A 202,727-nucleotide genomic window follows, 5' to 3' on the forward strand; every position below is an offset into this window, starting at 1 on the left:
GTCGCATAAACTGATTATACCACGAACGCCGGGCTTTTCGAAGCTCGGCGTTTTGTGTTGGATATATAAAATGAGCTGCCGCACGTTAGTGCGACAGCCCCCTCTTTTTGTGTGCCGGAAGAATCCATGAAAACAGTTGCCAATATTGTAAAAAGAATCGTATAATAGCCTTTGTAGTAATATGCAATAAACGTTGAGAAGAGGATTCCACGTAGATATGTCGGGGGACAGAAAATAGATGATTATCGACAGTGTATTTCAGGAATTTGTGAAAGTGGTACAGGAAAACAAAAATTATACCATTGGACTTTTGAACGGCGATGGAATTGTGACAGCCTGCAGCGACAAAGAGCAGGTAGGATCGATCCACAATATTTACGGAAGGGATGCCAACAATTTGTTTTATCCCATACGTGTAAAAAATATAGAGTATGGATGGCTGTGGATTTACGGCAAGGATGAAAATCTGGAAATGATGGGAAATCTCATCAATGATTCCTTGAATATCCGGATGAACTATGAGGTCACCCAGAACATGATGCGGGAGAATGCTACAGAGGATGACCATCTCATGAAGCTTCTGCTGGATGATGAATTTGACAGGGATGAAGTGCTGCAGATTGCGGATCGGATGAAGTTTGACAGGCAGCAGTCCCGGGTGGCAATTTATCTTTATAATGAAAAGGGATATGACAGCGCCAGGACTATGCGGCTGAAGATGCTTCCGGAAGGGAAGAATCTTTTATGCTCGCTTCTCGATAAATATGCGCTTCTGATTTTTTATCCCATTTCGGATGCGCTGGACAATGAGCAGATGAAGGCGGAAATCCGGAGGGTGCTGATCACACTGGAAAACATGGAGCTGACCGGCAGTGGCTTTTGGGTTGGCTCTGTTCAGAAAAAATTAAAAAATTACAAAGAAAGTTATAACCATTGTCTGTGGCTGAAAGATAATACCAAAAAACAGAAAGGAGAAATTACCTTTTTCTGCGACTACGTATATGAATTTTTCCAGTCACGGATTCATTTAAATGACATCAAAGGGGTATTTGATTATTATTGGGAGAGTAGTAAAGGGGTGGACATCGACGAGCTGGTCCGTATTGCCAATGCCATGTTTGAAAATAATTTTAATATTTCACAGGCGGCGGACAGCATGTCTCTGCACAAAAACACATTACTTTATAAACTGAAAAAGTATGAGACGGCATTTCATATTGAAATCAGGGGAGATTTTAAAGGCGGGTTTTTATTTGTACTGATTGCTTCTTTAATGAAAGAATATCAGAAGAGACGACAGATAGGGGAGAAATTATGAGTAAAAAGGTGTCTCTGGCACGTGTTGATAAAGAGTTGCTGCGTGCGACGACAAATATGAACTGGAATTTAACTGCAGTGGATTATATGGTGGTGGTTGGAGCTGATTATGTGAATGACCCGTTTACGGAGAGCATTATGCAGCTGTGCCTGCCTAACATTATTCGGGTCAAAATCCTGCGGAAAGAGGACTTGTCTGCATTTTTACAGAAGGATGAAGGACGCAAAGAAGCCCGGGTTATGATTATTTTTAAAGATCTGGCTACGGCGGAACAGTGTATCCGAAAGGGATGTCCGTTGGAGGAACTGCAGGTTCCCTATCCACCGGTGGAAGTGGGGGGAAAGAAAAAGCTTTCGGCCTACTTTAATGAGGAGGAGATAGAATGTATTCGCAGAATTCAGGGCTGTGGAACCAGACTGTATTTTCAGACGCTGCCCTATCAGGCGAAGGATTATGGCAGTTTTGTATAAAATTACTATAAAAGTGAAAGTTTTGCTGTGAAAATACAGCAGAATGTGATAGAATGATGCTATCATAGAGAATTGGACAGAACTGTCTACAGAGGGGAAGACATATGGGTAAGAATTCAACGAGCAAAGACACCGTGAAGCGTCCGTGGTGTGCCATAACGGATATGGATCAGTATCTTTTCGGAGAAGGCACGCACTATGAACTTTACAAAAAACTTGGCGCACATCCGGCGGAATACGAAGGAGAGCAGGGGGTATATTTTGCAGTCTGGGCACCTCATGCAAAAGGTGTCAGAGTCATTGGAGAATTTAATTGCTGGGGAAGTGACGGATACCGCATGAACCGGCTGGAGCCGTTGGGAATTTATGAAGCATTTGTTCCTGGTCTGAGGGAAGGCTGCATGTATAAATATCTGATCGAGACGGAGAGCGGAGAGTATCTCTATAAAGCTGATCCTTTTGCATTTTATGCTGAGAAGCGTCCGGGAACGGCGTCCCGTGTAACGGATATTGATCATTTTACCTGGCATGATGAGCGGTGGATGGAAAAAAGAAAGAGCTGGAATGCAGCGGAAGGAGCCCTTTCTATTTATGAAGTACACCCAGGTTCCTGGAGGCGCCATCCCCATGATGAGGATGAGGATGGTTTTTACAATTACAGAGAATTTGCAGAAGAATTGACAGAATATGTAAAAGATATGGGGTACACCCATGTGGAACTTATGGGGATTGCAGAGCATCCTTTTGATGGCTCCTGGGGATATCAGGTGACCGGATATTTTGCACCTACCTCCCGTTACGGAACACCGGAAGATTTTCAGTATATGATGGATTATTTCCATAAGCATGGCATTGGTGTTATTCTGGATTGGGTTCCTGCTCATTTTCCAAAAGATGCCCATGGACTTGCCAACTTTGACGGGCAGCCCCTCTTTGAGCATCCGGACAGCAGAAAAGGTGAGCATCCGGATTGGGGAACTAAGATCTTTAATTATGAAAAATCAGAAGTGCGTAATTTTCTCATTGCCAATGCGTTATTCTGGTTCAATGAATACCATGTAGATGGACTCCGCGTGGATGCAGTGGCATCCATGTTGTATCTGGACTATGGAAAACAGGATGGTCAATGGGTTGCCAATAAATACGGCGGCAATCAGAATCTGGAGGCTATCTGGTTCTTTAAACATCTCAATTCTCTGATTCGGGGAAGAAATGACGGAGCCATGATGATCGCGGAGGAATCCACTGCATGGCCTAATGTGACCAAAGACGTGAAGGATGATGGTCTTGGATTTACCTTCAAATGGAATATGGGCTGGATGAATGATTTTCTGGAATATATGAAGTTGGATCCATATTTCAGGAAGGACAACCATAACAAGATGACCTTTGCCATGAGTTATGCATGCAGTGAGAATTATATTCTGGTGTTGTCCCATGATGAGGTTGTACATCTGAAGTGCTCCATGCTTAACAAGATGCCGGGGTATCCGGACGATAAATATGCGAACCTGAAGGCTGGTTATGCTTTCATGTTCGGTCACTCCGGTAAGAAGCTTTTGTTTATGGGCAATGAGTTCGCGCAGCTGCAGGAATGGAGCGAAGCGAGAGAATTGGACTGGTTCCTGTTGAAGGAAGACCGCCACAAAGAGATGCAGAATTTTGTAAAGGCACTGCTTCATATGTATCGCAAGTACAAATGCCTTTATGAGCTGGATGACAGCTGGGACGGATTCCAGTGGATCAATGCAGATGACTGCTACCGAAGCATTTTCAGCTTTGTGAGATACAGCAAGAGCAAACGTAAGAATCTGCTTTTTGTTGTAAACTTTACACCGATAGAGCGCCAGGATTATCGGGTAGGGGTGCCAAAAAAGAAGAAATACAAACTGATTCTGGACGGCGACGCAGAAGAGTTCGGAGGCAATGGAAGAAAGCGTCCTGAGCTCTATGAAGCACGGAAGGGAGACTGCGATAATCAGAAATATTATGTGGAGTATCCATTGAGTGCATATGGAATTGCAGTCTTTGAGTTTTAATTTTTTCGAAAATCTTAAAGAAATCCTAATTTTTTGGACACAAAATGGACACAAAGATTCGGTATCCTGTCACACGTAGTAAAAAATAAGCCTAACGAGGAGGAAAAGACTATGAAAAAGAAATGGCTTGTATTATGCTGCGTAGGAATGTTAAGTGCATTTGCTATGACTGGATGCGGATCTTCCGCAGATACCACTGCTCCGGCTGAGGAGACCCAGGAGGTAGAAGATACCACAGAGGCAGAGGACACTACAGAAGCAGAAGATGCAACTGAGGAAGAGACTGCTGTAGAGGAGGAAACTCCGGCAGCAGGTGAGGAGACCGAGGAAGCAGCAGAGGACGCTGATGCAGCAGATGCAGAAGCAGAGGATGCAACCGAGGAAAATGCAGCAGCTGATGATGCACAGGAAGAAGTTCCGGCAGAGGATGCTGAGGCAGCTCAGGAATAATAGAAAGAATAAGAAAGGGACCGCTTCGTATGGAGCGGTCCTTTTTCAATATGTGTGATTATTTACTGAGGATTTCTTCTTTTCTTTCCAGTAGTTCATTGGAGAGCAGTTGTTTTTCTACGTTATCGAATCCAAGACGGTCGATGGTGCATGCAAAACGCTCTCCCGGTTTTCCCTGTTCACGGAATAGAAGGATGGCTTTCTCAATCACATCGAGAGCCTCTGCTTTGGAGGTAAACACTTTGTGGAGTGCTTTTCCGTGGGAAATCTGTTTGCCCCAACGTCCGCCGATATAGATTTTAAATCCATATTCGCCGTCTATGATGGAGTCAAAGCGGCAGTGGCCGACACAGCGGCCGCAGTTTTTACAGATATCCTTGTCAATCTGCATAACGCCGTCGACTAATTTCGGGGCGCCGTTGGGACAGGCTTCAGCGACAGAACATTTCTTACATCCTTTACAGCGGGATGCGTCATAGGTCGGAATTCTCTGACCGATAATACCCAGGTCGTTCAGGTTTGGTTTTACACAGTTATTGGGACATCCGCCTACTGCAATTTTGAATTTGTGCGGAAGCTTGTAAGCGCGGTATCCTTTGTAGAAACGTTTGTGGATTTCCTCGGAGAGTGCGAAGGAATCCAGAAGTCCATACTGGCAGGTGGTTCCTTTACAGGATACAATCGGACGTACCAGTGGACCGGTTCCTCCTGTTTCCAGACCTTCCTTTGCCAGATATTCCTGGAATGCCTCAATATTTTCATAAGGGATGCCCTGCACCTCCACGGTCTGACGGGTAGTAAATGTAAGAATGCCGTTTCCAAATTTTTCAGCGGCTTCTGCAAGACAGCGCTGCTGGGCAGCGGTTACTTTTCCATTGACAGTGATGACACGGGCTGAGAAATTATCGGTTCCTTTATTGCTCAGGAAACCCATGCCTTTTAAACGTTTTTCTTCGTCTTTGCTGACAGTTAATGTTGCCACGATGGTTCCTCCTTTTTTGTAGTTATCTTCACTATAGCACTTGCTGGTGTATTTGAAAAATGATATTATTTGATAGAAACAATAGGTTTTACCTATAGATAAGAGTGAGGAAATACATATGACTATTCGGCATCTGAATATATTTTTAGCCGTGGCAGAGCATGGCACCATGAGCGCGGCGGCGGAGCATCTTTATCTATCCCAACCGACGGTGAGCCAGGCGGTTCGTGAGCTGGAGCAGCACTATCACTGTCTGCTGTTTGAGCGTCTGGGAAAAAAACTGTATCTGACCGATCAGGGAAGACTGCTGCTTGACAAATCCTAGGAGGTGGTCATGCAGTTCCGGGAGCTGGAAGAACTTATGTGGAATCAGGGCCAGATACCGGTGATGAAACTGGGAAGTACTCTGACGGTGGGAACCTGCCTGACGCCGAAGATCATTCTGGAGTTGGAGCAGGCAGTGCCGGGACTGGAAGTTTATTCCTTTGTGAGCAATACAGAGGAAATTGAGCAGAAGCTTCTGAAAGCGGAACTGGATGCAGCAGTCGTGGAAGGAGAGATTACTTCTCCGGATCTCATTGTGATTCCCATTATCGATGATATGCTGGTATTGACAGCGGGAATCCATCATCCATTTTATGAGAAGAAACAATTGCGTACAGAGGAGTTGAATGGCGAGCGGTTTGCCATGAGAGAGCAGGGAAGCGGAACGAGAAAACTGTTTGAAGAATACGCGGAGCACCACGGCCTTTCTATCAAGGTAACCTGGGAGGCAAACTGTCCCAGGACCATCATCAATGCGGTGCTTTATCATAAAGTATTGTCAGTGATGTCTCTGCGTCTTTTAAAACATGAGATCCGGCATCAGCGCGTCCGGATCTTTTATAACGAACATAAAGAATGGGACCGGAAGTTCAAGCTGGTCTATCATAAAAATAAATTCCTGACGCCGGCTATTTATGAATTAGAAAAACTCCTCTGGCAGTATAAAACCATGGAACTGCCGGAGAAGTGGGGGGTGCTGCACTAAATTTACTCTCCCGCAATCACCTTCGGAATATGGTGCATATCCGCTGCGATGTCCGTAAAAGAACTGAAAAAGCTTCCGATGATCTTCCGGGTGGAAGCAAGACAGTAGAGGTCAAGCAGGGCGTCGTGCATGCCATCTACGCTGTCGCGGCGGAGGCAGCGGTTCTCATTGGAGAGAATCCGTCCTGGGAATGCTTCCCGAAGTCGTTTCTCTTCTTCCATATCGTCGGTGGCCAGATAGAACATCGTCGCCGGATCAGCCTCCAGTTCCTGCTTCATGGAATGGATAAAGGCATCCGTGGAGCTTTTGCCGATGGCAGGCTGGTTGTCTGTGCGGCGGATGTGCACTCCGACGCAGGAAGAACCGAAGCGGGAAGTGATGCTGTCGATCCGTTTCTGAAGCCGCTCGGTGGGAACGAAGAGGTGATAGTCTTCGGAGGGATAAAACCATTCCCAGGTAAAAATATATGTTTTTCCGGTAAGAGATGCCACATAATCTGGATCCAGACACCCATCGGAATTCCGGTGTGCCAGAATGGTTTCGTTGGTCAGATAATTTTTTGCCGTCTTCTGGTGAAAGAGCTTTCGCGGATCGGCCACGGAATGAATGCTGGTGATTTTAAATTCGGTCACCGGCTGAAATAATGACTCAAAGGGGCAGTTCAGCTCTGCATTGCAGTTCCACAGAATCTGAAGCTTTTCTTTCCGTTCCCGGGCCAGTTTCCATCCGGAATTAATCACCCGCATTCTATTGCATAAACCGCCGGAAGGTTGTATGATTATCATTGAATTACCTCGCTTATACTAAAGTTAAAAAGAGTATAGCACAGAAAGGTCAGGAATGAAAGTTTTACAGATCAGCACCGTATGCGGCAGCGGCAGCGTAGGGCGCATTACTGTGGATATTTATCATACATTGGAAAAACAGGGGGATGACTGCCTCATTGCCTATGGCAGAAGAACCGCGCCGAAAGGTGTACATGCATTTTGCTTTGGCTCCCCTGTCAGCATGGGGCTTCATGTGCTGTCTACGTTTTTTAAGGGTGAGCATGGATTTGCATCGGCATCAGCTACCAGAAAACTGATCCGTAAGATCGAGGAATGGAATCCGGACGTGATTCAGCTTCACAACATTCATGGATTTGTCCTGCAGACGGAACTCTTATTTGACTATCTGAAAAAAGCGGGAAAGCCGGTGGTGTGGACCCTTCACGACTGCTGGCCTTACACCGGGCACTGTGCGTTCTATGATTATAACAACTGTGGACAGTGGCGGGATGGATGCAAAGACTGCAAAGAGTATCGAAATACTTATCCTTATGCATTATTTAAAAATAATACGGCGAACAATTATAAAAGAAAAAGGGCGGCCTTTACCGGTGTGGCGAACCTTACCATTGTGACGCCCTCCCGATGGCTGGCGGACGAAGTGAAACAGTCTTTCTTAAAAGACTATCCAGTACAGGTCATTCCTAATGGGGTAGATCAGACGATTTTCCGGCCAACAGAAAATGATCTCCGGAAAAAACTGGGGTTGGAGCATAGTTTTGTGATTCTCGGTGTAGCCAATGTGTGGGAGCGGCGGAAAGGACTATCTTATTTCTGCGGGCTTGCGAAAAAACTGCCGGAAGACTGTAAGATCATTTTGATTGGATTAAACGAAAAGCAGATCAGGGAACTGCCAGAAGAGATCATTGGCATCACCCGGACGGAAAATGCGGAAGAACTGGCTGGATACTATTCCATGGCAGATGTGTTTGTCAATGCCACGCTGGAAGATAATTTTCCGACCACTAATCTGGAGGCATTATCCTGCGGAACGCCGGTCATTACCTTTGAGACCGGAGGAAGCCCGGAGAGTCTCGATAAGACCTGCGGCCGGGTGGTGAAAAAAGGAGATGCAGAGGCATTGTTGCAGGCAATCCTTGCCGAGAGGGAGCATCCCATGAGAAAAGAAGACTGCCTTACGAGGGCGGTACAATATGAGAAAAATGACCGTTTTATGGAATATGCAGCGCTGTATTACAGGCTGTGGGGTCAGGGAGAATAGATGAATACATTTCCAAAAGTATCGGTAGTAACTACTACCTATAATGATATTGAAAATCTGAAGCGGATTCTTGCAGAGGTGAAAAAACAGACCTATCCGAATATCGAGCACATTATTGTGGACGGTGGGTCCACGGACGGCACGGTGGATCTTTTAAAAGAACTGGAAGAAAAAGAGCCGGGCCGCATTTCCTGGATGTCGGAAAAGGACAATGGTATCTACGATGCCATCAATAAAGGCATCTGCATGGCAACAGGTGATATTGTGGGCTGCTGTTTTGACCGGTATGCAGACGAGGGCGTACTCATGCGCATGGTGGAGATCATGGAAAAAGAGGGTACGGATGGCGTGCATGGAGATCTCTGCTATATGGATGGTGATCGGATCGTCCGGAAATGGCATCAGGGCCAGGGGGTGATTCGAAGCGGCTGGATGCCGGGACATCCGACCTTGTATCTGAAAAAAGAGGTTTACGACAAGTTCGGTCTGTACCGGACAGATTACCGGATTTCCGGGGATTATGAGTTTATGGTCCGCATTTTATATCGGAAAGAGGTAACACTTTCTTATTTACCGGAAATACTGATTTATATGTCCCATGGAGGTACCAGCACCAACAGTCTGGGGGCCTATGTGGAATCTATGATGGAAGGACACCGGGCGCTGGTGGAAAATCATGTTCCTTTTGCATGGGTAACGGATTTGTGCAGGGTAGTGCGGGTGCTGTCACAGTTTGTCATTCGGTAAGATCTGTGGTACAATAAAGGATAGTGAACCTAATCAGGAGAAGAAAAAAGTATGAAAAAACTTGTAATTATTCCGGCTTTCAATGAGAGTGGGAGTATTTTGCGGGCAGTACAGGATATAAAAGAACACGCGCCGGGTTTTGATTATGTGGTCATCAACGACTGTTCTACAGATGATACGCTGCAGGTATGCCAGAAAAACGGATTGAATCATGTGAATCTTTCCGTGAATCTTGGCATTGGCGGAGCGGTGCAGACGGGATACCTTTACGGCTGTCAGAACCATTATGATGTGGCAGTGCAGTTTGATGGGGATGGACAGCACGATGCGGCTTATCTCGAGCAGATGGCGGAAGAACTGGTGCGAACAGGCAGTGATATGGTCATCGGCTCCCGCTTTATTGAGAAAGAAGGATTCCAGTCTTCCGGATTGCGGAGAGTGGGCATCCGGTATTTTTCCACCCTGATCCGTCTGGTGACCGGGGCGAGAGTGACAGATCCCACATCCGGCATGCGGATGGTGAACCGGGATGTCATGAAGATTTATGCGGAGAATTATCCGAAAGACTATCCGGAACCGGAGAGTGTGGTGGCGATTCTTCGGAAAAAGAAGAAAGTAACGGAGCTTCCGGTGATTATGAGGGAGAGAGAAGAGGGAACTTCCTCTATTGCAGGACCGAAATCCGCTTATTATATGATAAAAGTAACCCTTGCAATTTTTATGGAAACCTTAAGACGCTAGAGAGGAGAGTGGGATTATGATGACACTGAAACTTCAGATCGTCATTGCAATTGCCATTCTGGCGATTCTGGCGGTTCTGGTTAATATGATACGGAAACGGAGCCTGGAGCTGAAATATGCACTGGTCTGGATGATGGTGCTGGCGGCACTGTTGATCTTTGACTGTGCTCCGGTACTTTTAAATATCGTATCGAATTTTCTGGGAATCTATGCACCGGTAAACATGATCTTCTTTCTGGGATTTTGTTTTTCGCTGTTGATTATATTTTCGCTGACAGTAGCGCTGTCCCGTCTGTCCAACAGTGTGCGGACACTGGATCAGATGGTGGCACTGAATGAAAAAAGACTGCAGGACCTTGAGCAGGAACTGAAAAAGGAGAAGGAAAAAAATGAAGAAAAAACTGATCATCACAGGATGTAACGGACAGCTTGGAAGAGCAATCAATAAGGAACTGGCGCCCCACAGCGAGTATGAACTGGTGAATACCGATGTGGCAGAACTTGACATCACCGATATTGACAAAGTCATGGAGCTGGCAAGAGAGGTAAAACCCTATGCAATCCTGAACTGTGCTGCATTTACCAATGTAAACGGATGCGAGACTGCCGGTGACATCGTATGGAAAATCAATGCATTAGGACCGAGAAACTTAAGTATCGCAGCAACAGAAGTCGGTGCAAAGATGCTTCATATTTCTACGGACTATGTCTTCGACGGACACGGAACCAGACCCTACACTGAATTCGATACTCCGGATCCCCAGAGTGCTTACGGTGTGACAAAACTGGCCGGTGAGAAATTCGTACAGCAGTTTGCAAAAGAGTTCTTCATCATCCGTACTGCATGGCTCTACGGCGATGGCAATAACTTTGTAAAGACCATGCTGAAACTGTCCGAAAACCATGACGTGGTCCGCGTGGTGAAAGATCAGCTGGGAACTCCGACCAGTGCAGCAGAGCTTGCAAAGGCTATGGCTTATCTGCTTCCGACGGAGAACTACGGCATTTTCCACGGCACCTGTGAAGGAGATACCAACTGGGCAGATTTCACGGACGAGATTTTCCGCCTGGCAGGAAAGAGCACCAAAGTTGACCATATTACCACGGAAGAGTATGTAAAAGACAATCCGGCATCTGCCAATCGTCCGGCTTACTCGATTCTTGATAACTTCATGTTCCGTCTGACCGGAGATTTCCGTTTTGCAGACTGGCATGATGCCATTGAGGAATATATCCGCGGACTGTAAGGAAGAGAATGATGGAAAGAGAAAAGAATGATATTTTGTATCTGGTAGTGCCCTGCTATAACGAGCAGGAAGTGCTTCCGGAGACTTCCAAAAGGCTGAAAGAAAAGATGGAAAGTCTCATGGAACGGAATCTGATCTCCAGAGACAGCCGGATTATGTTTGTAAATGATGGTTCCAAAGACCGTACCTGGTCCATGATCGAAGAGCTTCATGAGCAGGATCCAATCTTTGCAGGAGTCAAGCTTTCCAGAAACAGAGGGCATCAGAATGCGCTGCTTGGAGGATTGATGACTGCCAAAGAGTATGCAGATATGACCATTTCCCTGGATGCAGATCTGCAGGATGATATCGATGTTATCGATCAGATGGTGGAGAAATATTATGATGGCTGTGAGATTGTCTATGGTGTGCGTTCCGCGCGTACGACAGATACCTTTTTCAAACGGTTCACAGCAGAGAGTTTCTATCATATGATCAGTATGATGGGCGGAGAGATCGTTTTCAATCATGCAGATTATCGTCTCATGAGCAAACGTGCGCTGGAAGAGATGGCGAAGTATAAAGAAGTGAACCTGTTCCTCCGCGGTATCGTTCCCATGATCGGATTCAAGACGGATGTGGTGACTTATGAGCGCCATGAACGTATGGCAGGAGAGTCCAAGTATCCGCTGAAGAAGATGCTGGCACTGGCTATCGACGGTATTACATCCCTGTCCACGAAGCCGATCCGGTTTATTGTATTTCTGGGGCTGTTCATTTTCCTGTGCAGCATCGGTATGCTGATCTATTCTCTGGTACAGCATTTTCTTGGACATACCAGTATCGGATGGACGTCTCTCATTGTATCTATCTGGGCCATTGGAGGCCTGCAGCTTCTGGCCATCGGTGTGATCGGCGAGTATATCGGCAAGATCTATCTGGAGACCAAAGCGCGTCCGAGATATATTATTGAAAAAGTACTGAATTAGTAAATGGTCGCCGGCAGGCGGAAAGAGGATTGCGTCTTTCGTCTGCCGGCTTTGTATACAGGAGTTTATTTTATGAATCAGGAGAAAAAAACAGAAAAATCGGATCTTTTGTTTCTGGTACTGATTACCATACTGGCGGTGGCAGTCCGGCTGGCGGTCCGCACCTTTGTGGCGGAGGACTGGAGTGTCTACTGGAGTGACTGGCTGGCCCGGCTTTCCGAAGGGGGATTCAGGGCACTGGCAGATGATTTTTACGACTACGCGCCGCCGGTTATGTATATTTTGTATTTCATTACACTGCTTCCGGTCAATGCCATGACTGCTTTTAAAGGACTCTGCTGTCTGCTGGATTTTGCAGGGGCGGCCCTTATCGGACGGATGGTGACAGAGTGCAGCGGCAGCAGAAAGCGGGGATATCTGGCTTATGGCGTGTTCCTGTTCCTTCCAACGGTGATCTTAAATGCAGCAGTCTGGTCTCAGTGCGATATTATTTACACGCTGCTTATCCTGGCCAGTGTATATTATCTCATGAATAACCGGACCTGGAGGGGGATGTGGTTCTACGGAGCGGCTTTTGCGGTAAAATTACAGACGCTGTTTATTTTTCCGTTTCTGGTGATTCTCTGGGTGAGGAAAAAGGTGGATCTAAAACATTTTATTACGATTCCGGTTATGTATTTTGTGGGCATTCTTCCGGCATGGATTGCCGGGCGCCCTTTTAAGGAACTGATCGGCATTTATGCATTTCAGGGGGGAAAGGACCGATGGTCTCTGTCCATCAAGTTCCCGAACATTTATCAGATCATAGGAAATAATTTCTTCCTGGACGAGTATGTGAAAGCAGGTATGCTGCTGATCCTTGGAATTCTCATGATGGTCATGTTCTATCTGGCCTATCAGAAGGTGCAGGTCACAAGGGAATATGTGATTTTGATGGTTGTCTTTTTCGGTATGCTGACTACGTATTTCATTCCCCATATGCATGAGCGGTATCTTTATGTGACGGATGCATTTTTACTGATCTATACGCTGCTACGACCGAAGCGTTTTCCACTGTTTGTCACGGCCTCCTTTCTGACGGTAGTGGGCTATGCTCAGTATCTGACCAAACAGCTGCCGCTGGTATCCTACGGAGCGCTGGCATTTATCCAGCTGTTTCTTCTGGTGAGGATCGGTCTTGATCTGTGGGAATATATCCACGACCCGGGGAATATTCTTGCAGACAATGTGGAAGAAGGGAGGGAGATTCTTCGATGAAGGTGGATAACTTCTTAAGAGAGCTGCTATTTCGGAAATTCCGGATTGCAGGAATGACCTTTGATTTTCTGGAGGCATTATTGGCGGTCTGCATCACGGGCGTGGGACTGGTGCTTCGCACTTCGTTCCCGGACAGCGGTATGCCGCATCCCCTTTATCTGCTGGCAGAATGGTATCTGGCGGTGGCAGGTGCCATGCTTGTCCATCAGATCACTGGAAATGGACGAAAGAGTCTTCTGACCTACAGTGTGTTACTGATTCTTCCGACGGTGATTGCGGATGGAACGATTTTAAGAAATAATGCCTGTGTGGGAGCCCTGCTTATAGTAAGTGCGCTTCTCTTTCTGGAAAATGGCTGTGGATGGCTGTTTTCGGTGGTATTGTCAGCGGCACTGCTTCTGCATGTGCGGTATGTGGGACTCCTTGCAGTCTGTATGCTGCTGTGGCAGATGAGAAAACTGAACAATCTGCAACTGGTGCTGCCGATTATGGCGGCTGCAGCCCGTGCTGTATACAGTTACCGGGTATGGATGGGAGCTGGATATACGCTGACGACCTTCCACTGGCCCAATATCTATGAGATCATTGGAAATACGTCCATGCAGGGGCAGTCCTTCGAACCGCTTGCCACGGTAGGCCTTTTCCTGACTTTTGGACTTCTGGTGATCGGTGTGTGGGTATTTTCCCAGAGCAAATGGGAAGAACAGACGTCTCCCATGATTCTGGAACTGATGTTGTTCTTTGGCCTTGCTGCCGCATATTTCCTGCCCTATATGGATCAGACTGCAGGTTATCTGTTCTGTGTGCTGGCGGTGATGTTTGCATTTACAGAGCCGAAATGGTTCCTGGTGCCGGTATTTTTACAGATCGTAACCTTTGCCGGATACCAGGAGGCGGTGAATGGGGAATCCATGATGCCTATGTGGGTATTTGCAGTGATTCAGCTTGGAATTCTGGCATTGTTCGCAGTGCACCTTCTGAAAAAAGCGAAAGTGGTGGATCTATGCAGCAGAATAAATTAGTCTACCTGGACGGACTGAAGGGGTTTGGATGCGTGTGCGTGTTCCTGACCCATTTTGTCTTTGCCTTTTATTACGGGATGTATCACTATCAGTCGGAAGCCTGTCATTTGCCGGACAATCTGGATATTGTTATTGGAAAATCACCGCTCAATCTTCTCTTTAACGGAAATACAGCGGTACGGCTGTTTCTTGTGATCAGTGGCTTTGTATTGTGCAGAAGTTTTTTCGCGACCGGGGATAAGAACCGGTTAAAAAGAAGCGCGGCAAAACGGTATTTCCGGCTGATGCCAACAGTACTTGTAGTGAATGTGGTCATCTGGCTTGCCATGGCACTGGGGCTTTATCAAAATGGTCCTGCGGCAGCACTGGCCGGTTCGGAAGAGTGGTTTGCCGGGTTCAATGCCTTTGCACCGTCTTTTGTGGAAATGCTTAAGGAATCCCTGTATGGCTGCTTTTTATTCGGCACCAATAAATATAATGGCGTGTTGTGGACCCTGCAGATGCTGTTTTTGGGTGCATATCTTGACTATGCCTGTGCGGCATTGCTTAGTGGAAAGAAATGGCGCTGGATTGTTTACGGGGTGCTGGCAGTGGCGCTGCTCAGAACAGATTTTATCGGTATTTTCCTCGGATATGTGCTTTGTGATTTTATGTATACAAACTGGAAAGCGAAAGAAAATATATGCAGCAGTAAAATGTTGAACTGGGTGTTTTTCGCAGTGGGACTTTACTTCATGTGCTACCCTTCTGCAGGATTTGGCTACGAGGGAACGATCTGGGGAATTCTGCCTTTTGTATTTGTCAATTACTATCACCTGTTTGGGGTATTGTTGTTTGTGTTTTCTGTGCTTAATCTGGAGCCGGTGCAGCAGTTTTTCTCCTTGGGAGTATTTCAGTATCTGGGACGAATTTCCTATTCCCTGTATCTGATTCATTTTCTGGTCATTGCCACATTGGGGTCCTGGTTCTTCCTGATTGCGGAACCGCTGTATGGTTATAATCTGACCTGTTTCCTGAATCTGATTCTGATCAGTGCAGTTACCGGGCTGCTATCGGAATTATCTGTACGATATGTGGAACCGTTGGGAAAGAAAGGAGAAGCCTTCATTGAAGAATGGATGTTTAGAAAACACGAATAATGCCCACCCTAAGAACTTTGGGCTGAATTCTTCCGGACGGCTGGAATGGCTGGATTTTGGAAAAGCCATGGGTATCCTGGTGGTGCTTCTGGTGCATGCTGGCTGCAGGCTTGGACTTGTCACTTACTATGGCGGCATGTTCTATATGCCTATTTTCTTTGTGGCAGCCGGTTATACCTTTCGGGTAAAAGAAGGAGAATCCTATGGAACGTTTCTTCTGAAAAAAGCAAAACGTCTCCTCATTCCCTACTTTGGAACCAGTGCCTTTCTCTGGGTGTTTTTCTGGGTAAAGGATTGCGTGCTGGGCGGAATACCGGGAGATTTAAAACTTACTTCTCTGTTCGGAATCCTCTATTCCCGGAACCAGATGTGGAGAGTCGGTGATGCCAGCTCCAATCCGGTGCTGATGGATCTTTTAAATTCCCCGCTCTGGTTTCTGACAGCGTTGTTCCTTGTCTATGCCTGGTACGGACTCATCAGCAGGAGTCAGAAAAAATACTGGCTGCTGGGAGGAGGTCTTGCAGTATCGGTGATCTGGCATTATGCGACGCCGCTGTTATTGCCCTGGAGTCTGGAAACAGCGCCCTATTTTGCCGTGTTCTTTGCGGCAGGGGAGAAATTAAAAGAATGGGGCGGTGTGAAGACGTTGACTAACGATATCCGTCTTGGAATTGCGTGCATGAACTTCTTTTTGCTGCTGGGATTTTTAAGCGGCAGTGTGAATCTGTCCTGTGGAAATTATGGAGTGAGCATGCTTCTCTATCTGGCGGTAGGAATCTTTGGTTCCTACACCATATTCGTCATCGGAGACCGGCTGGAAGCAAGATGTCCGCAAGTGATGCGGGCATGTGGTCTGGTGGGCCGGCAGACGTTACCGATTCTTTGCTTTCACATGTTCCTCTATATGTTCCTCCAGACCGGAGCAGGTGTGCTGGGGCTGGGAGACGGACTGACCAAAATAGTGATGATGGTGGGAAGTCTGGTGGCGCTGACAGCAGCCGGATGCGGATGGGAATATCTGAACAAAAGAAAAAGGCCTTTGCGGCCTTGATTTTCGAGGGAGTGGAGGATTCTTTCGAATCCTCCAAGTGTTATGAATGAAATACGGATATGTCGTCCTTACAAACATTACTATACCAATGAATTGTGTCTAAAGTATGGAAAGGTTCTAAAAGAATTCTAAAGTAAATAAAGAATTCTGGAACCATTTCTTAAAGGGAATTTAAAAGGTTTTCCACACATATACTGAAATGATGGAAGATTCCGGGGTTTAGGATGAAACGATGGAGCTTGGGAATCCTGCTGGTAATGGCAGTGGTGTGGATATGGGCAGCAAAGAAAGATGAGAGAGCAGGAGCAGAACCGGAGGAGATGATTCCGGTGGAACATCTGGTGCTGCCAGAAGAGAAAAAAACAGAAAAGAAGCGGATTGCGCTGACCTTTGATGATGGTCCGCATCCTATTTACACGCCGCAGATGCTGGAACTTCTGAAAGAAGAACAGGTGCCTGCGACGTTTTTTCTTCTGGGGGAAAATGTGGAACTATATGGGGATGTGGTAAAAGAGATTGCCAAAGAAGGACATCTGATTGGGAATCACACCTACCATCATGTGCAGATCACGTCCCTTTCGCTGGAGGAGGCGTGCAAAGAAATCCAGGAGACCAGCGATCTCATCGAAGAATTGACCGGAACCGGGACCGAATATGTGCGTCCCCCTTTTGGAACATGGAATGAGGAACTGGAAGAGCGCCTGAATCTGATTCCGGTCATGTGGAGCATTGACACGAAAGACTGGACTACCCAGAATGTGGACTGGATTGTCCGGAAAACAGTGAAGCATGCGGAGGATCATGACATTATCCTCATGCATGACAGTTACCAGAGCACGGTAGATGCAGTGAAGCGGGTCATTGAGCAGCTGGAGGCGGAAGGTTTTGAGTTTGTGACCGTGGATGAGATTATTATGGATTAAAAAATTTGCCAGTGGAAGAGCAAGAGACTATAATAGAACTGTAGCAGAAAAAAGATAACAGAGGAATTTACCTATGGATTTATTTGATTATATGAGAACGAACACTATGAAATCCGAGGCACCACTGGCATCAAGGATGCGGCCGGTGACATTGGATGAGATCGTGGGACAGCAGCATATTATCGGTCATGACAAACTGCTCTATCGGGCGATCAAGGCCGATAAACTGCGTTCGGTAATCTTCTACGGACCGCCAGGAACAGGAAAGACCACCATTGCCAAAGTGATTGCCCATACCACAAGTGCGGAGTTTACACAGATTAATGCCACAGTGGCAGGAAAGAAAGATATGGAGGAGGTAGTCCGGCAGGCGAAGGATAATCTCGGCATGTATGGTAAGAGGACGATCCTTTTTGTGGATGAGATTCACCGTTTTAATAAAGGACAGCAGGATTACCTTCTTCCGTTTGTGGAGGATGGAACGCTGATCCTTATCGGAGCAACCACGGAAAATCCTTATTTTGAGGTGAATGGAGCTCTTCTCTCCCGATCCATCATTTTTGAACTGAAAGCGCTGGAGAAAGAGGATATTAAGAAGCTTTTACACCGTGCACTTACCGATATGGAAAAGGGAATGGGCGCATATGATGCAGTGGCGGATGAAGATGCCCTGGAATTCCTGGCGGATATTGCAGGTGGTGATGCCAGAAATGCACTGAATGCTCTGGAGCTTGGAATCCTCACTACAGAGAGGTCGGCGGATGGGAAGATCCACATTACGCTTCCGGTGGCTTCTGAGTGTATTCAGAAGAAGACGGTGCGATATGATAAAGGCGGGGATAATCATTATGACACCATCTCGGCATTTATTAAGAGTATGCGGGGAACCGATCCGGATGCAGCGGTCTTTTATTTGGCAAAAATGCTGTACGCAGGGGAAGATATTAAATTCATTGCCAGAAGAATCATGATCTGCGCGTCAGAAGATGTGGGAAATGCAGATCCCCAGGCGCTGCAGGTGGCCGTAGCGGCGGCCCAGGCAGTAGAACGGGTGGGAATGCCGGAGGCACAGATCATTCTGTCTCAGGCAGCTTCTTATGTGGCTTCTGCGCCGAAGAGCAATGCGGCCTGCAATGCGGTATTTGACGCTATGGAAGTGGTAAAGACAACGACTACCACGGTTCCGGTGCATTTGCAGGACAAGCATTATGGCGGAGCGGAGAAGCTGGGCCATGGGGTAGGTTATCTGTATGCTCATGATTTCCCGGAGCACTATGTAAAACAGCAGTACCTGCCGGACGAATTGGTGGGACGTACCTTCTATCATCCATCGGAAAATGGATATGAGAAGCAGATTGGAGAACGATTAAGACGGCTGAGAAGCCGGGAAGAATAAGACAAAGTCCGGAGTGTATTTTAACTCCGGACTTTTGCGTGAATATTATTCTGTTACAATCCATGTATTATATCCCATGCGCTTCAGCTCTTGTTCCAGATCTACCGCATTCTGCAGTTGGTAGAATGAACCAACCTGTACACGATACAGTGGGTGATGGGCGGAAGCGGGTGTTTCTTCAGGACTATCCTTCAAAGTATCCATGATACCGTCTGCAATGGCCTGGGCAATTTCTTCAAAATGGGTGTCGAAGCGTTCGTTATCGGTTGTACTGTCAAGAAATCCGACTTCCAGGAGTAAAGCAGGCATGGTGGTGTGCCTGAGAACAGCCAGATTCGGACGTGCTTCCACACTGATATTTCGGAAACCGATGCCTTCCAGATTCTGATTGATATTTTCTGCCATGGTAAGCTTCAGACCGCTCAAATCGTACAGCAGTGTCTGTACACCCTCGTACTGTCCAGGATAGGATCCCATGTTCCTGTGGAAAGAGACAAAGAGATCTGCGCCGGACTGATTGGCAATCTGGGCTTTCTGCGTCACAGACTGCACCACATTTCCCGTGCGGGTATATTCCACATCGTAACCGCTCTGGGATAAAATATTTCCAACGGCCATTGCAAGGCGCAGCACGTCATCACTCTCCCGCCTTCCTTCGTACACGGCACCGGGATCAGTCATCCCATTGTGCCCTGGGTCCAGCATGATTTTTGTTGCCATAACTGTCATGCTCCCTACCGTCTTTTTTTATTTATACGGGAAAAATTGAATTTCGTGACAGGGAATCCCTCGTTAAAACTGGATTTTTTTCCCTGAATAGGGTATGATAACCTTGAAAAAACTATTGGAGAAATAATCAAAATGAACACAGAAAAAGACAAAAAGATACGGGGAGTTGTATTGACATTACTGGGAGGAATTCTGTGGGGGTTTTGCGGAAGCTGCGGACAGTTTCTGTTTCAGTTTAAGGAGGTAAATTCGGACTGGCTGGTTCCTATCCGGCTTACAGGAGCTGGGCTTCTGATTTTGATCGTATTGTGGATAAAAGAGAAAAAAAAGATATTTGAAGTATGGAAGAATCCGGCAGGGAGAAGGGATATTCTTATTTTTTCCCTGTTTGGCATGATGCTTTGCCAGTATGCGTATTTTACGACGATTCAATATTCTAATGCGGGGACGGCGACCGTATTGCAATATACCGGACCGGCCATGATTCTTGTGTGGATCTGCCTGCGGATGAGAAGAAAACCGAAATTGTATGAGATCATTGCACTGCTTTGCTCCATGACAGGAACGTTTATTTTGGCAACTCATGGAAATGTATCACAGCTGGCAATTCCGGCAAAAGCATTGCTCTGGGGACTTCTGGCAGCAGTGGCCTTGGTGGTTTATACGCTTCAGCCGGCTGAACTTATGAAAAAATATACAACGATCCAGACATTGGGGTGGGGAATGTTCGTCGGTGGAGGTGTGCTGATGCTGCTTCGCCGTCCGTGGAATGTGCATCCGGTGATAGATGGTCAGACGGTTCTGGCTATGGCAGGGATCATTTTGCTTGGAACTATTTGTGCGTTTTATTTTTATCTGCAGGGAGTACAGTTGGTGGGAGCATCCAATGCCAGCATGCATGCCTGCGTGGAACCGGTGGCAGCTACGGTTATTTCCGTTGTATGGCTGCATGTGGAATTTCAAATGATGGACCTTCTGGGATTTATCTTTGTACTTTCCACGGTATTTATTGTATCGCTTAACCAGAAAAAAGAAGAGGAGGGTGTCCGCAGTAATGGACGATAAATTAAAATTTCAGGAAGCACTGGTATCATTGCAGAGCCGCGCGGAGGAGCAAGGAGGCGTGCTCACTATAGAAGAAATGCAGGACTGCCTGAAAAATATGAATTTTAATCAGGAACAATTGGGAATGATTTCTGCATATCTGACTGGAAAGGGAATTCACGTAGAAGGGGCAGAACTCCCGAAAGAAGAGCAGAAACCCTATACGGAAGAGGAAGAAGAGTTTCTTGTCCAGTACAGAAAAGAATTAAAATCTGCCCGCCGCCAGCCGGAAGATCGATTGGAAATATTATGGCAGCAGGTAAAGCAGGGAGAGAGAGCTGCAAGAGAACTGCTGGCTGAACATTATATGGAAAAGGTACTTGCTGTGGCAGAAGAATATGCCCATCAGGGAATACTGATTCAGGATCTGGTACAGGAAGGAAGTCTGGGACTTCTTATGGGATTGAACAGTTTTGGACAGCCAGAAGATCTGGAACCGGAAGAACATCTGGAACGGGAGATTCGTAAGAGTATCCGCCAGGCTATGGAAGAGCAGAATGGGGAGAGCAGTGTTGGCGAGGAAGTGACCAGAAAGCTGAACCGGCTTGCAGATTCTATTACGGAGCTTACCGAAGATCTTGGACGGCAGATTACACCGGATGAACTGTCGGTTTATCTGGAAATGCCGCTGGAAGAGATTGAAGACCTTCTTCGTATTGCAGGTGACACCATCGAGATGGCAGACACAGGCAGTCAGAAGGAGTCCTAGATGGAGATGGAAGAAAAACTGCAGTTCGCTGTACTTATTGATGCGGAAAATATCAGTGCCCGCTATGCACAGATGATTTTTGATGAGCTGGAGAAGTATGGATTTGCTTCCTGCAGACGCATTTACGGAAACTGGTCTAAGGAAAACGGATGGAAAGAAAATATTTTACTGGAATATTCCGTAACGCCTATCCAGCAGTTCTCCTATACCACAGGAAAAAACAGCACGGACATGGCTATGGTCATTGATGCCATGGATCTTTTGTATCAGAATAAAGTAGATGGCTTTTGCTTGGTAACTAGTGACAGTGATTTTACGAGGCTGGCCATGCGGCTTCGTGAAGAAAAAAAGTTTGTGCTTGGCATGGGGGAATCCAAGACACCACTGGCTCTGACCAGAGCCTGCAACAAATTCGTTCATCTGGATCTTATCGGGGAAGCCAGAGGAGCAGGTATGAGTGAGGACAGTGCAGAAAATAGTGTGACCAGTATAGAGACGGTAGTGAGCGCCATCACCGGAATGCTGAATGAAGGCGGTGGAGAAGAACTGGAGCTGAGCCTGGTGGGTCAGCGTTTGTCCGATAAATTTCCGGATTTTGATGTTCGAAATTACGGCTACTCCAAGTTGAGTGTATTTCTCACGGAGGAGATTCCCATGCTGCGGGTACATCGTGAAAACGGGCATTACCGGGTGGGCAAAAGCGAGGAGATTTCCCGTGAACAGATTGAACGGGAAGTGATTTCCATTATAAAAGAAAATGGCGGTACGGTTGACAATCTGGCAATGATCAATGAAGAACTGAAAACCCGTTACAGCGGTTTTGATCAGAAAGATTATGGGTACAGCCGGATTTCCGGATTTTTGAGAAGTATCCGGGGATTAAGCGTAGACGGCAATGTGGTGAGACTGAAGAAAAAATAAAAAAGATGAAAGGGAAGGTTATGAACAGGACATCATGCATTGTGAACATTCAGAGTAAAATGAAAGTTCTGACAGGCTCAGAAAAAAAAGTTGCAGAATACGTATTGAAAAACTATATGAGGGTATTGGATTTTACGGTGACAGAGCTGGCTGAGAAAGCCGGTGTCAGTGATGCCACGGTGGTGCGTTTCTGCCGCAGCGTCGGATACAAAGGATATCAGGACATGAAAATCAATTTGGCACAGGATGCCATTGTGCCCCACAAACATTTGAATAATTCGCTGGAAGAAAGGGATACACCGGAACAGATCGTAACGAAGGTGATCCGCTCTGAGATCGAGACGTTGGAAGAAACGATCCATATTCTTGATATGGATGAACTGGAACAGGCTGCTAAGGCTATCAAAAATGCAGATAAAGTAGTATTTTTTGGCTCCGGCGGCAGTATCATGGTAGCCCATGACGCTCTCCACAAGTTGTTGAAAATAGGAATCTGCTGTATCGTAGAGGAGGATGCAGATGTGCAGGCGATGGAATCTGCGCTTTTGAAAAAGGGAGATGTGGCCGTTGGTATTTCCCATTCCGGAACCAATAAAGGAGTTCTGGAATGCTTGCGGAATGCCAAGGCCAATGGGGCAACGACGGTCGGGCTGACTACTTACGGCAAATCACCCATGCAGCGTCTGTGCGACTACGTGCTCATGACTTCCACGAAGGAAACTGTTTTCAAGTCTGAGTCCGTAACCGCAAGAATCGCCCAGCTGGCAGTCATCGATTCTCTGGTGGCGGTTATTTCCTTTATGGATTATGATGCAGCATATGCAGCTATTCAGAAGACGAGAAATGCAACGTCGTCCCATAAGTTTTAATTTTATATGATGTAGTACTGAAAAAGATGCGGAAACAATTTCTGCATCTTTTTTTTGCGTAAATATAAAAGAAAGTGGTGTTTGTGCATTATGCATAAATAGATACTGAAAAATTGAAAACAATATACAAAAATGTAAAAAAATATTGAAAGAAAATTACAAATATGATAATGTTAAAAATATCAAAAAGAAAATAATTTTCAAAAAGGAGGAGGGATGAACTTGTATTCTTTTGAATCGGTGTTGGGAACAATTACAGAAAAAGAAATGGGGCATACACAGCCGCATGAACATGTGTATATCGTTGGAACAATTGATCAGATTCGTTGTAAGGAAATATGTATTAACAATTTTCCCGCATCCATGGAAGAACTGAAACTGTACAAAGAAGCAGGCGGAAGCGCAGTTGTAGATGCGAATCCGTTGGCAACAGGACGAGATGCACTGGCACTAAAAGATTTGTCCCGCTTAACCGGAGTACAGATTCTTGCTACAACAGGTTATCATATTCCAAAGTTTTATCCAGAAAATCACTGGATCTGGAGCACTCCTGTTAATAAACTCGCTGATTTATTTACAGAAGAACTGGAAACAGGGATGTATCAGGATGGAACCTGGTATTGGCCAGAATATAAGACAAATATTCGTGCTGGTCTAATCAAAGCTATGATTAACGATGAGGGATTAAAAAATCCGAAAACAGTTGAACTTTTGACCGCAGCAGGAATGGCGGCAAAGAGAACTGGTGCACCACTGATGCTTCATACAGAAGGTGTAGATGTATTGGAAGCCATTGATTTGCTGGCAGGAAAAATCGGAGTTTCTGAAAAAAAATTACTGATTTGCCATGTAGACAGGCAGGTAAAAGATTACCAAATCCATGAAGAAGTTGCCAGAACTGGTGTGTTTATGGAATACGATACGATCACTTTATTCGAATTTCATAATGTGGCTTCGGAGATCCAGATGCTGCGGCATATGATTGATAAAGGATATTTGAATCAGATTCTGATTTCCACAGACCCGACGACAGACAGAATGAAAAACTATTTTGGATATATAGGGATTGATTATATTCTAACAGAATTCATTCCGTTGTTGAAGAAAACCGGATTTTCAGAAAAAGAAATCCATCAGATTACCCATGAGAATGCCTGGAAGGCGTTATCAAGAAACTAGGTCAGGTATTAATACCGGAAACGGTTAGGATACAAAAAAGGAGGAAAAAGAAATGAAAAGAAAAATGCTGAGTGTACTTTTAAGTGCAGCAATTGTTGCATCAATGGCTGGTTGTGGAAAGTCTGATACAGGCGCATCCACAGATGTTGCTGCAGAAACAACAACAGAAGCTAGTGCAGAGAGCACGACAGATGATTCCGCAGTTCCGGCACAGTTTGCAGCTGGTTGGGGAGATGCATCACAGGCATTTGATCCGCTGACAGTGGAAGAGACCTGGACATTTGATGAAATGCGTGAGAACTTAGGCGCAATTCCTTCAACTGATAAGGAAATCCATCTTGGTGCAACAATCCGTTCTGTAGATAATGTTTACTGGCAGGCACTGAGTGATGGTTATGAAGCAATGGCTGAGAAATTAACCGCAGGCGGAATTGCAACGACCATGGATGTACAGGCTCCGATGGGTGAGTCTGATACGGAAGGTCAGCTGGCTAACATGAAAGACCAGGTTCGTCAGGGTGTAGATCTGATTCTTGCATCTCCGATTTCTACTTCTAACTGTACAGAGGCAGTGGAGAACGCTCATAGAGATAATATTCCTACAATTGCTGTAAATAACGAGTTTAATGGCGCAGACATGTTCATCGGACCGAATTCTTATGACGAGGGCGTTGTAGCAGCTGACTGGGCAAACGAGAACATTGGTGATGGTGAGTGCGCAATTATCATGGGTCTGGCAGGAACTGATGTAGTTAAAAACCGTACGAATGGATTCAGCGAGAGACTGGAAGAACTTGGATCTAAGATCACGGTTGTAGACAGCCAGAATGCTGACTGGGATCGTAATACAGCAAAAGACGTTGCAGCAACCATGCTGAAAACCTATCCGGACCTGAAGATTATCTGCTGTAACAATGATGTAATGGCAATGGGTGCTCTGGAAGCAGTAAAAGAGAGTGGAAAAACTCTGAATCAGGATGTGTATGTAATCGGTATGGATGGTACAGACGAGGCTTATGAGTCTATCAGAGCAAATGAGCTTTCTGCAACTGTTAGTATGTATCCGCTGTATGAGTCTCAGATGGCTACTGAGTGTGCGGTAAGAATTCTGCTTGGACAGGAAATGCCGTCTGTAATCTGGACTCCGGCTATGGTAACAGATGCGACAAACGTAGATACTGATGAAGCTGATGTTATTGGATGGACCGATCCGATTTTTGAGTAATTAACAGGCAGACTGCTGTAAAATGTTCTATTTTACAGCAGTCTTTAAAAAAAGGAATTACTGTGGGAGGTGATCAGGGTGGAAACAGAAAAAATTGTATTTGATCATGTGCGAAAGGAATTTCCGGGTGTCGTTGCACTGAAAGATGTCTCTTTTTCCGTAAAAAAAGGAGAAGTACATGCGTTACTGGGAGAAAATGGAGCAGGGAAATCGACGCTGCTGAACATTCTCCATGGAGTATTCACCGCTACATCAGGAAAAATATTGCTGGATGGACAGCCTGCAAACTATACATCACCCTATGAGGCAATCGAAAAAGGTGTTATTAAAGTGCATCAGGAAGTCCAGGTTGTTGAAAACCTGAATGTGGCACAGAACATTGCACTTGGATTTGAAAAAACCAAGGCAGGATTACTTGACTATAAAGATATTAACGCCAGAGTGGATGAAATCCTGAAAGATCTGGGATGTTCATTCCGCAGTGTGGATTCTGTGGCAGGTCTTGGAGTAGGTGACTTGCAAATGATGGCAATTGCAAAATCATTGTATCATAATGCAGATGTGATCTCTCTTGATGAACCGACTTCAGCATTGTCAACAACTGAGATTGAAAAGTTGTTTGAAATAGTACGGGAATTGAAGAAAAAAGGACTTACAATTATTTTCATCAGTCATAAACTGGATGAGATTTTTGAAATTGCCGATCGCATTACAATTCTGCGAGACGGTGAATATGTTGGAACAAAAGTAATAAAAGAGACAAACAAAGCGGAACTGATCCGAATGATGGTAGGTCGCGATGTATCAGAATATGCAGTACGTCTGCAGCCTCCATGTGTGGATCACAGTAAAGTTGTATTTGAGGTAAGAAATTTACGCGGTAAGACATTCCGCGATATCAGTTTTAAAGTATATCAGGGAGAAATCCTTGGATTTGCAGGGCTGGTCGGAGCACGGCGAACAGAAGTAATGAGGGCCATTTTCGGTGCAGATCCTCTGTATGAAGGTGAGATTTATGTAAATGGCCGCAGAGTTGTAAATAAGAGTCCGGAGGATGCTTTGGCAAACGGAATAGGACTTATTTCCGAAGACCGGAAGAGAGAAGGATTTATTCCTTCCATGGATAACCGGATGAACATGAATATGGCAGTTCTGAAGGATTTCCGAAATAAAGGATTCTTGAATCAGAAAGGTCTTCTGGCAAATTTTGAAAAATTTGCAGAGAGCGTACATTTAAATATCCGTAATCCAGAACATTTGACAAAGAATCTGTCTGGTGGAAACCAGCAGAAGGTCATCGTTGCGAAGTGGCTGGCAACCAATGTGGATTTGCTGATTTTCGATGAGCCGACCAAAGGTGTAGACGTAGGTGCAAAATCAGAAATTTACAAGTTAATGGAAGAATTTGTGGCAAGTGGAAAAACAATCATTATGGTTTCTTCAGAGATGACAGAAGTAATAGGAATGAGTGATCGGATTATTGTCATGAGGGAAGGTCATATTACCGGAGAACTGACAGATAAATCGGAATTCGAAGGAGAAATTATTCTTGCACATGCTATGGAGGAAACAAAGAAATGAATGGAGTATTAGCACGCTTTACAAAGAAAAACAGCAGAGAAATTACAACTGCAGTTGCATTGGTACTGGTTATTCTGATTTTTTCACTGCTGAACAGCCGGTACATGGAATATGATAACTTGATTGATATTATTCAGCAGGGAACGGTAAATGGATTCCTTGCAATGGGTATTACGGTAGCGATTATCACAGCCGGAATTGACTTGTCTGTAGGATCTACCATGGCGGTTGTACTTGTAGCCTGTGCCATGCTTTCAGCCAGCAATTTTAATCCGGTATTGACGATTATTATTGGTATTGTAATTGGTGCATTTATCGGTGTTGTAAACGGATTTATTATTACGAAAATGAAGCTTCAGCCGTTTATCGCAACCCTTGGTATGATGGAAATGCTTCGAGGTGTAGCATATGTAATCTGCGGAGGTAAGACGGTTCTGGGAGTCAGTGACTCTTTCAGACAGTTGTTCCAGACAGAGGTTTTCAGAGGAATCCGCCTGAGTATGGTATATATGTTCCTTCTGGCAATCATTTATGGAATTATTCTTACCAAAACAAGAATTGGTGTATATATTTACGCAATTGGTTCCAATGAAGAGGCAACCAAACTGTCTGGTATCAACGTAGATAAATATAAGACCATTGCATATGCAATGTGCGGAATTGGCGCAGCAATGGCAGGGCTTGTTACCATGGCTCGTTTGGGAACCGGCGAACCCAGTGCAGGTGTCAGCTATGAGACTATGGCAATCGCAGCAGCAGCGATCGGCGGCACAAGCCTTGCAGGTGGAAAAGGAAGTATGTCAGGAACCGTTCTTGGTGCATTTACCTTATCTGCACTTCGAATTGGTCTGATTGTAATTGGAATGGATACATTCTATCAGTATATTGCAATTGGTTTAATTATTCTGGTAGCAACTTACATTGAGAATCTCCAGGTAATCGTAGTGAAACTGTTTAAAAAGATTTTTCATAAGAAGGTAGAAAAATAAGGCAGATAAAATCCAGGAGACAACCGTCTTCTGGATTTTCTTCATTTCCTGACCTTGAAAAATAAAAATATGAGGAGAATTTTATGAATCGGACACCAAGTGTTGTAAACATACGAAGTAAAATGAAGGCATTGACAGGGTCAGAAAAGAAAGTAGCTGACTATGTGCTGAACAATTATATGAAGGTTCTGGACTGCACAGTCACGGAACTGGCAGAAAAGGCGGGAGTCAGCGATGCTACGGTGGTGCGCTTTTGCAGGAGCGCAGGATATAAAGGATATCAGGAACTGAAGATTAATCTGGCACAGGATGCCATCGTTCCTTATAAACATCTAAATAACGCATTGGAAGAACAGGATACCCCGGAGCAGATCGTGACAAAGGTAATCCGGTCTGAGATGGATACGCTGGAAGAGACCATTCATATTTTAGACATGAAAGAAGTTGAGCAGGCAGCCAGAGCAATTAAAAATGCACAACGGGTCGTATTTTTCGGTGCAGGAGGGAGTATTATGGTAGCCCATGATGCGATGCACAAATTCCTGAAAATCGGAATCCGATGTATTGTGGAAGAAGATGCGGATGTACAGGCTATGGAGTCCGGACTTTTGCGGGAAGGAGATGTGGCCATTGCTATTTCTCATTCCGGAACCAATAAAGGTGTTCTGGAGTGTCTGCGAAATGCCAAAGAGAACGGAGCGGTTACGATAGGCTTAACGACCTATGGAAAATCACCCATGCAGCGGCAGTGTGATTATGTGCTGATGACATCCACAAAAGAGACAGTGTTCAAATCAGAATCCGTAACTGCCCGGATTGCTCAGCTGGCCGTGATTGATTCCCTGGTGGCAGTCATTTCCTTTATGGATTATGACAAAGCATATGGTGCCATTCAGAAAACAAGAAATGCAACAGCGTCGAATAAATTTTAAATGGTGGAAAATGAAAGCCAGGGGCGGTTCGTCGGAACTGCCCCTGGCTTATTTTGGCAGAGACCCACACAATGCAGGTCAGGCTGTAGAAAAATTTCTATAGAAACAAGTTGCAAAAAACATAACTATATGTTACTATAAAACAAACAGCGGATGTGAAATTAACAATATCTGCTATCACACAACATTTCTCGTTTTCGGAAGCTCAGTTCGAGCAGCATTCCCGATGATGAATTAACTGGATATGGAAACTGAAGGGAATGGATGCTTCCGGGACTTGGGAAAATGCCCATGATAGGACTCTTTTCTTCGCAGTAAAATATCCGAAGGAAGGAGTATTTATGGGCCAAAAAGAAGAATCGATGATTGCGTACTATAATAATCCAGAGCATTTTGCGGATCTTATGAACGGTTGGATTTATCGAGGAGAAAAACAGCTGACAGCGGCGCAAATTCAGGAGATGGACACACGATATACTGCGTGGACCGGGAAGAATTATCGAACCAGGTACCGGGATATTGCCAAACGGGTGAAAAATGTCAGAATTGTACTAATTGTAGGAACGGAAATTCAGACATACGTGGATTATTCCATGCCTGTCCGTGGAATGGATTATGATGCGATCGAGTATAAGCGTCAGATATCCGAGATCAAGAGAATGCAGAAGTCAACAAAGCCTGTCAGTGTGAATATGTCGCCTATGTCTAAAACGGATCGGCTGATTCCGGTAGTTACACTTGTGTTATATATGGGAGAAGAACCATGGGATGCAGCAGATAATCTTCATGAAATACTGGATTTTTCAGATGTTACGGACGAATGGAAGAAATATATTCAGAATTATAAAGTACATGTGTTGGATATCGGCCATACACCAGATGAACGTTTAATGGAATTTCCAGATGACATTGCCTGCATGTTTCTTTCGATCAAGTATGCCAAAGATAAGAAAAATTTGGCGGAACTGGCGAAGAAATTGCCACAGTTTATGGAGATGGGAAAAGATACATATGAAACAGTTTGGAATTACATTGGAAATCAGCAGATGCTGGAGATAAAGAAAGCATGGGAAACGGAAGGAGGAAAGGTTAATATGAGATGTGCAATTGATGAAATTTACGAGGATGGAATTGCAGAAGGCGAGAAACGTGGTGAGAAACGTGGTGAGAAACGTGGTGAAGAGAGAGGCATTTCCTGTATGTTGGAATTATTAAAGGAATTTGGCTGCACGGAAGATAATGCCAGATTCCATCTGGAAATGAAGTTTCACTTGTCAGAGAAAGAAGCCGATGAGTATATGAAGAAATATTGGGGAATATAGAGAAATCTCAAAGCCAGGGGCGGTTCGTCGGAACTGCCCCTGGATTATTTTGGCAGAGACCCACATATTTGGCGAATGACAGGAATTCTCGTGGCGTATTTTTGAAATAGCCCCAGGACGATCGGGGAGCGACAAAACCTGACCAGTAAAGCGACACAAAACTGTAATAAATTTCCATAAAATTTCCAACTCATGAAAATTCTGAAATGATATTTCAAATCATCTGAAATGAAAAAACACAAAAAACTGGTCAAAAAAGGTGCTAAAAAACCGAAAAACAAAGAAAAACAAGTAAAAGTGCACAAAAATAGAATATATTTTTGAATGAAATTTACAAAGTTAAAAATAAGTATTGAAATAAAATTACAGAAGTGGTATAGTACAACCATGGAACAGGAAATAGAAAGGAGAGGCTGTTATGAAAATGAGAGCTGTGGTTCTGGAAGGACCTAATAAATTTCACGCAGTGACTGATTATCCGAAGCCGGAGATCAAAGCTGGCGAGATGCTGATGAAGATGGAGCGTGCCGCAATCTGCGGAACTGACATCCGTATCCTGGAGGGTACAAAGACAAAGGATGTTCGTTATCCGTCCGTTATCGGTCATGAAATGTGCGGAACGATCGTAGAGATCGGCGACGGAGTAGAGGGCTTCGAACTGGGAGATAAAGTTGCAGTAGCAAACGTAATTCCCTGTGGATGCTGCCCGATGTGCAGAAGAGGAATGGAAAATGTCTGCATGAACCGTCAGGCAATCGGCTATGAGTTCGACGGAGGATTTGCAGAGTATGTAAGACTTCCGGAAGTTGCAATTCGCAAAGGCAATATCGTGAAACTGCCGGAGCATGTGTCCTTTGCAGAAGGAGCAGTCATTGAGCCGCTTTCCTGCTGTCTGAGAGGACAGAGAAACGTAGATCTGAAGTTCAACGACAATGTACTGATCGTTGGTGCAGGCCCCATCGGACTGATGCATGTACTTCTTGCAAAAGCAGCAGGTGCCCGCAGAGTTATCGTAAGTGAGCTGAACGAGTACAGAAGAAACAAAGCACTTGAGTGCGGTGCTGATATCGTTGTTGATTCCACGAAAGAAGATCTCGAAGCAATCGTGAAACGCGAGACCAACGGACTGGGAATGGATGTCATCATCATGGCAATCGGTGTACCGGCACTGATCACCCCGACCATCAAACTTGCCCGTAAGGGTGGAGCAGTCAGCCTGTTTGCAGGATTTGTAAAAGGTGTGATGGCAGATCTTGATCCGAATATCATTCATTACAACGAGCTGAAAGTAACCGGATCCAGTGCATACAAACGTCAGGATTACCTGGATGCAGCAGAGATGGTAATCAACGGATATCTTGACCTGAAACCGATCGTTACTCATACATACAAGATCGAAGATTTCCAGGCAGCATATGAGATGAACAAGAGCGGTGCTGGACTGAAGATTGAGATCGAACCGTAATCAGCAACTAATTATTTCTTATTTAAATAAAGAATAAAGAGGAGAATAAAACAATGGCACTTTTAGGAAAAGAAGTAAGAATGAGCAGACTCGTAAACCCGAAGAGCAACAAGATGATGGCAATCACTGTTGACCATGCAATTTCCAGAGGAATCGCTCCGATGACTGGTATTCAGGATATCCAGGGCGCTATCGATAAGATCGTAGCTGGTAGACCGGATGCAATGACCATGACTGGTCCGATCGCTGAGAGATGTCTCGAAAAACATGCAGGAAAAGTTTCCCTGCTTTGCAAGATTTCCAGCTACTCTCCGGTATCCCCGACTCAGGACGCTGTATTCGGAACCGTTGATTCCGCAATCGCTCTTGGCGCAGATGCAGTATCCATGGGATGCATGACTCTTGGTGATTTCCAGAACGAGCAGTTCGAGGCAATTGGTAAAGTTGCTCAGGAGTGCCGCCTGAAAGGAATGCCGCTCATCGGACATGTATATCCGAAGGGAGAGAGTGTACCGGTTGACAAGAGAACATCCTGGGAAAACATTGCATACTGTGTACGTAGCGCATGTGAGCTTGGCATGGATATCGTAAAAACTACTTACACCGGAGATCCGGAATCCATGGCAAAAGCAATCTCTTGCGTACCGAGCAGCTTCCGTGTAGTAATTCAGGGTGGTGACGCTTGCAAGACTCTGGATGATTACCTGAACATGACCTACGATGCAATGCAGTGTGGTGTAGGTGGAGTTACCATGGGACGTTTCGTATGGGATTACAAAGATGTAACCGCTCTGGTTATCGCTCTTCGTTACATCATCCATGAGGGATATACTCCGAAGCAGGCAAAAGAGCTGCTTGCACAGCTGGAGAACGATAAGAACTACGATCAGTTCTAATTAGACGAAAGAAATAAAGAAGCAGGTGTCTGGAATGGATAAGAAGTATTTATTGGGAGTCGATGTGGGAACGACCAGTATCAAGGTAGTGGTCATTGATGAAAATGCAAAGCCGCTGGGAATCAGCAGCAGCTCCTATCGATTGATTACACCGGATCAGAACTCCGTTCAGATCGACATGGAAGATATGTGGAATGCATATTTAAAATGTATCCGTCTTCTTCAGGAAGGAAAGAAACTGGATCTGTCCAAAGTGGCTGGTATCAGTATTTCCAGTCTTTGCCCGGGGCTTGTAGCCATGGGCGAGAATGGAGAGGTTCTGGTAGATGCGATTATTTATTCCGACAGACGCAGTACCGAGGAGGCAGAGATGATCCTGGATGCGGTTGGAAAGGACAGATTGTTCGAACTTACAGCCAATACTGCCATGGCTGGAGCAATGTCCGGAACATCCATGCTCTGGATCAAACGCCACCTTCCGGAACAATATGAAAAAACAAAATATTTTGGCCATCTGAATACCTTTATGGCACATCGGATGTGCGGTAATTTTGCTATTGACTATTCTAATGCTTCTTATACGAATCTCTTCGAGACTACCGGAGGATTCCGGTGGTCGGAAGAGCTTTGTGAGAAGATTGGAATTGACATCGAGAAGCTGCCTCCGCTTCATAAATCCACAGATGTGGTGGGAGGTCTGATTAACGAAGAGTTGATCGCACTTGGAATTCCGCAGGGAACGCCGATTGTAATCGGAGGAGGAGATACTGCATGTGCAACGCTGGCTGCTGGAGTAACCAAAGCCGGAGACGTATGTGAATCAGTTGGAACCACCAACGTACTTACGATTTGCGTGGATCAGCCGAAATTCGACCGGGGATTCATCAATAGATGTCATGTGGTAGATGGTACCTGGATTTACCAGGGTGCTCTGTCTACAACAGGTGCAGCTTACCAGTGGTTTCGCGACAATTTCTGCCAGGACTTAATAGAGAAAGCATCTGGTAGCAGTAAAAATGCATTTGCCTACATGAACGAAGAAGCAGATGAAGCAGAACCGGGATGCGGTGGATTGGTATTCCTTCCCTATATGTTAGGCGAGAGAAGCCCGATCTGGGATCCGTATGCAAGAGGTGTATTTTTTGGACTTTCACTGCAGACGAAACGAAAAGATATGAACAGGGCAGTCATGGAGGGCTGTGGATATGGACTTCGTCAGTTGTCCGAGATCGCAGAAAGAGTGACTGGTAAGAAAATGACAGAATTTGTTTCCATCGGTGGTGGAGCAAAGAGTGAGACCTGGGCACAGATTAAGGCAGACATTACCGGAAAAGATATTATCATTCTGGATCTGAATGATATGGCTCCGGTAGGTGCAGCACTTCTGGCCGGTGTCGGAGCAGGGGTATTCAAAGATATATATGAAGCATCCGACAAGGTCGACAAACATGTTTATAAAGTGGTGAAGAGCAGTGACAAGCACAAAGATGTCTACGAGAAGAGATATCAGGTGTATACAAAGCTATACCCACAGATAAAAGAACTATATAAAATAGGTAGTGACTTACACTGATCTTGAAAGGGGAAAAAAGGGATGAAAAAGAAAGTATTATCATTAGTACTGGCACTCAGTATGGTAGGCGCAAGCCTCGCAGGATGCGGCAGCTCTAACGACACTGCAGCAGCTGACACCAAGACAGACGCAGCAGCAGAGGAGACCGCTGATGCTGCAGCAACTACCGAGGAGACCAAAGAGATCACAATCGCAGTTCCGGATCCGGAAGCTTCTTATATCTATCAGGCAGCTCAGGAGTTCGCTAACCGCGCAGAAGAGTATTCAGGCGGAAGCTTAAAATTCACCATCTCCGGTAACGGTTCTCTGTATGGTGGAGATACCGCAGCTGGTATCAAACAGCTGTCTGCTGGTTCTCTTCAGATGCTGATCCTTGCTACCTCCGTATATGCAAGCTTTGAGCCAGGATACAATGTAATCTCTGTTCCGTATATGTTTGATGATCAGCAGCAGCTGCTGGATTACCTGAACAGCGACGTAGGACAGGAACTGATGAACCGTGTATCTTCTATGGGTATCAAGACTGTTGGAAGCTGGACCCGTTCCTTCCGTGAAGTAACCAACTCCAAGAACCCGGTTAACACTCCGGATGACCTGAAGGGTATGGTTCTTCGTGTACCGAACAACTCTCTGTATGTTGAGTTCTTCAGCGCTTGTGGAGCAGTTACTACTCCGATGAACTTCTCTGAGGTTTACAATGCACTGCAGCTGAACACTCTGGATGGACAGGAGAACCCGGTTGACGTACCGTACTCCAACAAATTCTATGAGGTTCAGAAATACATCTCCGGCACCAACCATATGGCAGATGCATGGCTTGTAGGTATGAACAGTGCGCTGTTCGACAGCCTGTCTGCAAACCAGCAGGAAGCAATCACCAAAGCTGGCCAGGAAGTACAGCAGTGGAACGTAGAGTTCATGGATAAAGAGAATGAGACCGCTCTTCAGACTCTGATCGACAACGGTATGGAGTACAATGATATCACGGAAGAAGGACGTGACGCATTCGTTAAAGTATCTCAGTCCTGCTATCCGAAATTCAAAGAGCTGATCGCTGATGATGATCTGTTCAATGCAACTGCAGAGTTCTGCGGAAAAGCTGAGTAATCAGAACTAAATAAAAATTGCTAGTTAAAAGGGGAGAGGGATCGATTCCCTCTCCCCCTCAAAATAAATGGAGGTTTTTACATATGGAGCGTAAAAAATCCGCCTTATCTGGATTGTTTAACGCAGTCAATGCGTTGGAAAATGTACTCCTTGCTGTTATGGTAATCGGAATGATTGTTACCATTCTGCTTCAGATCGGAGGACGTCTGATCGGTCATCCATTCCCATGGACAGAGGAGACAAGCCGTTATCTTTTCCTTTGGATGATGTTTGTGGCATTGGCTGCAGGATTTAACCAGGCAGAGTCTTCACGAGTTACCCTTTTATTACAGATTGGTCCTAAGTGGCTGAAAAAGGCCAGCGAGGTACTGTATGCGGTCATGGTAATCGGAATCTTCGTATTCATGATTGTCTATGGAGCAGAAGTAGTAAAACAGCAGATTATGTTCCGTGAGATGGGAACTGCACTGATGATCCCGATGTATCTCATCGGTATCTGCCAGCCGGTAGCAGGCGTACTTGGTATTATTGGAACTTTACAGAGCTTCCTTGAGTTCCATGGCAAAGTTGCCATCGGTGACAAGGAACAGGAAAAAGAAAAAATGCTGGAGCAGGGGTGAGTAGACAATGAGCGTGAGTTTGGCATTAATGTTAATTTTCTTGGTACTGATGTTTTTAGGAGTGCCCATTGCCGTATCTCTGGGTATGGCATCCATTATTTGTATCGCAACCATGACAAGCCTTCCGCTTTCCATGGCGGCGCAGTCCATGTTTACCGCAATGAACAGTTTCATCATGGTAGCTGTTCCGCTGTTCATTCTTTGCGGATCCCTGATGGACGAGGGCGGTGTTGCAGATAAGATTTACAACCTGGCTGAGGCAATGGTTGGCTGGATCTTCGGTGGACTTGGTCATGTATCTGTAGTAGTAAACATGCTGTTCGCAGGTATGTCCGGATCTTCCGTAGCTGCTATTGCATCCATTGGTAAAATGAGTATCAACGCACTGGAGAAAAAAGGCTATCCGAAGGATTACGCGACGGCGATCAACCTTTCCGGTTCCATGCTGGCATCTGTAATTCCTCCCAGTATCCTGATGATCAATGCAGCAGCAACTGCCAATGTATCCATCGGACAGGCTCTGCTTGCTGGTATGATTCCCGGAATCCTCATTGGTCTGATATTCATGATTTACAACTATTTCTACTGCAAGAAACATAATATCGGTGACAGAATTCCATTCTCCGCACCGAAACTTGGAAAAGCATTCGTAGAGGCAATTCCGGCACTGTTAACTCCGGTTATTCTGCTGGGTGGTGTTTACACTGGTTTCTATACACCGACCGAGGGTGCTGCAATCGCAGTAGTGTATACCGTTCTGGTATCTATCTACGTTTACAAAAACCTGAAATGGACTGACCTTCCGAGAATCATCTGCAAGAATGCAAGATCTACCGGAACGATCCTCTTTGTAGCAATTGCTGCAAAACCGGCTTCTCTGTTATTTGAGCTGGACGGACTTCCCAGCAAGGTTGCAAGCCTGATCGCTGGAATCTCCGATAACCGTATTATCATTCTGTTTGTACTGTATGCATTCCTGATTGTTGTTGGTATGTTCATGGATGCAACGGCAGCTATCTTCATCCTGGTGCCGATTCTGCTTCCTGCTGTACAGGCAGTTGGAGTATCTCCGCTGTTCTTCGTAGTATTCCTGGTAATCACTCTTTCCTTCGGCCTGATTACACCGCCTGTAGGTGTATGTCTGTACGCGGCGGAAAACGTAACAGGGCTACCACTGGAGAAGATTATCAAAGCAAGTGTTCCGTGGATCGCACTGATTGCAATTTCTCTGTGTGTATTCATTTTATTCCCGGGCATCATTGAAGCACCGGTAGCACTGGTATTTGGATCATAAGATCTTCCAAATAAACTTTTCCTATTCATAGAGTTTCTCTGAAAGAGGTTCGGAGCCGAAAGGTTCCGAACCTTTTTCGTATTGAGGAGAAAAGTTCACGGCATAAAATAAGGGCGGGAGTTTTGCTCCCGCCCTTGTGTTGTGCTTTTTTATGAAATCTGTGGTACGGTAATCTTACCTGCCACTGCACAGGCAGCAGCGGTGGCCGGGGAGGCAAGGAAGATCTCTACTTTGGAGGTTCCCATACGTCCCAGGAAATTCCGGTTGTTGGTGGCAACGACGCGTTCACCGTCAGTCAGAATACCACCTGTACGGCCGCAGCAGAGGCCGCAGCTGGGATGAGTGATCATGGCACCGGCTTCTGCCAGAATGGCAAGGGTACCGTCCTCAAGAGCCTGCTCATAGATCTTGCGGCTGGCCGGAGTGACAATCAGTTTTACAAATGGAGCCACTTTTTTTCCTCTCAGAATGGAAGCGGCTTTCTGCAGATCTTCCAGACGACCATTAGTACAGGAGCCGATGAAGACCTGATCAATCGGAGTTCCTTCCCATTCGCTGACCGGATGAATGTTGTCTACCTGAGATGGGCAGGCAAGTACCGGCACGAAGTCCTCGGCTTTGTAGTGGATCTCACGGATATAACGGGCGTCAGCATCGCCTTTCAGAGAAGTTTCTCTCTCTGTCAGTTCGATCTCACAGTACTCTGCGGTCTTCTCATCCGGTGTGAATAGGGCACATTTGGCACCTGCTTCGATGGCCATGTTGGACATGGTCATACGGCTTGCCACACTCATGTTCTCGATGGTGTCGCCGGAGAACTCAAGTGCCTGATAAGTAGCGCCGTCTGCCCGGAGATCTCCGATAAGACGGAGAATGATATCCTTGGAAGTAACATTAGACGGCAGTGTACCTTCGACGACGACTTTAATGGTCTCCGGTACTTTGATCCACATGGTACCGGTTCCGAGAATACTTGCCATCTCCGTATAACCAATGCCGGAAGAAAAGGCGCCGACACAACCGTAGGTAGTGGTATGGCTGTCCGTACCAAATACAATGTTTCCAGGTTTTACATAGAGGGCTTCGGTCATCAGCTGATGGCAGATACCATCACTTCTGTGGACATTTTTCATGCCGTATTTTTCTGCAAATGCATTTCCAACATGGAAATGACGGGTGTCATCCACCTGGCTTGCCGGAACAAGGTGGTCATAGATCAGAACCACTTTATCCGGATCCCACAGTTTCTGAAATCCCATTTCTTCAAATTTTTCTGCCACAAACGGGATAAAAATATCGTGGATCATGACGCGGTCCACATTGACCGTTACGATATCTCCCGGATGTACGTCATGGCCTACATTGCGGCTTACAATTTTTTCAATGATTGTCTGTCCCATAATCAGTCCTCCAGTCCGTTCAGACGGCGCATGGCTTTCACCAGACCGCCGGCATTGATAATATCCATCAGATTCTGCGGAAGAGAGGCAATAGGAAATTCCTGACCGTTTAAGACAATTTTCTCACCAGTGGTAACCTCGATCGTGTCTCCCTCTTTTACATGGTCACGGAGAGTTGGATTTTCAATGAGCAGAAGTCCATTATTGATGGAGTTGCGGAAAAAGATTCGTGCAAAGGAGCGGGCAATCACACAGCGGATGCCCAGTGCCTTGATAATCTCCGGAGCCTGCTCTCTGGAGGAGCCGCAGCCGAAGTTTTTGCCTGCAACGATCATATCTCCCGGTTTAATCTGAGAGGCCAGTTCCGGCCGAAGGGGAGAAAATGCGTAGGGAGTCATGTCCTGAACGGTTTTCAGGGCAAGGTATTCTGTAGGAATAATAATATCGGTGTCAATGTCGTCTCCGAGCACCCACACCTTTCCGGTAAATGTTTCACTCATGGTAGGTTTTTGTCTCCTTAGTGTGTTTATAAGCAACTATTCAGAGCCACATTCGCAAAACCGCTGCTTCGCAGCTTTACTTTTGCTCATGTATGGCTTCTCGCCATATACATGCTCCGAAATATGTTCCTGTATGCAAGCATACGTCACATATTTACGGGCATGTGCATGGCTCTGAAGTTACAACATGTCTGCTGTTGCGATCTCACCTTTGATGGCAGAGGCGGTAACGGTAGCGGCACTTGCCAGATAAACGAAGGAATCCCGATGACCGGCTCTTCCTTTGAAATTACGGGTTCCGGTACTGATGAGGGTCTCTCCTTCACCGATGACGCCCTGACAGCTTCCCCAGCAGACGCTGCAGTTGGGGTTCATGACGATGGCTCCGGCTTCCATGAAGATCTTCAGAAGACCTTCTTTTAATGCCTGCTGATAGACTGCCTGGCTGGCCGGTACCACCAGAAAACGAACCAGCGGATGTACTTTGCGGCCCTTTAAAAGCTCTGCGCCCACACGGAGATCTTCAATTCTTCCGTTGTTGCAGGAACCAAGGAATGCTTCGTCAATCTTTACCCCTGCGGCTTCTTTTGCCGGGCAGACATTGTCTACGAAATGCGGTTTCGCAACGATGGAAGTGATGGTGCTTAAGTCGATATCGTAGACAGCGGCAAAATGTGCATCCGCATCGCTGGCAAAGCATGCCTTTGGCTCACGGCCATGCTCATGAAGGTAATGAAGGGCAATGTCGTCTACCTCCATGAGAGCAGTCTTGGCACCTGCCTCTACGCAGAGGTTGCAGATGGCAATACGGTCACTCATGGTCAGGTTCTTCATACCGTCGCCTGCAAATTCCATGGCTTTGTAGTTGGCTCCGTTGGCACCGATCTTGCCGATGATGGTCAGAATCAGGTCACGGGCATAAACACCTTCCGGAAGCTTGCCGGTCAGATTGAAGCGGAGTGTCTCCGGAACCAGAACCCAGGATTTACCGGTTACCATGGCATAGAGATAGTCCGTACATCCTACACCGGTACCGAAGGCACCGAGAGCTCCGTAGGCACAGGTATGGCTGTCCGCACCGAAGATCAGTTCACCCGGGCAGACATGGTTTTCCATCATGATCTGATGGCAGACACCCTGTCCCTCATAAAATTTGATGCCGTGCTCTTTTGCAAAATCACGCATTTTCTTCTGGGAAGCAGCGGTCTTCGGACTGTCGGAGGGAACGTTGTGGTCCACGATCCACACCAGCTTATTCACATCTGCGATGTGGGGATGTTTTAATTTGTTGTGATACATATCAATGGTCAGATGAGTGGTTCCGTCGTTACTCATGAGGCGGTCCACCTCTACGGTATGAATATCGCCGGGGCGGACTTCACTGACGCCTGCCGCACGGGCAATGATTTTTTCAGCAATGGTCATTCCCATAATCTTATGCTTCCTCCTTATTTAATGATGCGATCAGGCCGCCCTGATCCAGAATATTCTGCATGTAAGGCGGAAGCTTGGTGCAGGTATAGGTCTGTCCGTTTACGGAAGCAGTTCCGTCGGTCAGAGAAAGTTCCATCTCATCACCGTCAGATACATGATCATAGAGATCCTTGCAGACGATAACAGGGAGACCGATGTTAATGGCATTGCGATAGAAGATGCGGGCAAAAGATTTTGCCACAACTGCTTTGACACCGAGCGCTTTTAAGACGCTGGGTGCTTGCTCTCTGGAAGAACCGCAGCCAAAGTTCTCTGCTGCAACTACATAATCACCTGGCTTCACACGATCTGCAAACGTGGGATCCAGAGATTCAAAGGTATGTGCTTTCATCTCATCAATGGTAGGAAAAAGCAGATACTGGGATGCGATAATCTGATCGGTATCTACATCCGTATGAAACTTGAATATTTTTCCCATGGGGAAATCCTCCTTCAACACATATAGAATATAAAAAGGCAGCCGGAATGATTCCGACTGCCCATTTTTGCTAATTTTCCGGCAGCTCCTCCGGTTTTTCAGGAGATGGCAGGTAAATATGTACCTGGCCGATCCGGTTTTTTTCTACGGATTCCACCACCAGGCGGATACCGTTCTCGGTAGTCACTTCGTCTCCGACCTCCGGGAGACGGTCAAGAAGTTCAATGACGATTCCGCCAACAGAATCGAAATCTTCAGATTCCAGAAGCAGACCTTTCTCTTCCAGATCCAGATAATCATTCAGGTCATCAAGACTCATGGTACCTTCTACGATATATTCCAGATCAGAGATTTTACGAATCTGTTCTTCCTCGTCCTCGTCGTACTCATCACGGATATCACCGACGATTTCTTCCAGAAGATCTTCCATGGTAACCATACCGGCTGTCACACCGTACTCGTCCAGAACGATGGCCATGTTGGTGGAACTCTTTCTCATTTCAAACAGAAGATCAGAGGTCTTCTTGTGTTCATGAGTAAACAGAACTCCTCGCAATATATTACGGATATTGAAATGTTCCTTGTCTTCGTAGACCAGCAGATCCTTCACATTCAGCATGCCGATGACATTGTCGGTGCTTTCTTCATAGACAGGATAGCGGGTGTACCGGCATTCCCGGTAGACCTCCATGGTCTGCCCATAGGATGCATTGACATCCAGGAAACTCATGTCGACTTTCGGCACCATAATATCCTTTGCGGTGGCATCGCCGAAATCGAACACATTGTTGATCATTTCTTTTTCTTCCTGCTCGATGACGCCATCTTCATGGCTCACATCGACAATGGAACGAATATCTTCCTCAGTGTAGGAATCATTTTTTGCCCGGGGATCCACCCGCATGAGAAACATCAGTCCCATGGCCAGATGATTGACAATAAAGATCAGAGGTATAGCAATCTGCGTCCAGATATAAATGATCTGTGCGCTTCTTAAAGACTGCTTTTCCGGATCAATGGTGGAACAGGTTTTGGGAGTTACTTCTCCAAATACCAGAATGATCAGGGTCAGGGCACCGGTAGATATACCGGCTCCGGCACTTCCCAGCCATTTGGTGGCGAGAATAGTAGCTAATGAGGAAGCGGAAATATTGACAATGTTGTTTCCGATAAGAATTGCGCTTAACATCTTTCCGGGCTCCTCAATTAACCGGGAAAGAAGAATGGCGCGGCGATCCCCTCCTTCGGCCAGATTCCGCACCCGGATTTTACTCACGGTTGTCATTGCGGTTTCCGAAGAAGAAAAGAATGCCGAACAGGCAATGAGGAAAATTAAAATCAGTACCTGTATGGCGTCAGATGCGTCCAACGTAGTTCACTCCTTTTTTCTAATTGATAAATATGTATGATTAGAGTCTAATATACGCTATTTTCCTGATGATTGCAAGAAAAAAAGCATAATTGCAGGGGGCAGGCGCATATAAATAGCAGCAGAAGCATGAAAGGAGGCGGGATGGAGAGAATGAAATATCCCATGGCTTATATCGGACAGGTGCTTAGAATGATGAAGGCACTGTTAGTGGCATATGTAATGACGGGATTTTTTCTGCTGATTACGGCAGGGTTGATGTATCGATTTGAACTCAACGAAGGAAAAGTGAAAATTGCGGTAATCGGGATTTATGTGCTTTCCTGCTTTACAGGAGGCTTTCTGGCAGGAAGGATGATGAAAAACAGAAAGTTTTTGTGGGGAAGTCTGCTGGGATTTTTATATTTTGCAGTGATGTTGACAGTTTCGGTGGCAGTCGGCAGGGAGCTTAAGGAGGCTGTTATGGGGATTAGTACAACATTTTTTATCTGCATTATTTCCGGTATGATTGGTGGAATTGCAGCGTAAACACTGCTTGACGCATTTAGGAGCCATGTGTTATACTCATATCAGTTATGTAGTATAATCAATAGGAGGACGAGACGATGAAACATATCAAAACTTTAAATACTCAGACCTTACAGAATACCATGAAAAAAGGTGGATGTGGCGAGTGCCAGACTTCCTGCCAGTCTGCATGTAAGACTTCCTGCACTGTAGGAAATCAGACCTGTGAGAATCACAAATAAGGAAATGTAGAGTTTACGAGTAAGCAGCGGCTCCCGTCGCTGCTTATTTTACGTATGGAATTTGAATTAGAAAGAGGAACTGAAAAACAATGGTTCACCAGTATAAAAATAATGGTTATAACATCCTTCTGGATGTGAACAGCGGATCCGTCCATGTGGTGGATGATCTGATTTATGATATGATCCCTTATTATAAGGAAAAGGGACTGGAGGAGACCGTGAATCTCCTGAAGGACAAGTACCCGGAGCAGGATATCCGGGAGGCAGCTGAGGATCTTGACGAGCTGATCAAGGAAGGAAAGCTGTATACAGAGGATATTTATGAAAACTATATTCACGATATTGTAGCTGCCAAGAAGCCGGTCGTGAAGGCGCTGTGTCTGCACATTGCCCATGACTGCAACCTGGCCTGTCGCTACTGCTTTGCAGAGGAGGGCGAGTACCATGGACGCCGTGCCCTCATGAGCTATGAGGTAGGAAAGAAAGCACTGGATTTCCTCATTGCGAACTCCGGTAACAGACGAAATCTGGAAGTGGATTTCTTCGGCGGCGAGCCCCTTATGAACTGGCAGGTAGTAAAGGATCTGGTTGCTTACGGACGTGAGCAGGAGAAGATCCACAACAAGAATTTCCGTTTTACACTGACAACCAACGGTGTGCTTCTGAATGATGAGGTACAGGAGTTTGTGAACAAAGAGATGAGCAATGTAGTGCTCAGTATTGACGGAAGAAAGGAAGTGCATGACTACATGAGACCGTTCCGCAACGGCCGCGGCAGTTATGATCTGGTACTTCCGAAATTTGAGAAGCTGGCAGAAAGCCGGAATCAGGAGAAATATTATGTCCGTGGAACCTTTACCCGGAATAACAAGGATTTCTCCAACGACGTCCTACATCTGGCAGATCTGGGATTCAAACAGATCTCAGTGGAACCGGTAGTCGGAAGTGACGAAGAAGAGTACGCACTGCGGGAGGAAGACCTTCCGGAAATCTTTGCTGAATATGATAAACTGGCAGCAGAGATGGTAAAGCGTTATCATACGGATAAAGAATTTAATTTCTTCCATTTTATGCTGGATCTGACCGGCGGCCCCTGTGTGGCAAAACGTCTGTCAGGATGTGGTTCAGGCACAGAGTATCTGGCAGTCACTCCATGGGGAGATCTGTATCCCTGCCATCAGTTCGTAGGCGAGGAAAAATACCTCATGGGAAATGTGGACGAGGGACTGAAACGTACAGACATCCGTGATGAGTTCAAAGAATGTAATGTGTACTCTAAGGAAAAATGCCGGAACTGCTTCGCAAAATTCTACTGCAGCGGCGGATGTGCGGCAAACTCCTATAAATTCCACGGCTCCATTAATGACGCTTACGATATCAGCTGTGAACTGGAGCGCAAGCGTGTGGAGTGCGCAATCATGATCAAGGCCGCAGAGGCGGAGAAAGATGAGGCAAGAAATGAAGAAAAGTAGAGCAGTTGTCACTTTGCTGGTGACCATTGCCATTACGGCAATTCTGTTGTTCACCTCGGCAGTAGGCTGGGGCGCTGACGGAGCAGGTTCAGCAAAAGACATCAAACTGGGACTCGATCTGGCAGGTGGTGTCAGCATTACCTATCAGGCCGTTGGTGACGAAGCACCGTCTGTAGAAGATATGGCAGATACGGTGTATAAACTTCAGAAGCGTGTAGAAGGCTACAGTACTGAGGCTGAGGTTTACCAGGAAGGTTCCGACCGTATCAATATTGAGATTCCGGGTGTCAGTGATGCAAATGCCATTCTGGCAGAGCTTGGAAAACCAGGTTCTCTGCAGTTCACGACTTCTGATGGAACGGTAGTTCTGGAAGGAACGGATGTAGCAGATGCACAGGCTGGTTCCACTTCTGACGAGATGACACAGGCAAGAAAGTACATTGTAGAACTTACCCTGACGGATGACGGTGCAAAGAAATTTGCCGAGGCAACCCAGGCAAATCTCGGAAAGCAGATCGCCATTGTCTATGACGGCGATGTTATCAGTGCTCCGACCGTACAGTCTGCAATTACAGATGGCAGATGCCAGATCACCGGAGATTTTACTTACGAAGAAGCCGATCAGCTGGCTTCCACCATCCGTATCGGTTCCCTTTCCCTGGAGCTGCAGGAGTTACGTTCTAATGTGGTAGGAGCAAAGCTGGGAGCAGAAGCAATTCATACCAGTTTAATTGCAGGTGTGATCGGATTTGCACTGGTTGTTCTGTTCATGATTGCCATTTACAGAATTATGGGACTTGCATCCGGCATTGCACTGACTTCTTATGTAGGTATCGTGCTGGTACTGTTGAATGGATTCCAGATGACCCTGACCCTGCCGGGTATTGCAGGTATCATTCTTTCCATCGGTATGGCGGTGGATGCCAATGTTATTATCTTTACACGTATTCGTGAGGAGATTGCAGCAGGCAAGACCGTCAAATCCGCTATGAAGATTGGCTACCAGAAAGCCCTTTCCGCAATTGTGGATGGTAACATTACCACTCTGATTGCAGCAGCGGTACTGGCAATCAAAGGTTCCGGAAGTGTGAAGGGATTTGCACAGACTCTGGCACTTGGTATTGTTGTTTCCATGTTTACCGCACTGGTAGTATCCAAGCTGGTGATGAATGCACTGTATGCACTTGGTATGAAGGATGTAAAATGGTACGGCACCTTCAAAGAGAGACAGCCGATCAATTTTGTTGGCAAGAAAAAGATCTGGTTCTCTGTATCTGTTCTGGTCATTGTAGCCGGACTGGCTTATATGGGAATCAATGCAGGCTCCGGCAAAGGCGCGCTGGCATACAGCCTGGAATTCAAGGGTGGTACTTCCACAACGGTAGAGTTTAACGATGACATGACCATCCAGGAGATTGAACAGAATGTAGTTCCGGTTGTGGCAGAAGTTACCGGAGATAACGATATTCAGACCCAGAAGGTGGCAGGAACCACGCAGGTGGTTATCAAGACCAAAGAGCTGGATCTTGACAAACGTACGGAACTGGACGAGAAGCTGACGGAGGCATTTGATCTGAGCGATACAGCAATCACTGCAGAGAACATCAGCGGAGCCATCAGCCAGGAAGTAAAACATGATGCGATTATTTCCGTGATCATTGCAACGATCTTTATGCTGATCTATATCTGGATCCGGTTTAAGGATGTAAGATTCGCAACCAGTGCAGTTGCTGCACTGCTGCATGATGTTCTGGTAGTACTTGTATTTTACGGAGCAGCCAGAATCTCTGTTGGAAATACCTTCATTGCCTGCATGCTGACTATTGTTGGTTATTCCATCAATGCAACCATCGTTATTTTTGACCGTATCCGTGAGAACCTGGCAGAGATGAAACGGAAAGATACGCTGGAGGATGTGGTAAATAACAGTATTACCCAGACACTGACCAGAAGTATTTTCACTTCCCTGACCACCTTTATCATGGTAGCGGTTCTCTATGTCATGGGAGTTGCTTCCGTGAAAGAGTTCGCACTGCCGCTGATGGTAGGTATTGCCTGCGGAGCTTATTCTTCCGTATGCATCACCGGTCCGCTGTGGTATGTCATGAAAACAAAACTGGTAAAGAAACAGTAACAGAAATGTAGATGAGGCAGGAGCTTTGGCTCCTGCCTTTTTTGCTCCTGACATTTGCGTATATTTCAAATGCCTTACGGATTGTTCCGTGCTTCGCACTCCCACAATCCTGCCCAACATTCGCATACCGTGCAGTTTACACTGCACTTTATGCTCATTTTGGGCGGGTCATTAAACCACAGAACCACTCTTGTGCAAGCACATCGTGGTTCATGGTTTATGACCCTGGTATTTGAAATATTAAGATTAATTAAGAATTTCAAAATCAAAAATATGGTATACTTTATATATTAAAATGCGCTCAAAAAAGAATAAAAGGAGGGCCTCGGGTGGAAGAAAAAAGGCAGCCTGTGATTCAGGTAAAAAACCTCTATAAAATATTCCGGGTGGGGGACGAGAAGGTCCGGGCACTAAACGGTGTGGATCTGACTATCTATAAAGGAGAGTTCTGTGCCATCGTCGGTACATCCGGTTCCGGAAAATCCACTATGCTGAATATGCTGGCGGGGTTGGAAAAACCGACCAAAGGAGAAGTCGTGGTGGCGGGACAGCATCTGGAAAATATGACGGAAAACCAGCTGGTCAAGTTCCGGAGAGAAAAGGTAGGATTTATTTTTCAGTCTTTTAATCTTCTGGGAACCATGAATGCCATTGAAAATGTGGCATTGCCGTTGACCTTCCGGGGAGTGGATAAGAAGGTCAGGGAAGCTAAGGCAGTGAAGATGCTGAAGCTGGTAGGACTGTCCAAACATATGCTGCACCGGCCAAACGAGATGTCCGGTGGACAGCAGCAAAGAGTCGGTGTGGCAAGAGCCCTTGTGCTGGATCCGGAGATTATCTTCGCGGATGAACCGACCGGCAATCTGGATTCCCATACATCCGCAGAAGTACTGGGACTGATGAGAAAAGTGGTACAGGAAAAGAATCAGACCATGGTGATGGTAACTCATGATAACCATCTGGCAGGATTTGCGGATCGGATATTCCATATCATAGATGGAAAAATTGTGAAAATCGAGACACGGAGTGAATATAAGGAGGACGAGCAATGAAGAAGTGGTGGATGAAAGGACTTGCAGTGGCCCTGTGTGCGGGAATGCTGGCATCGGCGGCAGCGGTGAGCGTGCCAGAAATAGGGATGACGGTGTATGCGGAGGAACAGACGACTCCAACGCCCGGAACAAATAACACCAAAAAAGATGAAAATACAACAACTCCTACAGAAGATCCGGTAGCGGAACTGAAGAAAGCGAAAGATGGTGCCATGGGGAAACTTCAGGACTATCAGCGTTTAGTTGATCCTGACGGAAAAAAGGCAACAAAGCTTAACGATATTGTGACCAAAGCATTGAATCAGATCAGTGCTATGACCACAGCAGACGGTGTCAATGATTATATTACCAAGGCAAAAGGGGATATGGATAAAGTGGTCAACCCACCCAAAGATGACAGCAATGACGACGATGATAACGATAAAGATACCGTTCCGGTAAATGCGGATCATTTTCTCATGGTAGGCGGTACCTGGGTAACTCCGGTAGCCAATGCAGGGCAGGAAGTCAGCATTGTTCTTCCGGTTGTCAATATGGGCAAGACCAATGTGACCAATGCCGTGGTTACACCGGTATTAAGTACCGATACAGCAACCTGGCCATTTGAGATTACTCAGTCCAGTTATTCCCAGAACATTGCGGATCTTCCCGGTACTGACACCGGAATGTCTGATATGGACCGGAGACGGGAACTTACCTGGAACCTGAAAACCAGAAGCGATGTGGGAAATGGCTATCAGAAGATTTCTTTCAATGTGCGGTATTTTGCATCTGATGGAAGCAGCCAGACGACCACCCTTGATACGTACATCCAGACCAGTGGTACAGCCGGTGTCAGCGCGGATGGAAAATCATCTGTGCCGCGGGTGATTGTAACCGGATTTGAGACCAATCCGGAGACGGTACATGCAGGTGAAAGTTTTATGCTGACCCTGCATCTGAAAAATACTTCCACAGCAACCAGTGTCAGCAATATGCTGTTTGAGTTTGATGCAGCAGTAGAGGGCAAGGATTCCGAGACGACCTATGAATCTTTCCTGCCGACCGCAGGTTCCAACACGATCTTTGTAGATAAGATGGCAAAAAATGGAACCAAAGATATCCAGATTGAAATGGAAGCAAGAGCCGATCTGGCACAGAAACCATATGCTATCGACGTTAACATGAGCTATGAGGATGAGCATGTCAACGCTTACACCAACAAAGCGAGTGTATCCATTCCAGTGAAACAGGCAGCCCGGGTTGACATGAGTGAGCCGGAGGTGAATCCTTCCAGTATTGAAGTGGGCAGTGAAGCAAATATTATGTTCAGTATCTACAATCTGGGAAAGACCAAGCTTTACAATGTGAAAGTGTCTGCAGACAGTGAATTCGTGAGCAGCGGTGATGCTTTTGTAGGTAATCTGGATTCCGGAGCGACCGGTTCCGTAGATATGTATGTGAATGGTCTGGCACCTACGACAGACGATGGAACGGTAAAACTTAATATTTCTTATGAGGATGAGACCGGAGAGGCAACTGTGATTGAGAAGACCGTTTCCTTATATGTCAGCGAACCTATGATGGATGACAGTACGGGAATGGACGATATGCCTGCGGACGATCAGACCGGAACCGGCGGCAGCGTTGGAAAGGCAGTTCCTGTGATTGTTGTCTTCCTGATTGCAGCAGGTGGTATTGCCATCATCATCAGTTTGAAGAAAAAGAAACTGAAAGAACAGAAAAAACTGGAAGAAGACCTCATTGATCTGGATGAAGAGGATGACGAGAAGGAGTAAAGCATGAAATTTCTGGATTTACTTCGAATGAGCAGTTCGAATCTGCTCAGAAGAAAGCTTCGTACGGCATTGACCGTACTTGGCGTTGTCATAGGAACGGCATCCATTGTAGTCATGATTTCTCTGGGCTTGGGACTTCAGAAAAGTTCACTTGAGCAGATAGAGCAGTATGGAGGGCTGACCACCATCAATGTCAATACATGGGGCAACTGGGACAGCTCTTCCTCAAATACGGAAGAACTCCGGATTGATGATGCATTGGTGGAAAAAATCGCAGCCATGCCTCATGTGGAAATTGCCTCGCCGATGCTGTCTGTTAATGTACTGGCGAAACAGGGGGCTTATATGGGAAACCTGCAGGTATATGGAATGACCCAGGAAGCTATGAAGTCCATGAATATGGAGGTGGGAGAAGGAACGCTTCCTCCTGCCAATGGAGGTCTGCAGTTTTTCTATGGCAATCAGGTCATTACGAATTTTTACAATGCCAAGACCAATGAATACTACTGGGATACAATGACAGTGCCGGATGTAGATCTGATGAAGGATCCAGTGTTTGTGATCTTTGACACGGATGCTTATTATAATTCCACCAGCGGTGGAGATAGCAGCGGTCAGGTGACGGCACCTCCGAAGAAGTATATTATTCCCACCAGCGGATTGATGGCGGGAACGGTAGATGATTACAGCGAGAACAGCTACAATGTGTATGCAGACATTGATCAGCTGAAGGCAATGCTGAAGAAGATTTTCAAGGGAAAAGCCATTCCCGGACAGCCGACGAACAAAGCGGGGAAACCCTATAAAGAGATCTATTATGATCAGGTCTATGTAAAAGTAGACAGCATGGAAAATGTACAGGAGATCCAGAAAGCAATTCAGGACATGGGATATGGGGCAAGCAGTAATGCAGAATGGATGCAGCAGACGAAAGACCAGATGAAAATGATTCAGCTGGTGCTGGGAGGAATTGGTGCCGTATCCCTGTTTGTAGCAGCCATCGGTATTGCCAATACCATGATGATGTCCATTTATGAACGGACAAAGGAGATTGGTATTATTAAGGTACTGGGATGCGACATGAACAATATCCGTACGATGTTTTTGCTGGAGGCCGGATTTATTGGATTTTTCGGCGGACTGGTCGGACTGATACTCAGTGAAACGATATCTTTTGTTATTAACATGGTGGCGGCCGGGGCAGACGGAAGTGGATATTATTCTGGCATTTCCTATATACCTGTATGGCTTGTTCTGGCAGCACTGATATTTGCCGTACTGGTCGGTATGGTGGCTGGTTTCTTCCCGGCACTTCGTGCCATGAAATTAAGCCCGCTGGCGGCCATTCGAAATGAATAAAGAAGCAGGAAAAACGAGACAAAACCCAGAAAAATGAGTTCTGTCTCGTTTTTTTAAAAAGGACATTGACTTCCTGAAAACCTGTGTTACGATAAAGAAAGCGAGGAAGTTAATGATGACAGACAGAAAATTGAACACAAGAGAAGAAGCCGATGCCCGCTACAAATGGGCCATCGAAGATTTATATAAGGATGATGAAGACTGGAAGAGAGATTATGAACTTCTGAAAAGCCGGATCCCAGAACTTACAAAGTTCCGTGGACGGCTTGGCGAGAGCGCAGAAGTTCTCTTATCCATGCAGAAATTAAGTGACGAACTGAACCAACTGCTGGAGAAAGTATATGTTTATGCAAATCAGCGTCTTCATGAAAATACAGATAACAGCACGTACCAGAATCTGGCAAGTCAGGCCCAGGGATTGTTAGTGGAACTCTCCGAGAGCCTGTCTTTTGTGGAGCCAGAGCTCATGGAGCTGCCGGACGGAATCATTGAGACATTCCTGGATGAAAATGAAGAGCTTTTGGTATACCGCCAGTATTTTGAAAATATAATAAGACAGAAAAAACATGTCCTGCCCACAGAACAGGAACAGCTTTTGGCGGCTATGGGAGAGGTGGCAGAAAGCCCGAAGGATATTTTCTCCATGTTTAATAATGCGGATATTCGTTTTCCGGAGATTACCGGGGAAGATGGGCATCCGGTGCAGGTGACCCATGGACGTTATATGTCTCTCATGCAGAGCCGGAACCGTCAGGTGCGAAAAGATGTCTTTGAAGCTATGTATGGAGTTTATGGTGACTGGAGAAATACGCTGGCTGCCATGTATCGTGCCAATGTGAAGCAGGAGGCATTTCTGGCGAAGGCACATAAGTATACATCTGACCTGGAAGCAGCTCTGGATGGAAGTCATATTCCGGTGAAAGTCTATGAGCAGCTTATTGAAGCTGTGCATGAATCCATGCCGCTGATGTACCGCTATATGAAGCTGCGGAAAAAACTTCTTGGCGTGGAAGAACTTCATATGTATGATCTCTATGTTCCCATGACAGAACAGGATCACAGTGAGATTCCATTTGAGCAGGCGAAGAAAACTGTATTAGAAGGGCTCGCTCCCATGGGTGAAGAATATTTACATCTGCTCAGAGAAGGATTTGATCACGGATGGATAGATGTCTATGAGAATCAGGGAAAACGGACAGGTGCGTATTCCTGGGGAGCCTATGGAACCCATCCTTACGTGCTGCTCAACTATCAGGGAACGTTGCACGATGTCTTTACACTTGCCCATGAAATGGGGCATGCTCTGCATTCCTGGTATTCTGATGAGCATCAGCCCTATATTTATGCAGGCTACCGGATCTTCGTGGCAGAGGTGGCATCTACCTGCAACGAGGCATTGCTCATTCATTATCTGATGGAACAGAGTAAAAAGGCTGGAGACCAGAAGAAGACCATGTATCTTATAAACTATTTTCTGGAACAGTTCCGGACCACATTGTTCCGGCAGACAATGTTTGCAGAATTTGAGAAGATTACCCACGGACTGCAGGAACAGGGAGAGACATTGACGGCAGACCGGTTATGTGAGATTTATTATGATCTGAATAAGCTGTATTTTGGGGAAGAGATCTGTGTGGATCAGGAGATTGCCATGGAATGGGCCAGGATTCCACATTTCTATACACCATTTTATGTTTATCAGTATGCGACCGGATTTTCGGCAGCCATTGCTCTGTCCAAACAGATTCTGGAGCAGGGAGCGCCTGCGGTGGAACAGTATAAGAAATTCCTGAAGGGAGGAAGTTCCATGTATCCGCTGGAACTTCTGAAGGTGGCAGGAGTGGATATGGAGCAGAAAGCTCCGGTACAGGATGCACTTGCGGTATTTGCACAATATCTCGATGAGATGGAAAGGCTTGCAGACCATGACACTGTATGAAGCAATTTTTCGGAGAAAATCAATCAGAAAATACAGGGATACAGAGATTGATCCCAAACTGTTGGAGAAGATCGAACAGTATGGAGAGGATGCAGTCGGCATCCGCCCGGAGATCCGGACGAAATGGAAAATTTTAAAAGGCTCTGACAAACGTCTGGCAGGACTTTTTCTGGTGAAAGCACCCTATTATGTGGTGCTTTATTCGGAGATCTGTGAGGACTACCGGAAAAATGCAGGATGTCTTATGGAACAGCTGGTGCTGTATCTGCATACAAAGGGCATCGGCAGCTGTTATCAGGGCGGTGCCCGCGTGAAGCATGAGGATGAAAAAGAACTGGAGCCGGTCATGATCATGGCATTTGGTTACCCGGCAGAACCATTGGAGCGGGATCGGGAAGCATTCAAGCGGATGGAACTGAATCGGTTTGTGAAAGTCCATGGAAATTTTGGTAAAGTGCAGCGAAAACTTCTGGAAGCAGCAAGGGTGGCTCCTTCCGCCATGAACCTGCAGCCCTGGCGTTTTGTAGTGACCGATGGCAAAATTCATATGTTTGTGAAGAAGCCGGGAAAGATCGGCTATCAGATGCAGCAGGATTTTAATCTCTTTGATGCAGGTATTGCACTGGCACATATGCTGGTGACCGCAGAAGAGCAGTGGTTTGACCTGGAATACCAGAAACTGGACAGCATTCTGGAAAAAGATTTCCCAAACAATATGTATGTGGGCAGCCTGCTGATCCTGAATGAAAGTGAAAAGATCTGAAAGATAAAAAATATCTGTTGACAAATGTACCGTTTTCCGGTATCATATGTTTTGTCGCTGATACAGTGACAGCACAACAGATTTTGCACGAGTGGCTCAGTGGTGGAGTATCGCCTTGCCAAGGCGAGGGTCGCGGGTTCGAATCCCGTCTCGTGCTCTTAAAGGATTCAGAATTTATCTGGATCCTTTTTCTTTTGTCGGTTTTCCTATATTTATTAGTATAATTTATAACATAATTAACATATATTAAATTTACTAATCAGAAAAAGTGTGATATGATAACCTTAACAATGTGAACAACGGGGCAGGATTGTGGCTCCGTAAGATAGAACCATATGAGCTGATGGAGGTAGAGAAGCATGGTAAGACGCGTCTTTGTGGAAAAGAAACCTGAGTTTGCAGTAAAGGCAAAAGAGCTGCAGGAGGAGATCAGAAGTTATCTTGGTATCCAGACCGTGACAGGTGTCCGTGTCCTGATCCGTTATGACGTAGAGAATATTTCTGATGAGACTTTTGAAGAAGCATGCCATACGGTATTTGCAGAGCCGCCGGTAGATACTCTTTATCAGGAAAGCTTTGAGACCGCCAAAGGAGCCGCAGTATTCGGTGTTGAGTTCCTTCCGGGACAGTTCGACCAGAGAGCAGATTCCGCTGTACAGTGCGTACAGTTCTTGAATTCCGCTGAAAAGCCGGTGATCCGTACCGCTGTCATCTATGTGATTGAAGGAAATACGACAGAGGCAGAGCTTGATTCCATCAAGGCATTCTGTATCAACCCGGTAGATTCCCGTGAAACTGTCATGGAGAAACCGGAGACTCTGGTAACTGTATTTGAGGATCCGGCTGATGTAAAGATTTTTGATGGATTTAAAAATATGCCGGAAGAAGAGCTGAAAGAACTTTACAGCTCCTTGAATCTGGCTATGACCTTCAAGGATTTCCAGCATATCCAGAACTACTTCAGAGGTGAGGAGAACCGTGATCCGTCCATGACCGAGATCCGCGTGCTGGATACGTATTGGTCCGATCACTGCCGCCATACCACCTTCTCTACGGAGCTTAAGGATGTAAAATTCGAAGACGGATATTATCGTGCACCCATTGAGAAAACCTATGAGCAGTACGTAGCTGACCATAAAGAGATTTTCAAAGGAAGAGATGACAAATTCATCTGTCTTATGGATCTGGCGCTGATGGCTATGAGAAAGCTGAAAAAAGAAGGAAAACTCAAGGATCAGGAGGAATCTGACGAGATCAATGCCTGCTCCATCGTGGTTCCGGTCGAAATCGATGGGGAGACCGAGGAGTGGCTGGTTAATTTCAAGAATGAAACCCACAACCATCCGACAGAGATCGAGCCCTTCGGTGGTGCTGCTACCTGTCTTGGCGGAGCTATCCGTGACCCGTTGTCAGGCCGTACTTACGTATATCAGGCAATGCGTGTAACCGGCGCAGCTGATCCGACCGTTCCGGTATCTGAGACTCTGAAGGGCAAACTGCCCCAGAAAAAACTGGTGCGCGGTGCAGCCAGCGGCTACAGCTCTTATGGTAACCAGATTGGACTGGCTACTGGATATGTAAAAGAGATTTATCATCCGAACTATGTGGCAAAACGTATGGAGATTGGTGCTGTTATGGGTGCTGCTCCGAGAAAAGATGTGATCCGTGAGACTTCTGATCCGGGAGATATCATCATCCTGCTGGGCGGCCGTACCGGACGTGACGGCTGCGGTGGTGCGACTGGTTCTTCCAAAGTACATACCGAGGCTTCCATTGAGACCTGCGGTGCTGAGGTGCAGAAAGGTAATGCTCCGACGGAGCGTAAGATCCAGAGACTGTTCCGCCGTCCGGAAGTAACCCGTCTCATTAAGAAATGTAACGACTTCGGTGCAGGCGGTGTGTCTGTAGCCATCGGTGAGCTGGCAGACGGTCTGGTCGTAGATCTGGACAAGGTGCCGAAGAAATATGAAGGTCTTGATGGAACTGAGCTTGCCATCTCCGAATCTCAGGAGCGTATGGCGGTGGTTGTTGATCCGAAAGACGTCAAAGAATTTATGGGATATGCAGCAGAGGAGAATCTGGAATCTGTCTGCGTAGCGGAAGTGACCGAATCTCCGAGACTGGTGCTCACCTGGAGAGGAAAGAAGATCGTGGATATTTCCAGAGCCTTCCTCGATACTAACGGTGCTCATCAGGAGACTTCTGTCGCAGTGGACATGCCGTCCGAGACAGAGAAATATTTTGAAAGAAAAGAAGTCAGTGATATCCGTGAAAAATGGCTGGATACCCTGAAAGATTTAAATGTTTGCTCCCAGAAGGGCCTGGTGGAGATGTTCGACGGCTCCATCGGAGCAGGCAGCGTGCTGATGCCTTATGGCGGAAAATATCAGCTGACCGAGACCCAGGCAATGGTAGCCAAACTTCCGGTACTCAAAGGAAATACGGATACCGTTACGATGATGAGTTATGGATTTGATCCCTATCTGTCCAGCTGGTCTCCGTATCATGGTGCTGTTTACGCAGTGCTGGAGTCTGTGGCAAGAATCGTGGCAACCGGTGGTGATTACAGCAAGATCCGTTTCACCTTCCAGGAGTACTTCCGCAGAATGACCGAGGATCCCCATCGCTGGAGCCAGCCCTTCGCAGCACTCCTCGGTGCTTATAGCGCACAGCTGGGATTCGGACTGCCGTCCATCGGAGGAAAAGACAGTATGTCCGGCACCTTCAACGATATCGATGTACCGCCGACACTGGTATCTTTTGCAGTGGATATTGCAAGTTACAAACATATTATCACTCCGGAATTTAAGAAAGCCGGTAACAAGCTGGTTCTCTTAAAAGTCGACAGAGACGCTTACGATCTGCCGGATTATGAAAAGATCATGGATCAGTACGGCAAGTTCTTTGAGGATGTAAAGGCCGGAAAGATCGTTTCTGCTTATGCCCTGGATGGCAAGGGTGTGATTCCGGCAGTCAGCAAGATGGCATTTGGTAATAAACTCGGTGTCAAACTGGAGCACAATCTGGATCCGAGAGATGCATTTGCACCTGGATTCGGTTCTATCGTGGCAGAGGTTCCGGCAGGCAAAGTTGGCGAGCTTTCCATCACTTATACCGAGATCGGTGAAGTGACGGTAAGCGGCTTCTCCTATGGCAATGTTTCTATCAGTACAGAAGAAGCACTGGACGCATGGAAAGGAACACTGGAGAAAGTATTCCCGACTGTGGCAGAGAAGAATAAAGAAGTACTGGATACACCGGTTTACAAGGCAGACAGCATTTACGTATGCAAACATCAGGTGGCAAAACCGACCGTATTTATCCCGGTATTCCCGGGTACCAACTGCGAGTACGACAGTACGAAAGCGTTTGAGCGTGCCGGTGCCAACGTGGTAACCAAAGTATTTAAGAATTTAAGTGAGAGCGACATCAAAGAATCCGTGGATGCCTTCGAGAAAGCCATCAGCCAGGCACAGATCATTATGTTCCCGGGCGGCTTCTCCGCAGGTGACGAGCCGGATGGATCTGCGAAATTCTTTGCAACCGCATTTGAAAATGAGAAGATCAAGGAAGCGGTAACAAAGCTTCTGAATGAGAGAGACGGACTGGCACTGGGTATCTGCAACGGTTTCCAGGCACTGATCAAGCTGGGACTGGTTCCCTACGGTGAGATCACCGGACAGCAGCCGGATTCCCCGACTCTGACCTTCAACACCATTAACCGCCATATCTCCAAGATGGTCTACACCAAGGTGGTCAGCAACAAGTCCCCGTGGCTGGCAGGCGCAGAGCTGGGCGGCGTCTATGTAAACCCGGCATCCCATGGTGAGGGACGTTTTGTAGCACCGAAGGAGTGGATTGACAAACTGTTTGCGAATGGACAGGTGGCAACCCAGTATGTAGATCTGGCAGGTAACCCGACCATGGATGAAGAATGGAACGTCAATGGTTCCTACGCTTCCATCGAAGGTATCACAAGCCCGGACGGACGTGTCTTCGGTAAGATGGCACATTCCGAGAGACGCGGCACCGCAGTAGCTATCAATATCTACGGTGAGCAGGATCTGAAGATCTTTGAGTCTGGAGTGAAATATTTCAAATAAATGTAATTATTCAGAGCCATGCATGAGCAAAAGTAAAGCTGCGAAGCAGCGATTTTGCGAATGGGACTATGAATAGTTACCAATAAATAGAACATTCAGAAGACAGCATCAGTTTCAGAAAATGAGACTGGTGCTGTCTTTTTGGGTATAATTGTATTATAATAATAAAAAATCCTAAATGTTGATAATGAGTACAATTTAGAACTCTAAAATGTTGATTGATAACATTAAATGGAATAATAAATGTTGATTCGAGGTGCCTTATGCTGAAAAGAAAAGCGACAAATTACATTAAAAACTGGATAAATAAAAAGGACAGAAAATGCCTGGTTGTTCAGGGAGCCAGACAGACCGGGAAAACATACATGATCGAACGGTTCGCAGAGGAAAACTTTGAGGAATTGCTTGAAATTAATTTTAAGCAGATGCCTTCAGCAATGGATATTTTTGCCGGAGATCTTACAGTGGACAATATGATTATGGCTATGCGTTTCCGTTTTCCGGAAAAGAAAATTGTTCCGAGAAAAACTTTGATTTTTCTGGATGAAATTCAGGAATGTCAGGAGGCAATCACATCACTCAAGTTCTGGGCAATAGACAACAGGTATGATGTCATTGCTTCAGGATCACTTCTGGGAATCGACTATAAACGTGCATCTTCCTATCCTGTAGGGTATGTTGATTATCTGAGAATGTATGGGATGGATTTCGAAGAATTTCTTTGGGGAATGGGCATTTCCGAAGATATGATAGGAAATCTTTGTGGGTATTTACATTCAAAGACAGTGATACCGGAGGCGATTCATTCGCAGATGATGAATTACTACAGACAGTATATTGCAACAGGTGGTATGCCAGAAGTGGTACAGAAGTATATAGATACGAAGGATTTCAGGGAAGTTGACAGGGTTCAAAGAAATCTCTTGCAGGGATATCAGTATGACATAGCGCATTATGCAACCGCTGAAGAAAAGGTAAAAGCAGAGAAGTGTTATCTCTCACTTGCAAAGCAGCTATTAGATAAGGAAAATCATAAATTTCAATATAAAGAAATCGAGCATGGTGGAAGGGCACAAAAATATTATTCAAGTGTGGAATGGCTGCTTCGGGCAGATATGATACAATTATGTAAACTGGTGACGGATGTCAGATTTGATTTGGATGATTATGCAAGAGACGACTTTTTCCGGGCATATACAACTGATTTATCACTGCTGATGGCGATGAAGGATTTTTCTTTAAAACAGCACATAGTGGAAAACACATTAGCAGGAAACTCAAAAGGCGGTATTTATGAATGTTCAATAGCTGATGCTCTTTATAAGAAGGGATATCAGATCTATTTCTATAAAAATGACACAACGAAAAGAGAAATCGATGTTATTATTCAGAAAGACGGGAGAGTGGTTCCTATTGAAGTCAAGAGTGGAAATACCCGGGCAAATTCATTAAAATGGTTGATGAAAAATAACAAAGATATATCTTATGGATATAAATTTGTGGATGGTAACATAGGTGAAAGCGAAGAGAGGATCGTGACGTTGCCATTGTATCTGATTGCATTTATTTAGAGAACACAATTAAGTACTGAAAACAGGACATGAAATATAGATAATAGTACTTAATAAGATACTTAAGAGAGGAACAAACGGATGGACCATTTCGAACAGATCAATGAAACTTCCTATTTGTCGGTACAGAATGCACCGGTATACCGGAAAATTATGAGATGCTTTTACCGGGAATATGAAAAGATGCATTTTCAGCTATATAAAGAAAATATTTTCAGGATCTTAAAAGAGGATGAAGCATTTGAAATGTATTCCATGGAACAGTTGGTTCTGGACCTGGAAACACTTGTAAAGTGGAAAAATCTTACGCCGATACAGGATCCGGGAAAAGTGTACACGATAGCGGACTATAAAAATAAGCAATATCGCTATACCATGTCGGAATACGCTGTGGAGATCGAGCGCCTGACAGTACGTCTGGAAAATCTATTTCTGGAATCGGGCAATTTGTCAACGAACTTTTTTACCCGTCTGGAGAGAAATCTGGATGAGACGGAGAACATGGAGAATGCAGAGCTTCGCACAGTGAACGAATGGTGGCATACGTTGCAGGAAGATTTTAAACGACTCAACCAGAACTATCAGGACTATCTGCGGGATTTTTATTCCGGAAAAACGGAGAAATTAATGAAATCCGTGGAATTCATGGTTCATAAGGACAAATTTATTAAATATTTGAATGAATTTGTGCAGGAATTGCAGCGGCACTCCAAACGGATGGAACGGCTATTGGAAAAAAATACGGAGCGTATGGAGCATACGATTCTGGAACGGGTCGTAGCGAGTGAACTGGATATTCCACATGCACTGTTGGAAATACATGGAAATGCGGAGCCAAGTATCCGGGAAAATGTATACGGAAAATGGTATTCCCTGAAAAACTGGTTTGTGGACGGGCAGGGCCAGGAATGCGAAGCAAAAAAAGTATTGAAAATCACCAATGATATCATACGGAATATTATTCAAAATGCAGCCCTGATCGTACAGATCCAGAACTGGGGCATCAGCAGAAAGGATGATTATAAAAAATTTCTGGAACTCTTTTTAAAATGTGAGGATCTGGAGGAGGCCCATAAATTATCGTCCCATGTCTTCGGGGTGCAGCAGATCGAACATTATAAGACCAATCTGCCGAGAGAAGAGGATAGTATTAATAACAGTGTTTATCAGGAAGATCCGGCAATGTTTTTACTGAAACCTCACACAAGAGGGTATCGTGAGAGAAAAGACAGAACCGGTTTTGCTGATAAATCATTGGAAAAAATGGCACAGCGGGAAAGCTATCTGCGTCGGGCACAGAAGCAGAAAGAAGTAGTACTCCGGTATATCAGGGAGCAAAAGATCCGGTTTGCAGAGATTGACGAAGTGATTTCCGAAGACACAAGGGCTATTTTCCTGCAGTGGATTGCGCAGGCCAATATGAGCTCGGAAAAGACAGGCCGGACGGAATACGGACAGGAGTATTACCTGAGGAAAAAGGAAGGAAGCTGTGTCCTGAAATGCGAGGATGGCGATTTGAAAATGCCAGATTATATATTGGAGTTTAAATAAATATGAATGAAATCAGAACACTAATGGAAAAATTCTGGATCTGCCGGGACAGTGACAAAGAGACTTTCTATAAAGTAAAGCGGGATATTCCGAATTTTCAGCGATTTATCAGGGAACAATTGGGATGGAAGCTGATACATACAGAGAAGCTGCTAAAACTGGAAAAGAGACCGGCACATGCGGAAGCATTTATGGGAATCAGTGAATTTACGGACATCCGGGATTACTGCATACTATGTGTGGTGTTGATGTATCTGGAGGATGCCGAGGAGGGAAAACAGTTTCTGCTGTCGGAATTGATCGGCTATGTAGAGACGCAGCTGAAAAATTACATGTCGGTGGACTGGACTTCCTTTACACAGAGAAAATCACTGGTGCGGGTATTGCAATATATGGAACGGCTGCAGATGCTCAGAGTGTATGAAGGAAAAAGTGAATTTTTCAGTCGGGAAACAGGACAGGAAGTACTGTATGAAAATACAGGCTATTCGAAATATTTTACCAGCAGTTTTACCACAGATATTTCCGGATATGAATCCTGGAAGGATTTTGAAAAGACAGATTTCGAAGAATTTGAAGAAAACAGAGGATCCAGGCGTATTAACCGTGTATACAGACAGCTGGCAGTCTGCCCGGCGCTTTATTGGGACAGTACAGAGGATGCTGATGCATTATATCTGAAAAACCAGAGGCAGTGGGTCGGCAGATATTTGCGGGAAAATATAGGTGGTAATCTGGACATTTATCGTAATGCGGCCTTTCTTACACTGGATGCAGATGACTGTTACGGAACCATACATCCCCGGGATGCCCAGATCTCGGAAAGTGTTCTGATCGTCTGTAGAGAGATACAGAGACAGTTGGCAGAGGGAAAAACAAAACTACAGGAAGATGAATGTATTGTTATGACAAGACAGGCGTTTTCCACGATCGTCATAAACTGTAGAAACAAGTGGAAGAATGCATGGAGCAAGGAATATGGTGAAATGGACAATGACAGGCTTGTGGAAACTGTTTTAAAATATATGACGGACTGGATGATGGTACGCAGCGAGGAGGAATGGATCATTGTATTGCCCGCTGTGGGCAGGCTGGCGGGACAGTATCCTTCTGATTACAAAGGAGACGGAGAAAAATGAACGAACGTTGGAAAATGAACCGGATCGGGTTTGTGAATTTTTGGTTATACGATGAAGAGGACTTTGAATTCGAGGATGGAAAACTGCTTTTGCGTGGACAGAACGGTTCTGGAAAATCGATCACGACACAGAGTTTTATTCCGTTTGTGCTGGACGGAGACCGTACACCCAGCCGTCTGGATCCCTTTGGCTCCAGTGACCGTCGGATGGAATACTATTTTCTGGGAGAAGAGGGCAAGGAGGAGTCTACTGGTTATCTGTTTCTGGAATTGCGGAAAGAGGACTCTGGAGAGTATCGCACAATTGGAATCGGACAAAAAGCAAAGCGTGGGAAGCCGATGGATTTCTGGGGCTTTGTGATTCTGGACGGGCGCAGAGTGGGATATGATCTGTGGCTGTATAAGGAAGTGGGGTCGAACAAAATTCCCCGGGATAAGCGGGAGATGAAAGCAGAACTGGGCGAAGATAATTTCTTTACGGACAGTCCGTCGGAATACAAGAAGCATGTCAATCAGTATATTTTCGGCTTCCGAAAAGAAGAACAGTATGAACAGTTTATTAAACTGCTGGTGAAGGTGCGGGCTCCCAAGCTTTCCAAAGAGTTCAAACCCACCAAAGTGTATGACATTCTGAATGATTCCCTGCAGACTTTGACGGACGAGGATCTGCGGCCTATGGTAGATGCCATGGAAAAGATGGATGAGATACAGGATAGTCTGGAGATGCTTAAACGCGCCTTCGATGATGTGAAGATCATCCGGAATGAATATACCCGTTACAACCAGTACATGCTGGCAAAAAAGGCTCTGGGCTACCTGAATAAGAAGCAGGAAGTGGAGAAGGAACAGGCAGCACTGGCTGAGAAGGAACAGCGGCAGAACGAGGCGCAGGAAGAGCAGACCCGGGCGACACAGAATACGGATAGGCTTTCAGCAGAGAAAAAACTGAAAGAAACGGAGCGCAATGCACTTCTGGATCCGGAACTCGAGGACGCGGACCGGAAACTGGAGAAATTAAAGGCAGAGTATCTGGAGGCTACGGAAGGAGAACAACGCTGGGAGAAAAAAATCGAGGATGGCAGGGCGCGGATCCGGGATGAAGAGATGACTCTGAAAAAGCTGGAGGAACAGCTGGAACTTCGTCGGGATAACTTGAAGGAAAAGCAGGAAGAACTGGAAGAACAACAGGAGATTCTGCAATGGGAACATCATGAGAAGGCGAAAGAGAAAATCAGTCTGGAACAATACGAAGAAAGAGATGAGATCGCAGAGCATCTGCAAATATGGAAAAATCAACTGACAGCAGGAAGAACAGTTCTCGGACAATATGAGCTGATCTTAGGACAGTACGAGGAAGCTGCCAGTCTTCTGGAAGAGACGAAGAAGAAAAAAGCGGAGGAAGAACAGCAGCTGGAGATGGCAGCGGAACAGGTGTTGGACAGAATCGATGCATGGATCACGGAAGTCTTTCACAGAGCGGAGACCTCCGGGGAATGGCATCCGGAACGTGAGATCCTCCTGCAGGCGGAACAGAAAGCAAGACAATACGAGACTGTAGCGGATGGCGTGGAGATACAGAGGGATTTCCGTGCAGATTATGAAAGGCAGCGTCAGAAACTTACAGACGAAAAGAATGATAAACAGTATCAGAGGGAGATTCAGGAAGAAATTCTGAAAGAAGTCCGGGAACAGTTGAAGAAAGTGCAGGAGCAGCAGGAACTGGAGCCGGAACGGGATGAGGCAGTCGAAAAATCCAGGGCCTCCCTGGCACAGGCGGGAATCACAGCTATTCCGTTTTACAGAACAGTAGAATTCACAAAGGAGTTGGATGAGGCAGCCTGTGCAAGGCTAGAGGCACAATTACAGATGTCCGGAATGCTGGATGCCCTGGTGGTGACAAGGGAAGATTTTGCGAGAATAAAAGCAGATTATCCGGAATTTCTGGATGCTGTTCTACAGGCAGACGGACAGGGTAACAGCCATTTCTCCAAATTGACAGTAAGTGATGATCTGCCACAGAAATTAAGAACTTCGGTATTGGAAATTCTCAGTAATATTTATGAAGAGGAAGGAAAGACACAGGGAATCTGTTTCGGCGCAGACGGCAGTTTCCGACAGGGAATCTTGGCCGGTAAAGCGGATAAGTGGGCAGCAGAATATGTGGGCTATCTGGCAAGAAAACGGAGAAAAGAACAAAAAATCCGGGAACTACAGGAACAGTTGAAAAGCATCAGCAAAACCATAGTGGAGTGGGATGCCGAAATTGCGCAACTACAGGAACGGATGGACAGATTACAGGCGGAATATCAGGAGATCCCTGATTTTTCGGAGGTTCAGATCGCGTTGTCGGAAAAACGGGATCTGGAACGTATTCTGGAGACGCTGGAAAATGAATATCTGCAACAGCAGGATCAGGAGCACAGGCTTTCCGAACAGAAGAACCGGCAGTATCAGGAAGTATTGAAAATTTGTAAAATGCTGCCCTATGGAAGAACGACAGAGGCTTATGAGGAAGCCTGCGGCGCGGCGGAAGAATATGGAAAAATATGGCAGAGCGCAAGACAGGAACTGCTGTATATACAGACAGAACAGATCAGCCGCCTGGACAGAAAAGAACGAATAGAACAATGCCAGGAGGATCTGGAAGAAGCCTTTACAGAAAAAAGGACTTACAGTATCCGCGCAAAAGCCTGTGAGATTCAGATCCGCCAGCTGGAAGAGTATCTGAGAAGCCCGGAACTGTTGAAAAAGGCAAACAGGCTGAAACAGGTGAAGCAAGAACTGGAACAGATCGACAAGGAGCTGGAGAATCTGAAGCTTCTGGGTGCTACCCTTAAGGAGAGATTACAGACACTACAGAAAGAACTGCCGGAACAAAAAGAAAAACTGCAACAGCTCATTATAGAAGAAACTGCACTTAGAAACTATTTTGAAGAGGAACTGGATCTGAAACTGATTTTGAACCGGGAAGAGCGGACAGTCTATGAATGTGCTAGGGAAGCTGTAAAGATACTGAGGGAAAGCGATAAGAACCGGGAACCTGGGGAACTGCTCCAGGCGCTGCATACCGTATATCTGAAGCATAACGGAAGCCTTGCAAGCTACGGAACTGCCATGGAAGAATGCTTCGGTGATACGGGGGATATAGATGCTGTGCGTAAGAGAGTACGTATTCTCTCTACCTGGAACGGAAAAAGGGTATATCTGGAAGAATTTTACAATATTCTGAAGACTGCTATCGAAGAGACAGAACTGCTGATACAGAAAAAGGATCGGGAGCTTTTCGAAGATATCTTATCCCAGACGATCAGTCAGCAGCTTACGGACCGCATAGCGGAGAGCAGAATGTGGGCAAAAGACATGTCAAAGCTCATGCAGGAGATCGATACGTCCATGGGACTTCGTTTTTCGCTGGAATGGAAACCCTGCAAAGCCGACAATGACAAAGAACTGGATACAGCGGATCTGGAGCAGATCCTTTTACGCGACCGGGAGCTGCTTACCCCGGATGATATTGAAAAAGTAGCAGGTCATTTCCGCAGTAAAATACGTGCGGAAAAGGCAAAACTGGAAGAGACGGGAACGATTATCAATTACATGGAGCTGGTAAGAGACGCCCTGGATTACCGGAAATGGTTTGAATTCCAGATGTTTTTCCGGCGTGGCGAAGAGACGAAGAAGCCATTGACCAATGCTGCATTTAACCGGTTCAGCGGAGGCGAAAAAGCAATGGCAATGTATGTGCCGCTGTTCGGAGCAGTAAACGCACAGTATAAAAAGGCGGATAATAAAGATCACCCCAGGATTATTGCACTGGATGAGGCATTTGCCGGTGTCGATGACAAGAATATTAAAAGTATGTTTGAACTGGTCCATAAGCTGGATTTCGATTACATCATGAATTCCCAGGCTCTGTGGGGATGCTTTGAGACAGTCAAAGGACTTCGGATCGCGGAACTACACCGCCCGGAGAACTCCCAGGTGGTAACGGTGATCCGGTATACATGGAACGGACATGAGAGGATTCTGGATGAACAATAATGAAGCATGTGCAGCATATTTTAAAGATAATCCGGCGTATCGAAGGTGCTTTTCGGAATTTGAAAAGAAATGGAAAACCTACGGAAGAGTAACAGGGGTCATTACACTGAAACATACTTCTGAAGAAGAACGGAGAGCCATCGGCGGGATACTTGGAAAGGCATTTTATGAAGATACCATACGGTTTCCTTTTGCGGATTTTGAAAAAGGACTGCAATGTACAAAATTTGCTCCTGTGAATTTTGAAGAAATACTGGAAGCGTATTTCGGTAGAAAAATGATAACCACGCAGGAAAAACAAAGGGAGAAAGAGCGGGAAAAGGAGGAATTTTTTGAAAATGTGGAAGACTATCTGACAGAGTGCGCAGGTTCGGATTCTGTTGCTGTTTCCTGGCTGCAGGAGATGTTTTATCAAAAAAAATATGGCTATCAGACAGTAATCAGAGAATATGGAAAGGACAGAGAAAAGACAGAAAAACTGCTGAAAAACGTAGGAAAAGCGCACCTTTTGCTGGAAGATATTCAAAAGAATGAAGAGGAATATCCGCTGGCAGTATTTTCCGCGGAAATATCCGGCAATCCTCACTACTTTGATCAGGGAACGACTGCGGGGCAATTATTAGTCCATGGAATGTGCTATGCTGCGAGGACAGATTATCCGGAGAATGCCCATCAGTGGAGAGAATTATTGCTGTCCAACGGAATTGTACCGGATAATATTTCCTCTATCGTGCATATCTATGGATTGCGATTACAGATTGGCGATGACTGGCACCCGGCATACGATGCCTTTTGCAAGAGGCAGGAGCCCTGTGCGGTTACCATGGAAAATCTGCAGGAGCTGACAGCGGTGCAATCGACAGGGGATAAGGTTTACATTGTAGAAAATGAAATGGTGTTCAGTTATCTGTTGAAGCATCTGGAACAAAAGAATGTAGCGTTACTATGTACTTCCGGTCAGCTACGGAGTGCCGCCGTGAAACTGATGCCCTTTTTGCTGGATAGCGGAGTGGAAATCTACTATAGCGGTGATACTGATCCGGAGGGGATTCGAATCGCCGACAGACTATGGAGAAAATATGGGGACCGGATTCGTGTGTGGAGAATGTCAGCGGAGGATTACGTGAAAAGTATTTCGGAGGAAAAAATTGGAAACTTATCCATGAAAAAGTTGGAGACTGTTGAGAATCCCGTCCTTCGGGAGACAGCAAAAGAGGTAAGAAAGAAGAAAAGAGCGGGGTATCAGGAGAATATATTAAAAGATTTGTTGGAAGATATGGATAGGATGAAAGAATAATTTTAAACGGTTTTTCCCATACTAAGGTGGTAATCATCAAAAGGAGGGAAAACCATGACAAGATTAGACTGTTCTGTTGTAAACTGTACCTACAATAAGGATGATTCCTGCTGCAAGGACAACATTCATGTGGGTGGAAAAAATGCGAAGGTAGTGGATGAGACCAGCTGCGAGAGCTTCCGCGAGCGCAAATACGACGGCGCCAGCAATGCGGACAGCATTCCCAGTAAACCCACCGAGATTTCCTGCGATGCGGAATCCTGCTGCTACAACCATGCCTGTAAGTGTGCGGCTGATCAGGTGCGCGTAAGCGGAAGCAACGCCTGCAGCTGCAAGAATACGGAGTGTACAACTTTCGATTGCAAATGTTAATTGAATTTCTGATGTAAAAAGACCGCCCTGTCTAGAGCAAATGTTCTGAACAGGGCGGTTTTCTTTTTTATTTTGCTAACAACAGATACTGCCCGTTATCCGCCAGTATCTGACAGTTTTTCAGTTCCGGATGATCTGCAAGGAAGGGTACCGACAGAATGAGAAGCGCATCATCGGAATCAGCAAGGAAGCCTTCTGTGCCGCCATCCTGGCAGGTGAGATCGCCTTCCATCATGCCGAGGAGCTGCATGTTCTGCTCCCATTTGGTTGTGTTGGCATAGAGGAATGGGTCATAGGCATCGAGATAAACGGTTGAGCCGGTGTGAAGCCCGTTCCGGTCAAACTGTTCCATGACAAAGGTCTGCAGGTCGTTGCTTCTGGCACCGCGGACGTTGTCCATGTAATTGTTCCGAATAAACCATCCAGTTCCGACAGCGGTCACGCACAGACCGAGGCAGAGAATAAACCAGGGCAGTTTTTTGTTCTGGAGAAAGGCACTCAGAAAAATAGCGGCCAACAGGCACAGGGGTACGATACAGGGGTAGACATACCACATGAGCTTGGTGGACACGGCGGAAAATCCAAGAAACGGCACCAGAAACCACAGAAGCAGTCCGGTGAGATCCATGTTGGAAAGGGGAAAATCTTTCACGCGGAATGGCCGGATCCACAGGCAGATCAGTCCCACAATCACAAGCAGGGTCAGCCAGCCGTAGATATAGTCAAAGTTCCAGAAGATGGAGGTCCAGTAGAAAGAAAATGGAAATCCATGGCCTTCCAGTCCTCCGGCAGCAGTTCGTCCTGCGATGTCGGCTTCGTACATATTCCGGAAGAAGGTAAAGCCGTCGTACTGAAAACGGCAGACTGCCCACAGGGCAGCAGGCAGCAGGGCGGAGCCAAGGAAGAGAAGAAATCTTCCCGGCTTCATTTTTCTTAATTCTCCGGTCAGCAGAAGAAAGAGTCCGCCGATGGCAGCGATCATGCCTGCGTGGAAACTCTTGGTCAGAAACGCAAGAGAAAAACACAAGCCGCATACATAAAGCATACGTCCGTTTTCACGGATCTTTAACATGGCCAGCATGGCCAGCGTGAAGAACAGAAGATAGAGGCTGTCTGCGTCTCCGGCGCGGACCAGATGCGCCTTAAAGGGAAAATAGTTGGCGCACAGGAATGCCATAACCAGCAGAGAGGTGAGCTTTCCATATCTGCGGGCAAAGAGTCCGGTCACGACCGTGGTAATCAGATAGGCAAGGGCAGAGAAGAACCGGAGCCCCACTGATGTATAGCCAAACAGGGTGAAACCAGCCATAATGCTCCAGAAAGAAACGGGAGGTTTCACATTCCAGTAATCGGGTTCATTCAGATAGGTATTTACCAGAAAATTTCCATTCTTCAACATTTCATAGGCGGAAATACCATGGCGGGCCTCGTCCCAGGAGTCAATTGCCTTGATACCAAGACAGCGGAAGCAAAGAAAGGCGGTCATCAGTGCCAGAAATGCGAAAAAAACCGGATAGAGACGGTCAATCAGACGCAGAAGCCGTGTATAAAATGATTTCATAAAATAAATCCTCATAATCTAAATAGTTACAAAAAATATAGCATGGTCACGAAAAAAAGTAAACGCTTTATAAAGGCTTTACAAAGCTTCTGTATGATTGATAATATTGTAATAGAAAAGAAATTAAAGAGAGAAGAGTCATGAACAAAAGAAGAGGGATGTATCAGGACGGAATCCACGTGAAAAACAATTTTTCCATGAGTTCCGGAACTCTTTCTGTGGCAGCCGGAGACGATGCACTGGAGGCAGAGGCGCTGGTACGAATCAGTGGAGGATCTGTGTTTCTGGATGCAGAAGATTATCTGATTCACTGCGATGGGGAGCAGGAACTGACCAGGGGCTGTGTTTTTTATGAAAAACAGTGACAGACAGGGAAAATCATGCTATAATCAGACCAAATGCAGTGGGATCAAAGGGAGTACTCTGCCCTGACGGCTGCTGAAGAAAGAATAAACAGATTTTACATGATGGAGGAAATTTCATGAGAACTTATCTCGTAACAGGCGGTGCCGGATTTATCGGCTCCAATTACATTCATTATATGTTCCGCAAATACGGCGAGGAGATCCGTATTATCAATGTGGACGTGCTGACCTATGCAGGTAATCTGGAGAACTTAAAAGATGTAGAGGACTATCCGAACTATACCTTCGTAAGAGCAGACATCTGTGACAGCGAGGCAATTACCAAAATTTTCGAGGAGAATGATATTGACCGCGTGGTTCATTTCGCAGCAGAGAGCCATGTAGACCGCAGTATCAAGAATCCGGAAGTATTTGTTAAGACCAATGTACTGGGTACTCTGGTCATGCTGAATGCAGCAAAAGCAGCATGGGAGCTGCCGGACGGAAGCTTTAAGGAGAATAAGAAATTCCTGTATGTTTCCACTGACGAAGTATACGGTTCTCTGGACGACGGAGATAACTATTTCTATGAGACAACTCCGTTCTCCCCCCACAGCCCCTATTCTGCAAGCAAGGCAAGTGGAGACATGCTGACCAAGGCATATTTTGATACTTATAAATTCCCGTGCAACATTACCAGCTGCAGCAACAACTATGGCCCGTATCAGTTCCCGGAGAAACTGATTCCGCTGGTAATCAACAACGCACTGCAGGGCAAAGCGCTGCCGGTATATGGTGATGGTAAGAATGTTCGTGACTGGCTCTATGTAGATGACCATGCAAAGGCAATCGACATGGTTCAGGAAAAAGGAAAACTGGGCGAGCGTTACAACATCGGCGGACACAACGAGAAGCAGAACATTGAGATCATTCATATTATTCTGGATACTCTGCAGGAGATGCTTCCGGACAGTGATCCGAGAAAAGCACTGGTAAGCGAGAAGCTGATTACCTACGTAACTGACCGTAAGGGACATGACCGTCGTTATGCCATTGCACCGGACAAGATCAAAGCAGAGATCGGATGGTATCCGGAGACCATGTTCGCCGAGGGCATCAAGAAGACCATTCAGTGGTTCTTCGAGCATGAGGACTGGATGAAGAATGTGACCAGCGGTGACTATCAGAAATACTATGAAGAAATGTACAAAAATAAATAAAAACTGGCTGGTACCGGCGCTGGGAGTGTTGCTCGCAGCGCTGGCTCTGGTATTTGGAAAGACCGGTATTTCCCAGAATGGATTTACGCTGAATCAGTACCACAATGCGGATGCCAAATTCATCGGTGATCACATTATCACCAGCGTGGATGAAGGAATCCGGATTCTGGATCTGGAAGGAAAGACGGTGGCTTCCTATGACGGGCTGGCTGCTTCCTGGATGTATGTGATGGAAGATGATGTGGAGTCGAGAGGGCCGGAAGATCACTGGTTCATCGCTTACAGTAATCATGCGGATGAAACCCATATTCTGGAGCTGACCGCTGATTTTCAGCTGGTGGAAGACCGGATTGCGGTGACCACCGATACGCTGGCTATTGATCCGATTCTGGTGAAGATGGAAGATGGCTGGCTCCTCACCAATACAGAGATTGACGGAACGATCAACAATCCGTCACCGGACGGGGACAACGGAATCTATTCTGTACAGCTCTACAGCTCCGCAGACCTGAAGAGCTGGGAACCGCTGACCACTGTCATCAGTGAAAAGCAGAATCTGGAAGACGGAGATATCCGGTATCTTGACGGGACACTCTACTATTTCTTTGAGATGGAAGATTATGATAAAGGTTCTTCTAAGATCTGTGTCATGACGTCTGATGATCAGGGCGGAAGCTGGAGTGATCCGATCGTACTCCTGCCCAATGTGGCGGACAACGAGATGGCTTCCTGTGAACAGACCGACTATGGATGGCGGCTCTATGTGAGCAGTGACTATGCCTGTGTAGGAGAGAGCTATCAGGGTGCCAGTGTCTATTACAACGATTATAAAGAGGATTTTACTCCGATCAACACCTATCAGCGGTCGGAGATGCCGGACAATGAATCTGTCCGGTTATATGAGGCAAAAGAAATTGACGGTCAGATGAATTTCCTGTTTGCAAGGAATTTTCTGACGGACTGTGATCTTCTGCTTCGCACTATGGAAAAGGGGGATGAGATGCAATGAAAGGAATTATTTTAGCAGGAGGATCAGGAACCCGACTGTATCCGCTGACCAAGGCAGTGTCCAAGCAGATTATGCCGGTATATGACAAACCGATGATCTACTATCCGCTGTCCATTCTTATGCTGGCAGGAATCCGGGAGGTGCTGATCATCTCCACACCGAGAGATCTTCCGGTATTTGAAGAGCTTTTAGGAGACGGAAGTCAGCTGGGCATGCGTTTTGAGTATGCGGTGCAGGAGCAGCCAAGAGGATTGGCCGATGCCTTTATCATCGGCGCAGATTTTATCGGGAAAGACAGCGTAGCACTGATTCTTGGCGATAATATCTTCTACGGACAGAGTTTCTCTCAGGTTCTCAGAAGAGTAGCAGCCCAGGAGAGCGGAGCCACCATCTTCGGTTACTACGTAAGAGATCCGAGAGAGTACGGTGTGGTTGAGTTTGACGAAAATGGCATGGCGATCTCCATCGAGGAGAAACCGGAGCATCCGAAGTCAAATTATGCGGTACCGGGACTCTATTTCTATGACAATGATGTAGTGGAGATAGCAAAGAACGTAAAACCGTCTGCGAGAGGCGAGATTGAGATTACCAGCATCAACAACGAGTATTTGCGCAGAGGAACCCTTCATGTGGAGACACTGGGCAGAGGATTTGCATGGCTGGATACGGGTAATCATGATGCACTTCTGGATGCGGCTGACTTTGTGGCAGCATTCCAGAAACGCCAGGGACTCTACATTTCCTGCATCGAGGAAATTGCGTTCCGGAGAGGATTTATTGATAAAGAACAGCTGCTGAAGCTGGCAGAGCCGCTGATGAAGACCGCTTATGGCCGTTATCTGACGGAAGTAGCCGAAGGGCTGTAAATGAAAAATTCAGGCCCCGGAAGAGCGCATACCTGCGAAGTTCCGGGGTTTTATCAGATTTTAAAGAAGGATGGAGAAAAGAAATGGGAAAGATTACTGTAGAAACCTGTGATATTGAAGGATTGAAGATCATTACACCGACTGTATTCGGAGACGAGCGCGGATATTTTATGGAAACCTATAATTATAATGATTATAAGGCAGCAGGCATTGATATGGAGTTTGTACAGGACAACCAGTCCGCATCCAAGAAGGGTGTGTTAAGAGGTCTGCATTTTCAGATCCATTATCCCCAGGATAAGCTGGTCCGCGTGGTAAGTGGAGAAGTATTTGACGTAGCTGTTGACCTGCGTCCGGGTTCTAAGACCTACGGAAAATGGTTCGGTGTACTGCTTTCTGCAGAGAATAAAAAGCAGTTCTTTATTCCGAAAAATTTTGCACACGGATTCATCGTACTGTCTGATTACGCAGAGTTCGCTTATAAATGTACCGATTTCTATCATCCGAATGATGAGGGCGGCCTGGCATGGAACGACCCGGATATCGGAGTAGAATGGCCGATCCCGGAAGGTATGGAGCTGACGATTTCTGAGAAGGATCAGAAGTGGGGCGGCATTAAAGAACTGAAGAAATAAGGAGAGACCCTATGGTCCGTATGTGGAAAGATTTTTGGGCGAGCCGGAAACTGATCTGGAAGCTTGCCAGAAATGATTTTAAGACCCGTTACGCCGGCTCTTATTTTGGCGTTCTGTGGGCAATGGTACAGCCGGTCATCATTGTACTGGTGTACTGGTTTGTATTCCAGATCGGTTTAAACAATGCGACGGCAGAGTTAAAGCAGGGAATCAGCGTTCCCTTTGTGCTCTGGCTGGTCAGCGGTATTGTGCCGTGGTTCTATTTTTCCGAGAGCTTAAGCAACGGAACCAATGCGCTTCTGGAATATAATTATCTGGTAAAGAAAGTGGTCTTCAACATTGACATTCTGCCGTTGGTGAAGACGATTGCAGCACTGTTTATTCATGTATTTTTTGTGCTGTTCATGTTGTTTTTATTTGCACTGTATGGCTATTATCCGGGACTGCACACGCTGTGGGTCGTGTACTTCAGTGCATGTCTTCTGATCTTTGTGACCGGAGTCTGCATGCTGACCAGTTCTCTGGTGATTTTCTTCCGGGATCTGACCCAGATTATCAATATTTTTCTGCAGGTCGGCATCTGGATGACACCGATTATGTGGAGTCTGGAAGATTTGCTTGCAAAATATCCGATTCTTATGGTGCTGAAGCTGAATCCCCTCTGCTATATCGTCTATGGCTATCGTGCGGTACTGTTTCAGACCGGTTCTGTGGCAAGCCTTGGCTGGATGAATATTTATTTCTGGGCAGTGACCATTCTGGTATGGCTGCTGGGAAGTCATGTGTTCCGGAAACTGAAAGTGCATTTTGCAGACGTACTGTAAAGGAGAACTATGAGCAGCGAAGCAATTAAACTTGAGCATATTACTAAAATTTATAAATTATATGGCCGGAACAGAGACCGCCTGAAGGATTCCCTGGGACTTACGAAGAAGAAATGCTATACGGAGCATTATGCCCTCCGGGATGTGAGCATGGAGATTCATCAGGGCGAGACGGTGGGAATTATCGGTGTCAATGGATCCGGTAAATCTACGATTCTGAAGATTATCACCGGTGTTTTAAGCGCCACCAGCGGCATGATGGAGATTAATGGAAGAATCTCTGCCCTTCTGGAACTGGGAGCCGGATTTAATATGGAATACACCGGGCTTGAGAATGTGTACTTAAATGGTACCATGCTGGGATTTTCCGAGGAGGAGATCAATGAACGTCTGCAGGATATACTGGATTTTGCAGATATCGGAGAATTTATCCATCAGCCGGTGAAGACCTATTCCAGCGGTATGTTTGTGCGGCTGGCTTTTGCCGTGGCCATCAACATTGACCCGGAGATCCTTATTGTAGATGAGGCTCTGTCTGTGGGAGACGTGTTCTTCCAGGCAAAGTGTTATCATAAATTTGAAGAGTTCAAAAAGCTTGGTAAGACCATTCTGTTCGTCAGCCATGATCTGACCAGCATTGCAAAATACTGTGACCGTGTGATTCTGCTGAACAAGGGCGTGAAGCTGGCAGAGGGAACACCGAAGGACATGGTCAATATGTATAAGAAGCTTCTGGTGCATCAGCTGGATGAGGAAACACTGGAAGATGTCTGCGAGAAAAGTGATATTGTGGAGCACACGGCAGACGGAAAAGCATGGAAAGACCATTTTGAAACGAATCCGAAGCTTCTGGACTATGGCGAGAAGCAGGCGGAGATTGTGGATTTTGCCATCATTGACCAATATGGACAATATTCCAGTATTATTGAGAAGGGTTCCACCTGTCAGGTCAAGGCGAAGCTTACGTTCCACAGTCAGGTGAAGAATCCTATCTTCACTATTACCATCCGGAACAAGCAAGGAACGGATATTACGGGAACCAACACTATGTTTGAGCGTGTGGAGACCGGAACCGTGGAAGCGGGAGAGACAAGAATCGTCACCTATACCCAGCGGATTGACCTGCAGGGTGGAGATTATCTCATTTCCCTTGGATGTACCGGATATGTGGGAGATGAATTTAAAGTGTACCACAGACTCTATGATCTGGTGGGAATGACCGTACTTTCTGATAAGGATACGGTTGGCTTTTATGATATGAACTCCGTAATTACCGTGGAGAACCCGGCAGAGCGCCAGGGCTGATTCGGAAAAATTTTTGCAGCAGGCAGGAAGGAATGCATATGCAGGAACAGTTTGGCCATGTAACAGTGACATATGATGAGGAGACTGCTTTACTGCAGCAGCCACGCCCGGAAGATCTTCTGGTGGAGCAGCTGCTGGAGGAAGGCTTTGACTGTAAGAGGGCACAGGCACCGTCTTTCCCTGTTCTTTATCATTTATCTCATCTTCGCGGAAATCTGACAGAATGGCTGCCGGTGAAAATGACAGATACAGTGCTGGAATTTGGCGCCGACAGCGGACAGCTGACGGGGGGACTTGCAAAGAAGGCAGAGAAAGTCATCTGTCTGGAGGAAAGTGTGAGCCGGTGCAGACTGTTGGCAGAACGGTGGCAGACAGTGGATAACATCTCCGTATTTGGCGGAAGTATGTGGACAACGCTGGAAACTCTTCCAAAATTCGATTGGATTGTGGCTCCGGGTGTGCTGACGGAAGCACATCGGTATTTTACTGGAGAATATCCGGAACAACAGGCGCTGAACATTCTGAAACAGCATCTGAAGCCGGACGGTCATCTGGTGCTGGCGGCAGACAACCGGTTTGGTCTCAAATACTGGGCCGGGGCAAAGGAACCCCATACAGGTCAGTATTTTGACAGTCTGGAAGGAAAAGCCACTTCTTTTTCAAAGCGGGAGCTGGAAACGATTCTGACTGACAGCGGTCTTACGGATTATCAATTTTATTATCCCTACCCGGAACGATGGTTTCCTATGAGCATCTATTCAGATCAGTGGCTTCCGAAGAAAGGGGAATTAAATCAGAATCTCCGGAATTTTGAAGGGGAACGCATGGTACTCTTTGATGAGGAACAAGTCTATGATGAACTGATCAAGGATGGCAGGTTCCCGGAGTTTTCCAATACCTATCTGATGATTGCAGGACCGGAAAGAAAGGACTGTCCGGTCTATGTAAAATATTCCAATGACCGTGCAGAGCGGTTCATGATTCGGACGGATATTCTGGGAGATGCTGCTCATCGGCAGGTACGGAAGGTGCCGGTGTCTGCAGAGGCAGTTTCCCATGTGAAGGAACTAAAACACTGGGAAGAGGTGCTGGATGTGCAGTACCGGGAGGCGGGACTTCGCGCCAACCGATGTGAATTAAAAGATGGTGCAGCCTATTTTGAATTCCTGCATGGGCGGACCTTTGAGGAGCTGCTGGATGAAAAGCGGCAGGAAAAAGATTATGCAGGGCTTGCAGCAGAGCTGCAGCGTTACCGGAAACTTCTGACAGCGGCACTTGCAAAAGAAATAAAACCATTTGCAAAAAGCCAGGAATTCATAGAGATGTTCGGTAACCCTGACTTTACAAAAGCATACAGTGGTGCATCCATCAATAATCTGGACTGGATTTTCGGAAATCTCATGGCGACAAAGGATGGTACCCAGATCATTGATTATGAGTGGACATTCCCGGTACAGGTGCCGGTGGAATATCTGATCTGGAGAGCAGTCTCTCTTTATCTTAACAGCCGGGAAGATGTAAAGCATCTGGGACTTATGGCGCAGATGGGAATCTCTGAGGCGGAAGAAGCGGTCTTTACAGAGATGGAACATCATTTCCAGTTGTGGCTCCTGGATGGAACGGTGACTATCGGGGCACAGTATCTCCATACGGCAGGACGGACGATTACGCGGGAAGAACTGTTACGTCAGGTGAAGAAGAACCGGATTCAGATTTATCCTGACTGTGGCAGCGGATTTTCGGAAGGCACCAGTTACTGGGTGGAGACGGAAGCCGACAAGGAAGGGAATGTCCGGCTGGAGCTTCTGCTTCCGGCGGATATCCGCGGACTGAGACTTGATCCGGCAGAGACGCCCTGTCTGGTAAAGATAAAGCGTATTCTGGGAGAACTGGGTGGCAGTTACAATCCAGGCTGGAGCCATAATGGACGGGAACTGGAGCAGCAGGGAATCCTGTATACGACCACGGATCCGCAGATTGTGATCTCCGGTCTCGTGGAGGGAACCGGACGGCTCTATGTGGAACTGACCATTCAGGAACTGTATCCGGATACGGCCTATGCCTGCATGCATCTTCTGAATCGGGTGAGGGCAGCAGAACGGCTTACCAACAGCATGCCATTTAAGTTTCTTAAGAAACTTAAAAATATATTAAAAAGCAGATAAGTTTCAATAGAAGGAAATTCGTATGAGTAAAGAAAACAAGCAGGCAGATCTGCCTGAACACAGAGACAAACGATTTGATGCAGTGAGAGATACCTGGTACTGGAAACTATCCAAGCCAGTCCGCGTGGTGGTTCATTTTGTGATCCGTACCCGCAATGCTTACATCCATTATGGCGGCATCAAGGGAATGTACAAACGCTGGAAACAGAAAAAAGGTGAGGCAGCCAAACGGGTGGATTTTGGAACAAAGAGCTTTCCGAATGCAGAAGAGCGCCGGAGAGAAGAAGAGACGGTATTTCCAAGAGAGATCAAGATCAGCGTGCTGGTACCTCTTTACAATACCCCGGAAAAATTCCTGAGGGAGATGATCGAGTCCGTGCAGGCACAGACCTATAAAAACTGGGAACTCTGTCTGGCAGACGGCAGTGATGACAAACATCAGGATGTGGGTGAAATTTGTCTGGATTATCAGAAAAAGGACCAGAGAATCATCTACAAAAAGATTGAGAAGAATCTGGGAATTTCCGGAAATACCAATGTATGCTTTTCCATGGCAACGGGTAATTTCATTGGACTTTTTGACCATGATGATGTGATGCATCCGAGCCTGCTCTTTGAGTGTGTGAAGACAGTTTGTGAGAAGGATGCGGATTATGTCTATACAGATGAGGCAACCTTTACCTCCCCGAATCTTGACGATCTGATTGTCCTGCATTTTAAACCGGATTATTCCCCGGACAACCTGCGGGCCAACAACTATATCTGCCACTTCTCCATGTTTGATGCGGATCTTCTGAAGAAGACCGGGCTGTTCCGCTCCGAGTACGACGGAAGCCAGGATCATGATATGATCTTACGTCTGACGGAAGAGGCAAAGAATGTACAGCATATTCCGAAGATTCTCTACTACTGGAGATCTCATCCCCAGTCGGTGGCGGCAGATATCGGAGCAAAGACCTATGCGATTGATGCGGCAAAACGTGCGGTGCATGATCATATGCGGGATTACTATGGCATTGAAGTGGAAGTGGAGAGCACAAGAGCATTCCCGACTATTTTCCAGATCAAATATCCCATTACCGGAACGCCCCTTGTAAGCATTGTGATTCCCAACAAGGATCATGTGGAAGACTTAAGAAGATGTATTCAGTCCATCGTGAACAAATCTACCTGGACCAATTACGAGATCGTGGTTGTGGAGAATAACAGCAAGGAACAGAGCATCTTTGACTATTATAAAGAACTGGAAGCACTGCCTCAGGTACAGGTAGTGACCTACGAAGGTGAGTTTAACTACTCCAGGATCAACAACTTTGGTGTAAGTAAGACCAGGGGAGAGTATCTGCTTCTGTTAAATAATGATACAGAAGTCATTACTCCCGACTGGATGGAGCAGCTTCTTATGTATGCACAGCGAAAAGACGTGGGTGCAGCCGGGGCAAAGCTCTATTATGGCGATGATACGATCCAGCATGCGGGTGTGGTCATCGGTCTTGGAGCCCATCGTTCTGCAGGACATACCCATTATAAGATGCCAAGACAGCATCTGGGTTATATGGGACGCCTTTGTTATGCACAGGATGTGACAGCTGTCACGGGTGCCTGCCTCATGGTGAGCAGAGCTGCTTACGATCAGGTGGGCGGCCTGGATGAAAGTTTTACGATTTCTCTCAACGACGTGGACTTCTGCCTGAAGCTCAGAGAAGCAGGATATTTAAATATTTTCACTCCATTTGCAGAGCTTTATCACTATGAATCCAAGACAAGAGGAATGGAAGAAGGCGAGAAGCTTCGCCGTTATGAAAGAGAATGCGCGCATTTCCGTGAAAAATGGAAAGCACAGCTGGATGCCGGAGATCCCTATTATAATCCGAACTTTTCACTGGATTATTCCGATTTTACCCTGCGCTTTTAGAGGTTGAGACATGAAGAGAATTGAACGGGAAAAAGTCATCCGAAATGCATACCGAAGCATCATTCTGGCTTTGACGGCCTGCTGTATTTTTCTTGGAGTAGTGCTGGTTGTCCATGAACTTGCCAGAGAATATGAAGTGGAAAAACTGAATCAGAAGCTCAATGCCAAAGGAGTTGTGGAAAATCAGGAAGGACAGTATGTCGGTGTGGAACTGTTCCTCCCGGAAGAGGTCTATGTGGCAGAGGGCGTGACACTGGAGCTTTACAACGCCCAGGTATCTTCTCTGGGAACGAAGATTGAGAATTACAATGTAAAATGGACCTGCGCGGTAGGAAAGAATATGCAGAGAAAATTCTCTATCACCGGAACCACGGATCTGATTGGAGAATATCCGCTGATCTTCACAATCTTTGATGACAACGGCGCACAGGTTGCGACGGCTTCCACCAAGCTGAAAGTGGTAAAAGACTTAAGCGAGGAACAGAAACACTTTTCTCTGCTGACGATTGGTGACAGTTTGTCCTGCAATACTGCTACCTATGAACAGTTGAATCTCCGTACAGACAATCAGATTGTCTATATGGGGACCAGAGGTGTAGGCGGTTCCCTGACCGAGGCAAGGCGCGGATTTTCCGCAGCCAATTATCTGACGGATGCGCCCTACACCATGGAAGATCCCCATGAGGATGTGCAGCCCTTCTATGATAAAGAAACCGATAGCTTCAGTTGGAGGCATTATAAAGAAAAGACAGGATTTCATCCGGATGCCATCGAACTGTTCCTGGGTACCAATGGACTGGATGTGGATCCAACAGAAAATGGAGATAACATTGCGGCTATCGTGAAGAATATCCATGAAGAAGATCCGGATCTGCCCATTTATCTGGTGCACACCATTTATCCTGCGAATCAGGATGGTATTGGTTCCTGGAACAACAAAGGTTATGCCCTTTATGGTGACCGCTACAAATATGAGGAAGACCAGAAGGTGTTTCACCTGATGACCTATCTGGAGGATATTCTTGCAGACGAGCCGTATCTGTATTTTGTACCTGCATCCATCTGCGTGGACAGTGCCAATAATTTTGATATGACAGAGGAACCGGTGAATCCGTATTCCGATGAAATGCAGGAAGTGCCGACAGATGCGGTTCATCCGGGCAGAGCGGCCTATGAGCAGATTGCGGACTGTCTATACAGTGTGATCTGTGGAACAGAATCAGAATGGGAGTAAACAATGGTAAAATTAATTCAACAGATGATTAAATTTGGTTTTGTGGGAGTTTTATGTTTCTTTATTGATTATGGAATCATGGTCTTCCTGACGGAAGTGTTTGGAATCAATTATATGGTTTCCAGTACGGTTTCCTTTTCCGTATCCGTAACCGTCAACTACATCTTAAGTGTGGCCTTTGTTTTTGAAACTGACAAAGATAAAAATAAGATAAAAGAATTTATTGTGTTTGTTCTGCTGAGTATTGTAGGTCTTGGCGTCAACGAGCTCTGCATGTGGCTGGGAACAGATCTCATGGGCATCCATTATATGATTACCAAGATCGGTGCGACGGCCATCGTGATGGTTTACAACTTTGTGACCAGAAAGATGTTTATCGAAAAGAAAAATTAAAAAGAATACAAAAAAACGGCTGTGCCACCTAGATGCTGGCGCAGCCGTTTTTTTGCAGTGCAGGAAAGTTATCCGACACTCTTATCAATTTCGTAGGTATCAATGATTTCCCAGGTCTCTGCATCATAAGTCGTGAAAGTCAGGGAGTCAGGAGAAACCTGCACATCGGTCACCTGGGGGCTTTCCTGCTTTTCGTTGACAGCCGCTTCGTCCTGGGCAGAAGGTCTGTGATAAAGACTTCCGCTGGAAGAGCCAAGGGTCAGATACATGGTGCCCTCCGGATCAACAGCAGGACTTTCGTAATCCTGCCGGGTTCCGTCTCCATTGATAAAATAACTTCTCATATAGCAGTGATTATGTCCGCAAAGCACAGCATCGATATCATAGTCATCTGCAAATTTCAGAAAATAGGGACGCATCTCCTGGCCTTTTTCCATATATTCCTCATAAGAATTATAGGGAGAATAGTGGGAAAAGACCAGCTTCCAGCGGACTTCCGGGTTGGCTTCGCAGGCAGCCGCGATAAACTCTTCATGGTCACTCCATTTGTTTTCGTCCATCACATCCAGCACCATGAAAAGGGCATCCCCACGCACAAACCAGTAATCTCCGTCACCTTCGTCATCACAGGTACCGATGTCTGACTGATTCGGAAGAGTGAAATGCTCGGAATACTCCGGACCGCCCATATCGTGGTTCCCCTTTACCGGAGCCAGGGAAAGACTGTAGAGAGCCGCCTGGTTTAAGAAGGCATCATACTGTTCTGTGTCATTGTAATCGTTGACCTGATCTCCCAGAGAGAGCAGAAAACTGGAATCCGGGAAATGGTATTTGATCTTATTCAGTACTTTCTTGAAAGTAGTTTTCTGGTTGTCCAGTTCATCCACTGGCTTTCCAAGCTGGGGATCTCCGATGGCGGTAAAACGGAAGGTATCGGAGAATGTCGGAGTGGTGTAGGAGTAGACCGGAGAATATCCTTCTTCATTTCCTACTTTATAAATATACTCTGTTTCCGGTGAAAGACCGCTTACCGCAGCACGATTTACATAATATCCGGAAGTGATCTCCGAAGCAGTGGGATCTGATGCCGGAAAGGACTGGGCATTTGCAAAGTCCGTGTCATCGGCAGTGGTAAGAAGTATCTCACCCGGGGTCTCTGAAGGAGAGTACCAGGTCATATTTACATCAGATTCCGTTGCTCCTACAGTAACGGAAAGATATCGGATCGGTGTGGATGTGATCAAGGTGGCAGAGTAGGAAGGTGCGGTGCTCCAGGTTTCCTCACCGGGGGCCGGAGGGGTTACTTCCTCCTGGACAGTTTCCTCTGTGGCCGGCTGTTCTGTATTTTCTGAATCTGCTTTACCGCAGCCTGCCGCTGTAATCATCAGCAGGGCTGCAAGAAGCAATACTCTTTTTTTCATCATTGCAGGGTCTCCTTAATAGTTACTTAATATATTGAGTTTACCATAACACAGATTACCTGGAAAAGTAAAGGGATACGGACTTGCGGAAAAGTGAACAATTTCTTAATTTCTGTAACGCTTCGACCGTGAAACCGTGATTTGCCTTTGTAAAAGAAAAGTAAAGTTGCGTATCTTCTTCAAAGCTGATATAATAAACTCTAAATAAAGTTGCGAAAAGATTTCGTATAAAATAGACAGGAGAGACAGAGTGGTAAAAAAGATGGCGCTGCTTTTCAGCGTACTGCTATTCATTGGCTCCCTCTTTTTTTTCGTGTATGAATCTGAACATGCCGAAATTCAGGACACTTATGAGAGCGGTGCTCTGAAAGGTGAGGTTCATGAAGCGCGTAAGCTGCAGAAACGCCTGGCGAAGACTCTTGACGGAACTTCCGTACAGCTGTGTTTTAAAGGCGAACTGTTGGCATGTGACAGGGAAAGTCTGACATTTTATCTTCCGGTAGATATGGAAACGGATGCATGGGAAGCAGGAACCTTTGCCGACCAGAGTGGGGAATTTGGAATCCTTCCATTGGAAGATTATACGCGTCTTGAAAAAAAGGAGACGGTTTCATCCGGTTATGCAGTGCCGTTTCTGGTATGGAATGAAAAGGAAGGAACCTGTACGACAATCTATGTGGTATTCACCGGTCTGCCGGTGGTACGTATGGAGACAGATGCGAGCCTTGATGTGGATACGGTATTTGCCGGAAGCGTCGAGTTCTATGAAAACTGTGGAAAGGAAGACTGGACACTCAAATCAGTTTTTCAGGCGCACGAGAGAGGTCAGACGACCAGAGCTTACCCGAAGAAGGGTTACCGGGTGGATCTGATCTCTGTCACATCCACAGGTGTAATCAATAAAAACAAAGAAAAGGTTCTGGGAATGAGGAAGTCCGATTCCTGGATCTTTTATGCCATATACAGTGACGGCACGAAAGTGCGGGATCAGTTCAACACCCGGATCTGGGACAGGCTTGGAGCATGGGATACACCTTATGACACCCGGTTTGGCACCAGCATGAAATATGTGGAGTTGGTGGTGAACGGAGAGTACAGAGGTCTTTACGGGATTTTTGAACCGGTAGACAGCATGCAGCTGGAAATTTCAGATCAGGAATATCTCTATAAGAGGACTTACGGAAGAGAACTTCTGGCGGAGACCATGGATTCTGTTGCTCCGTCTGAATACCTGACAGTTCTCGGAATGGAACTGAAAGGACGAAATGGTCAGGGAAATGGAGAGGACTGGAAATGTTTCCGGACATTTGTGGAAATGTGCCAGTCTGACGATGAAACGTTTCGGGCAGAAGCGGAAAAGCTGCTTAATATGGACAACGTTGCAGACATCTGGCTGTATCTGCAGATGATGTATGCAGAAGACAATATTTATAAAAACATGTTCTTTGCTTTCAAAAAGGAATCCGACGGTTACCGGATGTATCTGGTGCCATGGGATACAGACCTGACCTGGGGAAATACCTATGTGGATGATGGGGAACAACTGTATGTGCAGTGGTCGCCGGAACATGTGCAGGATTATCTGGAATGGCCGTTTCTGGATCGGCTTTTAAAACTGGATGTGGGAAATATCCGGGAAAAAGTGGCAGCCAGATGGCAGAAACTTCGACAGGATGAGCTGTCAGATGAAAATCTTAAGAATATGCTGGATGACTGCATTCATGAGGTACAGGATTCTGGTGCATTTGCAAGGGATGCGGTCCGCTGGCCGGACAGCCGGCATGACGGTGATTATGAGGGCATGCAGTCTTATATGAAGGAACGGCTTGCTTATCTTGATAAAAATTTTAAAAATATGGATGAATGGATACAGGATTGAAACAATAATAAGTAAAAGAAATGAGAGTGAAATCATGGAACCAAAAGTATTTGATCCGTCTTTGATGGAGAACAGGTTTCGTCATGAGTTCAAGTATATCTGCTCCTACGGTCAGCTGCGAAATCTGCAGTGCCGGCTGTCAGGACTGATTCCGCTGGATCCTCATGCGGGGGCGGATGGCATTTATAACATCCGAAGCCTGTATTTTGATGACTACTATGACCGCTGTTTTATGGAAAACGAAGCGGGAACTGACCCAAGAGAAAAATTCCGAATCCGCATCTACAATCACAGTGCAGAACGGATTTCACTGGAACTGAAACGGAAGGTCAGGGGGAAGACACAGAAACTGTCCTGCCCCCTTACCGAGGAACAGTGCAGAACTCTGATGGCAGGGGAAACTCCGGAGGTTACCCCAGAGACACCGGCGCTTCTAAACAAACTGATACTTCTTATGAAAACTTCATTGATGAGACCCAAAGTAATTGTGGAGTATGATCGTGTGCCCTATATTTATCCGCTGGGAAATGTCCGTATAACACTGGATGAGGATATCCGCGGTTCCAGCAGGGTGGATTTGTTTTTGGAGGACCAGATTCCTCTCAGACTGATTATGCCGGCAGGACAGCATATTCTGGAAGTCAAGTATGACGAATATCTTCCGGATTTCATTTATCAGACGGCGCAGCTTGACAACCTGCGGACAACTGCATTTTCAAAGTATTATTTATGCAGAAAATATAACCTGTAAAAAATAAAGAAATGTAAGAAAAGGAGATTACATAAGATGGGATTCAAAGACGTATTTAAAAAATCATTTCTCGAGGGATTTACGAGCATGGACATTACCACCGCAAAGATTGTGGCAACTCTGTTCGTGTCTGCACTTCTGGCACTGTATGTGTTCGCAATTTACCGACTGGTAACGAGAAAAGTATTCTATTCTAAAAATTTTAATATTTCGCTGGCAGCCATGTCTATTATCACCGCAGCTATTATTCTGGCCATGCAGTCCAACCTGGTGATTTCCCTTGGTATGGTCGGCGCTCTTTCTATCGTGCGTTTCCGTACCGCTATCAAAGATCCGATGGATCTGGTATTTATGTTCTGGTCTATCAGTATTGGAATTATTTGCGGTGCAGGTCTCTATGAAGTAGCGCTGGTTACCTCTGTGGCTGTTACTGTATTTATCCTGGTTCTGGATATGATTCCGGTAAGCAAAGCACCGATGATGCTGGTCATCAACAGCTCTCAGATGGACGGTGAGCAGCAGATCCTTGATATTGTAGGAAAATATAGCAAATCCTATAAAGTAAAATCCAGAAACCTGTCCAAAGGCCGTCTGGATATGGTAGTAGAGCTTCGGGTCAAAGATGAGAGTGCACTGGTATCTGAAGTGGCAGCTTTAGAAGGAATGATCGGGGCATCCCTGATTGCACATGATGGTGAGGTTACCTTTTAATATATGAAAGCAGATTATGCGAAACGTGGTTATCACTATGTGAAGAACTACGGACTTTCTAAATTATATCTGAAAGCAAAAGAACGTCTGGAACGGGATATTCTGGAACGGGATTATCAACAGTGGATGATTTCTGAGCGGCCTGCTGACAGTGAAAAGGAGCTGCAGCGGGAGCATCATTTTGCATATGCACCAAGGATCAGTGTGGTAGTTCCGGTTTACAAAACGCCGGAGACTTTCCTGCGTGAGATGGTGGATTCCGTACTGAACCAGACCTATGGAAATGTGGAGCTTTGCCTGGCAGACGGAAGTGAGGAAGACCATGGACCACAGAAGATTCTGGAAGCGTATGCAGCGCAGGATCCCCGGATCCGCTATGAAAAGCTTCCAAAGAATCTTGGTATTGCGGGAAATACCAATGCGGCATTGGATCTTGCCACAGGAGAGTATGTGGCACTTCTGGATCATGATGATTTTCTGGAAGAACATGCACTGTTTGAGCTGGTCAAATGGCTGCAGACCCATCCGGAAGCAGATATGATCTACACGGATGAAGATAAGGTAAGCTTCGACTCTGCTACCTTTTTCCAGCCCCATTTTAAACCGGATTTTAACCCGGATCTTTTACGTACCAACAATTATATTTGCCATTTCCTGATGGTAAAACGGACATTGATGGAGCAGGCGGGCAAATACCGGGAGTCTTTTGACGGGGCGCAGGATTATGATTTTATTCTCCGATGCAGTGAACTGGCACAGGAGATTGACCATATTCCACGGGTACTCTATCACTGGAGATGTCATCCGACTTCTACGGCAGGAAACCCGGAGAGTAAGATGTATGCATATGAGGCAGGAAGACGTGCGCTGGAAGAACATCTGAAGCGGACTAGTATGAGCGCTGCCGTACAGTGCATGGATAATCCGGGATTCTACAGAGTCTGCTATATGCCTGCAGAGACGCCAAAAGTCACCATTGTACTTCTCAATGTGCGGGATGCAGGCACGTTAAAGCGCCTTGCAAGGATGACTTCCAGACAGGCTGGTTACTCGAATTATGAAATCCTGGTGCTTTTAGAGAATCCGAAGAAAAATAAAATAATTTTGAATTTTATAAAAGAACATAGACAAACACCCATAAAAGTAGTATATTGTAATAGCGCTTGTAATAAATTTGTAACATTTTCCAGCCTGGCAGAGAAAATGGACAGTGATTATCTGTTATTCCTGGATGGAAGAACAGGCAATATTACGCGTGGTTTTATGGATTTGTTTCTGGGAAGTGCACAGCGGGCAGATATTGGTGCCGTGGGTGGACGTGTGTATGATGACAGGCGAAGACTTTGGTATGGAATCAAAGTGCTGGGTCTGAAAGGAACTGTCGGAGATGCTTTTGAAGGTCTGAAGGCGGGATATACAGGATATTTCCATAAAGCAATTTTGCAGCAAAACTGTCATGCAGTTTCAGGAAAAGCCATGATGCTCAGAAGAGAACTGTTTTTGAAGGCAGGCGGCTTTTCAGAAGATGTGGAAGATCGCATGAAGGATGTGGATTTGTGCCTGAAGCTGGAAAAGCTGGGTTACAGAAATGTTTACGAGCCGGGAATTGCTGTGATTCTTCAGGACCATCAGAGAGGAAGAAAGCAGGGCGCAAGACCGGCTGCTCAGTTTGCAAAGAAGTGGAAAAGTCTGCTTCAGATGCCGGACAGATTTTACAACAGCAATCTGTCACTGGACAATACGGATTTCAGAATCCGTGATTATCACCGGAAAGAGGATTGACAGATGCCGGATGTGAGTATCGTAATTCCTAATTATAATGGAATATCGTATCTGGAAGGATGTCTGAAATCCATACAGGAGCAGAAGAACATTCATCCGGAAGTAATGGTGGTGGATAATGGTTCCACTGATGGAAGCCAGGACTATATCAAAAAAGAATTTCCTTTCTGCAAGTTGATTTGTCTGGATCAGAACTATGGATTTTGCCGGGCGGTCAATGAAGGATTTCAGGCTGCAGAGAGTGAATATGTCATACTTTTGAATAATGATACGGAAGTAAAGCCGGATTTTTCAAGAAAACTATTGGATGCCATTCGTGCAGACCAGAGGAGATTTTCCTGCCAGGCCTGCATGCTCCAGTATCAGAATCCGGAGCTTACGGATGATGCGGGAGATTTTTTCTGTGGGCTGGGCTGGGCATTTGCCAGAGGAAAGGGAAAACCGGCATCGGAGTATCAGAAAAGTGGCAGGATCTTTTCATCCTGCGCAGGTGCCGCGATTTACCGGAAAAGCCTGGTATTGAAGCTGGGCGGGTTTGACGAGGCGCATTTTGCTTACCTGGAAGATCTGGATATTTCTTACAGGGCAAAGCTTGCCGGTTATGTGAACTGGTATGAGCCGAGGGCCCGGGTTCTCCATGTGGGGAGTGGGACCAGCGGGTCAAGATACAATCATTTTAAAGTAATACATGCAGCGGGAAATAATGTATATCTTCTATACAAAAATATGCCGCTGCTTCAGCTTGTTGTGAATGCTCCGCTTTTATTGGCGGGTTTTCTGATAAAGTATCTTTTTTTCGTGAAAAAAGGTCTGGGCAGGGATTACCGGGAAGGTTTCGTAAGAGGCATCCGGCTGTGCAGAGCGAATCCGGGGCGAAGAGTTGTCTTTGGAGCCAGACATATTTCCATATGTTTTGGCATTCAACTAGAGTTATGGAGAAATATTTTCCGTCTGGTGTAGGGAAACATCTGTAAGAGTTTCGGATAGAGCGAAGGGGGAAACATAGGTGAGAGTTTGTGATTAAGGATAACCAGCGGTACTTTAACCGGCTTCATGTGGTGATTGATGCCGCCGTCATTTGCATATCATATATTCTGGCCTGGGTCTACAAGTTTCTGATTCTGAAGGATCCGCCAGGACTGGGCTTTGCCCTGTATATGGTGGCATTATTTGGAATTGTTCCGTTATATCTGATGCTCTATCTGGCATTTAACATGTATACCGCCAAGCGGGTACAGGGTCGGAGACTGGAGTCAGGAAATATATGTAAAGCCAACACGGTGGGACTTCTGATCGTCATGGCTGTATTCTTCCTGTTGAGAGAATATAATGGATATGCCTATGAGTATTCCAGAACCATGTTGTTCTATTTTTATGTGGTCAACATTGTGATGGAACTGCTGGTCCGGAATGCAATCCGGATCGTGCTGAAGAAGATCCGACGCAGCGGATTTAATTTACGGCATATTATTTTTGTGGGGTACAGCAGTGCGGCTGAGTCCTTTATTGACCGCATTTATGCCAACCCTCAGTGGGGTTACCGGGTCTGCGGAATTCTGGATGACAATAAGGAATCCGGTTACACCTATAAAGGGGTACCGGTATTGGGACCTACGGATGAACTGGAAACGATTCTGGAGAACAACCGGCTGGATGAAATTGCTCTTACGCTGGCGCTCCGGGAATACTATAAATTGAAGCGGATCGTAGCGATCTGCGAAAAATCCGGTGTGCATACAAAATTTGTTCCGGATTATAATGATATCATACCGACGAGACCATATACGGAAGATCTTCTGGGCCTTCCGGTGATCAATATCCGGCACGTGCCGCTGACTAATACCTTTAATATGGTATGTAAGCGGACAGTGGACATTGTTGGAGCCATTGTTGCTATCATCATTTTTTCGCCGGTTATGCTGGTTACGGCCATTTTGGTAAAAATAACATCCAAAGGGCCGCTCATATATAAGCAGGAGCGGGTAGGACTCCATAACCAGACATTTCAGATGTATAAGTTCCGTTCCATGGAAGTACAGTCTGAAAAAAGTGAAAAGCGGGCATGGACTGTCCGGAATGATCCTCGCGTGACAACCGTGGGAAAAATCATCCGGAAGACCAGTATCGATGAACTGCCGCAGTTGTTCAATATCCTGAAAGGTGACATGAGCCTGGTGGGACCAAGACCGGAGCGTCCTTTTTTCGTGGAAAAGTTCCGGGAGGAGATTCCAAGGTATATGATCAAGCATCAGGTGCGTCCGGGACTGACCGGATGGGCACAGGTCAACGGCTACCGGGGGGATACATCGATCAAAAAGCGTATTGAATACGACCTGTACTATATTGAGAACTGGACCATGGGACTGGATTTTAAGATCCTGTTTCTAACGTTCTTCAAAGGCTTTGTAAATAAGAATGCTTATTAGCAGGCGTAGAAAGGATGAATTATGGCAAAAGAAACTATGAAAAAGACGACTTCGAAAAAAAATGCATCTCATCAGAAAACGTCTTCTGCAAAATCTGCATCAGGCAGAAGCAGAGGAGGTTCTAAGAAGAGAGCATCCAAAAAGAAAAAGCGGATGATGATTTTCGGCATTGAGATTGCAGTGATTCTGATTCTTGTGCTGGGATTCTGGGTAGTAAGCAAACTGGATAAGATTCAGAAGCCGAAGGTAGAGCAGGATCAGATTGAAGTAAATGAATCTCTGCAGGAATCCACGATGGAAACCATGAAAGGTTACACTACCGTCGCACTGTTTGGCCTTGATACCCGTGAAGCGGGACAGCTTGGAAGTGGAAATCGAAGCGATACCATTATTATTGCGAGCATTAACAATGATACCAAGGAAGTAAAACTGGTCAGTGTATATCGTGATACTTATCTGAATCTGACCAATGGTAAATATAATAAATGTAACAGCGCATATTCCTCAGGCGGTCCGGCACAGGCAATCAGTATGCTGAACACGAACTTGGATCTGGATATTGAGTACTATGTCAGCGTAGACTTCGCTGCACTGACCAAGACAGTAGATCTGCTGGGTGGTATCGACATCGATGTAGATGACGCTGAGATTGAACATCTGAACAACTATATTGTTGAGACATCCAAGGTAACAGGTATCCAGACGCAGCCTCTGACCAGTACAGGACTTCAGACACTGGATGGCGTACAGGCGACTTCCTACTGCCGTATCCGTTACACTGCAGGAGACGATTTCAAACGTACGGAGCGTCAGCGAGAAGTGATCATGCAGCTGGTAAGCAAGGCGAAGAAGATGGATATCAGCAAAGTTAATGATATCATTGATGCTGTATTCCCGCTGATTGCAACCAACTATACCAACGATGAGCTGGTAGCCATGGCTCCGCAGCTTTTGACCTACGATATTGTGGACACCACCGGATTCCCGTTTGATAAAGCAAATGCAACCGTCAAAGGAAAAGGTTCCTGTGTTGTTCCGGTAAATCTGGAAGAGAACGTAAAACAGCTTCATGAGTATCTCTTTGGCAACGCTGATTATCAGCCATCCAATGAGGTAACAGAGATCTCTTCAAAGATCAATTCTGAGACAGGATATTAAAAATAGTGAATGAATAGAAGCGAGGGATTCGTGAAGTTCCCTCGCTTTGTTTCTAATATAGAAAATTGCAGAAAACAGGAGAAACTGATGACAGCGGATATTGTAATTCCGGTTTATCGTCCGGGGGCAGAGTTAGGAGAACTGCTGAGCCGTCTGGCTGACCAGACGATACTGGCAGGGAAGATCATTCTGATGAATACAGAGGAAGCACATTTCCCGGCAGAGCTTCCGGAAAGATATGAAAATGTGGAAGTTCATCATGTGACAAAGCAGGAATTTGATCATGGCGGTACCAGAGATCAGGGCATTCGTCTCTCTGAGGCAGATGTGGTGATCTGTCTTACGCAGGATGCTATGCCGGCGGATGAACATCTGGTGGAAGAACTGCTGAAACCATTTGCAGATCCTTCCGTATGGGCGGCCTATGGAAGGCAGCTGCCGAAGGAAAATTGCAGGGAAGTGGAAAAATACACCCGCAGTTTTAATTACCCTGATGAAAGCAGGATCAAAGGAAAAGAGGATCTTCCGGTATTGGGGATTAAGACTTTTTTCTGCTCTAATGTCTGTGCTGCGTGGAGACGGGAAAAATACAAAGAACTGGGTGGATTTGTCAAACGGACTATTTTTAATGAAGATATGATTTATGCAGGAACCATTATAAAGGCAGGTGGTCGAATTGCCTACTGTGCAGATGCACAGGTGGTGCATTCTCACAATTACAGTGCCCTGCAGCAGTTTCACCGGAATTTTGATCTGGCAGTATCCCAGACTATGCATCCGGAAATCTTTGGCGGCATTCGTTCGGAATCTGAAGGCATACGTCTGGTAAAAAGGAGTCTTTCTTATTGTATTAAAATCAGAAAACCGTGGTTGATGATCCAGGTGGTGACCCAGAGCGCAGGAAAGCTCCTGGGCTACAAACTGGGACAGCGTTATGAACGGCTTCCAAGAAAACTGGTTCTGGCGTGTACCATGAACCGGGAATTCTGGGATAAGGAGGAGCTATGAAAGGAAAAAAGATAAAGCGGACTATGCTGGCAGTGACTGTTCTGTGTATGGGGCTTCTGATTGGCTGCGGTACGGATAAAAAGACAGAAGAACAGCAGCTGGCTTTACGAACCCAGGGCATGGAACAGGCTCGGGAAGGCAGCTATGAAGACGCCATCGCTTCCTATAATGAGGCCCTGGAACTTGCCGATATGCATGCAGGCAGTCTGGAACTGGATATTGCGGCATATAAAGCATCGGCACAGTATTATGCAGGAAATACAGAGGATGCCATTGCCACCTGCAGTGCCATTCTGGACCTGAAGGAGAGTGCGGAGATTTATACAACCAGAGGACTTCTCTATCGGGAGGCAGGAAATGCAGAAGCCGCAAAAGCAGATTTTACCAAGGCGATGAGTCTTACCTCTAAGAAGAATAAAGTAATGCTGGGAAGACTTTCTTATTATATGGAAGATGATACAAATGCCAAGACCTATCTGGAGGCAGCTTCCAAGGAAGGTAATCCGGAAGGCATTTACTGGCAGGCAGAGCTGTACCGGGAGATGGGAAATACAGACTATGCCATTACCCTCTATCAGAGTTATCTGGATGGTGAAGAAGTTACGCATCAGGAAGCTTATGAACGGGTGGCGGCTTATCAGCTGGCACAGGGTGATTACACTGGTGCACTGGACACCCTGCAGGGGGGAATTTCCATGGGAAACGGCGGATGTCTGCAAAAACTGATGGCATCGGAGATCACTGTCTATGAACAGCAGGGAGATTTTGATACCGCCCTTCAGAAGATGGAGATCTATCTGGAAAGCTATCCGGATGATGCGGATGCACAGAGAGAATATACCTTCCTGAAAACACGCTCCCAGGACGGTCAGGCCGGAACGGATACGGAAGCGGAAGAGGATACAGAAGGTACAGAAGAATAAAAATCAGAACCACGTGGATTTTATAATTTTCCGCGTGGTTTTTTGTTTATAGATATGCTGGGCAGGCCGAAGTGACAGCCTGTGAAAGGAACGTCCGCAGTCCCGGTACTTGATGAGAACGAGCCTGCAGCGAAGTTCGAATCTTAGTACCGCTGGATCGAGGACTTAGCGCGAGCGGTTCCGCTCACAGCCTGTCACTTCGGCTGCTTGGTCAGTTGTAATCCGTTCACAAATTCTTCATAAAAAAATATAAAATACACTTGACAAAGCACTATAGGGAGTGCTATCTTAAGTTACAGGAAATGTTAGCACTCTTACATGTTGAGTGCTAACAAGCAGAAGAAAGGAGCATAACCCATGGAACTGGATGAGAGAAAGAAAAAAATCTTAAATGTGATTATCCGGAATTACATGGAGACCGGAGAACCGGTAGGATCGAGAACCATATCGAAGGATCCGGATCTGAAGCTTTCCTCTGCTACCATCCGCAATGAGATGTCGGATCTGGAAGAGATGGGTTACATCATTCAACCCCACACTTCCGCCGGAAGAATTCCTTCCGATAAAGGATACCGGCTGTATGTGGATTACCTGATGCAGGAAAAAGACCGGGAAGTGACGGAACTTCAGGAACTGATGGTTCAGCGTACCGACCGGCTGGAAAGTGTGCTGAAGCAGGTGGTAAAGATCCTGGCAAATGATACCAATTATGCCACGATGGTTTCCACTCCACAGTATCATCAGAACAAACTGAAATTCATTCAGCTGTCCCGTGTGGATGCCAATCAGATCCTGGCGGTGATTGTAGCGGAAGGAAATGTGATCCGCAACAAACTCTTACCGGTCTGTGAGGAACTGAGTGATGAAAGTATTCTGAAGCTTAATATCCTGCTGAATACCATGCTGAATGGAAAGACCATTCAGGAAATCAATCTTCAGATGATTTCCAGCATGAAAGAACAGGCCGGTATTCACAGCAACATCGTCAGTGATGTGGTGGATGCAGTCGCCGAGGCGATTCATTCCGATGAGGGAATGGAGATCTACACCGGCGGGGCCACAAACATTTTCCGTTATCCGGAATTAAGTGAGAACGGAAAGGCCAGTGAACTGATACAGACACTGGAGGAGAAGCAGAACCTGGTAGATCTGGTTACAGACACACTGAACAAAGACGAAAAAGGAATTCAGGTATATATCGGTAATGAGACACCGGTAAAATCCATGAAGGACTGCAGTGTTGTCACGGCAACCTACGAACTGGGCGAAGGGCTTCAGGGTACCATTGGAATCATTGGTCCCAAGAGAATGGATTACGAGAACGTTATGGGTAAGCTGAAAGCCATGATGGATCAGCTGGATGATGTTTTTCATAAATAGAAAGGCGGAACAACGGTGGAAGAAAACAAGACAATGGAACAGGAACCGGAGATTCAGGAGGAAGAAGTAAAAGCAGAAGATACTGCTGAAGCAGAAGCCACTGAGACGGCTGAGACAGAAGAAACAAAAGCCGATGCGGAACCTGACAAAAAAGGATTCTTCGGAAAGAAGAAAGAGAAAAAAGACAAGAAAGATGAACAGATCGCAGAACTGACCGATAAAGTAAAACGTCAGCTTGCAGAGTTTGAAAACTTCAGAAACCGTACAGAAAAGGAGAAATCCCAGATGTACATGGTGGGAGCAAGAGATGTGATCGAGAAACTGCTTCCGGTAGTAGATAACTTTGAGCGAGGCTTGAAGAGTATTCCGGAAGATCAGAAAGATGGACCGGTAGCCAGCGGAATGGAAATGATTTATAAACAGCTGATCACGGTTCTTACAGATTTGGGCGTAACCCCCATCGAAGCGGTGGGCCAGGAATTTGATCCGAATTTCCATAATGCAGTGATGCATGCGGAGGATGAGGAACTTGGAGAAAATACAGTATCTGAGGAATTCCAGAAGGGTTATAAATATAAAGATGCAGTGCTTCGTCACAGCATGGTTAAAGTTGTAAACTGACGCGTAAGCAATGAGCAGCGAGCTAACGCGCTGTGGTCTATAAGATTTAGTATTTTCAGGAGGAAAAAGAAATGAGCAAGATTATTGGTATTGATTTAGGAACAACGAACTCTTGTGTAGCCGTAATGGAAGGTGGAAAACCTACGGTTGTTGCAAATACAGAAGGAGCAAGAACAACACCGTCTATCGTAGCATTTACAAAAACTGGTGAGCGTCTGGTAGGAGAGCCGGCAAAACGTCAGGCAGTTACCAACTCCGAGAAAACCATCTCTTCCATCAAGAGACATATGGGAACTGATTATAAAGTAGACATTGAAGGAAAGAAATATTCTCCGCAGGAGATTTCCGCTATGATCCTGCAGAAGCTGAAAGCAGATGCAGAGAACTATCTGGGCGAGAAAGTAACCGAGGCAGTTATCACTGTTCCGGCATACTTCAATGACGCACAGAGACAGGCAACCAAAGATGCAGGTAAGATCGCAGGACTGGATGTAAAACGTATCATCAATGAGCCGACCGCTGCAGCACTGGCATACGGCCTTGACAATGAGAAAGAGCAGAAGATCATGGTATACGACCTTGGCGGCGGTACCTTCGATGTTTCCATCATCGAGATCGGTGACGGCGTTATCGAGGTTCTGGCTACCGCAGGTGACAACCATCTGGGTGGTGATGACTTCGACCAGAAGATCACAGATTATATGATCTCTGAATTCAAGAAACAGTACGGTGTAGATCTTGGCAACGACAAGATGGCACTGCAGAGACTGAAAGAAGCAGCTGAGAAGGCTAAGAAGGAGTTGTCCGCTTCCACAACAACCAACATCAACCTTCCGTTCATCAGCATGAACGCAGACGGCCCGCTTCACTTTGATATGAACCTGACCAGAGCAAAATTTGATGAGCTGACTCACGATCTGGTAGAGCGTACTGCTAACCCGGTACAGGCAGCTCTCCGTGATGCAGGTATCAGCCCGTCTGAACTTGGTAAAGTCCTGCTGGTAGGTGGTTCCACACGTATCCCGGCAGTACAGGATAAAGTAAAACAGTTGACCGGACATGAGCCGAGCAAATCTCTGAACCCGGATGAGTGTGTGGCAATCGGTGCTTCCATTCAGGGTGGTAAACTTGCAGGAGATGCAGGTGCCGGTGATATCCTTCTTCTGGATGTTACTCCGCTGTCCCTGTCCATCGAGACCATGGGAGGTATTGCAACCCGTCTGATCGAGAGAAATACCACGATCCCGACTAAGAAGAGCCAGATCTTCTCCACCGCAGCTGATAACCAGACCGCTGTAGACATCAACGTAGTACAGGGTGAGAGACAGTTCGCGAAAGATAACAAATCCCTCGGCCAGTTCCGTCTGGATGGAATCCCGCCTGCAAGACGTGGAGTTCCGCAGATCGAGGTTACCTTTGATATTGATGCAAACGGTATCGTAAATGTATCCGCTAAGGATCTGGGTACCGGAAAAGAGCAGCACATCACCATTACCGCTGGTTCCAACATGTCTGATTCCGATATCGATAAGGCAGTCAAAGAAGCTGCTGAGTTCGAGGCACAGGATAAGAAACGGAAAGAGGCCATTGATGCAAGAAACGATGCAGATGCAATGGTATTCCAGACCGAGAAGGCAATGGAGGAAGCCGGAGATAAGATCGACGCTTCTGAGAAAGCAGCTGTTCAGGATAAGATCAATGCTCTGAAAGCAGTTGTAGACAGAACTGCTAACCAGACTGATATTTCTGATGCGGACATCGATGCGCTGAAATCCGGTAAAGAGGATCTGATGAATGCAGCACAGAAACTGTTCCAGAAGATGTATGAGCAGACTGCAGGTGCACAGGGTGCAGGTCCGCAGGGCGCAGGTCCGGATATGGGCGGCGCAGGACAGAGTACTTCCGGTCCGGCAGATGACGTGGTAGACGGAGATTACCGCGAGGTTTAATCCGGAACAGGATGAAAATAAAAATAAAGCAGTGGGGGAGCGATAAACTCCCCACTGTTTTTTGCGTGTGCAGATGAATTTCAGCCCACAGCAATTCGAAAGGGAAAAGTTATGGCAGAGACGAAGAGAGATTATTATGAGGTTCTTGGCGTAGACCGGAATGCGGATGACGCAGCCATCAAAAGTGCATATCGAAAACTGGCAAAGAAATATCATCCGGATATGAATCCGGGAGATAAAGAAGCAGAGCAGAAATTTAAAGAGGCTTCCGAGGCATATGCCGTATTAAGTGATGCAGACAAGAGAAGAAAGTACGATCAATTTGGACACGCAGCCTTTGAGCAGGGAGGCGGCGGAGCCGGTGGTTACGGCGGATTCGACTTTAACGGCGCAGATATGGGCGATATTTTTGGTGATATCTTCGGCGATATTTTTGGCGGCGGCGGACGCAGCCGCAGAAACAGTAATGGTCCCATGAGAGGTGCGGATCTGCGTGCCAGTGTACGGATTACCTTTGATGAAGCGGTGAAAGGCTGCGACAAAGAGCTGGAGCTGACTTTGAAAGATGAGTGCGAAAACTGTCATGGTACCGGCGCAAAACCGGGTACTACACCCCAGACCTGTCCTAAATGTGGCGGAAAAGGACAGGTGGTTTATACCCAGCAATCTCTTTTTGGCATGGTGCAGAATGTACGTCCCTGCCCGGACTGTAACGGAACCGGTAAGATTATCAAAGACAAGTGCCCGAATTGCTACGGAACCGGCTATACGTCCAGTAAGAAGAAGATCGCTGTTACGATTCCGGCAGGCATCGACAACGGCCAGAGCATCCGTATCAGAGGAAAGGGAGAGCCGGGCACCAATGGCGGTCCGAGAGGGGATCTTCTGGTAGAGGTAATTGTATCCAGACATCCGATTTTCCAGAGACAGGATATGGATATTTTCTCTACGGTACCGATCAGTTTCCCGGTAGCAGCTCTTGGCGGAACGATTCGTATTAAGACCGTAGACGGTGAAGTAGAGTATGATGTGAAACCGGGTACCCAGACCGATACCCGTATCCGCCTGCGCGGAAAAGGTATGCCGTCTCTTAGAAATAAGAGTACCAGAGGAGATCATTATGTCACCCTGGTAGTGGAAGTTCCGACTACCTTAAGCCATGGGGCAAAAGAGGCATTGAAAGAGTATGACCGCGAGAATGGCAATACGCTGAATCAGAAAGCAGAGAACGGAGCAAAGCCGAAGAAAAAAGGCTTTATGGATAAATTAAAAGAAAATCTGGAAGATCTGTAAGGAGAAGATATGGAACGTAAAAACGCATGGAATACCTATGATGAGAAAGCGCTGGAGGAACTGGGACAGGTAACAGAGCAGTACCGCAGATTTATTTCTGAAGGAAAAACGGAGCGTGAATGTGCCCGTATTGCGGTGGAGATGGCACGTGAGAATGGATACATTTCTCTGGAAGAGGCTATGAGAAGTGGTAAAAATCTCGTTCCTGGTGATAAGATTTATGCGGTACACAAGAAAAAACTGGTGGTATTGTTCCAGATCGGTACGGTTCCCATGGAGAAGGGTATGAATATCCTGGGTGCCCATATTGATTCCCCGCGTCTGGATCTGAAACAGAATCCGCTGTATGAGGATGGAGAGATGGCACTTCTGGATACTCATTATTACGGCGGCATCAAAAAGTACCAGTGGGCAGCGATTCCGCTGGCACTGCATGGCGTGGTAGTAAAAAAAGATGGAACAGTCATTGAACTTGCCATCGGCGAGAAGGCAGAGGATCCGGTTCTTGGTATTTCTGATCTTCTGATTCATCTGTCCGGTGAGCAGATGCAGAAGAAAGCGGCTGTTGTGGTAGAAGGTGAGAACCTTAACATCATCGTCGGAAGTCGTCCGTGGAAAGATCCGGAAGAAAAGGATGAAGAGAAAAAAGAACTCATCAAAAAGACGCTGTTGGAGTATCTCAAAAAAGAATACGACATGGAAGAAGAAGATTTTCTCTCTGCTGAGCTGGAGGCCGTTCCGGCAGGTCAGGCAAGAGATTTTGGTTTGGATCGCAGTATGATTATGGGTTATGGACAGGATGACAGAATCTGTGGGTTTACGTCTCTCCTGGCACAGCTGCATGCGGACAAACCGGCTTACACGGCAGTATGCCTGCTGACTGACAAGGAAGAGATCGGCAGCATGGGTGCCACCGGCATGCAGTCCCGTTATTTTGAAAATGTAGTGGCAGAGGTACTGAATCTGACCGGAGAGTATTCCGATCTGGCACTGAGAAGATGTCTGCAGCATTCCCATATGCTGTCCTCTGACGTAAGTGCGGCATTTGATCCGAACTATGCATCTGCATTTGAAAAGAAAAATATTGCTTACCTGGGAAGAGGTATGGTATTTAACAAATATACCGGTTCCAGAGGAAAATCCGGTTCCAATGATGCCTGCGCAGAATATATCGGTGAGCTGCGCAGCATTATGGATGCAGACGGTGTCTGCTGGCAGACCGCAGAGCTTGGGAAAGTAGATCAGGGAGGCGGTGGAACCATCGCCTACATTACCGCCAACTACGGCATGGATGTCATTGACAGTGGTGTGGCATTGTTGAATATGCACAGTCCGTGGGAAGTATCCAGCAAAGCGGATATTTACGAAGCATACAAAGGATATAAGGCATTCCAGAAAGCAAACTGGGAGAGGTAAGCATATGACAGTCAAAGAGCGTGTACAGGCATTACGGGAGAAAATGAAAGCATCCGGCGTGGCAATGTATGTGGTTCCGTCCACAGACTGTCATGAGTCGGAGTATGTCAGTGAGCATTTTCGGGCAAGAGCCTTTATCACCGGTTTTACCGGATCTGCCGGTACGGCAGTGATTGCACAGGATGATGCGGGGCTGTGGACTGACGGACGGTATTTCCTGCAGGCAGAGGCACAGCTTCAGGGGACGGGGATCCGCCTGTTCCGTATGGGAGAGCCGGGCGTGCCGACCGTAGAAGAATATATACAGGAACACCTGGAAAAAGGCGAGAAGCTGGGATTTGACGGAAGAGTCATGGGTGCATCCCGTGCCCTGGCATTTGCAAAGGCAGCAGAAGAAAATGGAGCTTCTCTTTTTACAGAAGAAGACCTGATCGGGGAGATCTGGGCGGACCGCCCGGAAGTACCAGATGCAGATCTCTTTGTGCTGGAAGAAAAATGGAGCGGAGAGACTACTGATAAGAAACTGGCTCGTGTACGGAAAGCCATGGAAGAGAAAGGCGCTGACCTTCACGTGCTGGCTTCCCTGTGTGATATTGCATGGCTTCTCAACATCCGCGGCGGGGACATTCCCTGCGTTCCGGTTGTATTATCCTTCCTGACCGTGACGAAGAAAGAATGCACCTGGTATGTGCGTCCGTCCGTCATTACCGAGAAAATCAGAAATTATGTGACAGACTTTGGTATTGCCATCAAAGGATACGATGAGATCTATGGGGATCTCAAAAAAGTTCCGGCTTGCAGCAAAGTACTGCTGGATCAGGGCAATGTGAACTACCGTCTGCTCACCAGCATTCCGGAGGAAGCAGAAGTGCTGAACTGCCCGAATCCGACGGAGTTTATGAAGGCTGTGAAAAATGAGACGGAGCAGAAGAATCTTCATCAGTCCCATTTAAAGGAAGGTGTGGCATTTACACGGTTCATGTATTGGCTGAAGACGAAAGTCGGCAAGGAGAAGATCACAGAGATCTCCGCAGCTGAACATCTGGCCGCTTTAAGAAGTGAGCAGAAAGATCTGGTGGAATTAAGCTTCTCACCGATCTGTGGATACGGTGCGCATGGGGCAATCGTTCACTATTCTGCAACAGAGGAATCCGATGTGGAGTTGAAGCCGGAGAGCTTCTTCCTGGTGGATGCAGGCGGACATTATCTGGATGGCACCACCGATACCACCCGTACCTTTGCCATGGGACCACTGACAGACGAGCAGAAGCAGATGTATACGGCAGTGTTAAGAGGTAATCTGAATCTGTCCCATGCCAGATTTCTGAAAGGATGCTCTGGTTATAATCTGGATGTGATCTGCCGGACACCGCTGTGGCAGATCGGGATGGATTATAAGCACGGCACCGGTCATGGCGTCGGATATTTGCTTAACGTTCATGAAGGTCCTAACACATTCCGCTGGAAACTTCCGGAGGGAGCCAATGCGGCAGAACTGGAGCCGGGTATGGTAACTACCGACGAACCGGGTATTTATCTGGAAGGAAAGTACGGTATCCGTTTGGAAAATGAACTTCTCTGTGTGGAAGGACCGAAGAATGAGTATGGTCAGTTCCTGAAGTTCGAGATCCTGACCCTGATTCCGTGGGATCTGGATGCAGTGGACCCGGTCCAGATGACCGAACAGGAGCGCACATGGCTCAATGAATATCATCACACCGTCTATGAGGCAATCGCGCCCTACCTTCCGAAGGAAGAGCAGGAGTGGCTGTCTCATGCGACGAGAGCAATCTAAATAAAATAACTAGAATTCCCTGTTAGTTTGTTGACTGACAGGGAATTTTTGCATGGTCAGATTCAGTTCACTGGTGATAAACAGGTACTGCAGTCAGGCGTGAGAAGCTGACAGCCTGTGAAAGGAACGTCCGCAGTCCCGGTACTTCACGAAAACGAGCGGTCAGCGACGTTTGAGTGTTAGTACCGCTGGATCGAGGACTTAGCGCGAGCGGTTCCGCTCACAGACTGTCACTTCTCATCGCCTGTTTGTTGGCAGATTCTCTCAACCTTGAACTGCAATTTTTTCACACCAATTCACTATGAAATGAACCAATTTCTCTTGACAGCAACCATCAGATTTGCTAATATGTAAAAAATCAATTGAATCAAGTATCACTTTAAACCGATGAAGCGGAGATAACGGTGATGATGGACGCACAGAGAGCCCGGGAAGCTGAGAGCCGGACCGAACCCACATAATCAAATGGACCGCCGAGGGCGCAGGGAAAGGAATGGATTTCTGAGTATTCTGCGACGTGAGGGCATACGTCAGTTGCCGGGAATATGTTGGTATTCCGTAAGGGTGCGGAGATTTTTTAAGATCCGCAAAGCAAGGTGGCACCGCGGGAAATGTAGATGACTCGTCCTTGACAGATTTTACCAGAGATCTGTCAGGGACTTTTTTTGTTGTGTGAAAGGAGAACACCATGAATATCGGACCGAATTTTCAGGAAGCTTCTGTATTGGCGGCGCAAGGCCTTTACAAATGTATTCCGGTCAGCACGGAGCTGTACTCGGATCTTTATACGCCCATTGAAGTATTACGAAAACTGAAACGGGTCAGCAGACACTGCTATATGCTGGAATCCATTGAGGACAATGAAAAGTGGGGACGCTACACATTTCTTGGATATGACCCGAAGCTGGAGCTAACCTGTACGGATGGAAGGCTGACTGTTAAAAATGGAACGTCCATGGTGTTCGAGACAAAGCATCCCGGCGAGTACATCCGGCAGATTGTAAAAGAAAACAAAAGTCCAAGGATTGAGGGGTTGCCGACCTTCACCGGCGGACTGGTAGGATATTTCTCCTACGATTACATGAAATATGCAGAACCGACGCTGAAGCTTACCGCGAAGGATGAAGAAGGGTTTAAAGACGTGGATCTGATGCTGTTCGACAAGGTCATTGCCTTTGATCACTTCCGGCAGAAAGTGATCCTCATCGTCAACATCCGCTGCGAGAATCTGGAGACAGAGTATCACAAGGCAGAGGTGGAACTGGAGACCATGAGACGGCTCATCTCCGATGGGGAGATGGCTCCTCTGGAACCGGGGCGCTGCACTTCCGATTTCCGGGCACTGTTCGACAAAGAGCGGTATTGCAGCATGGTGGAGAAAGCCAAGCACTACATCCATGAGGGGGATATTTTTCAGGTGGTACTGTCAAACCGGCTGGAAGCAGACTATGAAGGAAGCCTTCTCAATACATACCGGGTCTTAAGAACGCTGAATCCTTCCCCCTATATGTTTTATTTCTCCAGTGACGATATGGAAATTGCCGGAGCTTCCCCGGAGACACTGGTGAAGCTGGAGAACCGGACTCTTCATACCTTTCCGTTGGCGGGCACCCGGCCGAGAGGAGCCACCGAGGAGGAAGATCAAAAACTGGAAGAAGAGCTGCTGGCAGATGAAAAAGAGCGGGCAGAGCACAATATGCTGGTGGATCTGGGAAGAAATGACATCGGAAAGATCAGTGAGTTTGGTTCTGTCAAAGTAGAAAAATATATGAGTATTGAACGATTCTCCCATGTCATGCATATTGGTTCCACAGTGGCAGGCACCATTCGGGAAGGCCTGGATGCAGCAGATGCCGTGGACGCCATCCTTCCTGCAGGGACCCTTTCCGGGGCACCGAAGATCCGGGCATGTGAGATCATCAATGAACTGGAAGACAATAAGAGAGGTATCTATGGGGGAGCCGTGGGATACATTGATTTCACCGGAAACCTGGACACCTGCATCGCCATCCGGCTGGCTTATAAGAAAAACGGAAAAGTTTTCGTGCGAAGCGGAGCCGGTATCGTGGCGGACAGTGTTCCGGAAAAAGAGTATGAAGAGTGCATCAACAAGGCAAAAGCCGTGAGAAGAGCACTGGAGATGGCACAGGAGGACATGGACTTATGATTTTACTCATTGATAATTACGACAGCTTTTCCTATAACCTGTATCAGCTCATCGGCTCTATTAACCCGGATATCAAAGTGGTAAGAAATGATCAGATGACGATAGAGGAGATCCGGGCATTAAAGCCGGAGCGTATTATTTTATCACCGGGTCCCGGATTTCCAAAGGACGCAGGCATCTGCATCGAAGCGGCAAAGGAACTGGGAAAAGAGATTCCTGTTTTTGGCGTCTGCCTTGGTCATCAGGCCATCTGTGAAGCCTTTGGCGCGACGGTCTCCTATGCGTCGCAGCTCATGCACGGCAAGCAATCCATGGTGACACTCGACACGGACTGCCCTGTTTTCAAGGGGATGAAAAAGATCATTCCGGCAGCCAGATATCATTCCCTGGCAGCGGTTCGGGAGACCATGCCGGAAGAACTGAAAATCACGGCGGAGACCGAAGATGGCGAGATCATGGGAGTCATGCATCGGGATTATCCCATCTACGGCGTCCAGTTTCATCCGGAATCCATTCTGACACCGGACGGATATGAAATACTGAAAAATTTTTGCGATGGAGGATTAAAGAAATGATTAAAGAAGCAACTGCAGCACTCATTGACCATAATAATCTGACCTATGAACAGGCCAACGCAGTCGTAAATGAGATTATGAACGGAGAGACCTCCCAGGTACAGACCGCCGCATTCTTAGCAGCTTTGTCCGCGAAAGGAGAGACCATTGAAGAGATCAGTGCATGTGCGGCTGCCATGAGAGATCATGCACTTCCGGTAGAGTACGACGGAGACCTTCTGGAAATCGTGGGAACTGGTGGAGATGGTGCCGGATCCTTCAATATTTCCACTACTGCTTCTCTGGTCATTGCCGCAGGCGGAATCCCGGTGGCAAAGCATGGCAACCGGGCGGCATCCTCCAAAAGCGGTGCGGCAGACTGTCTGGAAGCACTGGGGGTCAACATCGATCTTTCCCCGGAGAAATGTGTGGAGCTTTTGAAAAAAATAGGCATCTGTTTCTTCTTCGCACAGAAATACCATACCTCCATGAAATACGTAGGACCGGTGAGAAAAGAGCTGGGGGTGCGGACGGTCTTTAATCTGTTAGGACCGCTGACCAATCCGGGACACGCCAACCTGCAGGTATTGGGAGTTTATTCCGAAGCACTGCTGGAGCCCATGGCAAAAGTACTGTACCAGCTGGGTGTGAAAAAAGGCATGGTCGTCTATGGACAGGATAAGCTGGACGAGATTTCCGCCTGTGCGCCGACTTCCATCTGTGAATTTCAGGATGGTACATATCGTACCTATGTGATTCAGCCGGAAGATTTCGGTATGAAGACTGCAACCAGGGATGCATTGAAGGGCGGAACCCCGCAGGAAAATGCACAGATTACCAGAGACATTCTGAATGGAGAGCAGGGAGCCAAACGAAATGCCGTTCTCTTAAATGCAGGCGCAGGTCTCTACATCGGCGGTAAGGCAGATACCTTCCGGGAGGGTGTGGAACTGGCCGCATCCCTCATTGACGGCGGCCAGGCAAAACAGAAACTGGAAGATTTTATAAAAGAATCCAACAAATAAGGAGCTGCAAGATGATATTAGACGAACTGGCTGCCTATGCAGCGTACCGGGTAGAGGAGGCCAAAAAGAAACTTTCACCGGAAGAAATCCGTACACAGGCGGAGCATCTTCCCAAAGGAGATTTCCGGTTTGAAAAGGCTTTGAAAAAGAAAGGCATGTCTTTTATCTGTGAGGTAAAGAAAGCATCCCCATCCAAGGGCGTGATTGCGGAAGAGTTCCCTTATACAGAGATTGCCAGAGCCTATGAAGCAGCAGGTGCGGACTGTGTGTCCGTACTTACGGAGCCAAAGTGGTTTTTGGGATCCGATGATATTTTCCGGGAAATCAGGGAGGCGATTTCCATTCCCATGATTCGGAAGGATTTTACCGTAGATCCCTATCAGATTTATGAGGCAAAGCTTATGGGAGCGGACGCGGTGCTTCTGATCTGTGCACTGCTTCCTACAGAGAAGCTGAAGGAATACCTGGCCATCTGCGAGAAACTGGGACTGACGGCACTGGTGGAGACCCATGACGAGGCGGAGATTGCATCGGCAGTGGAGGCGGGAGCGAGAGTCATCGGCGTTAATAACCGGAACTTGAAGAATTTTACCGTAGATTTTTCCAATTCCGCAAAACTTCGTTCCCTGATTCCGGAGGAGGCTGTCTTCGTGGCAGAATCCGGGGTGAAAGGTGCATCGGATGTGGGAGCCCTTTCCGTCATCGGGGCAGATGCGGTACTGGTAGGAGAAGCACTCATGAGGGCAGCAGATAAGCAGACAGAACTGGCACGGTTCCGGGAGGCAGCAGATGAGCAGAACCAGGATTAAGATCTGCGGATTATACCGGGAACAGCATGTGGATTATGTAAATGCCGCAGGACCGGATTATGCAGGGTTTGTCTTTTATCCACCCAGTCACCGTTATGTGGACAGAGAAATGATGAAGCGGCTGCGGGAAAAGCTGAGCCATAAGATCCCGGCGGTGGGTGTCTTTGTCAATGTTCCCATGGAGGAGGTCGCTTCTTATATAGAAGAAGGACTGATTGAGATCGCACAGCTTCACGGAGCGGAGACCGAAGAAGACATCCGGAAACTTCGGGTACTGGAACCGAAAGTCGAGATATGGAAAGCCTTTAAAATTCGGGATACGAAAACGCTGGCGAAGGCCCAGAGCAGTGGGGCAGACCGGATCCTTCTTGATAATGGTTACGGCACCGGCAGCTGCTTTGACTGGCAGCTTTTAAAAGAACAGGTTCCCGCAAGACCCTATCTTCTGGCAGGGGGATTACGGGCGGAAAATATAGAAGAAGCACTGGAACGATTTGCTCCCTGGGGAGTGGATGTAAGTTCCGGTGTAGAGACAGAGAAAGAAAAGGATTTTGGCAAAATCCGGGATATCATAGAAATCATAAGGAGCAGATAAGATGGAAAAGAATACACCAAGAGGACGTTTTGGAATTCACGGCGGACAGTATATCCCCGAAACCCTCATGAATGCAGTCATTGAGCTGGAAGAAGCCTATAATCATTATAAAGAGGATCCGCAGTTTCAGGCAGAGCTTAACGATCTTTTAAATAACTATGCAGGCAGACCGTCAAGACTTTACTATGCAAAGAAAATGACGGAAGATCTGGGCGGCGCGAAGATCTATTTAAAGAGGGAGGATCTCAATCACACCGGCGCCCACAAGATCAACAACGTACTGGGACAGGTGCTGCTGGCAAAGAAAATGGGCAAAACCAGAGTCATTGCAGAGACCGGAGCAGGACAGCACGGTGTGGCAACCGCCACAGCAGCAGCCCTCATGGGCATGGAATGCGAAGTGTTCATGGGAAAAGAAGACACGGAGCGCCAGGCACTGAACGTGTATAAAATGCGGCTGCTGGGTGCCAAAGTACACCCGGTATCCTCAGGAACGGGAACCTTAAAAGATGCGGTATCCGAGACGATGAGAGAGTGGACCAACCGGATATCCGATACCCATTATGTGCTGGGGTCTGTCATGGGACCTCATCCCTTCCCTACCATTGTCCGTGATTTTCAGGCAGTCATTTCCAAAGAAATCAAAGAACAGTGTCTGGAAGCAGAAGGAAAACTTCCGGATGCAGTGCTGGCCTGTGTGGGCGGCGGCTCCAATGCGATTGGAACTTTTTATCATTTTATTGAGGATCAAGATGTGCGTCTTATTGGCTGCGAGGCAGCAGGCCGGGGAATTGATACTTTCGAGACGGCAGCTACGATCGCTACCGGAAAACTCGGTATTTTCCACGGTATGAAATCCTATTTCTGTCAGGACAAATACGGACAGATTGCACCGGTATATTCCATTTCAGCGGGACTTGATTATCCGGGTATCGGACCGGAACATGCATGGCTTCATGATACAGGAAGAGCAGAATACGTAGCCATCACCGACGATCAGGCAGTGGATGCCTTTGAATATTTAAGCAGAATGGAAGGGATTATTCCGGCCATTGAAAGTGCCCATGCAGTTGCCTATGCAAGAGAGCTGGCGCCGAAGATGGACAAAGACCAGGTGATGGTCATCACTATTTCCGGAAGAGGAGACAAAGACTGTGCGGCTATTGCCCGTTACAGAGGGGAGGATATCCATGAGTAGAATCAAAGAAGCATTTCAGAACGGAAAAGCATTTATCCCGTTTATCACCTGCGGAGATCCGGATCTGGGGACAACGAAGGAAATTGTAAAAGTCATGGTGGATAACGGAGCCGATCTTGTGGAACTTGGAATTCCATTTTCGGATCCGACGGCAGAAGGACCGGTGATCCAGGGAGCAAATTTACGTGCCTTGAAAGGCGGCGTGACCACCGATAAAATCTTTGATATGGTAGCAGAACTTCGAAAAGAAGTGACCGTTCCCATGGTTTTTATGACCTATGCAAATGTCGTGTACTCTTATGGCATCGAGCGGTTCGCAAAGCGGGCAGCGGAAGTGGGGATGGATGGTCTCATCCTGCCGGATGTGCCCTTTGAAGAAAAAGAAGAATTTGCTCCGGCATTCCGTGAGCAGGGTATGGATCTCATCTCCCTCATTGCGCCTACTTCCCATGAGCGCATTGCCATGATTGCCAAAGAAGCGGAGGGCTTTGTTTACTGCGTCTCCTCGCTGGGAGTCACCGGTATGCGAAACGTCATCACTACCGATGTAGGGGCCATGGTAAAGCTGGTAAAAGAAGCCTCCGACATCCCGGCTGCCATTGGTTTTGGTATCTCCAACCCGGAGCAGGCAGCGAATATGGCCGAAAAATCAGATGGTGTCATCGTAGGTTCCGCCATTGTTAAGTTAGTGGAAAAATACGGCAAAGAGGCGCCTTCCCATGTGGCAGAGTTTGTAAAAAGCATGAAGGATGCGATCTGATCGAAGTTCATATTCATAGATGAAGGGGCATGAGAAGGTGACAGCCTGTGAATGGAACGTCCGCAGTCCCGGTACTTCACGAGAACGAGCAGAATGCGACATTCGAGTGTTAGTACCGCTGGATCGAGGACTTAGCGCGAGCGGTTCCGCTCACAGCCTGTCACTTCGAATTGCCCTTTTTTTCGGTGAATGAGGGCTCTGAATCATAAACAAAAGCTGAAAAATCTGTGAAACCGGTTGACTTTCTCGCCGTCAGGCTATATCTTTATAAGAAATACGAAATCTGGAAAGAGAGAGTTTATATGAATCATAATAAAAAATTTTCATTTGGAAAGACAGGCTGTCTGCTGCTTATGTTGCTCTGGTGTTTTGGCATGACGGCATTTGCGGCGCCTTCTGTGGATGGTGATACGGATCTGACGATCAAAAAGGATAAAAGTGTATCAGCAACCTACACGATAACATCGGATGATACTATTGATTCCGTGAAACTGATATTGTCCTATGACAAAGACCAGGTAACTTACATGTCAGGAAGCGGCGGAAACAATTTTGCCGGAAACGGCGGAAACGGTACAGTGGAGTTATCCAGCAAGCCAGGTACCGACAGCGCTTCCTTTGAAGTGATTTTCCGCGGAAATGAGGACGGTGATACGACTGTTACTATCAGCTCCTGTATCATTGAAAGCAATGGAGAGCAGATCGATGCGCTGACCGGGGAGAGCGTGAGCAGCGAGCAGAATTCTTCTGATTCTGAGGAGGAGAGCGAAGAAGACGAAGGAAAAGCGAGCTTTGTCATTGACAACCGTACGTTTTACGTGCGCCGTCCGGATGATGTCGAGGGATTTACAGTACAGCATATGACCATCCAGGGCTATGACTGCAGAGTATTGAAGAGTGATACACTGGATCTTTATGTGGTCAGGCTGAGAAGTGATAATGGAACCTATCGTGATGATTTTGTTTATAATCCGGAGAATGACAGCGTGATCCCCTTTGTGCAGATGCAGAGCGGAAATGATACGGTCATCTTTATTGAACCGGATGAAAATGAAGTTCCAAACCGTTATACCTATGTGGATCTGGGATGGGGACCGAAATATACGATTCCGGCTTACAAGCATTATAATCTGGATGGAGTAGATGAGATTCAGGATGATTCCAACCGTTATCTGGTCTATGGCATCAACCAGGATGGAGAGAAAAACTGGTATAACTTTGACTATGATAAGAATTCCCTGCAGCTCTTTGACAGCGTTGCCTATCAGGGGGAGCAGGATTATATTACCGAGCTGGAGACCAAGGAAGACGGACTTCGCGAGGAACTGACCTGGCAGGCACAGAGATATAATCAGGATATGGGCCGCCGTCTGGTGATCATTCTGGTGCTGACCCTGCTGGTCATTGTCTTTGGAAACGTGGCAGTGTTCCAGCATATGCGTATGAAGAAAATGCAGCTGGTGGATCCGGAAGAGGATGCGGATGATGAGGAACTTTCCGGAAAAGAAAACGAGACGGGTTCTCTGATCGTGGGAAATCTGGAGGAAAACGAGACGGATTTCACTGATCCGGGAGAGGAAGATGATGATCTGGAGATCATTGACCTGGACGATACGGACGACGAAGAATAGAAAACAAATGAGAACTGCCATCAGAAAATCAGATTCTGATGGCAATTTTTTGTCCGTGGAAAAATAAAGACGGTGGGTTGACCGGAAATGATAATACTGTTATACTGTTTGTATAACAATATGATATACAAAGGACAGGTGATACCATGTATCTGGAAATTGATTTTAACAGTGATGAGGCATTTTATGTACAGCTCTGTAATCAGATTATTATCGGAATAGCCACATCCCGCCTGCAGGAAGGGGATCCGCTTCCAAGTGTACGCCAGCTGGCAGACCAGATTGGCATTAATATGCATACGGTCAACAAAGCCTATTCCATTTTGCGGCAGGAGGGGTATATTCGCCTGGACCGGAGAACCGGAGCTGTCATTGCTGTGGATGCGGATAAGATCAAGGCGCTGGAAGATATGAAGAAAGAGCTTTTGATGACATTAGCCAAAGGAAGCTGCAGAAATATTACAAGAGAAGAAGTGCATCAGCTGATCGACGAGATTTATGAAGAGTATGCGGGATAAGGAGGATTGCTGATACGATGGGAATGTATACAGAACAGGCAGAATCAGCCCTGAAGCGGGCACAGAAGCTTTCTGCCAGAATGCGGCATCCCTATACGGGAACAGAACATATTCTGCTGGGACTTCTGGATGAGAAGGACAGTACAGCAGGACAGGTGCTTGCCAGTGCAGGGGTGACCCGCAAGGGACTGGAGGAGATGATTGACCAGCTGATCGCGCCGGAAGGCGGAATGGTGCTGGAAGAGAGAAGTGGATTTACACCCCGCGCGAAAAAAATTCTGGACGACGCGGTGGCAGAAGCAAAGCGGTTTCATGAGGAACAGGCGGGAACGGAGCATATTCTGATTGCCATATTAGAGGATGGAGAATGTGTGGGTTACCGTCTGCTAAATACGATGAATGTCCGTCTGAGGGAGCTTTATACGGCTCTGATTTCTTCCATGGGAGAGAAAGCTTCTGAATATAAGGAAGACGCAAAATATGCAGGAACCCAGACACTGGAACAATTTAGCCGGGATCTGACCGCACTGGCGGAGGAGGGAAAGCTGGATCCGGTGATCGGACGGGAAGAGGAGATAAAGAGAGTCATTCAGGTATTAAGCCGGAGGACCAAGAATAATCCCTGTCTCATTGGTGAACCAGGGGTTGGAAAAACGGCCATCGTGGAAGGACTTGCGGCAAGAATCGCCGATGGAAGCGTTCCGGAGACCATCCGGGACAAACGACTCTGCATCCTGGATCTGACTGCCATGGTGGCAGGATCCAAATATCGTGGTGAATTTGAGGAACGAATTAAAAATGTTATTGATGAAGTGCGTCGTGATGGTCAGGTGCTGCTGTTTATAGATGAGCTGCACACCATTATTGGAGCCGGCGGTGCGGAGGGTGCCATGGATGCATCCAATATTTTAAAGCCTGCCATGGCCAGAGGTGAGATCCAGATTATCGGTGCCACTACATTGGAAGAATATCGAAAACATATTGAAAAGGATGCGGCATTGGAGCGGAGATTCCAGCCGGTCATGGTAGAAGAAGCTGGCGTGGAGCAGACCATTGAGATTTTAAAAGGACTGCGTCCTTATTATGAAAAGCATCATCAGGTAACCATTACAGATGAGGCACTGGAGGCAGCGGCCAGACTTTCTGAGCGATATGTGAATGACCGTTTCCTTCCGGATAAAGCCATCGATCTGATGGATGAGGCGGCGGCCGGTCTGAAGATTGGCCGTTATGATACAGCAGAAAACCAGGCAGAAAAGAACAGAGAACTACCGAAGGTGCGTCAGGAACTGGAACAGGCGCTGATCCAGGGCAATCTGGAAGCGGCAAGAGACTGCCGGATCCGTCTGGAAGAGCTGGAAAAATCAGAGGAACGTAAGGTGTCCCGCAGAAGCAGAAAGATGCCGGTGCTTACGGAAGCGCAGATTGCGGATACGGTTTCTAAATGGACGAAGATTCCGGTACAGCGGCTGGCGGAGGCTGAATCCCAGCGGTTACGGCGGCTGGAACAGACCCTTCATAAACGGGTGGTTGGTCAGGAAGAAGCAGTGTCTGCAGTGGCAAAGGCGGTAAAACGAGGCCGTGTGGGCTTAAAAGATCCCAAGCGTCCTATTGGTTCTTTCCTGTTTTTGGGACCTACCGGTGTTGGAAAGACGGAACTTTCCAAAGCTTTGGCGGAAGTATTATTTGGAAAAGAAGACTCGCTTATCCGGGTTGATATGTCCGAATATATGGAGAAGCACAGCGTGGCGAAGATCATCGGTTCTCCGCCTGGATATGTGGGTCACGATGACGGCGGTCAGCTAAGTGAAAAGGTACGGAGAAATCCTTATGCAGTCATTCTCTTTGATGAGATTGAGAAAGCACATCCGGACGTATTTAATATTCTGCTGCAGGTACTGGATGACGGACATATTACAGATTCCCAGGGCCGGAAAGTGGATTTCAAAAATACAGTTATTATTATGACATCCAATGCAGGGGCAGGAGCCATTGTGTCTCCAAAGAAGCTGGGCTTTGCTTCCGCTGAAAATGCAAAACAGGATTACGAATTCATGAAGAACAGTGTCATGAACGAAGTAAAGCAGATTTTTAAACCGGAGTTTTTGAACCGTATTGACGAAACGCTGGTATTCCATACTCTTCAGAAAGAGGAGATTGCGAAGATTGCAGGACTTCTGCTGGAGGAACTGACCAAACGGTGCAAGGAGCAGCTTTCTATTGATGTTTCTTTCAAGGATTCTGTCCGGAAATGGCTGGCGGACACCGGTTATGATGCCAAGTACGGTGCACGCCCGCTGAAGCGCGTGATTCAGAATAAGCTGGAAGATCCCATGGCAGATGAGATTCTGGTAGGAAAGATCAAAAATGGAGATCATGTGGATGTAAAAGTAGTAAATGGTAAGGTAAAGATTTCTGTCAGGGAAGAGGGCTGAACATGAAAAAGAATGCAACCGTTTTCTTCTGTCAGGAGTGCGGCTACGAATCGGCAAAATGGCTGGGACAGTGTCCGGCATGTCATGAATGGAACACCTTTGCGGAAGAGCCGAAAGCTCCTTCCTCCAAAGGAAGGAGCACAGGGAGAAGTTCCGGAAAAGAAGGAAGGAAAGAACCTGTTTCATTAAAGCATATTGATTCTGACAGCCAGTCCAGAATTTCTACAGGCATGGCAGAGCTTGATCAGGTGCTGGGAGGAGGCATTGTGCCGGGATCCCTGGTACTGGTAGGGGGAGATCCAGGTATTGGTAAATCCACGCTGCTTTTGCAGGTATGTCGGAATTTGGCAGAGAGGCTTGATCAGGTGCTGTATATTTCCGGAGAGGAATCTTTGCAGCAAATCAAGCTTCGCGCCATGCGGATCGGAGAATTTACGGATTCCATGAAGCTTCTGTGTGAGACCAATCTTGCAGATATTGAAGATGTGGTTTTGGAGAAAAAGCCGGATGTGGTCATTATTGACTCTATCCAGACTATGTTTCAGGAGAATATTTCTTCAGCGCCGGGCAGTGTGTCCCAGGTAAGGGAAGCTACCGGTGTGCTGATGCGTCTGGCTAAGGAGCAGGACATTGCCATTTTCATCGTGGGTCACGTAACGAAGGAAGGAACCGTGGCAGGACCGAGAGTGCTGGAACATATGGTGGATACGGTGCTCTATTTTGAGGGAGACCGGCATGCATCTTACCGTATTTTGCGGGGTGTAAAAAACCGTTTTGGATCGACCAACGAGATTGGCGTTTTTGAAATGACGGACAAAGGTCTCAGGGAAGTGGCGAATCCGTCAGAATATATGCTGAGCGGAAAACCGGAAGGAGCATCTGGTTCTGTAGTGGTATGTACCATGGAGGGAACCCGCCCCATGTTACTGGAAGTACAGGCGCTGGTCTGCAGAACCAATTTTGGACTGCCGAGGAGAACAGCAGCAGGAATGGATTACAATCGTCTGAACCTTCTCATGGCGGTACTGGAAAAAAGGCTGAATCTTCCACTATCCGGCTATGATGCCTATGTGAACATTGCAGGCGGCGTGAAACTCAATGAACCGGCTATGGATCTGGGGCTGGTATTGGCTGTTATTTCCAGTTATCGGGATGTGCCCATTCCGGATAAGACACTGGTATTTGGGGAAGTGGGATTAAGCGGTGAAGTCCGGGCTGTCAGTATGGCAGCTCAACGTGTCCAGGAGGCGAGACGGTTAGGATTCGACAGGATTATTCTTCCCCGGGCCTGCATGGAACAGATAAAGCAGCCGGAAGGCGTACGTCTGGTGGGGGTATCCACGGTCAGGGATGCTATGGAGGCTCTTGGATAACGAAAAAAATTCGATTTTCCGAATTTTATCATTGACACGGTCGTGGGGTTGTGATAAACTAGCGTAGTGTCAGTGATACATAGGGATATAGTTCAGTTGGTAGAACGTTGGTCTCCAAAACCAAATGTCGAGGGTTCGAGTCCTTCTGTCCCTGTTGAGGCTTCGGAATTTTAGTTTCCGGAGCTTTTTTTTACTCTGCAAAGAGCAATGTTTGGCAAGATGGAAAGGAATAGGATACATGAAACGGGCATTGGTATGGATGTTGACCGGTATGATGTTTTTGTCGGTGGGATGCGCTCAGACATTATCTGCGGAGAAAACGGCATCGGAAGAACCAAAAGTGATCGATATGGAAACAGGAGAAACGGATAAGGCGCCGGAAAAAGAGCTTCCGAAACGCACAAAAGCAGGAGAACGGCTGGAGGAGATTCAGAAGTCCGGAGTGCTTCTCATTGGTATTTCACCGGATTATGCGCCATTTGCATTTGAAACGACGGACGAAGAAGGAAATACGATCTGCGCAGGGTCTGACGTGGAGCTGGGAAAGTATCTTGCGGAAGAACTTGACGTGCAGGCAGAATTTGTGAAAATGGAATTCGATGACTGCCTGAAGGCGGCAAAGGAAGGAACCGTAGATCTGGTGCTGTTGGGCATGCTGCCGGAGAAAGACCGGACTGCTTATGTGGATTTTACAGTCAGTTACTATGAGCCGGGAGGGCAGGTGCTACTGGTACGGAAGACCCAGGCAGAGAAGTTTAAAACACTGGATGATTTTGCAGGAAAGACCGTGGAAGCACAATATGGATCCCTGCAGGCGCAGCTGGTAACAGAGCAGCTGCCGGAAAGCTACATGGAACTGTCTGATACAGCGGAAGATGCCGTGTTCCAGGTGCGGATCGGAAAGGCTGATGCGGCAGCGCTGGACCAGAATCTGGCAGAAGATGTTCTGGCAGAAAATGAAGAACTTGACCTGGCAAAAGCCGCCTTTAGTTACGAATCAGAAGGCGTTGTGGCCGGTGTGGTCAAGGGCGAGAAGGGATTGCTTGAGAAAATCAATGAGCTGATTGAAAATGCAGCAGGAGAAAAGCTGTATCTTCAGTGGCTGGATGAGGCCACAGCACAGGCAAGACCATAAAATTTACATTTGCGGGTAAACATGCTATAGTAGAAGAGAAGTTTGGAAAGGAAGTGAAGGCCATGAGAGAGATCAGGGCTGGACAATTTTACAGACATTTTAAAGGCGGACTGTATCAGGTAGCAGCCATTGCGACTCATACAGAGAGCGGAGAGAAGCTGGTGATTTATCAGGCATTATATGGAGACTATGGGGTATATGCAAGACCCTATGAGATGTTTATCAGTGAAGTGGATCGGGTCAAATATCCGGATGCAGGGCAGACTTACCGGTTTGAGCTTGTGGAGCCGGGAAGGAAAGAACCAGAAAGAAAAGAACCGGAAAAAGAAGCGGAACTTTTGAAAGACGCAGTGGATGAGCAGCAGCTTGCAGATTCCAGCGATGGAGGAGTGAACCCTATTCTTCTGGAATTTCTGGATGCAGACACACTGGAACAGAAGCTTCATATTCTGACGGTTTACCGGAACCGGATGGATGAATCTCTGCTCAACAGCATTGCCATTTCTTTGGATCTGGTAGTGGAGAAAAAAGGACTGCAGGAGATGTATGATGAGATCATCAACTGCCTGTCCATGATGAAACATTTTGAATGCAACCGTTTTCGGTAAAATATGCAGTAGAAAAAGGAGATAGAAAAATGGCAGAAAATGCATGCAGCAGCGCCGGATCCTGTTCCAGAGAGAGCTGTGAAGGATGTCCAAGCGCAGCAAAGGGGGCACAGCAGCCACAGAGTATGCTGGCGCCGGCGAATCCAAAATCCCATGTACACAAGGTAATCGGTGTGGTCAGCGGCAAAGGTGGCGTTGGTAAATCCATGGTAACCGCATCTTTGGCAAATCAGATGGCAGCCCAGGGATACAAAGTAGGAATTCTGGACGCTGATATTACAGGACCATCCATTCCTAAGATGTATGGTGTTCACGGTCCGGCAGAGATGGATGGGGATTTTATCAAGCCGGTGATGACTGCGAATGGAATTGAGGTTATGTCCATTAACCTGCTTCTCCCTGATGAAGAGTCCCCGGTGATCTGGAGAGGGCCGATTCTCGCTAACATGGTAAAACAGTTCTGGAGTGACGTAGTATGGGGAGAATTGGATTTCCTGTTTGTAGATATGCCGCCAGGAACCGGCGATGTTCCGCTGACAGTGTTCCAGTCCATTCCGGTAGATGGCATTGTAATGGTGACTTCCCCGCAGCAGCTGGTAAGCCTCATTGTAAAAAAAGCGCTGAACATGGCAGAAAGCATGCACATTCCGGTGCTTGGTCTGGTAGAAAACTACAGTTATGTGGTTTGTCCGGACTGCGGAAAAGAATTTAAGATTTTCGGTGACAGTGGACTGGATGGACTGGCAGAGGAGCTGGATCTTCCGATCCTTGGACGGATGCCCATTGAACCGAAGCTGGCAGAATTGGCAGATGGTCATTTTGATCAGGCTGAGAATCAATATCTGTCTATGGCAGAAGGGCTTCTGATGGCACTGGAAGGATAAAAAACTGCCGCACTGATTTCATCAGCGCAGCAGCCAGAAATCTTTGACAACAGCAAAAAATTCCCGCAGCAGGTTGGCTGGCTGGGTGATGAGATCACCTTTTGCCGGAATGCCTGCTGCATTTTTATATCCGAGAGTTTTAGAAAGATGCAGGGCCCTGCAGATATGAAAACCGTTGCTCACAATGCCGACGGAAGCGTGTTCAGGGAGAAATGTCTTGGAAAAAATCAGGTTTTCCCGGGTATTGACAGACTGATCTTCCATAAGAATCCGGCTTTCAGGAAGCCCTTTTTTCAGAAGATAGTCTCTCATGGCTGAGGCTTCTGTGCAGGGTTCGTTGCTTCCCTTTCCGCCGGAGACAATAAGGAGCGTATCCGAATTTTCAGAAGCATAGTCATAAGCGCGGTCAAGACGAAGGATCAGTGCGCGGCTGGGGCCAGTAGAACGGACGTGGGCACCGAGGACGATCACATAGTCGAGACCTGCAGGCGGTGTCTGTATGGCACCTTTTAAAATCATGCCTTCCACACCTGCGAACAGGAGAAGACAAACCGCAGAGAAGGTGAGCAGCAGTACCCGGATAATGGCGGGCAGATGAGTGAAAAATCCAACATGGAAAAGCCAGGAAATCAAAAAGCAGCCCAAGGCCATCATTGGCCAGATCAGATAAAATGCAGAGGTAAATCCGCTGTAAAAAAGCAATATGATAAAATACAGCAGACAGCATCCGCCAGCAGTGAGAAAAAATAGGGTCATGATCATCCATTCCTTTTGTTTATTTAAGGATAGTCTATCACAGAATGAACGGGTGTGCATCTGGGATTTTCTGAAGATTTTCATAAGGAAAGTGTACCTCGACAAGAAACCGGGAAAATGTTAAAATAAAAAATTGAACAAGTGCATTATTTATCAGGAGGATTCCGATTCATGAAAGCGTTAATTTTAAATTCCGGTCTGGGAAGACGGATGGGAGTGCTGACATCTGAGCATCCCAAATGTATGACGGAGGTTTCCGCTCAGGAGACTATTTTAAGTCGTCAGCTGCACCAGATTGCAGAGGCAGGAATTGAGGAAGTGGTCATGACCACAGGACTCTTTGATCAGGTATTGGAACAGTACTGCAAGAGCCTGGATCTGCCCCTTGCCTATACATTTGTAAAAAATCCGGTCTATGATAAGACCAACTATATTTATTCCATCTACTGTGCAAGAGAGAAACTGAAAGATGACGATCTTCTGCTTATGCATGGAGATTTGGTCTTTGAAAATAGGGTTCTTGACCAGGTACTGGCAAGTGAGGACAGCTGCATGACCGTCAGCTCTACGGTTCCGCTGCCGGAGAAAGATTTCAAAGCTGTCATTCATGACAACCGCATTGAAAAAGTCGGCATTGAGTTTTTTGAGGATGCGATGGCAGCCCAGCCCCTCTATAAGCTGAAAAAAAAGGACTGGCAAATCTGGCTTGACCGGATTGAAACGTTTTGCGAGCGGGAGGAAACTTCCTGTTATGCAGAAAATGCGTTCAATGAAGTATCTGATCAGTGTCTGATCCGTCCGCTGGATGTAGAGGACAGCCTCTGTGCAGAGATTGATAATCCGGATGATCTGAAACATGTATCTGCCAGACTGAAAGAGGTGGAGAACCGCAAGGTATATATGTGCTTCTCTGCGGATATGATCCATAGCGGACATATTGCCATTATTCGTAAGGCAGCACGTCTTGGAAAGCTGATCATCGGTGTGCTTTCAGATGAGGCAGTCATCAGTTATAAACGCTATCCACTGCTTCCCTACACAGAGCGCAAGGCTTTATTTGAAAACATCCGCGGAGTCAGCTGTGTGGTCGAGCAGAAAACTTTAAGCTACAGAGAAAACCTGGAGAAATACAAACCGGATTATGTGGTACACGGTGATGACTGGGTGACTGGATTCCAGAAACCGGTTCGTGAGGAAGTGCTGGAGATCCTGAAAACTTATGGCGGTAAACTGGTGGAATTCCCGTATTCCAGAGATGAGAAATACAAAGCACTGGAAAATCGTGCAAGAGCTGATCTTTCCCTGCCGGATGTACGCCGGGCACGTTTGAGAAAAGCCATTGCCATGAAAGGCACGATCAGTGCACTGGAGGCCCACAGTGGTCTTACAGGACTCATTGTAGAAAATACGGTAGTTTATCAGAATGGAGAAGCAAGACAGTTTGATGCCATGTGGATCAGCTCCCTGTGCGACTCTACCGCAAAAGGAAAACCGGATATTGAGCTGGTGGACATGACATCCCGTTTCCGTACCATTGACGATATTATGGAAGTGACTACAAAACCGATTATTTTCGACGGAGATACCGGCGGAATGATTGAGCATTTTGTTTATACTGTCCGCACTTTGGAACGGATGGGTGTGTCGGCTGTTATTATTGAGGATAAGACAGGTCTTAAGAAAAATTCCCTGTTTGGAACGGAAGTGAAACAGACCCAGGATTCCATCGAACATTTCTGTGAGAAAATCAAGGCAGGAAAGCGTACGCAGAAGAGCAGTGAATTTATGATCATTGCCCGGATTGAAAGTCTGATCCTGGAGCAGGGAATGGAAGACGCATTGACCAGGGCCTTTGCATTCACGGAAGCCGGAGCAGACGGTATTATGATTCACAGCCGCAGACCGGAACCGGATGAGATCTTTGAATTTGTGGAAAAATTCAGATGTCGTGATAAAGTGACGCCCATTGTCGTCGTGCCCACTTCCTTTAACCAGGTTACGGAGGAAGAATTTAAAAAGCGTGGTGTGAATATTGTAATTTATGCGAACCAGCTGACCAGAACCGGATTCCCGGCCATGCAGAATGCAGCAAAAACCATTCTGGAGCATCATCGTGCCAAAGAATGCGATGCTTTGTGCATGCCGTTTAAAGACATTATCCGGCTGATTCCGGAGGAGGAGTAAGAACCATGGGACAGAAGATTTTCCGGGAGCAGGAGCTTAAGGAGGTGCTCTCTGAAATTCAGAAAGAAAGAGACGTCCATCAGGTACTTCTGGTGTGCGGGGAATCTTTCCGGAGGCAGAAGCTTTATGAAACACTATACAGTACGTTGAAAGAACTGGGGATCATTCTGACAGAGTTTTCCGACTTTTCGCCGAATCCAAAATATGAATCAGTGATTGCCGGAATCGAAGCTTACAGACAGCATCATTGCGACATGATTGTGGCAGCGGGTGGTGGAAGTGCCATGGACGTGGCAAAATGTATCAAGCTGTTTGCATTTATGGACCTGTCGCAAAACTGCCTGACCCAGGAGATTGTGGCAAATGACATTCCGTTGCTGGCCATTCCCACCACAGCGGGAACCGGAAGTGAAGCTACTCGTTTTGCAGTTATCTATTATCAGGGAAATAAGCAGTCGGTCAATCATACCAGCTGTATTCCGGAATATGTGCTGATGGATCCTGGACTTCTTATCACTCTTCCTATGTATCAGAGAAAGGCTACCATGCTGGATGCCCTTTGTCATGCCGTGGAATCCTTCTGGTCGGTCAATGCTACAGAAGAAAGTCAGAAATATGCGGCGGAAGCCATTCGACTGGTATTAAAAGAAGAACAGGCTTATCTTGCCAACACGCCGGAAGGAAATGAAGAGATGTTGCTGGCCGCCAATCTGGCAGGAAAAGCCATCAATCTCACCCAGACGACGGCGGGACATGCCATGGCTTATAAGCTGACCACCCTTTATGGGATGGCTCATGGTCATGCTGTGGCCCTTTGTGTAGAGAAACTCTGGCCCTATATGGTACGTCATACGGAAGACTGTATGGATAAAAGAGGAACGGCATATCTTAATGAAATGTTTCGGAAACTGGCAGATGTCATGGACTGTGACAGCCCAGAAGCAGCGGCAGAAGCTTATGGACGGTTTTTCCGGGAGCTTTCTCTGGAACGCCCAACCCTTCAGCATCCGGGAGAACTGGACGTGCTGGCGGGATCAGTAAACCCGGTACGTTTGAAAAATAACCCGGTACGTCTGGATGCAGAAACGCTTCGGGCATTATATGAGGAAATTTTAAAAGAAAAATAATAGAGGAGAGTATATGCAGGCAGAAACATTTGTGAAAGTGCTGGGTGCGGATTTCTATACAGGAGTTCCGGACTCCCAACTGAAAGCACTGTGCAACTATCTCATGAATACTTACGGCATTGATCCGAAACATCATGTGATCGGTGCCAATGAAGGAAACTGTGCCGCATTGGCAGCAGGTTATCATCTGGCAACCGGAAAAGTACCGGTGGTCTATATGCAGAATTCAGGGGAAGGAAATATCATCAATCCGGCGGCATCTTTGCTCAATGACAAAGTATATGCCATTCCAGTGATCTTTGTGGTAGGCTGGAGAGGCGAACCTGGCATTCATGATGAACCTCAGCATATTTATCAGGGAAAAGTAACCATAAAATTGCTGGAAGATATGGATATCCGGACTTTCGTGGTTGGAAAAGAAACTACGGAAGAAGAACTGGCAGGGGCCATGGCAGAGTTTAAAAAGGTACTTGCTGAAGGAAAAGATGTGGCATTTGTGATCCGCAAAGGAGCTCTTTCCTATGATGGAAAGGTGGTTTACGAAAATGACTGCACCATGAAGCGGGAAGAGATTATTCACCATATTATCTCTGTGTCAGGGGATGATCCGGTGGTTTCCACCACAGGAAAGGCCAGCCGGGAGCTGTTTGAATTAAGAGCGGCAGCAGGACAGGACCACGGGCATGATTTCCTGACGGTGGGTTCCATGGGACACAGTTCTTCCATTGCCCTTGGAATCGCTTCCCAGAAGCCGGAGAAGAAGATCTGGTGCATCGATGGTGACGGTGCTGTGCTGATGCATATGGGAGCCATGGCGGTGCTCGGAGCGGAGCATCCGGAAAATATGGTACATGTGGTCATCAATAATGGTGCCCATGAGACGGTAGGCGGTATGCCCACCGTAGCAGCAAAAATTGACCTTCCGGCTATCGCAAAAGGCTGCGGGTATCCTTATGCAGTGAGGGTGGACACTTTTGAACAGCTGGATCAGGAACTGAAAGCAGCGAGGGAGCGGAAAGCTTTAAGTCTTATTGAAGTAAAATGTGCCATCGGAGCCAGAGAAGATCTTGGGCGTCCGACTACAACAGCGAGGGAAAATAAAGAGAACTTTATGGCATTTCTGAAAAACGAATAAAAACAAAAAGCACCTCTTTACAAACGAACAGATGTTTGCTATGATGACAAAAGACAAACATTTGTTCGGAAATGTAAAGGGGTGTTTTTGTATGCTTACCACAATAGAACAACCAATGGACCTGATGAGAAAACTGGAGATTCTGGCGGATGCGGCAAAATATGATGTGGCCTGCACATCCAGCGGTGTGGACCGGAAAAATGACGGTACCGGTATCGGAAACTGTGTGAAAGCCGGAATCTGTCACAGCTTTAGTGCGGATGGGCGTTGTATTTCTCTGCTGAAGATTCTGCTGACCAACGAATGCATCTACGACTGCAAATATTGTGTCAATCGCAGAAGTAATGATGTGCCGCGGGCCTCTTTTACGCCCCGGGAAGTCTGTGATCTGACCATTGGATTTTACCGGAGAAATTATATAGAAGGTCTGTTCTTGAGTTCTGGCATAGTGGGGAATCCGGATCTGACCATGGAGCTTTTGTATCAGACATTGTATATATTGCGGACGGAGTATCACTTTCAGGGTTATATCCATGTGAAAGCCATTCCGGGTGCTTCTCCGGAGCTCATTGAAAAGACAGGGTATCTGGCAGATCGTATGAGTGTGAATCTGGAGCTTCCTACAGACGAGGCGTTGAAAGTACTGGCACCCCAGAAGAAGCGGGAGCGGATGCTGACGCCCATCCGGCAGGTACAGACCATGCGGAAAAATAATAAGGAAGAATTGATTTTATATCGGCATGCGCCAAAGTTTGTTCCGGCGGGACAGTCCACCCAGATGATCATTGGGGCCGGTGGAGAGACAGATTATCAGATTATGAAGATGGCAGAGGGCATGTACCGGAATTATGAGATGAAGCGGGTGTTCTATTCTGCCTTTGTGCGTGTCAATGATGACAGCCATCTTCCGGCACTTCCGGGCGGACCTCCGCTTCTGCGGGAGCATCGTCTCTATCAGGCAGACTGGCTTTTACGATATTATGGGTTTGAGACAAAGGAATTATTATCTGAGGATAAGCCGGATTTTAATGTATTTCTGGATCCTAAATGTGACTGGGCGCTTCGGCATCTGGATCTGTTTCCGGTGGAGATTATGAGAGCAGATTATCAGGAACTCCTGCGAGTTCCAGGCATCGGCTATAAATCAGCCCAGCGGATTGTGCGGGCCAGAAGACAGGGAAGTCTTGACTACGAGGCGCTCAAAAAAATGGGCGTAGTCTTAAAAAGAGCGGTCTACTTTATTACCTGCAAGGGGAAACAGATGTATCCGACGAAATTGGAGGAAGACTACATCCTGCGAAATATTCTGGACAGAAGGGAGAGGCTGCGGTCGGACATTCCACAGAACGTCATGTATCAGCAGCTGTCATTATTTGATGATCCGCGTTTTTCAGTGTGAAGAAAGTTTAACAGGAATTTTGACAGGAGTATATGATGCGTGGGGCAGCCGCCTGGGACATGCCAATGTGCGGCTTATAGCAGGAATTGAAAATCCGCAGCTGTTCTGCGAATACGAGGATGTGAGTCCGGATGTGGAGAAGGCCGGGAAAGTTATGCGGACGATAAAGAACCGCATGGGGGAAGATGCGTTTCGTATGATTGCCCAGGCAGCCGCTGCTACGGAACCGGAACGGGCGGATGTGATCTACCGAACCATTGTGCTGGGGCTTCACCTGCCGGATGGACGGTGCGCAGTGGAGATGCTGTCCCAGCCGGAGATTATGAAGCTGTTTAGCCTTAGCAGGAAGGCAGGAAATCTGGCAGCCAGGTATATTGAATTTCTGCGATTCCGGGAATTGCAAAATGGTATTCTCCTGGGAGAAATGGATCCGGAGGGAGATGTGCTGGATCTGGTTGCATCACATTTTTCAGATCGGATTCCGTTGGAAAACTGGATGATTTACGACCACCGAAGAAGGAAGACGGCGGTGCACCCTTCCGGAAAGACCTGGTACGTGGTGGAAGAAGTAGAAGAGAAAACCATTTCCGAATTAAAGGAATCAGAGGTGGAAGTAGAATTTTCAGATCTTTGGAAATGCTTTTTTGAGACCATTGCCATTGAGGCACGGAAGAATGCAAAGCTTCAGAACCAGTTGGCACCGCTAAAGTACCGTGCCTATATGACCGAATACAAAAATAATGAAGGTTTGCACTTTTGTAAAAAATGATTGATTTTATGGGCTTTTTGGGGGTTTTGAAAAGAAAGGTGGAAATGGTATGACCAATAAAAGAACTGGACAGTCTTTAATTGGCATAAAAAAGAGGGAAAGATTAAGGTGGAATCCATAAAAATAGACAAAAAAAATGTCGAAAAAAGCAAGACAGTACATTTGACAGTGGTTCGGCTTTGTGTATAATAGTCCAAGAAGTAAAGGAGACGAAGATTATGAAAGAAACAAAGATTAAACTGGGTCTCGAAGATGTGAAAGAATTCGTGACAGCCGCAGCAAAATGTGACTTTGATATAGACGTAAATTATAATCGAGTACTTGTAGATGGAAAATCCATCCTTGGCGTACTGGCATTGGATCTTGGAAAAGTTCTGACTGTGAAATGTCATGGTGAAGATGCAGCATTTGAAGATTTTCTTCAGAAATACGCCGTTGCTTAAGTTTATCCCTTTTATTTTTTATACCCCCTTTTTTGAGGCAGTTTCTTAGGAAACTGTCTTTTTTTATGGTATAATACCTGAAACGAGGTGCAAAAATGGAGTACATGGAAACCAGGATTTCAGTGAGAGAGCTGGTAGAATTTCTGGAAAAGAGCGGAGATCTGGACAGCCGCTATACAGGACGAAGAGAGACAAAAGCCATGCAGGCGGGGAGCCGCCTTCATCGGAAGATTCAGGGACGGATGGGAACCGGTTATCATGCGGAGGTGCCGTTAAAGCTTCTGCAGGACCTTGGTGATGTGGTGCTGATCTTAGAAGGCCGGGCAGATGGAATCTGGACGGATGAGGATGTGACGGTAGTGGATGAGATTAAGGGAACCTATCGGAATATCTGGCAGATGGAATGTCCGGAGCGGGTGCATCTGGCCCAGGCAAAGTGTTATGCCTATGTTTACGCGCTGCAAAATCATCTGCCAAGAATTCGTACCCGGATGGTGTATGCCGATCTGGAGACAGAAGAACTGCGCTTTTTTACAGAAGAATATGAATGGGAGGTTCTGAAAGACTGGTTTAGCGATCTGGTGGAACGGTATCATAAGTGGCTTTCTTTTCAGTCAGAATGGAAAGAACATCGGGAGACATCTTTAAAAATGCTGCAGTTTCCCTATCCATACCGTGAGGGGCAAAAAGATCTGGCAGCAAGCGTGTATCGGAGTATTTTGCGGAAGAAGCGGCTTTTCATTCAGGCGCCCACAGGAGTTGGCAAGACCTTATCTACCCTGTTCCCGGCACTGAAAGCCGTGGGGGAAGGACTGGGGGATAAGATTTTTTATCTGACCGCAAGAACCATTACCCGTACCGTAGCGGCAGATACACTGGATCTGCTCCGGAAACAGGGAATGCGGGTAAAATCCGTGGTGCTGACAGCAAAGGAAAAGCTCTGCGTCTGTGAGGAGGTACAGTGTGATCCTGAACATTGTCCAAGAGCAAAAGGCCATATGAACCGGATCAATGATGCGGTCTTTGAATTGTGGACCAAAGGTCCGGATGCCTGTACCAGAGAGGTGATTCTTGCCCATGCAGAAAAATGGCAGGTATGCCCCTTTGAAATGAGCCTGGATCTGGCCATCTGGATGGATGTGATTATCTGCGATTACAATTATGTGTTTGATCCAAGAGTCTGTCTGAAGCGTTTTTTTGCAGACGGGGTGAAAGGGGATTATCTTTTTTTGGTGGATGAAGCCCATAATCTGGTGGAGCGGGGAAGAGAGATGTATAGTGCTTCTCTTTGTAAGGAAGATTTTCTGGATGTGAAAAAACTGGTGAGAGGAAAAAGCCAGGCGCTGACGAAAGCACTGGATCGCTGTAACCGGTATCTCTTGACACTAAAGCGGGAGTGTGAGGAAGGCTGGAAGTGTCTGGAAGGTGTGGATGGCTTCACGATCCCCCTTATGCAGCTCACAGAGGAGTTGAACCATATACTGGAACAGTCCATAGAAGAAAATTTAAGAAAGACACTGACAGATTTCTGGTTTCAGATGCAGTGCTTTCTGGATACCTGTGACCGGCTGGATGAAAATTATGAAATTTATATGGAAATTCAGGAAGATGGGAGATTTGTGCTCCATCTCTACTGTGTGTGCCCTTCTGAAAATTTGAGAAACTGTCTGGATCGGGGAAACAGTACAGTTTTCTTTTCCGCTACGCTGCTTCCGGTGAATTACTATAAAGCCCTGCTTACGGGAGATCAGGAGGATTATGCGGTCTATGCCCAGTCTCCTTTTGAGCAGGCGCAGAGGCTTTTGCTCATCGGAATGGATGTGAGCAGCCGGTATACCAGGCGAGGGGAACAGGAATATGTAAGAATGGCAGACTATATCTGTCAGACGGCGGAGAATCATAAAGGAAATTATCTGGTGTTCTTTCCCTCTTATCGGCTGATGGAAGCTGTTTATGAAAAATGTAAGCAGCGGGGAAATTTTCGGTGTGAGAGACAGAGTGGGGATATGAAAGAAGAAGAGCGGGAAGCATTTCTGAGGCTTTTTGAGGAAGAGCGGGAGGAGAGCCTGGCGGCATTCTGTGTTATGGGTGGTATTTTTTCAGAGGGGATTGATCTGACAGGAGAACGTCTGGTAGGAGCCATGATTATCGGAACCGGGCTTCCCCAGGTGTGCCGGGAAAGGGAAATTCTGAAACAATATTTTGATCGCAGGGGAATGGATGGATTTGCTTATGCATACCAATATCCAGGAATGAACAAAGTATTGCAGGCAGCGGGAAGAGTGATCAGAACCACAGAAGACCGGGGAGTGATTCTTCTGCTGGACGAACGATTTGGAAATACTTCCTATCAGAATCTTTTCCCAAGAGAGTGGTCAGAGCATGCCCGCTGCAGGCTGCAGGAGCTGAGCGGGTATCTGACAGAGTTCTGGAATGGCCTGAATCAGGACTGAGGTTTTTCGAAGTAGCTCATAAACTGTCTGGCTGCATTGCTGACAGGCATTTGTTCGTTATGAATAATTGCCAGCTGCCGGACAGGAAGTTCGGTTTTCAGTGGAATCTGGAACAAATCGCCGGCATTATGCTGGACACAGAAGTCCGGTACAAAAGCAATGCCAAGACCGATGGTGGCAAGGTCGATGAGCAGATCGTTGGAGCTAAGTTCAATTTCGGGTACCAGATCCAGCTGCTGCTGCTGGAACAAAGAATGCAGAAACTCACTGGTGGTACTGTTCCGGTTCAGCATGAGAATGGGATAAGTCAGCAGTTCTTTTAAAGAGAGGGTCTGATGCTCCAATTCTCCATAATATTTCCGGCTGGCCACAAAGCAGTCGTGGAAATCTTTGATAAACTGAATATGGCATCCGTGTCCCAGGCGGGAGTTCGGATAGTTGGTGAAAATCAGGTCCACGGTACCGCTTTCCAGCAGATCCACACATCCAATGGAGGTCTGATTGGTGACTTTAATGTGAATGTTTGGGTATTCTTTATGAAACCGGCTTAAATAGGGGACCAGAAAATAGCGGCAGATGGTGTCACTGGCACCGATGCGGAGTTGTCCTCCTCCCAGGGAGCCGGTCTCCAGAATCTGCATTTCACCGCGCTTGATGAGATTCATGGCAGGTTCAATGTGACGCAGCAGAATCTCGCCTTCCGGGGTCAGCTGTACCTTTTTGGTACTGCGGATGAAAAGGGGCTGGTTCAGCTTTTTCTCCAACACTTTGATGGACTGGCTGACCGCCGACTGGGAGATAAAAAGTTTCCGGGAAGCTTCGGAGAAGCTTAAGGAAATAGCGACATAGTAAAATACTTTATAAAGTTCGTAATTGATATCCATTATTAGTACCTCTTATGAAACGTGTGCATTTATAATGATAATAATAGATACATCTACATTTTTCAAGAGAAAACTGTGGCCGGAGATCATTTATTTTAAGAAAAACCAGCATCCAAGGGATATTTGAATCACGAGAATCAGCGGCATGCCTGCGACGAAATACCAGTGTTTCGTCTTGTGATGAAACGTGTACATGCCAAGAATGGCACCAGCAGAACCACCGATGATGGCAGAAAGAAAGAGGGTTTTCTCCGGAATCCTCCAGCGATGGTGTTTTGCTTTGGATTTGTCAACACCCATCAGCAAAAATGCCAGTATATTGACAACAATCAGATAATAGTAAAAAATCATAAAAAACTCCTCCATGTAATTATGATTTTTATCATACTCCATTTTGGAAAGAAAAAGCAAGTATGACAAAATATCCGCTTTGCATGTAAAACTGAATGCGGTATAATAAAATTTCAGGGAGGTTTTATGGAAGTGATCAGAGAAGAATTTATAAACGGCTTCTGCCGGACCACCAATGAGACGAGAACCGTCTGCTGTGAATATGAGCAATTGTCGGACGGAACATGGAAACTGACAGATTATGAATGCAATGTAGACAGCTGCCCTAACAGTGCAGCCTGTCAGATCTATAAAGAAGCGAGAGAAAAAGGAGGAACTTTCTAATGGGAAAAAGACTTCTGGACTGCACGGCGTCGGATGTGAAAGCTTTTACAAAGGAAGACTGGCTGTACAGCATCGGAGCCAATGAAGGAAGAACGTTGGCCTGCGAGACGATCGGTACGGTATTGCCGCTGTTTGGAGATGTGACCAATGCGGAAGTAGCCGCTTCTCTTGGGGCAGATATTCTGCTTTTAAATATTTTTGATGTAGAGAACCCGATCATTCAGGGATTGCCGGATGTGAAACCGGAAGAACGGGTGCGGGAATTAAAGCGCCTTACCGGGCGGATGATTGGTATCAACCTGGAGCCGGTAGAAAGTGGATATGAAGGAGAAGATCCGGATAATATGTGGAAAATGTCTCCGGGACGGATGGCGACATTGAAAAATGCTGTAAAAGCCTGTGAAATGGGCGTGGATATGGTACTTCTTACCGGAAATCCCGGTAACGGTGTTTCCAATCAGGCCATTACCGATACATTGAAAACACTGAAATGTGAGCTGGGAGACAAACTGATTCTGGCAGCGGGTAAGATGCACGCATCCGGCATTTTAAGTGAAGCCGGAGAGCATATTATCACGGAAAAAGATGTGGAGGAATTTATCGGGGCAGGAGCGGATATTGTGCTGTTTCCGGCACCTGGAACGGTTCCCGGCATTACGATGGAATACATAAGGAGCCTGGCAGCCGTGGCCCACAGTCATAATGTGCTGACCATGACCAGTATCGGGACATCCCAGGAGGGGGCGGATGCAGAGACGATCCGGCAGATAGCCCTCATGTGTAAGATGGCGGGAACAGATATCCATCATCTGGGAGATTCCGGTTATACGGGTATTGCCATTCCGGAAAATATTACCGCTTATTCCAAAGTCATCCGTGGAGCGAGACATACCTATCGTCGTATGGCGCTTTCCGTGAACAGATAAAAAAGAAGAAAAGGAGATAAGCTATAATGGCTTGCAAATATAAAATCAACAGAATTGAGGATATTTCATGAGCTACGCAGATCAGTTATTTATTCATATGTGCCAGGATATTCTGGAGAACGGCACCAGTACGGAAGGAGAAAAAGTCCGTCCGCACTGGGAGGATGGAAGCTCTGCTTATACCATCAAGCGGTTCGGTGTGGTAAACCGCTATGATTTAAGAAAAGAATTTCCGGCAATCACCCTGAGAAAGACAGCCCTGAAAAGCTGCATGGATGAGATTTTGTGGATTTATCAGAAAAAATCCGCTAATATTCATGATCTGAACAGTCATGTGTGGGACGAGTGGGCTGACGAGACCGGTTCCATTGGAAAGGCCTATGGCTATCAGATTGGAGTAAAGAGCCGGTATAAGGAAGGCATGATGGATCAGATGGATCGGGTGCTGTATGACCTGAAGAACAATCCTTTCAGCCGCAGAATTATCACCAATACGTATGTACATGAGGATTTGAGTGAAATGCATCTCTACCCCTGTGCCTACAGTACTACCTGGAATGTGACCGAGGAAAAAGGGTCCGATAAACTGGTACTGAACATGGTGCTCAATCAGCGTTCCCAGGATGTACTGGCGGCCAATAACTGGAATGTATGCCAGTATGCGATTTTACTGATGATGGTGGCTCAGGTCTGCGATATGGTACCGGGAGAACTTCTGCATGTGATTGCGGACGCTCATATTTACGACCGCCATGTGGATGTGATTAAGGAACTGATCGGAAGAGAGACTTATCCGGCTCCGAAGGTACGTCTGAATCCGGAGGTGAAAGATTTCTATCAGTTTACTACCTCAGATCTTCTGGTGGAGGATTACCAGGCAGGACCCCAGGTGAAAAATATTCCCATTGCCGTATAAATAAGGAGGACGAACAACATGAATTTGATTGTAAATGTGGACCAGAACTGGGCCATTGGACATAAAGGAAAGCTTCTGGTGAGTATTCCGGAGGATATGAAATTTTTCCGTTCCGAGACCAGCGGTAAAGTCGTGGTTCTTGGAAGAAAGACACTGGCTACGTTTCCGGGAGGAATGCCATTAAAGAACCGGACCAACATTATTCTGACCAGAAACCCTGACTATCAGGTGAAGGACGCCATTGTCTGCCACAGTGTGGAGGAAGTGCTGGAAGAAGTGAAAAAGTATAATAGTGAAGATGTCTATATCATAGGAGGAGATACTATTTACAAAGAGTTTCTGCCCTATTGTGATGTGGCCCATGTGACCCGGACGGATCATGCCTATGAGGCAGATGCCTGGTTCCCGAATTTGGAAGAAGATCCGGAATGGGAGCTGACCGGGGAGAGCGATGAGAAGACCTACTTTGATCTGGAATTTCGTTTCTGCCGTTACGAGAGACGGAGGGCATAAAGGATGGCAAAGAGGGAAAGGATGTTTCAGCCGGGACTTCGAGGGCTGGATACGAACCTTCTGGTGGTGCTGTCTTTCATTATGATTTTCGGATTTGTCATGATTTACAGTGCCAGCTATTACACGGCGGGATTAAGTAAAGCATACAATTATGATCCTATGTATCTTCTGAAAAATCAGATCGTATATACAGTTCTTGGCATGATTGCCATGCTGGTGGTGGCGTCTGTGAACTACCATATATGGAGTGCATTTGTCATTCCCGGATATGTACTGTGTATCGGATTAATTCTGCTTCTGAAAACACCTCTTGGAGTTACGGTAAAGGGAGCAACCCGGTGGATTCGTCTGGGGGGCATTCAGTTCCAGGTAGCAGAGCCGATAAAGCTCATTATGATTGTCTTTATGGCCACATTGATCGTGATGAAAGGACGGCATTTGAAGAGCTGGCTGTCCATGATCAAGATTATGATTCCCAGCGGAATTATTGCGGTGCTGATCTGGAAAATCAGTGATAACATGAGTACGGCAACGATTCTACTGGGAACGGCGGTCTTTATGATGTATGTGGTACATCCGGAACAATGGAAATTCATGCTCTGTGCGGCAGGAGTGGTAATATTTGTCGCAGTGATGGTCTACTATGTGAAGCATCTGGATCCGTCGGCATTGGAGGCAAACTTCCGTTTTGCCCGTATCCGTGCCTGGCTGGAGCCCTATGAATATGAAAAAGATACGGCATTTCAGTCCCTGCAAGGGCTTTATGCCATTGGTTCCGGCGGCCTCTTTGGAAAGGGCCTTGGCAACAGTATTCAGAAGCTGGGTAAAATCCCGGAACCCTACAACGATTATATTTTTGCAATTATCTGTGAGGAACTGGGCATCTTCGGAGCAGGTCTGATTATTCTTCTATTTATTTACCTGCTATACCGGATTTTTATTATCTCCCAGACGGCGGAAGATCTGCTGGGTAGAATGATTTCCATCGGCGTGTTTTCCCACATTGCCCTGCAGGTGATTTTAAACCTGCTGGTAGTAACGAATCTGTTTCCGACTACCGGGGTTACCCTGCCGTTTTTCAGTTACGGAGGTACCGCGACGGTGTTTCTTCTGATGGAGATCGGTTTGGTTCTGAACGTTAATAAATACAGTATACAAAAACGCCTGGATGCGATCCGGGAAGAAAAATTATAACAGGAGGGTGTTATGTATCGAGATCATACAAAAGTGGTAAAAATCGGTGACCGGGTTATCGGTGGGGGAAATCCTATCCTGATCCAGTCCATGACCAATACAAGAACGGAGGACGTGGAGGCAACCGTTTCCCAGATCCGTCGTCTGACTGCAGCCGGATGTGAGATTATCCGCTGTACCGTTCCAACTATGGAAGCGGCGCTGGCATTAAAGGAAATTAAGAAGCAGATTTCCATTCCGCTGGTGGCAGATATTCATTTTGACTATAAGATGGCCATTGCAGCCATGGAAAACGGCGCAGACAAAATCCGTATCAATCCGGGAAATATCGGAAGCTATGAGCGTATCAAGGCAGTTGTGGATACGGCAAAAGAAAGAAATATTCCCATTCGCGTGGGGGTGAACAGCGGTTCCCTGGAAAAAGAACTGGTGGAAAAATACCACGGTGTCACCGCAGAGGGAATTGTGGAGAGTGCCCTTGATAAAGTAAAAATCATCGAGGATATGGGGTATGACAATCTGGTCATTAGTATCAAATCTTCCAACGTACTTATGTGTGCAAAAGCCCATGAACTGATAGCTCAGAAGACAGATCATCCGCTGCATGTGGGAATTACAGAGGCAGGAACTCTTTATTCCGGAAATATCAAATCCGCAGTTGGTCTTGGCGTGATCCTCTATCAGGGCATCGGCGATACGATCCGTGTTTCCCTGACCGGTGATCCGGCAGAAGAGGTGAAATCTGCACGTCTGATTTTAAAGACCCTGGGACTCAGAAAAGGCGGTGTGGAAGTTGTTTCCTGTCCGACCTGCGGAAGAACCAAGATTGACCTTATCGGTCTGGCAAATAAAGTAGAAGCCATGGTAGCCAACTATCCACTGGACATCCGCGTAGCTGTTATGGGCTGCGTGGTGAACGGACCTGGTGAGGCAAGAGAAGCGGACATTGGAATCGCAGGCGGCGACGGCATCGGTCTTCTGATCAAACATGGTGAGATTGTTCAGAAGCTTCCGGAGGATCAGCTCCTGGATGCTCTTCGTACAGAACTGGAGAACTGGAATGAATGAAAAACCGTTTTTTGAAGTGTTTCGCACACTGCAGGTAGACGGACAATTACATAGTCTCTTTGAGCAGGTTATGGTAACCCGGGTATCAACGAACCCGAAACGTGATGTGCTCAGAGTGTACATTGTGAGCAAAAAGCTGATTGCAAAAGATCAGCTTTTTCATATTGCAAAGCAGATTCAGCGGCAGATTTTCGGCAGCAGGAGGACACAGGTCTATTTTTTTGAAAAATTCCAGTTGTCTGAGCAGTACACGCCGGAAAAATTGTGGGACCTCTATGAGGACAGTGTGCTCACAGAACTGGAAGCCTACAGCCCCTACAAAAGAAGCATTATGAAAAATGCGAAGGTGGAGTTTCCGGATGAACACAACTTGCGGGTGACGGTTTCCGATCAGGTCTATGACAAGGAAGCAGTGGATGATATTTTACGGATTCTGGACCGGGTGTTTAATGAGCGCTGCGGCTTTCAGGTGAAGGTGGATGTGAACTACGTCGATCTGAAAGAACACAAGAGCCTGGAGAAGAGCGAGGCGCAGATGCGCCAGCGGATCAGCTTTCTGACGGAAAGTCTTATGAAGGAAAAGGAAGCCAAAGCTGAGGCAAAGGCGGAGAAAAAAGCGGTCAGTGAGGCAGCAAAGGCAGCAGGGGGATTCGCAGGAAAACCATCGGGAAATGGTACCGGATCGGCAGCAGCCAGTGCCGGTGAAAATGCACCTAAATCTTTTGGCGGCGGACGGTTCGGCGGAGAAGGCCGCAGCGGCAGTATCCGGAGAAGTGACAACCCGGATGTACTTTACGGGCGTGATTTCGAGGATGAACCGATTCCGTTGGAGCAGATCGTCGAGGAGATGGGAGAGGTAACCGTTCGCGGCAAAATCTTCAATATGGAGGAGCGGGAGATCCGCGGGGAGCGTACCATTGTTACCTTGACAGTATCGGACTTTACCGATACCATCCATGTAAAAATGTTTACCAGAAATGAGCAGCTGGAAGAGCTGCGGAGTAAGATTTCAGCAGGCGGTTTTGTAAAGCTCAAAGGTATGACGACCCTGGACCGGTTTGATCACGAGCTGACTATCAGTTCCGTGGTGGGTATTAAGAAGATCGCAGACTTTACCACTTCCCGTATGGATTATTCCTACAAGAAGCGTGTGGAGCTGCACTGCCATACGAAGATGAGCGATATGGACGGCGTTACCGATGCATCAGTTCTTCTGAAACGTGCCAAAGCATGGGGAATGCCGGCTCTTGCTATCACGGATCATGGCTGCGTGCAGGCATTTACGGAGGCCAGCCATACGATTTCCAAGGATGAAGAGTTTAAAGTTATTTATGGAGTGGAAGGTTATCTGGTGGATGACCTGAAGGAATTGGTAGAAAATTCCAAGGGGCAAAGCCTCGATGATCCCTATGTAGTATTTGACCTTGAGACCACCGGACTTTCCGCAGTCAACAATAAGATCATTGAAATCGGTGCGGTCAAGGTGGAAAATGGAAAGATCACGGACCGGTTCAGTACTTTTGTCAATCCGAAGGAGCCCATTCCCTTTGAGATCGAAGAACTGACCAGTATCAGTGATGAGATGGTCATCGGCGCACCGACCATCGAAGAAATTTTGCCGGATTTCCTGAAGTTCTGTGAGGGCTGTGGACTGATTGCCCACAATGCCTCTTTTGATGCGGGATTTATCGAGGAAAACTGCCGTCGTATGAATATTCCTACGGACTTTACGGTAGGAGATACGGTGGCTATGGCAAGACTCCTTCTTCCGGCTCTTAATAAATTTAAACTGGACACAGTTGCCAAGGCATTGAATGTGTCTCTTGACCATCATCACCGTGCGGTGGATGACGCAGCCTGCACAGCGGAGATCTTTGTGAAATTTATTGAGATGTTCAAAGCAAGAGATGTTCGGAATCTCGATCAGGTCAATGAGATGGGGCGGACGAATGAGGATGCCATTCGAAAGCTTCCTACTTATCATATCATTATATTAGCGAAAAATGACATCGGACGGGTGAACCTTTACCGTCTGGTATCCTGGTCACATCTTAAATACTTTGCCAGAAGACCGCGGATTCCCAAGAGTCTTCTGAATGAATACCGGGAAGGCCTGATCGTAGGTTCTGCCTGCGAGGCGGGGGAACTGTATCAGGCAATTCTTAGAGGAGCGCCCAGCCAGGAAGTGGCAAGAATCGTGAATTTTTACGATTACCTGGAGATCCAGCCCCTGGGCAATAACGGATTTATGCTGCGGGATTCCAAGAATCCGGTAAACTCGGAGGAAGATCTCCGGGAAAATGTCCGGAAGATCGTGCGCCTTGGTGAAGAATTTAAGAAGCCGGTCGTTGCCACCTGCGATGTGCATTTCATTGACCCGGAGGATGAAGTATACCGAAGAATCATCATGGCGGGAAAGGGCTTTAATGATGCTGATGAACAGGCCCCGCTTTATCTTCGTACTACGGAGGAGATGCTGGCGGAATTTGAATTTCTTGGTGCGGAGAAGGCAGAAGAGGTGGTCATCACTAACACGAATATGATTTCCGATATGTGCGAGCATCTGTCACCGGTGCGTCCGGATAAATGCCCGCCGGTCATCCCGAATTCTGACAAAACGCTGCGAGAGATCTGTTACAACAAAGCCCACGAGATTTACGGAGATGATCTGCCGGAAGTGGTAACGGAGCGTCTGGAGAGGGAACTGAAGTCCATTATCGGAAATGGATTCGCCGTGATGTACATTATCGCCCAAAAGCTGGTATGGAAATCCAATGACGACGGTTATCTGGTAGGCTCCCGTGGATCTGTAGGTTCTTCTTTTGTCGCTACCATGGCGGGAATCACGGAAGTAAATCCGCTGCGTCCTCACTATATTTGTCCCCAGTGTCATTATAGTGACTTTGACTCGGATGATGTGAAAGCTTATGCCGGAATGGCGGGCTGCGATATGCCGGACAAGGACTGCCCGGTGTGCGGTCATAAGCTATTAAAAGAGGGATTTGACATTCCCTTCGAGACCTTCCTTGGTTTCAAGGGAAACAAGGAACCGGATATCGACCTGAATTTCTCCGGTGATTATCAGTCCAAGGCACACAAATATACAGAAGTTATCTTCGGTGCAGGTCAGACCTTCCGGGCGGGAACCATCGGTACGCTGGCAGATAAGACAGCATTTGGCTATGTAAAAAAATACTATGAAGAGCGCGGCACCAGCAAGCGGAACTGTGAGATCGACCGGATCGTGCAAGGCTGTACAGGTGTCCGCCGAACCACAGGACAGCACCCGGGCGGTATCATTGTACTTCCCTTGGGCGAAACGATCTATTCCTTTACTCCAGTGCAGCATCCGGCCAACGATATGACGACGGATACGGTAACGACTCATTTCGATTACCATTCCATCGACCATAACCTGTTGAAACTGGATATTCTGGGACATGATGATCCCACCATGATCCGTATGCTGGAGGATTTGACCGGTGTGGATGCAAAGACCATTCCGCTGGATGACCCGGAAGTTATGACCCTGTTCCAGAGTACGGAAGCTCTGGGCGTGAAGCCGGAGGATATCGGAGGTACCAGGCTTGGCTCTTTGGGAATTCCGGAGTTTGGTACCGAGTTTGCAATGCAGATGTTAATCGATACCCACCCGACCCACTTTTCTGATCTGGTCCGCATTGCCGGACTGGCCCACGGAACGGACGTGTGGCTGGGCAACGCCCAGACGCTGATTCAGGAAGGAAAGGCGACCATTTCTACGGCCATCTGTACGCGAGACGATATTATGACGTATCTCATTGGTATGGGACTGGACAGTGAGATGTCCTTCAAGATTATGGAGGCCGTCCGGAAAGGAACCGTTGCAAAAGGAAAATGTGACAACTGGCCGAAATGGAAGGAAGAGATGATTGCCCACAACGTACCGGACTGGTATATCTGGTCCTGTGAGAAGATCAAGTATATGTTCCCAAAAGCCCATGCGGCAGCTTATGTTATGATGGCATGGCGAATTGCCTGGTGCAAGATCAATTATCCGCTGGCTTACTATGCGGCATATTTCAGTATCCGCGCGGATGCATTTAATTATGAGATCATGTGTCAGGGCCGGGACCGTCTGGAATACTATATGGCGGATTATAAGAGAAGAAGTGATTCCCTGTCCCAGAAAGAGCAGGAGACCCTGAAGGATATGAAGAGCGTACAGGAAATGTATGCCCGTGGTTTTGAATTTATGAAGATCGATATCTACCGGGCCAATGCCCATGAGTTTCAGATCATTGATGGAAAACTCATGCCCTCCCTGTCGACCATCGACGGACTGGGTGATAAGGCAGCGGATGCCTTCGTGGAAGCCGCGGCTCAGGGACCGTTCCTTTCCAAAGACGATCTCCGCCAGCGCAGCAAGCTCAGCAAGACCGTCATCGACCTGATGGCAGATCTGGGGCTTCTGGAGGGGCTGCCCGAATCCAACCAGTTGTCGCTGTTTGATTTTGGGTAACATCAAAAAGAACTTTACTTATTAACATTTATAAGATATACTAAGTTGTGTATGCGGTCAATTTTAACCTGGGACCGCAGTTGTTTATACAGGACAGGTAAAGAGAAACCTGTGAAATGGAGGAAGTTATCTATGGTAAGAGCAGTTGTAGGAGCAAACTGGGGTGATGAAGGAAAAGGCAAGATCACCGATATGCTCGGCCAGGAGTCCGATATTATTGTAAGATTCCAGGGAGGAGCCAATGCGGGTCATACCATCGTCAATGATTATGGAAAGTTTGCATTACACACCCTGCCGTCCGGAATTTTCTATGGTCATACGACCAGCATTATCGGAAACGGCGTGGCACTGAATATCCCGGTATTTTTTAAGGAGCTTCAGAGCGTTGTGGATCAGAATGTTCCAATGCCGAAGATTCTGGTATCTGACCGTGCGCAGATGGTAATGTCTTATCATATTCTTTTTGATAAACTGGAAGAGGAGCGTCTGGCAGGAAAGTCCTTTGGATCTACCAAATCCGGTATCGCACCGTTCTATTCAGACAAATATGCAAAGATCGGTTTCCAGGTCAGCGACCTGTTTGCCGATGAGAAAGAATTAAGAGAAAGAATTGCTAATGTAATTCTGAAGAAAAATGTTCTCCTTGAGAATCTGTATCATGCAGAACCCCTCAAAGAGGACGATATCTACGAAGAGCTGATGGGCTACAAGAAGATGGTAGAGCCCTATGTGTGCGACGTATCCGCATATCTGTGGGAAGCTATCAAAGAAGGAAAGAACATCCTGCTGGAAGGTCAGCTGGGAACCCTGAAGGATCCGGATCATGGAATTTACCCGATGGTTACCTCTTCTTCCACACTGGCAGCTTACGGTGCCATCGGAGCAGGTATTCCGCCTTATGAGATCAAACAGGTTATCACTGTATGTAAGGCATACTCCAGTGCAGTAGGAGCAGGTGCATTTGTCAGCGAGATTTTCGGTGAGGAAGCAGACGAGCTCAGAAGACGCGGCGGAGACGGCGGAGAGTATGGTGCAACTACCGGACGTCCGAGAAGAATGGGATGGTTCGACTGTGTGGCTTCCAAATACGGATGCCGTCTGCAGGGTGCTACTGATGTGGCATTTACCGTACTTGACGTACTTGGCTATCTGGATGAGATTCCGGTATGCGTAGGCTACGACATTGACGGAAAAGTAACGACTGATTTCCCGACCACTCATCTGCTGGAGAAAGCAAAACCGGTATACGAGGTTCTTCCGGGATGGAAATGTGATATCCGCGGTATCAAGAATTACGAAGAGCTGCCGGAGAACTGCCGCAAATACATCGAGTTCATTGAGAAACAGATCGGATTCCCGATTACCATGATTTCCAACGGACCGGGAAGAAACGACATCATCCACAGAAATGTGAAATAAGAAAATCATGATCAGAAATATTGTATTTGACATCGGAAATGTATTGGTAGATTATTGCTGGCAGGATCACATTGCACATTATGGATTTAAGGGTGAGAAGGCAGACCGGATTGCTCATGCCATGATGCTGGGACCCGATTGGAAAGAGCTGGATCGGGGTGTGCTAAGGGGCGAAGAATTTCGTCGTCTGCTTATCAGCAAAGCACCGGAGCTTGAGCAGGAGATTCTACTGCTCATGTCGGATTTAAGTACGCTGGTGCGGAGACGGGAAGGCAGTATTCCGTGGATTCAGGATCTGAAAGCAAGAGGATACCATACCTACTATCTTTCCAATTATGGAGAGCAGGTGCGCTATGATACAGCGGCTTCTCTGAATTTTATGAAAGAGATGGATGGTGGTATTATGTCCTATGAGGTGCATCAGATTAAGCCGGATGAGAAGATTTACCGTATGCTGCTTGACAGGTATCACCTGAAAGCAGAGGAAAGCATTTTTCTGGATGATACAAACATCAATGTGGACGGAGCAATAAAGGTAGGAATGCAGGGACTTCTGGTGGAAAACCAGGAGCAGGCAGCTCGTGATCTGAATGCGCTTCTGAAGCAGCAGGACTGATAAATCAAAGGAGTAGGAGGGGAGACTTTTCTGCTCCTTGTCTTATTTCATGAATATGACAGAAAGGACGACGGAAAATGAGAGATATACTGGATGTACATACCCATACCATTGCCAGTGGGCATGCGTATAACACCATGATGGAGATGATTCATGCAGCCCAGGAGAAGGGACTGGAAGTATATGGAATTACGGAGCATGCACCGAAAATGCCGGGTACCTGTGGAGAGTTTTATTTTCACAATTTGAAAGTGGTACCAAGACAGCATGGGAATCTGGAACTGTTGTTAGGGGCGGAGATGAACATTCTGGACGAGAATGGAACTGTGGATTTTGGGGAACCCTATCTTGGCAAGATGGATGTGACGGTTGCAAGTCTCCATACTCCCTGTATCAAGCCGGGCAGCCGGGATTGGAATACATCCTGCATCATCAATGCCATGAAAAATCCACATATCAATATCATCGGTCATCCGGATGACGGACGCTATTCGTTGGATTATGAAGCAATTGTACAGGCGGCAAAGGAGACTCACACACTTCTGGAGATTAATAACAATTCCCTGAATCCAAGAGGGTTTCGTCAGAATGCGCGGGAAAATGATTTGACCATGCTCCGACTCTGCAAAAAATACGGGGTGTCTGTCATCATGGGAAGTGATGCACATTATTATGAGGATATTCTCAATCACAGCCGTTCTCTGGAACTTATTGAGGAAGTGGATTTCCCAGAGGAATTGGTAGCAAATTCCCAAAAGGAACGGCTCTATCCATTTATCAATAAATATCTTAAGAATGGCTGGACTTTATGATTTTAGTGTGTTAAAATGTTGAAATCAGGAGTAGAAAACCAGGGGGTAAGACATGAGCAAAAGAATTCGCAATGAGGCCACCGACGGACTGTTCCACGCGATCCTCAGCCTGCAAAGTATGGAAGAATGCTATACATTTTTTGAAGACGTCTGCACCATCAACGAGATCCAGTCTCTGTCCCAGCGCTTTGAAGTTGCAAAACTCTTGCGGGAGAAACAGACTTATCTGGAGATAGCAGAGAAAACAGGAGCATCCACCGCGACCATCAGCCGCGTAAACCGTTCTTTGAATTATGGAAATGACGGATACGATATGGTATTCCGTCGTCTGGAAAAAGAAGAGGAAGAAAAAGGAAAAGAGTAAGCCGCATAAAACGGTTTACTCTTTTTCTTTGTGTTTCTTTCCGGTTTCCTTTTTTGGAAGGCCGTCGATGAGCTTTTCGATCACTTGTTTTTTTACATATACATCAAAACTTAAGAGACAGATAAAAGAGAAGGTCTGTAAAAACTGCCGATCCTCTTCCTCCGCGTCAGGAAAAATCTCAGAAGCAATGTGATATTTGTCGATTACATCCTGTTTCATCTTCTCCACTTCCTGCCGCTCCAGACTGAAGACTTCCTCATAGATGGACTGCATATTGAAATTACCATCATTGTGGAAATACCGTTCCGTCAGTGGCTCCAGAAGGCTTTGAATATCTCCGATGGAAAGGATAGATTTATAATAGTAAATATAGATCAGAAGCAGCATGTGCTCCTTTGAATATTTTTTCTTATCAGGAGAAGGCAGAAGCCGGTTCTTCGCATAGTTGTTGATCATGGTCTTGGTGAGGATCTTGTCCTCGGGGTACCGTTTGGAGGAACTTAAGTGCTCTTCCATAAAGGTTGTTACCTGATCCATGTAGAGATCAATATTCGGAATCTCCTTTGGCTTGATATAGTCAATTCGGTCAAGACTTTCCAGAATACTGTTAAGGATGTCCTGCTGGTTAATTGTCATACGTAATCACCTCATTTGTTTATTATATAGTATTTAAAACTACATAACAAGTCCTTTTATACAAAAAAATTTGAGAGATTTGCGTATAAGAATAGCCAGGAAGGGTATACTGTAAATGTACGGAAGAGAAATTGAATACTTATCCTCCCCTTTGAAGATCCGTCTGTTATGGAATGCCATGGCAGACGGATTTTTGTTTGACATTGCCCGGGCACAATGTTAGAGTGATAAGCGGAGGATCAGGTCATGAACAAAGAAAAGATAAAGATTGCCATAGCCGGAACTGGTTATGTGGGGCTGTCCAATGCGGTGCTGTTATCCCAGCATCATGAAGTGTGGGCAGTAGATATTATACAGGAAAAAACAGATCTTATTAACAGTGGGAAGTCCCCCATTGTGGACAAAGAGATTGAAGAATATCTGGCAGGTGGAAAACTTCATCTGACTGCGACAACAAACGGAGAAGAGGCATACCGCCAGGCAGATTATGTTATCATCTCTACACCAACGAATTATGATCCGGTGAAGAACTACTTTGATACCAGTTCCGTGGAAGCGGTCATTCAACTGGTGCAGAAATGTCATCCGGAAGCGGTGATGGTCGTGAAATCCACGGTTCCCGTAGGCTTTACGCAGCATATGTATGAAAAATATGACTGCAGAAACTTACTGTTCTCCCCGGAATTCTTAAGAGAAGGAAGAGCACTTTATGATAATCTCTACCCATCCCGGATCATTGTAGGTGTGCCGGAAGGAAGAGAAGATCTTCAGAAAGAGGCAGAGGTCTTTGCAGGGCTTTTGAAGGAAGGTGCGATTAAGGAAGAGATTCCGACCCTCTTTATGGGTACGACAGAAGCGGAAGCTGTGAAGCTTTTTGCAAACACTTATCTGGCACTGCGAGTTTCTTATTTTAATGAACTGGACACTTATGCAGAGATACGTGGACTGAATACGAAGCACATCATCGACGGTGTCTGCCTGGATCCGCGAATTGGAAGTCATTACAATAATCCGTCATTTGGTTACGGCGGTTACTGTCTTCCAAAAGATACGAAGCAGCTGCTGGCCAATTATCAGGATGTGCCGGAGAATCTCATTGAGGCCATCGTGGAAGCCAACCGGACGAGAAAAGATTTCATTGCAGAAAGGGTACTGGAGCGGGCAGGATACTATGAGGGTGAGAATGGAAGAAATGGTCTGCCAGGACGGCAGGTGACGGTAGGGGTTTACCGTCTGACCATGAAAGCCAACAGTGACAATTTCCGTCAGAGTTCCATTCAGGGAATTATGAAGCGGATCAAGGCGAAAGGTGCGGAAGTCATTATCTATGAACCGACTTTGGAAGATGGAAGCCGTTTCTTCGGAAGCCTGGTGGTTAACGATCTGGGCCGTTTCAAACAGGAGAGTCAGGCCATTGTTGCCAACCGCTACAGTGCGGAACTGGATGATGTACAGGAAAAGGTTTACACGAGGGATATCTTTAAAAGGGATTAATTTTCAATAAATCATTGACATTTTTCTCAATATCGAATACTATTCTACTTAGTGATATTGGCACAGGAACGAAAGGCAGTGACGTCAAGAAACGAAAGGCATCTTGACATTACTGCCTTATTTTTATGCGTTCCTGTGTACAAATCTGTAATCCACGTAACGAAGGAAAGGAGCTGGGAGCCGTACCATGTCAGTTGAACATATTATTGAACTGAAAGGAATTAAAAAGCGCTTCGAGGATAATTTTGAAGCGGTGAAGGATTTTAATCTCCAGGTTAAAAAAGGAGAATTTGTGACGTTCCTGGGGCCGTCAGGCTGTGGCAAGACCACGACTTTGCGTATGATAGCCGGATTTGACATCCCAACAGAAGGACAGATTTTGTTAAATGGGGAGGACATCAGTAAACTTCCTCCTAATAAGCGACCGATTAATACGGTATTTCAGAGATATGCGTTATTTCCGCATCTGAATATTTTTGATAACATTGCTTTCGGCCTGAAGCTGAAAACAAAAAATGTAACTTATAAAAATGCGGCAGGAGAGACCGTCACCCGTCAGGAAAAACTGACGAAGGAGGAGATCCGTGCCAAAGTAAGCCGTGCGCTGGAAATTGTAGACCTGGAAGGCTTTGAAAAGAGAAGTATTTCCACCCTGTCCGGCGGTCAGCAGCAGCGTATTGCCATCGCCAGAGCCATTGTCAATGAGCCGGAGATTCTGCTTCTTGATGAGCCGCTGGGTGCGCTGGATTTAAAGATGCGAAAAGAGATGCAGCTGGAGCTGATGGCCATGCACAAAGAGCTGGGTATCACTTTCATCTACGTTACCCATGACCAGGAAGAAGCCCTGACCATGTCTGATAAGGTTGTGGTTATGTCTGACGGTAAGATTCAGCAGATCGGTACGCCGGAGGAGATTTATAATGAGCCGCATACCGTATTTGTTGCGGACTTTATCGGTGAAAGCAACATTTACACTGGTCATATGTGCGGTATCCGCGAAGTGGATTTCTGCGGTGCGAAGTTTGCATGTCTTGATGATCTTCCGGTGGGAGCAAAAGTCGATGTCATCGTGCGCCCGGAGGATGTGATCATGACGGCACCGGAAGACGGTACGATTACGGGTGTGGTACAGTCCGTGATTTTCAAGGGTATGCATTATGAGATTATCGTGGAGTCAGGAGATAACGAGGTTGTGATCCAGAGCACCAGAAGTGCAAAAGAGGGCGATACCATTGGTATGTGTCTGGAGCCGGACGGCATCCATGTAATTCTGGCCGATACCAACCAGAATATTTTCGAGGGCGAGCTGACGAAACATTATACGGTGGAATTTGCAGGCGGCGAGTATGCCTGTGATGTGACGCAGCTGTATGCGGGATCTTCCATCAATGGAGACGGCGTTCTGGTGGATGCAGAGGGGCAGGAGATCGAGACTGCAGGCGTGAAGGTCAAAGTCAAGGTTCCGGTAGAATCCATCGACATGAGCGACGATACAGAAAATGGAGACGGTGTCTGCGGTCATATCATTTCTCTTATTTACAAAGGTGACCATTACCATTACGTGGTCAGAACGAAGGATGATTATGACTTCCATCTTCATGACGAATATCTGTGGAATGAGAACGACTATGTACGTCTTATCATTCCGAAGGAGAGCATTGAGATGTCCCTGTTGGGAGAAAACTGAAAGGAGACCGAAGAATGAACCTGCGTTTTTCAAGAAAACAGCTGGGTATCCCCTATGCGGTATTTTTGATCTGCTTTGTTGTTGCTCCGCTTCTGGTGGTACTCTACTATGCATTTACTAACGGCTCCGGACAGTTTACTGCCGGTAATTTCATCAATTTCTTTACCGATGAAAATACCATCGGAACCTTGTGCTACAGTCTGGTAGTAGCGGCAACCGTCACAGTATGCTGCACGCTGGTGGCTTATCCGGTGGCCTATATTCTGGCGCGGAGTGATATTAAGAAAAAAAATGTTCTGCTGGTGCTCTTTATTGCACCCATGTGGATTAACTTTACGCTCCGTGTGGTAGCTTTAAAAGAAGTGCTGACCATGATGGAAGGCAATCTGGCCTATCATCCGTTCCTCAACACGGTGATCGGTATGACCTATGATTTCCTGCCTTTTATGATTCTGCCCCTTTATACAACTCTTGGAAAGCTGGATAATTCCTTCCTGGAGGCAGCGGCTGACCTGGGAGCAGATCCGGTGCGGACTTTCCTGAAGGTAACACTTCCCTTAAGTGTACCGGGACTGATCAGCGGTGTAACCATGGTATTCCTGCCCTCCATGACGAACTATGTCATTCTGGATATGCTCTATAACAGCACTTACATCATGGGAAGTCTGATCGGAAGTTACTTTAATGCCTATGACTGGCACAATGGTTCCATGATATCCATCGTGCTGCTGGCAATTATCTTCCTTGTGACCTGGGCAACCAATGGCTTCAGTGAAGAGGAGACAGGACGGGGGACAATCTTATGATAAAAAAGACGATGAGATCTGCCTGGCTTGGCATTGTATTATTATTTATGTATCTTCCGGTACTGATTCTGGCTGTATACAGCTTTACGGATACGGCAACCATCGGAACCCATGGAAATTTTTCCCTGCAGAATTATAAAACCCTGTTTACGACAGGCGAGCTGCTGGGAATGATTGGCGGTACCTTTGCGCTGGCTATTGGGTCTGCCTGCATTGCGACGATTCTGGGAACCATCGGAGCCATCGGAGCCTTTTACAGTAAAAAAGGAACCAGAGGAGCCATTGATTTTGTCAATCAGGTTCCGGTAGTGAATGCGGAAGTGGTAACCGGATTTTCTATCTGTGTCCTGCTCATTGTAGTTCTGGGACTCAGCAAGGATTCCTTTTTCCCGTTGATCGTGGGGCATGTGGTACTGGAAGCGCCCTTTGTGTATCTGTCTGTTCTGCCAAAATTAAAACAGATGGATAACAGCATTTATGAGGCAGCGCTGGATCTGGGAGCAAATGCCAGTGTGGCATTGCGGAAGGTAGTTATTCCCCAGCTGATTCCGGGCATTGTATCCGGTTTTATGCTGTCCGTGACTCTGTCACTGGATGATTATTTTATTACGACTTATACGAAACCGGCCACCTTTGATACCATCAGTACTTATGTGGTCAATGCCACCAAGGGATCCCATACGGAGATCAAGACCGCACTCTGGGCGCTGTCGACTCTGATTTTTGTGATTATCGTGGCAGGTGTGCTGGTATGGAACCTTCTTAGTGAGAAAAAAGGAGGTGCGGATAATGAATAAGAGAATTTCAGCAGCAGCTATGGCAGCAGTCATGGGCGCGTCTGTCGTGTCTGCCATTCCGGTACAGGCAACAGGCGGTCAGACGGAGAATGATACCATTGTCCTGCGGGTCTGCAACTGGGAGGAATATATCGACGAAGGCGGCTGGGAGGATGACGAGGTCATCGATCTGGACAGCGGCGATATCTTTGGAGAAAATTCCATGATTCAGGATTTTGAACAATGGTATCAGGATACTTATGGAAAAAAAGTGAGAGTGGAATATTCCACTTTTGGAACCAACGAGGAACTGTACAGCCAGCTGAATCTGGGAAATGTCTATGACCTGGTGTGTCCTTCTGACTACATGATCATGAAGCTCCTGAAAGAAAATAAACTGGAGCCTCTGTCCAAAGATTTCTTTGATACGGAAAATGAGAACAACTACTACGTAAAAGGAGTATCTCCTTATATCAACGGCGTATTTGAAGAAAATCAGATTGACGGAAAACCATGGGCGGATTATGCAGCAGGTTATATGTGGGGCATTACCGGTATGGTCTACAATCCGGAAGAGGTAACAGAGGAAGAAGCTTCCACCTGGGCGATCCTGGAAAATCCGAAATTCTACCGTCAGGTTACCATTAAGGACAATGTGCGTGATGCTTATTTTCCGACACTGGCGATTCTGAACCGGGATCAGCTTCTGGATCCTTCTTTTAGAAACAGTGCAAATTATGAAACTCAGCTCTCTGCCATCATGAATGATACAAGAAAAGAGACCATTGATGAGGCAGAAGAAAAGTTAAAAGAGATCCGCGCCAATGTCTACTCCTTTGAGACGGACAGCGGCAAAGCAGATATGGTCAGTGGAAAGGTGGTTGCCAATCTGCAGTGGTCCGGAGATGGTGTCTATGCACTGGATCAGGCAGAGGAGGACGGCTTTTATCTGGATTGGGCGGTACCGGAAGAATGTACCAACCTGTGGTTTGACGGGTGGGTCATGTTAAAGAGCGGCATCGGTCAGGATGCAGCAAAGAAACAGGCTGCTCAGGCATTTATCAACTTCCTGTCAAGACCGGATAATGCTGTCCGCAATATGTATTACATTGGATACACTTCTGCCATCGCAGGCGGTGACAGCGATGTGATATTTGACTATCTGGACTGGACTTACGGTGCGGAAGAGGATGAGGAAGATACCATCGAATATCCGGTAGGATATTTCTTCTCCGGTGACAACAGTGATGAGGACTACGTCATCACCGCACCGGCTGAGCAGGCGCACCGCCAGCTTTCTGCCCAGTATCCCAGTGAGGAAGAGATCAGCCGGAGTGCGGTCATGCTGTATTTTGACGACGAGGGTAATAAGAACATCAATCAGATGTGGATCAATGTGAGATGCTTTAATTTAAGTATGCTCAGCACCACCCAGTGGACGGTCATTGTCCTGATTGCGCTGGCAGCTGTGCTGTTGGTGTTGGGAGTGAAGTATGGGGACGATGTGTTCCGCAGAAAAGCGCCGAAGGGATATGAGAAGGACGACCATAAAAATTAAAGAAACTTCTGAATAAAATGAAAATATTATGGAAGTGACAGGATTCCGTTGACAATAGGAAAAAATACGTTATAATACAAATCATCAGAAGGAAAAAACCTTCTGATCCCGGAAAAGCGGAAACCAGTTATCAAAGGAGATAGCACTGTAGAACCAGTTCTGTCTCCTTCTTTGTTTGCTTTTCTCTATCCCCTTAGTAGTTATATATATTTCAACGCAGAAGAATCCAGGTTTGTCCGGCCTGGGTTCTTTTGCGTTGACACAGAACCTGGATGCCCGTATACTGATAAGGTATCTGAAAATTATACAAAAGAGAGGAAATCAAAATGATGAATGTAGCAGCATTGATGGGAATGGGAATGGCAATTATTGCGATTGTGGGAATTGTTGTGATCGCATGCTATGTGATTTTTTCCGTGTCTCATATGAAAGCACTGAAAGCAATGGGATATGATAAAGCATGGCTTGCATGGATTCCATACGGTGTATGGTATGCTTGTGCAGATGCAGCGGCGGGATATGAAGATCCGGTTCGGCTGTTTGACAGCTTTGAAGTACCGGCAACTGTATTCAAGCTGTGGTGGATTGTGCCGTTGGTACTGAATTTTATATCTTTTAACTCCGGTCTGGAGACTATGATTAATTTTGCACTGAATCTGGTATTCTTAGGAAGCACCTATGCAAAGATGTATGCGATTCTGGACCATAAGACAGAAAAAGAAACCCAGACGATTGGAGCAGTATCCGGTATTGTACCTATTGTGGCAGTTGTAAAATTTTTGATGAAATAACAGGAGAGAGACAGTTAGATGGACATCATACAGAAACTGACAGAGGAGCTTCAGGTAAAACGTGGCCAGGTAGAGGCGGCGGTGAAGCTTATTGACGAAGGTAACACCATCCCGTTCATTTCCCGTTACCGGAAAGAGGCCACCGGTGCGCTGAACGATGAACAGCTCCGTAATCTGGACGAGCGGCTGACTTATTTACGGAATCTGGAAGAAAAAAAAGCACAGGTAATTTCCAGCATTGAAGAGCAGGGAAAACTGACAGATGAGCTGAAAAAAGCCATTGAGGCAGCACAGACCCAGGTAGCTGTAGACGACCTGTACCGCCCATATCGTCCGAAACGCCGTACCCGTGCGATCATTGCAAAGGAAAAAGGACTGGAAGGGCTGGCAAATGTGATTCTTCTGCAGATGACCAGCCAGCCGCTGGAGGAAGAGGCAAAGAACTATCTTTCCGAAGAGAAAGGGGTTTCTACGGCAGAGGAGGCCATTGCAGGAGCAATGGATATTATTGCAGAGAGCATTTCCGATGAAGCAGACTACCGTACCTGGATTCGTAATAAGACCATGAAGGAAGGAATGATTACTTCCGAGGCTAAGGATGATCAGGCACAGTCGGTTTATGAGACTTATTATCATTTCTGCCAGCCATTAAATAAGATGGCAGGACACCGGACGCTGGCGTTGAACCGCGGAGAATCCGAGAAGATTTTGACGGTGAAGATTGAAGCACCGGAGGCAGAGATTTTAAGTTATCTGGAGAGCCGGGTTGTCAGCCGGGATAATGCGTATACCACTCCGATACTGGAAGCAACTGTGAAGGACAGCTATCAGAGACTGATTGCGCCGGCTATTGAACGTGAGATTCGAAATGTGCTGACCGAGCAGGCAGAAGAAGGTGCAATCCGAGTATTTGGTAAAAACCTGGAACAGCTGCTTATGCAGCCACCTATTGCAGGACAGACTGTCCTTGGCTGGGATCCGGCATTTCGTACTGGTTGTAAGCTGGCAGTAGTAGACCCTACCGGAAAAGTACTGGATACGGTGGTTATTTATCCGACTGCGCCTCAGAATAAAGTGAAAGAGGCCAAAGAAGTACTGAAGAAGCTCATCAGCAAATACCATATCACACTTATTTCTCTCGGAAACGGAACTGCTTCCAGAGAGTCTGAGCAGGTGATTGTGGAACTCCTGAAAGAAATACCTGAAAAAGTACAGTATGTGATCGTTAGTGAGTCCGGTGCATCCGTCTATTCTGCCAGCAAACTGGCAACAGAAGAATTCCCGAATTTCGATGTGGGACAGCGAAGTGCAGCATCCATTGCAAGGCGTCTGCAGGATCCCCTGGCAGAGCTGGTGAAGATTGATCCGAAAGCCATCGGTGTAGGTCAGTATCAGCACGATATGAATCAGAAGCGCCTGAGCGAAGCGCTGGGCGGCGTCGTTGAGGATTCCGTAAATAAGGTTGGTGTGGACCTGAACACCGCATCAGCCCCGCTTCTGGAGTATATTTCCGGCATCACCAAGACGCTGGCGAAAAATATTGTGGCTTACCGTGAGGCAAACGGTCGTTTCGCAGACCGCCGCCAGCTTCTGAAAGTATCAAAACTAGGGCCCAAGGCATTTGAGCAGTGTGCAGGGTTTCTGCGTATCATGAACGGAGACAATCCGTTGGATACCACCAGTGTGCATCCGGAGAGCTATGAGGCAGCCATGAAGCTTCTCACCTCCCTGGGGTATTCTCCGGAGGACATTGCCGGAGGCGGTCTGAAAGGGATTTCCAAGAAAGTACTGCATCTGAAAGAAACGGCAGAGGAACTGGGCGTTGGCGAGCTGACCCTCAAAGACATCGTGCAGGAACTGGAAAAACCGGCCCGCGATCCCCGTGATGAGATGCCAAAACCAGTGCTTCGAAGTGATGTACTGGATATGAAGGATCTGACACCGGGCATGGTGCTCAAGGGAACCGTCCGCAATATTATGGATTTTGGAGTTTTTGTGGACATCGGCGTTCATCAGGATGGTCTGGTACACATTTCCCAGATGTCCGATAAATACATTAAGCATCCACTGGATCTGGTGAAAGTCGGAGATGTCGTGGAAGTGAAGGTATTATCAGTGGATCTGCAGAAGAAACGGATTTCATTGACTATGAAGCTGTAAAAAAGAATTTTTTAAAGAGGCTGCTGCTTGGTAGATGGTTGCTCATCTATGGGCAGTAGCTTTTTTATGCGTAAAAAGAAATCCCGGGCCGGGCTGTGGGGCTATATCAGAAAATCTGTCTTCGGGTTCCTGCGAGGGAGGGCCAAAACAAGCTTTTTGGATATGGAATGGGCCAGAGTCTGGGCTCAGAGGTAGAAAATTCCTGCGTTTTAGGAAAAGTGTGGGTCTGGAGAAAATTAAGAAGGCGTGAGTTCCAACGGTTGGAAAGTAGAATAATTGATTCGAGAGTTATGCCAGACTGTTGCAAATTCATATAAAATCAGTCGTCTTTTGTAGGGTTGCATATTATTATTTAGATGTGATAAAACAAACGGATCCTGTCCGCAGAAAGAAGGGAGGATTTTGAAAAAATGGCAGAAGAAGATACTTATATTAAAGAAGCCTATGAAGTTCTTCAAAAACTCAGTGCCGACGAACGGAAACGCTTGTAATATGAAGCATGTCAAAAGACCATCCTTGACTATAATTCACAGATGAGCAGCTCCAGGGAGGAAGGAATTGAGATAGGAGAAGCCCGTGGAGAAAAGTGACTTCTTCAATTAAATGAATTACTTTTGAATGTTAATCGCATAGACGATTTGAAAAAGACTACCGCAGATGCATCATATAGAACTGGTTTGTATAAAGAATATGGCCTGTAAACCAAATAAACAGAACTGCCGCCTCGTGGACAATGACTTGTCCGTGAAGCGGCAGTTCAGCTTTATAGGTGGTGAAATTAGAAAGTGAAAGCAATTTTCAGATCGCCGTATTTACCGGTAGCATAATCAAATGCTTTTTCCCAATCTTCCAGTTTAAAGCAGTGCCCAACGACGCCGTCTGTCTTTAAAATACCGTTTGCAATATTTTCAATTACATAGGGATAGCAATAAGGACTCAGATGGGAACCGAGCACATTTAATTCTTTGTTATCACCGATCAGGGTCCAGTCTACGGTAGTGGACTGGGCAAAAACACCAAATTCCACAAAAGTACCGAGTTTACGAACCATCTGGAGACCCTGTACAACGCTGGACGGATGACCGGTAGCTTCGATATAAATGTCACAGCCATATCCATCTGTAAGATCCATGATTTTCTGGATTGCATCTTCCTTCCCTGGATTAATTACAATATCTGCACCGAATTCCAGCGCTTTTTCCAGACGTTCGTCCATCATATCAAGCACAATTAATTTTGCTGGATTCATCTGATGTGCATAGGTAATCATTCCAAGACCGAGAGTTCCGGCACCGGAGATGACGACGGTATCTTCGATATGGATATCTGCACGGTCAACGGCATGCTTGGAACAACTGTAGGGTTCGATCAGAAGTGCTTTTTCAAGAGGCATATCTTCTGGTACACGATGCAGAACAGCAGTCTTAGGGTAACGGACATATTCTGCCATGCCGCCGTTATTTTCTTTCTGGAATCCAAAAGTTGCATGAGGCTGACACATCCAATAACGGCCGGATTTGCAGAATTTACATTTACCGCACGGAACAATCTGGTCAGCGATCAGGCGATCTCCAACTTTGTATTCTGTTACGTTGACACCTGTTTTAACAACATGTCCAAGAAATTCGTGTCCTGGAATAAAAGGAGGACGAACCCATTTTGCGTGTGTTTCATCTCCCCAGGTTGAGTTTCCATGGTAGCATTTCAGATCACCTGCACAGATTCCGCAGCCTTCTGTTTTGATAATGATATCGTCCGGGCCGCACTCCGGAACCGGATAAGCCGGTTCAAAACGATAATCCCCTTTATCATATGCGACCAGTGCTTTCATGGTTTTTGGTAATTCTGACAATGTAAAACCCTCCTTTTGAATAGTTAAAATAGATTTATAAAACAGATTATAACATCTGTTTTATAAAATGACAAGTAAAAAAGAAGGAAAATAAAAAGATGGAGATGTAACATCCGAGAAATACGGGCATTACATCTCCATCTGCTGTAAATAGAAATATATAAGCAAATTTAAAGTGCTTTGGTAAACGCGTCGACAAAATAGAGGGCAGCTCCAGCGGCAATGGATTCCTTTTTGTAGGAGCAGATTTTTAAATATTCTGCATCATCGGAGAAGGTATTTAACCGAGCAGCTCTCTTTTTTAACTCTTCCATATAGGGTTCCAGATATTCTCCCACATATCCACCGAGAATGACATTGCAGTCAAGAAGCATGCGGAGAATATTAACGGTTGCAGCCAGATAATCGAGGTAGGTATCCCAGACTCTGACAATAGCGGGATCATCGTTTTCGAGATCCCGGAAAAAAGCCTGAAGGTTTCCGTCGGTCATATTAGAAAGATTAGTTGCTGCCAGATAAGCGTCTACACAACCCGACTGTCCACAATAGCATTTTTTCCCATTATGGATGAGGGGAACATGGCCGATTTCTCCGCTGCGCTGGGCATCACCGCTGTAAACATTTCCGTCAATAATCATGGAACCGCCGATGTTGTTGCTGAGCATCAGGTAAAATGCATTTTTCATGTTGTGATTGGTCCAGGTCTCCGTAAAAACAGCGGCATTGGCATCATTATATAGTTCGATGGGATAAGGAATGTAGCGGGCAAAATCTTCAAGTGTAGTACTGCTTAAATTAATAATTTTGCTGAAAAAGATGCTTTTTTTATCAGCATCTACAAGTGCAGGGAGTCCGATTCCCACTCCCAGAATCTGGTCTGGCTGAAATCCTGCATCGAGAATGAATGTATCCAGGGTGGAGCCTACATAGCTGTAATAATCATCGGTGGGCTCGAAATGGCGGCGGGAACGATTGGAGGAAATGATAGATCCCGTCAGATCTAATGCAACGATGGTTACATGATTCTGGGTGATATCAATTCCAAGTGCTACTCTGGCATTTTTGATCAGTGAGTAAGTGATAGCTCTGCGTCCGCCAGTATGTCCAAGAGAACCGGATTTTTCAATCAAGCCATCAGCTACCAGGTCGTCAATATTCTTAGTGACAGTAGGCAGACATAGCTGTAGGTCATTTACTAACTGTTGCTTGGTTAGAAACTGGTTTTCGAGAAAATGATGATAAATATTTGATCGGTTAATCTTTTTGATTTCTACATTAATGGGTTTCTTTGTATTTGACATAAATGAAATCTTCTCCCTGCTTGTTTTTTAAAATAGATTTAATTAACTATACTTACCATAATACAGATTACCATATTTTGCAAGAAGAATTCTGTATGCTAAAGGTATATAATAAAAATAGATAATGAAAAATTTGGTAAAATCAATGGAAGTATACAATATGACTGAAAAGATGGTTTTTATAGAGAAAAAAATAAAAGGAATATACAAAAACGGTGTTGACAAACCTAAAAAACATGATATACTTTGATCAAAGCTGTTTCATAAAACCATTTTATAAAACGGTAAACAAAAACAAAACCACAAGGAGGGTAAAAAATGGTAACTGGCGGACTTGTTGTTGTTATTTTTGTGGTAATTGCGGCTTTGATGATTTCAAAGAAATTACCAACAGTGTTGGCACTTCCGTTAATGGCAGTTCTGATTGCAATTGTAGCAGGACTTCCGTTAAAAGGGGATGAGGGAATTCTGACATTTGTAATCTCGCAGGGGTCTTTGAAACTTGCGGGTACATATGTGGCAATCCTCTTTAGCTGCTGGCTTTCCAGAATTTTGTATCGAACAGGCGTATCGGCAACGATTATTAAGAAGGCGGCGGAACTTGGAGGGGACAAACCGTTTATTGTTTCACTGCTTCTTTGCGTAGCCAGTGTATTTCTTTTCACAGTATTGTATGGAACCGGAGCAGTTGCAATGGTTGGAGCAATTGTGCTTCCGATCATGTTATCAGTGGGAGTTGCTCCTACCATCGCCTGCAACTCATTTCTGGCAGCCATGACGGCGGGCTATATGATTAATCCGGCAAATATTGCGGCAATTACCAATATTACAGGTGTTGAGCAGAGTGATATGTATACCGCAGCAATTATCCTGACGGTTATGAGCTGTATTTTCTGTGTTGGTATTCTTGTATGGGGATTCAAAAAGGGTGGAACAAAATATGCATTTGCATCTGAAATTTCCACAGATGACAGTGAAGAGATCGAGCCGGTAAAAGGATTTCGTGGATTTTTGGCCTGTATGACACCGTTTGTAGTCGTATTGATTATGCTGGTTTTCAAACTGGATGCCATTACCGTATTCCTGATTGGTATTGTCTGGCTGATGGTGATGACTGTAAAAGGAAACTGGTCAAAATATTGCAGCATGATTGTCCAGAGCTGTTATGAAGGATTTAAAGAGGGCGCTCCGACCGTAGCACTGATGTTTGGAATTGGTATGTTGATCAATGCAATGACGGCACCGACAACCCAGGCTGCAATTCAGCCGTTTATGCAGATGATCACACCGACCACGGCAATCGGACTGATTCTCTTTGTATGTATTCTTTCACCGGGAAGCCTTTATAGAGGACCGTTTAATATTCTTGGTCTGGGTGCCGGACTTGCTGTCAGCATGATGGCGGTAGATGCGGTTCCGATCCTGGCGTTATCTGTAGCATTTTATGCGACTATGCGCTGGCCTACCCAGGCTTGCCCAACCTCTACGCAGGTGGTATGGTGTTCCAATTTTGTTGGTTATGAGCCGACAGCAGTGGCCATGAAGGTGTTCTGGCCGAACTGGATTGTAACGGCGTTGTCAGTCGTGATTCTAGTTATGATGTATATGTAATAAATCAGGTAAAGCAGGCTTCAACACCTGCTTTATCTTTCAGAACTAATAAAGTTCTTATAATAAGTGCCGAAAAGAGAGCGAGGATTTGTATATGAAAGTAAGAATTGGAATTGATGTTGGCGGTACATTCACCGATGCGGTAGTTATTGACAATGACACCTTTGAGCTGATTGGAAGTGCGAAAACACCTACTACTCATGAGGCAAAAGAGGGGGTGGCGGCAGGTATTATCCAGGTACTTCATAAAGCAATGGAAGAATGCCATGTAAGGCCAGAGGATGTCATGTTTATCGCCCACGGAACAACGCAGGCTACCAATGCATTGCTGGAAGGAGACGTTGCCAAGGTCGGAATTCTGACTCTGGGAAGCGGAATTCAGGGAGCAAAATCAAAAGCAGATACCAATATTGGAAATATTGAGTTGGCACCCGGAAAACTTCTGTTTACTGAAAATGAATATGTGAATACGGGCAATTTGGATTCGCTGAAAGAAAATGCTTCTGAGGCATTGAAGAAACTGAAGGAGAAAGGAGCCGTATCCATGGTTGTTACGGAAGCCTTCAGCGTGGATGATCCAACGAATGAAAATGCTGTGGTGGAATTGTGCAACGAACAAGGACTGCCTGCAACAGCCGGCAATGATGTGTCTAAACTATATGGATTAAAGGTTCGTACGAGAACAGCAGTTATTAACGGAAGTATTTTACCAAAGATGCTGGAAGTGGCGAATATGACAGAGGATTCCATTAAGAACGCAGATATTAAAGCACCGTTGATGGTTATGCGTTGTGATGGTGGTGTCATGACGGTGGATGAAGTCAGGAGCCGTCCAATTCTGACGATTCTGTCTGGACCTGCAGCTGGAGTTGCGGGTGCGCTCATGTACGAAAAATTAACGGATGGATTATTTATGGAAGTCGGCGGAACCAGTACGGATATTTCCTGTGTGAAAGACGGAAATGTAGTTGTAAAATATGCAGAAGTTGGTGGACATAAGACCTATGTTAGCTCGCTGGATGTGCGGACTGTGGGTATTGGCGGCGGAAGTATGATCGAAATTAAAGATGGAAAGATGGTAGATGTTGGCCCGAGAAGTTCTCATATTGCTAATCTTGAATATGAAGTATACACAGCGACAGAGGATATGGTTGATCCAGTTTTGAAAGAAGTGCATCCGAAAGAAGGAGATCCGGCGTATGCTTATGTGGAATGCAGTAATGGAAAGAAATTTGCACTGACACTTTCAGGAGCTGCGAATATTGCTGGTTATGTAAAAGAGGACAATTATGCTTATGGAAATGTGGAGGCAGCAAAAAAAGCATGGGCTCCTCTTGCGAAAAATATGGGCGTATCCGTGGAAGAAGCAGCAAAACAGGCACTTCATCTGTCTGCAAAGAAAAATGGAAAAGTAGTGGAAAGCTTTATCAAAGACTATGGACTGGATCGGAAGACACTGACATTTGTGGGCGGTGGCGGCGGTGCAGCAAGCGTTGTTCCACATATTGCAGAAGAATTTGGAGTGAAATATAAAATTGCAAGAAATGCATCTGTAATCTCGCCGATCGGTGTTGCGCTGGCAATGGTGCGGGATATGGTAGAACGTACCATTCAGAATCCGACAGAAAAAGATATTCTGGCGCTTCGCTATGAGGCAATCCAGAAAGCAGTAAAATCAGGAGCTAATCCGGATTCAGTGGAAGTAAAGATTGAAGTGGATACGCAGCAGAACAAAGTACGGGCCATTGCAATCGGAACCACAGAACTTCGTACAAAAGAGCTTGCCGGTTCTGGAAAAAGTGAAGAAGAACTGAAAGAAATTGCAGCAAAATCTGTGGGAGCAGATACGAATGACGTGGAAAAGGTCGCCGATAATGGCATGATGAAAGTTTATATTTACCATACCGTTACGAAGTCCTTTGTATTCTTTAAGAAAAAGGTCGATATGCTTCGTCTGGTAGACAAAGATGGTGTCATCCGACTTCAGAGAAAGAATGCGGCTGTGGTGGAATGTCAGGCAGGTGAATGGAAAGCAAAAGTAAAATATCTGCTCAATGAGTATACCGTGCATGCAGATGGCGGTGCGGAGATCCCGAATATTTACATTATATTGGGCAAGCGGATTATTGATTTTGCCGGAATGCAGAGTAATGAGCAGATTCTTTCCTTATGTGAAGTGGAGCTGGCCAATGTGCCTGCAGATGAAAAACTGATCATGATCTGTACCCGTACAACGGAGAATGCGAGGGGATAAATGAAAGAGTATCCATTTCCGGATGAGGTATCGGCGAGAGAAGAGTTAAAACGGGATGTCCTCTATCATTGTATTCCGGAAGAGGACAGGCTAAAAATCTGTGCACAGGCCTGGAATCGCGGAAAAGAGTTTGCAAGGAAAATCATGTGCATGGCACCGGAAAAGAGTATCAGGGAGATTGCGGAGGCAGAAGGGGTTCGGGTGATAATCTCTGAAAAGGATCAGGTGAACGGAGCAATCCGCACTTATGGAGAGTATAAAGCCGAAAAAAATGAAATGATCCTCTATACCGGTTCCATTGTCAGATGGGCTAGGGCAAACCATATGGAAGAACAGCAGGCCATGGAACTGGTGATGGCACATGAGTTTTATCATTATGCGGAATGCAGGAAAATCGGATTTACATCAGATCTGTATATCATTCCGGTACTGAAAATCGGGAAAAAGGTATTGCGAAAATCAGGAATCAGGGCGTTGTCGGAGATAGGTGCCCATGGATTTGCCTGTACATACATGGAAAGGAGACTGGGGAAGACATGGAACAGATAAAAAAAGATGTAGTAGTAATTGGTGGAGGTCCGGGAGGACTTGCTGCAGCAGTGACAGCAGCGAGAGCCGGAGCGAAAGTACTTCTTGTGGAACGAAATGGATATCTGGGAGGACAGCTTGGAAGCGGACTTCCGTTTCTGGCTTTTTTGGACAGAAAACAAAGACAGGTGATTGGTGGAATTGCCCAAGAGTTTGTGGATCGTCTGAAAGAAGTAGGCGGAACTTATGGTCATGCCTATTGTCCGTTCCATCTTTCCACGACGCTGATTCATCCCTTTTATTCCAGAATTATCGCATTTCAGATGGTAAAAGAGGCTGGTGTAGAACTGCTTTTACATTCAGAATTGACGGACGTAAAAGTAGAAGACGGTATGATTTCCTCTGTCACGGTGACTGGAAAGGGAACTTCGGTAGAATTGTCCGCAAATATTTTTATTGATGGAACCGGCGATGGAGATCTTGGTTATTTGGCGGGTGCAGAGTGCGAGAAGGGACAGAAAGATACTCATGTACTTCAGCCGCCGACCCTTATGTTTAATATGGCTGGTGTCAATATTGATGAATTTTGTGATTTTATCGAAGCGCATCCGGAGGAACTTCCGTACGGATTGAAAATGCATAATCTGAGAGAAGGCTATAACGCAGATTTCTTCCGTCATAATTCAAGCTTTACTTTCTTTGGCATGCAGAATCTATTGAAACGTCTGAAAGCAGAAGGAAAGTGCCCAATAGCAAGAGATACGATTATTTTTATCCGTCAGTCTATACCAGGAGAAGTGGCAGTCAATACCATCCGATTATTAAATTTTGATGGCTCCAATGTACATGATTTGAGCCAGGGAGAAATGGAAGCGCATCTGCAGATCCCAGTTTTGATTGATTTCTTCCGGACATATGTGCCTGGGTTTGAAAATTGCTATCTTACATCAATTAATGCAAGCATTGGTGTTCGGGAGAGCAGAAGAATTGTCGGTGAAAAAATGCTGGATTATCATGACTGTCTGGATGGAAAGAAACCAGAGGACACGATTGCTTTGTGTAGTTATTTTCTTGATATCCATAACGGTGCAGGAGATGATACTACAGGTATCAGCATAGAAGAACCGTTTGGAATCCCATATGGCTGTCTGGTGTCAAAAGATATTAAGAATCTGATGATGGCGGGCCGGGATATCAGTGTGGACCCGGTTACATTCGGTGCAACAAGAATTATGAATGTATGCATGGCAGTGGGACAGGCAGCTGGCGAGGCTGCAGCTATGTGTGTTGCGGGAAATAAGATTCCAAAGAATGTAGATGTAAAAGAACTACGGAAACATTTGCTTGAACAGAAGGCAATTTTAGACGTTTAATGGAGGATTCGTGATGGAGCAGATAAGGAAAGATGTTGTAGTAGTAGGAGGAGGTCCGGGCGGGTTTGCAGCTGCTGTGACTGCAGCAAGAGCCGGCGCAAAGGTGCTGTTGGTTGAACGCAACGGATATTTGGGAGGACAGCTTGGGAGCGGACTTCCGTTTTTGGCTTTTTGGGATTTGAAAAAACGTCAGGTAATTGCAGGAATTGCAGAAGAATATGTAGAACGGTTGGAAAAGGCAAAGGCATCCTATGGTCATGAATATTGTCCTCATCATCAGTCTGTGACATTAGTCCATCCGTTCTATTCCAGAATTTTGTGTTTTGAAATGATCAAGGAGGCAGGTGTGGATTTGCTGATGCACTGTGAATTAAGCAGCGCAACGGTAAAGGATGGAAAGATAGAATCCATTATTGTTTCAGGAAAAGGTCAGCATTTTGAAATTTTTGCAGATGTTTTTATTGATGGAACCGGAGATGGCGACCTAGCAGTGCTGAGCGGAGCAGAAACAGAGAAAGGAAATCAAGAACATGTTATGCAGCCGCCGACGCTGATGTTTAATCTTGGAGGAGTAGACTTTGATGAATTCTGTGATTTTATTGAAGCACATCCAGAGGAGCTTCCCTATGATGTGCTTGATAATATTGCAGAAGGCTACAATGCAGATTTTTTCAGAAAAACAAAAAGTTTTATTTTCCTTGGAATGCATCACCTTCTGGAAGAACTTAGAAAGAAAGGGGAATGTCCGGTTGACAGAGAGACCGTTATTTTTATCCGGCAGCCCATTCCAGGACAAGTTGCAGTGAATACCATCCGGTTGCTGAACTTTGATGGCTCCAATATCCATGATCTGAGTAATGGAGAAATGGAGGCACATCTGCAGATCCCGAAGCTGATGGAGATGTTTAAGAAACATGTGCCAGGATTTGAAAACTGTCATCTGTCTTCCATCAATGCAAGCATTGGAGTTCGGGAAAGCCGGAGAGTAAAAGGTCTGAAGATGCTGGATTACCATGATGCTGTAGCAGGAAAGAAACCGGAAGATACCATTGCTCTGTGTGGATATTTCATTGATATTCATAATGGTGCCGGAGAGGGAACTTACCGGGTTTCCATTGAAGAGCCATTTGGAATCCCGTATGGATGTCTGGTATCAAAAGATATTAAGAACCTGATGATGGCGGGGCGTGATATCAGTGTTGATTCCGTTACATTTGGGTCTACAAGAATTATGAATGTTTGTATGGCGGTGGGGCAGGCAGCTGGCGAGGCAGCTTCCATGTGTATAAAGAAAAAACAGTTGCCAGAACAGGTAGATGTATCAGAACTGAGAGAGCATTTACTGGAACAGAAAGCGATTTTGACATTATAGAATGGATGGGAGGACGAAAATGGAAATTCCAAAAACGATGAAGGCTTTGGTAGCATATAGCAAGGATGATTACAGGCTGGTTGATGACTTCCCGGTTCCGGAATGCGGGGATGATGATATTCTCATAAAGACAGAAGCCTGCGGTATCTGTGCTGGAGACTTGAAATGTATGCATGGGGCAGAGCGATTCTGGGGAAATGAAGAAGAACCTTCATGGGTGCGGCCGCCGTTTATTCCGGGGCATGAGTTCCTTGGATTTATTGTGAAAATGGGAAAGAATGTAAGGGGATATGAGATCGGAGACCGGATTACGGCAGATCAGATTGTTCCCTGCGGAGAATGTAAATTCTGTAAATCAGGCCGGTATTGGATGTGTGAGCCCCATGCTACATTTGGGTTCCAGAAGGAAAATAACGGGGGGATGGCAGAATACGTAAGATATCCAAAGACAGCAGTGCTTCATAAAGTGCCAAAGGATATGCCGTTGGAGAGAGCGCTTCTTATTGAACCGTTTTCCTGCTCCAAACATTGTGTGGATCGTGCCCAGATTAAAAGTGATGATGTTGTGGTTATTTCCGGTGCTGGAACGCTAGGACTTGGGATGATTACCTATGCAAGCAGGCTGAACCCGGAAAAACTTATTGTACTAGATATGAAGGATGAACGTCTGGAAAAAGCAAAGAAATTTGGCGCTGACTTGGTAATGAACCCGGGAAAAGAGGATGTGGTTGCCAGAATAAAAGAATTAACTGATGGATATGGCTGTGATATTTACATTGAAGCAACAGGGCATCCTTCCAGCGTGGAACAGGGGCTGAAAATGATCCGAAAACTGGGTAGGTTTGTGGAATTCAGTGTATTTGGAAGCCCGGCTTCCATTGACTGGAGCATCATTGGAGATGGAAAGGAACTGGATGTGTTAGGCGCTCATTTATCTCCTTATTGTTTTCCGTATGTCATTGAGCATCTTGCCAATGGAGATCTGAAGAGTGATGGAGTGGTATCAGCGATTTACAGGCTGGATGACTGGAAAGAAGCGTTTGACAAGGCAACTGGAAAAGACGGAGATTTTAAAGTGGCATTCAAATTTTAAGAGGTGGTCACATGAAATATGGAATTTATTATGCCTATTGGGAAAAGGAATGGGCGGCAGATTACACACAATATGTGAAAAAGGCGGAAAAACTTGGATTTGATATTCTTGAAATAGGTGCTTCTCCACTCCCGGATTATAGTCAGGAGCAGATACGGTTGCTGCGTCAGTGCGCCAAAGATAGTGGAGTGACGCTGACAGCAGGATATGGTCCTACATTTGAGCATAATATGGGCTCTTCTGATCCGGCTATCAGAGAAAAGGCATCGGAATGGTTTAAAAGATTGTTTGAGGTGATGGGGCAGCTGGAGATCTCCAAGATTGGTGGCGCTTTGTATTCCTACTGGCCTGTAGATTTTTCCAAACCAGTTCATAAAGAGGATGACTGGAAATATAGCGTGGAGGGAATGAAAAAGCTGTCAGAGCTGGCTAAACCCTATCAGATTACCTTGAATCTGGAAGTCCTGAATCGCTTTGAAAATCCTATTTTGAATACGGCAGAAGAAGGTGTTCAGTTTGTAACGGAGGTTGACCGGGATAACGTAAAGGTCATGCTGGATACATTTCATATGAATATTGAAGAAACAAGTATTTCAGCTGCAATCCGGACAGCAGGGAATCTTTTGGGACATTTCCATACAGGAGAATGTAATCGTATGGTTCCTGGACAGGGACGGATGCCCTGGCGTGAAATAGCAGAAGCATTGCATGAAATTCAGTATGATGGCAGTGTTGTCATGGAACCTTTTGTAAGAAGAGGCGGACAGATTGAAAAGGATATTCATATTTGGAGAAATATGAAGACTGATATCTCAGAAGAAATTCTTGATCGGGATGCGCGAAATGCGCTTCTATTTGAAAAATATTTATTTGAACAGTAAGAAAAACTGCTGTGGATGGTTGATGTTTCAATCCAGCCACAGCAGTTTTTGCATACATATTTATTTCTGATTCTCTTTTGCTTCCATGAGCTTCATAGCACGAACCTTCAGCGGCAGTCCGAACAGGGTGATGAATCCGCTTGCGTCGTGGTGGTCATACATATCACCGGTGGTGAAGGATGCCAGAGACTCGTTGTAGAGGCTGTAAGGAGATGTGGTTCCGGCTTTGATGATGTTGCCTTTGTAAAGTTTGAATTTTACTTCGCCAGTTACATACTCCTGAGTGCTTGCTACGAATGCGCGGATAGCATCACACAGAGGAGTGAACCATTTTCCTTCGTATACAACCTGGGACAGCTTGTTGCCCATGTCTTTTTTCGCTTCCATGGTAGCACGGTCAAGTACCAGCTCTTCCAGCTGCTTGTGAGCTTCCATCAGGATAGTTCCGCCAGGAGTCTCATAAACACCGCGGGATTTCATACCAACAACACGGTTCTCTACGATATCTACGATACCGATACCATGTTTTCCTCCCAGTTTGTTCAGTTCTCTGATGATGTCAGCAACCTTCATCTTCTTGCCGTTTACGGAAGTCGGAACACCTTTTTCAAAGGTCATGGTTACATATTCATCCTGATCCGGTGCTTTCTCCGGAGTTACGCCAAGAACCAGCATGTGATCATAGTTCGGCTCATTTGCCGGATCTTCCAGTTCCAGTCCTTCGTGGCTGATGTGCCACAGGTTGCGGTCACGGCTGTAGCTGTGGCTGTGATCGAAGGGCAGGTCAATGCCGTGTTTTTTACAGTATTCGATCTCGTCATCACGGGACTGCATGGTCCAGACGTCGGTCATTCTCCACGGAGCAATGATCTTCAGGTCCGGAGCCAGAGCTTTGATTGCCAGTTCAAAACGGATCTGGTCATTTCCTTTACCGGTAGCACCATGGCAGATAGCGGAAGCACCTTCTTTTCTTGCGATCTCTACCAGTTTCTTTGCGATAACCGGACGAGCCATAGAAGTTCCGAGAAGATATTTGTTCTCGTATACAGCACCTGCCTGTACGCACGGCATGATGTAGTCCTCAGCGAACTCATCAACGATGTCTTCAATATATAATTTAGCAGCGCCGGATGCTTTCGCTCTCTCCTCCAGGCCATCCAGCTCGTTTCCCTGACCGCAGTCTACACAGCAGCAGATAACGTCATAACCAAAATTCTCTTTCAGCCACGGAATAATAGCGGTAGTATCCAGACCACCGGAATATGCAAGAACAACTTTTTCTTTCATATTATAAATCCTCCTCGTATTGTAAAATCATGTTTTTGTGTAGAGCCACATTCGCAAAACCGCTTCTGCAGCATGGCTCTGAATAGTTACAATATACAACATCCTATTGAAAACTGCAAGCGAAATTTTATACATAAAAACAGGAATTATGTGCATAAACTTGATATATATGCATATAAAGTTCAAAATATACATATATAATGAATAAAAATGCAGAAAAAATCAGAAAAGGACTTGCAAAGCAGATAAAACGGGGTTACAATACATCTATTGTAAATTCGCAACACATTTATTTTATATGAACAACGGGGAGAATGAGAATATGGTCAGAGTAGGAATCATCGGAGCAACCGGATATGCAGGCGGTGAACTGGTACGCCTTTTACTTGGTCATAAGGATGTAGAGATCAAATGGTACGGATCCAGAAGCTATGTGGATCAGGCCTACGCATCCGTATATCAGAATATGTTCCAGCTGGTAGATGCAAAATGTCTGGACGATAATATGGAAGCAATGGCAGATCAGGTGGATGTGATCTTCACAGCAACACCCCAGGGGCTGTGTGCATCCCTGGTAAATGAAGAGATTTTAAAGAAAGTAAAGATCATTGATTTAAGTGCGGACTTCCGTATTAAAGATGTATCTGTCTATGAAAAATGGTATGGGATCGAGCACAAAGCTCCCCAGTATATTGAAGAGGCAGTCTACGGACTGTGTGAGGTGAACCGGGAAAAAGTGAAGAAAGCAAGACTAGTAGCCAATCCGGGATGCTATCCGACTTGTAGTTTCCTTTCTGTTTATCCCTGTGTGAAAGAGGGACTCATTGATCCGAACACCATTATCATTGATGCGAAATCTGGAACTTCCGGAGCAGGAAGAGGTGCCAAGGTGGACAATCTGTTCTGTGAGGTCAATGAAAACATCAAGGCCTACGGCGTGGCAGGACACCGCCACACACCGGAGATCGAGGAGCAGTTAGGGTATGCGGCAGGTGAGCCGGTGCTCATCAACTTTACACCGCATCTGGTACCCATGCAGAGAGGTATTCTGGTAACCGCCTATGCATCTCTGAAAAAAGACGTTACCTATGAAGAGGTAAAGGCAGTTTATGATAAATACTACAACGACGAGTTCTTCGTCCGTGTATTAAATAAGGATGTCTGCCCGCAGACCCGCTGGGTGGAAGGCAGCAACTTTGTAGATGTGAACTTCAAGATTGATCCGAGAACCAAGCGTATCATTATGATGGGCGCTATGGACAATCTGGTAAAAGGTGCAGCTGGACAGGCAGTACAGAATATGAACCTCATGTTTGGATTTGAGGAAGCGGAAGGCCTTCGCATGGCTCCGGTCTTTCCGTAAATATAGAAAAGGCAGGAAAATACAATGGAAATCCGGGTAATGAAAGCGGAAGATTACGACAAATTATATGAACTGTGGATGACGATCAAGGGCTTCGGCATCCGAAGCATCGACGATTCCAGAGAAGGAGTTGCCCGCTTTCTGAAGAGAAATCCTACCACTAGCATGACTGCCTGGGACGGGGATACCCTGATTGGTGCCATTCTCTGTGGACATGACGGAAGACGGGGGTGTCTTTATCATGTATGCGTGAGAAAAGGCTATCGCCGCCATGGCGTGGGAAAGGCCATGGTAGTTGCCTGCATGGAAGCACTTCGGAAGGAAGAGATCAATAAAGTCACCCTGATCGCATTTACGAAAAACGATATTGGAAATGCATTCTGGAATAAGATCGGCTGGACGGAGCGAGAAGACCTGAACTATTATGATTTTACATTAAATGAAGCAAACATTACCGCATTTATCGAGGAGGATTGAAGAAACCATGAAGATCATTACAGGCGGAGTTACCGCAGCAAAAGGATTTGAAGCGGCATCTGTGGAAGCACAGATCAAATACAAAAACCGGAAAGATATGGCGCTGGTTTACAGCGAAGTTCCCTGTGTGGCAGCCGGAACCTTCACGACCAATGTGGTAAAGGCAGCCCCGGTAAAATGGGATCAGGAGGTCGTATACCATTCACCGGCAGCACAGGCGGTCATCATTAATTCCGGTATCGCCAATGCCTGCACCGGAGCAGAAGGTTATGGTTATTGTAAAGAGACTGCAGAGGCAGCAGCCAAAGCACTGGACGTACCGGAGGATTCCGTACTGGTAGCATCTACCGGAGTTATCGGCATGCAGCTTCCCATGGACCGTATTGCAGCAGGGGTGGAGAAATTGGCAGCTGCAAAGGACGGCAGCGAAAAGGAAGGTCTGGAGGCAGCCAAAGCCATCATGACCACTGATACGAAGCCGAAATATGTGGGCGCGCAGATTGAGATTGGCGGTAAGACGGTCACTATCGGAGGTATGTGTAAAGGTTCCGGCATGATCCATCCGAATATGTGTACCATGCTTGGATTTATCACTACCGATGCAGCTATCACCAAAGAACTGCTGCAGAAAGCCCTTTCTGATGATATCAAAGATACCTTCAATATGATTTCCGTGGATGGAGACACTTCCACCAATGATACGGTGCTTCTGCTGGCCAATGGTATGGCAGAAAACCCGGTTATCGATGAGGAGAACAGTCCAGAATATGCAGAGTTTAAGAAAGCCCTCAACTATGTAAATACAGAACTTTCCAAGAAGATTGCCGGAGACGGCGAGGGCGCAACCTGTCTCTTTGAAGTAAAAGTGGTCGGTGCAGAGAGCAAGGAACAGGCGGTGACCTTAAGCAAATCCGTTGTCATGTCTACCCTGACCAAAGCAGCTATCTATGGACATGATGCGAACTGGGGAAGAATTCTCTGCGCTATGGGATATTCCGGTGCCCAGTTTGACCCGGAGAAAGTAGATCTCTATTTTGAGAGCAAAGCCGGCAAGCTGAAGATCATTGAGAATGGCGTATCTACCGGATACAGCGAGGAAGTGGCAACAAAGATTCTTTCAGAGGATCATGTAACAGCCATTGCTGATGTGAAGATGGGTGACTGCACAGCCACTGCATGGGGCTGTGACCTGACCCATGAGTATGTGAACATCAATGCAGACTATAGAAGCTAGAGCCTGACAGAACGGATACGTGAAAAGAGGAGTAGAGAACATGAGAAAAGATGATGAGAAATATCTGGAGAAAGCGGCCGTCCTGGTGGAAGCTCTTCCCTATATTCAGAAATTTAACCGGAAAGTAATTGTTGTCAAATACGGCGGAAGCGCCATGGTAGATGAGAACCTGAAGAAGAGTGTGATCAGTGACGTTACCCTTCTGAAACTGGTTGGATTCAAGCCAATCATCGTACATGGCGGCGGCAAGGAGATCAGTAAATGGGTCGGAAAAGTCGGAAAAGAGCCGGAATTCATCAATGGACTTCGTGTGACTGACGAGGAGACCATGGAGATTGCCGAGATGGTACTTGGCCGTGTGAATAAGAGTCTGGTCAGTATGGTAGAATCTTTAGGTGTGAAGGCCATCGGTATCAGCGGAAAAGACGGCGGACTCTTGAAAGTAAAGAAGAAATATTCTGACGGTAAGGATATTGGTTATGTGGGTGAAATCAGCGAGGTAGACCCGCAGATTTTGTTTGATATGATGGAGAAGGATTTTCTTCCGATTATCTGTCCGGTTGGTCTGGATGATGAGTTCAACACTTACAATATCAATGCGGATGACGCAGCCTGCGCGGTAGCCCGTGCGGTAGGAGCAAATAAACTGGCATTTCTGACGGATATTGAAGGACTGTACAGAGATTTCAATGACAAGAGTTCCCTGATCTCCGAGATCAAGGTAAGTGAAGCAAAAGAACTGATTGCAGGCGGCACCATCGGCGGCGGTATGCTTCCGAAACTGTCCAACTGTATTGATGCCATCGAGGCAGGTGTATCCAGAGTCCACATTATCGACGGAAGAATCCCTCACAGTATTCTGATGGAGATCTTCTCTGACCGTGGTGTGGGAACTGCTATTTTGGGAGATACGGAGGAAAAATTCTATCATGAGTAATCCATATATTGAAGAAGCAGAAGAGGCCATTCTTCATACTTATAACCGGTATCAGATCGTACTGGATCGTGGAGAGGGTGTACATCTTTATGATGTAAATGGAAAAGAGTATCTGGACTTTGCAGCAGGTATCGCAGTTCAGTCTCTGGGATATAACAATAAGGAATATACCCAGGCGCTGAAAGACCAGATCGATAAATTGACCCATATTTCCAATCTCTACTATTCTGTTCCTATGGCAGAAGCAGCAGAGAAGGTAAAAAAAGCCAGCAGACTGGAAAAAGTATTTTTTACCAACAGCGGCACCGAAGCCATTGAGGGTGCGCTCAAAGTGGCAAGAAAATATTCCTATGCAAAATACGGTGAGGACCGCTATGAGATCGTTGCCATGAATCATTCCTTCCACGGAAGAAGCCTTGGCGCTCTGTCTGTAACCGGAAATGAGAAATACAGAAAACCCTTTGAACCGCTGATCGGCGGCGTGCGTTTTGCAGATTACAATGATCTGGAGAGCGTGAAAAGCCAGGTCAATGAGAAGACCTGTGCGATCATTCTGGAGACGGTTCAGGGTGAGGGCGGCATTTATCCGGCAACGGAGGAGTTCTTAAAAGGCGTGAAAGCACTCTGCGAGGAGAAAGACCTGATCCTGATTCTTGATGAGATTCAGTGTGGTATGGGAAGAACCGGATACATGTTCGCATGGCAGGAGTACGGTGTGGAGCCGGATGTCATGACCTGTGCAAAGGCACTGGGATGCGGTGTTCCGGTCGGCGCATTTGTCCTTGGCAAAAAAGTGGCAGACGCTTCCCTTGCACCGGGAGACCATGGAACCACTTACGGCGGAAATCCCTTTGTCTGCGCGGCAGTCAGCAAAGTGTTTGACCTTTATGAGAAGGAACAGATTGTGGACCATGTGAAGAAGGTCGGTGGATATCTGGAGCAGAAATTAAATGCACTGGTGGAAAAGTATGATTTTCTGAAAGAACGCCGCGGAAAAGGCCTGATCCAGGGACTGGAAGTAGAAGGAAGACCCATCGGTGAGATCGTAAACCGTGGACTGGAGGAAGGACTCATCATTATTACTGCAGGCAGTAACGTGCTGCGTTTTGTTCCGCCTCTGGTTGTCACGGAAGCAGATGTGGATGAAATGATTACCAAACTGGAGAAATGTTTTTAGAAGGGGGACGGTATGCCAAAAAAGTTTCTTGGAATCCTAGTGATTCTGGCAGTGCTGGTGCTGGGCGCGGAGATTGTCTATGTCAGTAAGCAGAATCAGAAGCCGCAGGTAGAGCTTGAAGAGACAAGACCGATCCTTGTCTGGTACACGGATCCGGATATTCAGACTTATATGGAAGAGACGGCAGCCCAGGCTGCTGCTGCCTATGGAGTGGAGATTCAGACGGAACTGGTGTCTGATGTGGATTATATTGAAAATATCAGTGAAAAATCCATTGCAGAAACCATGTCCGGACCAGATCTCTACATTACATCCAGTTCCCTTCTGGAAAAAGCAGCACTGGCAGGTCTGACCACTACGCTGGATGGAAGCCGGTTTGCAGATTCCTATGGGGAAAAAGCACTCCATGCAGTGACCTATGGTGGAAAAGTCATTGCAAAACCATTTTATATTGATACAAGTTTCCTTGTGTATAATAAAAACGTAACCGATCAGATACCTGAAACCATCGATGATATTTTAACCTATGCGGAGAATTTCGAGATGGATGATACCACAGCAGATGTAGAGACTATCTTTGAGTGGAACGTGGCAGATGTACTGGAGAACTTCATGTTTATGGGTGCATACACCAACCTGGGTGGAGACGATGGGGATGATAAGAGCCAGGTGTCTCTGGATCTTGATAAAATTGGTGAATGTATGGCCTACTATCAGAACCTGAACAGTTTCTTTGCTATTGATGCGGATACCATCAGTTCCCAGGATATTATGCAGAAATTTGTGGATGGAAAGACGGTCTATGCGGTGGTTAATGTGCCTATGCTGGCCCAAATTGATAAGGCTGTAGACAGTGATTTCTATGGAACAGCAGCATTACCGGATCTGACGCCGGATCTGCAGGCAAGAGGATTGTCTGTGACCAATTCGATTGTGGTCAATCCTTATTCTGTCAATGTGAGTGCGGCAGAGGCGATTGCGTCGTATATGACGGAAAATGCGGCAGGTTCCCTTTATGAGATGGCAGGAAAGCTGCCAGCCTATCGAAAACTCTCCGAAGCTCCCACACCTGCATGGCAGACGGTATGCGAGGCTTATGATGAGGCGCAGGAGACGCCGAAGATTATGGAGCTTTCCGATATGTGGCTGAATCTGGAGGTGACCCTTGCCGATATCTGGAGAGGGGAAGATGCTTCCGGAAAGATGCAGGCATTCTCGGAACTTCTGTCAACCAGACTGGATTAGTATAAAATTCCAATCATGAGGATATACTTTCAAAGAAAAGGAGGTAGTTCTTGTGATTGGATTTTTTATTGCCCTTTTATCAGGTGCGCTTATGAGTATTCAGGGAGTATTTAATACAGAAGTGACCAGACAAAGCAGTGTCTGGGTGTCAGCTTCCTGGGTGCAGTTCTCGGCACTGCTGACCTGTCTTATCATCTGGAGTTGTTTTGACCGGCAGAATCTTCTGGCAGCGGTGCAGATGACGCCTAAATATATGCTGTTGGGCGGTGTGATCGGCGCTTTTATTACTTATACAGTGATTCAGGGAATGTCGGCATTGGGACCGGCCAAAGCGACCATGCTTATTGTCATTGCGCAGCTGACAGTCTCCTGGGTCATTGAACTTCTTGGAATGTTTGGCGTGGAAAAGGCAGATTTTTCCCTTCGTAAGCTCATCGGTCTTCTCATTGCAGTGGCAGGCGTGGTGGTTTTTGAATGGGAGAGTTAACCCGATTCATTTTTTGAGGCTTCTGCAGGAAGATGGTACTTGTTTTTCCGAGATAAGTCCGCTACAATAAAGAAAGGACATAATAGGCTTTTTCCAGATGGGAGAAGCGTATGAGATGCATAAATAAAATGCGCCCTGGAATGGTGGGGCTGCTTGTTTTACTCTGCGGCTGTCTGACCGGCTGCAGTGTTTCTTTCTGCGGTTTTCGCGGAAAGGGAGAAGAATTTGTGTTCGTCTGCCAGGAGGAAACTGCCGGGCAGGAGAAGACTGTGCCGGAAGTTGTATCGCAGGCAGCTGCAGATCCACAGACGGAATCTGAAACTCCGGAGGCCGAGGAATCAAAGCCTGCGACAGAGGCAGTTTCCGCGGATGGCCGGATTAATATCAACACTGCAGGAGTGGAGGAACTGACCACCTTAAAAGGAGTGGGTGAGAGCCGGGCCAATGCGATTATTGCATTCCGGGAGGAGCATGGTTCTTTTGAAAATCCGGAAGATATTATGCAGATTGCGGGCATCAAAGAAGGTATTTATGCAAAGATCAAAGACCAGATAAAAGTTCGTTGAGGAGACAGAGATGGCACAGAGAGTATTAGTGGTGGATGATGAAAAGCTGATCGTGAAAGGAATCCGTTTCAGCCTGGAGCAGGACGGCATGGAAGTGGACTGCGCCTATGACGGAGAAGAAGCAGTAGAGAAGATACGGGCGAATGAATATGATATTATTTTACTGGATGTGATGCTGCCTAAACTGGACGGCTTTGAAGTCTGCCAGCAGATCCGGGAATTTTCCGCAGTTCCGGTCATTATGCTTACGGCTAAAGGTGACGATATGGATAAGATTCTGGGTCTGGAGTACGGTGCTGATGATTACATTACCAAGCCTTTTAATATTTTGGAAGTAAAGGCAAGAATCAAGGCCATTATCCGCAGAACCAGGAAGAAGACTCCGGAGAAAGAAAACCCGAAGGTGGTGGACAAAGGTGATCTCCATATGGACTGTGACAGCCGCAGACTTTCCATTGAGGGACGGGAGATTAACCTGACGGCCAAAGAATTTGACCTTCTCGAGCTGATGGCTTTGAATCCCAATAAAGTATACAGCCGGGATCATCTGCTGAATGCTGTATGGGGGTATGATTATCCTGGTGATGTCAGAACCGTAGATGTGCATATCCGTAGATTGCGCGAGAAGATTGAGAAAAATCCAAGCGAACCCAAATATGTACATACAAAATGGGGAGTAGGATATTATTTTAATGTTTAAGACAAAAGGTAAATTTTTCAGAAGTCTGAATTTCAGAATTATGGTTTTCCTGTTTTTGTTCAGTGTGCTGTCAGCTGTTTTTATGGCGGAAATCTTTTTGGTTTCCTATGAAAAACAGTCCATGACGCAGCTGGCCAATGATGTGAAAAACCAGTGTCAGATTCTGGCTAATCAGGTGGTCAGTGCAGACTATTTAAATAACAATAGTAATGAAGCACTGGAAAACGACCTGGCGCAGGTGGCAACCCTGTATGATGGCCGGATTATTCTCATTGATGATAATTTTAATATTGTAAAAGACACCTATGGACTGGAGGAAGACCGTACTATTGTGGCGGAAGAAGTGGTAAAGTGCTTTAAAGGGGACACCACCAGCCATTATGTGAGCGGACGTTTTATTGAACTGACGGTGCCCATTATGACAGGAACGGATGTAGATAAGAAGATCACCGGAGTGATTCTTGCCAGTGCTTCTACGGACAGTATTCATGTCAGACTGGACGGATTCAGACATTCGGCGGAGATCTGGGTATCTGTGATCTGTATGATTGCGCTGGCACTTGCCATTCTTCTTGCAAACTGGCTGGTACGGCCGCTGAAACATATGAATCAGTATATTGGTGATCTGGCAGAAGGTGCGTTGGACGGAGATCTGGATATTCACGACTGCACGGAGACGGAGAATATTTCCAATACATTTAATATTATGCTGGCAAAGCTTCGGCTTATCGAGGAGTCCCGTCAGGAATTTGTTGCCAATGTGTCCCATGAATTGAAGACGCCCCTTACTTCCATGAAGGTGTTAGCGGATTCCCTGCTCATGCAGGAGGGCACACCGGTGGAACTCTACCAGGAGTTTATGCAGGATATTGCTAATGAAATTGACCGTGAAAATTCTGTCATCTCCGATCTGCTGACACTGGTGAAGATGGACCGGAAGACCACGGAATTAAATGTGGTGTCTACGGATATCAATGATTTTCTGGAACAAATCCTGAAGCGGGTCCGTCCCATTGCAGAAAAGGCCGATATTGAAGTGGTGTTTGAAAGTAACCGGAGTGTGACAGCGGAGATTGATTCCACCAAGCTGTCACTGGCTTTTACCAATCTGGTAGAAAATGCCATTAAGTATAACCGTGAAAATGGCTGGGTACGTGTAACCCTGGATGCAGACCACAAGTTTTTTTATGTAAAAGTCAGTGATTCCGGAATTGGTATTCCACAGGAATCTCTGGATTATATTTTTGAACGGTTTTACCGGGTAGACAAATCCCATTCCAGGGAGATTGGAGGCACCGGTCTGGGTCTGGCAATTACCAAAAGTGCGATTGTTGCCCATCGCGGAGCCATCAAAGTGCAGAGTACCCTGGATGAGGGAACCACATTTACCGTGCGGATTCCGCTTCGGTACATTGTGTAGGAAGGAAAACAGCATGAAAAAATGGATGAGAGTTTTTCTCCTTTTGCTGGGCATTCTGGGGTTGACCGGATGCAGACAGCGTACCCAGGAAGAAGAAAGTGGATATAAGATATGGTATATAAACCAGGATGAAAGCAAACTGGATTATGAGTACCGGGAACTGCAGGCTGCGAATACAGACGGTCAGATCAGGGAGCTTTTGGAGCTGGTCAGGGAAGCTCCGGAAAGTGAAAAGTTAAAACCGGTTCTTCCAGAGGATGTCCGGGTGGAAGGCTGTGATCTGGAAAATCAGCAGTTGTCACTGAATTTTTCCACAGAGTATCAGAATATGCAGAAAGTCTGCGAAGTACTCTGCCGGGCAGCATTGGTGCGGACATTTTGTCAGCTTCCCGATGTAGAATATGTAGAATTCAAGATTGAAGGGGAGCCGCTTATGGATACCTATGGGCGGAATATAGGAATGATGAATGAAGATCAGTTCATTGAGAATCCCGGAGAAGAAATAAATTCTTATAAGACAGCGGATCTGACTCTTTATTATACCAACGAGACCGGAGATAAACTGGTAGCCCAGCGGGTTGCCATGGATTATAACAGTAATATTTCTCTGGAAAAGCTCATTGTGGAGCGACTCATTGCAGGGCCGCCATTTGAGGGAGCCTATCCGGTGATTCCCGCAGAGACCAAGCTGGTGAGTATTTCCATCAAGGACAAGATTTGTTATGTCAACCTGGATGAAGGATTCCTGGAGACTGGATATAATGTTGCCGAGAGCATTCCTGTTTACTCCATTGTCAATTCCATTATTGACAACACAGAGGCACGGAGAGTGCAGATCAGCATTAATGGCGAGACCAACAGGGTTTATCGGGAAAGTATTAATTTTAATACGATTTTTGAGAAAAATGAGGAGCTGATAGAAGAATGAGAAAACGTCCCATCGCCTGGGCAGCTCTTCTGATGTTCCTGCTTTTGCAGTTGATTCCTGCGGTTTCCCTTTATCGGGAGCCGCAGATCACGGAAAAATGTAAAGGGCAGGTAACAGGGCGGGTCATCCGGCGAACGCGAAAAAAAGAACAGTTACAGCTGGATCTGGCAGACTGCCTGATCCAAAATGATACGAATACCATAGAAGCATCACACATTCTGGTATATCTGACCGACGAAGCCGAATATCCGGTGGGCGCGGATCTTTCCCTTTCGGGAACCATTTATCCAATCGAAACACCAACCAATCCGGGGCAGTTTGACAGCCGCTTATATTATGAAGGACAGGGAGTTGACGGCACCGTTTATGCGGAGAAGGCGCAGATTTTGAAGGTACATTCTGCACCAATTCGGGAAGGCCTAACCTGTCTTAGAGAGCGCATGGAACATGTCTATGAGAAGACCTTTGACGAGCAGGAGAGCGGCATGATGAAAGCCATGATACTGGGGCAGAAAGGAAGCCTTGATAAAGAAATGAAAGAGCTTTACCAGAGAAATGGCATTGCCCATCTGCTGGCAATCTCAGGTCTTCATATTTCCCTTGTGGGAATGGGACTGTACCAGATATTACGGAGGTTGACAGGAAATGCCTGGGTATCGGGTATTCCGGTGGTGCTTCTGACCATAGCTTACGGATGGATGAGTGGGGCATCACTATCAGCCTTTCGGGCTGTGTTTATGTGTGGACTGATGATCACAGCAGAGCTTATAGGAAGAACTTATGACCTGCTGACTGCACTGGGAGCGTCAGCCCTTGTGTTCCTTTTGACAATGCCTCTGAACAGCCATCAAAGTACCTTTTGGTTATCTTTTGGGGCAGTGCTGGCCATCGGAGTGCTTACGCCCATCTGGAAGCTGTATTTTCCCAAACAGGGAAAACTGCTGTCATCGGTCAGTGTCAGCCTGTCAGTAACAGCAGTGACCTTTCCGGCGCTGCTTACCTCTTTTTATGAATATCCCTTGTATGCCACCTTTCTAAATCTGCTGGTAATTCCTCTTATGAGCATTCTTATGGTCTGCGGCCTGCTCTGCGGTGTGACGGGACTTTTATGGCTTCCCGGGGCGGGCCTGTTTGCCCTGCCCTGCCAATGGATTCTGATGCTATATGAATGGGCAGGAAATATATGTCTGAATCTTCCGGCAGCCGTCCTGCGGACCGGAAGCCCGGCTGCCTGGAAATTGAGGGTGTATTATTTCGTACTGGCAGCAGGCGTTTTTTTCCTTTACCGGGAGAAGCAGAAGAAAAAGTACAGTAAGAGACCGGACCAGTACATACCGAACCGTAGAAAAGCAATGCTTTGCAGTGGGAGTCTTTTTTTGGCAGCCATACTGCTTTGCGTCCGGATACATACGGGACTGGAGATTACCATGCTGGATGTGGGACAGGGGGATGGCATCTTTTTCCGGAGCCCAAATGGAACGACATTTTTGTCGGATGGAGGAAGTACAAATGTGTCGGCAGTGGGAACTTATCGGCTGCTGCCTTTTCTGAAGTTCGAGGGAGAGGGAACGATCGATTATCTTCTCATTTCCCATATGGATCAGGATCATATAAATGGTGTGGCAGAGCTTCTTAAGGATAGCCAAAAACCGGGAGGAATTTCCATCAGGAACGCGGTATTGCCGGATGTGGGACAAAAGGATGAGGCTTATGTGGATATGGAGCAGGCGCTTCAGGAGGCAGGAGTAGAAATTCTCTATATGGGAAAGGGCGATGTGCTGAAGTCAGATACACTGCTCCTGACCTGTCTGTGGCCGGAAAGAGGTCTTACCTCTGATGACCGGAATGAGCAGTCTTTGGTGCTGCTGGCAGAATACGGAAAATTCCAGATGCTGCTTACCGGAGACATTGGAGCCCAGACAGAAAAAGAACTGGCTGCATCCGGCATGCTTCGCCAGGTGGAACTCTTGAAAGTAGCCCACCATGGATCCCGTCACTCTTCTACGGAAGCTTTTCTTTCACAGGTGCAGCCGGAATTGAGCTTTATTTCCTGCAGCAGTACCAACCGATATGGACATCCTGGAGAGGAAACATTAGAACGATTGAAACAGACGGGAAGCCGGATACTTATCACGAAAGACCGGGGAGCTATAGGGGTATGCACAGATGGAAAGAAGGTATGGGTAAAGACCTGGAAGTAAGCTAAGGTTTGTAATTTGGCAGGCAGTAGGGTATAATGAAGACATGAAAATGTTAATGGAAGATATCAAGAACAGACAATTTAAAAAGATTTATCTGCTGACAGGAGAAGAAGTGTATCTGCGGAACCAGTACCGGAAGCGGCTGCGGGAGGCGCTGATTGACCCGGAAGATACCATGAATTGCAGTGTGTTTGAGGGAAAAAACGTAAATCCGAGGGAGGTAATTGACCTGGCGGAGACGATGCCTTTTTTCGCAGAACGCAGGGTGATTCTTATTGATGATAGTGGATTTGCCAAGAATGCCTGCCCGGAACTGGCAGATTATGTGCCGGAGATTCCGGAGAGCACCTGTATTATTCTTACCGAGGCAGAAGTGGACAAAAGAGGAAGACTTTATAAGGCCATTAAAACCCATGGAAGAATTGTAGAGTTCAAGCGGCAGGATGAAAAGACATTGGCCCGCTGGGTGCTGGGGATGCTAAAAAGAGAAGAAAAGCAGATTACGGAGGAGACCCTTCGGGCTTTCCTTGGAAGAACCGGATCTGATATGCAGAATATTGAGAGAGAATTGGAGAAGTTGTTGTGCTACACCATGAATCGCCCGGTGATCCGTACAGAAGATGTGGAAGCAGTTTGTACGGAACAGACGGAAAACCGGATTTTTGATATGGTACAGGCTATCACGGAACAGAACCAGAGAAAGGCGCTGGATCTTTACAGCGACCTGCTGGCCATGAAAGAACCGCCCATGCGAATCTTATTTCTTATTACCAGACAGTTTCATCAGCTGCTGCAGTTAAAAGGACTGGCAGCGGAAGGACTGGACCGGGGGGAAATAGCAAAGAAAGCAGGCATTCCGCCCTTTGCTCTTGGAAAATACCAGGCGCAGGCAAAAAGATTTACCAGAGCGCAGCTTCGTCAGGCAGTAGAAGACTGTGTGAGTACGGAAGAACAGGTGAAGACCGGACAGATCGGTGATCAGATCAGTGTGGAACTTCTGATTGTGAAATACAGCACAAAAAAAGGACTGGCATGACGGTACCAGTCCTTTTTATTATGTTTTTATAAAAAGATCCGAATCCCGGATTAAGCCATTGCGTTAACGGCTTTCTGCATACGGGAAATTTTTCTGGAAGTAGTGTTTTTGTGATATACACCCTTGGTAGTAGCTTTGTCCAGAGTAGAGATAGCAGCTTTCAGAGCAGCTTTAGCAGCTTCCTGATCTTTGGAATCGATAGCAGCGTATACTTTCTTTACCATGGTCTTAACTTCGGATTTGATTGCTTTGTTTCTTGCAGTTCTGGTCTCAGTTACCAGGATTCTTTTTTTAGCGGATTTAATATTAGCCATTTTGTGCACCTCCAAATAACTTGTACAGCCCGACCTCAAAGGGGCATGGGCAATTATCATTGAATTTTTGATACATGTTTCATGAAAGCGAGACACGGTGGCTTTACATAGAAACACACATGAATATATTCTAGTCGAAAGGGGCATAACTGTCAATACATAAAATTGAATTTTTCGGAAAAAATCGGGTAATTAGGTATCGAAACGGCTGCAAGTGACAGTTTGTGAGCGGAACCGCGAATTCCCGAAGTAAAAGGAGGTAGAACAGATGGACCGGATGCGGGTGCGTACAGATCTGGCACTGGAGGCACGAGAGAGCTTTGATGGAAGTGATACGGAGGTTCATGGCGTTGTCGTGGAAGAAGAGTATGAAGAAGCGCTGGATCTGAAAATCACCAGGGTGAAGATTCTTTCAGAGCGGGGCGCCAGAGAGATGGGAAAACCGGTGGGTACGTACCTGACAATGGAAGCGCCAGGGATGGCTGTTCCTGACGAGGATTATCACAGAGAGATTTCGGAAGCGCTGGCAGGATGTCTCAAAGAACTGACCGGGGAGAATCGTGACCGGTCAGTTCTGGTAGCGGGACTTGGAAACAGGGATGTGACACCGGATGCACTGGGACCGAAAACGGTGTCCAATCTTATGATCACCCGACATCTTTTCCGGGAATATGGGAAGGAAACCATGGGAATGGAGCAGGCCAGTGCCGTCAGCGGAATTGCGCCAGGGGTGATGGCCCAGACTGGAATGGAGACGTCAGAAATTCTGCAGGGGATCATTGATCAGACCTCTCCCGATATTCTGCTGGTCATTGATGCATTGGCGGCAAGAAGCACCAGGAGGCTTGGAAGAACCATTCAACTGACAAATACAGGTATTCAGCCAGGCTCCGGTGTAGGCAATCATAGAGGAAGCCTGACCAAAGAAAGTCTTGGAATTCCGGTTATTGCCATTGGTGTTCCTACTGTGGTGGAAGCAGCAGCCATTATCTATGATGCCCAGGGCAGTTGTGAACGGATGCCGCCCCATCTGAACGGCATGTTCGTGACACCCAAAAATATTGATGAGATCATCAAACAGTTAAGCTTTACCTTATCGGAGGCCCTGAATATAGCTTTTCAGATTTCCGAAAAAGCATAGACAGACGAAATTTCCCATATATATAAACGGGTGAGAAAGCAATGAAGCAATATCTGGGGAAAATTTCAGGAAGGCTGCTCGGCTGTTTCTTTTTCATAGGCAGTTTTTATATTATATTTACGGGTGGCAGGAGGTTCTGTCCCGAGCATCCATCGACGCTTCTGGCGGAAGCAGCGGCTATGGGGCAGCAGTCCATCCAGCGGATGGCAGCCAGGATGTTGTATCCGGGATTAATGCTGGAAATCCGGGAGGAGGAAGCAGATTCTCTGGAAGAATGGTATGTAAACTGGGCTATGACCATGCATCCGCTGAAAAAGCTGGAGGTATGTGCGGTACATAGAGAAGAGGCAGAAAATACGGCTACCTATGAAATGTTGGTGACCGGAGGCGTCCATGATGAAAATGAGACAGATGAGGAAGGAAAAGCCTACGATCTGGCGTCCCTGACCCGGCAGGAAAATGAACATGCGCTGGAACAGGAAAAAGAACAGAAGGATCAGGAACAGACAGAGATGCCGGAACCAGAGGTGACAGCAGAGCAGGAAGAGGCACAGCCGGAAGAAGGGACAAAAACTGCCTCTGTCGGGACCCTTTATAACCTGGAGGAATTGTCGGATTTTGATTATTTGACCAGTCATTTTTATACGATCGAACCGAATACCTATATTACACCGGAGGAACTGGATGCGGAGACCTTATTATCTGAAGATATGGGAATTGACAAAAGTGTGGATGGCCCGCAGATTCTCATTTACCATACCCATTCCCAGGAAGGGTTTGTGGATTCTGTGCCGGGGGATAATTCTACGACGATTGTAGGTGCGGGAGAGGTGCTGACACAGTATCTGACGGAGCGGGGATATCAGGTACTCCATGTAACCAGTGTCTATGATCTCATCGATGGAAAACTGGACCGAAGCGAAGCCTACAGCCGGGCGCAGGAGGAGATTAGTGGAATTTTGGAAACCTATCCTTCCATCCAGTCAGTCATTGATCTGCACCGGGATGGTGTGGCAGAAGGAACTCGTCTGGTAACGGAGATCAATGGAAAGACCATGGCACGTTTTATGTTTTTTAATGGATTGAGCAGAACGAGAAAAAACGGATCCATTGATTATCTTTACAATCCTTATCGGCAGGATAATCTGGCTCTTACCCTGCAGCTAAAGCTGCTCTGCGAACAGTATTATCCGGGACTGGCCCGGAATATTTATCTGAAAAGTCTCCGCTATAACCTTCATCTGTCAAAAAAAGCGCTGCTCATCGAGGTGGGCGCCCAGACCAACACAGTAGAAGAGATCATGAATACCATGGAACCACTGGCAGATTTGCTTGATAAGGTTTTTGGAACATGATATGATGTAAGATACGGAGGAAAAGAAGTATGTCAGAAATCGATCAGAGCAAAATTCGTAATTTTTGCATTGTAGCCCATATAGACCATGGAAAATCAACCCTTGCAGACCGGATTATCGAGAAGACCGGACTGCTCACCAGCCGGGAGATGCAGGCTCAGGTGCTGGATAATATGGACCTGGAAAGAGAACGTGGAATTACCATCAAAGCTCAGACCGTCCGTACTGTTTATAAAGCAAAGAATGGGGAGGAGTATATTTTTAATCTGATAGATACTCCCGGACATGTAGACTTTAACTATGAGGTATCCCGAAGCCTTGCAGCCTGTGACGGTGCCATTCTGGTGGTGGATGCAGCCCAGGGAATTGAGGCCCAGACGCTGGCCAATGTATATCTGGCACTGGATCATGACCTGGATGTGATGCCGGTTATTAATAAAATTGATCTGCCGAGTGCAGATCCGGACCGTGTGGTGGAGGAGATCGAAGATGTTATCGGTATCGAAGCCCATGACGCCCCCCGGATTTCTGCGAAGACAGGTCTGAATGTAGAAGAAGTGCTGGAGCAGATCGTGACGAAGATTCCGGCTCCAAAGGGAGATCCGAATGCACCGCTGCAGGCGCTGATTTTCGACTCTCTTTATGATTCTTACAAAGGAGTTATTATTTTCTGCCGGATCAAAGAAGGAACCGTCCGTAAAGGAACGCCGATCAAAATGATGGCGACCGGAGCGGAAGCCGATGTGGTGGAAGTGGGATATTTCGGAGCAGGTCAGTTTATTCCTTGTGACGAGCTAAGCGCCGGCATGGTAGGTTATATTACCGGAAGTATTAAAAATGTAAAAGATACCCGCGTGGGTGATACCGTCACGGACCGGGACAACCCCTGTGCAGAACCACTGCCAGGTTATAAAAAGGTACAGTCCATGGTATACTGTGGACTCTATCCGGCCGACGGTGCCAAATATCCGGATCTTCGGGATGCGTTGGAGAAGCTTCAGCTGAATGATGCGTCCCTGCAGTTTGAGCCGGAGACTTCCATTGCCCTTGGCTTTGGTTTCCGTTGCGGATTCTTAGGGTTACTGCACCTGGAAATCATTCAGGAGCGTCTGGAGAGAGAATATAACCTTGATCTGGTGACCACAGCACCGGGTGTTATTTACCGGGTGCATAAGACGAATGGGGAGATGATTGAACTGACCAACCCGTCCAACTTGCCGGATCCATCCGAGATCGAATATATGGAAGAGCCGATGGTCAGTGCGGAGATTATGGTAACGACGGAATTTATCGGTTCTATTATGGATCTTTGCCAGGAGCGCCGCGGAATTTATCTTGGTATGGAATATATTGAGGAGACCCGTGCCCTTCTGAAATATGATCTTCCACTCAATGAGATCATTTATGATTTCTTCGATGCGCTGAAGTCCCGTTCCAGAGGATATGCATCCTTTGACTATGAATTCAAGGGATACGTACAGTCCGAGCTGGTGAAACTGGATATCCTTATTAACAAAGAGGAAGTGGACGCGCTTTCCTTCATCGTACACAGTGCATCTGCTTATGAGAGGGGCCGCAGAATGTGTGAGAAGCTGAAAGACGAGATTCCGCGTCATCTTTTTGAAATTCCGATTCAGGCAGCCGTTGGCGGAAAGATCATTGCCCGTGAGACCGTCAGAGCCATGAGAAAAGACGTTCTGGCAAAATGTTACGGCGGAGATATTTCCCGAAAGAAGAAGCTTCTGGAAAAACAGAAGGAAGGTAAGAAGCGGATGCGTCAGGTAGGAAATGTGGAGATCCCGCAGAAAGCATTCATGAGTGTATTAAAACTGGATGACAAATAAGATGAAAAAGGAACTGGAACTATATATTCACATTCCATTTTGTGTCCGAAAATGTGCATACTGTGATTTCCGGTCGGCTCCGGCCGGCCGGGAAGTGCAGGCACAGTATGTAGATCGTCTGCTGGAGGAAATCCAGAAGGCGGCCCCACTGGCAGAAGACTATGAGGTGGTATCCGCATTCTTTGGAGGCGGTACCCCCAGTATCCTTCCGGAAGAAGAGATCGGGCGTGTGATGGATCTTCTGCATCGGCAGTTTGACTGGAAAGCGGATGCAGAGGTGACCATAGAAGCCAATCCGGGAACGGTAGACGGAAGAAAACTTGACGCCTACCGTTCTTTTGGTATAAACAGGATCAGTTTTGGACTTCAATCGGCAGATAATGAAGAATTACAGAAACTGGGGAGAATCCATACCTGGGAGCAGTTTCTGAAAAGCTATGAGGCGGCGAGAACTGCCGGATTTACCAATATCAATGTGGATCTCATGTCTGCGCTCCCTGGACAGACCCGGAAGAGTTGGCAGGAAACATTGCAGAAAGTGCTGGTTCTTAATCCGGAGCATATTTCAGCATACAGTCTGATCATTGAGGAAGGAACGCCTTTCTATGAGAAGTATGCAGACCATCCGGAACTCCTGCCTCCGGAAGACGAAGAACGGCAGATGTATTATGACACGAAGCGGATTCTGGCAGAGCAAGGATATGAACGGTATGAGATTTCCAATTATGCCAGAAAAGGCTATGCCTGCCGTCATAATCTGGGGTATTGGAGCAGAAGGGATTACAAAGGATTTGGTCTTGGGGCATCCTCTCTGCTAAATAGTGTCAGAAGTACCGTGCAGGAAGATCTGACCGAATATCTCAGGGGAAATTTTGCAGGAAGCAATGAGCATTTAAGTGAGCAGGATATCCGGGAGGAATATTTCTTCCTGGGCCTTCGGAAGATGGAGGGCGTGGATCCTGGACCTTACCGGGAACATTATGAGAAGTTACTGGAAGAGTTGCAGAAACAACAGCTTTTACAGGAAAAGAATGGTAAAATCTGTCTAACAGATTATGGAATTGATGTGAGCAACTATGTGCTGGCACAGTTTCTGGAGGACTGATGAGGAGAGAAAGATGCAGAAAGAATTACAGTTTTTAGAGGAACAGGAAGTATCCCCGGTGCTCATCGAGCAGGTGGAAGCATTCCGAAAAGAGTATCCTGTTCACGAGGCAGTAAGAAACCGGATCTCGGAACCGAAGATTCCTTTCTATGGGAAAGAAATTCTGGAGATGGCCATGGCGGCGCTGCTCCAAGGGTCTAATCTGCTGCTCACAGGAGGAAAGGCTACCGGTAAAAATATTCTGGCGGAAAATCTGGCCTGGATGTTTGGAAGACCTTCCTATAATATTTCTTTTAATGTAAATACCGACAGCAGTTCCCTGATTGGAACGGACACCTTCAGAAATAATGAAGTACAGCTCAGAAAAGGAAGTGTGTACCGCTGTGCGGAAGAAGGCGGATTTGGTGTCTTCGATGAGATCAATATGGCAAAAAATGATGCAGCCAGTGTGCTTCATGCCACCCTCGACTATCGGCGGATGATCGATGTGCCGGGATATGAGAGGATTGAGCTTCATCCGGCTACCCGCTTTATCGGAACCATGAACTACGGATATGCAGGAACAAGAGAGTTAAATGAAGCGCTGGTGTCCCGGTTTCTCGTCATTGATATGCCGGAGCTTTCGGAAGAAAATTTAAGAAAGATTATTCGGCATGATTATCCGGGAATCAAGGAAGCGGCTGAAGATGCCTTCTGCGGATTGTTTCTGGATTTGCAGACAAAGGCCCAGAACAGTGAGATTTCTACCAAAGCACTGGATCTGAGAGGACTTCTTGGTTCCCTTGGTGCGGTGGAGATCGGTCTTCCTCCTTATCAGGCAGTGCAGATGGGAATTACCAACAAAGCATTTGATATTTTTGAAAAGGAAATTGTGTCAGATATGGTCATGACACGCATTCCGGAAGACTGGACGAAGGAGAATGTATTCTGATGCCGGATGAAGAATACCGTTATGAACTGGAAAACCGCATAAAAAACCTGCTCTGGACCGTCAGTGGGGATTATGCTCTGGAAGTGAGTCTGGATATTGATTCTTTTCAGCGTTCTAAATATATATCCCTCTATGACGCGGTGAAACAGGGGGCTTTTGCGCGTTTCTTTTCTAAAGATGCTTTCGGCATGTACCTGGTGAAAAAGCTGTATATGGGAGCAGAGGAATCTTCTCTTATGGGATTGGCGCAGATGTGCGTAGATCAGGCGGTGTCAGAAAAAATATGTGAGGAGAGGGCAGGAGTCCGGACACTCCGGAAAAGAGCTTTTGAAGATTTGCTGGATCGGGATTTTGACCGATTGGCCCGGTACAACAATCCGGTGGGCCGTATGAAGATTGCCATGCTGCAGGAAGGACTGAATGGAACTTACGCGGCAGAGCGAAGAGTGCGTGAGCAGGTAGATCAGCTGCTGGCTCTCCGAAAAGCAGAGACCACTGAGGAAGTCATTCGAAAAGTAGACGATTTTTATAATCGACTGGTAGATCCGGAATTTGAGCAGGAGCACGGCACATTGGAGCAGGTACTTGCTGTCAGTGCAGAGGACTTAAAGAAATTCAATTGGCAGGATTTTCTGGATGAGACAGCGGAAGAAGCTACCCTCGAGGAAATGATGCGTCAGGTGGACAGCAGTGTCATTCCGCCGGAGATGGAGGAGCAGGAACGGAAGAGCAGGGCAAAGAAGCTTCTGGTGACAGAAGAGGCAGCCCGGAAAATGTACTCTTATATTGAACTGAATTTTGGACGGTCTTATATGGACGAACGGGAGCAGGAACGGATGAACCGCAGAATCTGCCGCGGTGTTCATGGGGACTGTCGTCTTTATTATACAGATGGCATTATCGAAAATTACGTCCGGGAAAATAATACCTATGTGCTGGCATGCCGGACACTGGAGCTGAACCGAAGATATTACCGGCAGCATCAGCGGATGGCAAGGCAGAACATTACTCAGCTTGGAAATCTCCTAAAACGGTCTTTGCAGGCAAGAAATGAAGCAGAGCAGACACGGAGTACTTTCGGGACAGTCATTCCTTCAAAACTGTGGAAGGTGGGGCGGACGGAGGATGCCCGGCTCTTCTTAAGGACTTCGAAGAAGCTTAATTCCGATTTTGTAGTAGACATTCTCATGGATGGAAGCGGTTCTCAGAGGGGACGGCAGCAGGATGTGGCACTGCAGGGCTTTATCTTATCGGCGGCTCTGTCAAAAGCGGGGATTCCCCATCGGGTGTTCAGCTTTTGCAGCTTTTGGAGCTATACAGTGATGCGCAGATTCCGGGAATATGACGAAAAGGCAGAAGCAGACTGGCGGATTCTGGAGTTTACCTCATCATCCAGCAATCGGGACGGTCTGGCGCTCCGGGCAGCAGCCGACGGACTTCTCCAACGGCCGGAAGAGAACAAAATCCTCATTATGCTCAGTGACGGCCGCCCAAACGATGTGGTGCTTAACCGTCCCAATGTTAAGAATCCGGCTGTCTACACCGGAGAATATGCGGTGAAGGATACAGCGGCAGAAGTGCGCCGCCTTCGTTCCCAGGGGATTTCTGTACTGGGTGTCTTTGCCGGAGAAGAACAGGATCTATCTGCGGAGCGGAGAATTTTTGGAAAAGATTTTGCCTATATCAGGACGTTATCTACCTTTGCCCATGTGGTAGGACGGTATCTGAAAAAACAGGTGGATGAGCAGGACTAGTATTATACCGGAAGAATCAGGAGGAATGAATCATGAAAGAATATGAGATCGTACATGAGATTTTCAATGAATGTGCCAATAATCAGATGCGGGATGTGTTCTTTGAGGAGGCAGAAGTGGAAGATCCGGAAGCCTATGTCCGTGCCCGCCATAAAGATAAGGAACTCCATCTGGAGAAAACCCTGCAGGCAGATGGATCTGTTGTCATTGATATTGAGTCGGCAGGATTGCTGCAGAGGTACTCTTTTACGGAGATTTAGAGTGAGAAGGGGCTGTTGCAAAATAGATGGAGTAATCATCTATGGAGCAGCAGCTCCTTTTTGTGTCCAAAAAAATGAAAAAGCAGGCTCCGAAGAACCTGCCATTCATGGTATAATAAATTATGTCAAGTAAAATAAAATACAAGGAAAGAAGCCAGAAGAGTATACGTTGGAAATTAATTTAGTTGGATTTTTCTCTTTTGATGATGAAGAAGTGCTGGACGAGTCGAAAAAGAATGACTTGATCAGTAAAAATGCGGTTGCTATTATGATGCCGTATTTAAGAAGTGAGGTTTCTCTTCTGACGGCACAGCCTGGAGTTGAATGCGTTGTTTTGCCGCCATTTAATATTAATAAGATGATGAAATCATAAAGTAAGAACTAAAGATGGAAAAAATGACAACTAACCCTCGGCATGATTCCACCGTAATGGAATAAGAAAATCCCCGGACTGCCCTCCGGGGATTTTCGTTTCGGCACTATTTCAGCTCCAAAATATAATCAACTACCGCTTCTGCCGCGTGACCATCATCGTAATAATCCATTTTTTTCATGAAAGTCTTTCTTTTTTTCTCGTATTCTTCCCATGAGAAATCCAGAATGTTTTTCAACATCTGTCCGTTATTGAAGGCAATCGGAGACGGAAGCTCAGAGAGTTCCATATAATATCCTTTGTCCCGTTTCATCTGATCATAGTCCTCTGCATAGAAGAAGGACAGGCGGTCCAGCTGCAGATAATCAAATCCGCAGGAGGAGTAGTCTGTGATGACAGCGTCTCCAGCAGCCAGAAGTTCCTGACTGTTAGGGTATGGAGAAGCGTTGATGATCCGGTCCGTGTAGTGAATGTCGAAGTCTGCTGCATTTACGTTAGGATGCATGCGGACCAGCATGGCCCATTTGCCGCCGAAGCGTTCCTCGAAGGCCTTGATACATCCGTCAAAATCCAGATGATAAGCATTGAGCTTCCGGTTCTCACGCCAGGTCGGTACATAGAGCACCAGATTTATATCCTGAGGAAGATGGTAGTAGTCACGGATCATGCTGCGAAGAGGAGTCTGATCCTGAAAATACAGATCATTTTTGGGAAGTCCCTTTTCCATAATTGGACCATCATACCAGAAGCAGCTTTTAAAACACTGGGTCCAGAATCTGCAGTTGGACAGAAGCAGGTCGATAGCCTTGGAATCCTTTTTCGCATAGGAGATGTACTCTTTGGAAAGTCCGCTGCCTGCGTCGCGCTCGATCCGTTTCAAACCGGGACCTGCATGCCAAGTATGGATGTAAGTCTGCCTTTTTTTCTTTTTGAAATAATAAAGCTTTCTCGTATTGTCCACCCAGACACCGGCGGTTGCCATGTGATAGACAAAAGCTGCAGTGTTGGGCCGGATGATGGTTAGTTCCGGTGGAAATGTGCAGCCAGGCTTTTCACAGACCCAATACATTTTATAAGGAATCTTCCGGCGGATGCATTCCTCCGCAATGTAGCGGGTATTGTCGCCAAAGCCGCCGCCGTTAAAGTTGCTGAAGACGATTTTTTTATGCTCTACCGGAAGCAGATAGCAGATCTGCCATACCAGCCAGATGTAGACCTTGTGAAACCGCGGGTAAATTCCTGCCAACACTGGGTAGAGCGGTGTCTTTTTGATTTTTTCTATCATAGTGTGTTCTCTCCATGTGAATGTGTTAAACTTTGAATAGTCTAACACATTTATTGCTCCTCGGCAATCACTGTGATAAACTGATATATAGGAATGTTAATGCGAGTGAAGGTGACAGTCTGTGAAAGGAACGTCCGCAGTCCCGGTACTTCCTGAGAAGGAGCGTTAAGCGACATTCGAAGGTTAGTACCGCTGGATCGAGGACTTAGCGCGAGCGGTTCCGCTCACAGACTGTTACAGATACTCGCTTAGCTGACTGTAGTCTGTAATAATGAGGTATCTACATGAAAGAACGGAACGAATCCCTGGACTGTCTGAAAGGAATTGCCATTTTGCTGGTCATGTTCGGACACGTACAGGTCCATAATCATATGACGGATCCCTATCTCTATGATGTGATCAAATCCATCCAGATGCCATTATTTTTTCTGGTCAGTGGATATCTGACAGGAAAAGGGACGAAAATACAGAGTGTAGAACAATTTAGCGTGCGCATGAAAAAGCGGGCAGTGGCATATCTTCTCCCATTCTTTTCCTGGTTGGTGGTGCAGCATCTGACCTATGTGCCGCGGGCATTGAAGACGGTATTGTTTCAGCTGGACTATGGTTTATGGTTTTTGATGACATTATTTTTATTTACGCTGCTTGCTTATGTAGCGCAACTGCTCCAGAATCTGTGGGGCAGAGGCAAAGAAATGGTGTTCTGGGTGATCTGGTTCTTGGGATGCGGCGGGATTCTGGCAGCATATCTGGCAGGTGTGACGTTCTTAAGTCCGTCCATACTGGTAATTTATCTCCCCTATTACACCGTGGCATATTTTGTGGGAATGCATGAGGAGTTGGTGGAAAAGTATGTACCGGTGCGGCTGCAGCGGTGGACAACCTGGATTGGCGGCATTGTATTTCTAATGATGGTCGTGAAACTGGATCTGGTGACGGTGACTGGCATTGTGATGCTTGGGGTACAGACCATTGCATCCTTCCTTGGATGTTTCTGGCTAATCCGGATCGTGCTGGACTGGAAAGACTGCCGGGCAAAACAGAAACTTGCACAGCTGGGACTTTATACGCTGGAAATCTATGTCCTTCATTACCAGTTTGCAAAAGTGCTGAATCCGGAGGAAATTGCCTACACTTTCTGGAGTGCGGAGGGACTGCTCTACGCAGGAGCAGCATTTGTGGTCATGAGTGCCATCACGGCAGCGCTTATCTACATCATTGACCATGCGGGAATTTTACGATTGTTTTTGTTTGGAAAATATAAAAAATAGAATGGTTCAGGGGGGTACACATATGCTGAGAGAATGGAAAGCTGCAGAGAAACCGGAGGAAGAGGAACTGAAAAAACGTCTTACTGCAGCGAGGGAGAAGCTGGCGCGGCAGCAGATGCTCATTAAAGAGAAGAAGATTCCGGTGCTGGTGCTTATGGAGGGCTGGGGAACAGCTGGAAAGGGAAGCTGCATCGGAGAGATTATTCAAAACATTGATCCGCGTTTCTTTAAGGTAGAATCTATGGAGAAGAAGAGCGAGGAAGAGGAGCGGCATCCGTTCTTGTACCGGTATTTTGCAAAGATTCCGGAAGCAGGAAAATTTGTATTTCTGGATTCTGGCTGGATGGGTGAGACGGTGGGTGATTATCTGCGCGGAGAACTGAAAGAATCAGAATATACCAGACGGATCGAGAGCATTCGCCGGTTTGAGCGTCAGCTGACGGATAATGGATATCTGGTTATGAAATTTTTTCTGCACATTTCAGAAAAAGAGCAGAAGAAACGGATCAAACATCTGACAGAAGAGAAGGATACCATGTGGCGTGTCAATAGAAATGACATGTGGCAGAATCATCATTATGAGAAATGTGTGGATGCGTTTTCTTCCTATATGAAAGACACCAGTATGCCATCGGCACCCTGGTACATCATTGATGCCAAATCAAAGAAATGGACGGAATTGCAGGTGTTGGAGACGCTGACTCAGGGAATTGACATTGCGTTTCATAACCGGAATATGGCGGCGCCGCTTCTGCAAAATGTTTTTCCGTTGGAAAAGATGCCGCTGCTCTCCGAGATCCCGTTGGACAAAGAGCTGGCAGATGAAGAATATCAGGAAGAATTAAAGCGGCTGCAGACCTGTCTGGGAGACCTTCACAATCGCCTGTACCGGAAGAAAGTGCCGGTGATTATCGCCTATGAAGGCTGGGATGCAGCAGGAAAGGGCGGTAATATTAAGCGGATTACAGGAGCACTGGATCCGAGAGGCTACGAAGTACATCCGATTGCCAGTCCGGAGCCTCATGAGAAGGCAAGGCATTATCTGTGGCGGTTCTGGACCAGACTTCCCAAGACCGGGCATATAGCTATCTTTGACCGAACCTGGTATGGAAGAGTTATGGTGGAACGCCTGGAAGGCTTCTGCAGTGAAAATGACTGGAAACGCGCCTATAATGAGATTAATGAATTTGAAAAGGAACTCCACGACTGGGGTGCTGTGATTATTAAATTCTGGGTACAGATTGACAAAGTAACCCAACTGCGCCGTTTTACGGACCGTCAGAATACACCGGAAAAGCAGTGGAAAATTACGGATGAGGACTGGAGAAACCGGGAAAAGTGGGATCAGTATGAAATCGCGGTCAATGAGATGATTGCCAGAACCAGTACCACCTATGCTCCATGGCATATACTGGAATCTGTGGATAAAAAATATGCGAGAATCAAAGCATTGAAGATTGTGGTGGAAGAACTGGAAAAGGTGTTGGATACGCATTGAAATCGCGGAACAGTTATGCTACACTAGAACGCAGAAAAATTAAGACAGACAAAGGAGATTTCCATGATTAACAAACTGATCAATAAGATCCAGAAAACAAAGGCACCTATCGTGGTAGGACTTGATCCGATGCTTTCTTATGTACCGGAGCATATTCAGAAAAAAGCGTTTGACGAGTTTGGAGAAACTCTGGAGGGAGCGGCAGAAGCAATCTGGCAGTTCAATAAAGAGATCGTAGACAAGACCTATGATCTGATTCCGGCAGTCAAACCGCAGATTGCCATGTATGAGCAGTTTGGCATCGAGGGCCTGAAAGCATATAAGAAAACTGTAGATTACTGCAAATCTAAAGATCTGGTAGTGATCGGTGATATTAAACGTGGTGATATCGGTTCCACTTCTGCGGCCTATGCGACCGGTCATCTTGGAAAGGTGCAGGTGGGAAGTAAAACCTATGCAGGTTTTGATGAGGATTTTGCTACGGTCAATCCGTATCTTGGATCTGACGGCGTGAAACCCTTCATTGATGTCTGCAAAGAGGAAAAGAAAGGTCTCTTTATCCTTGTAAAAACATCCAACCCGTCCAGCGGTGAATTTCAGGACCAGCTGATCAACGGAAAACCGCTGTATGAACTGGTAGGCGAGAAGGTAGCTCAGTGGGGCGAAGATCACATGGGTGATGGCTACAGCTACATCGGAGCCGTAGTAGGTGCCACCTATCCGGAGCAGGGAGAGATTCTTCGTAAAGTAATGCCGAAATCCTTCATTCTGGTACCGGGATATGGAGCACAGGGCGGAAAAGGAAAAGACCTGGTTCATTTCTTTAATGAAGACGGTCTTGGTGCGATTGTCAATTCTTCCAGAGGTATCATTGCCGCTTACAAACAGGAAGCATATGCAAAATTCGGAGCAGAGAATTTTGGGGATGCATCCCGTGCGGCCGTAGAGGCTATGATTGCAGATATTCAGGGAGCTTTGGACGCAGCACTTTAATAGATGATCATACGGGCGGAATGCGTAGGACGTGTTCCGCCTGCGTCGAAGAATGGAGAAAATAAAGACATGAAGAACAGAGAATTTGCCACCGTTCTGGAGCAGAAAGAGATTGCTTCCGGAATTTTCAGCCTGTGGCTTCAGACCGAGCAGATTGCAAAAGGCGCAGTTCCGGGACAGTTCGTGTCCGTATACAGCAGTGATGGAAGTCATATGCTGCCGCGTCCCATCAGTATCTGCGAAATCAATGCAGAGGAAGGAAAGCTTCGCCTTGTATATCGGGTAGTCGGAGAAGGAACTGCAGAATTTTCCGGACGGAAAGCCGGAGATAAACTGGAGATCTTAGGACCTCTGGGAAATGGATTCCCGTTAAAAGGAAAGAAGCCGCTTCTGATGGGCGGAGGTATCGGCGTGCCGCCGATGGTACAGCTGGGAGCTGCATTGAAGGCACAGGGCTGTACGGGAGTGCAGACAGTAGCCGGATACCGGGATGAACTGTTCCTGACAGAAGAACTGTCCGCATCCGGAGACTTCTATATCGCAACGGAAGATGGAAGTGCAGGAACGAAGGGAAATGTCATGGATGCTGTCCGTGAGCATGGAATCGAAGCAGATGTCATCTATGCCTGCGGTCCGAAACCGATGCTCCGTGCTATCAAGGCTTATGCGGAGGAAAAAGGCATCGAGTGTTACATTTCCATGGAAGAGCGCATGGCCTGCGGCATCGGAGCCTGTCTTGCCTGTGTCTGCCAGTCAAAAGAGGTGGACGGACATTCCCATGTGCACAATAAGAGAGTCTGCAAGGATGGACCGGTATTTTTAAGTACGGAGGTGGAACTGTAATGAATACAAAAGTAACCATCGCAGGTGTGGAGCTTAAAAATCCAGTCATGACTGCATCCGGAACCTTTGGATCCGGTGCTGAGTACAGTGAATTTTATGATCTGGGAGCATTGGGTGCCGTAGTGACCAAGGGTGTGGCAAATGTGCCGTGGCCGGGCAATCCGACACCTCGAATCGCAGAGACCAGAAGCGGCATGCTCAATGCCATTGGCCTGCAGAACCCGGGGATTGATGTATTTGTAAAAAGAGATATTCCGTTCCTGAAGCAGTATGATACGAAGATCATCGTCAATGTCTGCGGAAAGAGTGAAGAAGATTACTGTGAGGTGGTAGAGCGTCTGGCGGAGGAGCCGGTGGATCTGCTGGAGATCAATGTTTCCTGCCCAAATGTAAAGGAAGGCGGCATTGCCTTCGGACAGGATCCGAAAGCACTGCAGCATATTACTGAGCAGGTAAAAAAACGGGCAAAACAGCCGGTCATCATGAAATTAAGTCCCAATGTGACGGACATTACTGTCATGGCAAAAGCCGCAGAGGCAGGCGGAGCAGACGCCCTGTCCATGATCAATACCCTGACCGGTATGAAGATTGACATCAACAGAAGAACCTTTGCTCTGGCAAATAAGACCGGAGGTATGTCCGGTCCGGCTGTGAAACCGGTGGCAGTCCGGATGGTATATCAGGCAGCCAACGCGGTGAAGATTCCGATCATCGGCATGGGCGGTATCACGAACGCAGATGATGCATTGGAATTTATCCTGGCAGGAGCAACCGCGGTTTCTGTGGGAACTGCGAATTTTGCCAATCCCTATGCCGCAAAAGAAGTGGCAGAAGGTATTGAAGCTTATATGAAAAAATATCAGGTAGAAGATATCAAAGATCTGGTCGGCGCAGTGCGCTAAAGGACACGGACCTAACACAGGAGGATGAAAGAATGGAACAGTATAAACAGGAATTTATAGAATTTATGGTAGATTGTGATGTGCTGAAATTCGGCGAGTTCACATTAAAGAGCGGCAGAAAATCCCCGTTTTTTATGAATGCAGGTGCATATGTAACGGGCTCCCAGTTAAAGAAGCTGGGTGAGTATTATGCGAAAGCCATTCATGATAAATATGGGGATGATTTTGATGTACTTTTCGGACCGGCATACAAGGGCATTCCGCTGAGCGTAGTCACTGCGATTGCATACAGTGAATTGTTTGGAAAAGAGATTCGTTATTGCTCCGACCGGAAAGAGGAGAAGGATCATGGCGCTGACAAGGGAAGCTTCCTGGGAAGCAAATTAAAAGACGGTGACCGCGTTGTCATGATCGAGGATGTTACCACTTCCGGAAAATCCATGGAAGAGACCGTGCCGAAGGTAAAAGGAGCAGCTGATGTAGAAATCGTGGGGCTTATGGTATCGCTGGATCGTATGGAAGTTGGAAAGGGCGGCGTAAAGTGCGCTCTTGATGAGGTAAAAGATCTCTACGGATTCCCAACCAACGCTATCGTAACCATGGCAGATGTGGTAGAATATCTGTATAACCGTCCGTACAAGGGCAAAGTCATCATCGACGACACATTAAAAGCTGCCATCGATGCATACTATGAACAGTACGGAGCAAAATAAGGGGGTAACTTCTGCATGAACAATGAGAAAACCTATAAATTAATGGGACGTGTAGGCGGCGGTACGCTGGCGCTCGGCATTATTGTGCTGGTAACAGGTGTAGTCACTGGAATTCTGACGATTGTAAATGGCGCACGCCTTTTAAAAGGAAAATCTGATTTGATGTTTTAGGCTGGGAGGGGCATGATGCGCCCCTCCTTTTGACGCCTTGTAAAGGAGATTTGGTGAAAGAAAAAACGGAGAAAAAAATCCGGTTCTGGTGCAGAATTTTTCTCGGTGTCTATCTGGTTTTGCTGGTCTATTTTCTCATTTTTTCAGAAGAATGGGGGCGTACGTTCCTGGAAGGGGAGTATCGGTATAATCTGGTTCCATTTCAGGAAATCAGCCGATATCTTCGGTATCGGGAACAGATCGGTATTGGATATGTATTTTTGAATCTGGGCGGAAATGTCATTGGATTTATTCCCTTTGGTGCTTTACTGCCGTCGATTGGCCGGAAACCGTCCGGATTCTTGAGAACGACATTTATTGGATTTGAGTTAAGTCTGATGGTGGAATTATCACAGCTGGTACTGAAAGTGGGAAGCTGTGATGTGGATGATGTCCTGTTAAATACATGGGGGTGCTGTCTGGGATATGGATTGTACCGCCTGATAAAATGGCATCGGAGGAAAGAAAGACATGTGGAATAAGAAAAAAATCCGGTTCACGGATAAAAAGCATTCCCGTCAGGGAATCATATCCAGTGGACTTGGTGGGGCTGCGCTGCTGCTTTTTGCGGCATCTGTTGCGGCAGCTTATATACGAAGCGGTCAGGCAGGAAGAATCATTGCAGTGACCGGATTCCTGGCCATGCTGTGCGCCTGCGCCGGATTATATTATGGAATCCTTGGATACCGGGAGGAAGGAACCTACCGGTTATTTCCGCGGCTTGGCTGCGGGCTGAATTTTCTGCTGCTGGCAGGTTTTGTATCAATTTATATACTCGGATGGTGAGAAAATGGAAGAAAGAGAAGATTTAAAGGAACGCATGGATCTGGCGGTGGAGCGTATCCACCAGATTGCCGCAAATCCGGAAGTGGAAGGTCCGGCAGGAGATTATTTTAAAAGAACAGCACAGTTTATGGAACTGGTGCTGGAGAAAAAAGACTGGAAACATGCCTCTCTTGCAGAACTTCAGAAATGGAACAGAGAGCTGTATGGGGATATTGAGGGCGAGGCATATGAAAAGAGCTTTGCCAATCCGTCTTATGCCGTGCAGATGTTGGGCGAAGGTGTGGGACAGATTCTGTCCTTTATTTATACCGAGATCCGCGGTATGATCGTCTATGCATTTGAGGGAAGAGAAGAGGAACTGCTCATTCATATGGAACTGTTCCTGCAGATTCACAGCGAATACGCAGATGGTGAGCAGCCAGAGGAAGAGCGTCTTCGCAAGGATGTATACTGGTTTATGAGTGATTATAGTGATGTGATGGCGGCATACCGGGTTCGTGAGCAGGTAGATCCGTCCCTGTCTTTTGCAAGAGACATTATCATGGGAGAGGATTTATCAGATCCGCGTTATCTCTATCAATTCGGCGAGTACATCAGTGAGACAGAGCTGAAGACCAGCACCTTTTTAAATACCCTTCCGGAGGAGGAGATCCGGAAGCTGGCGTCCGTATTCACAGAAGGTTATCGGATTGGATTTGTGGCCAACGGCAAAGACCTGTCAAAGAAAAAGACTGTGAATATCCGTTACTGTCTGGGATTTGAGCGTATCATCCGTCAGGCCGTGAAGAATTTTGCGGATATGGGTCTTGAGAGTATTATTTATCGGGCGGCTGTGAGCAGAGTCAACATGCGGGAAAATAACAAGATCGGTTATTATGCAAGTTCTCCTAACCGGCAGTATGATTATGATCATAAAGGTGATGCAGCCCTCTTTATGGACAAGGCTTTCGTGGAGCGGAAGCTGGGAGTAATGAAGACCACCTTTGAAGAATATAAAGAACTGTCCAAAGGTCATGCAGGTCCTGCTGTTATGGAGATTTTCGGAGAGAAACCCTTTGAGCCGAAAGGAAAGGAAGAAGCACTGAAGCTGAACGAAAAGCAGCAGAAAAATCAGGTGCTCTTAAACAGTAAGGCAGGCCAGATGACCAATGAATATATTCCGGGTGAGGAGCGGAGCTTTACCATTATTGCCTTCCCGGTACCGGATATTGGCGAACATTTTGAGGAGATCTTTACGGAGACTGTGAAGATCAATACACTGGACTATCACACCTATCAGAGAATCCAGCAGACGATCATCAATGCGCTGGATAAAGGAACTTCTGTCCACATTCAGGGAGCTGGTGCCAACCGGACTGATCTGACGGTGGCGTTGGCAGAGAAGCAGGATTCAGAGAAGGAGACTGTCTTTGAAAACTGTGTGGCAGACGTTAATATTCCGGTAGGAGAAGTATTTACCTCTCCGAAACTGACCGGAACGGAAGGACTTCTCCATGTGACAGGGGTCTATCTCAACGAATTATTTTACCGGGATCTGACCCTCACCTTCAGGAATGGCATGATCCGGGATTACACCTGCGGCAACTATGAGAAGGAAGAGGAAAACCGCCGTTATATTCAGGAAAATGTGCTGTTCCATCATGATACCCTCCCGATGGGAGAATTTGCCATCGGAACCAATACTACGGCCTATGTCATGGCAAGAAAATACGGCATCGAGGCATGTATGCCGATTCTCATTGCAGAGAAGACCGGCCCCCATTTCGCAGTGGGTGACACCTGCTACTCCTGGGAGGAAGATACAGACACCTTCAATCCGGATGGCAAACGGATTGTGGCAAAGGAAAATGAGTGTTCTGTGCTTCGAAAGGAAGATCCGGGCAAGGCATATTTTAATTGTCACACGGACATTACGATTCCTTATGATGAACTGGAGTCCATCGCGGTTATCCACGCTGATGGCAGCACTGAGGATATCATCCAGGACGGAAGATTCGTCCTGCCGGGAACGGAGGAATTAAATGTGCCGTTGGATGCGTACGATATGTAGGTGACAAGGAGGTAACTGTATGTGAAAGGAACGTCCGCAGTCCCGGTACTTCATGAGAACGAGCGTTCAGCGATGTTCGAATGTTAGTACCGCTGGATCGAGGACTTAGCGCGAGCGGTTCCGCTCACATATGGTTACTCCGAGTTACCGGATATTACTTAAGCAGAAGTCTTGACAATTATAGAAAGTCCCTGTAATATAACTTATAAGTAGAGACAATATTATCAATATAACTTATAAAAGAAACTAATAAAAGTTCCACGAGTCCATGGGACGGAAGTGGGAAATGTTTCATTACATGGAGGAGATTTACGATGGCAAAAGTAGGAATTGTCATGGGCAGCGATTCAGATATGCCCATCATGAGCAAAGCAGCAGATGTACTTGCAAAACTGGGTGTGGAGTTTGAGATGACGATCATCTCCGCTCACAGAGAGCCGGACGTATTCTTTGAATATGCGAAAAGCGCAGAGAGCAAAGGCTTCAAGGTGATTATCGCAGGCGCTGGAAAAGCGGCTCACCTTCCGGGTATGTGTGCGGCAATTTTCCCGCTTCCGGTTATCGGAATTCCAATGAAGACTTCTGACCTGGGCGGTGTGGATTCTCTTTATTCTATCGTGCAGATGCCGACCGGTATTCCGGTAGCAACCGTAGCCATTAACGGCGGAGCCAATGCAGGTATTCTGGCAGCAAAGATTCTGGCAGCTTCTGATCCGGAGCTTCTGGAGCGTCTGAAAAAATATTCAGAAGATATGAAAGAAGAAGTAGAAGGTAAGGCAAAGAAACTGGACGAGATCGGATATAAAGAATATCTGAAACAGATGTAGAACGTGTACAGGGAAAAGGAGGACTACAGAATGGATTACAAAAACGCAGGTGTGGATATTGAGGCTGGTTACAAATCAGTAGAGCTTATGAAAGAGCATGTAAAGGCAACCATGAGACCGGAAGTCCTTGGCGGACTGGGAGGTTTCTCCGGTGCATTTTCCTTAAATGCCATCAAAGATATGGAAGACCCGGTGCTCCTGTCCGGAACCGACGGATGCGGAACCAAAGTAAAGCTGGCATTTCTCATGGACAAACATGATACCATCGGTATCGATGCAGTTGCCATGTGCGTCAACGATGTGGCATGTGCAGGCGGTGAGCCGCTGTTCTTCCTCGACTATATTGCCTGCGGCAAGAACTATCCGGAGAAAATCGCAGAGATCGTAAAAGGTGTGGCAGAGGGCTGCAAACAGGCTGGCGCTGCATTGATCGGCGGTGAGACTGCAGAGCATCCGGGACTGATGCCGGAAGACGAGTACGATCTGGCAGGATTTGCAGTTGGCGTTGTTGATAAAAAAGATCTGATCACCGGAGAGACCATTAAACCGGGCGATACCCTCATCGGTATTGCATCTTCCGGAATCCACAGCAACGGATTCTCTTTGGTAAGAAAAGTGTTCCGTATGAGCGAAGAAGCACTGAATACATATTATGACAATCTGGGCGCTACCCTGGGTGAGACGCTGATCACTCCGACCAGAATCTATGTGAAAGCATTAAAGAGTGTCAAAGAAGCAGGCGTGACTGTGAAAGGCTGCAGTCATATCACCGGCGGCGGATTCTATGAGAACATTCCGAGAATGCTTCCGGACGGCGTGCGTGCGGTTGTGAAGAAAGACAGTTATCCGGTACTTCCGATCTTCAAGATGCTGCAGGAAGAGGGAAATATTACCGAAGAAATGATGTACAACACCTTCAACATGGGACTTGGCATGATTCTGGCTGTTGATCCGGCAGATGTGGACAAGACGATGGAGGCACTGAAGGCAGCAGGGGAGACCCCGTACGTGGTTGGTTCTGTAGAAGCAGGTGAGAAGGGTGTGACCTTATGTTAAAACTGGCAGTTCTGGTATCCGGCGGAGGAACCAATCTGCAGTCGATTATCGATTCCATTGCAGACGGACGGATTACCAATGCGGAGATCAAAGTGGTCATCAGCAATAATAAAAATGCCTATGCGCTGGAGCGGGCTGCCAAAGCAGGAATTCCGGCAAAGGCATTAAGCCAGAAGGATTTTACGGACAGGGAAGCTTTTAACGATGCGCTTCTTCAGGCACTTATTGACTCAGAAGCAGATCTTGTAGTGCTGGCAGGCTGTCTGGTTGTCATTCCGCCGAAGATTGTGGAACATTTTAAAAATCGGATCATTAATATTCATCCGTCTCTGATTCCTTCTTTCTGTGGAAAAGATTATTACGGACTGAAGGTACATGAAGGGGTATTGAACCGAGGCGTGAAAGTGACCGGAGCCACCGTACATTTTGTGGACGACGGAACTGATACAGGACCAATCATTCTGCAGAAAGCAGTGGAGGTGCATCAGGATGATACACCGAAGTCCCTGCAGCTGCGGGTAATGGAAGAGGCAGAATGGGTGATCATGCCCAGGGCCATTGATCTGATAGCAAACGGTAAAGTGAAAGTAGAGGGCGGCAAAGCTCTGATTGAACAATAAGAGAGGCATTCATATGAAAATTTTGATTGTTGGAAGCGGCGGAAGAGAACATGCACTGGCATGGAAGATTGCACAGAGCCCGAAGGTAGAGAAGATCTACTGTGCGCCAGGAAATGCAGGAATCGCAGAGTATGCGGAGTGCGTGGATATCACTGCCATGGAGTTCGACAAACTGGCAGCATTTGCAAAAGAAAAAGAGATCGACCTGACGGTCATCGGTATGGATGACCCGCTGGTAGGCGGTATCGTGGATGTGTTTGAGGCACAGGGACTGCGCGTCTTCGGACCGCGGAAAAATGCGGCAATTCTGGAAGGTTCCAAAGCATTTTCCAAAGATCTTATGAAGAAATATGACATTCCGACTGCAGCTTATGAGAATTTTGATGATCCGGAGAAAGCTCTTGCTTATCTGGAACATGCAGATTTCCCGATTGTTCTGAAAGCCGATGGACTGGCACTTGGAAAAGGTGTGCTGATTTGCAATACGCTGGAAGAGGCAAAAGATGGGGTGAAATCCATTATGCTGGATAAGAAATTCGGCAGCGCCGGCAACCAGATGGTCATTGAAGAGTTCATGACCGGACGCGAGGTGTCCGTGCTCAGTTTTGTAGACGGCAAGACTATCCGTATCATGACCTCTGCGCAGGATCACAAGCGTGCGCTGGACGGCGATCAGGGTCTCAATACCGGTGGTATGGGAACCTTCTCCCCGAGTCCGTTTTATACAGAAGAAGTAGATGCATTCTGCAGAAAATATATTTATCAGAAGACGGTAGATGCTATGGCAGCAGAGGGCAGAGAATTCAAAGGTATCATTTTCTTCGGCCTTATGCTCACTCCGAAGGGTCCGAAAGTTCTGGAGTACAACGCCAGATTCGGTGATCCGGAGGCACAGGTTGTCCTGCCCCGCATGAAAAATGACATCATTGATGTCTTCGAGGCATGTGTAGATGGCAGCCTCGATCAGATTGAGCTGGAATTTGAGGACAATGCAGCAGTCTGTGTGGTACTGGCATCCGACGGCTATCCGGTGAAATACGATAAAGGTCTGGAGATCAGAGGACTTGAGAATTTCAAAGATAAAGACGGCTACTATGTCTTCCATGCCGGAACAAAATTCAAAGACGGCAAGATCGTTACCAACGGAGGCCGCGTCCTTGGTGTGGTAGCAACTGGAGATGACCTTAAAAAGGCTCGTGCTAATGCCTATGAGGCAGTTAAACTGGTAGACTTCGATAATAAATACTGCAGAAGTGATATCGGAAAAGCCATTGATGAAGCATAAATGAGTCACAAATAACACCGGTATTTGTGCAGAGGAACCGTTCGCAGTAAGTCCTAAAACCAGCGGTACTAACACTTGAACATCGTCTTCGACTCGTTCCTGTGAAGCACCGGGACTGTGGACGTTCCCTGCACAAAAAGCCGGTGTTTTTTGCATCTATTCTTCGAGTAACAAAAAATTGCAAAAAAATGTAAAAAAGCTGTTGACAATTGTCATGGCTGATGCTATGATAGTTAAGTCGTCGCGAGAGAGCGAATGACACAAAAGAACAATGAACCTTGATAATTAAATAGTGCTTTGAAAGTCTTCGAAAGATTCTTTTAAGATTTTTAAACGAACAGCTTTAACTTATATAAGTCAAAAGCAACCTAAAAAACAGTAACGGATAGAACAGCCAAGTGTTGTT

At 46.5% G+C, this 202,727-nt stretch carries 176 protein-coding genes and 2 tRNA genes; 159 read left to right on the forward strand and 19 right to left on the reverse strand.

Features of this window, described 5'->3' with window-relative positions; genetic code table 11:
• The first annotated feature begins 238 nt into the window (after positions 1-238).
• From ACZMB2_RS03120 to ACZMB2_RS03135, 4 genes are all read left to right on the forward strand, one after another.
• On the forward strand, positions 239-1,318 hold the full coding sequence (locus ACZMB2_RS03120) for a PucR family transcriptional regulator (protein WP_487595470.1): 1,080 nt from the start codon (positions 239-241) through the stop codon (positions 1,316-1,318).
• Positions 1,315-1,788 carry a PTS sugar transporter subunit IIB gene (locus tag ACZMB2_RS03125; RefSeq protein ID WP_487595471.1) on the forward strand — a complete coding sequence of 158 codons (474 nt, stop codon included), beginning with the start codon at positions 1,315-1,317 and terminating at the stop codon, positions 1,786-1,788. The genes ACZMB2_RS03120 and ACZMB2_RS03125 overlap by 4 nt, the downstream gene beginning before the upstream one ends.
• 104 nt (positions 1,789-1,892) lie before the next feature.
• On the forward strand, positions 1,893-3,827 hold the full coding sequence (gene glgB, locus ACZMB2_RS03130; RefSeq protein ID WP_487595472.1) for a 1,4-alpha-glucan branching protein GlgB: 1,935 nt from the start codon (positions 1,893-1,895) through the stop codon (positions 3,825-3,827).
• 111 nt (positions 3,828-3,938) lie between these two features.
• A complete protein-coding gene (locus ACZMB2_RS03135; RefSeq protein ID WP_487595473.1) occupies positions 3,939-4,277 on the forward strand; it encodes a hypothetical protein in 339 nt (112 codons plus the stop codon).
• Positions 4,278-4,335: 58 nt separating this feature from the next.
• Here the strand turns inward: ACZMB2_RS03135 and ACZMB2_RS03140 are convergent, their stop codons facing one another.
• On the reverse strand, positions 4,336-5,259 hold the full coding sequence (locus tag ACZMB2_RS03140) for a ferredoxin-like domain-containing protein (RefSeq protein WP_487595474.1): 924 nt from the start codon (positions 5,257-5,259) through the stop codon (positions 4,336-4,338).
• Between the two features lie 118 nt (positions 5,260-5,377).
• Between ACZMB2_RS03140 and ACZMB2_RS03145 the strand changes: the two genes are divergently transcribed.
• Together ACZMB2_RS03145 and ACZMB2_RS03150 are read left to right on the forward strand one after the other, a co-directional pair.
• Positions 5,378-5,584: a LysR family transcriptional regulator gene (locus ACZMB2_RS03145; RefSeq protein ID WP_487595475.1), complete on the forward strand. Its 207-nt coding sequence runs from the start codon at positions 5,378-5,380 to the stop codon at positions 5,582-5,584.
• Positions 5,585-5,593: 9 nt separating this feature from the next.
• On the forward strand, positions 5,594-6,289 hold the full coding sequence (locus ACZMB2_RS03150) for a LysR substrate-binding domain-containing protein (RefSeq protein ID WP_487595476.1): 696 nt from the start codon (positions 5,594-5,596) through the stop codon (positions 6,287-6,289).
• Positions 6,290-6,291: 2 nt separating this feature from the next.
• Here the strand turns inward: ACZMB2_RS03150 and ACZMB2_RS03155 are convergent, their stop codons facing one another.
• A complete protein-coding gene (locus ACZMB2_RS03155) occupies positions 6,292-7,035 on the reverse strand; it encodes an O-fucosyltransferase family protein (RefSeq protein WP_487595477.1) in 744 nt (247 codons plus the stop codon).
• A 94-nt stretch (positions 7,036-7,129) separates the two neighbouring features.
• Here ACZMB2_RS03155 and ACZMB2_RS03160 point away from each other — a divergent pair, with 94 nt between their 5' ends.
• The 12 genes from ACZMB2_RS03160 (at position 7,130) to ACZMB2_RS03215 (ending at position 18,829) form a co-directional block, all read left to right on the forward strand.
• A complete protein-coding gene (locus ACZMB2_RS03160; RefSeq protein WP_487595478.1) occupies positions 7,130-8,338 on the forward strand; it encodes a glycosyltransferase in 1,209 nt (402 codons plus the stop codon).
• A complete protein-coding gene (locus ACZMB2_RS03165; RefSeq protein ID WP_487595479.1) occupies positions 8,339-9,085 on the forward strand; it encodes a glycosyltransferase family 2 protein in 747 nt (248 codons plus the stop codon). It begins immediately after the preceding gene.
• A 51-nt stretch (positions 9,086-9,136) separates the two neighbouring features.
• Positions 9,137-9,826, forward strand: coding sequence for a glycosyltransferase family 2 protein (locus ACZMB2_RS03170; RefSeq protein WP_487595480.1), 690 nt, complete (start codon positions 9,137-9,139; stop codon positions 9,824-9,826).
• A gap of 16 nt (positions 9,827-9,842) precedes the next feature.
• Positions 9,843-10,247 carry a DUF2304 domain-containing protein gene (locus ACZMB2_RS03175; RefSeq protein ID WP_308459628.1) on the forward strand — a complete coding sequence of 135 codons (405 nt, stop codon included), beginning with the start codon at positions 9,843-9,845 and terminating at the stop codon, positions 10,245-10,247.
• A complete protein-coding gene (rfbD, locus tag ACZMB2_RS03180; RefSeq protein WP_118770363.1) occupies positions 10,216-11,073 on the forward strand; it encodes a dTDP-4-dehydrorhamnose reductase in 858 nt (285 codons plus the stop codon). Before ACZMB2_RS03175 ends, rfbD begins: the two co-directional genes overlap by 32 nt.
• An 8-nt stretch (positions 11,074-11,081) precedes the next feature.
• Positions 11,082-12,041, forward strand: a complete 960-nt coding sequence (locus ACZMB2_RS03185; RefSeq protein WP_487595481.1) for a glycosyltransferase family 2 protein — start codon at positions 11,082-11,084, stop codon at positions 12,039-12,041.
• Between the two features lie 72 nt (positions 12,042-12,113).
• Complete coding sequence (locus tag ACZMB2_RS03190; RefSeq protein WP_487595482.1) at positions 12,114-13,298, forward strand: putative hexosyltransferase; 1,185 nt, start codon at positions 12,114-12,116, stop codon at positions 13,296-13,298.
• Positions 13,295-14,320, forward strand: a complete 1,026-nt coding sequence (locus ACZMB2_RS03195; protein WP_487595483.1) for a hypothetical protein — start codon at positions 13,295-13,297, stop codon at positions 14,318-14,320. The genes ACZMB2_RS03190 and ACZMB2_RS03195 overlap by 4 nt, the downstream gene beginning before the upstream one ends.
• Positions 14,302-15,459, forward strand: coding sequence for an acyltransferase family protein (locus tag ACZMB2_RS03200; RefSeq protein WP_487595484.1), 1,158 nt, complete (start codon positions 14,302-14,304; stop codon positions 15,457-15,459). Before ACZMB2_RS03195 ends, ACZMB2_RS03200 begins: the two co-directional genes overlap by 19 nt.
• Positions 15,428-16,510, forward strand: a complete 1,083-nt coding sequence (locus ACZMB2_RS03205; RefSeq protein WP_487595485.1) for an acyltransferase family protein — start codon at positions 15,428-15,430, stop codon at positions 16,508-16,510. Before ACZMB2_RS03200 ends, ACZMB2_RS03205 begins: the two co-directional genes overlap by 32 nt.
• Positions 16,511-16,734: 224 nt before the next feature.
• Positions 16,735-17,433: a polysaccharide deacetylase family protein gene (locus ACZMB2_RS03210; protein ID WP_487595486.1), complete on the forward strand. Its 699-nt coding sequence runs from the start codon at positions 16,735-16,737 to the stop codon at positions 17,431-17,433.
• Between the two features lie 73 nt (positions 17,434-17,506).
• Positions 17,507-18,829: a replication-associated recombination protein A gene (locus ACZMB2_RS03215; protein WP_487595487.1), complete on the forward strand. Its 1,323-nt coding sequence runs from the start codon at positions 17,507-17,509 to the stop codon at positions 18,827-18,829.
• Between the two features lie 45 nt (positions 18,830-18,874).
• On the opposite strand, the gene ACZMB2_RS03220 is transcribed toward ACZMB2_RS03215, so the two are convergent.
• The gene (locus ACZMB2_RS03220; RefSeq protein ID WP_487595488.1) at positions 18,875-19,549 is read right to left on the reverse strand and encodes an N-acetylmuramoyl-L-alanine amidase; all 675 of its coding nucleotides are present in this window, start codon (positions 19,547-19,549) and stop codon (positions 18,875-18,877) included.
• Positions 19,550-19,690: 141 nt separating this feature from the next.
• Here ACZMB2_RS03220 and ACZMB2_RS03225 point away from each other — a divergent pair, with 141 nt between their 5' ends.
• The 16 genes from ACZMB2_RS03225 (at position 19,691) to ACZMB2_RS03300 (ending at position 37,344) form a co-directional block, all read left to right on the forward strand.
• Positions 19,691-20,623 (forward strand): DMT family transporter, encoded by a 933-nt coding sequence (locus ACZMB2_RS03225; RefSeq protein WP_487595489.1) that lies wholly within the window; start codon positions 19,691-19,693, stop codon positions 20,621-20,623.
• Complete coding sequence (locus ACZMB2_RS03230; RefSeq protein ID WP_487595490.1) at positions 20,613-21,371, forward strand: RNA polymerase sigma factor region1.1 domain-containing protein; 759 nt, start codon at positions 20,613-20,615, stop codon at positions 21,369-21,371. Before ACZMB2_RS03225 ends, ACZMB2_RS03230 begins: the two co-directional genes overlap by 11 nt.
• A complete protein-coding gene (locus ACZMB2_RS03235; RefSeq protein ID WP_487595491.1) occupies positions 21,372-22,292 on the forward strand; it encodes an NYN domain-containing protein in 921 nt (306 codons plus the stop codon). It abuts the gene before it with no gap.
• A 20-nt stretch (positions 22,293-22,312) separates the two neighbouring features.
• On the forward strand, positions 22,313-23,161 hold the full coding sequence (locus ACZMB2_RS03240; RefSeq protein ID WP_487595492.1) for a MurR/RpiR family transcriptional regulator: 849 nt from the start codon (positions 22,313-22,315) through the stop codon (positions 23,159-23,161).
• Positions 23,162-23,383: 222 nt separating this feature from the next.
• Positions 23,384-24,340, forward strand: coding sequence for a phosphotriesterase family protein (locus ACZMB2_RS03245; RefSeq protein ID WP_487595493.1), 957 nt, complete (start codon positions 23,384-23,386; stop codon positions 24,338-24,340).
• A gap of 52 nt (positions 24,341-24,392) precedes the next feature.
• Entirely contained in the window at positions 24,393-25,565 is a 1,173-nt protein-coding gene (locus tag ACZMB2_RS03250) for a substrate-binding domain-containing protein (RefSeq protein WP_487595494.1), read from the forward strand.
• Between the two features lie 78 nt (positions 25,566-25,643).
• Positions 25,644-27,146 (forward strand): sugar ABC transporter ATP-binding protein, encoded by a 1,503-nt coding sequence (locus tag ACZMB2_RS03255; protein ID WP_487595495.1) that lies wholly within the window; start codon positions 25,644-25,646, stop codon positions 27,144-27,146.
• Positions 27,143-28,135, forward strand: coding sequence for an ABC transporter permease (locus ACZMB2_RS03260; RefSeq protein WP_487595496.1), 993 nt, complete (start codon positions 27,143-27,145; stop codon positions 28,133-28,135). The genes ACZMB2_RS03255 and ACZMB2_RS03260 overlap by 4 nt, the downstream gene beginning before the upstream one ends.
• A gap of 83 nt (positions 28,136-28,218) precedes the next feature.
• Positions 28,219-29,067: a MurR/RpiR family transcriptional regulator gene (locus ACZMB2_RS03265; RefSeq protein WP_487595497.1), complete on the forward strand. Its 849-nt coding sequence runs from the start codon at positions 28,219-28,221 to the stop codon at positions 29,065-29,067.
• A 341-nt stretch (positions 29,068-29,408) separates the two neighbouring features.
• Positions 29,409-30,389, forward strand: a complete 981-nt coding sequence (locus ACZMB2_RS03270) for an Rpn family recombination-promoting nuclease/putative transposase (RefSeq protein ID WP_487595498.1) — start codon at positions 29,409-29,411, stop codon at positions 30,387-30,389.
• Positions 30,390-30,807: 418 nt separating this feature from the next.
• The gene (locus tag ACZMB2_RS03275) at positions 30,808-31,854 is read left to right on the forward strand and encodes a zinc-dependent dehydrogenase (protein WP_487595499.1); all 1,047 of its coding nucleotides are present in this window, start codon (positions 30,808-30,810) and stop codon (positions 31,852-31,854) included.
• Positions 31,855-31,907: 53 nt separating this feature from the next.
• Positions 31,908-32,750: a class I fructose-bisphosphate aldolase gene (locus tag ACZMB2_RS03280; protein WP_487595500.1), complete on the forward strand. Its 843-nt coding sequence runs from the start codon at positions 31,908-31,910 to the stop codon at positions 32,748-32,750.
• Positions 32,751-32,784: 34 nt separating this feature from the next.
• Positions 32,785-34,323, forward strand: a complete 1,539-nt coding sequence (locus ACZMB2_RS03285) for a xylulokinase (RefSeq protein WP_487595501.1) — start codon at positions 32,785-32,787, stop codon at positions 34,321-34,323.
• A 21-nt stretch (positions 34,324-34,344) separates the two neighbouring features.
• A complete protein-coding gene (locus ACZMB2_RS03290) occupies positions 34,345-35,430 on the forward strand; it encodes a DctP family TRAP transporter solute-binding subunit (RefSeq protein ID WP_487595502.1) in 1,086 nt (361 codons plus the stop codon).
• Positions 35,431-35,513: 83 nt separating this feature from the next.
• A complete protein-coding gene (locus ACZMB2_RS03295) occupies positions 35,514-36,050 on the forward strand; it encodes a TRAP transporter small permease (protein WP_487595503.1) in 537 nt (178 codons plus the stop codon).
• Positions 36,051-36,057: 7 nt separating this feature from the next.
• Positions 36,058-37,344 carry a TRAP transporter large permease gene (locus ACZMB2_RS03300; protein WP_487595504.1) on the forward strand — a complete coding sequence of 429 codons (1,287 nt, stop codon included), beginning with the start codon at positions 36,058-36,060 and terminating at the stop codon, positions 37,342-37,344.
• 149 nt (positions 37,345-37,493) lie between these two features.
• Here ACZMB2_RS03300 and ACZMB2_RS03305 read toward each other — a convergent pair whose 3' ends face one another.
• The 5 genes from ACZMB2_RS03305 to ACZMB2_RS03325 form a co-directional block, all read right to left on the reverse strand.
• The gene (locus ACZMB2_RS03305; RefSeq protein WP_487595505.1) at positions 37,494-38,744 is read right to left on the reverse strand and encodes a 3-isopropylmalate dehydratase large subunit; all 1,251 of its coding nucleotides are present in this window, start codon (positions 38,742-38,744) and stop codon (positions 37,494-37,496) included.
• A 2-nt stretch (positions 38,745-38,746) separates the two neighbouring features.
• Positions 38,747-39,244 carry a LeuD/DmdB family oxidoreductase small subunit gene (locus ACZMB2_RS03310; RefSeq protein WP_487595506.1) on the reverse strand — a complete coding sequence of 166 codons (498 nt, stop codon included), beginning with the start codon at positions 39,242-39,244 and terminating at the stop codon, positions 38,747-38,749.
• A gap of 180 nt (positions 39,245-39,424) precedes the next feature.
• Positions 39,425-40,675, reverse strand: coding sequence for a 3-isopropylmalate dehydratase large subunit (locus ACZMB2_RS03315; protein WP_487595507.1), 1,251 nt, complete (start codon positions 40,673-40,675; stop codon positions 39,425-39,427).
• Positions 40,676-40,679: 4 nt separating this feature from the next.
• Positions 40,680-41,156, reverse strand: coding sequence for a LeuD/DmdB family oxidoreductase small subunit (locus ACZMB2_RS03320; protein WP_487595508.1), 477 nt, complete (start codon positions 41,154-41,156; stop codon positions 40,680-40,682).
• Between the two features lie 70 nt (positions 41,157-41,226).
• Entirely contained in the window at positions 41,227-42,525 is a 1,299-nt protein-coding gene (locus tag ACZMB2_RS03325) for an HlyC/CorC family transporter (RefSeq protein ID WP_487595509.1), read from the reverse strand.
• Between the two features lie 144 nt (positions 42,526-42,669).
• Between ACZMB2_RS03325 and ACZMB2_RS03330 the strand changes: the two genes are divergently transcribed.
• The 17 genes from ACZMB2_RS03330 (at position 42,670) to ACZMB2_RS03410 (ending at position 67,844) form a co-directional block, all read left to right on the forward strand.
• Positions 42,670-43,053, forward strand: a complete 384-nt coding sequence (locus ACZMB2_RS03330; protein ID WP_487595510.1) for a TIGR04086 family membrane protein — start codon at positions 42,670-42,672, stop codon at positions 43,051-43,053.
• A gap of 77 nt (positions 43,054-43,130) precedes the next feature.
• Entirely contained in the window at positions 43,131-43,274 is a 144-nt protein-coding gene (gene scfA / locus ACZMB2_RS03335) for a six-cysteine ranthipeptide SCIFF (protein WP_487595511.1), read from the forward strand.
• Between the two features lie 89 nt (positions 43,275-43,363).
• Positions 43,364-44,746 (forward strand): thioether cross-link-forming SCIFF peptide maturase, encoded by a 1,383-nt coding sequence (gene scfB / locus ACZMB2_RS03340; protein ID WP_487595512.1) that lies wholly within the window; start codon positions 43,364-43,366, stop codon positions 44,744-44,746.
• Entirely contained in the window at positions 44,733-46,880 is a 2,148-nt protein-coding gene (gene secD / locus ACZMB2_RS03345) for a protein translocase subunit SecD (RefSeq protein WP_118768939.1), read from the forward strand. The genes scfB and secD overlap by 14 nt, the downstream gene beginning before the upstream one ends.
• Positions 46,881-47,209: 329 nt before the next feature.
• Positions 47,210-47,932 (forward strand): ABC transporter ATP-binding protein, encoded by a 723-nt coding sequence (locus tag ACZMB2_RS03350; protein ID WP_308458330.1) that lies wholly within the window; start codon positions 47,210-47,212, stop codon positions 47,930-47,932.
• A complete protein-coding gene (locus ACZMB2_RS03355; RefSeq protein WP_487595513.1) occupies positions 47,929-49,710 on the forward strand; it encodes a COG1361 S-layer family protein in 1,782 nt (593 codons plus the stop codon). The genes ACZMB2_RS03350 and ACZMB2_RS03355 overlap by 4 nt, the downstream gene beginning before the upstream one ends.
• Positions 49,711-49,713: 3 nt before the next feature.
• Entirely contained in the window at positions 49,714-51,069 is a 1,356-nt protein-coding gene (locus ACZMB2_RS03360) for an ABC transporter permease (protein WP_487595514.1), read from the forward strand.
• A 115-nt stretch (positions 51,070-51,184) separates the two neighbouring features.
• A complete protein-coding gene (gene pepF, locus ACZMB2_RS03365) occupies positions 51,185-53,008 on the forward strand; it encodes an oligoendopeptidase F (RefSeq protein ID WP_487595625.1) in 1,824 nt (607 codons plus the stop codon).
• Positions 52,971-53,771 (forward strand): nitroreductase family protein, encoded by an 801-nt coding sequence (locus ACZMB2_RS03370; RefSeq protein ID WP_487595515.1) that lies wholly within the window; start codon positions 52,971-52,973, stop codon positions 53,769-53,771. Before pepF ends, ACZMB2_RS03370 begins: the two co-directional genes overlap by 38 nt.
• Before the next feature lie 85 nt (positions 53,772-53,856).
• Positions 53,857-53,928, forward strand: a tRNA-Gly gene (locus ACZMB2_RS03375).
• 202 nt (positions 53,929-54,130) lie between these two features.
• Positions 54,131-57,874: a phosphoribosylformylglycinamidine synthase gene (locus tag ACZMB2_RS03380; protein ID WP_487595516.1), complete on the forward strand. Its 3,744-nt coding sequence runs from the start codon at positions 54,131-54,133 to the stop codon at positions 57,872-57,874.
• 263 nt (positions 57,875-58,137) lie between these two features.
• A complete protein-coding gene (locus ACZMB2_RS03385) occupies positions 58,138-59,445 on the forward strand; it encodes an ATP-binding protein (protein WP_487595517.1) in 1,308 nt (435 codons plus the stop codon).
• Between the two features lie 81 nt (positions 59,446-59,526).
• Positions 59,527-60,996: a TIGR02677 family protein gene (locus ACZMB2_RS03390; RefSeq protein ID WP_487595518.1), complete on the forward strand. Its 1,470-nt coding sequence runs from the start codon at positions 59,527-59,529 to the stop codon at positions 60,994-60,996.
• A 2-nt stretch (positions 60,997-60,998) separates the two neighbouring features.
• Positions 60,999-62,135 carry a TIGR02678 family protein gene (locus tag ACZMB2_RS03395; RefSeq protein ID WP_487595519.1) on the forward strand — a complete coding sequence of 379 codons (1,137 nt, stop codon included), beginning with the start codon at positions 60,999-61,001 and terminating at the stop codon, positions 62,133-62,135.
• Positions 62,132-66,175, forward strand: a complete 4,044-nt coding sequence (locus ACZMB2_RS03400) for a TIGR02680 family protein (RefSeq protein ID WP_487595520.1) — start codon at positions 62,132-62,134, stop codon at positions 66,173-66,175. The genes ACZMB2_RS03395 and ACZMB2_RS03400 overlap by 4 nt, the downstream gene beginning before the upstream one ends.
• Complete coding sequence (locus ACZMB2_RS03405) at positions 66,165-67,472, forward strand: TIGR02679 family protein (RefSeq protein WP_487595521.1); 1,308 nt, start codon at positions 66,165-66,167, stop codon at positions 67,470-67,472. Before ACZMB2_RS03400 ends, ACZMB2_RS03405 begins: the two co-directional genes overlap by 11 nt.
• A 54-nt stretch (positions 67,473-67,526) precedes the next feature.
• Entirely contained in the window at positions 67,527-67,844 is a 318-nt protein-coding gene (locus ACZMB2_RS03410; RefSeq protein ID WP_487595522.1) for a DUF1540 domain-containing protein, read from the forward strand.
• A gap of 67 nt (positions 67,845-67,911) precedes the next feature.
• Here the strand turns inward: ACZMB2_RS03410 and ACZMB2_RS03415 are convergent, their stop codons facing one another.
• The gene (locus ACZMB2_RS03415; RefSeq protein WP_487595523.1) at positions 67,912-69,405 is read right to left on the reverse strand and encodes an ArnT family glycosyltransferase; all 1,494 of its coding nucleotides are present in this window, start codon (positions 69,403-69,405) and stop codon (positions 67,912-67,914) included.
• Between the two features lie 140 nt (positions 69,406-69,545).
• Between ACZMB2_RS03415 and ACZMB2_RS03420 the strand changes: the two genes are divergently transcribed.
• The 11 genes from ACZMB2_RS03420 to ACZMB2_RS03470 all read left to right on the forward strand — a co-directional run bounded on the left by ACZMB2_RS03420 (position 69,546) and on the right by ACZMB2_RS03470 (position 81,315).
• Complete coding sequence (locus tag ACZMB2_RS03420; RefSeq protein WP_308458324.1) at positions 69,546-69,770, forward strand: carbohydrate-binding domain-containing protein; 225 nt, start codon at positions 69,546-69,548, stop codon at positions 69,768-69,770.
• Positions 69,771-69,886: 116 nt separating this feature from the next.
• Entirely contained in the window at positions 69,887-70,969 is a 1,083-nt protein-coding gene (gene rfbB, locus ACZMB2_RS03425; RefSeq protein ID WP_118769003.1) for a dTDP-glucose 4,6-dehydratase, read from the forward strand.
• On the forward strand, positions 70,944-71,978 hold the full coding sequence (locus ACZMB2_RS03430) for a sialidase family protein (protein WP_487595524.1): 1,035 nt from the start codon (positions 70,944-70,946) through the stop codon (positions 71,976-71,978). Before rfbB ends, ACZMB2_RS03430 begins: the two co-directional genes overlap by 26 nt.
• Positions 71,975-72,844, forward strand: a complete 870-nt coding sequence (rfbA, locus tag ACZMB2_RS03435; protein WP_118769005.1) for a glucose-1-phosphate thymidylyltransferase RfbA — start codon at positions 71,975-71,977, stop codon at positions 72,842-72,844. Before ACZMB2_RS03430 ends, rfbA begins: the two co-directional genes overlap by 4 nt.
• A gap of 83 nt (positions 72,845-72,927) precedes the next feature.
• Positions 72,928-73,479, forward strand: a complete 552-nt coding sequence (rfbC, locus tag ACZMB2_RS03440; RefSeq protein ID WP_487595525.1) for a dTDP-4-dehydrorhamnose 3,5-epimerase — start codon at positions 72,928-72,930, stop codon at positions 73,477-73,479.
• Positions 73,480-73,499: 20 nt separating this feature from the next.
• Positions 73,500-74,303: an ABC transporter permease gene (locus ACZMB2_RS03445; protein WP_487595526.1), complete on the forward strand. Its 804-nt coding sequence runs from the start codon at positions 73,500-73,502 to the stop codon at positions 74,301-74,303.
• 9 nt (positions 74,304-74,312) lie between these two features.
• Positions 74,313-75,608, forward strand: a complete 1,296-nt coding sequence (locus ACZMB2_RS03450) for an ABC transporter ATP-binding protein (protein WP_487595527.1) — start codon at positions 74,313-74,315, stop codon at positions 75,606-75,608.
• Between the two features lie 38 nt (positions 75,609-75,646).
• Positions 75,647-77,773 (forward strand): class I SAM-dependent methyltransferase, encoded by a 2,127-nt coding sequence (locus ACZMB2_RS03455; protein WP_487595528.1) that lies wholly within the window; start codon positions 75,647-75,649, stop codon positions 77,771-77,773.
• A 22-nt stretch (positions 77,774-77,795) separates the two neighbouring features.
• A complete protein-coding gene (locus tag ACZMB2_RS03460) occupies positions 77,796-79,688 on the forward strand; it encodes a glycosyltransferase family 2 protein (protein WP_118769010.1) in 1,893 nt (630 codons plus the stop codon).
• A 10-nt stretch (positions 79,689-79,698) separates the two neighbouring features.
• On the forward strand, positions 79,699-80,922 hold the full coding sequence (locus ACZMB2_RS03465; RefSeq protein ID WP_487595529.1) for an SGNH/GDSL hydrolase family protein: 1,224 nt from the start codon (positions 79,699-79,701) through the stop codon (positions 80,920-80,922).
• A 3-nt stretch (positions 80,923-80,925) separates the two neighbouring features.
• On the forward strand, positions 80,926-81,315 hold the full coding sequence (locus ACZMB2_RS03470) for a GtrA family protein (protein WP_118769012.1): 390 nt from the start codon (positions 80,926-80,928) through the stop codon (positions 81,313-81,315).
• Positions 81,316-81,383: 68 nt separating this feature from the next.
• On the opposite strand, the gene ACZMB2_RS03475 is transcribed toward ACZMB2_RS03470, so the two are convergent.
• Positions 81,384-82,739, reverse strand: coding sequence for a purple acid phosphatase family protein (locus ACZMB2_RS03475; protein WP_487595530.1), 1,356 nt, complete (start codon positions 82,737-82,739; stop codon positions 81,384-81,386).
• 247 nt (positions 82,740-82,986) lie between these two features.
• Here ACZMB2_RS03475 and ACZMB2_RS03480 point away from each other — a divergent pair, with 247 nt between their 5' ends.
• The 30 genes from ACZMB2_RS03480 (at position 82,987) to ACZMB2_RS03625 (ending at position 117,520) form a co-directional block, all read left to right on the forward strand.
• The gene (locus tag ACZMB2_RS03480; protein ID WP_487595531.1) at positions 82,987-84,615 is read left to right on the forward strand and encodes a CotH kinase family protein; all 1,629 of its coding nucleotides are present in this window, start codon (positions 82,987-82,989) and stop codon (positions 84,613-84,615) included.
• 34 nt (positions 84,616-84,649) lie between these two features.
• Entirely contained in the window at positions 84,650-85,366 is a 717-nt protein-coding gene (locus ACZMB2_RS03485; protein ID WP_487595532.1) for a polyphosphate polymerase domain-containing protein, read from the forward strand.
• Positions 85,367-85,402: 36 nt separating this feature from the next.
• Positions 85,403-86,077: a DUF4956 domain-containing protein gene (locus tag ACZMB2_RS03490; protein WP_487595533.1), complete on the forward strand. Its 675-nt coding sequence runs from the start codon at positions 85,403-85,405 to the stop codon at positions 86,075-86,077.
• 3 nt (positions 86,078-86,080) lie between these two features.
• Positions 86,081-87,859 carry a glycosyltransferase family 2 protein gene (locus ACZMB2_RS03495; protein ID WP_487595534.1) on the forward strand — a complete coding sequence of 593 codons (1,779 nt, stop codon included), beginning with the start codon at positions 86,081-86,083 and terminating at the stop codon, positions 87,857-87,859.
• Between the two features lie 3 nt (positions 87,860-87,862).
• Positions 87,863-88,819 carry a glycosyltransferase family 2 protein gene (locus tag ACZMB2_RS03500; protein ID WP_487595535.1) on the forward strand — a complete coding sequence of 319 codons (957 nt, stop codon included), beginning with the start codon at positions 87,863-87,865 and terminating at the stop codon, positions 88,817-88,819.
• 56 nt (positions 88,820-88,875) lie between these two features.
• A complete protein-coding gene (locus tag ACZMB2_RS03505; protein WP_487595536.1) occupies positions 88,876-90,285 on the forward strand; it encodes an undecaprenyl-phosphate glucose phosphotransferase in 1,410 nt (469 codons plus the stop codon).
• A 21-nt stretch (positions 90,286-90,306) separates the two neighbouring features.
• Entirely contained in the window at positions 90,307-91,443 is a 1,137-nt protein-coding gene (locus ACZMB2_RS03510; protein WP_487595537.1) for an LCP family protein, read from the forward strand.
• An 87-nt stretch (positions 91,444-91,530) separates the two neighbouring features.
• Complete coding sequence (locus ACZMB2_RS03515; protein WP_487595538.1) at positions 91,531-92,451, forward strand: glycosyltransferase family 2 protein; 921 nt, start codon at positions 91,531-91,533, stop codon at positions 92,449-92,451.
• Positions 92,448-93,374, forward strand: a complete 927-nt coding sequence (locus ACZMB2_RS03520) for a tetratricopeptide repeat protein (protein ID WP_487595539.1) — start codon at positions 92,448-92,450, stop codon at positions 93,372-93,374. Before ACZMB2_RS03515 ends, ACZMB2_RS03520 begins: the two co-directional genes overlap by 4 nt.
• Before the next feature lie 357 nt (positions 93,375-93,731).
• Entirely contained in the window at positions 93,732-94,754 is a 1,023-nt protein-coding gene (hrcA, locus tag ACZMB2_RS03525) for a heat-inducible transcriptional repressor HrcA (RefSeq protein WP_487595540.1), read from the forward strand.
• Between the two features lie 33 nt (positions 94,755-94,787).
• A complete protein-coding gene (gene grpE, locus ACZMB2_RS03530; RefSeq protein WP_118769609.1) occupies positions 94,788-95,375 on the forward strand; it encodes a nucleotide exchange factor GrpE in 588 nt (195 codons plus the stop codon).
• A gap of 71 nt (positions 95,376-95,446) precedes the next feature.
• A complete protein-coding gene (dnaK, locus tag ACZMB2_RS03535; RefSeq protein WP_487595541.1) occupies positions 95,447-97,324 on the forward strand; it encodes a molecular chaperone DnaK in 1,878 nt (625 codons plus the stop codon).
• 111 nt (positions 97,325-97,435) lie between these two features.
• Positions 97,436-98,617 (forward strand): molecular chaperone DnaJ, encoded by a 1,182-nt coding sequence (dnaJ, locus tag ACZMB2_RS03540; RefSeq protein WP_487595542.1) that lies wholly within the window; start codon positions 97,436-97,438, stop codon positions 98,615-98,617.
• Between the two features lie 9 nt (positions 98,618-98,626).
• Positions 98,627-100,033: an aminopeptidase gene (locus tag ACZMB2_RS03545; protein ID WP_487595543.1), complete on the forward strand. Its 1,407-nt coding sequence runs from the start codon at positions 98,627-98,629 to the stop codon at positions 100,031-100,033.
• Positions 100,034-100,037: 4 nt separating this feature from the next.
• Positions 100,038-101,828, forward strand: coding sequence for an aminopeptidase P family protein (locus tag ACZMB2_RS03550; RefSeq protein ID WP_487595544.1), 1,791 nt, complete (start codon positions 100,038-100,040; stop codon positions 101,826-101,828).
• A 688-nt stretch (positions 101,829-102,516) separates the two neighbouring features.
• Positions 102,517-103,995, forward strand: coding sequence for an anthranilate synthase component I (trpE, locus tag ACZMB2_RS03555; protein WP_487595545.1), 1,479 nt, complete (start codon positions 102,517-102,519; stop codon positions 103,993-103,995).
• Positions 103,992-104,570 (forward strand): anthranilate synthase component II, encoded by a 579-nt coding sequence (locus tag ACZMB2_RS03560; protein ID WP_487595546.1) that lies wholly within the window; start codon positions 103,992-103,994, stop codon positions 104,568-104,570. The genes trpE and ACZMB2_RS03560 overlap by 4 nt, the downstream gene beginning before the upstream one ends.
• Complete coding sequence (gene trpD, locus ACZMB2_RS03565) at positions 104,567-105,574, forward strand: anthranilate phosphoribosyltransferase (RefSeq protein ID WP_487595547.1); 1,008 nt, start codon at positions 104,567-104,569, stop codon at positions 105,572-105,574. Before ACZMB2_RS03560 ends, trpD begins: the two co-directional genes overlap by 4 nt.
• Before the next feature lie 11 nt (positions 105,575-105,585).
• A complete protein-coding gene (trpC, locus tag ACZMB2_RS03570) occupies positions 105,586-106,383 on the forward strand; it encodes an indole-3-glycerol phosphate synthase TrpC (RefSeq protein WP_487595548.1) in 798 nt (265 codons plus the stop codon).
• On the forward strand, positions 106,364-106,978 hold the full coding sequence (locus tag ACZMB2_RS03575) for a phosphoribosylanthranilate isomerase (protein ID WP_487595549.1): 615 nt from the start codon (positions 106,364-106,366) through the stop codon (positions 106,976-106,978). Before trpC ends, ACZMB2_RS03575 begins: the two co-directional genes overlap by 20 nt.
• Before the next feature lies 1 nt (position 106,979).
• A complete protein-coding gene (gene trpB / locus ACZMB2_RS03580; protein WP_118769031.1) occupies positions 106,980-108,176 on the forward strand; it encodes a tryptophan synthase subunit beta in 1,197 nt (398 codons plus the stop codon).
• Positions 108,169-108,936, forward strand: a complete 768-nt coding sequence (gene trpA, locus ACZMB2_RS03585) for a tryptophan synthase subunit alpha (protein WP_487595550.1) — start codon at positions 108,169-108,171, stop codon at positions 108,934-108,936. Before trpB ends, trpA begins: the two co-directional genes overlap by 8 nt.
• A 302-nt stretch (positions 108,937-109,238) precedes the next feature.
• Positions 109,239-110,567, forward strand: coding sequence for a hypothetical protein (locus ACZMB2_RS03590; protein WP_487595551.1), 1,329 nt, complete (start codon positions 109,239-109,241; stop codon positions 110,565-110,567).
• A 146-nt stretch (positions 110,568-110,713) separates the two neighbouring features.
• Positions 110,714-111,085, forward strand: coding sequence for a GntR family transcriptional regulator (locus ACZMB2_RS03595; RefSeq protein ID WP_487595552.1), 372 nt, complete (start codon positions 110,714-110,716; stop codon positions 111,083-111,085).
• 17 nt (positions 111,086-111,102) lie between these two features.
• Positions 111,103-113,520, forward strand: a complete 2,418-nt coding sequence (locus ACZMB2_RS03600) for an ATP-dependent Clp protease ATP-binding subunit (protein ID WP_487595553.1) — start codon at positions 111,103-111,105, stop codon at positions 113,518-113,520.
• Positions 113,521-113,522: 2 nt separating this feature from the next.
• On the forward strand, positions 113,523-114,893 hold the full coding sequence (gene radA / locus ACZMB2_RS03605) for a DNA repair protein RadA (protein WP_487595554.1): 1,371 nt from the start codon (positions 113,523-113,525) through the stop codon (positions 114,891-114,893).
• A gap of 81 nt (positions 114,894-114,974) precedes the next feature.
• A tRNA-Trp gene (locus tag ACZMB2_RS03610) sits at positions 114,975-115,047 on the forward strand.
• 84 nt (positions 115,048-115,131) lie between these two features.
• Positions 115,132-116,028: a transporter substrate-binding domain-containing protein gene (locus ACZMB2_RS03615; protein ID WP_487595555.1), complete on the forward strand. Its 897-nt coding sequence runs from the start codon at positions 115,132-115,134 to the stop codon at positions 116,026-116,028.
• A gap of 62 nt (positions 116,029-116,090) precedes the next feature.
• Positions 116,091-116,636, forward strand: a complete 546-nt coding sequence (locus ACZMB2_RS03620; protein WP_487595556.1) for a DUF1653 domain-containing protein — start codon at positions 116,091-116,093, stop codon at positions 116,634-116,636.
• Positions 116,637-116,665: 29 nt separating this feature from the next.
• On the forward strand, positions 116,666-117,520 hold the full coding sequence (locus tag ACZMB2_RS03625) for a P-loop NTPase (RefSeq protein WP_487595557.1): 855 nt from the start codon (positions 116,666-116,668) through the stop codon (positions 117,518-117,520).
• Positions 117,521-117,541: 21 nt separating this feature from the next.
• Here ACZMB2_RS03625 and ACZMB2_RS03630 read toward each other — a convergent pair whose 3' ends face one another.
• Entirely contained in the window at positions 117,542-118,276 is a 735-nt protein-coding gene (locus tag ACZMB2_RS03630) for a YdcF family protein (RefSeq protein ID WP_487595558.1), read from the reverse strand.
• A 171-nt stretch (positions 118,277-118,447) separates the two neighbouring features.
• Between ACZMB2_RS03630 and aepX the strand changes: the two genes are divergently transcribed.
• The 7 genes from aepX (at position 118,448) to ACZMB2_RS03665 (ending at position 127,786) form a co-directional block, all read left to right on the forward strand.
• Entirely contained in the window at positions 118,448-120,460 is a 2,013-nt protein-coding gene (gene aepX / locus ACZMB2_RS03635; protein WP_487595559.1) for a phosphoenolpyruvate mutase, read from the forward strand.
• 5 nt (positions 120,461-120,465) lie between these two features.
• Positions 120,466-121,587, forward strand: coding sequence for a phosphonoacetaldehyde reductase (locus ACZMB2_RS03640; protein WP_487595560.1), 1,122 nt, complete (start codon positions 120,466-120,468; stop codon positions 121,585-121,587).
• A gap of 13 nt (positions 121,588-121,600) precedes the next feature.
• Positions 121,601-122,722 carry a phosphonopyruvate decarboxylase gene (aepY, locus tag ACZMB2_RS03645; RefSeq protein ID WP_487595561.1) on the forward strand — a complete coding sequence of 374 codons (1,122 nt, stop codon included), beginning with the start codon at positions 121,601-121,603 and terminating at the stop codon, positions 122,720-122,722.
• Positions 122,723-122,813: 91 nt separating this feature from the next.
• Positions 122,814-124,121, forward strand: coding sequence for a putative DNA modification/repair radical SAM protein (locus ACZMB2_RS03650; RefSeq protein ID WP_487595562.1), 1,308 nt, complete (start codon positions 122,814-122,816; stop codon positions 124,119-124,121).
• A gap of 19 nt (positions 124,122-124,140) precedes the next feature.
• On the forward strand, positions 124,141-124,890 hold the full coding sequence (locus ACZMB2_RS03655; RefSeq protein ID WP_487595563.1) for a TIGR03915 family putative DNA repair protein: 750 nt from the start codon (positions 124,141-124,143) through the stop codon (positions 124,888-124,890).
• A gap of 218 nt (positions 124,891-125,108) precedes the next feature.
• Entirely contained in the window at positions 125,109-125,333 is a 225-nt protein-coding gene (locus tag ACZMB2_RS03660; protein WP_487595564.1) for an HPr family phosphocarrier protein, read from the forward strand.
• A 95-nt stretch (positions 125,334-125,428) separates the two neighbouring features.
• Positions 125,429-127,786: an ATP-dependent DNA helicase gene (locus ACZMB2_RS03665; RefSeq protein WP_487595565.1), complete on the forward strand. Its 2,358-nt coding sequence runs from the start codon at positions 125,429-125,431 to the stop codon at positions 127,784-127,786.
• Here ACZMB2_RS03665 and ACZMB2_RS03670 read toward each other — a convergent pair.
• Both ACZMB2_RS03670 and ACZMB2_RS03675 read right to left on the reverse strand, forming a co-directional pair.
• Positions 127,777-128,670, reverse strand: coding sequence for a LysR family transcriptional regulator (locus tag ACZMB2_RS03670; RefSeq protein WP_487595566.1), 894 nt, complete (start codon positions 128,668-128,670; stop codon positions 127,777-127,779). The genes ACZMB2_RS03665 and ACZMB2_RS03670 overlap by 10 nt on opposite strands.
• Positions 128,671-128,760: 90 nt before the next feature.
• Positions 128,761-129,021 carry a DUF1294 domain-containing protein gene (locus ACZMB2_RS03675; protein ID WP_487595567.1) on the reverse strand — a complete coding sequence of 87 codons (261 nt, stop codon included), beginning with the start codon at positions 129,019-129,021 and terminating at the stop codon, positions 128,761-128,763.
• A gap of 126 nt (positions 129,022-129,147) precedes the next feature.
• On the opposite strand from ACZMB2_RS03675, the gene ACZMB2_RS03680 reads away from it, so the two are divergent.
• The 11 genes from ACZMB2_RS03680 to ACZMB2_RS03730 all read left to right on the forward strand — a co-directional run bounded on the left by ACZMB2_RS03680 (position 129,148) and on the right by ACZMB2_RS03730 (position 141,674).
• On the forward strand, positions 129,148-129,345 hold the full coding sequence (locus ACZMB2_RS03680) for a hypothetical protein (RefSeq protein ID WP_487595568.1): 198 nt from the start codon (positions 129,148-129,150) through the stop codon (positions 129,343-129,345).
• Positions 129,345-130,271, forward strand: coding sequence for a DUF7916 family protein (locus ACZMB2_RS03685; protein WP_487595569.1), 927 nt, complete (start codon positions 129,345-129,347; stop codon positions 130,269-130,271). Before ACZMB2_RS03680 ends, ACZMB2_RS03685 begins: the two co-directional genes overlap by 1 nt.
• A gap of 67 nt (positions 130,272-130,338) precedes the next feature.
• Positions 130,339-131,187 (forward strand): thymidylate synthase, encoded by an 849-nt coding sequence (gene thyA / locus ACZMB2_RS03690; protein ID WP_487595570.1) that lies wholly within the window; start codon positions 130,339-130,341, stop codon positions 131,185-131,187.
• Positions 131,188-131,205: 18 nt separating this feature from the next.
• Positions 131,206-131,700: a dihydrofolate reductase gene (locus tag ACZMB2_RS03695; RefSeq protein ID WP_487595571.1), complete on the forward strand. Its 495-nt coding sequence runs from the start codon at positions 131,206-131,208 to the stop codon at positions 131,698-131,700.
• Between the two features lie 3 nt (positions 131,701-131,703).
• A complete protein-coding gene (locus ACZMB2_RS03700) occupies positions 131,704-132,894 on the forward strand; it encodes an FtsW/RodA/SpoVE family cell cycle protein (RefSeq protein ID WP_487595572.1) in 1,191 nt (396 codons plus the stop codon).
• 12 nt (positions 132,895-132,906) lie between these two features.
• Positions 132,907-133,962, forward strand: a complete 1,056-nt coding sequence (gene ispG, locus ACZMB2_RS03705) for a flavodoxin-dependent (E)-4-hydroxy-3-methylbut-2-enyl-diphosphate synthase (RefSeq protein ID WP_308459591.1) — start codon at positions 132,907-132,909, stop codon at positions 133,960-133,962.
• Positions 133,955-138,463: a PolC-type DNA polymerase III gene (locus ACZMB2_RS03710; protein ID WP_487595573.1), complete on the forward strand. Its 4,509-nt coding sequence runs from the start codon at positions 133,955-133,957 to the stop codon at positions 138,461-138,463. Before ispG ends, ACZMB2_RS03710 begins: the two co-directional genes overlap by 8 nt.
• Positions 138,464-138,595: 132 nt before the next feature.
• Positions 138,596-139,882, forward strand: a complete 1,287-nt coding sequence (locus tag ACZMB2_RS03715) for an adenylosuccinate synthase (protein ID WP_487595574.1) — start codon at positions 138,596-138,598, stop codon at positions 139,880-139,882.
• Positions 139,883-139,889: 7 nt separating this feature from the next.
• A complete protein-coding gene (locus tag ACZMB2_RS03720; RefSeq protein ID WP_487595575.1) occupies positions 139,890-140,498 on the forward strand; it encodes an HAD family hydrolase in 609 nt (202 codons plus the stop codon).
• A gap of 77 nt (positions 140,499-140,575) precedes the next feature.
• Complete coding sequence (locus tag ACZMB2_RS03725; protein ID WP_487595576.1) at positions 140,576-141,310, forward strand: phosphatase; 735 nt, start codon at positions 140,576-140,578, stop codon at positions 141,308-141,310.
• A 52-nt stretch (positions 141,311-141,362) separates the two neighbouring features.
• Positions 141,363-141,674 carry a YerC/YecD family TrpR-related protein gene (locus tag ACZMB2_RS03730; RefSeq protein WP_487595577.1) on the forward strand — a complete coding sequence of 104 codons (312 nt, stop codon included), beginning with the start codon at positions 141,363-141,365 and terminating at the stop codon, positions 141,672-141,674.
• A gap of 15 nt (positions 141,675-141,689) precedes the next feature.
• On the opposite strand, the gene ACZMB2_RS03735 is transcribed toward ACZMB2_RS03730, so the two are convergent.
• Positions 141,690-142,310 carry a DUF1836 domain-containing protein gene (locus ACZMB2_RS03735; protein WP_487595578.1) on the reverse strand — a complete coding sequence of 207 codons (621 nt, stop codon included), beginning with the start codon at positions 142,308-142,310 and terminating at the stop codon, positions 141,690-141,692.
• Between the two features lie 246 nt (positions 142,311-142,556).
• On the opposite strand from ACZMB2_RS03735, the gene ACZMB2_RS03740 reads away from it, so the two are divergent.
• The 7 genes from ACZMB2_RS03740 (at position 142,557) to ACZMB2_RS03770 (ending at position 151,582) form a co-directional block, all read left to right on the forward strand.
• Positions 142,557-143,804: a nucleotide sugar dehydrogenase gene (locus ACZMB2_RS03740; protein ID WP_487595579.1), complete on the forward strand. Its 1,248-nt coding sequence runs from the start codon at positions 142,557-142,559 to the stop codon at positions 143,802-143,804.
• Positions 143,805-143,991: 187 nt separating this feature from the next.
• The gene (locus tag ACZMB2_RS03745; protein ID WP_487595580.1) at positions 143,992-145,491 is read left to right on the forward strand and encodes an ABC transporter ATP-binding protein; all 1,500 of its coding nucleotides are present in this window, start codon (positions 143,992-143,994) and stop codon (positions 145,489-145,491) included.
• A 14-nt stretch (positions 145,492-145,505) separates the two neighbouring features.
• The gene (locus ACZMB2_RS03750) at positions 145,506-146,297 is read left to right on the forward strand and encodes an ABC transporter permease (RefSeq protein WP_487595581.1); all 792 of its coding nucleotides are present in this window, start codon (positions 145,506-145,508) and stop codon (positions 146,295-146,297) included.
• Complete coding sequence (locus tag ACZMB2_RS03755) at positions 146,294-147,094, forward strand: ABC transporter permease (protein ID WP_487595582.1); 801 nt, start codon at positions 146,294-146,296, stop codon at positions 147,092-147,094. The genes ACZMB2_RS03750 and ACZMB2_RS03755 overlap by 4 nt, the downstream gene beginning before the upstream one ends.
• Positions 147,087-148,631 (forward strand): extracellular solute-binding protein, encoded by a 1,545-nt coding sequence (locus ACZMB2_RS03760; RefSeq protein ID WP_487595583.1) that lies wholly within the window; start codon positions 147,087-147,089, stop codon positions 148,629-148,631. Before ACZMB2_RS03755 ends, ACZMB2_RS03760 begins: the two co-directional genes overlap by 8 nt.
• 326 nt (positions 148,632-148,957) lie before the next feature.
• On the forward strand, positions 148,958-149,422 hold the full coding sequence (locus tag ACZMB2_RS03765; protein WP_487595584.1) for a hypothetical protein: 465 nt from the start codon (positions 148,958-148,960) through the stop codon (positions 149,420-149,422).
• Between the two features lie 18 nt (positions 149,423-149,440).
• Positions 149,441-151,582: a Tex family protein gene (locus tag ACZMB2_RS03770; RefSeq protein ID WP_487595585.1), complete on the forward strand. Its 2,142-nt coding sequence runs from the start codon at positions 149,441-149,443 to the stop codon at positions 151,580-151,582.
• A gap of 778 nt (positions 151,583-152,360) precedes the next feature.
• Here ACZMB2_RS03770 and ACZMB2_RS03775 read toward each other — a convergent pair.
• Complete coding sequence (locus ACZMB2_RS03775; RefSeq protein WP_487595586.1) at positions 152,361-153,434, reverse strand: alcohol dehydrogenase catalytic domain-containing protein; 1,074 nt, start codon at positions 153,432-153,434, stop codon at positions 152,361-152,363.
• Positions 153,435-153,604: 170 nt separating this feature from the next.
• Positions 153,605-154,735, reverse strand: coding sequence for an ROK family protein (locus ACZMB2_RS03780; protein ID WP_487595587.1), 1,131 nt, complete (start codon positions 154,733-154,735; stop codon positions 153,605-153,607).
• A 318-nt stretch (positions 154,736-155,053) separates the two neighbouring features.
• Here ACZMB2_RS03780 and ACZMB2_RS03785 point away from each other — a divergent pair, with 318 nt between their 5' ends.
• From ACZMB2_RS03785 to ACZMB2_RS03815, 7 genes are all read left to right on the forward strand, one after another.
• Positions 155,054-156,346 carry a hypothetical protein gene (locus ACZMB2_RS03785; RefSeq protein ID WP_487595588.1) on the forward strand — a complete coding sequence of 431 codons (1,293 nt, stop codon included), beginning with the start codon at positions 155,054-155,056 and terminating at the stop codon, positions 156,344-156,346.
• Positions 156,347-156,440: 94 nt separating this feature from the next.
• Positions 156,441-158,600, forward strand: coding sequence for a hydantoinase/oxoprolinase family protein (locus ACZMB2_RS03790; RefSeq protein ID WP_487595589.1), 2,160 nt, complete (start codon positions 156,441-156,443; stop codon positions 158,598-158,600).
• Positions 158,601-159,149, forward strand: a complete 549-nt coding sequence (locus tag ACZMB2_RS03795) for a hypothetical protein (protein ID WP_487595590.1) — start codon at positions 158,601-158,603, stop codon at positions 159,147-159,149.
• Positions 159,137-160,501, forward strand: a complete 1,365-nt coding sequence (locus ACZMB2_RS03800) for an FAD-dependent oxidoreductase (protein ID WP_487595591.1) — start codon at positions 159,137-159,139, stop codon at positions 160,499-160,501. The genes ACZMB2_RS03795 and ACZMB2_RS03800 overlap by 13 nt, the downstream gene beginning before the upstream one ends.
• A gap of 13 nt (positions 160,502-160,514) precedes the next feature.
• A complete protein-coding gene (locus tag ACZMB2_RS03805; RefSeq protein WP_487595592.1) occupies positions 160,515-161,873 on the forward strand; it encodes an FAD-dependent oxidoreductase in 1,359 nt (452 codons plus the stop codon).
• Positions 161,874-161,892: 19 nt separating this feature from the next.
• Positions 161,893-162,966, forward strand: coding sequence for an alcohol dehydrogenase catalytic domain-containing protein (locus ACZMB2_RS03810; RefSeq protein WP_487595593.1), 1,074 nt, complete (start codon positions 161,893-161,895; stop codon positions 162,964-162,966).
• 11 nt (positions 162,967-162,977) lie between these two features.
• Positions 162,978-163,847 carry a D-psicose 3-epimerase gene (locus ACZMB2_RS03815; RefSeq protein ID WP_487595594.1) on the forward strand — a complete coding sequence of 290 codons (870 nt, stop codon included), beginning with the start codon at positions 162,978-162,980 and terminating at the stop codon, positions 163,845-163,847.
• Between the two features lie 60 nt (positions 163,848-163,907).
• On the opposite strand, the gene ACZMB2_RS03820 is transcribed toward ACZMB2_RS03815, so the two are convergent.
• Positions 163,908-165,134, reverse strand: coding sequence for an argininosuccinate synthase (locus ACZMB2_RS03820; protein WP_118768877.1), 1,227 nt, complete (start codon positions 165,132-165,134; stop codon positions 163,908-163,910).
• Positions 165,135-165,456: 322 nt separating this feature from the next.
• On the opposite strand from ACZMB2_RS03820, the gene argC reads away from it, so the two are divergent.
• The 13 genes from argC (at position 165,457) to holA (ending at position 178,905) form a co-directional block, all read left to right on the forward strand.
• Positions 165,457-166,497 carry an N-acetyl-gamma-glutamyl-phosphate reductase gene (gene argC, locus ACZMB2_RS03825; protein ID WP_118768878.1) on the forward strand — a complete coding sequence of 347 codons (1,041 nt, stop codon included), beginning with the start codon at positions 165,457-165,459 and terminating at the stop codon, positions 166,495-166,497.
• Between the two features lie 24 nt (positions 166,498-166,521).
• On the forward strand, positions 166,522-166,974 hold the full coding sequence (locus ACZMB2_RS03830) for a GNAT family N-acetyltransferase (RefSeq protein WP_487595595.1): 453 nt from the start codon (positions 166,522-166,524) through the stop codon (positions 166,972-166,974).
• Between the two features lie 7 nt (positions 166,975-166,981).
• Positions 166,982-168,208 carry a bifunctional glutamate N-acetyltransferase/amino-acid acetyltransferase ArgJ gene (gene argJ / locus ACZMB2_RS03835; RefSeq protein ID WP_487595596.1) on the forward strand — a complete coding sequence of 409 codons (1,227 nt, stop codon included), beginning with the start codon at positions 166,982-166,984 and terminating at the stop codon, positions 168,206-168,208.
• A gap of 40 nt (positions 168,209-168,248) precedes the next feature.
• Positions 168,249-169,145, forward strand: coding sequence for an acetylglutamate kinase (gene argB, locus ACZMB2_RS03840; protein ID WP_118768881.1), 897 nt, complete (start codon positions 168,249-168,251; stop codon positions 169,143-169,145).
• Positions 169,138-170,322: an aspartate aminotransferase family protein gene (locus ACZMB2_RS03845; protein ID WP_487595597.1), complete on the forward strand. Its 1,185-nt coding sequence runs from the start codon at positions 169,138-169,140 to the stop codon at positions 170,320-170,322. The genes argB and ACZMB2_RS03845 overlap by 8 nt, the downstream gene beginning before the upstream one ends.
• Positions 170,323-170,334: 12 nt before the next feature.
• Complete coding sequence (locus ACZMB2_RS03850) at positions 170,335-171,567, forward strand: sugar ABC transporter substrate-binding protein (RefSeq protein WP_487595598.1); 1,233 nt, start codon at positions 170,335-170,337, stop codon at positions 171,565-171,567.
• Between the two features lie 55 nt (positions 171,568-171,622).
• Positions 171,623-172,054 (forward strand): DMT family transporter, encoded by a 432-nt coding sequence (locus tag ACZMB2_RS03855; RefSeq protein ID WP_487595626.1) that lies wholly within the window; start codon positions 171,623-171,625, stop codon positions 172,052-172,054.
• A gap of 110 nt (positions 172,055-172,164) precedes the next feature.
• Positions 172,165-172,620: a ComEA family DNA-binding protein gene (locus tag ACZMB2_RS03860; protein WP_487595599.1), complete on the forward strand. Its 456-nt coding sequence runs from the start codon at positions 172,165-172,167 to the stop codon at positions 172,618-172,620.
• Between the two features lie 10 nt (positions 172,621-172,630).
• Positions 172,631-173,320 (forward strand): response regulator transcription factor, encoded by a 690-nt coding sequence (locus tag ACZMB2_RS03865; protein WP_487595600.1) that lies wholly within the window; start codon positions 172,631-172,633, stop codon positions 173,318-173,320.
• Between the two features lie 82 nt (positions 173,321-173,402).
• Positions 173,403-174,740, forward strand: coding sequence for a HAMP domain-containing sensor histidine kinase (locus tag ACZMB2_RS03870; RefSeq protein ID WP_487595601.1), 1,338 nt, complete (start codon positions 173,403-173,405; stop codon positions 174,738-174,740).
• A 13-nt stretch (positions 174,741-174,753) separates the two neighbouring features.
• A complete protein-coding gene (locus tag ACZMB2_RS03875) occupies positions 174,754-175,668 on the forward strand; it encodes a GerMN domain-containing protein (protein ID WP_487595602.1) in 915 nt (304 codons plus the stop codon).
• Positions 175,665-177,869, forward strand: coding sequence for a DNA internalization-related competence protein ComEC/Rec2 (locus tag ACZMB2_RS03880; RefSeq protein WP_487595603.1), 2,205 nt, complete (start codon positions 175,665-175,667; stop codon positions 177,867-177,869). Before ACZMB2_RS03875 ends, ACZMB2_RS03880 begins: the two co-directional genes overlap by 4 nt.
• A 43-nt stretch (positions 177,870-177,912) precedes the next feature.
• Positions 177,913-178,905, forward strand: coding sequence for a DNA polymerase III subunit delta (holA, locus tag ACZMB2_RS03885; RefSeq protein WP_487595604.1), 993 nt, complete (start codon positions 177,913-177,915; stop codon positions 178,903-178,905).
• 50 nt (positions 178,906-178,955) lie between these two features.
• Here the strand turns inward: holA and rpsT are convergent, their stop codons facing one another.
• On the reverse strand, positions 178,956-179,219 hold the full coding sequence (gene rpsT, locus ACZMB2_RS03890) for a 30S ribosomal protein S20 (RefSeq protein WP_487595605.1): 264 nt from the start codon (positions 179,217-179,219) through the stop codon (positions 178,956-178,958).
• Positions 179,220-179,487: 268 nt separating this feature from the next.
• On the opposite strand from rpsT, the gene gpr reads away from it, so the two are divergent.
• The 8 genes from gpr to ACZMB2_RS03930 all read left to right on the forward strand — a co-directional run bounded on the left by gpr (position 179,488) and on the right by ACZMB2_RS03930 (position 187,982).
• Entirely contained in the window at positions 179,488-180,360 is an 873-nt protein-coding gene (gpr, locus tag ACZMB2_RS03895; RefSeq protein WP_487595606.1) for a GPR endopeptidase, read from the forward strand.
• Between the two features lie 179 nt (positions 180,361-180,539).
• On the forward strand, positions 180,540-181,715 hold the full coding sequence (locus ACZMB2_RS03900; RefSeq protein ID WP_487595607.1) for a stage II sporulation protein P: 1,176 nt from the start codon (positions 180,540-180,542) through the stop codon (positions 181,713-181,715).
• Positions 181,716-181,744: 29 nt separating this feature from the next.
• Positions 181,745-183,559 (forward strand): translation elongation factor 4, encoded by a 1,815-nt coding sequence (gene lepA / locus ACZMB2_RS03905; protein ID WP_487595608.1) that lies wholly within the window; start codon positions 181,745-181,747, stop codon positions 183,557-183,559.
• A 1-nt stretch (position 183,560) separates the two neighbouring features.
• Complete coding sequence (gene hemW, locus ACZMB2_RS03910) at positions 183,561-184,664, forward strand: radical SAM family heme chaperone HemW (protein WP_487595627.1); 1,104 nt, start codon at positions 183,561-183,563, stop codon at positions 184,662-184,664.
• Positions 184,665-184,677: 13 nt separating this feature from the next.
• Positions 184,678-185,595, forward strand: coding sequence for an AAA family ATPase (locus ACZMB2_RS03915; protein ID WP_487595609.1), 918 nt, complete (start codon positions 184,678-184,680; stop codon positions 185,593-185,595).
• Positions 185,595-187,349: a vWA domain-containing protein gene (locus tag ACZMB2_RS03920; RefSeq protein ID WP_487595610.1), complete on the forward strand. Its 1,755-nt coding sequence runs from the start codon at positions 185,595-185,597 to the stop codon at positions 187,347-187,349. Before ACZMB2_RS03915 ends, ACZMB2_RS03920 begins: the two co-directional genes overlap by 1 nt.
• A 32-nt stretch (positions 187,350-187,381) precedes the next feature.
• Positions 187,382-187,609, forward strand: coding sequence for a hypothetical protein (locus tag ACZMB2_RS03925; protein ID WP_487595611.1), 228 nt, complete (start codon positions 187,382-187,384; stop codon positions 187,607-187,609).
• Between the two features lie 169 nt (positions 187,610-187,778).
• Positions 187,779-187,982 (forward strand): protein-export chaperone SecB, encoded by a 204-nt coding sequence (locus ACZMB2_RS03930; protein WP_487595612.1) that lies wholly within the window; start codon positions 187,779-187,781, stop codon positions 187,980-187,982.
• 106 nt (positions 187,983-188,088) lie between these two features.
• On the opposite strand, the gene ACZMB2_RS03935 is transcribed toward ACZMB2_RS03930, so the two are convergent.
• Positions 188,089-189,267 carry a CDP-glycerol glycerophosphotransferase family protein gene (locus ACZMB2_RS03935; protein ID WP_487595613.1) on the reverse strand — a complete coding sequence of 393 codons (1,179 nt, stop codon included), beginning with the start codon at positions 189,265-189,267 and terminating at the stop codon, positions 188,089-188,091.
• A gap of 284 nt (positions 189,268-189,551) precedes the next feature.
• On the opposite strand from ACZMB2_RS03935, the gene ACZMB2_RS03940 reads away from it, so the two are divergent.
• The 14 genes from ACZMB2_RS03940 to purD all read left to right on the forward strand — a co-directional run bounded on the left by ACZMB2_RS03940 (position 189,552) and on the right by purD (position 202,321).
• On the forward strand, positions 189,552-190,538 hold the full coding sequence (locus tag ACZMB2_RS03940; protein ID WP_487595614.1) for an acyltransferase family protein: 987 nt from the start codon (positions 189,552-189,554) through the stop codon (positions 190,536-190,538).
• A gap of 22 nt (positions 190,539-190,560) precedes the next feature.
• Positions 190,561-192,036 (forward strand): polyphosphate:AMP phosphotransferase, encoded by a 1,476-nt coding sequence (pap, locus tag ACZMB2_RS03945; RefSeq protein WP_487595615.1) that lies wholly within the window; start codon positions 190,561-190,563, stop codon positions 192,034-192,036.
• Positions 192,037-192,099: 63 nt separating this feature from the next.
• A complete protein-coding gene (gene pyrF / locus ACZMB2_RS03950; protein ID WP_487595616.1) occupies positions 192,100-193,029 on the forward strand; it encodes an orotidine-5'-phosphate decarboxylase in 930 nt (309 codons plus the stop codon).
• A gap of 69 nt (positions 193,030-193,098) precedes the next feature.
• A complete protein-coding gene (locus ACZMB2_RS03955) occupies positions 193,099-193,872 on the forward strand; it encodes a dihydroorotate dehydrogenase electron transfer subunit (protein WP_487595617.1) in 774 nt (257 codons plus the stop codon).
• Complete coding sequence (locus ACZMB2_RS03960; protein ID WP_118770353.1) at positions 193,872-194,774, forward strand: dihydroorotate dehydrogenase; 903 nt, start codon at positions 193,872-193,874, stop codon at positions 194,772-194,774. Before ACZMB2_RS03955 ends, ACZMB2_RS03960 begins: the two co-directional genes overlap by 1 nt.
• 32 nt (positions 194,775-194,806) lie before the next feature.
• Complete coding sequence (gene pyrE, locus ACZMB2_RS03965; protein WP_118770352.1) at positions 194,807-195,487, forward strand: orotate phosphoribosyltransferase; 681 nt, start codon at positions 194,807-194,809, stop codon at positions 195,485-195,487.
• Positions 195,488-195,502: 15 nt separating this feature from the next.
• Positions 195,503-195,658 (forward strand): hypothetical protein, encoded by a 156-nt coding sequence (locus ACZMB2_RS03970; protein WP_487595618.1) that lies wholly within the window; start codon positions 195,503-195,505, stop codon positions 195,656-195,658.
• Positions 195,659-195,711: 53 nt separating this feature from the next.
• A complete protein-coding gene (locus ACZMB2_RS03975; RefSeq protein ID WP_487595619.1) occupies positions 195,712-196,179 on the forward strand; it encodes a VanZ family protein in 468 nt (155 codons plus the stop codon).
• Positions 196,169-196,483: a DUF6142 family protein gene (locus tag ACZMB2_RS03980; protein WP_487595620.1), complete on the forward strand. Its 315-nt coding sequence runs from the start codon at positions 196,169-196,171 to the stop codon at positions 196,481-196,483. The genes ACZMB2_RS03975 and ACZMB2_RS03980 overlap by 11 nt, the downstream gene beginning before the upstream one ends.
• A gap of 4 nt (positions 196,484-196,487) precedes the next feature.
• Entirely contained in the window at positions 196,488-198,533 is a 2,046-nt protein-coding gene (locus ACZMB2_RS03985; RefSeq protein WP_487595621.1) for an aminopeptidase, read from the forward strand.
• A gap of 314 nt (positions 198,534-198,847) precedes the next feature.
• A complete protein-coding gene (gene purE, locus ACZMB2_RS03990) occupies positions 198,848-199,360 on the forward strand; it encodes a 5-(carboxyamino)imidazole ribonucleotide mutase (protein ID WP_118770348.1) in 513 nt (170 codons plus the stop codon).
• A gap of 30 nt (positions 199,361-199,390) precedes the next feature.
• On the forward strand, positions 199,391-200,416 hold the full coding sequence (gene purM, locus ACZMB2_RS03995; RefSeq protein WP_487595622.1) for a phosphoribosylformylglycinamidine cyclo-ligase: 1,026 nt from the start codon (positions 199,391-199,393) through the stop codon (positions 200,414-200,416).
• A complete protein-coding gene (gene purN / locus ACZMB2_RS04000) occupies positions 200,410-201,036 on the forward strand; it encodes a phosphoribosylglycinamide formyltransferase (RefSeq protein ID WP_487595623.1) in 627 nt (208 codons plus the stop codon). Before purM ends, purN begins: the two co-directional genes overlap by 7 nt.
• A gap of 13 nt (positions 201,037-201,049) precedes the next feature.
• A complete protein-coding gene (gene purD / locus ACZMB2_RS04005; protein ID WP_487595624.1) occupies positions 201,050-202,321 on the forward strand; it encodes a phosphoribosylamine--glycine ligase in 1,272 nt (423 codons plus the stop codon).
• Positions 202,322-202,727: the final 406 nt, after the last annotated feature.

Source organism: Hominiventricola sp. (assembly GCF_057604405.1).

Coding starts and splice junctions, on each gene's coding strand:
- ACZMB2_RS03120 (WP_487595470.1), top strand. CDS start 239: ATGATTATCGACAGTGTATTTCAGGAATTTGTGAAAGTGGTACAGGAA.
- ACZMB2_RS03125 (WP_487595471.1), top strand. CDS start 1,315: ATGAGTAAAAAGGTGTCTCTGGCACGTGTTGATAAAGAGTTGCTGCGT.
- glgB (WP_487595472.1), top strand. CDS start 1,893: ATGGGTAAGAATTCAACGAGCAAAGACACCGTGAAGCGTCCGTGGTGT.
- ACZMB2_RS03135 (WP_487595473.1), top strand. CDS start 3,939: ATGAAAAAGAAATGGCTTGTATTATGCTGCGTAGGAATGTTAAGTGCA.
- ACZMB2_RS03145 (WP_487595475.1), top strand. CDS start 5,378: ATGACTATTCGGCATCTGAATATATTTTTAGCCGTGGCAGAGCATGGC.
- ACZMB2_RS03150 (WP_487595476.1), top strand. CDS start 5,594: ATGCAGTTCCGGGAGCTGGAAGAACTTATGTGGAATCAGGGCCAGATA.
- ACZMB2_RS03155 (WP_487595477.1), bottom strand. CDS start 7,035: ATGCGGGTGATTAATTCCGGATGGAAACTGGCCCGGGAACGGAAAGAA.
- ACZMB2_RS03160 (WP_487595478.1), top strand. CDS start 7,130: ATGAAAGTTTTACAGATCAGCACCGTATGCGGCAGCGGCAGCGTAGGG.
- ACZMB2_RS03165 (WP_487595479.1), top strand. CDS start 8,339: ATGAATACATTTCCAAAAGTATCGGTAGTAACTACTACCTATAATGAT.
- ACZMB2_RS03170 (WP_487595480.1), top strand. CDS start 9,137: ATGAAAAAACTTGTAATTATTCCGGCTTTCAATGAGAGTGGGAGTATT.
- ACZMB2_RS03175 (WP_308459628.1), top strand. CDS start 9,843: ATGATGACACTGAAACTTCAGATCGTCATTGCAATTGCCATTCTGGCG.
- rfbD (WP_118770363.1), top strand. CDS start 10,216: ATGAAGAAAAAACTGATCATCACAGGATGTAACGGACAGCTTGGAAGA.
- ACZMB2_RS03185 (WP_487595481.1), top strand. CDS start 11,082: ATGATGGAAAGAGAAAAGAATGATATTTTGTATCTGGTAGTGCCCTGC.
- ACZMB2_RS03190 (WP_487595482.1), top strand. CDS start 12,114: ATGAATCAGGAGAAAAAAACAGAAAAATCGGATCTTTTGTTTCTGGTA.
- ACZMB2_RS03195 (WP_487595483.1), top strand. CDS start 13,295: ATGAAGGTGGATAACTTCTTAAGAGAGCTGCTATTTCGGAAATTCCGG.
- ACZMB2_RS03200 (WP_487595484.1), top strand. CDS start 14,302: ATGCAGCAGAATAAATTAGTCTACCTGGACGGACTGAAGGGGTTTGGA.
- ACZMB2_RS03210 (WP_487595486.1), top strand. CDS start 16,735: ATGAAACGATGGAGCTTGGGAATCCTGCTGGTAATGGCAGTGGTGTGG.
- ACZMB2_RS03215 (WP_487595487.1), top strand. CDS start 17,507: ATGGATTTATTTGATTATATGAGAACGAACACTATGAAATCCGAGGCA.
- ACZMB2_RS03220 (WP_487595488.1), bottom strand. CDS start 19,549: ATGGCAACAAAAATCATGCTGGACCCAGGGCACAATGGGATGACTGAT.
- ACZMB2_RS03225 (WP_487595489.1), top strand. CDS start 19,691: ATGAACACAGAAAAAGACAAAAAGATACGGGGAGTTGTATTGACATTA.
- ACZMB2_RS03230 (WP_487595490.1), top strand. CDS start 20,613: ATGGACGATAAATTAAAATTTCAGGAAGCACTGGTATCATTGCAGAGC.
- ACZMB2_RS03235 (WP_487595491.1), top strand. CDS start 21,372: ATGGAGATGGAAGAAAAACTGCAGTTCGCTGTACTTATTGATGCGGAA.
- ACZMB2_RS03240 (WP_487595492.1), top strand. CDS start 22,313: ATGAACAGGACATCATGCATTGTGAACATTCAGAGTAAAATGAAAGTT.
- ACZMB2_RS03250 (WP_487595494.1), top strand. CDS start 24,393: ATGAAAAGAAAAATGCTGAGTGTACTTTTAAGTGCAGCAATTGTTGCA.
- ACZMB2_RS03260 (WP_487595496.1), top strand. CDS start 27,143: ATGAATGGAGTATTAGCACGCTTTACAAAGAAAAACAGCAGAGAAATT.
- ACZMB2_RS03265 (WP_487595497.1), top strand. CDS start 28,219: ATGAATCGGACACCAAGTGTTGTAAACATACGAAGTAAAATGAAGGCA.
- ACZMB2_RS03270 (WP_487595498.1), top strand. CDS start 29,409: ATGGGCCAAAAAGAAGAATCGATGATTGCGTACTATAATAATCCAGAG.
- ACZMB2_RS03275 (WP_487595499.1), top strand. CDS start 30,808: ATGAAAATGAGAGCTGTGGTTCTGGAAGGACCTAATAAATTTCACGCA.
- ACZMB2_RS03280 (WP_487595500.1), top strand. CDS start 31,908: ATGGCACTTTTAGGAAAAGAAGTAAGAATGAGCAGACTCGTAAACCCG.
- ACZMB2_RS03285 (WP_487595501.1), top strand. CDS start 32,785: ATGGATAAGAAGTATTTATTGGGAGTCGATGTGGGAACGACCAGTATC.
- ACZMB2_RS03290 (WP_487595502.1), top strand. CDS start 34,345: ATGAAAAAGAAAGTATTATCATTAGTACTGGCACTCAGTATGGTAGGC.
- ACZMB2_RS03295 (WP_487595503.1), top strand. CDS start 35,514: ATGGAGCGTAAAAAATCCGCCTTATCTGGATTGTTTAACGCAGTCAAT.
- ACZMB2_RS03300 (WP_487595504.1), top strand. CDS start 36,058: ATGAGCGTGAGTTTGGCATTAATGTTAATTTTCTTGGTACTGATGTTT.
- ACZMB2_RS03305 (WP_487595505.1), bottom strand. CDS start 38,744: ATGGGACAGACAATCATTGAAAAAATTGTAAGCCGCAATGTAGGCCAT.
- ACZMB2_RS03310 (WP_487595506.1), bottom strand. CDS start 39,244: ATGAGTGAAACATTTACCGGAAAGGTGTGGGTGCTCGGAGACGACATT.
- ACZMB2_RS03315 (WP_487595507.1), bottom strand. CDS start 40,675: ATGGGAATGACCATTGCTGAAAAAATCATTGCCCGTGCGGCAGGCGTC.
- ACZMB2_RS03320 (WP_487595508.1), bottom strand. CDS start 41,156: ATGGGAAAAATATTCAAGTTTCATACGGATGTAGATACCGATCAGATT.
- ACZMB2_RS03330 (WP_487595510.1), top strand. CDS start 42,670: ATGGAGAGAATGAAATATCCCATGGCTTATATCGGACAGGTGCTTAGA.
- scfA (WP_487595511.1), top strand. CDS start 43,131: ATGAAACATATCAAAACTTTAAATACTCAGACCTTACAGAATACCATG.
- scfB (WP_487595512.1), top strand. CDS start 43,364: ATGGTTCACCAGTATAAAAATAATGGTTATAACATCCTTCTGGATGTG.
- secD (WP_118768939.1), top strand. CDS start 44,733: ATGAAGAAAAGTAGAGCAGTTGTCACTTTGCTGGTGACCATTGCCATT.
- ACZMB2_RS03355 (WP_487595513.1), top strand. CDS start 47,929: ATGAAGAAGTGGTGGATGAAAGGACTTGCAGTGGCCCTGTGTGCGGGA.
- ACZMB2_RS03360 (WP_487595514.1), top strand. CDS start 49,714: ATGAAATTTCTGGATTTACTTCGAATGAGCAGTTCGAATCTGCTCAGA.
- pepF (WP_487595625.1), top strand. CDS start 51,185: ATGACAGACAGAAAATTGAACACAAGAGAAGAAGCCGATGCCCGCTAC.
- ACZMB2_RS03370 (WP_487595515.1), top strand. CDS start 52,971: ATGAGATGGAAAGGCTTGCAGACCATGACACTGTATGAAGCAATTTTT.
- ACZMB2_RS03380 (WP_487595516.1), top strand. CDS start 54,131: ATGGTAAGACGCGTCTTTGTGGAAAAGAAACCTGAGTTTGCAGTAAAG.
- ACZMB2_RS03385 (WP_487595517.1), top strand. CDS start 58,138: ATGCTGAAAAGAAAAGCGACAAATTACATTAAAAACTGGATAAATAAA.
- ACZMB2_RS03390 (WP_487595518.1), top strand. CDS start 59,527: ATGGACCATTTCGAACAGATCAATGAAACTTCCTATTTGTCGGTACAG.
- ACZMB2_RS03395 (WP_487595519.1), top strand. CDS start 60,999: ATGAATGAAATCAGAACACTAATGGAAAAATTCTGGATCTGCCGGGAC.
- ACZMB2_RS03400 (WP_487595520.1), top strand. CDS start 62,132: ATGAACGAACGTTGGAAAATGAACCGGATCGGGTTTGTGAATTTTTGG.
- ACZMB2_RS03405 (WP_487595521.1), top strand. CDS start 66,165: ATGAACAATAATGAAGCATGTGCAGCATATTTTAAAGATAATCCGGCG.
- ACZMB2_RS03410 (WP_487595522.1), top strand. CDS start 67,527: ATGACAAGATTAGACTGTTCTGTTGTAAACTGTACCTACAATAAGGAT.
- ACZMB2_RS03415 (WP_487595523.1), bottom strand. CDS start 69,405: ATGAAATCATTTTATACACGGCTTCTGCGTCTGATTGACCGTCTCTAT.
- ACZMB2_RS03420 (WP_308458324.1), top strand. CDS start 69,546: ATGAACAAAAGAAGAGGGATGTATCAGGACGGAATCCACGTGAAAAAC.
- rfbB (WP_118769003.1), top strand. CDS start 69,887: ATGAGAACTTATCTCGTAACAGGCGGTGCCGGATTTATCGGCTCCAAT.
- ACZMB2_RS03430 (WP_487595524.1), top strand. CDS start 70,944: ATGAAGAAATGTACAAAAATAAATAAAAACTGGCTGGTACCGGCGCTG.
- rfbA (WP_118769005.1), top strand. CDS start 71,975: ATGAAAGGAATTATTTTAGCAGGAGGATCAGGAACCCGACTGTATCCG.
- rfbC (WP_487595525.1), top strand. CDS start 72,928: ATGGGAAAGATTACTGTAGAAACCTGTGATATTGAAGGATTGAAGATC.
- ACZMB2_RS03445 (WP_487595526.1), top strand. CDS start 73,500: ATGTGGAAAGATTTTTGGGCGAGCCGGAAACTGATCTGGAAGCTTGCC.
- ACZMB2_RS03450 (WP_487595527.1), top strand. CDS start 74,313: ATGAGCAGCGAAGCAATTAAACTTGAGCATATTACTAAAATTTATAAA.
- ACZMB2_RS03455 (WP_487595528.1), top strand. CDS start 75,647: ATGCAGGAACAGTTTGGCCATGTAACAGTGACATATGATGAGGAGACT.
- ACZMB2_RS03460 (WP_118769010.1), top strand. CDS start 77,796: ATGAGTAAAGAAAACAAGCAGGCAGATCTGCCTGAACACAGAGACAAA.
- ACZMB2_RS03465 (WP_487595529.1), top strand. CDS start 79,699: ATGAAGAGAATTGAACGGGAAAAAGTCATCCGAAATGCATACCGAAGC.
- ACZMB2_RS03470 (WP_118769012.1), top strand. CDS start 80,926: ATGGTAAAATTAATTCAACAGATGATTAAATTTGGTTTTGTGGGAGTT.
- ACZMB2_RS03475 (WP_487595530.1), bottom strand. CDS start 82,739: ATGATGAAAAAAAGAGTATTGCTTCTTGCAGCCCTGCTGATGATTACA.
- ACZMB2_RS03485 (WP_487595532.1), top strand. CDS start 84,650: ATGGAACCAAAAGTATTTGATCCGTCTTTGATGGAGAACAGGTTTCGT.
- ACZMB2_RS03490 (WP_487595533.1), top strand. CDS start 85,403: ATGGGATTCAAAGACGTATTTAAAAAATCATTTCTCGAGGGATTTACG.
- ACZMB2_RS03495 (WP_487595534.1), top strand. CDS start 86,081: ATGAAAGCAGATTATGCGAAACGTGGTTATCACTATGTGAAGAACTAC.
- ACZMB2_RS03500 (WP_487595535.1), top strand. CDS start 87,863: ATGCCGGATGTGAGTATCGTAATTCCTAATTATAATGGAATATCGTAT.
- ACZMB2_RS03510 (WP_487595537.1), top strand. CDS start 90,307: ATGGCAAAAGAAACTATGAAAAAGACGACTTCGAAAAAAAATGCATCT.
- ACZMB2_RS03515 (WP_487595538.1), top strand. CDS start 91,531: ATGACAGCGGATATTGTAATTCCGGTTTATCGTCCGGGGGCAGAGTTA.
- ACZMB2_RS03520 (WP_487595539.1), top strand. CDS start 92,448: ATGAAAGGAAAAAAGATAAAGCGGACTATGCTGGCAGTGACTGTTCTG.
- hrcA (WP_487595540.1), top strand. CDS start 93,732: ATGGAACTGGATGAGAGAAAGAAAAAAATCTTAAATGTGATTATCCGG.
- grpE (WP_118769609.1), top strand. CDS start 94,788: ATGGAACAGGAACCGGAGATTCAGGAGGAAGAAGTAAAAGCAGAAGAT.
- dnaK (WP_487595541.1), top strand. CDS start 95,447: ATGAGCAAGATTATTGGTATTGATTTAGGAACAACGAACTCTTGTGTA.
- dnaJ (WP_487595542.1), top strand. CDS start 97,436: ATGGCAGAGACGAAGAGAGATTATTATGAGGTTCTTGGCGTAGACCGG.
- ACZMB2_RS03545 (WP_487595543.1), top strand. CDS start 98,627: ATGGAACGTAAAAACGCATGGAATACCTATGATGAGAAAGCGCTGGAG.
- ACZMB2_RS03550 (WP_487595544.1), top strand. CDS start 100,038: ATGACAGTCAAAGAGCGTGTACAGGCATTACGGGAGAAAATGAAAGCA.
- trpE (WP_487595545.1), top strand. CDS start 102,517: ATGAATATCGGACCGAATTTTCAGGAAGCTTCTGTATTGGCGGCGCAA.
- ACZMB2_RS03560 (WP_487595546.1), top strand. CDS start 103,992: ATGATTTTACTCATTGATAATTACGACAGCTTTTCCTATAACCTGTAT.
- trpD (WP_487595547.1), top strand. CDS start 104,567: ATGATTAAAGAAGCAACTGCAGCACTCATTGACCATAATAATCTGACC.
- trpC (WP_487595548.1), top strand. CDS start 105,586: ATGATATTAGACGAACTGGCTGCCTATGCAGCGTACCGGGTAGAGGAG.
- ACZMB2_RS03575 (WP_487595549.1), top strand. CDS start 106,364: ATGAGCAGAACCAGGATTAAGATCTGCGGATTATACCGGGAACAGCAT.
- trpB (WP_118769031.1), top strand. CDS start 106,980: ATGGAAAAGAATACACCAAGAGGACGTTTTGGAATTCACGGCGGACAG.
- trpA (WP_487595550.1), top strand. CDS start 108,169: ATGAGTAGAATCAAAGAAGCATTTCAGAACGGAAAAGCATTTATCCCG.
- ACZMB2_RS03590 (WP_487595551.1), top strand. CDS start 109,239: ATGAATCATAATAAAAAATTTTCATTTGGAAAGACAGGCTGTCTGCTG.
- ACZMB2_RS03595 (WP_487595552.1), top strand. CDS start 110,714: ATGTATCTGGAAATTGATTTTAACAGTGATGAGGCATTTTATGTACAG.
- ACZMB2_RS03600 (WP_487595553.1), top strand. CDS start 111,103: ATGGGAATGTATACAGAACAGGCAGAATCAGCCCTGAAGCGGGCACAG.
- radA (WP_487595554.1), top strand. CDS start 113,523: ATGAAAAAGAATGCAACCGTTTTCTTCTGTCAGGAGTGCGGCTACGAA.
- ACZMB2_RS03615 (WP_487595555.1), top strand. CDS start 115,132: ATGAAACGGGCATTGGTATGGATGTTGACCGGTATGATGTTTTTGTCG.
- ACZMB2_RS03620 (WP_487595556.1), top strand. CDS start 116,091: ATGAGAGAGATCAGGGCTGGACAATTTTACAGACATTTTAAAGGCGGA.
- ACZMB2_RS03625 (WP_487595557.1), top strand. CDS start 116,666: ATGGCAGAAAATGCATGCAGCAGCGCCGGATCCTGTTCCAGAGAGAGC.
- ACZMB2_RS03630 (WP_487595558.1), bottom strand. CDS start 118,276: ATGACCCTATTTTTTCTCACTGCTGGCGGATGCTGTCTGCTGTATTTT.
- aepX (WP_487595559.1), top strand. CDS start 118,448: ATGAAAGCGTTAATTTTAAATTCCGGTCTGGGAAGACGGATGGGAGTG.
- ACZMB2_RS03640 (WP_487595560.1), top strand. CDS start 120,466: ATGGGACAGAAGATTTTCCGGGAGCAGGAGCTTAAGGAGGTGCTCTCT.
- aepY (WP_487595561.1), top strand. CDS start 121,601: ATGCAGGCAGAAACATTTGTGAAAGTGCTGGGTGCGGATTTCTATACA.
- ACZMB2_RS03650 (WP_487595562.1), top strand. CDS start 122,814: ATGCTTACCACAATAGAACAACCAATGGACCTGATGAGAAAACTGGAG.
- ACZMB2_RS03660 (WP_487595564.1), top strand. CDS start 125,109: ATGAAAGAAACAAAGATTAAACTGGGTCTCGAAGATGTGAAAGAATTC.
- ACZMB2_RS03665 (WP_487595565.1), top strand. CDS start 125,429: ATGGAGTACATGGAAACCAGGATTTCAGTGAGAGAGCTGGTAGAATTT.
- ACZMB2_RS03670 (WP_487595566.1), bottom strand. CDS start 128,670: ATGGATATCAATTACGAACTTTATAAAGTATTTTACTATGTCGCTATT.
- ACZMB2_RS03675 (WP_487595567.1), bottom strand. CDS start 129,021: ATGATTTTTTACTATTATCTGATTGTTGTCAATATACTGGCATTTTTG.
- ACZMB2_RS03680 (WP_487595568.1), top strand. CDS start 129,148: ATGGAAGTGATCAGAGAAGAATTTATAAACGGCTTCTGCCGGACCACC.
- ACZMB2_RS03685 (WP_487595569.1), top strand. CDS start 129,345: ATGGGAAAAAGACTTCTGGACTGCACGGCGTCGGATGTGAAAGCTTTT.
- thyA (WP_487595570.1), top strand. CDS start 130,339: ATGAGCTACGCAGATCAGTTATTTATTCATATGTGCCAGGATATTCTG.
- ACZMB2_RS03695 (WP_487595571.1), top strand. CDS start 131,206: ATGAATTTGATTGTAAATGTGGACCAGAACTGGGCCATTGGACATAAA.
- ACZMB2_RS03700 (WP_487595572.1), top strand. CDS start 131,704: ATGGCAAAGAGGGAAAGGATGTTTCAGCCGGGACTTCGAGGGCTGGAT.
- ispG (WP_308459591.1), top strand. CDS start 132,907: ATGTATCGAGATCATACAAAAGTGGTAAAAATCGGTGACCGGGTTATC.
- ACZMB2_RS03710 (WP_487595573.1), top strand. CDS start 133,955: ATGAATGAAAAACCGTTTTTTGAAGTGTTTCGCACACTGCAGGTAGAC.
- ACZMB2_RS03715 (WP_487595574.1), top strand. CDS start 138,596: ATGGTAAGAGCAGTTGTAGGAGCAAACTGGGGTGATGAAGGAAAAGGC.
- ACZMB2_RS03720 (WP_487595575.1), top strand. CDS start 139,890: ATGATCAGAAATATTGTATTTGACATCGGAAATGTATTGGTAGATTAT.
- ACZMB2_RS03725 (WP_487595576.1), top strand. CDS start 140,576: ATGAGAGATATACTGGATGTACATACCCATACCATTGCCAGTGGGCAT.
- ACZMB2_RS03730 (WP_487595577.1), top strand. CDS start 141,363: ATGAGCAAAAGAATTCGCAATGAGGCCACCGACGGACTGTTCCACGCG.
- ACZMB2_RS03735 (WP_487595578.1), bottom strand. CDS start 142,310: ATGACAATTAACCAGCAGGACATCCTTAACAGTATTCTGGAAAGTCTT.
- ACZMB2_RS03740 (WP_487595579.1), top strand. CDS start 142,557: ATGAACAAAGAAAAGATAAAGATTGCCATAGCCGGAACTGGTTATGTG.
- ACZMB2_RS03745 (WP_487595580.1), top strand. CDS start 143,992: ATGTCAGTTGAACATATTATTGAACTGAAAGGAATTAAAAAGCGCTTC.
- ACZMB2_RS03750 (WP_487595581.1), top strand. CDS start 145,506: ATGAACCTGCGTTTTTCAAGAAAACAGCTGGGTATCCCCTATGCGGTA.
- ACZMB2_RS03755 (WP_487595582.1), top strand. CDS start 146,294: ATGATAAAAAAGACGATGAGATCTGCCTGGCTTGGCATTGTATTATTA.
- ACZMB2_RS03760 (WP_487595583.1), top strand. CDS start 147,087: ATGAATAAGAGAATTTCAGCAGCAGCTATGGCAGCAGTCATGGGCGCG.
- ACZMB2_RS03765 (WP_487595584.1), top strand. CDS start 148,958: ATGATGAATGTAGCAGCATTGATGGGAATGGGAATGGCAATTATTGCG.
- ACZMB2_RS03770 (WP_487595585.1), top strand. CDS start 149,441: ATGGACATCATACAGAAACTGACAGAGGAGCTTCAGGTAAAACGTGGC.
- ACZMB2_RS03780 (WP_487595587.1), bottom strand. CDS start 154,735: ATGTCAAATACAAAGAAACCCATTAATGTAGAAATCAAAAAGATTAAC.
- ACZMB2_RS03785 (WP_487595588.1), top strand. CDS start 155,054: ATGGTAACTGGCGGACTTGTTGTTGTTATTTTTGTGGTAATTGCGGCT.
- ACZMB2_RS03790 (WP_487595589.1), top strand. CDS start 156,441: ATGAAAGTAAGAATTGGAATTGATGTTGGCGGTACATTCACCGATGCG.
- ACZMB2_RS03795 (WP_487595590.1), top strand. CDS start 158,601: ATGAAAGAGTATCCATTTCCGGATGAGGTATCGGCGAGAGAAGAGTTA.
- ACZMB2_RS03800 (WP_487595591.1), top strand. CDS start 159,137: ATGGAACAGATAAAAAAAGATGTAGTAGTAATTGGTGGAGGTCCGGGA.
- ACZMB2_RS03805 (WP_487595592.1), top strand. CDS start 160,515: ATGGAGCAGATAAGGAAAGATGTTGTAGTAGTAGGAGGAGGTCCGGGC.
- ACZMB2_RS03810 (WP_487595593.1), top strand. CDS start 161,893: ATGGAAATTCCAAAAACGATGAAGGCTTTGGTAGCATATAGCAAGGAT.
- ACZMB2_RS03815 (WP_487595594.1), top strand. CDS start 162,978: ATGAAATATGGAATTTATTATGCCTATTGGGAAAAGGAATGGGCGGCA.
- ACZMB2_RS03820 (WP_118768877.1), bottom strand. CDS start 165,134: ATGAAAGAAAAAGTTGTTCTTGCATATTCCGGTGGTCTGGATACTACC.
- argC (WP_118768878.1), top strand. CDS start 165,457: ATGGTCAGAGTAGGAATCATCGGAGCAACCGGATATGCAGGCGGTGAA.
- ACZMB2_RS03830 (WP_487595595.1), top strand. CDS start 166,522: ATGGAAATCCGGGTAATGAAAGCGGAAGATTACGACAAATTATATGAA.
- argJ (WP_487595596.1), top strand. CDS start 166,982: ATGAAGATCATTACAGGCGGAGTTACCGCAGCAAAAGGATTTGAAGCG.
- argB (WP_118768881.1), top strand. CDS start 168,249: ATGAGAAAAGATGATGAGAAATATCTGGAGAAAGCGGCCGTCCTGGTG.
- ACZMB2_RS03845 (WP_487595597.1), top strand. CDS start 169,138: ATGAGTAATCCATATATTGAAGAAGCAGAAGAGGCCATTCTTCATACT.
- ACZMB2_RS03850 (WP_487595598.1), top strand. CDS start 170,335: ATGCCAAAAAAGTTTCTTGGAATCCTAGTGATTCTGGCAGTGCTGGTG.
- ACZMB2_RS03860 (WP_487595599.1), top strand. CDS start 172,165: ATGAGATGCATAAATAAAATGCGCCCTGGAATGGTGGGGCTGCTTGTT.
- ACZMB2_RS03865 (WP_487595600.1), top strand. CDS start 172,631: ATGGCACAGAGAGTATTAGTGGTGGATGATGAAAAGCTGATCGTGAAA.
- ACZMB2_RS03870 (WP_487595601.1), top strand. CDS start 173,403: ATGGCGGAAATCTTTTTGGTTTCCTATGAAAAACAGTCCATGACGCAG.
- ACZMB2_RS03875 (WP_487595602.1), top strand. CDS start 174,754: ATGAAAAAATGGATGAGAGTTTTTCTCCTTTTGCTGGGCATTCTGGGG.
- ACZMB2_RS03880 (WP_487595603.1), top strand. CDS start 175,665: ATGAGAAAACGTCCCATCGCCTGGGCAGCTCTTCTGATGTTCCTGCTT.
- holA (WP_487595604.1), top strand. CDS start 177,913: ATGAAAATGTTAATGGAAGATATCAAGAACAGACAATTTAAAAAGATT.
- rpsT (WP_487595605.1), bottom strand. CDS start 179,219: ATGGCTAATATTAAATCCGCTAAAAAAAGAATCCTGGTAACTGAGACC.
- gpr (WP_487595606.1), top strand. CDS start 179,488: ATGGACCGGATGCGGGTGCGTACAGATCTGGCACTGGAGGCACGAGAG.
- ACZMB2_RS03900 (WP_487595607.1), top strand. CDS start 180,540: ATGGGGCAGCAGTCCATCCAGCGGATGGCAGCCAGGATGTTGTATCCG.
- lepA (WP_487595608.1), top strand. CDS start 181,745: ATGTCAGAAATCGATCAGAGCAAAATTCGTAATTTTTGCATTGTAGCC.
- hemW (WP_487595627.1), top strand. CDS start 183,561: ATGAAAAAGGAACTGGAACTATATATTCACATTCCATTTTGTGTCCGA.
- ACZMB2_RS03915 (WP_487595609.1), top strand. CDS start 184,678: ATGCAGAAAGAATTACAGTTTTTAGAGGAACAGGAAGTATCCCCGGTG.
- ACZMB2_RS03920 (WP_487595610.1), top strand. CDS start 185,595: ATGCCGGATGAAGAATACCGTTATGAACTGGAAAACCGCATAAAAAAC.
- ACZMB2_RS03925 (WP_487595611.1), top strand. CDS start 187,382: ATGAAAGAATATGAGATCGTACATGAGATTTTCAATGAATGTGCCAAT.
- ACZMB2_RS03935 (WP_487595613.1), bottom strand. CDS start 189,267: ATGATAGAAAAAATCAAAAAGACACCGCTCTACCCAGTGTTGGCAGGA.
- ACZMB2_RS03940 (WP_487595614.1), top strand. CDS start 189,552: ATGAAAGAACGGAACGAATCCCTGGACTGTCTGAAAGGAATTGCCATT.
- pap (WP_487595615.1), top strand. CDS start 190,561: ATGCTGAGAGAATGGAAAGCTGCAGAGAAACCGGAGGAAGAGGAACTG.
- pyrF (WP_487595616.1), top strand. CDS start 192,100: ATGATTAACAAACTGATCAATAAGATCCAGAAAACAAAGGCACCTATC.
- ACZMB2_RS03955 (WP_487595617.1), top strand. CDS start 193,099: ATGAAGAACAGAGAATTTGCCACCGTTCTGGAGCAGAAAGAGATTGCT.
- ACZMB2_RS03960 (WP_118770353.1), top strand. CDS start 193,872: ATGAATACAAAAGTAACCATCGCAGGTGTGGAGCTTAAAAATCCAGTC.
- pyrE (WP_118770352.1), top strand. CDS start 194,807: ATGGAACAGTATAAACAGGAATTTATAGAATTTATGGTAGATTGTGAT.
- ACZMB2_RS03970 (WP_487595618.1), top strand. CDS start 195,503: ATGAACAATGAGAAAACCTATAAATTAATGGGACGTGTAGGCGGCGGT.
- ACZMB2_RS03980 (WP_487595620.1), top strand. CDS start 196,169: ATGTGGAATAAGAAAAAAATCCGGTTCACGGATAAAAAGCATTCCCGT.
- ACZMB2_RS03985 (WP_487595621.1), top strand. CDS start 196,488: ATGGAAGAAAGAGAAGATTTAAAGGAACGCATGGATCTGGCGGTGGAG.
- purE (WP_118770348.1), top strand. CDS start 198,848: ATGGCAAAAGTAGGAATTGTCATGGGCAGCGATTCAGATATGCCCATC.
- purM (WP_487595622.1), top strand. CDS start 199,391: ATGGATTACAAAAACGCAGGTGTGGATATTGAGGCTGGTTACAAATCA.
- purN (WP_487595623.1), top strand. CDS start 200,410: ATGTTAAAACTGGCAGTTCTGGTATCCGGCGGAGGAACCAATCTGCAG.
- purD (WP_487595624.1), top strand. CDS start 201,050: ATGAAAATTTTGATTGTTGGAAGCGGCGGAAGAGAACATGCACTGGCA.